The 221,810-nt window shown below is 70.3% G+C and carries 216 protein-coding genes, 5 tRNA genes, 5 pseudogenes and 1 riboswitch (1 of these 227 running past the window's edge); of the genes and pseudogenes, 117 read left to right on the top strand and 109 right to left on the bottom strand.

Going from position 1 to position 221,810, the window contains the following annotated elements; genetic code table 11:
* A protein-coding gene (locus MFF56_RS10770; protein WP_156453449.1) for a hypothetical protein crosses the window boundary here: on the bottom strand, positions 1 to 13 show its start. It extends 293 nt beyond the left edge of the window; only the first 13 of its 306 coding nucleotides appear in the window; it begins with the start codon at positions 11 to 13; its stop codon lies off the left edge, out of view.
* A 398-nt stretch (positions 14 to 411) separates the two neighbouring features.
* Here MFF56_RS10770 and MFF56_RS10765 point away from each other — a divergent pair, with 398 nt between their 5' ends.
* A complete protein-coding gene (locus tag MFF56_RS10765; protein WP_066918280.1) occupies positions 412 to 672 on the top strand; it encodes a hypothetical protein in 261 nt (86 codons plus the stop codon).
* Between the two features lie 209 nt (positions 673 to 881).
* Here the strand turns inward: MFF56_RS10765 and MFF56_RS10760 are convergent.
* A tRNA-Gly gene (locus MFF56_RS10760) sits at positions 882 to 956 on the bottom strand.
* A gap of 131 nt (positions 957 to 1,087) precedes the next feature.
* Here MFF56_RS10760 and MFF56_RS10755 point away from each other — a divergent pair.
* The 3 genes from MFF56_RS10755 (at position 1,088) to MFF56_RS10745 (ending at position 2,405) form a co-directional block, all read left to right on the top strand.
* Entirely contained in the window at positions 1,088 to 1,618 is a 531-nt protein-coding gene (locus MFF56_RS10755; protein WP_066918288.1) for a metallophosphoesterase family protein, read from the top strand.
* Positions 1,619 to 1,802: 184 nt separating this feature from the next.
* Positions 1,803 to 2,114: a hypothetical protein gene (locus MFF56_RS10750; protein ID WP_066918279.1), complete on the top strand. Its 312-nt coding sequence runs from the start codon at positions 1,803 to 1,805 to the stop codon at positions 2,112 to 2,114.
* A gap of 138 nt (positions 2,115 to 2,252) precedes the next feature.
* A complete protein-coding gene (locus MFF56_RS10745; protein ID WP_197430407.1) occupies positions 2,253 to 2,405 on the top strand; it encodes a hypothetical protein in 153 nt (50 codons plus the stop codon).
* A 24-nt stretch (positions 2,406 to 2,429) separates the two neighbouring features.
* On the opposite strand, the gene MFF56_RS10740 is transcribed toward MFF56_RS10745, so the two are convergent.
* A complete protein-coding gene (locus MFF56_RS10740; protein WP_238230000.1) occupies positions 2,430 to 2,681 on the bottom strand; it encodes a hypothetical protein in 252 nt (83 codons plus the stop codon).
* Between the two features lie 183 nt (positions 2,682 to 2,864).
* On the opposite strand from MFF56_RS10740, the gene flaF reads away from it, so the two are divergent.
* Positions 2,865 to 3,227: a flagellar biosynthesis regulator FlaF gene (gene flaF, locus MFF56_RS10735; RefSeq protein ID WP_066918274.1), complete on the top strand. Its 363-nt coding sequence runs from the start codon at positions 2,865 to 2,867 to the stop codon at positions 3,225 to 3,227.
* Between the two features lie 6 nt (positions 3,228 to 3,233).
* Here the strand turns inward: flaF and MFF56_RS10730 are convergent, their stop codons facing one another.
* Positions 3,234 to 3,635, bottom strand: a complete 402-nt coding sequence (locus MFF56_RS10730; protein WP_066918272.1) for a flagellar biosynthesis repressor FlbT — start codon at positions 3,633 to 3,635, stop codon at positions 3,234 to 3,236.
* A gap of 197 nt (positions 3,636 to 3,832) precedes the next feature.
* On the opposite strand from MFF56_RS10730, the gene MFF56_RS10725 reads away from it, so the two are divergent.
* Positions 3,833 to 6,061, top strand: coding sequence for a DUF1522 domain-containing protein (locus MFF56_RS10725; RefSeq protein ID WP_066918270.1), 2,229 nt, complete (start codon positions 3,833 to 3,835; stop codon positions 6,059 to 6,061).
* 128 nt (positions 6,062 to 6,189) lie between these two features.
* On the opposite strand, the gene MFF56_RS10720 is transcribed toward MFF56_RS10725, so the two are convergent.
* Both MFF56_RS10720 and thiC read right to left on the bottom strand, forming a co-directional pair.
* Positions 6,190 to 6,564, bottom strand: coding sequence for a hypothetical protein (locus tag MFF56_RS10720; protein WP_156453448.1), 375 nt, complete (start codon positions 6,562 to 6,564; stop codon positions 6,190 to 6,192).
* Between the two features lie 206 nt (positions 6,565 to 6,770).
* The gene (gene thiC / locus MFF56_RS10715) at positions 6,771 to 8,660 is read right to left on the bottom strand and encodes a phosphomethylpyrimidine synthase ThiC (RefSeq protein ID WP_066918266.1); all 1,890 of its coding nucleotides are present in this window, start codon (positions 8,658 to 8,660) and stop codon (positions 6,771 to 6,773) included.
* Positions 8,661 to 8,734: 74 nt separating this feature from the next.
* A riboswitch (TPP riboswitch) is annotated at positions 8,735 to 8,843 on the bottom strand.
* Between the two features lie 175 nt (positions 8,844 to 9,018).
* Between thiC and MFF56_RS10710 the strand changes: the two genes are divergently transcribed.
* The 3 genes from MFF56_RS10710 to MFF56_RS10700 all read left to right on the top strand — a co-directional run bounded on the left by MFF56_RS10710 (position 9,019) and on the right by MFF56_RS10700 (position 11,480).
* The gene (locus tag MFF56_RS10710) at positions 9,019 to 9,858 is read left to right on the top strand and encodes an alpha/beta hydrolase (protein ID WP_066918265.1); all 840 of its coding nucleotides are present in this window, start codon (positions 9,019 to 9,021) and stop codon (positions 9,856 to 9,858) included.
* Between the two features lie 42 nt (positions 9,859 to 9,900).
* Positions 9,901 to 10,272 carry an HNH endonuclease family protein gene (locus MFF56_RS10705; protein ID WP_066918263.1) on the top strand — a complete coding sequence of 124 codons (372 nt, stop codon included), beginning with the start codon at positions 9,901 to 9,903 and terminating at the stop codon, positions 10,270 to 10,272.
* Between the two features lie 98 nt (positions 10,273 to 10,370).
* Entirely contained in the window at positions 10,371 to 11,480 is a 1,110-nt protein-coding gene (locus MFF56_RS10700) for an acyltransferase family protein (protein WP_066918261.1), read from the top strand.
* Between the two features lie 3 nt (positions 11,481 to 11,483).
* Here MFF56_RS10700 and MFF56_RS10695 read toward each other — a convergent pair whose 3' ends face one another.
* Both MFF56_RS10695 and MFF56_RS10690 read right to left on the bottom strand, forming a co-directional pair.
* Positions 11,484 to 11,774, bottom strand: coding sequence for a PilZ domain-containing protein (locus tag MFF56_RS10695; protein WP_066918259.1), 291 nt, complete (start codon positions 11,772 to 11,774; stop codon positions 11,484 to 11,486).
* A gap of 4 nt (positions 11,775 to 11,778) precedes the next feature.
* Complete coding sequence (locus MFF56_RS10690) at positions 11,779 to 12,063, bottom strand: hypothetical protein (RefSeq protein WP_238229999.1); 285 nt, start codon at positions 12,061 to 12,063, stop codon at positions 11,779 to 11,781.
* Between the two features lie 321 nt (positions 12,064 to 12,384).
* On the opposite strand from MFF56_RS10690, the gene MFF56_RS10685 reads away from it, so the two are divergent.
* Positions 12,385 to 14,595, top strand: a complete 2,211-nt coding sequence (locus tag MFF56_RS10685) for a transglycosylase domain-containing protein (RefSeq protein ID WP_066918256.1) — start codon at positions 12,385 to 12,387, stop codon at positions 14,593 to 14,595.
* 11 nt (positions 14,596 to 14,606) lie between these two features.
* On the opposite strand, the gene MFF56_RS10680 is transcribed toward MFF56_RS10685, so the two are convergent.
* The 12 genes from MFF56_RS10680 to MFF56_RS10625 form a co-directional block, all read right to left on the bottom strand.
* Positions 14,607 to 15,545: an alpha/beta fold hydrolase gene (locus MFF56_RS10680; protein WP_066918253.1), complete on the bottom strand. Its 939-nt coding sequence runs from the start codon at positions 15,543 to 15,545 to the stop codon at positions 14,607 to 14,609.
* 8 nt (positions 15,546 to 15,553) lie between these two features.
* A complete protein-coding gene (cysC, locus tag MFF56_RS10675) occupies positions 15,554 to 16,180 on the bottom strand; it encodes an adenylyl-sulfate kinase (protein WP_082772802.1) in 627 nt (208 codons plus the stop codon).
* Between the two features lie 131 nt (positions 16,181 to 16,311).
* A complete protein-coding gene (locus MFF56_RS10670) occupies positions 16,312 to 17,487 on the bottom strand; it encodes an MFS transporter (protein WP_308445268.1) in 1,176 nt (391 codons plus the stop codon).
* A complete protein-coding gene (gene lnt / locus MFF56_RS10665) occupies positions 17,484 to 19,193 on the bottom strand; it encodes an apolipoprotein N-acyltransferase (protein WP_082773089.1) in 1,710 nt (569 codons plus the stop codon). Before lnt ends, MFF56_RS10670 begins: the two co-directional genes overlap by 4 nt.
* A gap of 66 nt (positions 19,194 to 19,259) precedes the next feature.
* A complete protein-coding gene (locus MFF56_RS10660; protein ID WP_066923339.1) occupies positions 19,260 to 20,393 on the bottom strand; it encodes a hemolysin family protein in 1,134 nt (377 codons plus the stop codon).
* A gap of 33 nt (positions 20,394 to 20,426) precedes the next feature.
* Positions 20,427 to 20,963: an rRNA maturation RNase YbeY gene (gene ybeY / locus MFF56_RS10655; RefSeq protein ID WP_066923334.1), complete on the bottom strand. Its 537-nt coding sequence runs from the start codon at positions 20,961 to 20,963 to the stop codon at positions 20,427 to 20,429.
* 2 nt (positions 20,964 to 20,965) lie between these two features.
* Positions 20,966 to 22,081 (bottom strand): PhoH family protein, encoded by a 1,116-nt coding sequence (locus MFF56_RS10650; protein WP_066923331.1) that lies wholly within the window; start codon positions 22,079 to 22,081, stop codon positions 20,966 to 20,968.
* A gap of 69 nt (positions 22,082 to 22,150) precedes the next feature.
* Positions 22,151 to 23,488, bottom strand: a complete 1,338-nt coding sequence (miaB, locus tag MFF56_RS10645; protein ID WP_066923328.1) for a tRNA (N6-isopentenyl adenosine(37)-C2)-methylthiotransferase MiaB — start codon at positions 23,486 to 23,488, stop codon at positions 22,151 to 22,153.
* A 342-nt stretch (positions 23,489 to 23,830) separates the two neighbouring features.
* On the bottom strand, positions 23,831 to 24,694 hold the full coding sequence (locus tag MFF56_RS10640) for a lysophospholipid acyltransferase family protein (RefSeq protein ID WP_066923325.1): 864 nt from the start codon (positions 24,692 to 24,694) through the stop codon (positions 23,831 to 23,833).
* 22 nt (positions 24,695 to 24,716) lie between these two features.
* The gene (locus MFF56_RS10635) at positions 24,717 to 25,238 is read right to left on the bottom strand and encodes a GNAT family N-acetyltransferase (RefSeq protein WP_066923322.1); all 522 of its coding nucleotides are present in this window, start codon (positions 25,236 to 25,238) and stop codon (positions 24,717 to 24,719) included.
* Positions 25,235 to 25,915 (bottom strand): tRNA (adenosine(37)-N6)-threonylcarbamoyltransferase complex dimerization subunit type 1 TsaB, encoded by a 681-nt coding sequence (gene tsaB / locus MFF56_RS10630; RefSeq protein WP_066923345.1) that lies wholly within the window; start codon positions 25,913 to 25,915, stop codon positions 25,235 to 25,237. The genes MFF56_RS10635 and tsaB overlap by 4 nt, the downstream gene beginning before the upstream one ends.
* A 189-nt stretch (positions 25,916 to 26,104) precedes the next feature.
* Positions 26,105 to 26,671, bottom strand: coding sequence for a NifU family protein (locus MFF56_RS10625; RefSeq protein ID WP_066923320.1), 567 nt, complete (start codon positions 26,669 to 26,671; stop codon positions 26,105 to 26,107).
* 235 nt (positions 26,672 to 26,906) lie between these two features.
* Here MFF56_RS10625 and rplS point away from each other — a divergent pair, with 235 nt between their 5' ends.
* The 3 genes from rplS (at position 26,907) to MFF56_RS10610 (ending at position 28,306) form a co-directional block, all read left to right on the top strand.
* Entirely contained in the window at positions 26,907 to 27,308 is a 402-nt protein-coding gene (gene rplS / locus MFF56_RS10620; protein ID WP_066923317.1) for a 50S ribosomal protein L19, read from the top strand.
* Positions 27,309 to 27,462: 154 nt separating this feature from the next.
* The gene (locus MFF56_RS10615; RefSeq protein ID WP_238229998.1) at positions 27,463 to 27,912 is read left to right on the top strand and encodes a nucleotidyltransferase domain-containing protein; all 450 of its coding nucleotides are present in this window, start codon (positions 27,463 to 27,465) and stop codon (positions 27,910 to 27,912) included.
* Positions 27,913 to 28,027: 115 nt separating this feature from the next.
* Positions 28,028 to 28,306, top strand: coding sequence for a HEPN domain-containing protein (locus MFF56_RS10610; RefSeq protein WP_066923315.1), 279 nt, complete (start codon positions 28,028 to 28,030; stop codon positions 28,304 to 28,306).
* Positions 28,307 to 28,350: 44 nt separating this feature from the next.
* On the opposite strand, the gene MFF56_RS10605 is transcribed toward MFF56_RS10610, so the two are convergent.
* From MFF56_RS10605 to MFF56_RS10595, 3 genes are all read right to left on the bottom strand, one after another.
* A complete protein-coding gene (locus MFF56_RS10605) occupies positions 28,351 to 29,547 on the bottom strand; it encodes a lytic murein transglycosylase (protein ID WP_066923312.1) in 1,197 nt (398 codons plus the stop codon).
* A 306-nt stretch (positions 29,548 to 29,853) separates the two neighbouring features.
* On the bottom strand, positions 29,854 to 30,456 hold the full coding sequence (gene leuD / locus MFF56_RS10600) for a 3-isopropylmalate dehydratase small subunit (RefSeq protein WP_066923309.1): 603 nt from the start codon (positions 30,454 to 30,456) through the stop codon (positions 29,854 to 29,856).
* Positions 30,457 to 30,520: 64 nt separating this feature from the next.
* Positions 30,521 to 31,267 (bottom strand): HisA/HisF-related TIM barrel protein, encoded by a 747-nt coding sequence (locus tag MFF56_RS10595; RefSeq protein ID WP_238229997.1) that lies wholly within the window; start codon positions 31,265 to 31,267, stop codon positions 30,521 to 30,523.
* Here MFF56_RS10595 and MFF56_RS10590 point away from each other — a divergent pair.
* Entirely contained in the window at positions 31,249 to 32,328 is a 1,080-nt protein-coding gene (locus MFF56_RS10590; protein ID WP_066923303.1) for a hydantoinase/oxoprolinase family protein, read from the top strand. The genes MFF56_RS10595 and MFF56_RS10590 overlap by 19 nt on opposite strands.
* Positions 32,325 to 32,525, top strand: a complete 201-nt coding sequence (locus MFF56_RS10585) for a hypothetical protein (RefSeq protein WP_066923300.1) — start codon at positions 32,325 to 32,327, stop codon at positions 32,523 to 32,525. Before MFF56_RS10590 ends, MFF56_RS10585 begins: the two co-directional genes overlap by 4 nt.
* A gap of 22 nt (positions 32,526 to 32,547) precedes the next feature.
* Here the strand turns inward: MFF56_RS10585 and MFF56_RS10580 are convergent, their stop codons facing one another.
* The 7 genes from MFF56_RS10580 to MFF56_RS10550 all read right to left on the bottom strand — a co-directional run bounded on the left by MFF56_RS10580 (position 32,548) and on the right by MFF56_RS10550 (position 38,382).
* The gene (locus MFF56_RS10580) at positions 32,548 to 33,480 is read right to left on the bottom strand and encodes a YVTN family beta-propeller repeat protein (RefSeq protein WP_238229995.1); all 933 of its coding nucleotides are present in this window, start codon (positions 33,478 to 33,480) and stop codon (positions 32,548 to 32,550) included.
* 293 nt (positions 33,481 to 33,773) lie between these two features.
* Positions 33,774 to 34,307 (bottom strand): SRPBCC family protein, encoded by a 534-nt coding sequence (locus tag MFF56_RS10575; RefSeq protein WP_238229994.1) that lies wholly within the window; start codon positions 34,305 to 34,307, stop codon positions 33,774 to 33,776.
* Between the two features lie 24 nt (positions 34,308 to 34,331).
* A complete protein-coding gene (locus tag MFF56_RS10570) occupies positions 34,332 to 34,928 on the bottom strand; it encodes a DUF447 domain-containing protein (RefSeq protein ID WP_066918210.1) in 597 nt (198 codons plus the stop codon).
* 4 nt (positions 34,929 to 34,932) lie between these two features.
* A complete protein-coding gene (locus MFF56_RS10565) occupies positions 34,933 to 36,489 on the bottom strand; it encodes a DUF6513 domain-containing protein (RefSeq protein ID WP_066918212.1) in 1,557 nt (518 codons plus the stop codon).
* 11 nt (positions 36,490 to 36,500) lie between these two features.
* On the bottom strand, positions 36,501 to 37,127 hold the full coding sequence (locus MFF56_RS10560) for an amino acid kinase family protein (protein ID WP_066918213.1): 627 nt from the start codon (positions 37,125 to 37,127) through the stop codon (positions 36,501 to 36,503).
* Positions 37,124 to 37,840: a (5-formylfuran-3-yl)methyl phosphate synthase gene (locus MFF56_RS10555; RefSeq protein ID WP_238229993.1), complete on the bottom strand. Its 717-nt coding sequence runs from the start codon at positions 37,838 to 37,840 to the stop codon at positions 37,124 to 37,126. Before MFF56_RS10555 ends, MFF56_RS10560 begins: the two co-directional genes overlap by 4 nt.
* Positions 37,837 to 38,382 carry a DUF3280 domain-containing protein gene (locus MFF56_RS10550; RefSeq protein WP_238229992.1) on the bottom strand — a complete coding sequence of 182 codons (546 nt, stop codon included), beginning with the start codon at positions 38,380 to 38,382 and terminating at the stop codon, positions 37,837 to 37,839. The genes MFF56_RS10555 and MFF56_RS10550 overlap by 4 nt, the downstream gene beginning before the upstream one ends.
* A gap of 126 nt (positions 38,383 to 38,508) precedes the next feature.
* Between MFF56_RS10550 and MFF56_RS10545 the strand changes: the two genes are divergently transcribed.
* The 10 genes from MFF56_RS10545 (at position 38,509) to MFF56_RS10500 (ending at position 47,809) form a co-directional block, all read left to right on the top strand.
* Complete coding sequence (locus MFF56_RS10545) at positions 38,509 to 38,949, top strand: DUF3291 domain-containing protein (protein ID WP_066927685.1); 441 nt, start codon at positions 38,509 to 38,511, stop codon at positions 38,947 to 38,949.
* A gap of 91 nt (positions 38,950 to 39,040) precedes the next feature.
* Entirely contained in the window at positions 39,041 to 40,267 is a 1,227-nt protein-coding gene (gene pedA1 / locus MFF56_RS10540; protein ID WP_066927696.1) for a lanthanide ABC transporter ABC transporter substrate-binding protein PedA1, read from the top strand.
* A gap of 127 nt (positions 40,268 to 40,394) precedes the next feature.
* Positions 40,395 to 41,369 carry a YVTN family beta-propeller repeat protein gene (locus MFF56_RS10535; RefSeq protein ID WP_066927687.1) on the top strand — a complete coding sequence of 325 codons (975 nt, stop codon included), beginning with the start codon at positions 40,395 to 40,397 and terminating at the stop codon, positions 41,367 to 41,369.
* Between the two features lie 19 nt (positions 41,370 to 41,388).
* A complete protein-coding gene (locus MFF56_RS10530; RefSeq protein WP_066927688.1) occupies positions 41,389 to 41,820 on the top strand; it encodes a cupredoxin domain-containing protein in 432 nt (143 codons plus the stop codon).
* Between the two features lie 2 nt (positions 41,821 to 41,822).
* Entirely contained in the window at positions 41,823 to 42,065 is a 243-nt protein-coding gene (locus tag MFF56_RS10525) for a hypothetical protein (RefSeq protein ID WP_066927690.1), read from the top strand.
* Positions 42,062 to 42,805 (top strand): lanthanide ABC transporter ATP-binding protein PedB/LutE, encoded by a 744-nt coding sequence (gene pedB / locus MFF56_RS10520; protein WP_066927692.1) that lies wholly within the window; start codon positions 42,062 to 42,064, stop codon positions 42,803 to 42,805. Before MFF56_RS10525 ends, pedB begins: the two co-directional genes overlap by 4 nt.
* Positions 42,802 to 43,674: a lanthanide ABC transporter permease protein PedC gene (gene pedC / locus MFF56_RS10515; RefSeq protein ID WP_066927694.1), complete on the top strand. Its 873-nt coding sequence runs from the start codon at positions 42,802 to 42,804 to the stop codon at positions 43,672 to 43,674. Before pedB ends, pedC begins: the two co-directional genes overlap by 4 nt.
* A gap of 56 nt (positions 43,675 to 43,730) precedes the next feature.
* Positions 43,731 to 44,357 carry a hypothetical protein gene (locus MFF56_RS10510; RefSeq protein ID WP_066927698.1) on the top strand — a complete coding sequence of 209 codons (627 nt, stop codon included), beginning with the start codon at positions 43,731 to 43,733 and terminating at the stop codon, positions 44,355 to 44,357.
* 382 nt (positions 44,358 to 44,739) lie between these two features.
* Complete coding sequence (locus tag MFF56_RS10505) at positions 44,740 to 47,289, top strand: TonB-dependent receptor (protein WP_373324045.1); 2,550 nt, start codon at positions 44,740 to 44,742, stop codon at positions 47,287 to 47,289.
* A 169-nt stretch (positions 47,290 to 47,458) separates the two neighbouring features.
* Positions 47,459 to 47,809, top strand: a complete 351-nt coding sequence (locus tag MFF56_RS10500) for a hypothetical protein (protein WP_066925848.1) — start codon at positions 47,459 to 47,461, stop codon at positions 47,807 to 47,809.
* Positions 47,810 to 47,900: 91 nt separating this feature from the next.
* On the opposite strand, the gene MFF56_RS10495 is transcribed toward MFF56_RS10500, so the two are convergent.
* From MFF56_RS10495 to MFF56_RS10480, 5 genes are all read right to left on the bottom strand, one after another.
* Positions 47,901 to 49,412 carry an undecaprenyl-phosphate glucose phosphotransferase gene (locus MFF56_RS10495; RefSeq protein WP_238229990.1) on the bottom strand — a complete coding sequence of 504 codons (1,512 nt, stop codon included), beginning with the start codon at positions 49,410 to 49,412 and terminating at the stop codon, positions 47,901 to 47,903.
* 69 nt (positions 49,413 to 49,481) lie between these two features.
* Positions 49,482 to 50,699 carry a glycosyltransferase family 4 protein gene (locus MFF56_RS10490; RefSeq protein ID WP_066921792.1) on the bottom strand — a complete coding sequence of 406 codons (1,218 nt, stop codon included), beginning with the start codon at positions 50,697 to 50,699 and terminating at the stop codon, positions 49,482 to 49,484.
* A gap of 168 nt (positions 50,700 to 50,867) precedes the next feature.
* Positions 50,868 to 51,263, bottom strand: coding sequence for a response regulator (locus tag MFF56_RS10485; protein WP_066921790.1), 396 nt, complete (start codon positions 51,261 to 51,263; stop codon positions 50,868 to 50,870).
* A gap of 142 nt (positions 51,264 to 51,405) precedes the next feature.
* Positions 51,406 to 51,540 carry a hypothetical protein gene (locus tag MFF56_RS32110; RefSeq protein ID WP_280949071.1) on the bottom strand — a complete coding sequence of 45 codons (135 nt, stop codon included), beginning with the start codon at positions 51,538 to 51,540 and terminating at the stop codon, positions 51,406 to 51,408.
* A 118-nt stretch (positions 51,541 to 51,658) separates the two neighbouring features.
* Positions 51,659 to 52,120: a Ros/MucR family transcriptional regulator gene (locus MFF56_RS10480; protein ID WP_238229989.1), complete on the bottom strand. Its 462-nt coding sequence runs from the start codon at positions 52,118 to 52,120 to the stop codon at positions 51,659 to 51,661.
* A 359-nt stretch (positions 52,121 to 52,479) separates the two neighbouring features.
* On the opposite strand from MFF56_RS10480, the gene MFF56_RS10475 reads away from it, so the two are divergent.
* From MFF56_RS10475 to MFF56_RS10465, 3 genes are all read left to right on the top strand, one after another.
* The gene (locus tag MFF56_RS10475; protein ID WP_238229988.1) at positions 52,480 to 52,734 is read left to right on the top strand and encodes a hypothetical protein; all 255 of its coding nucleotides are present in this window, start codon (positions 52,480 to 52,482) and stop codon (positions 52,732 to 52,734) included.
* A 419-nt stretch (positions 52,735 to 53,153) separates the two neighbouring features.
* The gene (locus tag MFF56_RS10470) at positions 53,154 to 53,621 is read left to right on the top strand and encodes a hypothetical protein (protein WP_066924511.1); all 468 of its coding nucleotides are present in this window, start codon (positions 53,154 to 53,156) and stop codon (positions 53,619 to 53,621) included.
* Positions 53,618 to 54,217: a hypothetical protein gene (locus MFF56_RS10465; protein ID WP_238229987.1), complete on the top strand. Its 600-nt coding sequence runs from the start codon at positions 53,618 to 53,620 to the stop codon at positions 54,215 to 54,217. The genes MFF56_RS10470 and MFF56_RS10465 overlap by 4 nt, the downstream gene beginning before the upstream one ends.
* Before the next feature lie 357 nt (positions 54,218 to 54,574).
* Here the strand turns inward: MFF56_RS10465 and MFF56_RS10460 are convergent, their stop codons facing one another.
* Positions 54,575 to 54,994: an acyl-CoA thioesterase gene (locus MFF56_RS10460; protein WP_066918561.1), complete on the bottom strand. Its 420-nt coding sequence runs from the start codon at positions 54,992 to 54,994 to the stop codon at positions 54,575 to 54,577.
* A gap of 11 nt (positions 54,995 to 55,005) precedes the next feature.
* The gene (locus MFF56_RS32105) at positions 55,006 to 55,137 is read right to left on the bottom strand and encodes a hypothetical protein (RefSeq protein WP_280949051.1); all 132 of its coding nucleotides are present in this window, start codon (positions 55,135 to 55,137) and stop codon (positions 55,006 to 55,008) included.
* Between the two features lie 203 nt (positions 55,138 to 55,340).
* On the opposite strand from MFF56_RS32105, the gene MFF56_RS10455 reads away from it, so the two are divergent.
* Entirely contained in the window at positions 55,341 to 56,492 is a 1,152-nt protein-coding gene (locus MFF56_RS10455; protein WP_066918563.1) for a GGDEF domain-containing protein, read from the top strand.
* Positions 56,493 to 56,534: 42 nt separating this feature from the next.
* On the opposite strand, the gene MFF56_RS10450 is transcribed toward MFF56_RS10455, so the two are convergent.
* From MFF56_RS10450 to MFF56_RS10440, 3 genes are all read right to left on the bottom strand, one after another.
* The gene (locus tag MFF56_RS10450; RefSeq protein ID WP_066918565.1) at positions 56,535 to 56,828 is read right to left on the bottom strand and encodes a hypothetical protein; all 294 of its coding nucleotides are present in this window, start codon (positions 56,826 to 56,828) and stop codon (positions 56,535 to 56,537) included.
* A gap of 105 nt (positions 56,829 to 56,933) precedes the next feature.
* Positions 56,934 to 57,119, bottom strand: a complete 186-nt coding sequence (locus tag MFF56_RS10445; RefSeq protein WP_238229986.1) for a YegP family protein — start codon at positions 57,117 to 57,119, stop codon at positions 56,934 to 56,936.
* Positions 57,120 to 57,258: 139 nt separating this feature from the next.
* Positions 57,259 to 58,800, bottom strand: coding sequence for a DEAD/DEAH box helicase (locus tag MFF56_RS10440; RefSeq protein WP_238229985.1), 1,542 nt, complete (start codon positions 58,798 to 58,800; stop codon positions 57,259 to 57,261).
* A gap of 432 nt (positions 58,801 to 59,232) precedes the next feature.
* Here MFF56_RS10440 and MFF56_RS10435 point away from each other — a divergent pair, with 432 nt between their 5' ends.
* Entirely contained in the window at positions 59,233 to 60,435 is a 1,203-nt protein-coding gene (locus tag MFF56_RS10435) for a calcium-binding protein (RefSeq protein WP_066925280.1), read from the top strand.
* Between the two features lie 128 nt (positions 60,436 to 60,563).
* On the opposite strand, the gene MFF56_RS10430 is transcribed toward MFF56_RS10435, so the two are convergent.
* A complete protein-coding gene (locus tag MFF56_RS10430) occupies positions 60,564 to 60,809 on the bottom strand; it encodes a hypothetical protein (RefSeq protein WP_066925283.1) in 246 nt (81 codons plus the stop codon).
* A gap of 82 nt (positions 60,810 to 60,891) precedes the next feature.
* Between MFF56_RS10430 and MFF56_RS10425 the strand changes: the two genes are divergently transcribed.
* Together MFF56_RS10425 and MFF56_RS10420 are read left to right on the top strand one after the other, a co-directional pair.
* A complete protein-coding gene (locus MFF56_RS10425) occupies positions 60,892 to 61,044 on the top strand; it encodes a hypothetical protein (RefSeq protein WP_156453901.1) in 153 nt (50 codons plus the stop codon).
* A gap of 186 nt (positions 61,045 to 61,230) precedes the next feature.
* Positions 61,231 to 62,247, top strand: coding sequence for a PAS domain-containing protein (locus MFF56_RS10420; RefSeq protein ID WP_066925287.1), 1,017 nt, complete (start codon positions 61,231 to 61,233; stop codon positions 62,245 to 62,247).
* Between the two features lie 25 nt (positions 62,248 to 62,272).
* Here MFF56_RS10420 and MFF56_RS10415 read toward each other — a convergent pair whose 3' ends face one another.
* Positions 62,273 to 62,734 carry a tRNA (cytidine(34)-2'-O)-methyltransferase gene (locus tag MFF56_RS10415; RefSeq protein ID WP_066925290.1) on the bottom strand — a complete coding sequence of 154 codons (462 nt, stop codon included), beginning with the start codon at positions 62,732 to 62,734 and terminating at the stop codon, positions 62,273 to 62,275.
* 118 nt (positions 62,735 to 62,852) lie between these two features.
* Between MFF56_RS10415 and MFF56_RS10410 the strand changes: the two genes are divergently transcribed.
* The 14 genes from MFF56_RS10410 (at position 62,853) to coaA (ending at position 76,237) form a co-directional block, all read left to right on the top strand.
* Complete coding sequence (locus MFF56_RS10410) at positions 62,853 to 64,736, top strand: ABC transporter ATP-binding protein (protein ID WP_066925308.1); 1,884 nt, start codon at positions 62,853 to 62,855, stop codon at positions 64,734 to 64,736.
* Between the two features lie 63 nt (positions 64,737 to 64,799).
* On the top strand, positions 64,800 to 66,239 hold the full coding sequence (locus tag MFF56_RS10405; protein WP_066925293.1) for an MATE family efflux transporter: 1,440 nt from the start codon (positions 64,800 to 64,802) through the stop codon (positions 66,237 to 66,239).
* 291 nt (positions 66,240 to 66,530) lie between these two features.
* Positions 66,531 to 67,106, top strand: coding sequence for a ubiquinol-cytochrome c reductase iron-sulfur subunit (gene petA, locus MFF56_RS10400; RefSeq protein WP_066925296.1), 576 nt, complete (start codon positions 66,531 to 66,533; stop codon positions 67,104 to 67,106).
* Between the two features lie 36 nt (positions 67,107 to 67,142).
* On the top strand, positions 67,143 to 68,429 hold the full coding sequence (locus tag MFF56_RS10395; protein WP_066925299.1) for a cytochrome b: 1,287 nt from the start codon (positions 67,143 to 67,145) through the stop codon (positions 68,427 to 68,429).
* A 19-nt stretch (positions 68,430 to 68,448) separates the two neighbouring features.
* The gene (locus MFF56_RS10390) at positions 68,449 to 69,360 is read left to right on the top strand and encodes a cytochrome c1 (protein WP_066925302.1); all 912 of its coding nucleotides are present in this window, start codon (positions 68,449 to 68,451) and stop codon (positions 69,358 to 69,360) included.
* A gap of 423 nt (positions 69,361 to 69,783) precedes the next feature.
* Positions 69,784 to 70,659 (top strand): S-methyl-5'-thioadenosine phosphorylase, encoded by an 876-nt coding sequence (locus MFF56_RS10385; protein ID WP_066925305.1) that lies wholly within the window; start codon positions 69,784 to 69,786, stop codon positions 70,657 to 70,659.
* A gap of 302 nt (positions 70,660 to 70,961) precedes the next feature.
* Positions 70,962 to 71,549: an imidazoleglycerol-phosphate dehydratase HisB gene (gene hisB, locus MFF56_RS10380; RefSeq protein ID WP_066927469.1), complete on the top strand. Its 588-nt coding sequence runs from the start codon at positions 70,962 to 70,964 to the stop codon at positions 71,547 to 71,549.
* Between the two features lie 16 nt (positions 71,550 to 71,565).
* Complete coding sequence (locus MFF56_RS10375) at positions 71,566 to 72,042, top strand: DUF2628 domain-containing protein (RefSeq protein ID WP_238229984.1); 477 nt, start codon at positions 71,566 to 71,568, stop codon at positions 72,040 to 72,042.
* A complete protein-coding gene (gene hisH / locus MFF56_RS10370) occupies positions 72,039 to 72,692 on the top strand; it encodes an imidazole glycerol phosphate synthase subunit HisH (protein WP_066925056.1) in 654 nt (217 codons plus the stop codon). The genes MFF56_RS10375 and hisH overlap by 4 nt, the downstream gene beginning before the upstream one ends.
* A 38-nt stretch (positions 72,693 to 72,730) precedes the next feature.
* Positions 72,731 to 73,474: a 1-(5-phosphoribosyl)-5-[(5-phosphoribosylamino)methylideneamino]imidazole-4-carboxamide isomerase gene (hisA, locus tag MFF56_RS10365; protein WP_066925058.1), complete on the top strand. Its 744-nt coding sequence runs from the start codon at positions 72,731 to 72,733 to the stop codon at positions 73,472 to 73,474.
* Between the two features lie 39 nt (positions 73,475 to 73,513).
* Positions 73,514 to 73,999, top strand: coding sequence for a DUF29 domain-containing protein (locus MFF56_RS10360; protein ID WP_066925061.1), 486 nt, complete (start codon positions 73,514 to 73,516; stop codon positions 73,997 to 73,999).
* A 9-nt stretch (positions 74,000 to 74,008) separates the two neighbouring features.
* Positions 74,009 to 74,785, top strand: a complete 777-nt coding sequence (hisF, locus tag MFF56_RS10355; protein ID WP_066925063.1) for an imidazole glycerol phosphate synthase subunit HisF — start codon at positions 74,009 to 74,011, stop codon at positions 74,783 to 74,785.
* A gap of 130 nt (positions 74,786 to 74,915) precedes the next feature.
* Positions 74,916 to 75,239, top strand: a complete 324-nt coding sequence (locus MFF56_RS10350; RefSeq protein WP_066925066.1) for a phosphoribosyl-ATP diphosphatase — start codon at positions 74,916 to 74,918, stop codon at positions 75,237 to 75,239.
* Positions 75,236 to 76,237, top strand: coding sequence for a type I pantothenate kinase (gene coaA / locus MFF56_RS10345; protein WP_066925068.1), 1,002 nt, complete (start codon positions 75,236 to 75,238; stop codon positions 76,235 to 76,237). Before MFF56_RS10350 ends, coaA begins: the two co-directional genes overlap by 4 nt.
* 7 nt (positions 76,238 to 76,244) lie before the next feature.
* Here coaA and thpR read toward each other — a convergent pair whose 3' ends face one another.
* The gene (gene thpR / locus MFF56_RS10340) at positions 76,245 to 76,784 is read right to left on the bottom strand and encodes an RNA 2',3'-cyclic phosphodiesterase (RefSeq protein ID WP_066925070.1); all 540 of its coding nucleotides are present in this window, start codon (positions 76,782 to 76,784) and stop codon (positions 76,245 to 76,247) included.
* A 13-nt stretch (positions 76,785 to 76,797) separates the two neighbouring features.
* The gene (locus MFF56_RS10335) at positions 76,798 to 77,403 is read right to left on the bottom strand and encodes an arylesterase (RefSeq protein ID WP_066925088.1); all 606 of its coding nucleotides are present in this window, start codon (positions 77,401 to 77,403) and stop codon (positions 76,798 to 76,800) included.
* A gap of 333 nt (positions 77,404 to 77,736) precedes the next feature.
* Between MFF56_RS10335 and MFF56_RS10330 the strand changes: the two genes are divergently transcribed.
* Positions 77,737 to 78,411, top strand: coding sequence for an ABC transporter ATP-binding protein (locus MFF56_RS10330; protein WP_066925090.1), 675 nt, complete (start codon positions 77,737 to 77,739; stop codon positions 78,409 to 78,411).
* Positions 78,411 to 80,975 carry an ABC transporter permease gene (locus tag MFF56_RS10325; RefSeq protein WP_066925072.1) on the top strand — a complete coding sequence of 855 codons (2,565 nt, stop codon included), beginning with the start codon at positions 78,411 to 78,413 and terminating at the stop codon, positions 80,973 to 80,975. The genes MFF56_RS10330 and MFF56_RS10325 overlap by 1 nt, the downstream gene beginning before the upstream one ends.
* Positions 80,976 to 81,006: 31 nt before the next feature.
* Here MFF56_RS10325 and MFF56_RS10320 read toward each other — a convergent pair whose 3' ends face one another.
* Both MFF56_RS10320 and MFF56_RS10315 read right to left on the bottom strand, forming a co-directional pair.
* Positions 81,007 to 81,255: a BrnA antitoxin family protein gene (locus MFF56_RS10320; protein ID WP_238229983.1), complete on the bottom strand. Its 249-nt coding sequence runs from the start codon at positions 81,253 to 81,255 to the stop codon at positions 81,007 to 81,009.
* Positions 81,248 to 81,589 carry a BrnT family toxin gene (locus tag MFF56_RS10315; protein WP_066925076.1) on the bottom strand — a complete coding sequence of 114 codons (342 nt, stop codon included), beginning with the start codon at positions 81,587 to 81,589 and terminating at the stop codon, positions 81,248 to 81,250. The genes MFF56_RS10320 and MFF56_RS10315 overlap by 8 nt, the downstream gene beginning before the upstream one ends.
* Before the next feature lie 327 nt (positions 81,590 to 81,916).
* Here MFF56_RS10315 and MFF56_RS10310 point away from each other — a divergent pair, with 327 nt between their 5' ends.
* A complete protein-coding gene (locus MFF56_RS10310; protein WP_066925078.1) occupies positions 81,917 to 82,684 on the top strand; it encodes a Bax inhibitor-1/YccA family protein in 768 nt (255 codons plus the stop codon).
* 151 nt (positions 82,685 to 82,835) lie between these two features.
* Positions 82,836 to 83,279, top strand: a complete 444-nt coding sequence (locus MFF56_RS10305) for a DMT family transporter (protein ID WP_066925080.1) — start codon at positions 82,836 to 82,838, stop codon at positions 83,277 to 83,279.
* Positions 83,280 to 83,447: 168 nt separating this feature from the next.
* Here the strand turns inward: MFF56_RS10305 and MFF56_RS10300 are convergent, their stop codons facing one another.
* Complete coding sequence (locus tag MFF56_RS10300; protein ID WP_066925082.1) at positions 83,448 to 83,807, bottom strand: DUF2794 domain-containing protein; 360 nt, start codon at positions 83,805 to 83,807, stop codon at positions 83,448 to 83,450.
* A gap of 390 nt (positions 83,808 to 84,197) precedes the next feature.
* Between MFF56_RS10300 and bluB the strand changes: the two genes are divergently transcribed.
* Positions 84,198 to 84,833: a 5,6-dimethylbenzimidazole synthase gene (bluB, locus tag MFF56_RS10295; protein WP_066925092.1), complete on the top strand. Its 636-nt coding sequence runs from the start codon at positions 84,198 to 84,200 to the stop codon at positions 84,831 to 84,833.
* A gap of 161 nt (positions 84,834 to 84,994) precedes the next feature.
* Positions 84,995 to 85,519: a L,D-transpeptidase gene (locus MFF56_RS10290; protein WP_066925084.1), complete on the top strand. Its 525-nt coding sequence runs from the start codon at positions 84,995 to 84,997 to the stop codon at positions 85,517 to 85,519.
* Positions 85,520 to 85,565: 46 nt separating this feature from the next.
* Here MFF56_RS10290 and MFF56_RS10285 read toward each other — a convergent pair whose 3' ends face one another.
* Positions 85,566 to 85,877 (bottom strand): cupin domain-containing protein, encoded by a 312-nt coding sequence (locus MFF56_RS10285; protein WP_066925094.1) that lies wholly within the window; start codon positions 85,875 to 85,877, stop codon positions 85,566 to 85,568.
* Between the two features lie 78 nt (positions 85,878 to 85,955).
* Positions 85,956 to 86,318 carry a hypothetical protein gene (locus tag MFF56_RS10280; protein WP_066925097.1) on the bottom strand — a complete coding sequence of 121 codons (363 nt, stop codon included), beginning with the start codon at positions 86,316 to 86,318 and terminating at the stop codon, positions 85,956 to 85,958.
* 172 nt (positions 86,319 to 86,490) lie between these two features.
* Here MFF56_RS10280 and MFF56_RS10275 point away from each other — a divergent pair, with 172 nt between their 5' ends.
* Complete coding sequence (locus MFF56_RS10275) at positions 86,491 to 86,727, top strand: hypothetical protein (protein ID WP_066925086.1); 237 nt, start codon at positions 86,491 to 86,493, stop codon at positions 86,725 to 86,727.
* On the opposite strand, the gene MFF56_RS10270 is transcribed toward MFF56_RS10275, so the two are convergent.
* Both MFF56_RS10270 and MFF56_RS10265 read right to left on the bottom strand, forming a co-directional pair.
* Positions 86,721 to 87,407, bottom strand: a complete 687-nt coding sequence (locus tag MFF56_RS10270; protein ID WP_238229982.1) for a L,D-transpeptidase — start codon at positions 87,405 to 87,407, stop codon at positions 86,721 to 86,723. The two genes, MFF56_RS10275 and MFF56_RS10270, sit on opposite strands and share 7 nt — an antisense overlap.
* A 143-nt stretch (positions 87,408 to 87,550) precedes the next feature.
* Positions 87,551 to 87,895, bottom strand: a complete 345-nt coding sequence (locus tag MFF56_RS10265) for a nucleotide pyrophosphohydrolase (protein ID WP_082773288.1) — start codon at positions 87,893 to 87,895, stop codon at positions 87,551 to 87,553.
* Between the two features lie 244 nt (positions 87,896 to 88,139).
* Between MFF56_RS10265 and MFF56_RS10260 the strand changes: the two genes are divergently transcribed.
* The gene (locus MFF56_RS10260) at positions 88,140 to 88,952 is read left to right on the top strand and encodes a hypothetical protein (protein ID WP_348626810.1); all 813 of its coding nucleotides are present in this window, start codon (positions 88,140 to 88,142) and stop codon (positions 88,950 to 88,952) included.
* A complete protein-coding gene (locus MFF56_RS10255) occupies positions 88,952 to 90,448 on the top strand; it encodes a hypothetical protein (RefSeq protein ID WP_156453951.1) in 1,497 nt (498 codons plus the stop codon). The genes MFF56_RS10260 and MFF56_RS10255 overlap by 1 nt, the downstream gene beginning before the upstream one ends.
* Before the next feature lie 15 nt (positions 90,449 to 90,463).
* On the opposite strand, the gene MFF56_RS32285 is transcribed toward MFF56_RS10255, so the two are convergent.
* Positions 90,464 to 91,033 (bottom strand): AAA family ATPase, encoded by a 570-nt coding sequence (locus MFF56_RS32285; protein ID WP_373324048.1) that lies wholly within the window; start codon positions 91,031 to 91,033, stop codon positions 90,464 to 90,466.
* Between the two features lie 454 nt (positions 91,034 to 91,487).
* On the opposite strand from MFF56_RS32285, the gene MFF56_RS10250 reads away from it, so the two are divergent.
* A complete protein-coding gene (locus tag MFF56_RS10250; RefSeq protein ID WP_066926169.1) occupies positions 91,488 to 93,287 on the top strand; it encodes an adenine deaminase C-terminal domain-containing protein in 1,800 nt (599 codons plus the stop codon).
* 7 nt (positions 93,288 to 93,294) lie between these two features.
* Here the strand turns inward: MFF56_RS10250 and MFF56_RS10245 are convergent, their stop codons facing one another.
* The gene (locus MFF56_RS10245) at positions 93,295 to 94,422 is read right to left on the bottom strand and encodes a helix-turn-helix transcriptional regulator (protein ID WP_238229981.1); all 1,128 of its coding nucleotides are present in this window, start codon (positions 94,420 to 94,422) and stop codon (positions 93,295 to 93,297) included.
* A 184-nt stretch (positions 94,423 to 94,606) separates the two neighbouring features.
* Here MFF56_RS10245 and MFF56_RS10240 point away from each other — a divergent pair, with 184 nt between their 5' ends.
* Both MFF56_RS10240 and MFF56_RS10235 read left to right on the top strand, forming a co-directional pair.
* Positions 94,607 to 94,822 (top strand): hypothetical protein, encoded by a 216-nt coding sequence (locus tag MFF56_RS10240; RefSeq protein ID WP_066921733.1) that lies wholly within the window; start codon positions 94,607 to 94,609, stop codon positions 94,820 to 94,822.
* A 79-nt stretch (positions 94,823 to 94,901) separates the two neighbouring features.
* A complete protein-coding gene (locus MFF56_RS10235) occupies positions 94,902 to 95,681 on the top strand; it encodes an endonuclease/exonuclease/phosphatase family protein (protein WP_066921735.1) in 780 nt (259 codons plus the stop codon).
* A gap of 7 nt (positions 95,682 to 95,688) precedes the next feature.
* Here MFF56_RS10235 and MFF56_RS10230 read toward each other — a convergent pair whose 3' ends face one another.
* Complete coding sequence (locus MFF56_RS10230) at positions 95,689 to 97,248, bottom strand: phospholipase D-like domain-containing protein (RefSeq protein WP_066921737.1); 1,560 nt, start codon at positions 97,246 to 97,248, stop codon at positions 95,689 to 95,691.
* A complete protein-coding gene (locus tag MFF56_RS10225) occupies positions 97,245 to 98,051 on the bottom strand; it encodes a TVP38/TMEM64 family protein (protein WP_308445267.1) in 807 nt (268 codons plus the stop codon). Before MFF56_RS10225 ends, MFF56_RS10230 begins: the two co-directional genes overlap by 4 nt.
* 524 nt (positions 98,052 to 98,575) lie before the next feature.
* Here MFF56_RS10225 and MFF56_RS10220 point away from each other — a divergent pair.
* Positions 98,576 to 100,678: a carbohydrate porin gene (locus tag MFF56_RS10220; protein WP_238229980.1), complete on the top strand. Its 2,103-nt coding sequence runs from the start codon at positions 98,576 to 98,578 to the stop codon at positions 100,676 to 100,678.
* A 170-nt stretch (positions 100,679 to 100,848) separates the two neighbouring features.
* On the opposite strand, the gene lipB is transcribed toward MFF56_RS10220, so the two are convergent.
* Entirely contained in the window at positions 100,849 to 101,568 is a 720-nt protein-coding gene (lipB, locus tag MFF56_RS10215; RefSeq protein ID WP_082773129.1) for a lipoyl(octanoyl) transferase LipB, read from the bottom strand.
* A 94-nt stretch (positions 101,569 to 101,662) separates the two neighbouring features.
* Here lipB and MFF56_RS10210 point away from each other — a divergent pair, with 94 nt between their 5' ends.
* The 3 genes from MFF56_RS10210 to MFF56_RS10200 all read left to right on the top strand — a co-directional run bounded on the left by MFF56_RS10210 (position 101,663) and on the right by MFF56_RS10200 (position 103,060).
* The gene (locus MFF56_RS10210) at positions 101,663 to 101,968 is read left to right on the top strand and encodes a FliM/FliN family flagellar motor switch protein (RefSeq protein ID WP_066923994.1); all 306 of its coding nucleotides are present in this window, start codon (positions 101,663 to 101,665) and stop codon (positions 101,966 to 101,968) included.
* A gap of 127 nt (positions 101,969 to 102,095) precedes the next feature.
* Positions 102,096 to 102,180 (top strand) — tRNA-Leu (locus tag MFF56_RS10205).
* 400 nt (positions 102,181 to 102,580) lie between these two features.
* Positions 102,581 to 103,060: a cupin domain-containing protein gene (locus MFF56_RS10200; RefSeq protein WP_066923992.1), complete on the top strand. Its 480-nt coding sequence runs from the start codon at positions 102,581 to 102,583 to the stop codon at positions 103,058 to 103,060.
* Between the two features lie 62 nt (positions 103,061 to 103,122).
* On the opposite strand, the gene MFF56_RS10195 is transcribed toward MFF56_RS10200, so the two are convergent.
* The 4 genes from MFF56_RS10195 to MFF56_RS10180 all read right to left on the bottom strand — a co-directional run bounded on the left by MFF56_RS10195 (position 103,123) and on the right by MFF56_RS10180 (position 104,774).
* A tRNA-Gly gene (locus MFF56_RS10195) sits at positions 103,123 to 103,197 on the bottom strand.
* A gap of 205 nt (positions 103,198 to 103,402) precedes the next feature.
* Positions 103,403 to 103,477, bottom strand: a tRNA-Gly gene (locus MFF56_RS10190).
* Between the two features lie 129 nt (positions 103,478 to 103,606).
* A complete protein-coding gene (locus MFF56_RS10185; protein WP_066926714.1) occupies positions 103,607 to 104,074 on the bottom strand; it encodes an NUDIX domain-containing protein in 468 nt (155 codons plus the stop codon).
* A gap of 4 nt (positions 104,075 to 104,078) precedes the next feature.
* A complete protein-coding gene (locus MFF56_RS10180; RefSeq protein ID WP_238229979.1) occupies positions 104,079 to 104,774 on the bottom strand; it encodes a fumarylacetoacetate hydrolase family protein in 696 nt (231 codons plus the stop codon).
* 188 nt (positions 104,775 to 104,962) lie between these two features.
* Between MFF56_RS10180 and MFF56_RS10175 the strand changes: the two genes are divergently transcribed.
* The 3 genes from MFF56_RS10175 (at position 104,963) to MFF56_RS10165 (ending at position 108,406) form a co-directional block, all read left to right on the top strand.
* Positions 104,963 to 106,387 (top strand): FAD-binding oxidoreductase, encoded by a 1,425-nt coding sequence (locus MFF56_RS10175; RefSeq protein WP_066919910.1) that lies wholly within the window; start codon positions 104,963 to 104,965, stop codon positions 106,385 to 106,387.
* Between the two features lie 407 nt (positions 106,388 to 106,794).
* Positions 106,795 to 107,088: a DUF2218 domain-containing protein gene (locus MFF56_RS10170; RefSeq protein WP_066919908.1), complete on the top strand. Its 294-nt coding sequence runs from the start codon at positions 106,795 to 106,797 to the stop codon at positions 107,086 to 107,088.
* Between the two features lie 70 nt (positions 107,089 to 107,158).
* Entirely contained in the window at positions 107,159 to 108,406 is a 1,248-nt protein-coding gene (locus MFF56_RS10165; protein WP_066919906.1) for an aminopeptidase, read from the top strand.
* 199 nt (positions 108,407 to 108,605) lie between these two features.
* On the opposite strand, the gene sseA is transcribed toward MFF56_RS10165, so the two are convergent.
* Together sseA and MFF56_RS10155 are read right to left on the bottom strand one after the other, a co-directional pair.
* Positions 108,606 to 109,451 carry a 3-mercaptopyruvate sulfurtransferase gene (sseA, locus tag MFF56_RS10160; RefSeq protein WP_066927542.1) on the bottom strand — a complete coding sequence of 282 codons (846 nt, stop codon included), beginning with the start codon at positions 109,449 to 109,451 and terminating at the stop codon, positions 108,606 to 108,608.
* A gap of 66 nt (positions 109,452 to 109,517) precedes the next feature.
* The gene (locus tag MFF56_RS10155; RefSeq protein WP_238229978.1) at positions 109,518 to 110,531 is read right to left on the bottom strand and encodes an NAD-dependent epimerase/dehydratase family protein; all 1,014 of its coding nucleotides are present in this window, start codon (positions 110,529 to 110,531) and stop codon (positions 109,518 to 109,520) included.
* Between the two features lie 557 nt (positions 110,532 to 111,088).
* On the opposite strand from MFF56_RS10155, the gene MFF56_RS10150 reads away from it, so the two are divergent.
* Complete coding sequence (locus tag MFF56_RS10150) at positions 111,089 to 111,322, top strand: GcrA family cell cycle regulator (RefSeq protein WP_066924708.1); 234 nt, start codon at positions 111,089 to 111,091, stop codon at positions 111,320 to 111,322.
* Positions 111,323 to 111,340: 18 nt separating this feature from the next.
* Here MFF56_RS10150 and MFF56_RS10145 read toward each other — a convergent pair whose 3' ends face one another.
* The 4 genes from MFF56_RS10145 to MFF56_RS10130 form a co-directional block, all read right to left on the bottom strand.
* Positions 111,341 to 111,955 carry a hypothetical protein gene (locus MFF56_RS10145; RefSeq protein ID WP_156453868.1) on the bottom strand — a complete coding sequence of 205 codons (615 nt, stop codon included), beginning with the start codon at positions 111,953 to 111,955 and terminating at the stop codon, positions 111,341 to 111,343.
* A 235-nt stretch (positions 111,956 to 112,190) separates the two neighbouring features.
* A complete protein-coding gene (locus MFF56_RS10140; RefSeq protein ID WP_066924704.1) occupies positions 112,191 to 115,358 on the bottom strand; it encodes a multidrug efflux RND transporter permease subunit in 3,168 nt (1,055 codons plus the stop codon).
* A gap of 23 nt (positions 115,359 to 115,381) precedes the next feature.
* Entirely contained in the window at positions 115,382 to 116,596 is a 1,215-nt protein-coding gene (locus tag MFF56_RS10135; RefSeq protein WP_082773202.1) for an efflux RND transporter periplasmic adaptor subunit, read from the bottom strand.
* 380 nt (positions 116,597 to 116,976) lie between these two features.
* Entirely contained in the window at positions 116,977 to 117,264 is a 288-nt protein-coding gene (locus MFF56_RS10130) for a hypothetical protein (protein WP_156453523.1), read from the bottom strand.
* A 397-nt stretch (positions 117,265 to 117,661) separates the two neighbouring features.
* Between MFF56_RS10130 and MFF56_RS10125 the strand changes: the two genes are divergently transcribed.
* The gene (locus MFF56_RS10125; protein WP_066919287.1) at positions 117,662 to 118,225 is read left to right on the top strand and encodes a L,D-transpeptidase; all 564 of its coding nucleotides are present in this window, start codon (positions 117,662 to 117,664) and stop codon (positions 118,223 to 118,225) included.
* Between the two features lie 69 nt (positions 118,226 to 118,294).
* Here the strand turns inward: MFF56_RS10125 and MFF56_RS10120 are convergent, their stop codons facing one another.
* Both MFF56_RS10120 and MFF56_RS10115 read right to left on the bottom strand, forming a co-directional pair.
* Positions 118,295 to 119,350: a MaoC family dehydratase gene (locus tag MFF56_RS10120; protein WP_066919285.1), complete on the bottom strand. Its 1,056-nt coding sequence runs from the start codon at positions 119,348 to 119,350 to the stop codon at positions 118,295 to 118,297.
* A 49-nt stretch (positions 119,351 to 119,399) separates the two neighbouring features.
* Complete coding sequence (locus MFF56_RS10115; RefSeq protein WP_066919283.1) at positions 119,400 to 119,690, bottom strand: YggT family protein; 291 nt, start codon at positions 119,688 to 119,690, stop codon at positions 119,400 to 119,402.
* A gap of 123 nt (positions 119,691 to 119,813) precedes the next feature.
* On the opposite strand from MFF56_RS10115, the gene MFF56_RS10110 reads away from it, so the two are divergent.
* A tRNA-Ala gene (locus tag MFF56_RS10110) sits at positions 119,814 to 119,889 on the top strand.
* A 293-nt stretch (positions 119,890 to 120,182) separates the two neighbouring features.
* Here the strand turns inward: MFF56_RS10110 and MFF56_RS10105 are convergent.
* The 7 genes from MFF56_RS10105 to MFF56_RS10075 form a co-directional block, all read right to left on the bottom strand.
* Entirely contained in the window at positions 120,183 to 120,812 is a 630-nt protein-coding gene (locus MFF56_RS10105; protein ID WP_003604313.1) for an FRG domain-containing protein, read from the bottom strand.
* 172 nt (positions 120,813 to 120,984) lie between these two features.
* The gene (locus MFF56_RS10100) at positions 120,985 to 122,172 is read right to left on the bottom strand and encodes a carbohydrate kinase family protein (protein WP_012455858.1); all 1,188 of its coding nucleotides are present in this window, start codon (positions 122,170 to 122,172) and stop codon (positions 120,985 to 120,987) included.
* A complete protein-coding gene (locus MFF56_RS10095; RefSeq protein ID WP_017484369.1) occupies positions 122,169 to 122,489 on the bottom strand; it encodes a hypothetical protein in 321 nt (106 codons plus the stop codon). Before MFF56_RS10095 ends, MFF56_RS10100 begins: the two co-directional genes overlap by 4 nt.
* Before the next feature lie 36 nt (positions 122,490 to 122,525).
* Entirely contained in the window at positions 122,526 to 123,170 is a 645-nt protein-coding gene (locus MFF56_RS10090) for a 7-cyano-7-deazaguanine synthase (RefSeq protein ID WP_003604316.1), read from the bottom strand.
* Positions 123,167 to 124,351, bottom strand: coding sequence for a nucleoside 2-deoxyribosyltransferase (locus MFF56_RS10085; protein ID WP_003604317.1), 1,185 nt, complete (start codon positions 124,349 to 124,351; stop codon positions 123,167 to 123,169). Before MFF56_RS10085 ends, MFF56_RS10090 begins: the two co-directional genes overlap by 4 nt.
* On the bottom strand, positions 124,348 to 124,749 hold the full coding sequence (locus MFF56_RS10080; RefSeq protein ID WP_003604318.1) for a hypothetical protein: 402 nt from the start codon (positions 124,747 to 124,749) through the stop codon (positions 124,348 to 124,350). The genes MFF56_RS10085 and MFF56_RS10080 overlap by 4 nt, the downstream gene beginning before the upstream one ends.
* Before the next feature lie 61 nt (positions 124,750 to 124,810).
* Positions 124,811 to 125,476: an 8-oxoguanine DNA glycosylase gene (locus MFF56_RS10075; protein ID WP_012455859.1), complete on the bottom strand. Its 666-nt coding sequence runs from the start codon at positions 125,474 to 125,476 to the stop codon at positions 124,811 to 124,813.
* Between the two features lie 114 nt (positions 125,477 to 125,590).
* On the opposite strand from MFF56_RS10075, the gene MFF56_RS10070 reads away from it, so the two are divergent.
* Both MFF56_RS10070 and MFF56_RS10065 read left to right on the top strand, forming a co-directional pair.
* Positions 125,591 to 125,923 (top strand): helix-turn-helix domain-containing protein, encoded by a 333-nt coding sequence (locus MFF56_RS10070; RefSeq protein WP_003604320.1) that lies wholly within the window; start codon positions 125,591 to 125,593, stop codon positions 125,921 to 125,923.
* 377 nt (positions 125,924 to 126,300) lie between these two features.
* Positions 126,301 to 127,035, top strand: a complete 735-nt coding sequence (locus MFF56_RS10065) for a type II toxin-antitoxin system PemK/MazF family toxin (RefSeq protein ID WP_003596782.1) — start codon at positions 126,301 to 126,303, stop codon at positions 127,033 to 127,035.
* 300 nt (positions 127,036 to 127,335) lie between these two features.
* Here the strand turns inward: MFF56_RS10065 and MFF56_RS10060 are convergent, their stop codons facing one another.
* Together MFF56_RS10060 and MFF56_RS10055 are read right to left on the bottom strand one after the other, a co-directional pair.
* Complete coding sequence (locus MFF56_RS10060; protein WP_238229977.1) at positions 127,336 to 127,980, bottom strand: hypothetical protein; 645 nt, start codon at positions 127,978 to 127,980, stop codon at positions 127,336 to 127,338.
* Positions 127,981 to 128,229: 249 nt separating this feature from the next.
* Positions 128,230 to 128,763 carry a hypothetical protein gene (locus tag MFF56_RS10055; RefSeq protein ID WP_012455862.1) on the bottom strand — a complete coding sequence of 178 codons (534 nt, stop codon included), beginning with the start codon at positions 128,761 to 128,763 and terminating at the stop codon, positions 128,230 to 128,232.
* A gap of 402 nt (positions 128,764 to 129,165) precedes the next feature.
* Here MFF56_RS10055 and MFF56_RS10050 point away from each other — a divergent pair, with 402 nt between their 5' ends.
* Positions 129,166 to 129,678, top strand: coding sequence for a hypothetical protein (locus MFF56_RS10050; protein WP_012455863.1), 513 nt, complete (start codon positions 129,166 to 129,168; stop codon positions 129,676 to 129,678).
* Positions 129,679 to 130,653: 975 nt separating this feature from the next.
* Here the strand turns inward: MFF56_RS10050 and MFF56_RS10045 are convergent.
* The 5 genes from MFF56_RS10045 to MFF56_RS10025 are packed head-to-tail and all read right to left on the bottom strand — an operon-like array spanning position 130,654 to position 134,303.
* Positions 130,654 to 131,934, bottom strand: coding sequence for an MFS transporter (locus MFF56_RS10045; protein ID WP_012455864.1), 1,281 nt, complete (start codon positions 131,932 to 131,934; stop codon positions 130,654 to 130,656).
* Positions 131,924 to 132,991, bottom strand: coding sequence for an ACR3 family arsenite efflux transporter (gene arsB, locus MFF56_RS10040; RefSeq protein ID WP_012455865.1), 1,068 nt, complete (start codon positions 132,989 to 132,991; stop codon positions 131,924 to 131,926). Before arsB ends, MFF56_RS10045 begins: the two co-directional genes overlap by 11 nt.
* Positions 132,992 to 132,998: 7 nt before the next feature.
* Positions 132,999 to 133,424 (bottom strand): arsenate reductase (glutaredoxin), encoded by a 426-nt coding sequence (arsC, locus tag MFF56_RS10035; protein WP_012455866.1) that lies wholly within the window; start codon positions 133,422 to 133,424, stop codon positions 132,999 to 133,001.
* A complete protein-coding gene (locus tag MFF56_RS10030; RefSeq protein WP_003596792.1) occupies positions 133,424 to 133,951 on the bottom strand; it encodes an arsenate reductase ArsC in 528 nt (175 codons plus the stop codon). Before MFF56_RS10030 ends, arsC begins: the two co-directional genes overlap by 1 nt.
* Positions 133,944 to 134,303: an ArsR/SmtB family transcription factor gene (locus tag MFF56_RS10025; RefSeq protein ID WP_003596793.1), complete on the bottom strand. Its 360-nt coding sequence runs from the start codon at positions 134,301 to 134,303 to the stop codon at positions 133,944 to 133,946. Before MFF56_RS10025 ends, MFF56_RS10030 begins: the two co-directional genes overlap by 8 nt.
* A gap of 50 nt (positions 134,304 to 134,353) precedes the next feature.
* On the opposite strand from MFF56_RS10025, the gene arsH reads away from it, so the two are divergent.
* The 3 genes from arsH (at position 134,354) to MFF56_RS10010 (ending at position 137,446) form a co-directional block, all read left to right on the top strand.
* Positions 134,354 to 135,100, top strand: a complete 747-nt coding sequence (gene arsH / locus MFF56_RS10020) for an arsenical resistance protein ArsH (protein ID WP_012455867.1) — start codon at positions 134,354 to 134,356, stop codon at positions 135,098 to 135,100.
* 262 nt (positions 135,101 to 135,362) lie between these two features.
* Complete coding sequence (locus tag MFF56_RS10015; protein WP_012455868.1) at positions 135,363 to 136,703, top strand: anti-phage deoxyguanosine triphosphatase; 1,341 nt, start codon at positions 135,363 to 135,365, stop codon at positions 136,701 to 136,703.
* Between the two features lie 305 nt (positions 136,704 to 137,008).
* Entirely contained in the window at positions 137,009 to 137,446 is a 438-nt protein-coding gene (locus MFF56_RS10010) for an EamA family transporter (RefSeq protein ID WP_012455869.1), read from the top strand.
* Positions 137,447 to 137,613: 167 nt separating this feature from the next.
* Here the strand turns inward: MFF56_RS10010 and MFF56_RS10005 are convergent, their stop codons facing one another.
* Positions 137,614 to 140,202 carry a recombinase family protein gene (locus MFF56_RS10005; protein ID WP_012455870.1) on the bottom strand — a complete coding sequence of 863 codons (2,589 nt, stop codon included), beginning with the start codon at positions 140,200 to 140,202 and terminating at the stop codon, positions 137,614 to 137,616.
* A 1,709-nt stretch (positions 140,203 to 141,911) separates the two neighbouring features.
* Here MFF56_RS10005 and MFF56_RS32100 point away from each other — a divergent pair.
* Complete coding sequence (locus tag MFF56_RS32100; protein ID WP_276518062.1) at positions 141,912 to 142,043, top strand: hypothetical protein; 132 nt, start codon at positions 141,912 to 141,914, stop codon at positions 142,041 to 142,043.
* A gap of 90 nt (positions 142,044 to 142,133) precedes the next feature.
* On the opposite strand, the gene MFF56_RS10000 is transcribed toward MFF56_RS32100, so the two are convergent.
* From MFF56_RS10000 to MFF56_RS09960, 9 genes and pseudogenes are all read right to left on the bottom strand, one after another.
* Positions 142,134 to 142,382 carry a hypothetical protein gene (locus tag MFF56_RS10000; RefSeq protein ID WP_003596801.1) on the bottom strand — a complete coding sequence of 83 codons (249 nt, stop codon included), beginning with the start codon at positions 142,380 to 142,382 and terminating at the stop codon, positions 142,134 to 142,136.
* A gap of 66 nt (positions 142,383 to 142,448) precedes the next feature.
* Positions 142,449 to 143,531 (bottom strand): annotated as a pseudogene (locus tag MFF56_RS09995) (IS630 family transposase).
* A gap of 2,029 nt (positions 143,532 to 145,560) precedes the next feature.
* Positions 145,561 to 146,040, bottom strand: a pseudogene (locus tag MFF56_RS09990) (hypothetical protein); the annotation flags it as partial.
* Positions 146,041 to 146,261: 221 nt separating this feature from the next.
* Positions 146,262 to 147,146, bottom strand: a complete 885-nt coding sequence (locus tag MFF56_RS09985; protein ID WP_231343940.1) for a 3'-5' exonuclease — start codon at positions 147,144 to 147,146, stop codon at positions 146,262 to 146,264.
* Between the two features lie 144 nt (positions 147,147 to 147,290).
* The gene (locus MFF56_RS09980; RefSeq protein ID WP_003596813.1) at positions 147,291 to 149,372 is read right to left on the bottom strand and encodes an AAA family ATPase; all 2,082 of its coding nucleotides are present in this window, start codon (positions 149,370 to 149,372) and stop codon (positions 147,291 to 147,293) included.
* A 48-nt stretch (positions 149,373 to 149,420) separates the two neighbouring features.
* A complete protein-coding gene (locus tag MFF56_RS09975) occupies positions 149,421 to 150,017 on the bottom strand; it encodes a hypothetical protein (protein ID WP_012455871.1) in 597 nt (198 codons plus the stop codon).
* A gap of 269 nt (positions 150,018 to 150,286) precedes the next feature.
* The gene (locus tag MFF56_RS09970) at positions 150,287 to 151,246 is read right to left on the bottom strand and encodes a metallophosphoesterase family protein (protein WP_238224432.1); all 960 of its coding nucleotides are present in this window, start codon (positions 151,244 to 151,246) and stop codon (positions 150,287 to 150,289) included.
* 244 nt (positions 151,247 to 151,490) lie between these two features.
* Positions 151,491 to 152,765: a metallophosphoesterase gene (locus tag MFF56_RS09965; RefSeq protein ID WP_003596816.1), complete on the bottom strand. Its 1,275-nt coding sequence runs from the start codon at positions 152,763 to 152,765 to the stop codon at positions 151,491 to 151,493.
* Between the two features lie 133 nt (positions 152,766 to 152,898).
* Positions 152,899 to 153,876, bottom strand: coding sequence for a DUF6634 family protein (locus tag MFF56_RS09960; protein WP_003596818.1), 978 nt, complete (start codon positions 153,874 to 153,876; stop codon positions 152,899 to 152,901).
* Here MFF56_RS09960 and MFF56_RS09955 point away from each other — a divergent pair.
* Positions 153,869 to 154,420: a helix-turn-helix transcriptional regulator gene (locus MFF56_RS09955; RefSeq protein WP_238229976.1), complete on the top strand. Its 552-nt coding sequence runs from the start codon at positions 153,869 to 153,871 to the stop codon at positions 154,418 to 154,420. The two genes, MFF56_RS09960 and MFF56_RS09955, sit on opposite strands and share 8 nt — an antisense overlap.
* Positions 154,421 to 154,488: 68 nt before the next feature.
* Here the strand turns inward: MFF56_RS09955 and MFF56_RS09950 are convergent.
* The 3 genes and pseudogenes from MFF56_RS09950 to MFF56_RS09940 form a co-directional block, all read right to left on the bottom strand.
* Positions 154,489 to 154,955, bottom strand: a pseudogene (locus MFF56_RS09950) (VIT1/CCC1 transporter family protein).
* A 163-nt stretch (positions 154,956 to 155,118) separates the two neighbouring features.
* Positions 155,119 to 155,547, bottom strand: coding sequence for a MerR family transcriptional regulator (locus MFF56_RS09945; protein WP_026105497.1), 429 nt, complete (start codon positions 155,545 to 155,547; stop codon positions 155,119 to 155,121).
* Positions 155,548 to 155,772: 225 nt separating this feature from the next.
* Complete coding sequence (locus MFF56_RS09940) at positions 155,773 to 157,911, bottom strand: heavy metal translocating P-type ATPase (RefSeq protein ID WP_003596824.1); 2,139 nt, start codon at positions 157,909 to 157,911, stop codon at positions 155,773 to 155,775.
* 64 nt (positions 157,912 to 157,975) lie between these two features.
* Here MFF56_RS09940 and MFF56_RS09935 point away from each other — a divergent pair, with 64 nt between their 5' ends.
* The 3 genes from MFF56_RS09935 (at position 157,976) to MFF56_RS09925 (ending at position 160,186) form a co-directional block, all read left to right on the top strand.
* Positions 157,976 to 158,398 carry a MerR family transcriptional regulator gene (locus MFF56_RS09935; protein WP_003596825.1) on the top strand — a complete coding sequence of 141 codons (423 nt, stop codon included), beginning with the start codon at positions 157,976 to 157,978 and terminating at the stop codon, positions 158,396 to 158,398.
* A gap of 137 nt (positions 158,399 to 158,535) precedes the next feature.
* The gene (locus MFF56_RS09930) at positions 158,536 to 159,492 is read left to right on the top strand and encodes a cation diffusion facilitator family transporter (protein WP_003596826.1); all 957 of its coding nucleotides are present in this window, start codon (positions 158,536 to 158,538) and stop codon (positions 159,490 to 159,492) included.
* A 7-nt stretch (positions 159,493 to 159,499) separates the two neighbouring features.
* Entirely contained in the window at positions 159,500 to 160,186 is a 687-nt protein-coding gene (locus tag MFF56_RS09925; RefSeq protein WP_003596827.1) for a ZIP family metal transporter, read from the top strand.
* A gap of 59 nt (positions 160,187 to 160,245) precedes the next feature.
* Here MFF56_RS09925 and MFF56_RS09920 read toward each other — a convergent pair whose 3' ends face one another.
* Entirely contained in the window at positions 160,246 to 160,650 is a 405-nt protein-coding gene (locus MFF56_RS09920) for a flagellar basal body rod C-terminal domain-containing protein (protein WP_003596828.1), read from the bottom strand.
* A 525-nt stretch (positions 160,651 to 161,175) separates the two neighbouring features.
* On the opposite strand from MFF56_RS09920, the gene MFF56_RS09915 reads away from it, so the two are divergent.
* Both MFF56_RS09915 and MFF56_RS09910 read left to right on the top strand, forming a co-directional pair.
* Complete coding sequence (locus tag MFF56_RS09915) at positions 161,176 to 161,922, top strand: response regulator transcription factor (RefSeq protein ID WP_017484348.1); 747 nt, start codon at positions 161,176 to 161,178, stop codon at positions 161,920 to 161,922.
* Positions 161,919 to 163,250 carry an ATP-binding protein gene (locus MFF56_RS09910; protein WP_003596830.1) on the top strand — a complete coding sequence of 444 codons (1,332 nt, stop codon included), beginning with the start codon at positions 161,919 to 161,921 and terminating at the stop codon, positions 163,248 to 163,250. The genes MFF56_RS09915 and MFF56_RS09910 overlap by 4 nt, the downstream gene beginning before the upstream one ends.
* 8 nt (positions 163,251 to 163,258) lie before the next feature.
* Here the strand turns inward: MFF56_RS09910 and MFF56_RS09905 are convergent, their stop codons facing one another.
* Positions 163,259 to 163,954, bottom strand: coding sequence for a YoaK family protein (locus MFF56_RS09905; RefSeq protein ID WP_012455875.1), 696 nt, complete (start codon positions 163,952 to 163,954; stop codon positions 163,259 to 163,261).
* Positions 163,955 to 164,232: 278 nt separating this feature from the next.
* Here MFF56_RS09905 and MFF56_RS09900 point away from each other — a divergent pair, with 278 nt between their 5' ends.
* Positions 164,233 to 164,496: a hypothetical protein gene (locus MFF56_RS09900; RefSeq protein WP_003596834.1), complete on the top strand. Its 264-nt coding sequence runs from the start codon at positions 164,233 to 164,235 to the stop codon at positions 164,494 to 164,496.
* Positions 164,497 to 164,719: 223 nt separating this feature from the next.
* On the opposite strand, the gene MFF56_RS09895 is transcribed toward MFF56_RS09900, so the two are convergent.
* On the bottom strand, positions 164,720 to 164,947 hold the full coding sequence (locus tag MFF56_RS09895; protein WP_003596837.1) for a hypothetical protein: 228 nt from the start codon (positions 164,945 to 164,947) through the stop codon (positions 164,720 to 164,722).
* 654 nt (positions 164,948 to 165,601) lie between these two features.
* On the opposite strand from MFF56_RS09895, the gene MFF56_RS09890 reads away from it, so the two are divergent.
* Genes MFF56_RS09890 through MFF56_RS09870 form a run of 5 tightly spaced genes read left to right on the top strand, consistent with a single transcriptional unit; the run spans position 165,602 to position 172,148 of the window.
* Positions 165,602 to 166,975, top strand: coding sequence for an efflux RND transporter periplasmic adaptor subunit (locus MFF56_RS09890; protein WP_003596839.1), 1,374 nt, complete (start codon positions 165,602 to 165,604; stop codon positions 166,973 to 166,975).
* An 11-nt stretch (positions 166,976 to 166,986) separates the two neighbouring features.
* Positions 166,987 to 170,235, top strand: coding sequence for an efflux RND transporter permease subunit (locus tag MFF56_RS09885; RefSeq protein WP_003596840.1), 3,249 nt, complete (start codon positions 166,987 to 166,989; stop codon positions 170,233 to 170,235).
* Between the two features lie 5 nt (positions 170,236 to 170,240).
* On the top strand, positions 170,241 to 170,594 hold the full coding sequence (locus MFF56_RS09880; RefSeq protein ID WP_003596841.1) for a hypothetical protein: 354 nt from the start codon (positions 170,241 to 170,243) through the stop codon (positions 170,592 to 170,594).
* Between the two features lie 27 nt (positions 170,595 to 170,621).
* Positions 170,622 to 171,164: a hypothetical protein gene (locus tag MFF56_RS09875; protein ID WP_003596842.1), complete on the top strand. Its 543-nt coding sequence runs from the start codon at positions 170,622 to 170,624 to the stop codon at positions 171,162 to 171,164.
* A gap of 42 nt (positions 171,165 to 171,206) precedes the next feature.
* Positions 171,207 to 172,148 carry a cation diffusion facilitator family transporter gene (locus tag MFF56_RS09870; RefSeq protein ID WP_003596846.1) on the top strand — a complete coding sequence of 314 codons (942 nt, stop codon included), beginning with the start codon at positions 171,207 to 171,209 and terminating at the stop codon, positions 172,146 to 172,148.
* 249 nt (positions 172,149 to 172,397) lie between these two features.
* Here the strand turns inward: MFF56_RS09870 and MFF56_RS09865 are convergent, their stop codons facing one another.
* Genes MFF56_RS09865 through MFF56_RS09855 form a run of 3 tightly spaced genes read right to left on the bottom strand, consistent with a single transcriptional unit; the run spans position 172,398 to position 177,763 of the window.
* On the bottom strand, positions 172,398 to 172,763 hold the full coding sequence (locus MFF56_RS09865) for a hypothetical protein (RefSeq protein ID WP_003596849.1): 366 nt from the start codon (positions 172,761 to 172,763) through the stop codon (positions 172,398 to 172,400).
* A gap of 32 nt (positions 172,764 to 172,795) precedes the next feature.
* Entirely contained in the window at positions 172,796 to 176,023 is a 3,228-nt protein-coding gene (locus tag MFF56_RS09860) for an efflux RND transporter permease subunit (RefSeq protein ID WP_003596851.1), read from the bottom strand.
* 12 nt (positions 176,024 to 176,035) lie between these two features.
* Positions 176,036 to 177,763: an efflux RND transporter periplasmic adaptor subunit gene (locus MFF56_RS09855; RefSeq protein ID WP_012455876.1), complete on the bottom strand. Its 1,728-nt coding sequence runs from the start codon at positions 177,761 to 177,763 to the stop codon at positions 176,036 to 176,038.
* An 892-nt stretch (positions 177,764 to 178,655) separates the two neighbouring features.
* Between MFF56_RS09855 and MFF56_RS09850 the strand changes: the two genes are divergently transcribed.
* The 14 genes and pseudogenes from MFF56_RS09850 to MFF56_RS09785 all read left to right on the top strand — a co-directional run bounded on the left by MFF56_RS09850 (position 178,656) and on the right by MFF56_RS09785 (position 191,524).
* Positions 178,656 to 180,152, top strand: a complete 1,497-nt coding sequence (locus MFF56_RS09850; RefSeq protein ID WP_012455877.1) for a T6SS phospholipase effector Tle1-like catalytic domain-containing protein — start codon at positions 178,656 to 178,658, stop codon at positions 180,150 to 180,152.
* A gap of 66 nt (positions 180,153 to 180,218) precedes the next feature.
* Positions 180,219 to 181,100 carry an AAA family ATPase gene (locus tag MFF56_RS09845; protein ID WP_003596854.1) on the top strand — a complete coding sequence of 294 codons (882 nt, stop codon included), beginning with the start codon at positions 180,219 to 180,221 and terminating at the stop codon, positions 181,098 to 181,100.
* A gap of 111 nt (positions 181,101 to 181,211) precedes the next feature.
* Complete coding sequence (locus MFF56_RS09840) at positions 181,212 to 182,225, top strand: ATP-dependent nuclease (RefSeq protein ID WP_017484342.1); 1,014 nt, start codon at positions 181,212 to 181,214, stop codon at positions 182,223 to 182,225.
* A gap of 84 nt (positions 182,226 to 182,309) precedes the next feature.
* Positions 182,310 to 182,396, top strand: a pseudogene (locus tag MFF56_RS32395) (hypothetical protein); the annotation flags it as partial.
* On the top strand, positions 182,397 to 182,678 hold the full coding sequence (locus MFF56_RS09830; RefSeq protein ID WP_231343942.1) for a hypothetical protein: 282 nt from the start codon (positions 182,397 to 182,399) through the stop codon (positions 182,676 to 182,678).
* Between the two features lie 302 nt (positions 182,679 to 182,980).
* Positions 182,981 to 183,202: a hypothetical protein gene (locus MFF56_RS09825; RefSeq protein ID WP_003596862.1), complete on the top strand. Its 222-nt coding sequence runs from the start codon at positions 182,981 to 182,983 to the stop codon at positions 183,200 to 183,202.
* A 174-nt stretch (positions 183,203 to 183,376) separates the two neighbouring features.
* Positions 183,377 to 185,011: a Fic family protein gene (locus MFF56_RS09820; protein WP_003596864.1), complete on the top strand. Its 1,635-nt coding sequence runs from the start codon at positions 183,377 to 183,379 to the stop codon at positions 185,009 to 185,011.
* 526 nt (positions 185,012 to 185,537) lie between these two features.
* Complete coding sequence (locus MFF56_RS09815) at positions 185,538 to 186,197, top strand: response regulator transcription factor (RefSeq protein ID WP_003596865.1); 660 nt, start codon at positions 185,538 to 185,540, stop codon at positions 186,195 to 186,197.
* Positions 186,194 to 187,489, top strand: coding sequence for a sensor histidine kinase (locus MFF56_RS09810; protein WP_012455878.1), 1,296 nt, complete (start codon positions 186,194 to 186,196; stop codon positions 187,487 to 187,489). Before MFF56_RS09815 ends, MFF56_RS09810 begins: the two co-directional genes overlap by 4 nt.
* A 92-nt stretch (positions 187,490 to 187,581) precedes the next feature.
* Positions 187,582 to 188,358, top strand: coding sequence for a COG4705 family protein (locus MFF56_RS09805; protein ID WP_003596870.1), 777 nt, complete (start codon positions 187,582 to 187,584; stop codon positions 188,356 to 188,358).
* Between the two features lie 68 nt (positions 188,359 to 188,426).
* Positions 188,427 to 188,834 carry a hypothetical protein gene (locus MFF56_RS09800; protein WP_003596871.1) on the top strand — a complete coding sequence of 136 codons (408 nt, stop codon included), beginning with the start codon at positions 188,427 to 188,429 and terminating at the stop codon, positions 188,832 to 188,834.
* A gap of 71 nt (positions 188,835 to 188,905) precedes the next feature.
* Positions 188,906 to 189,703, top strand: coding sequence for a COG4705 family protein (locus MFF56_RS09795; RefSeq protein ID WP_238229975.1), 798 nt, complete (start codon positions 188,906 to 188,908; stop codon positions 189,701 to 189,703).
* Positions 189,676 to 190,452 (top strand): COG4705 family protein, encoded by a 777-nt coding sequence (locus MFF56_RS09790; RefSeq protein WP_003596877.1) that lies wholly within the window; start codon positions 189,676 to 189,678, stop codon positions 190,450 to 190,452. The genes MFF56_RS09795 and MFF56_RS09790 overlap by 28 nt, the downstream gene beginning before the upstream one ends.
* Positions 190,453 to 190,750: 298 nt before the next feature.
* Positions 190,751 to 191,524 carry a phosphatase PAP2 family protein gene (locus MFF56_RS09785; RefSeq protein WP_003596879.1) on the top strand — a complete coding sequence of 258 codons (774 nt, stop codon included), beginning with the start codon at positions 190,751 to 190,753 and terminating at the stop codon, positions 191,522 to 191,524.
* Positions 191,525 to 191,540: 16 nt separating this feature from the next.
* On the opposite strand, the gene MFF56_RS09780 is transcribed toward MFF56_RS09785, so the two are convergent.
* Entirely contained in the window at positions 191,541 to 194,207 is a 2,667-nt protein-coding gene (locus MFF56_RS09780; protein WP_003596880.1) for a PAS domain S-box protein, read from the bottom strand.
* A 129-nt stretch (positions 194,208 to 194,336) separates the two neighbouring features.
* Entirely contained in the window at positions 194,337 to 195,698 is a 1,362-nt protein-coding gene (locus tag MFF56_RS09775; protein ID WP_012455880.1) for a sensor histidine kinase, read from the bottom strand.
* 671 nt (positions 195,699 to 196,369) lie between these two features.
* On the opposite strand from MFF56_RS09775, the gene MFF56_RS09770 reads away from it, so the two are divergent.
* The 7 genes from MFF56_RS09770 (at position 196,370) to MFF56_RS09740 (ending at position 207,189) form a co-directional block, all read left to right on the top strand.
* Positions 196,370 to 196,603, top strand: a complete 234-nt coding sequence (locus MFF56_RS09770; protein ID WP_003602908.1) for a hypothetical protein — start codon at positions 196,370 to 196,372, stop codon at positions 196,601 to 196,603.
* Between the two features lie 1,107 nt (positions 196,604 to 197,710).
* Positions 197,711 to 200,998: a PAS domain-containing protein gene (locus MFF56_RS09765; RefSeq protein WP_003602906.1), complete on the top strand. Its 3,288-nt coding sequence runs from the start codon at positions 197,711 to 197,713 to the stop codon at positions 200,996 to 200,998.
* A gap of 148 nt (positions 200,999 to 201,146) precedes the next feature.
* Positions 201,147 to 201,566 (top strand): hypothetical protein, encoded by a 420-nt coding sequence (locus tag MFF56_RS09760; protein WP_003602905.1) that lies wholly within the window; start codon positions 201,147 to 201,149, stop codon positions 201,564 to 201,566.
* An 80-nt stretch (positions 201,567 to 201,646) separates the two neighbouring features.
* A complete protein-coding gene (locus MFF56_RS09755; protein ID WP_003602904.1) occupies positions 201,647 to 202,042 on the top strand; it encodes a FixH family protein in 396 nt (131 codons plus the stop codon).
* The gene (locus MFF56_RS09750) at positions 202,039 to 203,523 is read left to right on the top strand and encodes an efflux RND transporter periplasmic adaptor subunit (protein WP_003602903.1); all 1,485 of its coding nucleotides are present in this window, start codon (positions 202,039 to 202,041) and stop codon (positions 203,521 to 203,523) included. Before MFF56_RS09755 ends, MFF56_RS09750 begins: the two co-directional genes overlap by 4 nt.
* Complete coding sequence (locus tag MFF56_RS09745) at positions 203,520 to 206,693, top strand: efflux RND transporter permease subunit (RefSeq protein WP_003602902.1); 3,174 nt, start codon at positions 203,520 to 203,522, stop codon at positions 206,691 to 206,693. The genes MFF56_RS09750 and MFF56_RS09745 overlap by 4 nt, the downstream gene beginning before the upstream one ends.
* A gap of 19 nt (positions 206,694 to 206,712) precedes the next feature.
* Positions 206,713 to 207,189 carry a DUF411 domain-containing protein gene (locus MFF56_RS09740; protein ID WP_026105495.1) on the top strand — a complete coding sequence of 159 codons (477 nt, stop codon included), beginning with the start codon at positions 206,713 to 206,715 and terminating at the stop codon, positions 207,187 to 207,189.
* A 13-nt stretch (positions 207,190 to 207,202) separates the two neighbouring features.
* Here MFF56_RS09740 and MFF56_RS09735 read toward each other — a convergent pair whose 3' ends face one another.
* Positions 207,203 to 207,943, bottom strand: a complete 741-nt coding sequence (locus MFF56_RS09735) for an NYN domain-containing protein (protein ID WP_003602898.1) — start codon at positions 207,941 to 207,943, stop codon at positions 207,203 to 207,205.
* Positions 207,944 to 208,215: 272 nt separating this feature from the next.
* Here MFF56_RS09735 and MFF56_RS09730 point away from each other — a divergent pair, with 272 nt between their 5' ends.
* Positions 208,216 to 208,404 (top strand): hypothetical protein, encoded by a 189-nt coding sequence (locus MFF56_RS09730; protein ID WP_231343946.1) that lies wholly within the window; start codon positions 208,216 to 208,218, stop codon positions 208,402 to 208,404.
* Positions 208,405 to 208,422: 18 nt separating this feature from the next.
* On the opposite strand, the gene MFF56_RS09725 is transcribed toward MFF56_RS09730, so the two are convergent.
* Positions 208,423 to 208,824 (bottom strand): MerR family transcriptional regulator, encoded by a 402-nt coding sequence (locus MFF56_RS09725; RefSeq protein ID WP_003602894.1) that lies wholly within the window; start codon positions 208,822 to 208,824, stop codon positions 208,423 to 208,425.
* Positions 208,825 to 208,924: 100 nt separating this feature from the next.
* Between MFF56_RS09725 and MFF56_RS09720 the strand changes: the two genes are divergently transcribed.
* The 4 genes from MFF56_RS09720 to MFF56_RS09705 all read left to right on the top strand — a co-directional run bounded on the left by MFF56_RS09720 (position 208,925) and on the right by MFF56_RS09705 (position 213,547).
* On the top strand, positions 208,925 to 211,120 hold the full coding sequence (locus tag MFF56_RS09720; RefSeq protein ID WP_012455882.1) for a heavy metal translocating P-type ATPase: 2,196 nt from the start codon (positions 208,925 to 208,927) through the stop codon (positions 211,118 to 211,120).
* Positions 211,120 to 211,632 carry a signal peptidase II gene (gene lspA / locus MFF56_RS09715; protein ID WP_012455883.1) on the top strand — a complete coding sequence of 171 codons (513 nt, stop codon included), beginning with the start codon at positions 211,120 to 211,122 and terminating at the stop codon, positions 211,630 to 211,632. The genes MFF56_RS09720 and lspA overlap by 1 nt, the downstream gene beginning before the upstream one ends.
* Positions 211,633 to 211,720: 88 nt before the next feature.
* Complete coding sequence (locus tag MFF56_RS09710; RefSeq protein ID WP_012455884.1) at positions 211,721 to 212,788, top strand: L,D-transpeptidase family protein; 1,068 nt, start codon at positions 211,721 to 211,723, stop codon at positions 212,786 to 212,788.
* Positions 212,789 to 212,824: 36 nt separating this feature from the next.
* Positions 212,825 to 213,547, top strand: a complete 723-nt coding sequence (locus MFF56_RS09705) for a cytochrome c biogenesis CcdA family protein (RefSeq protein WP_003596964.1) — start codon at positions 212,825 to 212,827, stop codon at positions 213,545 to 213,547.
* Positions 213,548 to 213,674: 127 nt separating this feature from the next.
* Here the strand turns inward: MFF56_RS09705 and MFF56_RS09700 are convergent, their stop codons facing one another.
* Positions 213,675 to 213,998, bottom strand: coding sequence for a YnfA family protein (locus tag MFF56_RS09700; protein ID WP_003596966.1), 324 nt, complete (start codon positions 213,996 to 213,998; stop codon positions 213,675 to 213,677).
* A 90-nt stretch (positions 213,999 to 214,088) separates the two neighbouring features.
* A complete protein-coding gene (locus MFF56_RS32280) occupies positions 214,089 to 214,301 on the bottom strand; it encodes an efflux RND transporter permease subunit (protein WP_158022301.1) in 213 nt (70 codons plus the stop codon).
* 35 nt (positions 214,302 to 214,336) lie between these two features.
* Here MFF56_RS32280 and MFF56_RS32275 point away from each other — a divergent pair, with 35 nt between their 5' ends.
* Entirely contained in the window at positions 214,337 to 214,519 is a 183-nt protein-coding gene (locus MFF56_RS32275; RefSeq protein ID WP_017484334.1) for a hypothetical protein, read from the top strand.
* Here the strand turns inward: MFF56_RS32275 and MFF56_RS09695 are convergent.
* Positions 214,444 to 215,007: pseudogene (locus MFF56_RS09695) on the bottom strand (efflux RND transporter permease subunit); the annotation flags it as partial. The gene MFF56_RS32275 and the pseudogene MFF56_RS09695 sit on opposite strands and share 76 nt — an antisense overlap.
* 12 nt (positions 215,008 to 215,019) lie before the next feature.
* Positions 215,020 to 216,384: an efflux RND transporter periplasmic adaptor subunit gene (locus MFF56_RS09690; RefSeq protein WP_003596971.1), complete on the bottom strand. Its 1,365-nt coding sequence runs from the start codon at positions 216,382 to 216,384 to the stop codon at positions 215,020 to 215,022.
* 888 nt (positions 216,385 to 217,272) lie between these two features.
* Here MFF56_RS09690 and MFF56_RS09685 point away from each other — a divergent pair.
* From MFF56_RS09685 to MFF56_RS09675, 3 genes are all read left to right on the top strand, one after another.
* A complete protein-coding gene (locus MFF56_RS09685) occupies positions 217,273 to 217,722 on the top strand; it encodes a hypothetical protein (protein ID WP_238224428.1) in 450 nt (149 codons plus the stop codon).
* 85 nt (positions 217,723 to 217,807) lie between these two features.
* Positions 217,808 to 219,547, top strand: a complete 1,740-nt coding sequence (locus MFF56_RS09680) for an efflux RND transporter periplasmic adaptor subunit (RefSeq protein WP_012455885.1) — start codon at positions 217,808 to 217,810, stop codon at positions 219,545 to 219,547.
* A gap of 12 nt (positions 219,548 to 219,559) precedes the next feature.
* A partial coding sequence (locus MFF56_RS09675; protein WP_238229974.1) for an efflux RND transporter permease subunit occupies positions 219,560 to 221,810 on the top strand: 2,251 nt, incomplete at its 3' end.

The following is a 221,810-nucleotide window of genomic DNA, read 5'->3' as shown; positions in this document are numbered from 1 at the left end:
CGTACCAGTACACCTGCTCGGTGAGTTTTGCGCCGGCGACCTGCTCGACCGATGCGGCGGGAAGCGGGGCCGCACCGACGGGTGCGCTTCCGCCGGCCGCGAGACCGGCTGCGACCACGCCCGCGCCTACGATCCTCTGAAGGCTGGAAACCATGACAAACCTCCGGTCATGAGAGGTGATGGCAGTCCGACCGCGGTGCGGTGGTCGACGGCCGGCTTCGTCGTGCGCGGGCTGCGCTCGGACGGCTCAGGGACGACAGGACCTGCCGCATCGCTGGACAGGAGCATGACTGACCCAGGAAGCTCGCCGCCTTCCTTCCGGTCGATCCGCGTGTCTCGCTTTGACCTGCATCAAAGCGCCTGCCCGTAAGCCGCCCTGAAATCCTGCCCCGAACGTCTAGGGAGATCGCCATGTCTGCGCGACATTCGGTGACCGCTGGAATCCTGCTTGGGCTTCTGGGTTCACTGCCGGCGCTGGGACAGGACGCGGTCCGGTCGGATCCGCCGCAGGCGGTCGCCGACAGGACGGACTACATCGCGAAGAGCGGCAAGACCGTGCCGAGGCCGGACAAGCTCGATCCCAACGAGAGCAGCACGATCGAACGGCGCACGCCCGAACAGGTCCGCGACGACGCGATCACGCGGGGGATCTGTGTGGGCTGCTCCCGCTGATCCGGTTTCGCGCGCTCGGACCCGAGCGTTCCGTTCAGGGCCGGCCCTCCGTGTCGCGCCGAACGCCAGCCGATTCCGGCCGGCCCCCGGAGCGGCGCGCTCCATCGCGGGCATTCCGCGACGGCGAAAGCGAGGGGATGCGGGAAGGGGACGCCGCGGGAACCTCGAAGGTTCCGCGGCTGCCGACGCGTCCGGTTCCAGGGGATCGATGGAGCGGGCGATCGGGATCGAACCGACGACATTCAGCTTGGGAAGCTGACGTTCTACCACTGAACTACGCCCGCGTCGCAGCCTTGGTTAAAGGGCCCTCCGCCTCCTGTCCAGCCGAATCCGCCGTCCGGCCGCATCGGTCGCGGGCTTCGCGATGGAACGGGATGCGGGGCCGCGCGTCGTTGAGGGAATCCTGCGCCGCGCCATGACCGTCTTCTTCACCAGCGACACCCATTTCGGGGATCCGCGGGTGCTGCGGCTCGACCGCAGGCCGTTTCCGGACCTCGCGGCGCACGACGCCGCCCTCATCGCCGCATGGAACGCGCGCGTCGCGCCCGAGGACGAGGTCTGGCACCTCGGCGACTTCGCCCTCGGGCCGAGCGGACCGCGCCTGCGCCAGATCCTGGACGCGCTCCACGGCACCAAGCGCCTGATCAGCGGGAACAACGACGGGCCCGACACGCTCGCGGCGCCGGGCTGGGCCTGGGTCGGCCCCTATGCGGAGGTCGCCGTCGAGGCGCGCCGCCTCGTCCTGTGCCACTACGCCTTCAGGACCTGGAATGGGATCGGCCGGGGCGCACTCAACCTGCACGGGCATAGCCACGGACAGCTCAAGCCGATCCCCAGGCAGTACGACGTCGGCGTCGATGCCCAGGGCTTCGTACCGGTCACGCTCGCCGAGATCCTGGTCTCGCGGCGGCGCGGCGCGAAACGTCCCGCGGAACCATCGGCTTAGCTCTGCCGTTTCCAGGCCAGAAGACAGGAGGATGCGGCAACCGCCCGGCAGGGAGGCCGCCCGCGACCTCCGCCCCTCCCGTGTCCGGATGACGGACCACCTCGGACCACGTCACAGACGCGCAAGGGCCAGGGAGCGGATCTCCGCTCGTCGGGACCCCGGCGCCCGTTTCCACGGTGTTCCCATGCAACAGCCCCTCAAAGCCGCCATCGCCGCACTCGGGCTCGCCCTGGCCACGCAGGCGGCTCTCGCGGCACCCGCCTGCATCGAGGCCCGGCGCAAGGTCGACGAGGCGGCGGCGCTCCGCTACCAGGCGCGCCAGGAAGCCCGCCTCGGCGACCACGACCGGGTCTGCGACACGCTCGACGAGGTCGGCGACCGCTACAACGACGCCCGCGACGCCTTCGACGATTGCGGGGCCGGCGTGGTGGCGATCGACCTGCGCAGCGAGTTGCGCGCCCTGCGCGTCGCCAAGCGGATCAACCGCTGCGACTAGCGGCCCGGGACCGGGCCGCCCCTCCACATCATCCCGCATGCCGGGCGAGCGCGTGCGCCTCCGCACAGAAGCCGCGCGAGCTTGACCGCACTCTTAACCCATGCCCGACGCGAGCCCGTCGGCGACAGGATCTCCGCCATGAACCAGAGCCTCGGCCAGGACCTCGGTCAAGACGTCGCCAGCCCCTCGCTCGGCGCACGGACCGGCCCGTCCTTCGCGGCCGCCCTGTGCGGCTTCCTCAGCACCACGGTCGCCACGACGGCGCTGATGTTCCTGCTCAGCAGCGTCTGAGGCGGGCGGCGGGATCGCGGGCCCTCAGGGCGCGATCCACCAGAAGCGGCGCGGCGAGAGCAGCATCTCGACGGAGCCGACCTTCCGGGCGGCGGCGGGCGGGCAGGCGGGCTCCGGCCGCGGGGCGGGCTCCGACCGGGGGGTGGGCGCGGCGGCGAGCATCGCCGCGGGCCGCAGCCCGAGACGGGTCTGGATCTCCGGCTGGCGCACGGCCGCGATGGTGCCGACGCAGGCGAAGAGCGCCCCGGCGACCGCCCCGAGCAGAAAGTTCGTCATCGCAAGACAGCATTCCCGGGGCCTGAGAGCCCCACGCACCGGCGCCGGTCTGGCACCGCATGCGGGCGCGATTGCGGCGGCCCGCGCTTACACACCCTTAAGCTTACCGTGTGATCAATCCCGGGCGATGCCCCGCAGGGCGGCATCCGCCGTCCGGGAACGGGTTGCAGGGATCGGGTCCGCATGAGCTACGCCGCCAACGCCTATGCCAGAACCGCGCAGGTCGCGCTCAGCCCGCGCGAGGCGGAAGCCGCGGTGCTGATGAAGGCCGCGCGTCAGCTCCAGGCGGCGCGCGACGACTGGGACAACCACGCGGCCGGCCTCAACGCGGTGCTCACCTTCAACCAGAAGGTCTGGACGATCCTGGCAACCGCCGCGACCGACCCGGCAAGCCCGCTGCCGCCGGACCTGCAGCAGGACGTGGCCAACCTCGCGGCCTTCGTGTTCCGCCGGATCCTCGACACCATGGTCGATCCCTCGCGCGAGAAGCTCGACGCCCTGATCACCATCAACCAGAACCTGGCGGCCGGCCTCCAGGGCCGCTGACGCCCCTCAGGCCGCCCCCGGCTCCGCCGCGGGCGCAAGGTGCGCGCGCTCGTAGGCGACGAGGTCGCGGGCGCGCTTGATCGCGGCGTGGTGGCGCCCCGCCTCCAGTTCCTGCTGGATCGCCGCGAGGTAGGGGGCCGTGCCGGGCGCCTGGCGGACGAGTTCGGCCGCCTGCGCGTAGAACAGGGCGAGCGGCCCGGTCGGCTCCTCCGAGAGGTAGATTACCGTCAACGTCAGGTGCAGGCGCTTGCAGGGCGTGTCGGCCTCGCTCTCGGTGATGATCTCGCTCTCGCGCAGGAACTTGCACGCCGTCTCGATCAGGAAGGCGGCGCGACGCTCGCCGTTGCGGATCGCCGCCCCGTTGATGATCAGCCGCTCGAACGGCTTCAGTTCGATGCGCAGGGGCATGGCGTGCTCTCCGGGGAACCTGACGCCACCCTAGTCACGCTTCGTTAACCGTGACTCAACGCGGCCCTCGGAAAAACCGCGCCGGGCGTCTCACGCAAGGAACCTCGCGGATCAGCTTAAGGGCTCGGCAAGGGCCCGCGTGATCTCTGGGGCGACTGCCAGAAAGGCAGGACCACAGATCAGCACGGATCGCCCCGATGTCCAGCATCACCCTCTCGTCTGCCACCCGGCAGAACCTGCTCGTGGCCCAGGATACGGCCAGCCTCCTGTCGACCACGCAGAACCGCCTCGCGACCGGCAAGAAGGTCAACACCGCCCTCGACAGCCCGAGCTCGTTCTTCACGGCCCAGGGCCTCGACAACCGCGCCGGCGACCTCTCGAACATCCTCGACTCGATCTCGAACGGCGTGCAGGTGATCCAGGCCGCCAACACCGGCATCACCTCGCTGCAGAAGCTCGTCGACAACGCCAAGTCGGTCGCCAACCAGGCGCTGCAGGCGACGATCGGCTACTCCACCAAGTCGAACGTCTCGACCACGATCACCGGCGCGACCGCCGCAGATCTGCGTGGGACGACGTCGTACGCGAACGCGCAGGCGAGCAGCAATGTTCTATTCAGCGGAAATGCCGCCGGCGCGACCGCAGCAACAAACGCAACAAAGCTCGGCGGTACACAAGGTACTCTTGCCGGTACGGCAGCGGGTACGGCAACTGCGACGACGACACTGAGCAGCCTGACGAACGGACCTGCAGCCGGCGACACGCTAACGGTGAATGGCCGCTCTATCACATTCCGTAGCGGCGCAGCGCCTGCGGCGGCCGATGTACCGGCTGGTTCCGGCGTTACTACTGGTGGCCAGGTAGTGACGGATGGCAGCGGAAACTCGACCGTCTACCTCGGCAGCGGCACTATCACCGATCTGCTCTCTGCGATCGACCTTGCTAGCGGCGTAAGGAAGGCTGCGATCTCGGCTGGCGCCGCGACGGTAACAGCGAGTTCAACCCAGACGATCTCATCTATCAACGACACGAGTCATATCGTAACCCTGAAGAGTTCAGTTGGCGCCGATCTGAATATCTCCGGCAAGGCAGATATCCTCGCCTCCATCGGCATCACGTCAGCGACTGGAGGCGGAACAGCTTCGGTCAATGTGGCACGCACCGCTGGATCAGCAGGCCTGGGCACTCTGATCGCTGACGGCTCAACTCTAACAGTGAATGGCAAGACAATTACTTTCAAAGACGCAGAGGCACCCGCATCCAGCAGCACTCGCCCAGGCGTCGTTCAAAACAGCTCGAACGCAGACACGCCAGTTGAGACAGATGGAAGCGGCAACTCTATTGTCTATTTGCAGACGGCGACACTTACTGATGTGCTTAACGCCGTTGACATAGCGACAGGCGCCCAAAAGGCAACCACAGGCTCCGCAAAGACTACGCTCGCAACGACCGCAGGCGCGACAAATTCGTCTATTGCCGGAGGAATCCTGAAGATCAGCACCGGGACAACGGCTGATCTCAATATCACCGGCACCGGAAATGCTCTATCAGCCCTGGGCCTCGCTGGTAATGCAGGAACCGATACGAGCTTCACTGCATCACGCAGCTCCACCCCCGGCGGTCTCTCTGGCAAGACGCTGACCTTCGGCTCGCTGAACAACGGCACCGCGGTCAACGTCACCTTCGGCGACGGCACCAACGGCACGGTGAAGACGCTGGACGGCCTCAACGCCAAGCTCGCCCTCAACAACATGCAGGCGGCCCTCGACGCCAGCGGCAAGCTGACGATCTCGACGACGAACGACTACGCCTCGTCGACGATCGGCAGCACGGCCGATGGCGGCACCATCGGCGGCACCGCGTCGGCGCTGTTCTCGACCGCCCAGGCGCCGGTCGAGGACGTGAACTCGCAGAATACTCGCAAGTCGCTGCTCTCGCAGTTCAACCAGATCCTGGACAACATCAAGACGACCGCCCAGGACGCCTCATTCAACGGCGTCAACCTGCTGAACGGCGACACGCTGAAGCTGACGTTCAACGAGAAGGGCTCATCGACGATGAACCTGATCGGCGTCACCTTCGATCCGTCGGGTCTCGGCCTGACCAAGCTCGGGCAGAACGGTCTGAACGAGTTCGAGGACATCTCCTCGACCAACAAGGTCATCTCCTCGCTGACGCAGGCCTCGACGGCCCTGCGCCAGCAGGCCTCGACCTTCGGCTCGAACCTGTCGGTGGTGCAGAACCGGCAGGACTTCAACAAGCAGATCATCAACGTGCTGCAGACCGGCTCGTCGAAGCTCACCGACGCGGACCTCAACGAGGAGGCGGCAAACTCGCAGGCCCTCTCGACCCGCCAGTCGCTGACCGTCTCGGCCCTCTCGCTGGCCAACCAGGCCCAGCAGAGCGTGCTGCAGCTCCTCCGGTAAGGAGCAGGGACGGGCGCCGCCTCACAGCGGCGCCCGAGCCGTCGGGCCGAACACGAGCCGGACAAACGAAGAGGGCCGGGGCAGATCGCCCCGGCCCTCTTCGTTTGCGCGGCTGACGACCGGCGCCGTCAGGCTTTGCGGTCGACCTGCGCCGTCTGCGCGCCGGCGCGTGCCGTCTGCGCGGCCTCGCGCTCCGCGTAGGCGCGGGCCTTCAGCACCGTCACGGTCGGGAGCTGCACGACGATGTCGCCCGAGGCCGGATCGACCACTTGGTAGACCATCTGTCGCGCGTCCGCGTCGCGCACGTACTGCGCGCGGTAATCCGCCTCCGTCTGCGCGGGGGAGGGGGCATCCGCCTCCGCGCTCAGGTCGAGCTTCACCGCCGGCTCGAGCGGGGTGCGCGTGGGCTCCGCCGCGACCGCGCGCGCCGGCGCGGCAGCCGCGACGGGCGCGACGACGGGCGCCGGCCGGTCCGCCGGTTGCACGCTGCCGATCTCGCTCATGGCCATGGGCCTCCGATAGAATACAGAGGTCCATCTGGCGCCCGGATGATGACCGCGGCTTTAACGCGAGGAGGCCTTTCAGAAGAACCGTTAACGCGGGGTGACCGGGGCCCGAGAAATTGTACGCGCCCGGACCGGCCATGAAAAAGGCGGCGGGCCCTCTCGGAACCCGCCGCCCTGTCGCTCACCGGATGCCCCGTCCCGGCCTACTCGGCGGCGTCGACGTAGAGCTTGCCGCCCTCGGCGAGGAACTCCTCCGACTTCGCCTTCATGCCGGCCTCGCGCTGGGCCTCGGACATGACGGGCGCCGCGTGGATCACCGCGCCGGCCTCCTCCATGGCCAGCACCTCGGCGCGCAGGTCCTGCGTGATCTTCATCGAGCAGAATTTCGGCCCGCACATCGAGCAGAAATGGGCGACCTTGTGGGCGTCCTTCGGCAGGGTCTCGTCGTGGTAGGCGCGCGCCGTGTCGGGATCGAGCGAGAGGTTGAACTGGTCCTCCCAGCGGAAGTCGAACCGCGCCCGCGACAAGGCGTCGTCGCGCAGCTGGGCGGCCGGGTGGCCCTTGGCGAGATCGGCGGCGTGCGCGGCGATCTTGTAGGTGATGACGCCCGTCTTCACGTCGTCGCGGTTCGGGAGCCCGAGGTGCTCCTTCGGCGTGACGTAGCAGAGCATCGCCGTGCCGAACCAGCCGATCATCGCGGCGCCGATGCCGCTGGTGATGTGGTCGTAGCCCGGCGCGATGTCGGTGGTCAGCGGGCCGAGCGTGTAGAACGGCGCCTCGCCGCACTCGCGCAGCTGCTTCTCCATGTTCACCTTGATCTTGTGCATCGGCACGTGGCCGGGGCCCTCGATCATCACCTGGCAGCCCTTGTCCCAGGCGATCTTGGTGAGCTCGCCCAAGGTCTCGAGCTCGGCGAACTGCGCCGCGTCGTTGGCGTCGGCGATCGAGCCGGGGCGCAGGCCGTCGCCCAGCGAGAACGACACGTCGTAGGCCCGCATGATGTCGCAGATCTCATCGAAGCGCTCGTAGAGGAACGACTCGCGGTGCCCGGCGAGGCACCAGCGCGCCATGATCGAGCCGCCGCGCGAGACGATGCCGGTGACGCGGCGCGCGGTGAGCGGCACGTGGGCGAGGCGCACGCCGGCGTGGATCGTGAAGTAGTCGACGCCCTGCTCGGCCTGCTCGATCAGCGTGTCCTTGAAGACCTCCCAGTCGAGTTTGAGCGGGTCGCCGCCGACCTTCTCCAGCGCCTGGTAGATCGGCACGGTGCCGATCGGCACGGGGGAGTTCCGCACGATCCACGAGCGGATGTTGTGGATGTTGCGCCCCGTCGAGAGATCCATCACCGTGTCGGCGCCCCAGCGGATCGACCAGACCAGCTTCTCGACCTCCTCGGCCGCCGAGGACGTCACCGCCGAGTTGCCGATATTGGCGTTGATCTTCACCAGGAAGTTCCGGCCGATCGCCATCGGCTCCAATTCGGTGTGGTTGATGTTGGCCGGGATGATCGCCCGGCCGCGGGCGATCTCGTCGCGCACGAATTCCGGGGTGATGAAGGCCGGCACCGCCGCGCCGAAATTCTCGCCGTCCGCGAGCGCGGCCTCGGCCCGCTCCAGCATCTCTTCGCGGCAGAGGTTCTCACGATGGGCGACGTAGATCATCTCCTCGGTGACGATCCCGGCGCGGGCGAACTCGTACTGCGTCACCATCTGGCCGGGCGCGGCCTTGCGCAGCGTGCGCTCGGCGGGGCAGGGGGCGACCAGCTTGTCGGCGGAGGCGAAGCCGTTGTCCTCGGGCTTGACCGCGCGGGGCTCGGCGGTGGCGTAGCCGCGGGCCGCGATCCAGGGCTCGCGCACCTGGGGCAGGCCGTTGAGGAGGTCGATACGTGCATCCGTCTCGGTGTAGGGGCCCGACGGATCGTAGACGCGGACCGGCGCCTCCTTCGGGTCGGTCAGCGCGATCTCGCGGAACGGCACCCGGATGTCGTCGCGGCCGGCGACCGGCGCGTACACCTTGCGCGAGCCGTGGACGGGGCCGGTGGTGACGCTCTCGGGCGAGCCCTTCACGTCTTTGGGCAGGACGGGTGCGTTCATCGTGGATCTCTCCCTGGTTCCTTGGAGCGATCCGAATCCCGGACGAGGAGCGGGTGAGAGCCGGCTCGAACGAGCAGGCCGCAGGTTCCCGTCCCTCCGCCGGTATGAGCCGGATCAGGTTCAAGGGTCAGGGCCGCCGGGCCCAATCTCAGCCCCCCTCACGGGGCTCCCCTCGGAACGGCCGGGAGCCTCCGTGGTTTACGGGGCCTTGTCAATGCCGCGGGCGCGGCCGCGCCTGACACGGCGCGCCCGGATCACCGGCGCGCCCCGCATCTCGGCATTCCGCCGCGCCGGCCGCGCCTCGCGCGCGGGGCGGGCGCCGCTATAACGGGGCCTCCTTCCCGGCCCGAGCGTCCCGATGCGCCTCCCGATTCTCCTGCTCGCCGCCGCGGCGCTCCTCTCCGCGGGCGGGGTCGGGGCCCTGGCGCTGGTGCAGCGGCGGCTGATCTATCCCGGCGCCTACGGCGAGGCCGCCCCCGCCGGCGACCGGGCCGTGCCGCCGGGAGCCGCGGCGATCACCTTAGAGACGGCGGATGGGGAACGCCTCTACGCCCTGTGGCGGGCGCCGCGCCCGGGCTGCGGCGTGGTGGTGAGCTTCCACGGCAACGCCTCGCTGCCGGAATACCACGCGGAGCGCTTCGTCGCCGATCCCTGGGCTGCTGCCGGCTGGGGCGTGCTGGCCCCGGCCTACCGGGGCTATCCGGGCTCGACCGGCGCGCCCTCCGAGGACGGGCTGATCGCCGACGGGCTCGCCGCCGTGGCGGCGGCGCGCGCGCGGGCGCCGGGCGCGCCGATCCTGCTGCACGGCCACTCGCTGGGGGCGGCGGTCGCGGTGGCGGTCGCGGCGCGGCTGCCCGCCGGAGCTTTCGCGGGCCTCTACCTGGAGGCGCCGTTCGACTCGATGGTCTCGGCCGCGCGCGTGCATGTCCCGGCGGCGCCGGGCTGGCTCCTGCGCGACACCTACCGGTCGGACCTGCGCATCGCGGGACTCTCCGGCCCGATCCTGATCGTCCACGGCACGGACGACCCGGTGGTGCCCGAGCGCCTCGGCCGCCGGCTCGCGGAGGCGGGGAGGGCCCGGTTCGAACCGATCCCGGGCGACCATGTCAGCATCCTGGGCGCGCGCGACGGGGAGGCCGCCGCCCTGTTCGGGGCCGCCCGCGCGTGTCCCGATGCCGCGGCGGCCGCGGCCCGCTGAGCGGGGCGGCGCGCCCCATATGGTCGGCCGGGAGGCGTCGATTTGGGCAGGCGGGACCGCAGGTGGCGCGACGACGACCCGGCGACGCACGGGCCGCTGGCGGCCGCGCCGACGATCTGCCCGCTCTGCGACCGACCGATCCCGCCGGGCGCGCGCTCGAGCCTGCATCACCTCACGCCGAAGCTGAAGGGCGGGACCCATCGGGGCACGGTGCGGCTGCACCAGATCTGCCACTCGGCGATCCACGCCCGCTACAGCGAGGCCGAGATCGCCCGCCGGCTCGCAGACGTCGAGGCCCTGCGGACGGATCCGGAGATCGCCCGCTTCCTCGCCTGGGTCCGCACCAAGCCCGACGACTTCCACGCCGCCACCCGGACCACCCGCGAGCGCCGCGGCGCCCGGCGGGACCGGTGACGCCTTAACCAAGTCTTCACCCAAAGCTGCGCTCGCACCGCGAATCCTGGCACGATGCCCGCGACGACCGGTTGCACCTGGGGGTTGAGGAGGCGCGGATGGACCCGAGAGCCGGAACGACGCCGGAGGACGGCCTGCGTCTCGCCTGGGTCGACGTGGCCAAGGGCCTGTGCATCCTGCTCGTCGTCACGATGCACGCGACGCTCGGCACCGGTGCCGCGATGGGCGGCGAGGGCTTCCTGCACCCGCTCGTGGCCTTCGCCCAGCCCTTCCGGATCCCGGCCTTCTTCCTGCTCTCGGGCCTGTTCCTCGGCCGGGTGATCGGGCGCGGCTGGCGCACCTTCGCCGACAAGCGGGTGGTGCATTTCGCCTATTTCTACGGGCTCTGGCTGCTGATCCAGTCGGCGGCGAAGTACGGCGAGATCGCGGGCGACGGCGGCCCGGCGGCGTTCCTGCGCCACCTCGCCCTGGCGCTGGTCGAGCCCTACGCCTCGCTCTGGTTCATCTACCTGCTCGCCGTGTTCTCGGTGGTGACGAAGCTGCTGCGGCGGCTGCCCGGCCCGGTGCTGCTCGGCGGGGCGGCGCTGCTGCAGGTCTTCCCCCCCCACACGCCCTCCTACCTCGTGGAGGAGTTCTGCGCCCGCTACGTGTTCTTCGTCGCGGGCTACCTCTTCGCCGGACGGGTCTTCGCCCTGGCGGAAGCGGTCCGGGCCCGGCCCGGCCCGGCGCTCGGCGCCCTCGCGCTCTGGGCGCTCGCCGAAGGCTGGATCGCCCTGACGCCGGCCGCCGGGCCGGGCTCGCCGCCGCTCGCGAGCCTGCCGGGCTTGGGTCTCGCGGCGGGGGCGCTCGGCGCGGTCGCGCTCGTCGCCGCCGCCGTGCTGCTCGCGGAGGGGGGCGGCCCCGTCGCGCGGGCCCTGCGCACCTGCGGCCACCGCTCGATCGCGATCTACCTCGCCTTCTTCCTGCCGATGGCGGTCGCGCGGACGCTCGTCGTGGAAACCGGGCTGATCACGGATGTCGGCCTCGCCTGCCTGATCGTCGCGGCGAGCGCCGCCCTGGTGCCGCTCGTCCTCGAGCGGCTGGTCCGCGGCACCCGGCTCGACGTCCTGTTCCGGCGGCCGCGCGCCTTCCACCTCGCCGGCACCGGGGCGCCCAACCGGGCCGACGCGCCGCTCGCGCCGCGGCCGGCGCCCGTCGGCGGCCCGTAGCGCTCAGGACGCGGCGAAGCGGGCGCCGATCTCCTCCGGCCCGCGCCACACCACCCGGCAGACCCGCGGCTCGGCGAAGGGCCGCGCCGCGAGGAGGAAGATCTCCGGCACGCAGGTGGCGTCGAGCGAGACCAGCCGGACGCCGTGATCGGAGAGGTCGTAGATCAGGCAGGGCAGGGAGGTGTGCTCGTCGATGGAGATCAGCCCGTTCTCATCGACGCGCGTGCGGGGCGAGGCGCGGCGCTCGGCGGGGTCCGCTGGGACGCGGTGCGGCGCGAGGCTTGCGGCGGCCATGGGGTCAGGCCCTCACGTCGAGGAGGCGCCGCGTCGCGTCGTCCGCGACCCGGGCGGCGGCGGCGTCGGCGGCGAAGCCCGCCCGCGACGCGGCGATCTTTCGGGCCGCCTGCGAGAGCTCGATCCGCGCCGCGGCGGGCAGATCGGTCCCGGTGGCCTTCCCGGTGTCGGTGGCCTGCCCGGTGCCGGAGGGACCGGCCCGCATGCGGGCGACCTGTACGGCGGCTTCGGTGAAGCGGGCCTGGGCGGCGGCCATGCCGCCGGCCGCGCTCTGTACGGCGTCGATCATCGTGGGCCCTTGTCCCGGTCCCGGCAGGGATCCGCAGAAGGCCCATCGAAGTCGAAACCCTTCAACCGCGGCTTGCGAAACTCCCTCGCATTCGACGCATCGCCGCGCCGTCCCGCGCGTATTCGGACCGGGCCGCCCGACGGCGCCCGGAAGGCCCCTCCGCGCGGGATCCCGGACGCCCGCGCGGACGCTCCCCCGGCGGGGGCCGGCGCCCGCCCCGATGGTAAAGACCTCTTAAACCCGCCGCATTTACGGTGCCGAAGCAGGGTCACGGGCCGGCGCCGGACGCGAGCCGGCGCACCCGCAGGACCGGATGAGGGCATGGCGAACGGACGCGGACGGGACCGGGGCGAGCCGAACTTCGACGTGCCGGAAGGCCGCGTCGCGGGCCCCGGCACCCTCGACCTGCGCCTGTCCCACCAGGATCGGGCGGGAGGTGGCGTGGCTTCATCGGGGCGGGACGGCGGCGCCAAGGGCCGCGCCAAGGGTGGCGCCAAGGGCGGTTCGGGCACCGGCGCTCCCCAGCGGCGCAGCCCCGCCCGCAAGCCGAGGAAGCGGCGCGGCTCGTTCCTCGGGCGGCTCGCCTACGGCTGCGTCGTGCTCGGGCTCTGGGCGGTGATCGGAGTCGCGGGCCTCGTCGCCTACCACGCCTCGCAGCTGCCCCCCATCGACCAGCTCGCCGTACCGAAGCGGCCGCCCAACATCGCGATCCTGGCCAGCGACGGCTCGCTGATGGCCAACCGCGGCGAGACCGGCGGGCGCGTCGTCTCGATCAAGGAGCTGCCGCCCTACCTGCCGCGCGCCTTCGTGGCGATCGAGGACCGGCGCTTCTACGGCCATTTCGGCGTCGATCCGGTCGGCATCGCCCGCGCGGTGGCGCAGAACCTGACCCGGCGCGGCGTGGCGCAGGGCGGCTCGACGCTGACCCAGCAGCTCGCCAAGAACCTGTTCCTGACGCCGGAGCGCTCGGCCTCGCGCAAGATCCAGGAGGCGATCCTGGCGCTGTGGCTGGAGCACAAGTACACGAAGGACGAGATCCTCGAGCTCTATCTCAACCGCGTCTATTTCGGTGCCGGCGCCTACGGCGTCGAGGCGGCGGCGCAGCGCTATTTCGGCAAGCCCGCCAAGAGCGTGAGCCTCGCCGAGGCCGCGATGCTCGGCGGCCTCGTCCAGGCGCCGTCCCGGCTCGCGCCGAACCGCAACCTCCCCGCGGCCCAGGCGCGCGCCGCCCAGGTGCTGGCGGCCATGCAGGACCTCGGCTTCGTGCCGGCCCAGGACGCGAAGGTGGCGCTGGCGCAACCCGCCAAGCCCGCGGGCAGCCGCGGCGGCGGCTCGGCCAACTACGTCGCCGACCTCGTGATGGACGTGCTCGACGACTTCGTCGGCAAGTTCGAGAGCGACATCGTGGTGCAGACCACGGTGGACACCTCCCTCCAGGCGACCGCCGAGCGGGCGCTGGTGGACGAGTTGAACAAGCAGGGCACGCGCTACAACGTCCACCAGGGCGCGCTGGTCTCGATGAAGCCGGACGGCGCGATCCGCGCGCTGATCGGCGGACGCGACTACGCCCAGAGCCAGTTCAACCGGGCCACCACCGCGCGGCGCCAGCCCGGCTCCTCGTTCAAGCCCTTCGTCTACCTCGCGGCGGTCGAGCGCGGCGCGACCCCCGACAGCGTGCGCGAGGACGCCCCGATCCGGATCGGAAACTGGGCGCCCGAGAACTACTCGCACCGCTACGAGGGCTCGGTGACGCTCCGCAGCGCGCTGGCGCAATCGCTCAACACGGTGGCGGTGCGCCTCGGCCAGGAGGTCGGCCCGAAGGCCGTGGTGCAGACGGCCCAGCGCCTCGGCATCTCCTCGCCGCTCCAGGCCAACGGCTCGATCGCGCTCGGCACCTCCGAGGTGACGCCGCTGGAGATGGTCGGCGCCTACGGGGCCTTCGCCAACGGCGGAACCGGCGTGATCCCGTACGTCGTCGCCTCCGTGAAGACTGCCGGCGGCAAGGTGCTGTACCGGCGCGGCGAGGGCGGGCTCGGCCGGGTCATCGACCCGAACGCGGCCGGCATGATGAACGCGATGATGCACGAGACCTTCGTGTCGGGCACCGCGCGCAAGGGCGACATCGCGGGCTGGGACCTCGCCGGGAAGACCGGGACGAGCCAGGATTTTCGCGATGCGTGGTTCATCGGCTACTCGGGCACGCTCGTCACGGGCGTGTGGCTCGGCAACGACGACGGCGAGCCGACCAAGAAGGCCTCGGGCGGCAACCTGCCGGTCGAGATCTGGAAGAGCTACATGAGCGTGGCGCTGAAAGGTCAGACGCCCGTGCCGCTGCCCGGCATGAACCGCTGGCGCCGGGCGCCGGAGGCGGCGACCACGGCCTCGGTGGCGAGCGCGGGCGGCCCGGAGGAGATCCTGGGCCAGATCTTCGGCACCAACCCGCAGCCGGCCCAGCCGCAACCCCGCCGCCGCCAGGCCCAGCCCCAGGACGACCGCAACTTCTTCGAGAAGCTGTTCGGCGTCGGGGAGTAGGGCGGATCAGATCATGGTTTCGAAAGGCCGAGGCCTTTCGTGGGTCCAGGGCGAAGCCCTGGGTCTTCATTCAGGAAGTCTTCCAGCGCGGCGAGCACGAGATCCGGGCGCTCCTCCTGCAGGGTGTGGCCGCAATCGAGGGCGTGGCCGCGCACGTCGTCGGCCTTCTCGCGCCACGTCGCCAGCACGTCGTAGGTCCGGCCCACCGTCCCCTTGGCGCCCCAGAGCGCCAGGAGCGGCACGGCGATGCGCCGGCCGGCGTCGGCGGCGTCGTGCTCCAAGTCGATCGTCGCGGCCGCGCGGTAATCCTCGCAGATGGCGTGGCGGGTCGCCGGGTCGGAATAGACCCTGAGATATTCGGCGAAGAGCTCGGGGCCCGGGCTGCCGGGCGTCTTCGACTGCCCGTCCACGTGGGTGCGCAGGAAGAATTCCGGGTCGGCGCCGATCAGGCGCTCGGGCAGGGGCGCCGGCTGGATCAGGAAGAACCACCAGAAATAGGCGGTCGCGAAGGCCTTGTCGGTGCGCGCGTACATGGTCGCGGTCGGCGCGATGTCGAACAGGGCGAGCCGCGTCACCGCCTGCGGGTGGTCGAGGGCCATGCGGTGCGCGACGCGCCCGCCGCGGTCATGGCCCACCACGGCGAAGCGCGCGTGGCCGAGCGCGCGCATCACCGCGACCGCGTCGGCCGCCATCGCGCGCTTGGCGTAGGCGGCGTGGCCGGGGCCGCCCTCGGGCTTGTCGGAATCGCCGTAGCCGCGCAGGTCCATCGCCACCACGCTGAAGCGCCGGGCGAGGAGGGGAGCGACCGCGTGCCAGGTGCTGTGCGTCTGCGGATGGCCGTGCAGGAGGAGGAGGGGCGGCCCGGAGCCGCCGGTGGCCGCGCGGATCCGGATGCCGCCCGCATCGATGTCGCGCAGCGTGAAGCCGGAGAGGAAGGGGTCCGCCGCCACGGTCCGGCTCAGGCCGCGGCGCTGAGGCGCAGAAGCGGCGGGATCAGCGTCCCGGCCGAATCCTCGACCGAGAGCCCCTGCGTGCGGATCACGAGATCGGGCGCCTCAGGCGCCTCGTAGGGCGCCGAGATGCCGGTGAAGTCCGGGATCTTGCCGGCCCGCGCCCGGTCGTAGAGCCCCTTCGGGTCGCGCGCCTCGCAGACCGCGAGCGGCGTGTCGATGAAGACCTCGAGGAACGGGACGTCGCCCGCGATGCGCCGCGCCATCGCCCGCTCCTCGCGGAAGGGCGAGATCAGCGAGACCACCACCACGAGCCCGGCCTCGGCCATCAGCCGGGCGGTCTCGGCGGCGCGGCGGATGTTCTCGGCGCGGTCGGCGGCGCTGAAGCCGAGGTCGCGGTTGAGCCCGTGGCGCAGGTTGTCCCCGTCGAGCACCATGGTGTGGCGCCCGGCCTCCGTCAGCGCCCGGTCGGCGGCGTTGGCGATGCTGGACTTTCCGGCCCCCGACAGGCCCGTGAACCACGCGATGGCCGGGCGCTGGCCGAGCGCCCGCCAGCGCTCCTCGCGGGGCTGCAGGGTGTGCCAGGTCAGGTTGTCGGAGCGGGTGGGGCGCTCGGCGAACTGGGGCTGGGCCAAGGATGCGATCTCTGTGTCGGTCTCTCCGGCGTCGGCGCGGACGCGGAAGCTTCGGAACCTGTGCGGCGCGTGGGACGAACCGCCTTGTATGCAACCTGCGCGGGGAACGGAACCGGTGTTTTCCGTAGCCTTCAGGCGAACCCGACCTGCCGGGCGCGCCCCGCCCCGAGCGCGCAGGCGGCGGCCCCGAGGGCGAGCGCGCAGAACAGCAGCGAGGAGGCACCCCAGCCGCCGAAGGCCTCGTGGGCGAGGCCGAAGCCGAGGGGCCCGAGCGAGGCGATGGTGTAGCCGACGCCCTGCGCCATGGCCGAGAGCGCGGCGGCCCCTTGCGTGTCCCGCGCGCGCAGCACGATGACGGTGAGCCCGAGGCCGAAGCAGCCGCCGATCCCGAAGCCGAGCCCGAGCGTCGCCGGCACGAGCAGGGCGACCGGGCCGTGCGCCGTCGCGAGGTAGCACGCGACGGTGAGCCCGACGATGGCGAGCGCCGCCCCGCGCTGGTCGCGCAGCTTCGCCGCGAGGGTGGGCAGCAGCAGGGCCGCGGGCGCCTGCCCCACGCTCATCAGGGCGGCGACGAACCCGGCATCGACGGTGCTCAATCCCCGGTCGTGCAGCAGCAGGGGCACCCAGCCGAACAGGATGTAGGCGAGCGCCGATTGCAGGCCCATGAAGCCGGTGACCTGCCAGGCGAGCGGCTCGCGCCAGATCGCCCGGCGGGGCGGGGCGGCCGGGGCGGGTGCGGCGGGGCGGGCGAGCGGCGCGAAGGCGAGCGCGGCGAGGAGCGCCGGCGCCGCCCAGGCGGCGAGCGCCAGCGACCAGTCGCCGCCGAACAGGCCCTGGAGCGGCACGGTGAGGCCGGCACCCGCCGCGGCGCCGAGGCAGAGCGTCATGGTGTAGAGGCCGGTCATCAGGCCGGCGCGGCCGGGGAATTCCCGCTTGACGAGGCCGGGGATCAGCACGCCCGCGAGCCCGATCCCGAGCGATGCGAGGCAGGCCCCGGCGAAGAGCGGTCCGAGGCCGCCGAGCGCCCGCAGCGCCAGCCCCGCGGCGACGATTGCGGCGGCGAGCAGGATGCCCCGGTCCGGCCCGAGCCGCCGCCCGACAGCGGGGCTGAGCGCGCAGGCGAGGCCGAGGAACAGGACCGGCAGGGTGGTGAGCACGGCGGCGCCCGCGGCGCCGAGGCCCGTCTCGGCGCGGATGGCGGCGAGCAGCGGCCCGACCGTGGTGAGCGCCGGGCGCAGGTTGAAGGCGACCAGCATCAATCCGCACCCGAGGAGCAGCGGGTGCGGCGCCCTCGCGGCTGCGCTCACGCGCCCGTTCCGGCGCGCGACGCCGCCCGCAGGGTGGCGCGCAGCGCCCCCACCAGGCAGGCGGCGAGCATCAGCCCGAAGGGCAGGTCGCCGAGGCGGCCGTAGAGAGTGCCGCCGACGAGGCGCGCGGGCAGGTCGGCGTCGAGGACCCGCTCACGATCGAGCGGCAGGCTCGCGGTGATGCGCCCGTGCGGGTCGATCACCGCCGAGATGCCCGTGTTGGCGTCGCGCACCAGGGGCAGGCCCTCCTCGACGGCGCGCAGGCGTGCCTGGGCGAGGTGCTGGCGGGGCCCCGGCGTGTCGCCGAACCACGCGTCGTTGGTGACGTTCAGGATCAGGCCCGGCGGCGCGCCGGCCGCCTGCGCGGCACCATTGGGCAGGATCGCGCCGGGCAGGATCGCGCCGGGGAAGATCGCCTCGTAGCAGATCGTGGCGGCCACCGGCGGCAGGCCGGGCACGGTGAGGATGCGCTGGGCCGCCCGCTCACCGGCCGTGAAGCCGCCGGGGATCGCCACGAACTGGCGCAGGCCCACCGCCCGCAGCAGCCAGTCGAGGGGCGCGGGCAGGTACTCGCCGAAGGGCACGAGGTGGACCTTGTCGTAGCTGTCGGTGATCCGCCCGCCCGGCTCGATCGCCAGGATGGCGTTGTAGTAGCGCAGGCGCTCCCCCGGCAGCGGCTCGTCGGCCCGCGCCGCGCCGGTGAGCAGGATCTGGCCCGGCTCCAGCCCGGCGCCGACCTTGGCCAGCGCATCGGGATCGCGCTGGATGAGGAAGGGGAAGGCCGATTCCGGCCAGACGATGTGGGTCGGGCGCGGCTCGCCGGGCTCCGGGGCACGCCGTGTCAGCTCGACGTAGCGCTCGACGATGTCGTCGCGGTTCTCGGGCCGGAACTTGGCGTCCTGGGGCAGGTTCGGCTGCACGAGGCGCAGGCGCACCCCGGCCACCACCGGGTCGGGCGCCGGATCCACCCGCCACGCCCCGTGGAGGGCGAGCGCCGCCAGCACGATGCCCGCGGCGAGCGTCGGCCCGAAGCGGCTGCGCGGGTTCGAGCCGGTGGCGAGCGTGGCCGGCGCGGCGCAGACCAGGACGGCGAGCACGGTCAATCCGTAGAGGCCGACGACGCTCGCCGCCTGCATCAGCCGGAGGTCCTGGCCGAGCGCCATGCCAAGCGTGTTCCAGGGGAAGCCCGTGAGGACGTGCCCACGCAGCCACTCGGCCGCGCCGACACCGAAGGCGAGCGCCGCGATCCGGCCGGGACCGCGCACCCAGAGCGCGCCCGCTAGCGCGAAGCCCGCGCCGTAGAACAGGCCGAGCCCGAAGGGCAGGCCGACGACGCCGAGCGGCATCGCCCAGGCGAATTCGTCCGCCTCGACCAGGAAGGCGGCACCCAGCCACCACAGCCCGGCGGTGAGGTAGCCGAAGCCCCAGGCCCAGCCGACGAGCCCGCAGGGCAGGATCCGCCGGAGCGCCGGACGGTCGGCTGAGGCCGCGTCGGTGAGCCAGACGGCGACACTCAGCGAGAGGGCGAGGGCGGGCAGGACGCCGAAGGGCGGCATGGCGAGCGCGCCGAGCGCGCCGGCGAGCCAGGCGAGGCCGAGCCGGCGCCAGCCGGTCAGGCGCAGGATCGGGCGCAAGAGCCCTGCGCCCCCGCGCGGCCCGTCCGTGGGATGCGCGGTGCGGCTGTGAAGGGAGAGCGTCAGTGCCATCGGTCCCGGACCCGTAGACGGATCCCTTGGCCGGGAAAAGGCGCCGAAAGCGTGACGCCTCCTCGATTACGCCCGCGGCGGCTCTGCGACCGCGGCGGGCGGGGGCAGGGCCAGCGGCACCACCGCCTCGATCCGGGCGGGGCCGCGCTTGAAGCGCAGGCGCTTGAGGCGGCGCGGGTCGGCGTCGAGCACCTCGAATTCCAGCTCGCCCGGGCCGCTGATGGTCTCGCCGCGGGCGGGCACGCGGCCGGCCAGCGTCACCACCATGCCGCCGAGCGTGTCGATCTCCTCGGCCATCTCGCCCACCGCCGCCACCAGATCGACGCCGGTCGCCTCCGAGACCTCGGCGAGCGGCGCGCGGGCATCCGCCACGAAGATCTCCGCCTCGCCGTCGAGGCGTTGCACCATCCGGCCCTCGGCCACGTCGTGCTCGTCCTCGATGTCGCCCACCACCATCTCGATCAGGTCCTCGATCGAGATCAGCCCGTCGGTGCCGCCGTACTCGTCGATGACGAGCGCCATGTGGGTGCGCTGGGCCTGCATGCGGACCAGGAGGTCGATCGCCGGCATGGAGGGCGGCACGAACAGGACCGGGCGCTGGATCTGCGTCGAGGCCAAGGTCGCCGAGAGATCGACGTTGCCGAGGTTGAGCATGCGCAGCGCGCGCGCCGCGCCGCGCCGGGTGCGGGCCGCCGGGCTCTGCGGATCGATCGTGCCGGCCATCGCCGCCGCCTGGGCGCCCGGCACGGGCGCGCCGCGGCGCGCCTCCGCCTCGGCGCGGGCCGCGATGTGATCGACGAAGTCGCGGATGTGGACCATGCCGCGGGGGTCGTCCAGCGTCTCGCCGTAGACCGGAAGGCGGGAATGGCCGGCGGTGCGGAACAGCCGCAGCAGGTCGCCGAGGCTCGTCTCGATCGAGACCGCGACGATGTCGGCCCGCGGGATCATCACGTCGTCGACCCGCACCTTGTGCAGGCCGAGCACGTTCTTGAGCATGGCGCGCTCGTAGGGCGAGAACCCGTTCTCGCCCGAATCGGGCTCGCTGAGTGCGTCCTCGATGTCGTCGCGGAGGCTGTCGCGCGGCTTCAGGTGCAGGGCCTGGAGCAGGCGGTCGTACCAGGGCTCGCGCGCCTGGCCCTGCTCGCCTTCGGGGATGCTGGACGCGGCCTGGGCCGCGCCGCGACTTCGATCGTTGGTCATGTCGTCCGGTTCAGGGGTGAGGTCGCCGACCGCCTAAGGAGGCGCATCGGGGGGCTCGTCGAAATGGTCTTCGGCGTAGGGGTTCGGGATGCCGAGCCCCGCCAGCGCCGCGATCTCGAGCGCCTCCATGGCGTCGGCCTCGGCCTCGCCGGTCTCGTGGTCCTGTCCGAGCAGGTGCAGGGTGCCATGAACGAGGAGGTGGGCGAGGTGGTCGCGGAGCGGCTTCGACTGCTCCGTACTCTCGCGCAGCACCGTGTCATACGCAAGAACCACGTCACCGAGCGGCGTCGCGACGCCCGCATGGCGCGGCTGGGGCGCCGCCGGGAAGGACAGCACGTTGGTGGGCTTGTCCTTGGCCCGCCACGTGCGGTTGAGTTCCTGCACGGCTTCGTCGTCCGCGAGCAGCACGCTGACCTCGAGGGCGCCCGCGGGCCGCGCGGGCGCGGCGGCGATCCCCGCCTCCACGGCGCGAATCACCAGAGGTTCGAGGTCCGGCACGGCCTCCTCCCAGCGCGCATCCTCGATCGCCACGTCGATCTCGGCCTCGATCCGGCTCCGCGTCCGCCGCATGGTCAGGCGAGCGGCCGGCGGCGCGGGTTCGGGTTGCGGTCGGCCTCCGATTCGCCGTGGGAGGCGCGCTCGTAGGCGGTGACGATGCGGCGCACGAGGTCGTGGCGCACCACGTCCACGTCCTTGAAGGTCACGCGCCCGATCCCCTCGACGCCGTCGAGGACCGAGACCGCCTCGACGAGGCCGGATTTCTGGCCGGGCGGCAGGTCGATCTGGCTCGGGTCGCCCGTGACGATCATGCGCGAGTTCTCGCCGAGCCGGGTGAGGAACATCTTCATCTGCATCGAGGTGGTGTTCTGCGCCTCGTCGAGCAGCACCACGGCGTTGGTGAGCGTGCGCCCGCGCATGAAGGCGAGCGGCGCGATCTCGATGATGCCGGTCTGCAGGCCGCGATCGACGTGGCGCGCCTCCATGAAGTCGTAGAGGGCGTCGTAGATCGGGCGCAGGTACGGATCGACCTTCTCGCGCATGTCGCCGGGCAGGAAGCCGAGGCGCTCGCCGGCCTCGACGGCGGGGCGCGACAGGATCAGCCGCTCGGCGTGGCCCTGCTCGAGGAGCGAGACCGCATGGCCGACGGCCAGCCAGGTCTTGCCGGTGCCGGCCGGCCCCTCGGCGAAGACGAGCTCGTTCGTGCGCAGGGCCCGGATGTAGGCGTCCTGCGCGGCGTTGCGGGCGCGGACCGCACCGCGGCGGCGGGTGGCGATCTGCTCGAAATGCTGGCCGTTGCCGCCCGATCCGTTGCCGGTCTCGGCCGGGATCTCGGCGGAGGGGAACAGGTTGCCCTGGACCGTGGCCTCCTGGATCGCCCCGTCGACGTCGCCGGTCGTGAGCGGGCCGCCCGCGCGGGCGCGGTCGTAGAGCTTCTCGAACACGCGGCGGGCGAGTTCGGCGGCGTCCGGCGGTCCCTTGACCACGAGGTGGTTGCCGAGCGCCGTCGCGGTCACCTCCAGGCGGCGCTCGATATGCGCGACGTTCTGGTCGTACTGGCCGAAGACGAGGCTGGCCAACCGGTTGTCGTCGAAGGTGAGCGAGATCTCGGCGGTCTCGTAGGGGCCGCGGGGGCCGGCGCCGCGGGGGCGCGGCGCGCCCCGCCCGGCCGCTCCGTCAGATGGCGTCAAAGGCAGGTCCTCTGGTGACGGGACGTAGATAGGTCCTCCCGCGCGGGGCGGGAGAGGCGCGGTGTCGCCTCACGCGGCCTCGGCCCGCGCGACCAATTCGCCGTGAAGGCTGTTCGCCCCCGCCTCGCGGATGCGGACCGCGACGACGCGGCCGATGGTCGAGGCCGGCGCCTCGAAATGGACGGCCAGCAGGTGCGGCGTCTTGCCGGCGACCTGGCCGGGGTGGCGCCCGGCCTTCTCGACCAGGACCTCGAACACCTGCCCCTCGGCGGCGCGCTGGTAGGCGTGGCGCTGCCGGTCGAGGAGCGCCTGGAGCGCGGCCAGCCGCTCGGACTTCACGGCCTCGGGCACGGCGTCGGCCCGCTCGGCCGCGGGGGTGCCGGGGCGCGGGCTGTACTTGAACGAGAAGGCGCTCTGGAAGCCGACGTCCTCCACGAGCCGCATCGTGTCGGCGAAGTCCGCATCCGTCTCGCCGGGGAAGCCCACGATGAAGTCGGACGATAGGGCGATGTCCGGCCGGCTCGCCCGCACCCGCTCGATCAGGCGGCGGTACTGATCGCCCGTGTGCTTGCGGTTCATCGCCTTGAGGATGCGGTCGGAGCCCGACTGCACGGGCAGGTGCAGGTAGGGCATCAGGGCCGGGATCTCGGCATGCGCCCGGATCAGGTCCTCGGCCATGTCGTTCGGGTGGCTCGTGGTGTAGCGGATGCGCGCGACCCCCGGAATGGCGGCCACCGCCCGCATCAGGTCGGGCAGGGTGGCGGCCGCGCCGTCGGCGCCCACGCCGTGATAGGCGTTCACGTTCTGGCCGATCAGGGTGATCTCGCGCACGCCCTCGGCGACGAGCGTCTCGGCCTCGCCGACGACGGCCGCGACGGAGCGCGAGACCTCGGCGCCGCGGGTGTAGGGCACCACGCAGAAGGCGCAGAACTTGTCGCAGCCCTCCTGCACGGTGAGGAAGGCGCCGACGCCGCGGTTGCGCCGGGCCGGCAGGTGGTCGAACTTGTCCTCGACCGGGAACTCGGTGTCGACGACGCGGCGCGCGCGCGAGCGGGCGATGAGGTCGGGCAGGCGGTGGTAGCTCTGGGGGCCCACCACCACGTCGACGGCGGGCTGCCGGGCGACGATCTCGGCGCCCTCGGCCTGCGCCACGCAGCCCGCCACCACGATGCGGGTGTCGAGGCCGGCGCGCTTGCGCTCGCCCTTCAGCTCGCGCAGGCGCCCGAGCTCGGAATAGACCTTCTCGGCGGCCTTCTCGCGGATGTGGCAGGTGTTGAGGACGACGACGTCGGCGTCCTCCACGGTGTCGGTCGGCGCGTAGCCCTCGGCGCCCAGCACGTCCGCCATGCGAGCGGCGTCGTAGGCGTTCATCTGGCAGCCGTAGGATTTGACGAAGGCTTTCTTCAACGCGTCCGGTCCCGCTTGTCCGTCGACCGGCCGCGAAATCCTCACTGGGCGGCCGGGAGGCGGGCTCTAGCACAGTTTCGGCCGCGCGTCGCGGCGGCCGCGGATCACCCCGAGACCGCCTCCTCCCGACGCCCCTGTCCCGGGCGCATGGAGCGCGAGCGGAATGCGACCCGGGATCCAGCACGGAACGTCGCGAAGCGTCCGGATGCTGCACCGGTGCTGGAGATCGAGCCGCTTCGCGGCACTCTGTTCGCTAGGTCCCGGACCACCTTCCGCTGACGCTCCAGGCGTCCGGGAAACGGGTGCGGTTCCTTCGGAGCGGGCCGCGGAGCCGGCGTCGACTCAGACCGGTGCGAGGTCGCCGGCCGGAGCAGGAACGTCGGAGGGGCGCGTGCCGACCGTCGTGCCGGCCTGCGGCGTCCCGGCCCGCAGCTCGCGCAAGGCGCCCCGCACCGCCGCCTCGGCCAGGGCGGTGGCGCGCTTGCGGTCGGTGCCGGCCTCGAAGGCGATCGGCGCGCCCCAGGCCACGTGCACGTCGATCGGCCCCTCGCGCAGGAAGGTCGCGAGATGGGGCGCCAGCTCCATGTCGCCGTACCAGGCCACGTCCGGCCGCTCGGCCCGGGTCACCGGCATCCCGTTGCGGCGCGGATAGGCGAGCGCCAGGGGCTGCAGGCGCAGATGCGGCAGGCGGCCCTCCTCGGCCTCGATCGCCGTGCGGGCGGCGCCGACGAGCGAGGAGCGGAAGGGCAGGAGCCGGGTGCCGTCGCCGGTCGTGCCCTCCGCGAACAGCACGATCAGCTCGCCCGCCGCGAGACGCTGGCCCAGCGCCCGGTTGACCTCGGCGGTCGCCCCGCGCCGCGCCCGGTCGATGAAGAGGGTCTGCTGCAGCACCGCGAACCAGCCGATCACCGGCCAGCCGGCGATCTCGGACTTCGCCACGAAGGAGAGCGGGCGGAGCGAGCCCAGCGCCACGATGTCGAGCCAGGAGACGTGGTTGGCCAGCACCAGGGCCGGCTCGCCGGGCCGCGGCGGTGTGCCGCTCTGCGTCACCCGCACGCCGAAGAGGCGCAGGAACAGGCGGTGGAACAGCACCGGCGCCCGGCCGGAGGGGCGCCCGAGGCGCAAGCCCAGCCAGTGCGGGCCGACGAGCAGCCCGAAGGCCGCGGCCATCACCGCGAGGCGGGCGGCGATGCCGATCCGTGTCACCGCGGGAGCCTCGTCGCGCGCCTCATGCGAGGTCGGCCCGCATGGTGAGCGCGGTGGCGCGGCTGCCGTCCGCCTTCAGGTAGTAGCCGGTGCGCTGCCCGACCCGGACGAAGCCGTGCCGGGCGTAGAGCTTCAGCGCGGGCGCGTTGCCCTCGTCCACCTCCAGATGCACCGCGGCGACGCGGGCGCGGGCGAGCGCGGCGAGATGCTCGCGCAGCAGGCGGTGGCTCAGGCCGCCGCCGCGGGCCGTGGGCGCCAGGACGACGGTGAGGATCTCGGCCTCGTCGGCGGCCTGCCGCGACAGGATGAAGCCCTGAAGCGTGCCGGCCCGCCAGAGGGCGTGGGCGTGGGTCGAGCGCTCGCACAGCATCCGCTCGAACTCGTGCGCGTCCCAGGGCCGGGCGAAGGCGGTGGCGTGGAGGCGCGCCATCGCCCGCGCCTGGGCGGCATCCGTGAGCGGCGCGACGTAAGGCTCGGGCAGGAGCGCGTCCCACCAGGAGAGCCACCACTCGTAGGGCCAGAAGGGCGAGACGGGACGGGTCATCGGCGGGCGAGGCGGGCGTGGTCCTGGGGCTGGGCGTCGGGCCCGCGCAGGTACATCGGCCGGGGCAGGGCCTGGGCGGGGTCGGCCACCTGCCCCAGGGAGGCGACCGAGACGATGTCGGGACCCGCGGTGTCGGCGACCAGGGCGGGCACGCCGCGGGCCTGGAGGGCGGCGGCGAGCGCGGGCGCGCCCGAGCCGACGAGCGTCACGGGACCGGCGCCCAGCCGCCCGGCGGCCGCCTCGACCGTGATGTGGGCGGGCGGCACCACGATGCCCTCGCCCGCGCTCAGCGCCAGCAGGTAGACGGCGCCGTGGCGGGCGTCGATCGCGGCGGCGAGCGTGCCCTCGTGGTTGGCGGCGAGCAGCGGGGTCAGCAGGGCGGAGAGCGTGGTGACGCCCACCACCGGCTTCCCCAGCGCCAGCCCCAGCGCCCGCGCGGCCGAGAGCCCGACGCGCAATCCCGTGTAGCTGCCGGGCCCGACCGTGACGGCGATCCGCTCCAGGCTCTCGAAGCCGCCCTCGACGCGGGCCATCACCCGCTCGACCAGGGGCAGCAGGGCCTCGGCATGGCCGCGGGCGAGCGCCATGCTCTCCTGCGCGAGCGGCGCCTCGGCCGCGTCGTCGAGGACGCAGGCGGAGCAGAGGTCGAGCGCCGTGTCGATGGCCAGGATACGCAAGCTCACTCCCGTCGCCGACGCCCTCCCGCCGGCCCAGTCGATGGATACGCAGACGACCCTACGGCAAAACGGCCGCCCCGTCAGGCGGAGCGGCCGTGCTTGCACAGGGTTGGGCCTCGGGTGTTGCGCGCGGGCGTCGGTCCCGGGCGTCTGTCCCGGGCGTCTGTCCCGGGCGTCCCCGCTGGCGCCTCAGACCGCCTGGACCTCGCGGATCTGCGGCAGGAAGTGGCGGAACAGGTTCTGCACGCCCTGGCGCAGCGTCGCGGTGGAGGAGGGGCAGCCCGAGCAGGCGCCCTTCATCTCGAGGTAGACCACGCCCTCCTTGTAGCCCCGGAAGGTGATGTCGCCGCCGTCGCCCGCCACCGCGGGGCGCACCCGGGTCTCCAGCAGGTCCTTGATGGTCACGACCGTGTCGTGGTCGGCCGCGTCGTAGAACTCCTCCGAGGTGTCGTCGGCGGCGTCGGCGGCGTCCTCCAGCACGGGAGCGCCGGACTGGAAATGCTCCATGATGGCGCCGAGCACGGCGGGCTTCACCTGGGGCCAGGAATCGTCGCCCTCGGCCTTGGTGACCGAGATGAAGTCGTGCCCGAAATAGACGCCGGCCACGCCCGGCACCCCGAACAGGCGGGAGGCCAGCGGCGAGCGGGCGGCGCCTCCTGCGTCCTTCGCCTCGAAGGTGCCCTCGGGCAGGACGACGCGGCCCGGCAGGAACTTCAGGGTGGCGGGGTTCGGGGTGGCTTCGGTCTGGATGAACATGGGGAATCCTCGTCCGCTGCGCCGGTTCAAGGCCGGCCGGGAACGGCGCCGCGCGTGCGCCGCCCCTCATGTGGCCCGGCACGCGGATTTTCTCAACCGCGGGTCCCGGTGCGACCGAGGATCGACAAACCCGTCCCGATCCTGTAACGGCACCGCCAACTCACAACAGGATCGCCGAAATCCTGGCGTGCCGATCCCATCCGGGGATCCGGGACGCAACGGCTGGAGCATTGCCATGAACATCATCGAGCAGCTGGAGCGCGAGGAAGTCGCGCGCCTCGCCAAGACCATTCCGGATTTCGAGCCGGGCGACACCCTGATCGTGAACGTCCGCGTGAAGGAGGGTGAGCGCACCCGCGTCCAGGCCTACGAGGGCGTCTGCATCGCCCGCTCGGGCGGCGGCCTCAACGAGAGCTTCACGGTCCGCAAGATCTCCTACGGCGAGGGCGTCGAGCGCGTCTTCCCGGTGCACTCCCCGATGATCGACTCGATCAAGGTGGCCCGCCGCGGCAAGGTGCGCCGCGCCAAGCTGTACTACCTGCGCGACCGCCGCGGTAAGTCGGCCCGCATCGTCGAGCGCGTCGAACGCAACAAGGCCCCGAAGGGCGCGAAGGCCGCTCCGGCCGCCGCCGAGTAAGCTTTCTGGACTTGCCGCCCTCCGGGGCGGCGCCGTTGAGGAAAGCCCGCGCCGGTCCGTCCGGGGCGGGTTTTTCTTTGGCCGCGGCGCGTCCATCTTCCGTGGGCGGGGATCGTCTGTAGGATGCTCGCGACGCGTTTCGGAGCGGGAAGCGATGACGACGCTGCTCGATCGGGCCCTGGCGCGGGCACGGCAATTACCCCCTGCCCAGCAGGACGAGATCGCCCGGATGGTGCTCGCTCATCCGGACCTCCCCGCGGAAGTGCCGGGCCAGATGGATCCGCAGACGCGGCGCGCGGTGGAAGCGTTCCTGCACCGGCTCGACGGCCGCTACCCGATCCGCGAGGCGATCCTGTTCGGCAGCCGCGCCCGCCAGACCCACACGCACGAGAGCGACGCCGATCTGGCACTGGTGCTCGAGGGGGAGAGAGGCGACCGCATGAAGGTCACGCTCGACATGGCGGATGTCGCCGTCGACGTGCTGTTGGAGACGGACGTCCTCGTGAACGTCCTGCCGCTCTGGGACGAAGACCTGCGCTCGCCCGAGACGTTCAACAATCCGGCGCTCCTCGCTGCCGTCAAGCGCGAGGGGGTGCGCCTGTGAGCGAGGGCGACACGCCGCAATTCTTCCGCGCACGCTCGATCCGGGCCCTTGAGTCGGCGCGGATGCTGGTGCGAGAGGGTGATGCGGCTGGGGCCGGAACAGGGCCTACTACGCAATGTTCGATGCCGTCCACGCGGCCCTGCGGATCAAGGGCATCGTCTCCGAGGGTCCCGGTCCAAAGACGCATAACGGCCTGATCAGCCTGTTCAGCAGGGAACTGGTGCAGACCGGCCAGTTGGATGTCGCCTACAGCAAGGCGCTCAACAAGGTACAGCAGGTCCGCCTGCAGGGAGATTACGCCGCGGGGCCTCTATCGCTGGAGGATGCGACCCGCGCGGTGGCGCAGGCCGAAACGTTTGTTGCGGGGCTGCGGGAAGCATTTCCGCTCCCATAGGCATCACGCGTGGCACGGAGGTGCTGGACCGCAGGCCCGTAGTCTCACCCCCGCCGCAGCGCTTCCAGCACCTTGCCGCCCGGGCGGCCGGTCTGCGGCATGCCGAGCTCGCGCTCGACCGCCTTGATCGCGTCGCGGGTCTTCTGGCCGACCTTGCCGTCCGGCTCGCCGACGTCGTAGCCGCGCCGCGTCAGGCGGACCTGCAGGTCGCGGCGCTCGGCGCGCGACAGAGGCGGGTCGTCGGTCGGCCACTCGGCCTGGACGCCGGGGCGCCCGCGCAGCCGGTCGGAGAGCACCGCGATCGCGAGCCCGTAGGACTCGGCCGCGTTGTAGGAGTAGATCGCGTCGAAGTTCTTCGTCACCAGAAAGGCCGGACCGTCGACGCCCGCCGGCGCGATGATGCCGGCCGGGCCCTCGCCCGAGAGCGGGCGGCCATCGACCCGGGTCACGCCGAGCGAGGCCCAGTGGCCGACCGCGTGCTTGTTCTTGCGGCCGGCCGCCGCGACGTTGAAGCCGCGCGGCAGGCGCACCTCGTAGCCCCAGGGCGTGCCGTTGTTCCACTTGGCGGCGCGCAGGAAGTTCGCCGTGGAGCCCACCGCGTCGGCCACCGAATCGACCACGTCGCGGCGCCCGTCGCCGTCGAGATCGACCGCGAGGCGCTGGTAGGTGGTCGGCATGAACTGGGTCTGGCCGAAGGCGCCGGCCCAGGAGCCGGTCAGGCGCTCGGGCGCGATGTCGCCGTGGGCGATGATCTTGAGGGTGGCGAGGAGTTCCCCGCGGAAGAAGTCCCGGCGCCGGTTGCCCGAGCAGGCGAGGGTGGCCAGCGACTGCACCAGCGGCATCTTGCCGAGGTTCTTGCCGAAATTCGATTCGACGCCCCAGACCGCCGCGATGGTGTGGCGATCGACGCCGTAGCGCGCCTCGGCCTGCGCCAGCGCCGCCGCGTGCTGGCGCATGGCCGCGCGCCCGTCCTCGACCCGCTCCTCGTCCACGAGGGCGGCCATGTAGTCCCAGATCGGCGTCTTGAACTCGGGCTGGGCCTGGGAGAGCTCGATGACCTTGTCGTCGAAGCTGATGCCGGCCGTCGCCGCCCGGAAGGCCTGGGCCGAGACGCCCTGCTGGGCCGCCTGGGCCTGGATGCCGGCCAGACACGCGTCGAAGCTCGCCCGGGCGGGCACGGCCGCCAGCATCCCGGCGAGCCCCAGCAGGGAGAGGATCGTGGCGCGCGGCGTCGTCGTCATCAGGCGGCTCCTTGCGGTCTCGGATGCCGCCCATTCAAGGCGGCATCAAGGTAAAGGAACCGTGATCAGGTTGCCCGGAGGCCGCGTCTCCGGTGCGCGTCGATCGCCCTCGCCCTTTTCCCGGACGCCTGGAACGAAGTGGAAGGCGATCCGGGATCCAGAGAATAAAGGGCCGCGAAGCGGCTCCATCTTCGGCACCAGCGCAGCAGAATGGTCGCTTCGCGTCTTCCTGTGCTGGGTCCCGGGTCGCATTCCGCTGACGCTTCATACGCCCGGGAAAGGGCCCCGGCGCGACGCAGGCCGCCCTCAGGCCCAGCCGCGCTCCGCGAGCTTGGCCTCGTAGGCGTCGATGGCGGACGCCCGCTCCAGCGTCAGGCCGATCTCGTCGAGGCCGTTGAGCAGGTTGTGCTTGCGGGCCGGGTCGATGTCGAAGTGCAGCGTTCCGCCGTCGGGGCCGCGGATGGTCTGGGCTTCGAGGTCGATCGAGAGCGTGGCGTTCTGGCCCCGCTCGGCATCCTCGAACAGCTTCTCAAGATCCTCGGGAGAGACCACGATCGCCAGGATGCCGTTCTTGGCGCAGTTGTTGAAGAAGATGTCGGCGAAGCTCGTCGAGATCACGCAGCGGATGCCGAAATCGGCCAGCGCCCAGGGGGCGTGCTCGCGCGAGGAGCCGCAGCCGAAATTGTCGCCCACCACCAGGATCTTGGCGTTGCGGTAGGCCGGCCGGTTGAGGACGAAGTCCGGGTTGTCCGAGCCGTCCTCGTTGTAGCGCATCTCGGAGAACAGGCCCTTGCCGAGGCCGGTGCGCTTGATCGTCTTGAGGTACTGCTTCGGGATGATGCGGTCGGTGTCGATGTTGATGATCCGCATGGGCGCCGCGACGCCCTCCAGGGTGGTGAATTTTTCCATTGCTCGTCGTGCCGTCGATCGGGGTCGGACCAGCCTATAGCAGCGCCGGTCCGGCCCCGGAAGTTTACCGGGCGAGCGCCGCCATGTCCTCCGGGCGCAGGCGCCCGTCGTGGAGCGCGGTCGCGACCAGGGCGCCGGCCGCGCCCGCTTGCGCGAGCGCCGCGAGGTCGTCCGGCCCGCGCACGCCGCCGGCCGCGTGGACGCGCGCGCCGGGCGCCCGGCGCCGGACGTCGCGGATGCCGTCGAGGTCGGGACCGGCATCGGCGCCGACGCGGGCGAGCGTCATCACGATCACGTCGCGGGGCCAGAGATCCGGATCGTCGTGGAGCGCGGCCGGACCGAGCCGCTCGTCACCTCGGCTGTCGAGGGAGAGCACCGCCCGGTCGCCGAGCGCCCGCACGAGGTCGGCGTCGCGCTGGCTCTCGCTGCCGATCACCGGGCGGCCGAGCCCGGCATCCGCGAAGGCCTCGGTCGCGGCCCGGTCGTGGAAGCCCGCATCGACCCAGAGCACCGTGCCGGGGCAGGCCCGCGCGATGGCCTCCAGGGCGGCGCGGTCGGGCGGGCCGCCGTCGATGATCGCGTCGAGGTCGGCCACGTAGAGGATCGGGGCGGGGAAGGCCGCCAGGATCCCGGCCGCGACCGCGCCCGGTGCCGAGCCCTTTGCCAAGGGCGTCTCGATCGGGGCATAGGAGTCGCGCTCGCCCCGGCGCGCCCGGACCACCCGGCCGTGACGCAGGTCGAGCACCGGGATCACCGCGAAACCCTCCACCCGCTCCTCCATCGAGACGCCTCGTGTCAGTTGCTTCGACATCAAGTCGCAGAAGAATCGGGTGGGATCTCGGGGGGGTGCACGTCAAGGCGGCGCTCGTCGAGGACGGCGTCGTGCGCGACGTGGTGCAGGCGGCCTGCCCGCTCTGGCGCGGCCTGCCCGCGCTCGACAAGACGCTGGCCGGGCTGCCGGACTGGACCCGCGGCGAGGCGGAGCACGCCGTCACCATGACGGGCGAGCTGACCGACTGCTTTGCCGACCGCGCCGACGGGGTGGCCCAGCTCGCCGGCTGGGCGGCGCGGACCCTCGCCGGAGACGTGCGGATCTACGCCGGCCGCGCCGGCTTCGTCGCGCCGGAGCGGGCGGAGGGCTGTGCCGCCGACATCGCCTCGGCGAACTGGCACGCGACCGCCGCGCTCGTCGGGCGCCATCTCCGCCACGCGCTGCTCGTCGATATCGGCTCGACCACCGCCGACCTGATCCCGATCGTGGACGGGGCGCCGGCGAGCGCGGGCTACAGCGACGCCGAGCGCCTGGAGACGGGGGAACTCGTCTACACGGGCGTGGTGCGCACGCCGCTCCTCGCGCTCGCCGACCACGCGCCCTTCCGCGGACGGCGCACCCGGCTGATGGCCGAGACCTTCGCGCATGCGGGCGACGTCCACCGCATCCTGGGCGACCTCGCCGAGGAGGCGGACCAGCAGCACACGGGCGACCTCAAGGGCAAGTCGATCCCCGAGAGCGAGACGCGGCTCGCCCGGATGGTGGGCCGCGACCGCGGGGAGGGGAGCGCGGCCGAGTGGGCCGCGCTGGCCCGCCATTTCGCCGAGGCGCAGCTGCGCCAGCTCCACGACGCGGCCGCCGCGCTGCTCTCGCGACCCGACCTGCCGGCCGACGCACCGCTGGTCACCTGCGGGGCCGGCGCGTTCCTGGCCGAGCGCCTCGCCGCCCGGCTCGGGCGCGCCGCCATCCCCCTCACCGCGATCCTGGCGGCCCGCATCGCGGGCGAGCCCGCCTTCGCCTCGACCTGCGGCCCCGCCCTGGCGGTGGGCCTCATCAGTGCCGACGACCAGACCGAGAGCCCTGCCGGGAGATCCGCATGAGCGCCATCAAGATCCTCGCCCGCGTCCTGACCACCCGGGTCGGCCCGCATATCGAGCTGGCGCTCGCCACCGAGGGCGGCGAGGTGGTGAAGGTGCTGGCCACCCACGAGCAGATCGACATGCTGGTGGACGAGTTGGAGGACATCCTGAACTCCTCCGGCGCGCCCGACCCGGACGAGCCGCCGGAGGCGGCCTGAACGTCCCGGGAGCGGGCGGACCCTACCGCAGGAAATCCCCGAAGGCGCGCGGGCCGTCGCCCGTCGGGATCTCGCGCACGACCTTCAGCGTCCCGGCATCGATGACGCTCAGCGTGTTCGAGCCCCAGTTGGCGACGTAGAGGTGGCGGCCGTCCCGGGCGGCGCCGATGCCCTCGGGATGGTCGCCGACATCGATCGTGCCCACGCTCTTCAGCGTCGCGAGGTCGAAGGCCGTGACGCTGTTGCCGTACTGGTCGGTGACGAAGCCGCGGCCACCCGCGAGCGCCACCACGTAGGGCCGCTCGCCGGTCTTCACCCGGCCGACCTCGCGGCGCGCGGGCACGTCGATCACCGAGACGTCGTCGCCCGTGACGTTCGCCGTGTAGGCGCGCTTCCCCTCCGCATCAAGGGTGAGCCCGAACGGGTGCTTCCCCACCGGCACCCGGGCGACCTCCCGGCGCGCGGCGATGTCGACCACCGAGACGCTGTCGGCCTCGCGGTTGGCCACGAGCAGGGTGGCGCCGTCCGGGGTCACGGCGAGGCCGGAGGGGGATTGTCCGACCGCGATCTCCCCGTCCGCAACCAGCTTGCCGCCCTCGGGGCGCAGCACCAGCACGCGGGCGGCGTACCAGTCGGCGACGTAGACGGTGCCGGCGCGCGGATCGACGCCGATGCCGAGCGGGCCGCCGGGCAGCTTGAGATCCTGCGTGACCGTGTCGGTCCTCAGGTCGATCACCGCGAGGCCCGGTAGGTCGGGGCGGGTGACGTAGGCGGTGTCGCGGCCGGGCGAGAGCGCGATGCCGGCGGGCGAGCCGGAGACGGGGATGCGGCGGACGACCTTGGCGGCGTCGAGATCGACCACCTCGACGGCGTTATCGCCCTGGACGGTGACCAGGGCCTCGGCGGCGCGGGCCGGGTGGGGGAGGGCGGCGAGGAGGGCGAGGGCGAGCAGCACACGCGCATTCTCCCTCCCCCCTCTGCGGGGGAGGGTACCCTGCGAAGCAGGGGGGTCGGGACGAAGTCCCGCAGAGAGGGGAGCGAGGGTACAGGATTGGGCCGCGCCCTGCATGAGGGCCGCATCTCTTCCCGAAGCTGGGTTCCCCTCTCTGCGGGACTTCGTCCCGACCGACCCGGCCTGACGGCCGGCCCACCCTCCCCCGCAGAGGGGGAAGGGAAGGCGCGCTCGCGACAGGGCGAGGAGGCCGGCCCTGAGCCGGCCTCCCACGGGACGCATGCGTCCGATCAGGTTCACGAACCCTTCTCGACCTTGGCCTTCAGGTTGTCGAGGCCGGCGCGGTAGAGGCCCTGGACGGCCTTCTTCGAGGCCTCGTCGTTGAGGTCCGGCGGCGGATCGTTGTTCATGTAGCCGCGGTAGAAGGCGCCGCGCCACGTCACCTTGGTCTTGTTCGCGCCTTCCGCCTCGACCTCGATGTTCGAGGAGTAGTCGTTCACCGGCAGGGTCTTCACGTCGACCTTGTTGATCCGGTACATCAGGGCCTTCTTGTCGGCGTCGTACTTGGCGAGCTCCTCCTCGACCGTGGCGCCGCCCTTCAGCGTCAGCGTGCGGGTGGCCTTCGGCTCGTTGCCGCCCTTGCCCTCGGTCTTCTCGACCACCGGGATCCAGCTGCCGTCCTGGAAGTTGCCGACCACCGCCCAGACCTTGTCGGCGGGCGCGTCGATCTCGACCGACTCCGAGATCTTCTGGCGGGTCGGCCCGTGGGCCTGGGCCGTGAACGACACCGTGGCGAGCGCCGCCACGGCCGCGAGTCTCATGAACCGCATGGACGTTTCTCCTTCGCGCGCCGTCTAGGATGCGGCGCCGGGGTTTGCGAGGACCCGCTCGCTGCGGCCGAGGGCCTGCGCGACCTTGTCCTCGATCCAGTCCCAGGCCTCGCGCTCGCGCGGCCCGGCCGTCTTGGATATCGCGATGGCGAGATAGGCCATCTCAGCCAGGATCTTGTCCGGGCTCAGCATGTGCAGCCGCGTCGAGAGGATCGCGGCCTCCAGCACGGCGGCTTGCGCCCGGTTGTAGCCGATGAAGGGCTCGTGGGCGTGGGCCCCGATCAGCCGTCCGCGGAAGCGCGGCCGGGTGGCGTCGTCCGCGACCGACTCCACCGCGAACTCGGCGTGGCCGAAGCTGTCGGCCAGCCGCTTGCCGGGGATCGCCGCGCAATCCACCACCGGCCAGTCGCGCCGGCCCGTGACCGCGCCCGCGATCACCCGGACGTCGCGCGGGCTCGACGCGGCGAAATGGGGGTTGGCCTCCAGGTTCCGGATCGTCGGCGAGGGCCGGAACGGGGCGAGCACGTAGGCGTCGTCCTCGCGGATCAGCCCGAAGGGCACGAGATGCAGGTCGCCCTCGGGCGACAGGGTGGTGACGACGGTCTCGAGGATCAGCGGCACGGTCTCAATCCTCGGCCACCAGCCTGCCGCAGACGAGCTTTTTCTTGGGACTGGGCGTTGCGTCGACCGCGACCGCGGCGCGGGCTTCCGCGGCGTCGATGGTCTCGGGCGGGCTCGCATCGGCCTCGACGGGAATGCGGGCGTCGCGGGTGCCCGGCGGCGGCCCGCCGGGGCCCGAATGCCGGGTGTGGCCGGCCTTCTTGAAGGCGGTGGTATCCTCGGCCTCGGCGTCCGCCGCCGCGCCCCAGACCAGGGGCTCGTCCTGCACGTAGCGCTTGCCCAATCGCCACGCGGTCTCGGCCTTGGCCAGCTCGTTCCCGAGATAGAAGGCGTGGGCGCCGTCGCTCGCCACGTTCAGTTCGGGGAAGAAGGCCATCGCGTCGGTGCCGACCCTGTGGATGTCGCGGTTGTAGACGTGGATGCCGTCCTCGGCGACGGCGATGCGATAGTTCGGGTCGCGCACCTCCGCGGCAAGGGCCGCGATCTCGTCGGGGGTCTGCACGAAGGGGCGCTTGTCGTGAAGTGCCAGAAGTGCCCGCCCGTAGCCCTTGGGCAGCGCCGCGTCGGCCTTGGCGGCGTACATCACCCGCCGGGCGGCGTCGTGTTCCTCCACGGTGCGGCGGGTGTGGTTGGAGACCTGCACGATCAGCACGTTGCGGATGGCGAGTTCCGAGCACATGCCGGCCAAGAGCGCGGTGACGCCGAGGCTGTCGGCCTCGGTCAGCTCCGTGAGGTTGCCGGTCCCCATCATCATCTCGGCCTCGGGCCAGCGCGCCCGCACGTCGCGGTAGCGGGCGATCGAGTCCACGAAGCCGAAATGGATCGGCTCCAGGATCGGGTCGGCCATGTAGGGCAGGCCGGCCCGCTCCATCCGCTCGATCGCCCGGTCGAGGGAGGGCAGGTCGTCGGGCCGCATCGGCACCAGCACCGGCACCGCGCCGGTCTCGAAGGCGAGGTCGAGCGTCTCCTCGTTGAGGCTGAGGAGATAATCCGCCCCGGCCCTGGCCCCGCGGGTCAGCTCGTCGAGGGAGAAGGAATCGACGCTGACCGTCAGCCCCGCCCCCTTCATCAGCCGCACCGTGTCCTCGAGATGCGGGAAGGCGGTGTCCGGCAACCCGCCGAGGTCGATCACGTCGGCGCCGCGGCGGGCGAGGTCGAGGCCCTTCTGCAGGATCGCCTCGGGCGTCATCTTCGAGGCGTCCACGATCTCGGCGAAGATGCGCAGGTCGTGGCGCGAGAGGTCCACCGTGCGCCCGGCGAGCCCGAGATGGGCGGGGAGATCCACGATCTCGTCGGGGCCGCGCTCGACCGGCACGCCGAAATGCCGGGCCAGCGCCTCCGGGTCGGCGCGGCAGCGGCCGGGCAGGATCACCCGGGTCGCGCCCTCCGGCAGGGTGACGCGGCGGCGGATGATCTCCTCGGTCATCAGCGCCGCGACCTTCACGCCCGAATCGGCGATGCTCCAGGCGAAGCGCTCGGCCGGCAGGCCGGCGGCGACCTTCTCCAGGCGCGCGCGGGCGAGCTTGCCGGTGATGAAGACGAGGTGCTCGGGCTGGCTCACGTCTGGCTGGCTCACGCGGCGACCCGGCCCTCGGCCGGTCCCTCGATGCGGATGGTGCCGCGGTAACGCGCCGCGAAGGTGGGGAAGGCCGCGTCCACGAGGCCGAGGCGCGCCCACTCCGCCGGGCCGGTGCCGGGCGGGGGGCCTAAGGATTTCACGAGGATGCAGGCGGCGGCGCCGACTTGGCCGGCGAGCCAGAGCGCGAGGCTGTCGGAGGTGACGTCCCAGGATTCGGGGATGTCGGGGTGGCCGGCGCGCAGGGCCATGGGATCCCACACCCGCGCCAAGCCCGGCCCAGTCGCGGGTCCCCTCTCCCGCACGGGAGAGGGAGCCTCGTCGCGGCTCCCGCCCACATCCTGATCAGGCAGGGTCCGCTCGATCCGCAGCCCCGGTTCCAGATCCAAGAAGACCTCGGCCATCCGCCCCATCGCGTCGAGGGCGAGGCGGTGGGCGAGGGCATCGTCGAAACCGAGCGCCCCTTGCGCCGCCCGCACCGCGTCCGCGAAGGGGCCGCCGCCCGGCACGATCAGGCAGGGACCGTCCGCGGCCGCCGCGAGCCGCCGCAGCCGGGCGCGCAGGCGCTCCGGATCGGCGAGCAAGCTGCCGCCGAGCTTCACCACGGTGAGCGACGCGCTCACGCGGCCTCCCGGGCGGGGAGCGCCCGCAGGGTCCGCACCGCCTCGGCGACCGCGCGGCCGTCGAGGGCGCGGCGGCGGTCGCCGTCGCGGCAGAGGCCGCCGCGGAAGCCGAGATAGCCCGGCGCGTGCCGGGCGAGCCCGGCGATGTCGGAGACCCGCAGCGAGCCGGCAAGGCCCGAGAGCAGCCCGTGCACCCGGCAGGCGGCGGTGAAGGCGGAGAGATGCGGCCCGTCGAGCAGGTCGGTGAGGCGCCGCCCGTCCTTGCCGGCGGTGTCGATCATCGCGCCGGCAAGGCCCGCCGCGGCGAGCGCCGGGACGTGGCCGGCGTCCGGCGCGTCCTCGGCGAACAGCACCGCGATCAGCCGGCCGGGCGCGGCGGCGGCGGCGGCGGCGAGCAGGGCAGGGGGGCAGCCGGGGAGCAGCGCGACCTTGACGTAGTCGACGCCGGTCGCCGCCATCGCCCGGACAGTGGCCTCCATCTGCGCGGCGGCGGGCTCGCCCGCGACCGCGCTGGTGACCGCGCGGCCCGCGAGGCGCTCCACCAGCGCCCGCACGGTCGCGACCGGCAGCGCGCCGAGCGCGCCGCGCTCCGGGTCCTTGGCATCGACGAGGTCGGCGCCGGCCGCGCAGGCGCGTTCGGCCTCGGCCACGTCGCGGACGCTGACGAGGAGGCGGGGCGGGGCGGGGTCGGGCGGGAACGGCGGGACGGTCACGACTTCTCGGGCAGGGGCTCGGCGAGCAGGCGGTTCTTGACCACCCAACGCATCGCGTGCGCCCAGGTATCATCGGTGTCGGCCCGGATCACCACCTGTCCGGCCCGCACCGGCTTGCCGGTGGCCGCGTCCAGGATGCGGACGTACAGGTTGAAGATCTGGTTCGATCCCTTCTCCACATAGCCGGTCACCGCGAGATCCGCACCCAGCGTCCGGGCGATGGGGGCCGCGCAATCCTCGCACTTGTAGAAGGGGCCCTGCTTGGCGATCTCGGCCGCCTGGGCGGCCGTATCCACGGGCTCGAGGCCCCCCTGCTTGGCGAGCATGCCCTTCAGTTCGTCGGTGACGAGGGCGAGCTTGCGGGTCTCGTCGGGCCGCGCCCGGCGCCCACCGACGACGCCGGGATCGAGCAGCTCGACGGGGAAGACCGCCGCCTTGCGCGGGTCGGCGCGGGCCGGCCCATCCGGCGCGGCCAGGAGCGCGAGCGCCGCGAGGCCAGCGAGGAGCGCGCGCACGGACGGCGAAGGCACCGCGAAGGGCATGGTCGGTCTCCCTGGGTCGCGCTCGTGACGGGGCGGCGCGTCGCCCAAGGATCGTGCGGCGGGACGGTTTGGCAATCCCCGGCGCCTCCGTCATCGTCGCCGCACCGGGTCGGAGAAGGAATCGCGATGCCCCTCGTCAGCGTCACGCGCCTGCGCATCCGGGCGCTCCGCTTCCTGCCGGCCTTCGCGCTCCACGCGGTCCGCACGGCCCGGCAGGTGCGGGCGGCGCCGGGCTTCCGGGGCGGGGCGATCCTGCGCGACCGGGACTGGACCTTCTGGACGCTCACCGCCTGGGACGGGCCCGAGAGCATGCGGAGCTACATGGGGGCGGACGCCCACCGGGCGGCGATGCCGCGCCTCTCGCACTGGTGCGACGAGGCCAGCACCGTGCACTGGGACGCGGCGGAGCTGCCCGGCTGGGCCGAGGCGGACAAGCGGATGCGCGACTGGGGCCGCGCCTCCCGGGTGCGTCACCCGAGCCCGCGCCACGAGACCCTGAGCTACCGGCCGCCGCGCCTCTCGGCCTCCGCGGCGCTCGTCCCGAAGCCCCCGTCCGCGGGGATGTGAGCGGGAAACCGGGCGGCACGGGCCTTCGCGGGTCCGATCGGGACCGAAGGCCGTTGAGTAGGCGGGGCTTATGCTGTTACCTGCCGGCCGCATGCGCGCACCTGCAAGATCCTTCATCCTGGCCTTCATCCTGGCCCCGGCGCTCACCGGCGCCGCCGCGCCGCCCGCCGCCGCGCAGGAGCCGGCAGCCGCCCCCGCGGCGGCGCCCTCCGAGACGCGGATCGGCCTGATCCACCGGGTCCAGCCCCAGCCCTCCTCCTACGACGCGGAGGCCCCGCCGGAGGACGAGGGCGTGGCGGGCGCCCGCATGGCGATCGCCGACAACAACACCACCGGCCGCTTCACCAAGCAGTCCTACGCGCTCGACGAGGCGGCGCTCACTGAGGGCGGACCCGGCGCCGTCGAGACCGCCCGGGCCCTGGTGGAGAAGGGCACGAAGTTCATCATCCTGGCGCTGCCGGCCGACGAGGTGCTCGCCGTCGCCGACGCGCTGAAGGACACGGGCGCGGTGATCCTCAACGCCGCCGCCCCCGACGACCGCCTGCGCGGGGCCGATTGCCGCAAGAACCTGTTCCACGTCGTGCCCTCGCGGGCGATGCAGACCGACGCGCTGGCGCAGTACCTGACCCTGATGCGCTGGCGGAAGCTGTTCCTGATCGTCGGCCCGAACGAGGCCGACCGGCTCTACGCCGAGGCGCTGAGGAACTCGGCCCGCAAGTTCGGCCTGAAGATCACCGCCGAGAAGCCCTGGACCTTCGGGCCGCTCGCCAAGGCGCGGGGCGACACGCCGACCCGGGCCGAGGCGATGGTGTTCACCCGCGGGCTCGACTACGACATGGCGGTCGTGGCCGACGAGGCCGGGGACTGGGGCGATTACGTGCCCTACCGCACGGTCGATCCGCGCCCCGTGGGCGGCACGCAGGGGCTCGTCGCCACGACCTGGTCGCCCGTGCTGGAGACCTGGGGGGCGGCCCAGGCGCAGAACCGCTTCCGGCGCCTCGCGGGGCGGCTGATGCGCCCGCTCGACTACCAGGTCTGGACCGCGGTACGGATCGTGGGCGACGCCGCGACCGTCAGGAAGACCGCCGACCCGGCCGTGCTCGGCCCCTACCTCACCGACCCGGCCTTCAGCGTGCCGGCCTACAAGGGCGTGTCCTTGAGCTTCCGCCCCTGGGACCAGCAGCTGCGCCAGCCGTTGATCGTGGTGCAGCCGAAGATGCTGGTCTCGGTCGCGCCCGAGCAGGGCTTCCTGCACCAGCGCACGCCGCTCGACACGCTCGGGGTCGACCTGCCCGAGACGGCCTGCAAGCTCAAGTGAGGCCGCCGCGATCGGCCGGATGCGGCGATGCGCGCCGGGCCCCGGCCCAGGGCGCGCCCTCGCAACCGGCGGGAAACGCCTTACAATCTGCCGCAACGAAGGCCCGACGGGCCGAGGGAGGATCGGGATGGATCGCTGCGCTACGGCAGTGCTGGGATTGGCCGCGCTGATCGGCCTGACGGAGGGCGCGTCCGCCTACACCGTCTACGTCTCGAACGAGAAGGGCAACACGGTCAGCGTCATCGACACCGAGACGATGGCGGTGACGGGGACCTGGAAGGTGGGGCGGCGCCCGCGCGGCATCACGACCAGCAAGGACGGGAAGGAGGTCTTCGTCTGCGCGAGCGACGACGACCGCATCGACGTGCTCGACGCCGCCACCGGCAAGGTGGTGCGCTCGCTGCGCTCCGGGCCCGACCCCGAGCAGTTCATCCTCGATGCCAGCGGCAACCCGCTCTACGTCGCCAACGAGGACGACAGCCAGGTCACGGTCATCGACATCGAGAAGAACCGGGTGCTGGCCGAGGTGCCGGTCGGCGTGGAGCCGGAGGGGATGGGCCTGTCGCCGGACGGGAAGATCCTGGTCAACACCTCCGAGACCACCAACATGGCCCACTTCATCGACACCAAGACCTTCCAGGTGATCGACAACGTGCTGGTGGACGCCCGCCCGCGCTTCGCCGAGTTCACGGGCGACGGCAAGGTCCTCTGGGTCTCGTCCGAGGTCGGGGGCACCGTCAGCGTCATCGACGTGGCGACGCGCCGCGTGGTGAAGAAGATCACCTTCAAGATCCCGGGCGTGAACGACGAGGCGATCCAGCCGGTCGGCGTGCGCATCACCAAGGACGGCACGAAGGCCTTCGTGGCGCTCGGCCCCGCCAACCGCGTCGCGGTGATCGATGCGAAGACCTACGAGGTGCAGAAGTACCTTCCCGTGGGCCAGCGCGTCTGGCAGCTCGCCTTCACGCCGGACCAGAAGCTGCTGTTCTCCACCAACGGCACCTCCAACGACGTCTCGGTGATCGACGTGGCGGCCGAGAAGGTCGTCAAGAGCATTCCGGTCGGCCTGCTCCCCTGGGGCGTGGCCGTCTCCCCGCAGTGATTGTTTGGGACCTCTGCCGATGCGCAAGCTTCTCCCGGTGGCCCTGATCGGGCTCGCCGCGCTCGTCGCGGCCCCGGCCTCCGCCCTCGATCTCACCAAGAAGCGGCAGAACCTGCCCGACCTCGTGCTCGGCAACGAGGAGGGCAACGACTTCGTGGTCGAGAACCGGGACATCGAGATGGAGTCCGGCAAGGCTTATCGGCTGCGGATCGTCGCCAAGGGGCGGCAGGAGTACAAGTTCTACGCGCCCGAGTTCTTCCGCTACATCTGGCTCAACCAGATCGTGATCAACCACCTGGAGATCCACGGCGGCGGCCCGCCCGACCACCTCGAGTTCGACGATCCGGGCGAGATCGCGATCGAGTTCGTGGCGATCAAGCCGGGCGCCTACAAGTGGGAGGCCCGCGGCCTTGAGGCCAAGGGCATGACCGGCACGATTACGGTGAAGTGACGATGCGCGCCGCCTCCCTCTGCCTCGGGCTCATCCTGCTCTCCGCGCCGGCCTTCGCCGACGACAAGGCCGCCTGCGCGGCCGGCATCGCGATGCTCAAGGACGAGATCGCCAAGAACCCGCCCGAATCCGTCCTGCCCAAGCTCAGGAAGGCCCTGCGGGTCGCCGAGCGCGAGCAGGGCGAGGGCGAGTTCGACGAGTGTCTCGACGCGGTGGGCGACGCCGAGCGGGCCCTGAAGCGATGAGCGAGGCGCCGGCCCTCTCGGTCGCGGGCGTCGGCCACCGCTTCGGCGCGCGGGCCGCGCTCGCGGACGTGTCGCTCAGCGTGGAGCGCGGGCGCTTCATGGCGCTGCTCGGCCCGAACGGGGCCGGCAAGACCACGCTCTTCTCCGTGATCACGCGCCTCTACAACAACCAGGAGGGCCGGGTCGCGATCTTCGGCCACGCCCTCGACCGGGAGCCCTCGCGGGCGCTCGCCCGGCTCGGCGTGGTGTTCCAGGCCCGCACCCTCGACACAGATCTCACCGTCGAGCAGAACCTCGCCTACCACGCGAGCCTGCACGGCATCGCCCGCCGGGCCGCGCGCGAGCGGATCGCGGCGCTGCTCGACCGGGTGGGCCTGGCCGACCGGCGGGCCGACAAGGTGCGCACGCTCTCGGGCGGCCAGTCGCGCCGCATCGAGATCGCCCGCTCGCTGATCCACCGCCCGAGCCTGCTGCTCCTCGACGAGCCGACGGTCGGTCTCGACCTCGAATCGCGCGCCGACATCGTCGCCATCGTGCGCGCCCTGGTGCGGGAGGAGGGGCTGTCGGTGCTCTGGGCCACCCACATCTTCGAGGAGATCTCCCCGGAGGACGACGCCGTGGTGCTCCATCGCGGCCGCATCGTCGCCCGCGGCACGGCCGGCACGATCGGGCAGGGCGCCGAGAGCTTGGAGGACGCCTTCCGGCGCCTCGTCGCCGAGCCCGGAAGGAAGGCCGCGTGAGCACCTCCGCGAACCCCACCGCCCAACGCGCGCCGGCCCATCTCGGCCGCTTGGATGCCGTCGGCTACCTGATCTGCCTCGGCGGCATCGTCCGCCGGGAGCTCTTGCGCTTCTTCAACCAGAAGGAGCGGTTCTTCTCCGCGATGGTGCGCCCGCTCGTCTGGCTGTTCATCTTCGCGGCGGGCTTCCGCAACACGTTGGGCGTGTCGATCGAGCCGCCCTACCAGACCTACGTGCTCTACGAGGTCTACGTGGTGCCGGGGCTCGCCGTGATGATCCAGCTCTTCAACGGCATGCAATCCTCGCTCTCGATGGTCTACGACCGCGAGGTCGGCTCGATGAAGGTGCTGCTGACGAGCCCCTATCCGCGCTGGCTGCTGCTCTTGGCCAAGCTGGTGGCGGGCGTCTCGGTCTCGGTGGTGCAGGCCTACGCGTTCCTGGCGGTGGCGTGGTTCTGGGAGACCGACATCCCCCCCCTCGGCTACTTCGCGGCGCTGCCGGCCTTCCTGGCCTCGGGGCTGATGCTCGGGGCCATCGGCCTGTTCCTGTCCTCGCTGGTCCGGCAGCTCGAGAACTTCGCCAGCGTGATGAACTTCGTGATCTTCCCGATGTTCTTCGCCTCCTCGGCCCTCTACCCGCTCTGGCGCATCCGGGAATCCTCCGAGACCCTGTACTGGATCTGCCAGTGCAATCCCTTCACCCACGCGGTGCAGCTCGTGCGCTTCGCTCTCTACGGGCAGTTCGAGCCCGTCGCCTGCGCGGTCGTCGTCGGCACGACGCTCGCCTTCTTCAGCCTCGCGGTCGTCGCCTACGATCCCGGCCGCGGCATCATGGCCCGGCGCGGCGGCCCGGCCGGAGACAACGCATGAGTCCTGGCATGACCCCTGGCATGACCCCTGGCATGAAACCCGGCACGCGGCTCGGCATGGTCCGCCTCTCGCTCCTCGCGACCACACTCCTGGCCCTCGCCGGGCCGGCCCTGGCCCAGCCGAAGACCGATCCCGACTGGCCCTGCGTCCAGCGCAAGGTCGCCACCCTGAGCCCCGGCCAGTTCTGGACCGGCCCCGACCTCGGCGCCGCGCCGGCCGAGTGGGGCAACGACAACGAGGCCGCCGCGCTGGCGCAGAAGATCGCCTCCCGCCGCACGGAGTTGCAGGAGATCGACGGCCTGCTCGACGGCTATGTCGGCAAGCTGCCCGACAAGGCCGCGCGCGAGCAGGGCCTCGCCCGGGTCTACGCGGGCGTGTTCGAGGTCATCAACGGCGAGCGCAACAAGATCATGCACGGCATCGCCCGCTACGCGCAGGGCCAGCGCCGCATGGCCGAGCGCATCCGCGAGGAGGCCGACCAGATCAGCCAGACCAAGGACGCGCCCTCCGCCGCCGACGCGCGGGAACTGCCCAAGGAGCAGTCCGAGCTCGAGACCAAGTTCGCCTGGGACCGGCGCATCTTCCAGGAGCGCTCGCAGTCGCTGACCTATGTCTGCGAGGTGCCGACCCTCCTCGAGCAGCGCCTCGGCGAGATCGCCCGCAAGATCCAGGCGAAGCTCTGATCCGCCGCGTCGGGCCGGCGGCGCGATCCGGCCCATCCCGATTCGGACCGGGCCGCGCGCCCGGCTCGGATCGGCACGACCGGGTCCCGGCAGGCCCGATCCGTCGCCCCGCGGCCGCAGGCACGTCCGAAGAGGGCCCGACTCATTGCCGAAAGCTCCCGGGAAAACTTGCCGAAATCACCTAAGTGATTGAAAACATATGGCATTTCTGTTGCGCGAACATCACGTCCCGGTGATTCCCGTCCGGCCACGCCCCTAAAGATCGCGGTCGCGTCCTCCGGCCGATTGTCGTCCCGTTACGTTCCCGGCATCAGTCTAACTCTAAGCCCCGCACAGAAGGGGCGAAGGTCTTACTGGGTTCTTGAAGGGTTAGGGGATGTCCATGCGGGGGCTCAGAGGCTTCCTGGCCGCGTCCGTCTCGGTGCTGCCGTTCGCGGCGCAGGCGCAGCAGGCGGTCACGCTCGGCGAGATCAGTGTGGTGGCGACGACGCCCGTCGGCGTGTCGGCGGGCAACGGCGCGCCGAGCCTGGCGGCGATCGACGGGCCGGGCGGCCCGGTCGCCCAGGTTCCGGCGACGACCCGCCTGCGCGGCGGCGCCCAGCCGCTCTGGAAGATCCCCAGCACGGTCGAGACGGTGACCGCCGCCGACCTGAACTTCGACCGGGCGACCTTCAACGCCGTCGAGACGCTGGCCCGCCGCGTGCCGGGCCTCAACATCTCGGACAGCCAGGGCAACAACAACCGCCTCGACATCAACTATCGCGGCTTCCAGGCCTCGCCGGTGACCGGCGTGCCGCAGGGGCTGGCCGTCTATCAGAACGGCGTGCGCATCAACGAGGCCTTCGGCGACACGGTCAACCTCGACCTGATCCCGCAGGTCGCGATCAACCGGATCGACGTGGTGACCGGCAACCCGGTCTTCGGCCTGAACGCCCTCGGCGGCGCGATCAACATCCAGATGAAGAACGGCTTCACCTGGCAGGGCACCGAGATCACCGCGCTCGGCGGCTCGGACGGCCGCATCGCCGGCTCGCTCCAGTACGGCAAGATGATCGGGCCGTGGAGCTTCTACTTCGCGGGCGACGGCCTGAACGACCGCGGCTGGCGCTACCAGTCGCCGAGCACGATCGGCCGCGTCTACGCCGACCTCGGCTACCGCACCCCGGATTCCGAGTTCCACCTGATCGGCCAGCTCGCGCGCACCTATTTCGGCGCCGCCGCGGCCACCCCGGTCGACTTCACCCACGTCGATCCGCGGGCGATCTTCACCTACCCGCAGACCACCACGACCGAGGTCGGCACGCTGCAGATGACCGGCCGCGTCGACATCTCGCCGACCTGGGACCTGTCCGGCAACGCCTACTTCCGCCGCTTCAGCCAGCGCTACATCGACGGCAACGACGGCGACTTCGAGAACTGCTCGCGCAACTCCTCGTTCCGCGGCCGTCTCTGCTACGAGGACGACGGCTTCGAGCAGGCGCCGGGCCAGAGCCGCAACGCCTTCACCAACCAGTTCCTGATCCTCGGCCGCGGCGCCGGCGCCAACGGCATTCCGTTCACGGCGGGCGTGCCCTACGGCACCCTCGACGTCACCAAGACCGAGGCCACCGGCTACGGCGGCTCGCTCCAGGCGGCCAACCGCGACACGGTGTTCGGGTTCGGCAACAGCTTCGTGGTCGGCGGCTCGATCGACGTGGCGAACTACAGCTACAAGTCGTCGAGCACGCTCGGCGTGATCAACCCGGACCTCAGCGTCACCACGAACCCGGCGAACCCGTTCTACGGCAACATCCCGGGGCTCGGCACCGACTTCATCCGCACGGCGGGCGCGCTCGGCATCGCGCCGAGCTCGGTCACGGGCAACAACCTCTACATGGGCCTCTACACGACCGACACGATCGACCTGACCGACCGGCTCTCGCTCACGGCCGGCGCGCGGCTGAACTTCGCCCGCATCTCCAGCCAGGACCAGACCGGCTTCTCGCCGGACGTGACGGGGACGCACTACTACAGCAAGATCAACCCGCTCGCCGGCCTGACCTACCGGTTCAGCCCCGGGCTGTCGCTCTACGGCGGCTACTCGGAATCGAACCGTGCCCCGACGCCGCTGGAGCTCGCCTGCGCCAACCCGCTGCGGCCCTGCCTGATCCCGAACTCGCTGGTCGCCGACCCGCCGCTCAAGCAGGTCACCGGCCAGACCTACGAGGTGGGCTTCCGCGGCGCGCTGCCGAACTTCTACGACGGCGGCCTGGTGAACTATAAGATCGGCGCCTTCCGCACCGACCTCACCAACGACATCCTGTCGCTCGCCACCCCGGGCAACGCCGCGCGCGGCTACTTCGTGAACGTGCCGGCCACCCGCCGCCAGGGCGTCGAGGTCGGGCTCGAATACGTCTCCGACTGGCTCTCGGTCTACGCCAACTACGCGCTGATCGACGCCACCTTCCGCTTCAACGGCACGCTGTCCTCGCCCAACAACCCGCTCTCGGACGACGGCGCGATCTTCGTGGTGCCGGGCAACAAGGTGCCGCTGATCCCCGACCACCAGTTCAAGGTCGGCTTCGACGTCGAGCTGCTGCCGCGCTGGCGCGTCGGCATGGCGCTGCAGGCCTTCTCGTCCGCCTATTACCGCGGCGACGAGTCGAACCTGAACCGCAAGCTGCCGCCGTGGTACGTGCTGAACCTCAACACGAGCTACCGCGTGAACCCCAACCTCGAGGTGTTCGGCTACGTCACCAACCTGACGAACAACCGCTACAGCAACTTCGGCACGTTCTTCGAGCCGGGCCTCGTGGCCAACCGCTATCCGGTGAACGACCCGCGCACCACGACGCTCGGGCAGCCGCTCTCGGTCTACGGCGGCATCCGCTACACCTTCGGCGAGGCGCCGGTGCCGATGGCCGAGCCGCAGCCGCTGGTGCGCAAGTACTGACGCCACGGTCCAACGACGAACGCAGGAGAGAAGCCCCGCGGACCCCACGGTCCGCGGGGCTTCTCGCGTCAGGGGCCTGCGGCCTCAGGTCTCGGGAACGGGCTCGCGCGACCGTCGATTGCCACGGGCGAACAACGATCCCGAACGAACGAAGACGGAGAGACGCCCGATGCGGATGAGCTATGCCCTGGCCGGCCTGTTGCTGATGACGGCGCCCGCGCTCGCCACGCCCTGCGCCGACGAGATCACCACGCTGGAGAAGCGGCTCGACAGCGCCGGGGCCGCGCAGGTGACGGGCACCGTGCCGCCGGGCGGCCCGGTCTCCTCAAACTCCGACAAGGCCCTCGACAAGGCGCCGGACGTGAAGCCGAGCGACCCCAAGGCCCAGTCGACGGCCGCGGGCGTGAACGAGGCGCGCAAGCTCGTCGAGAAGGCCCGCGCCGAGGACAAGGCCGGCAACGCCGACGCCTGCCGCGACACCATCATGAAGGCCAAGGAGAAGGCCGGCGCCCTGCCGTAGCCGGCGCCGGGCAGCCCCCCGGGCGCCCGCCGACAGATGGAGACGGGCCGCCCGGCTTCCGCCGGGCGGCCCGTCCCGCATGCGCGCTCGCTCAGTACGCGTTCTCGGCCTTGAGCAGGGCGAAGGGGGTGGTCACGAGGATCTGCAGGTCGAACAGCACCGACCAGTTCTCGATGTAGTAGAGGTCGTGCTCGACGCGGCGCTGGATCTTCTCGCTGGTGTCGGTCTCGCCGCGCCAGCCGTTGATCTGGGCCCAGCCGGTGATGCCGGGCTTGACCTTGTGGCGGGCGAAGTAGCCGTCCACCACCTGGTCGTAGAACGTGTTGGCGGCCCGCGCCCCGATCGCGTGCGGGCGGGGCCCGACGAGCGAGAGGTCGCCCTTCAGCACGTTGAAGAGCTGGGGCAGCTCGTCGAGCGAGGTCTTGCGGATGAAGCGGCCGACCGGCGTCACCCGCGGGTCGTCCCGGGTGACTTGGCGCACGGCGGTCGGGTCGCACTGCTCGACATACATCGAGCGGAACTTCAGCACCTCGATGATCTCGTTGTTGAAGCCGTGCCGCTTCTGCCGGAACAGGATCGGCCCGCGCGAGGTGAGCCGCACGGCTGCCGCCACGCCGAGCATCACGGGGGCGAGGCCGACGAGCAGCAGGGCGCCGACGCAGCGGTCGAACACCGCCTTCACCACCACGTCCCAGTCGGCGATCGGCTTGTCGAACACGTCGAGCACCGGCACCGAGCCGAGATAGGAGTAGCTGCGCGGGCGAAGCCGCAGCTTGGTGGCGTGGGCCGAGAGCCGGATGTCGATCGGCAGCACCCAGAGCTTGGCGAGCATCTGCAGGATGCGCGCCTCGGCCGAGATGGGGATCGTGAACACGATGAGGTCGAGCCGGGTGTGGCGAGCATAGGCCACGAGGTCGCTCACCGTGCCGAGCTTGGGGTAGCCCGCCACCACGTCGCCCGAGCGCGCGTCGCCGCGGTCGTCGAAGACGCCGACGACGCGGATGCCGCTCTCCTTCTGGGTCTCCAGGGCGGCGATGAGTTCCTCCGCCGCGGGGCCGCCGCCGACGATGGCGGTGAGCCGGTCGAAGCGCCCCTTGCGGGTCTGGTCGCGGATCACCCGGCCGAGGACGAGGCGGCCCGCGAGCAGCAGGGGCAGGCCCGCCGCGAAGTAGGTGCCGAGCCAGAGCCGCGAGTAGTTGTCGCCGAGCTTCGTCACCAGCAGGACCGCCGCGACGGCGAGGAAGCTCAGCGTCCAGCCGGCGCACAGCGTGACGGCCGACTTGAAGACGTTGCGGAAGGCGGCGATCCGATAGGCGCCCGCGACCTGGAACAGGCCGACCGCGACCGCCGCGACGCCGCCGACGGCGCCCGCGTAGCGCGCCCCGAAGGGCACCGCCCCGCCGAGCAGGACTGCGTGGAGCACGATGCCGAGCGCGACGATCGTCCCGAACTCGGCCATCCGGACGAGCCCGGCGACGACGACCGTCGAGATCGCGCCCGGCGCCACCGGCGCGGCGGTCTCGGCGAGCGGCACGCGCGGCGCCTCCGTCGCGCCGGGCGGGCCCGCCGCCTTCAGGACATCGCGGACATCGAACGCACTCATCGGACGCTTCGCCCCTGCCGCACCCGTCTGGTCATCCGCCGATCCTGCCAGAGCGGCCTATCGGAATGTTTAAGCGGAGGCGGGCCCGCGCCGTCCGGCGGCCGGGGCCGGCCCGCGCGATGCCCGGGCGCGGAAGCCCGCCTCGTAGCCGGAGAGCACGCTCTCGCCCATGCTGCGCATCGAGAAGCGGGCGCGCACGGCCTCGCTCAGCGCGCGGAAGCGGGCCTCGCGCGCGGCCGGCGCCTCGTCGAGCAGGCGGGCGATGGCCTCGGCGAGCGCCAGCGGGTCCCGGGGCGGCACGAGCTCGCCGGCGGCCTCGCCGAAGATCTCCGGGATGCCGCCGACATCCGTGGCGACCAGCGGCTGGGCGGCGGCCGCGGCCTCCAGCACCACGTAGGGAAGCGATTCGGCGAAGGAGGGCACCACCATCACCCGGCCGCGGGCGAGCACCGGGCGGATCGGCTGGGCCGGCTCGAAGGCGACCGCGGCGCCGAGGCCGAGACGGGCGGCCCTGGCCGCCAAGGCCGCCTCGTCCGGGCCGGAGCCCACCATCAGTAGGCTGAGCGGGCGGCCGGCCCCGTGCAGGGCCGCCAGCGCGTCGAGCAGCACCGGCAGGCCCTTGGCCTCGCGCAGCTCGCCCACGTAGACGAGGTCGAACGGGTCGTCCGCCCGGACCACCGGCACGAACTCCGCCTCGTCGATGCCGTTGTGGACGACGCGGGTCACCGTGCGGCCCGCGCCCACATAGGCCCGGTGGCGCCCGGCCACGTAGGCGCTCTCGAACAGGAAGACGTCGGTGCGGCGGGCGAGCAGCGCCTCCACGCCCATGTAGAGCCGGTGCAGCAGGCTGCCGGGCCGGTAGTTGTAGCTGCCGCCGTGCGGGGTATAGGCGCGGATCGGCCCGCCGCCCGGCGCACCGGCCGCGCCGCGCACGGGCGCGAGGCGGGCGTAGACGCCTCCCTTGGCCCCGTGGCCGTGCAGCACCTCGGCGCCGACCGTCTCGGCCCGGCGCGCCACCGCCCGCAGGGCGGCGAGGTCGCCCGGATCGGGATTGCGCCGCATCGGCACGCGCAGCACGCCGAGCGCGAGCTGGGGCGCGAGCTCGGCCAGCGTCCGCTCGGCGCGGGCGCCGCCCGTGCCCGCGTCGCAGATCAGGCCGACCGCGTGGCCGGCCCCCGCCTGGAGGCGCGTCAGATCGACAACGTGCCGGAACAGGCCGCCGACGGGTGCGCGGAAGACGTGCAGGATCCGGCGCGGCGCGCCGGCATCGGGCGAGGTCGGGGACACGGCGCTCTCCTGGCGGCGAGGCCGGCGGTCCGTGCGGCCGGATGCGGGGCCGCACGTCCGCCGGGGACCTGCCCGGCACTCTGCGCCCTGCCCGTGGGCGAGGCCTTAAGCGCCCCCTGGGCCGGCGGGGATTTTCGCCGGCACGGTCAACGGCGCGCTAAGGGACCCTCACGGAACCGTCGCGGCCGCAAGCAGGCGCCTCAGTCCCGCGACGAGTTCGGCCTCCTGGACCGGCTTCTCGATGCGCGGCTTGGCGCCGTAGCCGGGCAGGCGCGCGACGCGCACGTCCCCCGTGACGAACAGGTAGGGTACGCCGAGCGCGTCGAGCCGGTCGGCGAGGGGATAGACCGTGCCGCCGAGGCCGACATCGAGATTGATGTCGAGGACGGCGGCATCGGGCACGCGCGGGCCGATCAGCCCGAGCGCCTGCTCGACCCGGGCCGCGGGCCCGATCACGCGCGCGCCGGCCGCGCGCAGCCACCGCTCCAGCTCCATCGCGACCACGTAGTCGTCCTCGACCAGCAGGACGTGCAGGCCGGCGAGCGGTGGGCGGGCGTCGGTCATGGAAGGTCCCCGGGGGCGTGAGCGGGCGAAGGCTGCCACCGCGGGGGGCATGGACAACAAACTGGATCAAGGATCCGGCCGGGGCATCGCCGATCCGGCGCCGGCCTGTCGGGAGGGCCCGGCAGGGAACCCGGGAGAGGCGTTACGGCGCGGCGCTGCGCGGCGCCGCGGAGGCCGGCTGATGGTCGGTCGGCCCGGTGCGCAGGAAGGTGAGAACGATGCCGGCGACGCTCAGGAAGAGGGCGGCGGCGAAGATGACGAACAACCAGCGGGGCATGGATGCACACCTAGCGTGCGGCGCCCCGCCGGCGAGAGGCGTTGCGAACCCGATGGGCAGGCGGGCGGCCGGAGCCGCCCGTGCGAGGTCCGGGACGAGGCCGGGGATCGGGTGGGGATCAGGCGGCCTTCCGGCGCCCGCCCGCCTCGCGCTCGGCGAGGGCGCCGGGGCGTCCGAGGCCGATCTGCTTGGCCAGCGCCGAGCGCTGGGCGGCGTAGGCGGGAGCGACCATGGGGTAGTCGTCGGGCAGGCCGTAGCGCTGGCGGTAGGCGCGCGGGTCGAGGCCGTGGGTGGTGAGGTGGCGCTTGAGCGTCTTGTAGGTCTTGCCGTCGATGAAGCTGATCAGCCCCTCGTCGGTGACCGACTTGCGGATCTGGGCGGGGCTCGGCTTCTCGACCGGCGCCTCGACCTCGGCGGCCGCCGGGGCGGCCCCGCTCAGGCGCAGCAGGGCCGCGTGCACGCCCGCGATCAACCCGCCCAGCTCGGCCGCCGGCACGGAGTTGTTCGACACGTAGGCCGATACGATGTCGCCCGTCAGCACGACGATGTCCGGGGTCCGGCCCGGCAATTCTTCTGTCATTTCTTGATGTCCTAGGAGAAGCCCCTCAGGGTCTAAGAACACGGATTACATGGAGAGATCAAGGCGTATCGCGCACAGTACCCAAGCAGACCACGCGCCTCTGGCGGAAGCAGACGCAAGATTCCGGGCCTGTTCTTCATGCCGCCGACGCAAATGCCAGCCGCCCTTTGCCCGTCCGGGAGCTGGCACGAACCGCGAGGCGCCCTGTTGGGTGCGTCGCAGCACGGCGCGGCGCCCACCGGCCCGCCATCCTGTCGGCATGCCGGGGCGGCGGTCTTCCGCGGCCCCGTCCCCGCGCCCAATCCCCCGATCCCCGCCCGATCCCCCCGATCCCCTTGTCCGAAAGGATCTCCCGCGACGTGACGAAGACCAGGACCCTCGCGCTCGCCCTTCCAGCCACCTCCGCCACCGCGTTCAGCCTCAGATACGAGCGGCCGCAGCGGCGCGCGGCTCCGGCCGCGCCCTTCACCGTCGCGCCGACGGCCGGCCCCGGCGTGCACGACCGGAGCGGCCACGAGCACTGCGCCGCGCGCTCGGCCGCGGAGGGCAACGCCAGCCAGCAGGCACGGACCGTGAAGCAGTACGGCCAGACCGCCGGCGGCCACAGCTGCTGAACCCGGCCCCTGCGGCCGATTGTGCGGCGCGGCAACCGTCTCGCAACGCGGCACGTTCGCTTAACGGCGGCCCGGCCGGGGCCGACCGGACGACACCCCCGGACACCAGAACGGAGAACCCCGAGATGCTCAGCAAGGCGTTCACCTACGCGATGATCGGCGTCTTCTCCTGCGGGCTGATCGCGACCATCGTCGGATCGGCCGACGTTCTGATGAGCGTCAACTGACCCGCGGCCCCCGTCGCCTCGCACGCCGCCCCGGGGTTCGCCCCGGGGGCCGCGGCGGATGTCGGGGCCCCCGCGCGTCCGCGCGGCGTCGGGGGCCGGCCGTTAACCGGCCCTTTACCATCGTTAACCAAACCTGATCCCTCCGGATCGAACCGCACGTTGCGGCGCCCCGGGCGAGGACGGGGCACTGCGATGGAACCGACGAGAAAGCTGCACTGGGAGCGTCCGGCCGGCCTCGCCGCCGAGCCGCATCGATCCGATCCGCTCATCAGCCTCGTGCGCCTCGTCAGGCCGCCGGCCGGCGCGGCCGAGATGCCGCCGCCGGTCTCCCCGGAGGATTGGAGCGGCCTCATCGACCGGGTGCGCGGGGCCGCGTCGCGGGCGCGCGAGGCCGAGGCGCAGGCGCTCGAGCGCGAGCAGCAGATGCAGGACCTGATGCGGCACGCCCGCGCGGAGGCCGAGGCCGCCGAGGCGCGGGTGCGCGCGGCCGAGATCCGGGCCGCGGCCGCCGAGGCGCGGGCCGAGATCCGCGTGAAGGAGTCCGAGATGCGGGCGGAGCAGGCCGAGGCGCGCGCCCGCGCGGCCGAGGACTGGCTGTTGCGGATCCACGAGACCATCGCCAGCGAGTTCGCCCAGTTCGGCGGGGAGGAGACCCGATGAGAGAGGCCGCGGAACGCCGTGTCGCGCCCGTCGGCGGGCTGACGCCGCTCCAGCGCCTCGTCGCGCCGGGAGACCACGAGCGGATCGTCCGGATCTTCGGCGCCGAGGCGGCGGCGGGGATGCGGGCGGACCTCCCCGAATCGGTCGATGCGGCCGACGCGGAGGCCGAGCCCGACTGGCCGGCCGCGATCCAGCTCATCCGCGACGCGGGCGGGCGGATCCGGCAGGCGCGGGTGGGCGCCGAGGAGGCGACGCGCCGCGCCCACGCCCTCGTCGGCCGCAGCGCCCGGGACGCGGAGGCCGCCGAGCAGCGCGCCCGCGCGGCCGAGGAAGCGACCGAGGCCGCGCTGCGCCGCGCCGAGCAGGCCGAGGCGGCCCGCACCGCCGCAGAGGCCGCTGCCGCCGCCGCGGAGGCTACGGCCGTCGCCGCGGAGGCCGCTGCGGCCGCCGCCGAGGCGCGCGCGTGCCGGGCCGATGAGGATGCGGCCGCCGCCCGCGCGGCGGAGGCCGAGGCGCGGCTCTGGCTCCGCCGCCTCCTCGCCTGCCTGAAGACCGAGTTCGCCGAGACGTCCGACGCGCCGGACGCGCGGGACTGACACCGTTTCCGGCTGACTGCTTCGACCGCGTGCGGTGAACCGCGCCATGCCCCCTCTCCCATAGGGAGAGGGTTGGGGTGAGGGGTATGACCTCACAGGACAGCGCTCGACATCGACGCGCGTTCAGCGCCGCGCCGCGTTTTGCAGCCTCATACCCCTCACCCGGCTCTCTGCGAAAGCAGACCTCTCCCTACGGGAGAGGGGACCCGCGCTTCGTTCCGAGACGATGCGTTAGACCGAACCCAGGATGCGTCGTGCAGCGAGCACCGGAGCGACCGACCGGGGGCGGCTCCAACCTCTCGTATCGAGGCGCTCCCCTGCACCGAACCGGTGCCCGCTTCGGCGCAAGAGAGCGCTCTAGGGCCGCACCGGTGCCTCGGGCTCAGGGGGGATCGGGCGCGGCCGGCCCGCCTCGTCGATGGCCACGAAGGTGAAGGTCGCCGCCGTCACCCGCTCGCGGATCTGGGTGCAGAAGCGGCGGGCCCAGGCCTCGACGGCGATCTTCATCGAGGTGCGGCCGACCTGAACGACGCGCGTGTAGACGCAGAGCACGTCGCCGACCCGCACCGGGCGGATGAAGGTCATCGCGTCGAGCGCGACCGTGACGACGCGCCCCTGGGCCCGGTCGACCCCCGCGATGCCGCCGGCCTGATCCATCTGCGAGAGAACCCAGCCGCCGAAGATGTCGCCGTTGGCGTTGGTGTCGGCCGGCATCGCGATGGTGCGGACCGTGAGGTCGCCGCGCGGCTGCTCCGCGGCCTCGCCGCCCTCCGGCATCCGCGGCCCGCTCAGGGCATCAGGCCGCCGAGCTTCAGCCCGGCAGCCAGGAAGATCGCGAGGGCGCAGACGTAGCATTCGAGCGGCACGTGCCGCCACAGGTCCGGCAGACGTGACGCCTCGCGGGTCGCGGCTCTGTTCACGGGGCTGTCCTCCGAAGCGGCCGATCTGTCGCCGGCCGGCTTGAGCGCCGAGACTAGCCCAACCCGGACGACGCCGGAAGGGCGCGATCCGGGTCCCGTTCGAGGGATCGCGGCCGACCTCGCGGTCCGGGACGAACCGCGGCACCGCGGTAGGAATTCCTAAATAGACCCCGTGCCACCTTGCCGGGCGGGAGGCCACTGGGATGTCCGTGAAGCGCGTCACCGTCGATATCCTGCCGCGCAGCCGGGCGATCCGCTGGCTGGCCGGCTCCGGGGCGGCCGTGCAGCCGGACATCCAGGCCCGGCTCCTGGGCGCGTTCATCGTGCCGCTCTCGTCCGCGGCGATGGGCCTGTGCACGGGGGTCGGCCTCAAGGTCGTGGCCGTCGCGCGCCATCCCGAGGCGGTCTTCCTCTGGCTCATCGGCGCCGAGTGCCTGATCTTCCTCCTGCGGGCCGGCCTCGATTACGCCACCGCGCGGGCCGAGGCGCGCGGGCGTGCCATCCCCCTCGACGCCTACTGCGCGCTGGGGCTCGCGTGGTCCACGAACATCGGCCTCTCCGCCGCGCTCTGCTTCGCGACCGACGACCCCGTTCTCCATGTGCTCGCCCCCGCCATCGTGATGGGCATCGTCAGCGGCGTCGTGATGCGCGACAACGGGGCGCCGCGCTACCTCGTCGCGCTGATCCTGCTGTGCAGCATGCCCCTGATGGTCGCGGCCCTGGTCGACAACGAGCCGTGGTTCCGGATCCTGCTGGTGCTGGTGCCGGTCTTCGTCCTCTCGACCATCCTGAAGGTCTTCGAGCTGCACCAGCTCTATCTCGCGGCGCTCCTGGCCGAGCGCGCCAGCGAGCGGCGCGCGACCCACGACGCGCTCACGGGGCTGTACAACCGCGCCGGGCTGATGACCGCACTCGGCCGCATCCTGCAGCGCTGCGGCAGCGAGCGCTTCGCGCTGCTGTACCTCGACCTCGACGGCTTCAAGGCGATCAACGACCGCTACGGACACGCCGCGGGCGACCAGCTCCTCCAGGCCGCGGCGACGCGGATCGGCGCGGCGGTGCCGTCGGCCTGCGTCGCGGCGCGCCTCGGCGGCGACGAGTTCGTCGTCCTCGCGCCCGATTGCGGTGCGGCGGAGGCCGAGAGCCTCGGCGCGGCGGTGATCGCGGCGGTGGCCCAGCCCTACGACCTCGCGGGCGGCGCGGCGCGGGTCGGCGTGAGCATCGGCATCGCCTGCGCGGAGGCCGGCTTCAGCGCCGAGGACGTCCTCGCCCGCGCGGACGCCGCGCTCTACCGGGCCAAGGCGGGCGGCAAGGGCCGCTGGGCGCACGCGCCCGCGCGGTCCGAGGCCGCCTGAACGGTCCGCCGCGCCGCCCGAGGGACGCGGCGGCCGGCGTTCTCAGTAATAGAAGCGGCGCGGGCCGTAGAAGCGCGGGCCGCCGTAGAACCGGCGCGGGCCGTAGAACCGGCGCGGACCGTAGAAGCGGCGCGGGCCGTAGAACCGGCGGCCGTAATAGGGCCGCCGGTAATAGCCGCGCGGGCCGTAATAGTACTGCGCCTTCTCGGCGACCGGGGCAGCCCCGGCGGCGACCAGGGCGGCGTCGGGCCCGACCGGGGCGGCCGAAGCCCCCTGCGGCGCGGCCGCCGCGAAGCCCAGGACCAGCAGGGCGGCCAAAAGCAGTTTCCTCAACACGTTCACAGCTCCTCGGTGACGGAGGTTCGAGCGGGAGATACGGCCCGACGCCGCGAAACGCCCGGACCGGCCGGAACGTTGCACGGTTCGCCCGCCGGACGGGCGTCAGGCGATCCGGGTGGTCATGTCGACGGTCGGTGCGGCGCCGCTCTGCTTCACCAGGGCGATGCCGTGCTCGCAATCCTCCCGGCGGGCATAGCCCTCCGCGGAATCGGCCACGACGTTGCCGTTCTGCACACGCAGACGCCACCGCCACTGGCCACCCGCATCCCGATACAGCTCGAACCGCATGGTCTGGCCGGGGCTCCCTTCACGTTCGACAGGGGGAGAGATGGCGCGGGGCGCGGCCGGGGCCAGCCCCCCCGGGAAACGCGAAACGCCGCCCCGACAGGCGGGGCGGCGCTGCGCTACGTAGTCCGACGCGGCAGGATCAGGAGCGCGGGGCGCGCTCCAGCCAGCCGATGGCGCGGCCCTCGCCCCCGCCCTGCGGACGGTTGCCCCGCCGCGCCTGGCCGGCGGCCGGACGGCCGTCGTGGCGCGGGGCCGCGGCCTGCGGGCGGGCGCCGTGGGGACGCTCGGCATGCGGGCGCGCCGCACGGTCCTGGCGCGGATCCTCGCGGCGACCCTGCTGGGGACGCCCCTGCGGCGGCCGGCCCTGGCGGCCCGGCTCGCCCGCCGGACGCCCGCCCCCCGGGCGGCCCTGGGCGCCGGGCTGCTGGCCCTGGCGCTGCTGGCCCTGGCGCTGCTGGCCCGGACGTCCGCCGCCGCGCTGCTGGGGCCGCTCGGGGCGGCGCTCCTCGGAGGCCGCGATCTCGGCGGCCTCCTGGCGGGTCGGCGGGGTGAAGCCCTCGGGGAAGCCCGCGACCGGCACCTTCTGGCGGGTCAGGCGCTCGATGTCGCGCAGGTAGGCCTTCTCCTCGTCGTTGCAGAACGAGATGGCGAGCCCGTCGGCGCCGGCGCGCGCGGTGCGGCCGATGCGGTGGACGTAGCTCTCCGGCACGTTCGGCAGGTCGAAGTTGACGACGTGGGAGACGCCCTCGACGTCGATGCCGCGGGCGGCGATGTCGGTGGCCACCAGCACCCGGCAGGAGCCGTCGCGGAAGGCGGCGAGCGCCCGCTCGCGCTGGGGCTGCGACTTGTTGCCGTGGATCGCCGCGCCGACGATCCCGACCTTGTCGAGGCCGCGCACCACGCGGTCGGCGCCGTGCTTGGTGCGGGTGAAGACCAGCACGCGGTCGATCTTCGGGTCGCGCAGGATGTGGCCGAGCAGCGCCTGCTTGGCACCCGTGTGGACGAACATCACCTGCTGCTCGACGCGCTCGGCGGTGGTGGCGACCGGCGTCACCGCGACCTGGACCGGATCGGAGAGGTACTGCTCGGCGAGTCCCGCGATGTTCTTCGGCATGGTGGCCGAGAAGAACAGGCTCTGGCGCTTGGCCGGCAGCATCCGCACGATGCGCTTGAGGGCGTGGATGAAGCCGAGGTCGAGCATCTGGTCGGCCTCGTCGAGGACGAGGATCTCGACGCCCTCCAGCGTCAGCGCGCGCCGGTCGACGAGGTCGATCAGGCGGCCCGGGGTGGCGACGAGGATGTCGACGCCCGGCGCCAGCGCCCGCTCCTGGCGGCCGATGGTGACGCCGCCGAACACCACGGTGCTGGTGAAGGGCAGGTGGCGGCCGTAATCGGCGAAGGAATCGGCGATCTGGTTGGCGAGCTCGCGGGTCGGCGAGAGCACCAGCACCCGGCATCCGCGGCGCGGGGCGCGGCGGTCCGAGAGGGCGAGCCGGTGCAGGATCGGCAGCGCGAAGGCCGCGGTCTTGCCGGTGCCGGTCTGGGCGATGCCGCAGAGGTCGCGGCCCGCCATGGCCGGCGGCAGGGCCTGCGTCTGGATCGGCGTGGGGGTCTGGTAGCCGGCCTCCTCGAGCGCCCGCAGCACGGGCTGGGCGAGGCCGAAATCGGTGAACTGGGTCAAGTCGGATGTCTCGTTGCAGCAGGACCGTCCGGCGCGGCTCGTGGAGCGGCGCGAATCGGCTTGGCGGTCCCTGGAGCAGGAGGCTGCCCGCGTGATGGGGCGGCCCGGGTGCATGCACGAATGAAGAGGGGGGCCGGAGCCTCCAGGCCGCCTCGGGCGGTCCCGCGATTCCGTCACGCAGCCCCCTCAAGCGGACCCTTGTCGGCCGCTGACGCTGCAGTGCCGATATGCGGTCCCGCAGGTGCGAAGTCAATGGCCGCGCCGACGGACGACGTCGACGGGCCGTAGCGACGGGCCGTGCCGTCCCGTTCCGGCAAGTCGGCGCACGCATCACCCGAACGTGATCGTAATCCTCGCCCCGTATCACAATCGGGCCGCACGCCCGGACCAGTGTCCGCGCCGTGTAACCGCGCGATCCGGGACATCGACCTCATGACGACCTTCTCGGTGTCTTGGACGGACGCGACCGGGGCGGGCGCCAACGCGAACGCCGTGCTGCGGACGCTGCAGGCCGCGGCCGATTCCTGGGCGCGCACCCTCCAGGGCTACGGCACCATCGAGATCGGGGTTCGGGTCAGCGAGGCCTCCGGCAACACCATCGCGACAGGCGGGTCGAGCTACTACTGGACCGGCCGCGCCTACGAATCCGTGCCGATGATCGAGATCCGCACGGGCAGCGACCCGAACGGCCAGAGCCCCGACATCAACGTCACGGTCAGCTCCGCCTACATCGACTCGCTGTTCTACGACCCGTCCGGCCAGCAGGCTGTGCCGTCGAGCCAGCTCGACGCGCTCTCGGTCTTCACGCACGAGGTCGGGCACGGGCTCGGCATCCTCTACCTCGGCGACAGCACCTACGCGGCCAACGTCCGGGCGGGCAGCACCCCGACCTTCGTCGGCGGCAACGCCGTGCGGGCGAACGGCGGCCCGGTGCCGCTCGATGCCGGCGAGGGCCACGTCACGGTGGCGGGCGACCTGATGACCCCCACCATCTCGGCCGGCACGCGCCGCCCGATCAGCGACCTCGACCTCGCGATCCTGCAGGATATCGGCGCGCCGATCGCGACCGCGCGGGCCGACGCCGTCACGCTGGGGGCGCGCAACGACACCTTCACGGCGCTCGCCGGCGACGACACGGTGACGGGCGGCGACGGCGCGGACGTGATCTACGGCAACCAGGGCGGCGACGTGCTCTACGGCAACCTCGGCGCCGACCGTCTCTTCGGCGGGCAGGACGACGACAGCGTGTTCGGCGGCCAGGACGCGGACGTGGTCTACGGCAACCAGGGCGCGGACGCCGTCTACGGCAATCTCGGCGACGACACCCTGTTCGGGGGCCAGGGCGACGACACGCTCTACGGCGGCCAGGGCGACGACGTGCTCAACGGCAATCTCGGCAACGACGTCCTCATCGGCAACCTGGGTGCCGACCGCTTCGTGTTCGGCGCGAATTCCGGTGCCGACCTGATCCTCGGCTTCAGCCAGGCGCAGGGCGACCGGCTGGTGCTCTCGGGCCAGAGCTACACGCTCGGCTCAGCCGCCGACGGCGACGCCCTGCTCGCGCTCTCGGGCGGCGGCACGGTGCAGCTCGACGGCATCACCGCGGCGCAGTTCGGCGCGGCGTATCTGGTCTGATACGCGCCCCGGTCGCGGGGTTCGACCGTGTCAGGGGAACCGCGACCGGCCCCCTCACGGCCCGCGCTTCGGCCCGAGACGATGCGCCCGCCCGAACCCGTCGACCGGAGGCCGTCCGAGGCGCGACGTCACGCCCCCTCGTCGAAGCGGCTGCGGAAGAACACCTCGCGGCCGGCCCCGTCGATCACCCGCACGGCCTCGGCGGGCTCGCCCGCGCGCTGGGGTACCCGGGCGCGGGCGAAGAGCCGCAGCGCCCGCTCCTCGGCCCCGGCCTGGTCCTCGACCCGCACCGAGACGCGGGAGAGAACGGGGTCGGCCTCGGTGCGGGCCGGGGCGCCCAGGATCTCGATGTGGAAGGTCTCGCGCGCGCTCAATCGGTCCGCCGGGTCAGGGGAAGGGTCGGGGGGAGGCACCGGACGGGTTTCCGGGCCGTGCCGCATGAGATAGGCGCTCCCCATGAACCCGCTCAAGGCCGGACTGATCGTCCTCATCTGCCTGATCCTGCTCTGGCTCGGCGTGCGGCTCGCCCGCCGCGCCATCGATCTCGGCATCGCGGCGGGCTACGAGGCCGAGCGGCGGCGCCGGGAGGAGGACGACCCCCGGCCCTGAGGCCAGTCCCGGTCCGCCCGATGGCGGCCCGGCCCCCGCGGCGGCCCGCTCCGGCGGCCTCCCCCGTGCCCGAAGCCGCGGCGGAGGGCTCGCTAGAGTTCGGCAAAACGTATCCTAGAATGGATTAAAGAGAATCGGAAACCGGCATAGGATCCGCGCCCTATCGAACCGCGCGCATCCGTATCCATGACGTCCTCCCCCGCCGCCCTACTTGGCGGATCGCTGCACCTGATCGAGGATCTCGGCCTGCGCGGGAGCTGGCGCTGGACCTTCGGCGACGATGCCCAGACCTGGTCTCCCGGATTGTACCGGATGCTCGGTCTCACGCCGGACGACCCGGCGCCGCGCTACGACCGCCTGCGCGCGATGGCGCACCCGGAGGACCGTGACCGGCTCGCGACCCCCGCCCAGGTACGGGACGGCGACCTCCGGGCGGAGCACAGCTTCCGCATCGTCCGCCCGGACGGGACCGTCCGCCTGCTCGCGGCCCGCCACGAGGTCGAGCGCGCGCCCGATGGACGGCCGCGCGCTGTCGCGGGCGACCTCGTCAACGCGCTGGAGCGGCACCGCCTGGCCGGCATCATCGAGGCCGAGAGCCGGCTCCACGCCGCCCTGCACGCCCGGACCGGCGTGCTCTTCTTCAGGGTCGGGCAGGACCTGAGCTTCGCGTTCCAGCCGGAGGCGGAACTGGTGAGCGGCGTACCCCTGGCGGAGTTCAACGCGGACCCCTTCGTCCACGCCCTGCCGGGGGAGCGCGCGCGGCTCCTCGGCAAGGCCGCGGAGTATCGGGTGAGCGGCCGGATCTTCCGGGACACGAACCTCTGGCGCAGGCCCGACGGGCAGGCCGGCCGGGTGGGCATCCTCGTCGTCCCGTTCCGCAACGCCGCGGGTGCCGTCGATGGCGGCCAGGGCCTGCAATACCCGATCCCGGATACGCATTTCCAACTCCCGGCCGGCATCCGCGAGGCCCTCGAGGAGGCGGTGGTCGGCTCTCACCTGCGCGCGGCCCGGGCCCTGCTCGACTGGTCCATGACGGTGCTGGCCGAGGCGAGCGGCGTGTCCCTGTCCACGGTCCGGCGCCTGGAGGAGGACGGGGGGCTCCACGGCGAGCGCTCGCGCCGCCGGGTCGTCGCGGCGCTGCGCCGGGCCGGCATCCGCTTCACGCTGTTGGAGGACGGGGTCATCGCCGTCTCCCGGCACTGAGAGCGGGCGGCGCGGCGGGGGCCGGTCAGCCCGGGAAGCCGCCCGTCTGCCGCAGCGCCTCGCCGGCCAGCATCGCGGCGGCGACCGCGACGTTGAGCGAGCGCATCCCGGCCCGGATCGGCACCACCACCCGGGCGTCGGCGGCCGCGTGCACCGCCTCGGGGACGCCGGCCGATTCGCGGCCCATCAGCAGGCAGTCGCCGTCCCGGAAGGCGAGATCCGTGTAGGGCAGGGCGCCCGCCGTGGTGGCGAGGACGAGGCGGATCTTTTCCGCGCGCCGCCAGTCGTCGAAGGCGTCCCACGAGCGGTGCCGGGTCAGCGCGACGTGGTCGAGATAGTCGAGGCCCGAGCGGCGCAGGTGCCGGTCCGAGACGTCGAAGCCCGCCGGCTCGATGATCTCGACGGCGAGCCCGAGGCAGGCCGCCATGCGCAGCAGCGTGCCGGTGTTCTGCGGGATGTCGGGCTGGTAGAGGGCGAGGCGGAGCATGATCGTGCGCGGGGCGGGCGCGCAGGGCAGGGCTGCGCGCCCGCGGCATCGCCCCGCGCTTGGCCCGCGGTCAAGCGCGCTTACCTAAGGAGGCCCCGCCCCAGCTCCCGTGACCCTGATGTTCCTCGACTGGCTCGAGCGCCGCATCGACCCGTTCGCGCCCTTCGAAGAGGGGCGCATGCCGCCCCGGACGGTGCTCGGCTTCGCGCGCTTCTACCTCCACCCGATCCGCTGGGCGCTCTTCGCCCTGTTCGTGATCGCCGTGATCGCCGGCACGGTGGAGGCCTCGCTCTACCTCGTGATGCGCTGGTTCGTGGATCTGCTGGCCGGCGCCGACCGCGCCACCGTGCTCGCCGACCACGCCCTCGGCATCGGCCTTGCGCTCGTGCTCGTCGCGGTGGTGCGCCCCGTGACGATCTGGCTGCACGAGGTGCTGTCGAACCAGCTCGTGGTGCCGCAATCGACCAACCAGATCCGCTGGCGGGCGCACCTCTACACGCTCGGGCACGCGCTCTCCTACTTCCAGGGCGACTTCGCGGGGCGGCTCGCCAACCGGGTCGTGCAGGTCGGGCCGGCGGTGCGCGAACTCGCGGTCGTGTTCATCGACACGCTGCTCTACGTGGCGATCTACGCGGTGACCGCGGTCGGGCTGTTCGGCTCGATCTCGCTCTGGCTGGCGCTGCCGGTGGTGATCTGGGTCGCGGCCTATGCGGGGCTCACCGCCTGGTTCGTGCCGCGCGCCCGGGCCCGCTCGCACCGCACCGCCGACACCCGCTCGACCCTGATCGGGCGCGTGGTGGACAGCTACACCAACATCCTCACGGTCAAGCTCTTCGCCCGCGACCGCGAGGAGCGCGCCGCCGTGCGCGAGGCGGTGGACGTGCACACCAGGGCCTACCTGCACCAGTTCCGGCTGGTGACGTGGACGACGACGCTGCTGGGCCTCCTCAACAGCGCGCTCCTGATCGCGACGGGCACCGCCTCGCTGCTCCTCTGGCAGCGCGGCGCGATGAGCACCGGCGAGGCTTCCGCCGGGCTGGCGCTGGTGCTGCGCCTCATCGCCATGTCGGGCTGGGTGATGCAGACGGTGCGCGGCGTGTTCGAGAACGTCGGCGTGATCCAGGAGAGCATGCAGACGATCAGCCGGCCGCACGCGCTCACCGACGCGCCCGGCGCGGGCACGCTCGCGGTCGCGGGCGGCGGCGTCCGCTTCGAGGGGGTCGGCTTCCATTACGGGCGCGGCGACGCCAACGTGATCGAGGATCTCTCGCTCGCTATCCGCCCGGGCGAGAAGGTCGGGCTGGTCGGCGTCTCGGGGGCGGGCAAGAGCACCATCGCGTCGCTGCTGCTGCGGCTCCACGACGTCGAGAGCGGGCGCATCCTCGTCGATGGGCAGGACATCGCCGGGGTGACGCAGGATTCCCTGCGCGGCGCCATCGCGATGGTGAGCCAGGACACCTCGCTGCTGCACCGCTCGATCCGCGACAACATCGCGTACGGGCGCCCCGACGCCACCGACGCCGAGGTCGCGCGCGCCGCCCGCCTGGCGCATGCCGACGGCTTCATCGCCGACCTCGTCGATCACAAGGGACGGCGCGGCTACGACGCGCAGGTGGGCGAGCGCGGTGTGAAGCTCTCGGGCGGCCAGCGCCAGCGCATCGCCATCGCCCGCGTCATCCTGAAGGACGCGCCGATCCTGATCCTCGACGAGGCGACCTCGGCCCTCGACAGCGAGGTCGAGGCCGCGATCCAGGAGGCGCTCGACACGCTGATGCAGGGCAAGACGGTGCTGGCCATCGCCCACCGCCTCTCCACCATCGCGGCGCTCGACCGGCTGATCGTGATCGACCGCGGCCGCATCGTGGAGGAGGGGACCCACGCCGAGCTGGTGGCCCGCGGCGGGCTCTACGCCCGGCTCTGGGCGCGCCAGTCCGGCGGCTTCCTGCCCGACCGCGACGGCGAGGCGCCCCGGCGACACGTTTCCGACGCCTTGGGCGGCTAGGGACACCCCATATCATCGGGTGCGGCAGGGCCGCGCCCGCCTCCTGTCTGAAGAGATCGTTCCATGCCGGCACTCGACCTCGCGGGGTTCCCCGCGCGGGAAGGGGCCCCGTTGCACCGCCCCTGGCTCCGGGAACTGCGCGCGACGCTCGCGCTCTCGGGGCCCCTCGTGCTCATCAACCTCGCCCAGCACGGCCTGATCATGGCCGACGTGGTGATGCTCGGGCGCCTGGGCGCGGAGCAGCTCGCCGCGGCGACGCTGGCGCACGGGCTCTACTTCATCCTGTTCATCGGCGGGATCGGGCTCACCAGCACGGTGGCGCCGCTGATCGCCGAGGCGCTCGGGCGCGAGGCCGGCGCGACCGATCCGGTGCGCCGGACCCTGCGGGCGGGCTTCTGGGCGGCGACGCTCATCGCCGCGCCCATGATGGTGCTGCTCTGGTACACCGGCCCGCTGCTCGCCGCGATCGGCGAGCCGCCCGCGCTCGCCGAGGCCGCGGGCGCCTACATGCGCGTGCTGCAATGGGCGATGTGGCCGGCCCTGCTCTTCATGGCCTTGCGCGGCGCGCTCGCCGCCCTGGAGCGGCCGGGCTGGGCGCTCGCCGCCAGCCTCGCGGCGCTGCCGCTCAACGTCGCGCTCGGGGTCTGGCTCGCCTTTCCGGCGAGCGGCGGGTTGCCCGCCGGGCGCGATCTCGGCATGGCGGGCGTCGGCCTCGCCACCGTGGCGGCGGCGAGCTTCAGCCTCGTGCTGCTCGTCGCGGTGGTGCTCTGCGACGCCAGACTGCACCGCTACCGGCTGTTCCACCGGCTCTGGCGGTTCGACGCGGCGCTGCTGGCCCGCGTCTTCCGCCTCGGCCTGCCGATCGTGGCGACCGGGCTCGCCGAGGCCGGCCTGTTCGAGGCGGCGGCGCTCGGCATGGGCCTGTTCGGCGCGACCCAGCTCGCCGCGCACGCGGTGGCGATCCAGATCGCGGCCTTCTGCTTCATGGTGCCGAACGGCGTCGCGCAGGCCGCGACCGTGCGGGTGGGGCTCGCCTACGGGCGGCGCGACGGCGCGGGCGTGCGCCGGGCCGGCCTGGTGGCGGTCGGGCTCGCCTTCGTCTTCATGGTGCTCTGCGCCACGACCCAGCTCGCGGTGCCCGGGTTCCTGACCGGCCTGTTCCTCGATCCCGCCGCGCCCGCCAACGCGGGCGTGCTGCCGGTGGCCGCCGCCTTCATCGGCTTCGCGGCGCTCTTCGCGGTGGCCGACGGCGTGCAGTCGGTCTGCCTCGGCATGCTGCGCGGCCTGCAGGACACGAAGGTGCCGATGTGGGTCGCGCTCGGCGGCTACTGGGGCCTCGGCGTGCCGCTCGGCGCCTGGCTCGCCTGGGGGGCGGGGATGGAGGGCTACGGCATCTGGACGGGGTTCTGCGCCGGGCTGTTCGCGGTGGCGGCGCTCCTCGTCCTGCGCTGGCGCCGGCTGACCACGGGCCTCCTGCCGCGGCCGGCGGCGGCCGTTCGTTGAAGCGGAGGCCGTAAGGGCTTCCCGCTCCCCGCGTGCTCTCCCTCCCCCCTCTGCGGGGGAGGGAGATGTCGCGCGACCGAAGCCCGCGGGCTACATCTCGCCGCGCTTGCCCACCGCGATGCGGGAGGAGCCCGGCCCCTGCCTTGACTTCGGGCGACGGGCGGTCGCATTGCACAGTTTAGAACGATCGTGCTGTGGTCCCCTCCGCGGATCACCGGCCCCGCACGCGCGCGGGCTGCACGCTCGGCCGGCACGGTGAAAACACCCGCACTTCTTGGGAGGCACGAGACCTTGGCGAACACGACTGCCGCCGCGCCCGCCGGCGCCGCCCCGCAGGAGGGCACCCGCCGGGACTTCCTCTTCCTGGCCACCGGGGCCGGCCTCGCGGTCGGCGCAGGCGCCGTGGCCTGGCCCTTCGTCGCCTCGATGGCGCCGGACGCCGCCACCATCGCGGCCGGCGCGCCGCTCGAGGTCGATCTCTCGCCGATCACCGACGGCCAGATCGTCAACGTGTTCTGGCGCGGCAAGCTGATCTTCGTGCGCAAGCTCACGGAGAAGGAGATCACCGACATGAAGGCCGTGCCGGTCGGGCAGTTGATCGACCCGGCCGCCGCCGACACCCGCGTCAAGAAGGGCCACGAGCAGTGGCTCGTCGTCTACGGCAACTGCACGCATCTGGGCTGCGTGCCGATCGGGCATTCCGGCAATTTCGAGGGCTGGTCCTGCCCCTGCCACGGCTCGCAGTTCGACGCGCTCGGGCGCGTGCGCCGCGGCCCCGCCCCGATCAACCTGCCGATCCCGCCCTACGCCTTCCAGTCGGATACCAAGATCCGCATCGGCGAGGAGGGCGGCAAGGCCGCCGCGTGACGAGAAGAGGCTGAGAGCCCCCGGAGGATCCCCACCATGAGCGCACACGGCAACACCTACGTGCCGCGGAGCCGGCTCGCCAAGTGGTTCGAGTCGCGGCTGCCGATCGTCGGCCTCGTCCACTCGTCGTTCGTCGCCTTCCCGGTGCCGCGCAACCTGACCTATTTCTGGACCTTCGGCGCGATCCTGATCGCGTTCCTGGGCATCCAGATCATCACCGGCGTCTGGCTGGCGATGCACTACGAGCCCTCGGCCAAGGGCGCCTTCGATTCCGTCGAGCACATCATGCGCGACGTGAACTACGGCTGGCTCCTGCGCTACGCGCACGCCAACGGCGCCTCGATGTTCTTCGTGGCCGTCTACGTGCACATCTTCCGCAACCTCTACTACGGGTCCTACAAGGCCCCGCGCGAGGTGCTCTACATCCTCGGCGTCGTCATCTACCTCCTGATGATGGCCACGGCCTTCCTCGGCTACACCCTGCCGTGGGGCCAGATGAGCTACTGGGGCGCCACCGTCATCACCAACATCCTGGCGGCGATCCCGGTGGTCGGCGACACGATCCAGAGCCTGCTCTGGGGCGGCTACTCGGTCGGCAACCCGACGGTGAACCGCTTCTTCTCGCTGCACTTCCTGCTGCCCTGGATGATCGCGGGCGTCGTGGTGCTGCACGTCTGGGCGCTGCACGTGACGGGCCAGAACAACCCGACCGGCATCCCGATCAAGTCCTCGAAGGACGCGGTGCCCTTCACCCCCTACGCCACGATCAAGGACGTGTTCGCCGTCGTGGTGTTCATGATCCTGTTCGCGTGGTTCATCTTCTACCAGCCGAACTACCTCGGCCACGCCGACAACTACGTCCCGGCCAACCCCGCCGTGACCCCCGCCCACATCGTGCCGGAATGGTACTTCCTGCCCTTCTACGCGATCCTGCGCGCGGTGCCCTCGAAGCTCGGCGGCGTCATCCTGATGTTCTCGGCGGTGCTGATCCTGGCGCTCGCGCCCTGGCTCGACACCTCGCGGGTGCGCTCGTGCAACTACCGCCCGATCTACCGGCAGTTCTTCTGGGTGTTCGTGGCGGTCTGCGTCATCCTGGGCTGGCTCGGCGCCAAGCCCCCGGAGGGCGGCTACGTCATCGCCTCGCAGATCTGCACGGCCTACTACTTCGCCCACTTCCTCGTCGTGATGCCGCTGGTCGGCCTCTTCGAGACGCCGACCCCGCTGCCGGGCTCGATCCTCGAGAGCGTGACCGGGCCGGGCAAGCAGGTGGGCGGGTCGGGCATGCCCGCGGGCGCCGCCGCCGCGCCGACCACCAAGGGCTGAGACGAGGGCAACAGACGCGATGACGATCCGCACGCTCCTCGCCGCGACCCTGGTCGCGGCCTCCCTCGGCGGCGCCCTGATGGGCGCCCCGGCCTCGGCCGAGGACGCCCACGCCACGCCCCAGCCCCCGCGCCAGAAATGGAGCTATGCCGGCGTGTTCGGCAGCTTCGACCAGGGCCAGCTGCAGCGCGGCTTCCAGGTCTACAAGGAGGTCTGCTCGGCCTGCCACAGCATGAAGCTCGTGGCCTTCCGCAACCTCGCGGAGGCGGGCGGCCCGGGCTACTCGGCCGCCCAGGTCAAGGCGCTCGCCGCGACCTATCAGGTCAAGGACGGCCCGAACGATTCGGGCGAGATGTTCGAGCGGCCCGGCCGCCCGGCCGACCGCTTCCCGCCGCCCTTCCCGAACGACCAGGCGGCGGCCGCCGCCAACGGCGGCAAGGCGCCGCCGGACTTCTCGGTGCTGGCCAAGGCCCGCACCTACGAGCGCGGCTTCCCGTGGTTCGTGCTCGATGCGCTGCCCTTCACCGGCTACTCGGAGCAGGGCGTCGACTACATCCACGCGCTGCTCACCGGCTACGAGGAGCCCCCGCAGGGCACCGAGGTGCCGGACGGTGGCCACTACAACAAGTACTATCCCGGCCACATCATCGCGATGCCGAACCCGATCAGCGACGGCCAGGTGAGCTATCCGAAGGGCGACGACGGCCAGCCGGTGGTGCCCGAGACGGTGGACCAGTACAGCAAGGACGTCGCGGCCTTCATGGCCTGGGCGGCCGAGCCCCACATGATGGCCCGCAAGGCGCTCGGGCTGCGGGTGATCCTGTTCCTGATCGTGCTGGCCGGCCTGCTCTACTACGTGAAGAAGCGGGTCTGGGCGGATGTCGGCGGCGAGACCCACGGCCTCCAGCCGGAGCTGCACAAGACGTTCTGAGGGGCTCGCGCTCTCCCTCCCCCCTCTGCGGGAGGGAGAGTACATATGGCGGACGGCCTGCCTCGGATCGCGCCGAACCATGCCGCGCTCCCTCTCCCATAGGGAGAGGGTTGGGGTGAGGGGTATGACGTGACAGGACTGAGCACGTCATCGACGCGCGTTCAGCACAGAGTATTTCCCGGGAACCTCATACCCCTCACCCTGTCCCTCTCCCTATGGGAGAGGGGACCCGTGCCCCATCCGGCATCCGGCTCGTCCAGCCGTACGCGATCGCCCTGCTCTGTGGGGGAGGGAGAGCGTCGCCGTTGGCAGGACGGGGCGGGGTCCTGCGGCTGCGCTCCGAGGGGCAACTATGCTACGGGCCCCATCCGGGGCCCGTTTCCATTTGGGCCGACGACGAACACGCGCGAGAAGGACGGTGAGATGACGGCAGCGGTGCTCGGCGTGATCGGCGGCTCCGGGGTCTACGACCTGCCGGGGCTGGAGGACGTGCGCGAGGAGGCCGTGTCCTCCCCCTGGGGCCAGCCCTCGGACGCCCTGCGCATCGGCCGGATCGGCGAGACCAGGATCGTCTTCCTGGCCCGGCACGGGCGCGGGCACCGGCTCTCGCCCACCGGCATCGACTACCGCGCCAACATCGACGCGCTGAAGCGGGCCGGCGTCACCGACATCGTCTCGCTCTCGGCCTGCGGCTCGTTCCGCGAGGAGCTGCCGCCCGGCCTGTTCGTGCTCGTCGACCAGTTCGTCGACCGCACGCACGGGCGCGCCTCGTCGTTCTTCGGCAACGGCTGCGTCGCCCACGTCTCGATGGCGCACCCGGTCGGGCCGCGCCTGCAGGATCGGATCGCGGCGGCTGCTAAGGCGGAGGACATCGCGGTGGTCCGCGGCGGCACCTACGTCTGCATGGAGGGGCCGCAATTCTCCTCGCTGGCCGAATCCAGGGCCTACAAGGCGCAGGGGTTCGACGTGATCGGCATGACCAACATGCCGGAGGCCAAGCTCGCCCGCGAGGCCGAGATCACCTACGCGACGATCGCGATGGTCACCGACTTCGACTGCTGGCACCCGGGCCACGACGCGGTGGACGTGGCCGCGGTCGTGGCGGTCGCCCGCGCCAACGCCGACAAGGCCGCCCGCCTGGTGGCGCGCCTTGCCCGGGACTTCCCGCAGACGCGCGAGCCCTGCCCGGCGGGCTCGCACCGGGCGCTCGACGGCGCGATCATGACGGCGCCGGCCGCGCGCGACCCCGCGCTGATGGCCAAGCTCGACGCGGTGGCGGGCCGGGCGCTGGCGGGCTGAGGAGATCGGTTAGCGGACGGCCGCCCTTTCCGGGCCCTTCGGGCCTGCACGCCTGGAGCGTCAGCGGAAGGTGATCCGGGACCCAGCCGACGATGTGCCGCGACGCGGCGCGATCTTCGGGCAGTGCAGCCGGTTTCGGACGCTTCGCGTCTCGGTGCGCTGGATCCCGGGTCACATTCCGCTCTCGCTCCATGTGCCCGGGAAAGGGGCAGGGGATCCGGCTTCCCTCCGCCCCCGAAACCGCACTAGAAGACCCCGAGTATCCGGGCAGACCCCGAACCTTTCGCGAAACGTACCAAACCATGCGCAGCGCCAGCATCAGCCGGAAGACGGCGGAGACCGACGTCAGCGTCTCGATCGGCCTCGACGGGACCGGTCAGGCGCGGGTCGCCACCGGCATCGGCTTCCTCGACCACATGCTGGAGCTGTTCGCCCGCCACGGCCTGTTCGACCTCGAGGTCAAGGTGGACGGCGACCTGCACGTCGACCAGCACCACTCGGCTGAGGATTGCGGCATCGCGCTCGGCCAAGCCTTCGCGAAGGCGCTCGGCGACAAGCGCGGCATCGCGCGCTACGCCGACGTGCACCTGCCGATGGACGAGACGCTCTCGCGCGTCTGCATCGACATCTCGGGCCGGCCGTTCCTGGTCTTCCGCACGGCCTTCCGCGTCGAGAAGATCGGGCAGTTCGACACGGAACTCGTGCGCGAGTGGTTCCAGGCCTTCGCGATGAATGCCGGGATCACGCTGCACGTCGAGACGTTCTACGGCGACAACGCCCACCACATCGCCGAGAGCTGCTTCAAGGGTCTGGCCCGCGCCCTGCGCAAGGCCGTGGCGCTCGACCCGCGCGAGGAGGGCCGCGTGCCCTCGACCAAGGGTTCGCTCTGAGGGGACGCCCATGCGGATGCGCAGCTACACCCTGCACCTGCCCCCCGAGGCGCGGCCCGGCGAGGCCTACGGGCTCGACCGGGCGGTGATCGTGCCGGACGGGTTCTCCTGGGCCGCCTTCGCCTTCTCGGTGGTGTGGTTCCTGTTCCACCGCCTCTGGATCGCCGCCCTCCTGGTGGCGGCCGGCCTCGCCCTGGTGGCGGCCGGCGGCTACGCGCTCGGCCTGTCGCGGCCCGCCGCCACCCTGGTCAGCCTGCTCGTCGGCGTGCTGATCGGGCTCGAGGCCTCCTCGCTCCGTCGCTGGACGCTCACCCGGCGCGGCTGGCCGGTGCGCGACGCGGTGCTGGCAGGCAGCCCCGCCGAGGCCGAGGCCAAGGCGATGGCGCGTTGGCTCGACCCCGCGACCCGGCCCCCGGCGCCCCAGCGCCCGGCCTTCGCGGGGGAGCGCGATCCCGTCATCGGCCTGTTCCCGGCGAGCGAGGGCACCCGGTGAGCGAGACCGTCGCGATCATCGATTACGGCTCGGGCAACCTGCACTCGGCCGCCAAGGCCTTCGAGCGCGCCGCCCGCGAGGCCGAGGTCGACCGCCGCATCGTGGTGACGGGCGATCCCGCCATCGTCGCCGCCGCCGACCGGGTGGTGCTGCCGGGGGTCGGCGCCTACGCCGATTGCCGCCGCGGCCTCGACGCCGTGCCCGGCATGGTGGCGGCGATGGAGGAGGCCGCCCACGCGCGGGCCCGTCCCTTCCTCGGCATCTGCGTCGGCATGCAGCTCCTGGCCACCCGCGGCCTCGAATACACGGTCACCCCCGGCCTCGGCTGGATCCCGGGCGACGTCGGGCCGATCCGCCCGGCCGACCCGACGCTCAAGATCCCGCACATGGGCTGGAACACGCTGGTCGCCGGCAGCCATCCCCTGCTCGCCGGAATCCCGACGGGAAACGAGGGGCTTCACGCCTATTTCGTGCACAGCTACGCCCTGAAGGCCGACCGCCCGGCGGACGTGGTGGCGGAGGTCGATTACGGCGGCCCCGTCACCGCGATGGTCGCCCGCGACACCGTCGCCGGGACGCAGTTCCACCCCGAGAAGAGCCAGCGCCTCGGGCTCGCGCTTCTCGCCAACTTCCTCAAGTGGCGCCCCTGAGAACCGACCTGTCTCTCGGAGGCAAAAGGGCTTTTCGCGTGATCCTGTACCCGGCCATCGATCTGAAGGAGGGGCGCTGCGTCCGCCTCGTGCAGGGCGACATGGCCCAGGCCAAGGTCTTCAACGACGACCCCGCCGCCCAGGCCGAGGCCTTCCAGCAGCAGGGCTTCTCCTGGCTGCACGTGGTCGATCTCGACGGCGCCTTCGCGGGCGAGCCCCGCAACGCCGCGGCGGTCGACGCGATCCTCGCCCGCGTCGGAATTCCGGTGCAGCTCGGCGGCGGCATCCGCGACATGAAGACCCTGGACGCCTGGATCGCCAAGGGGATTGCCCGCGTCATCATCGGCACGGCCGCGGTGCGCGACCCCGCCTTCGTGCGCGAGGCGGCCCGTCTCCATCCCGGCAAGATCGCGGTCGGCATCGACGCGAAGGACGGGCGCGTGGCCGTCGAGGGCTGGGCCCAGACCTCCAGCATGACCGCCGAGGAATTGGGGCAGCGCTTCGAGGACGCGGGCGTCGCGGCGATCATCTACACGGACATCGCCCGCGACGGCATCCTCAAGGGCCTCAACGTCGAGATGACGCTGGCGCTGGCGCAGGCGGTGCGCATCCCGGTGATCGCCTCAGGGGGGCTCGCCTCGATCGAGGACGTGCACCGGCTGCTCCAGCCCGACTGCGCGCTGATCGCGGGCGCCATCACGGGCCGCGCCCTCTACGACGGCCGCATCGACCCGCGCGCGGCGCTCAAGGCCATCGCGGAAGCCGGCCGGGCCGGCCTGTGATAGGCTGACGGCTCGACAGGATCGCGCCAGGAGGCTGCGATGAGCGCCGTAAAGGCGGCGGCCCGGCCGCAGGAGGCCGGGACCGCCTACGAGGACGATTTCTACACCTGGACGCAGGAGCAGGGCGCGCGCCTGCGCTCCGGCGACCTCGCGAGCCTCGACCTCGAGAATCTCGCCGAGGAGATCGAGAGCTTGGGGCGCAGCGAATTCAACAGCCTGGTCAGCGCCTGGCGCGTGATCCTGCTGCACATGCTGAAGTGGGACCATCAGCCCGAGCGCCGGACCCGTGGCTGGGCACTATCGATCCGGACCCACAGGAACGACGCGGCGGATGTTCTGAAGGACAATCCCGGCCTCAAGAGCCGCTTGGCCGAGGGGTTGGAGCGTGCCTATCGCGGCGCACGACTGGAGGCCTCCCGCGAGACCAACCTGCCGCTCAAGACCTTTCCGACGACCTGCCCCTACACCCGGGAGGAGATGCTCGCGCGCCCCTTCCCGGCCGACCCCGACGACACGACCGACTGAGATCCCGTCTTGCTCAAGACCCGCATCATCCCCTGCCTGGACGTCAAGGACGGCCGCGTCGTCAAGGGCGTGCAGTTCCTCGAACTCCGCGACGCGGGCGACCCCGTCGAGGCCGCCAAGGCCTACGACGCGGCCGGCGCCGACGAGCTCTGCTTCCTCGACATCACCGCGAGCCACGAGGCCCGCGGCACGCTGCTCGACGTGGTGAGCCGCACGGCGGAGGCCTGCTTCATGCCGCTGACCGTGGGCGGCGGCGTGCGGGCCGTCGAGGACGTGCGGGCGCTGCTGCTCGCGGGCGCCGACAAGGTCGCGATCAACACGGCGGCCGTGAAGGACCCCGATCTCGTCGCCCGCGCGGCGGAGAAGTTCGGCGCCCAGTGCATCGTCGTGGCGATCGACGCCAAGCGTGTCTCCGGGCCCGGAGAGCCAGCCCGCTGGGAGGTCTTCACCCATGGCGGGCGCAACCCCACGGGGCTCGACGCGATCGCCTTCGCGCGGACCGTGGCGGCAAAGGGCGCGGGCGAGCTGCTCGTCACCTCGATGGACCGGGACGGCACCCGATCGGGCTACGACCTCGCGCTGACCCGGGCCATCGCGGACGCGGTCGCGGTGCCGGTGATCGCCTCGGGCGGCGTCGGCGGCCTCGACGACCTCGTGGCGGGCGTGGCCGAGGGCGGGGCGAGCGCGGTGCTGGCCGCCTCGATCTTCCACTTCGGGCAGCACAGCGTGGCCGAGGCCAAGGCCCACATGGCGGCGGCCGGCCTCGCCATGCGGCTCGACGCGTGAGGCGCCCTAGGACGAATGTCGTGGGGAGGGCACGCCATCTGTCAGCCGGGCGACTTGCCCGCGGGCCGCGCGTAAAGCAATTTCCCGCCATACGCGGCGCCGTTGCGGGCTCCCGGATGCACGGTGTTGCATGAGCGATTACACGTTGAACGACCTCGCGCGGCTGGTGGCGAGCCGCGCCGGGACCTCTCCGGACTCCTCCTATACGGCGAAGCTCCTCGCGGGCGGCCCCGCCAAGGCGGCCAAGAAGCTCGGCGAGGAGGCGGTGGAGGCCGCCATCGCCGCGGTCCAGGGGGACAAGGCGGGGCTGACGGCGGAGGCCGCGGACGTGCTCTACCACCTCATGGTGGTGCTGCAGGCCGGCGGCGTCAGCCTCGACGCGGTGATGGCCGAACTCGAGCGCCGCACGGCGCAGAGCGGGCTCGCCGAGAAGGCCGCGAGGCGCCACACATGAGCTTCGCCCCGGCCCCGATCGGCGAGACCGGCCAGGATCCGGTGACCGGCGCGGGCTCGGACCGGCTCTCGCCCTACCGCCGCTTCAGCCGGGACGAGTGGGCGAGCCTGCGCGCCGACACGCCGCTGACCCTCTCGAGCGAGGACCTCACGCGGCTGCAATCGATCAACGACCCCATCTCGATCGAGGAGGTGGTGGCGATCTACCTGCCGCTCTCGCGCCTGCTCTCGCTCTACGTCGCGGCGACGCAGGGGCTGTTCAAGGCGACGCAGCGCTTCCTCATCGCCGAGCGCGAGCGCAAGGCCCCCTACATCATCGGGCTCGCGGGCTCGGTCGCGGTCGGCAAGTCGACCACCGCCCGCATCCTGGCCGCGCTGCTCGCCCGCTGGCCCAACACTCCGAAGGTCGATCTCGTCACCACGGACGGCTTCCTGCTGCCGAACGCCGAGCTCGCGGCCGCCGGCCTGATGGAGCGCAAGGGCTTCCCCGAGAGCTACGACACGGCGGCGCTGCTCCGCTTCCTGCACGACGTGAAGGCCGGCCACGGCCGCGTGACGGCGCCGCTCTACTCCCACCTCGTCTACGACCGGGTGCCCGGCGAGGAGCGGGTGGTGGAGAGCCCCGACATCCTGATCGTCGAGGGGCTGAACGTGCTCCAGCCCGCCCGCCTGCCGCGGGACGGCACGGCGATCCCCTTCGTGTCGGACTTCTTCGACTTCTCGATCTACCTCGACGGGCACGAGGACGACCTGCACCGCTGGTACGTCACCCGCTTCATGAAGCTGCGCCAGACGGCGTTTCGCGATCCGCGCTCCTACTTCCGCAAATACGCCGAGGTGCCGGAGGCGGAGGCGCTGGCCATCGCCGATCGGCTCTGGACCACGATCAACCTGCCCAACCTCGTCGAGAACATCCTGCCCACGCGCCAGCGCGCCAGCCTGATCCTGTCGAAGGGCGCGAGCCACCGCATCGAGAGCGTGGCGCTGCGCCGGCTCTGAGGCGCGATCAGGCGAAGGGGAATTCGGCCTCCGCGATGTAGGGCCCGCCGCCCGTCGATTCGCGGGCGGAGAACACGGTGACGGCGCGCGCCTCGAAGCGCAGCGGCTCGAACAGGCCGCTCTGGGCGACGTACATCGCCACCGCCTCGGGGCTCGCCTCGCGCTTGAGACGGGCGAGGGTGACGTGGGGCGTGAAGCGGCGCGTCTCGGGCGCGACGCCGGCCCGGCGCACCAGCCGCTCCTGCTCGGCCTGCAGGTCCATCAGGGCCGGATCCTGCGCCACCGCGGCGAAGAGCGCCCGCGGCCGGTCGCCCCCGAAGGCGCCGAGCCCCTCGAGCACGACCGGGACCGGATCCCGCGCCCGCAGGCCGGCGAGCGCCTCCAGCACGTCCTCGGCCACGTCCGCGTCGATGTCGCCGAGGAAGCGCAGCGTCACGTGGTAGTCCGTGGCCTCGACCCAGCGGGCGCCGGGCAGGCCGCCGCGGAAGCGGGCGAGGCGCGCGCCGATCTCCGAGGGCACGGCCAGCCCGGTGAACAGGCGCGGCATCGGGCGGCTCCCCTCAGCGCTCGGACTTGCCCAGCCGGCCGAGGAAGCTCTCGACCGCGGGCAGGATGCCCGTGACGATCGCCCCCACGCCCCGCGGGTTCGGGTGCAGGCCGTCGTCGAGGTTGAGCCCGCGCTCGCCCGCCACGCCCGCCAGGAAGAACGGGTAGAGCACCAGCCCGTGCGCCTGAGCGAGATCGGGATAGATCGCGTCGAAGCGGGCCACGTAGTCCGGCCCGAGATTGGCCGAGGCGCGCATCCCCGCGAGCAGGACCGGGATGCCGCGGTCCTTCAGCCGGGTGATGATGCTGTCCAGCGCCTTCCGCGTCACGGCCGGGTCGGTGCCGCGCAGCATGTCGTTGGCGCCGAGTTCGAGGATGACGCCGTCGGTCCCGTCCGGAACCGACCAGTCGACCCGGTCGAGCCCGCCCGTCGCGGTGTCGCCCGAGACGCCCGCGTTGGCGACCGCGACCGCCCGGCCGCGCTTCGTCAGCTCCCGCTCCAGCACCGCCGGGAAGGCGGCGTCCGCGGGCAGGCGGTAGCCGGCGGTCAGGCTGTCGCCCAGGGCCACGAGCTTGAGGGTGCGGGCGGGCTCCGCGCCCGCCGGGAGGGCCGCCGGCATCAGCAGGGCCAGCGCGGCGAGGAGGAGGGCGATGAGGCGGCGCAGCGGGCCATCATGGCGCACCCGCCGTCCGGACACTTGCCGTCCGGGCACTTGCCGACCGGGCACTTGGCGTCCGCCCCCGGATGATCCCATATCGCCCCCGCAACCGCCGGGTGTCGTCGCGCACCGATTTCGCTGCCGCCACACCCGAGCCTCATCCGCCATGCGTCCCGTCATCGCGCACAGATCGGCCTCCCGGTGAGCACAGACAAGACCCGCGACACGAGCGGCACACAGTCGGTCGGCCCCGCGGTCGGCCCCGCGGTCGGCCCCTCGGTCGGCCTCCACGACATCGATCTCAGCCTCGGGCGCGGCGCCGCCCGCGTCCACGTGCTCAGGGGGATCTCGCTCGACGTCGCCCGCGGCGAGGCGGTCGGCCTCGTCGGCCCCTCGGGCTCGGGCAAGTCGACGCTGCTCATGGTGATGGCCGGGCTGGAGCGGCCGGATGCCGGCACGATCCGGATCGACGGCACCGATCTCGGCCATCTCGACGAGGACGCGCTGGCGCGCTTCCGCGGCCGGCGCATCGGCATCGTGTTCCAGGCCTTCCACCTCGTGCCGACGATGACGGCGCTGGAGAACGTGGCGCTCCCCCTCGAACTCGCCGACCGGCCGGAGGCCCATGCCCGCGCCCGGGCGGAACTGGAGGCGGTCGGGCTCGGGCACCGGCTGCACCATTATCCGGCCCAGCTCTCGGGCGGCGAGCAGCAGCGCGTCGCCATCGCCCGCGCGATCGCGCCGGATCCGGCGATCCTGGTGGCCGACGAGCCGACCGGCAACCTCGACGAGGCGACGGGCCGGCAGATCGTGGAGCTGCTGTTCCGGTTGAAGCGCGACCGCGGCGCCACCCTCGTCCTCGTCACCCACGATGCAGGCCTCGCGCGGCTCTGCGACCGCACCATCCGCCTGCGCTCCGGCCGGATCGAGGCCGAGGACGCCCCATCCCCCGCCGCGGCGAGCGCCTGATGCACGGCACCTTCACGCCCCCCGAGCGGGCGCGCCGCCTGCCGCTGACGCTCCGCCTCGCGCTCCGGGAGTTCCGCGGCGGCCTCTCGGGCTTCGGCGTCTTCCTCGCCTGCATCGCGCTCGGCGTGATGGCGATCGCGGGCGTCGCCTCGATCTCGCGCTCGCTCTCGGACGGTCTCGGCCGCGAGGGGAGGCGCATCCTCGGCGGCGATCTCAGCTACAGCCTGATCAACCGCGAGGCGACGCCGGAGGAGCGCGCCGTGCTGGCGCGCGAGGGCCGGGTCGGCACCGTCGCGACGCTGCGCGCCATGGCGGTGGCGGGCGAGGGCGCGGCGCTCGTCGAGCTGAAGGCGATCGACGCGGCCTATCCGCTGGCGGGCGTCCTCGTCACCGAGCCGCACGCGGACCTCGCCGAACTGCTCGGCCCCCGGGACGGCGTGCCCGGCGCCGTCGCCGACTCGGCCCTGCTGACCCGGCTCGACCTGAAGGTCGGCGACCGGATCACGCTGGCCGGCCACCCCTTCGCGATCCGCGCGACCGTGGCGAGCGAGCCCGACAAGATCGCGGGCGGCCTCGGCTTCGGCCCGCGCCTGATCATCGCGCAGGAGGCGCTGCGCGCCACCGGCCTCGTCCAGCCCGGCAGCCTCAACCGCTGGAGCTACCGCATCGCGGTGCCGGGCGCCGCGGACGCCGACCTCGACGCGGCGGCCGCCCGCATCGCCAAGGCCGCGCCGGAGGCCGGCTGGGAGATGCGCGCGCGCTCCAACGCCGACCCGCGCTTCGCCAAGAGCATCGAGCGCTTCACCCAGTTCCTCACGCTCGTCGGCCTCACCGCGCTCATCGTCGGGGGCGTCGGCGTCGCGAACGCCGTGCACGCCTTCGTGGAGCGCAAGCGCGGCTCCATCGCCACCCTGAAGAGCGTCGGCATGCCGGGCTCGCAGGTGGTCGGTCTCTACCTCGTGCAGGTGATGCTGATCGCCGGCCTCGGCACCGCGGCCGGGCTGGTGCTCGGCGCGAGCCTGCCCTTCGTGATCGACGCCCTGTTCGGCGCGGCGCTTCCCCTGCCGCTCAACCCGACGCTGGCGCCCGGCGAACTGCTGCTCGCGGCCGCCTACGGGCTGCTCACCGCCTTCGCCTTCGCGATCACCCCGCTCGGGCGCGCCCACGACGTGCCGGTCTCGGGGCTGTTCCGCGACACGGTCGATCCGTCCGCGGCCAGGCCGCGCCCGCGCTACCGGCTGATGCTCGCCGCGGCGATCCTCGCCCTGGTGGCGCTCGGGGTGGCCACCGCCTTCGACCGGCGCGTGGCGCTGGTCTTCATCGCGGCGGCGGGCCTCGCCTTCGGATTGCTGCGCCTCGTGGCGACGGGGCTGATGGCGCTCGCCCGCCGCCTGCCGCGCCCGCGGCGCGCGGCGCCCCGCATGGCGCTGGCCAACCTGCACCGGCCGGGCGCCTTGACGCCGACCATCGTGCTCTCGCTGGGCCTCGGCGTGACGCTCCTCGTGACGCTCAGCCTGATCGACGCCAACGTGCGCCGGACGATCTCCGCCAGCCTGCCCGCCAAGGCCCCCAATCTGTTCTTCCTCGACATCCCGTCCGCGGATGCCGACCGCTTCCACGACTTCCTGGCCAAGGCCGCGCCGAACGGAAAGATCGAGCGCGTGCCGATGATGCGCGGGCGCATCGTCGCCCTCGACGGCGTGCCCGCCGCCAAGATCCGGCCGCCGGAGGACGCCGCCTGGGTGCTCGACGGCGACCGCGGCATCACCTACGCGGACGACCTGCCCGAGGGCTCGGTGCTGACCGCGGGCCGGTGGTGGAGCGCGGAGGAGGCGCGGACGCCCCTCGTCTCGTTCGAGGCGGAACTGGCGCGGCAGCTCGGCCTGAAGATCGGCAGCGAGGTCACGGTCAACGTGCTCGGCCGCCCGATCACGGCGCGGATCGCGAACCTGCGCAAGGTCGAGTGGCGCAACCTCGGCATCAACTTCGTGATGGTGTTCTCGCCCGGCACCTTCCGGGGCGCGCCGCACGCCGACCTCGCGACGCTGAGCCTGCCCGGCGGCACCGACGGGGCGGCCGAGAACCGCATCCTGCGCGACGCCGCCCACACCTTCCCGTCCGTCACCAGCGTGCGGGTGAAGGACGCCCTCGACGCGGTCGGCGACCTCGTGGGCAAGCTGGTGCTCGCCATCCGCGGCGCCAGCGCGGTCGCGGTGCTGGCGAGCCTCCTCGTGCTGGCGGGCGCGGTCGCGGCCGGGCACCGGGCCCGGCTCTACGACGCGGTGGTGCTGAAGGTGCTGGGGGCCGGGAGGGCCCGCCTGCTCGCCGCCTACGGCCTCGAATACGGGGCGCTCGGGCTCGCCACCGCCCTGTTCGGGATGGTCGCGGGCGGGCTCGCGGGCTGGGTCATCGTCACGCGGGTGATGCGGCTCGACTTCGTGCTCGACCTCTCGGGGGCGCTCGTCGCCGCGGGCCTCGCGGTGGTCCTGGCGGTCGGCCTCGGGCTTGCCGGCACGTGGCGCATCCTGGGGCAGAAGCCCGCGCCCTACCTGCGGGGATTGTGAGCGGGGTGCCGCGTGCGAGAAGGAGCTGACGTTACGGCGTCCGCTCCTTCTCCGCCTCCATGTAGCGGCGCAGAACAGCGTTCATCCGGGCTTGGTAACCGCGGCCGCCCCGCTTGAAGAACTCCACCACGTCCCGATCGAAGCTGGCCTGGATCGTGGCCTTTGTCGGCGCCTCGTCGTGCGCGGGAAGGCCGACCGCGGCGCGGGCCCAATGGCCCTCGTCCGTCGTCGGATTGTCCTCGTCCTGCGCCGCGGCGCGCTCGATCTCGTCCTCAGGCATCGATCGCAGGGCCGCCCAATCCGTGCGGCCGGTCCGCGCAGCCGCTGGTTTGCCGCTTGGCATGGTAGATCCCTCGCTCCTTCCGATTCGCGATGCGGGCGGAGATGATGCGATATTTCGGTCCTCGCGGCGTGAATGTCACGTTCAGGACGACGCCGTGGTGCTCCGCCAGCATGTTGAAGCGCGGCTCACCGTAATTCCGGCGCGCGTCCACTGCCACCACGACGAAGCGGCCATCGAAGATCTCGTCGAGATCGGCGAAATCGATCGCGCGCCGATCCAGGTTCAGCGCACTCTTCGCATCGTCCCAGACCGTGCGCTCGTTCTCACCCATGGCCGGTGCATCGGTCCCCGTCGGCTCCTCCGTGCGGCGGAGCGCCCGCCAGCGCTGCGGACGGCCAGGATGAGCACGCTTCCAGACCGGCCGGAAGCCCGGAATCGAATGCCGGAGAACGACCGCCGGGCGCGGTTTAATCCCGAATTTCATGAACAAAATTAAAGGATTCCGGGCTCGAAAACAGGCCCTGCAAGCTCGGCGGAGGCCTTGTGTGCCGCCTCGCGACGCAACATATTCGGTGGCGAGGCGCTCTCCGGCGCCAGAGGTCCCCGCGTGGGCCTCGTCCGAACACCACGCTGAGAGAGCATCCTCAAGGGAACTCCCATGGCATTCGACAACAGCCCCTTCCGGTACGGCGCCCAGGCGCCGGGATACGCCGGCACGCAGGTCGACGTCGACCAGGGCCTGCGCAGCTTCATGCTCGGCGTCTACAACAACATGGTCGTCGGCCTCGGGATCTCGGGCCTCGTGGCGCTCGGCCTCAACATGGCCGCGACCGCGACGACCGAGACGGGCCGGCTCGCGCTGACGCCCTTCGGCCAGACCCTCTACAACACCCCCCTCAAGTGGGTGCTGATGTTCGCCCCCCTCGTGTTCATCTTCGTCTTCTCGATGCGGATGGACCGGATGTCGGCCTCGTCCGCCCGGACGATGTTCTTCGCCTTCGCGGCCGTGATGGGCGCGTCGATGTCGACGCTGCTCCTCGTCTTCACGGGCGCGAGCGTGGTGCGGGTGTTCTTCATCACCGCGGCGACCTTCGGCGGCCTGAGCCTCTACGGCTACACCACGAAGCGCAGCCTCTCGGGGATGGGCTCGTTCCTGATCATGGGCCTGATCGGTCTGATCATCGCCTCGCTGGTCAACATCTTCCTGGCGTCCAGCGCGCTGCAGTTCGCGATCTCGGTGCTCGGCGTGCTGATCTTCGCGGGCCTCACCGCCTACGACACGCAGAAGCTGAAGGAGATGTTCCTCTACAGCGGCGTCGATGCCGAGGGCGCGGCCAAGATGTCGGTGAACGGCGCCCTGACGCTGTACCTCGACTTCATCAACATGTTCCAGTTCCTGCTCTCGCTCCTCGGCGACCGCCGCTGAGCCCGACGGATCCGGAACGGATCGGAAGAGCCCCGGCGCGAGCCGGGGCTTTTTTTTGGGCCGACCATCGGGCTCTCCGGCGCGCCAGCGATGAACCGACGCAGGGCCGGCTCCGTGCGGAAACCGATCCTGGCGCGGTGGTTGGCCCGTCATGTGGTTCCTCTATGCTCTCACGGCCCTCGCCGGCCTCGCCAACGCGATCCAGCCGGGGCAGAACGCGACGCTCGCGAAATCCCTCGGCGTGCCGGTCACGGCCGCCCTGGTGACGCTCCTGGTCAGCACGGCGGTCCTGCTGGCCGGCGGCCTCGCGACGGGCAAGCTCGTCTGGCCCAGCGCCGAGCAGGCGGCCGCCGTGCCCTGGTGGGCCTGGGCCGGCGGCGTGCTGAGCGTCCTGCTGATCCTGGCCCAGCTCTACGCCTCGCCGGCGATCGGCGCGGCGAGCTTCCTCGGCATCATCGTGACGGTCGGCGTCTGCGCCTCGATCGCGCTCGACCATTACGGCCTGATCGGCTTCCCGCAGCACTCGGCGAGCCTGTGGCGCGTCCTGGGCGCCGTGCTGATGATCGCGGGCGTGGGGCTAGTCGCGATATTCTGAGACGCGCCAGGGTCCTGGTTTCGAAAGGTCGAGACCTTTCGCGGGTGCAGGGCAGAGCCCTGCATTTGGAACCGTCACCCCGGCTTCGCCGGGGCGACGGTTCCAACCCGGGGTTCCACCCCGGGACCCCGCCCAAGGGTGTGACACCCTTGGGGATCCCCGAACCGTTCAGACGGCCCGGAGCGGCTTCTCCAGCACGGCGATGACCCGGGCGAGGTCGTGGCCGCGCTTCAGCACGAGGCCGCTCGCCGCGATCACCGCGTAGGCGCCCTGGCGGCGGGCGAGCTTCGGGTCCTTCTCGATGCGGTAGAGCGGCATCTCGGAGGCGCGGCGGTAGATCGAGAACACCGCCTTGTCGCGCCGGAAATCGAGGGCGTAGTCGCGCCACTCGCCCTCGGCGACGCGGCGGCCGTAGAGGTTGAAGATCGTGCGCAGCTCGTCGCGGTGGAAGGCGATCTGCGGGGGGCTCGGCGCGTTCGGGAAAGGGATCACCCGCATCGTCACGTCGTCGACCGTCCGCTCGCTCATTCCCCCTCCGTCCCGCGCCCGTTCCCTGAATCGGCTCGTGAGCGGGAATGATGGGCGGCGCCCGTGCCGGCCGCAAGGGGGCCATCCGGGACCGCGGGCCGATCGCCTGTGTCGATCGGGCAACGCGGAAGACGCGAAGCACCACGATTTCGCCCAGATCGCGCCTTTTCCGGGCCTTGTTGCGGCAGCACAACAGGCCCTGAAATCTCGTCGGGCCCGTGCCCGGCCGGCGTCCGAAACCCGAGCTCCCCAGCCCTCGGCCGCCGTCCGGCTCCCACGGCCCCGGCACTCCAGAGGTTTCGAGACCCAAGGACTCCAGGCCGCCCCACCCCGGGCGGCCTTTTTTCTGGCTGCGCCCCGGGCGCGGATGCGGCTATGAGCGGCCGGACGATGAGCGCGCCGCCCACCTTCGACGAGGCCTTCCGCCGATCCCTGCGCGACCTGTTCGCGTGGCGGCGCGACGTGCGCCGCTTCCGCACCGACCCGGTGCCGGAGGCGACCCTGCGCGCCTGCCTGGACGAGGCGCATCTGAGCCCCTCCGTCGGCAACAGCCAGCCCTGGCGCTTCGTGCGCGTCGCCGACCCGGGGCGCCGGGCGGGGGTCGCGGCGAGCTTCGCGCGCTGCAACAGCGACGCGGCGCTGGGCTACGCTCCCGAGCGGGCCGCGCGGTACCGGGCCCTGAAGCTCGCGGGCCTGCGCGAGGCGCCCGTGCATCTGGCGGTGTTCTGCGACGCGGACACGGAAGCCGGCCACGGGCTCGGCCGGGCGACCATGCCGGAGATGCTGCGCTACTCGGTCGTCGGCGCGGTGCAGACGCTCTGGCTCGCGGCCCGCGCCCGGGGGCTCGGCGTCGGCTGGGTCTCGATCCTAGAGCCGGAGGCGGTCACCGCGCTCCTCGACGTGCCGGCATCCTGGCACCTCGTGGCCTATCTCTGCCTCGGCTGGCCGGTGGAGGAGCACGCCGACCCGGAACTCGCCCGCCACGGCTGGCAGGCGCGCGGGCCGCTCGACCTTACCGAGCGCTGAAGGCGACGCCGCGCCCTTGAGCGAACGGATCGCCGCGCCTTTTACCCATCCGCGCGATGGACCCCCACAAACCCCTCGTCAACCAAGCTTTTTCCGGAACGCGAAAGCGAACCCGCGACTTACTCGGCGGGCATCACGGTCACGCTTGGCGGAGAAGGACGATGGCGGGTCGATCGAGGGTTTGGGCGGGGCTCGCCGGCATCGGGCTGGCGGCTCTTGGGGCAGCTCAGGGAACGGGGCGCGCGGAGGCCCGCGAGATGGTGGCCTTCCCGTACGCGGCGGCGCCCGGCTCGGTGGTGGTGAGCGCGTCCGAGCGCCGGCTCTATCTCGTCAACGGCGACGGCACGGCGATCCGCTACCCCGTGGCGGTGGGCCGGCCCGGCAAGCAGTGGTTCGGCACGACCGCCATCGACGGGAAGTACGTGCGGCCCGCCTGGTCGCCGCCCGCGGAGGTGAAGCGCGACAACCCGCGCCTGCCGAACCTGATCGCGGGGGGCTCGCCCGGCAACCCGATGGGCGCGGCGGCGCTGACGCTGTCGGGCGGGCAGTACGCGATCCACGGCACCAACCGGCCGAGCTCGATCGGCACCTTCGCGTCCTACGGCTGCATCCGCATGTACAACCAGGACGTGGTCGATCTCTACCAGCGGGTCGAGGTCGGCGCGACCGTGACGATGGTGCGATGAGCGCGCCGTCGCCGCAGGTCGGCCGACCTGCGGCGAGCGCGGGCCTCTACGCGGCCGGCGGGGCGGTGGCCTCGATGGCCGTGAAGGTCTCGAGGATGCGGTAGGTGTGCTCGATGCCGGCCGGCACCAGCCAGGAATCGCCGGGCTCGAGCCGCACGGTCTCGCCCGCGAGCACCAGCTCGGCCCGGCCCTTGAGCACGTAGCCGACGGTCTCGTGGGCCGAGACCGAGGTCGGCTTGTCGGCGTTCGGCGGCTCGTCGCGCCACATCCGCATGGCGAGGCGCTCGCCCCGGGCGAGGCCGATCTCGCCGTCCTCGCCCGCGGGCGCCTGGGCGCTCGCGATCTTGCCTGTCGTCATGTTGCTCTCCTTCGCGTCCACCAGAACGGGGCGAAGGGCCGGCCGTTCCCGTCGGCCGGCCAACGGTTCGGCCGCGGCCTACCAGCGCTCGCCGTAGGGACCGTCCCAACGGCGCCGGACCGGGGCGTAGCCGACGGGCACGCGCTCGTAGGCGATGACCCGGCGGGTCTCGTAGACCGGCTCCTCGTAGACCACGCGCGGGCGGGCATCGTAGGCCGGGGCGTAGCCGTAGGCGCGCGGCGGCGGGGGCGGCGCGTAGCCGTACCCGTAGGCCGGCTCGGCGTGGGCGGAGGCGGCGGCCCCGATGAGGGCGCCGGCCGCGAGGCCGCCGATCAGGCCGGCGGCGAGCGCGCCGCCGCGGCCCCTGGCCTCGGCCGCCGTGGAGGTGAGGGCGCCGACGCCGATGAGGGCGGCGGCCGCGAGCGCGGGGAGTCTCGTCATGGCCTGGTCCGGGTCCGTGCGGGGCGCGGCCGGATCGGCCGCCCACACCCGCAGACTGCACCGGCCCGGATGCAGGAGGCCTGAAGGCGGCGGACAGGAACGGTTCAGCTTGCCGCACGCGGCCCGTGCGCGTCTTGCGCAACGCCGGGGCCGCCCCGACCGTTATCCCGGCATGGCGCGCATCGCGATCCTGGTCGGAACGCCGGCCGGCACCCGGCTCCTGGCGGCCTCGCGCGAGCGGGAGGCCGCCCTCATGGCCGAGCGGCTGCTGGTCGGGCTCGACCGGGCGGCCCTGCCGGCGCCGCTCTGGGTGCAGTGCGCCGACGCCGCGCTCGCCGCCCGGCTGACCGCCTATCTGGCGGGCTTCCAGGCCGAGCTCACGGCCGTGCCCGCCGACGGGGCTCAGTAGCCGTCGGAGAGGTAGACCGCCCCGCCATAGGCCGGCGCGTAGCCGTACGACCGGCCGTAGCCGTAGCCGTAGCCGTCTCCCTGCCCGTACCCGTAGGGGCCGGGCGCCGCGTAGCCCCGCGGGGCGCGGCGCAGGGGGGCGGGCGCGTCGGCGCCGCGGCCCATCTGCATCCCGGCCGACATCACCCCGTCCGATTCGTAGGGGTTGCGGCCCCGGGCGGTGCGGACCCCGCCGCGGCTCGCGACGCGCGGGGCGGCCTCGCCCTGGACCACGATGCGGGTGTTGCCCGGCCCCTCCTGCTTCACCAGCCGGAACAGGGCGGCGGCCTTGCCCGGCGCGAGGCGGACGCAGCCGTGCGAGGCCGGGCGCCCGAGCGCCGAAAGGTGCGAGGAGCCGTGGATGGCGTGGCCGGAGCCGGTGAAGAAGATGGAGTGGGGCATCGGCGCGTCGTCCCATTCCCGCGAGAAATGGGTGCGGGCCATGCGCTGCGGCCGGTAGCTGCCGTTCGGCGTGTCGTACCCGGCCTTGCCCGTCGAGACCGGCCAGGAGAAGCGCGGCTGCCCGTTCACGCTGACCGCCATGGTCTGCGTGTCCTTGTCGATCCGGATCAGCACGTCCGCCCGCGCCGGGGCGAGGGCGAGGCAGAGGGGGAGGGCGCAGAGGAGAGCGGGGCGGCGCATGGGGGCCTCGGGGAGGGCGAAGCGGGACGGTTGCCACCCAGCTTACACGATGCAGCACCGAGCGCTCAAAATCGAGTTGCTGCAGACCACGTAGTGCACTGCATCGGAGACCACAGGCCTGGCTGAGCCAGCCTTGGACATAGTCATAATTCCTTGTCAGGCTTTGGCTTGCCATACGAAAGAGGGATTGGAAACCGGTCCTCGTTGATTTTTATCTTCTTGTAAGCTTCTGCAGCGGGATCAAGCCCTAATGAGTCGAACAACATCAAAGTATACAAAAAAACATCGGCAGCCTCATCGGCGATTTTGTCCTTCATATCGCCATCTATATCAACATTGTCCTTACTCCATTGGAAAATCTCCAAAAGCTCAGCAGCTTCTATACTGATTGAAAGCGCAAGATTTTTCGTATCATGGAATTTTCCCCAATCCCTCGCGTCGCGAAACTCGCGCAACAAGGTTAATAGATCGTCTATTCTCGCCTTCATCAACAACCCTTTCGCAAGGCTCCCTGGTTACGATTTCTTGCACCTGATATCATAACTCAGGGAAGTAGCCCACCAAGCGCGGGCGGGGAGGCGCGTTGAGCAAGTGGCGGACGCATACCTGACCTTAGCCGAAAAGGTTCTAGTGGCTGTGCGACAGCCTCTGAAGGCGCGAGCTATAATCGAAGCTGCGTACCTTAATGAGCTTTTTCCATGGCATTTACGCGGCCCACGGCAGGACAGGACTTTGCACGCTCGCCTGAGCGTTGATATATCTAGAAACAAGGAAAACAGTCTTTTTTACAGAAACGGGCCGGGAAAATTCTTTCTGCGCAAGTTCCTTTATGATGCGGAAATTCCACCCGTTTTTAAGAATATTTATACTGCGCGACCTCGTCAGAAGGACTTGGCGAAAGAGCGAATCCTGGCGTTTAGGGCCGCGATCTTCAGCGACGTCCGGCGCGATGGAGTCACAGTTCCGATTAGCCGAATAATAGATGCCCTTCAAGAAGGGCGGTATTCATATGAAAATTACAGTCGCGTCCAGGGCGACAACAATCTTTTACCCGTTCGAAGTTTCGTTATAGTACATCAAGGTGACGAAGTTCTGTCTTTCCGTCGCGGCTCGTTTTTCCCCTTAAGCGATCCACTATATGGAGCCCGCAGCATTGGCTTTGGGAGCGAAGTTACGGCCGACAATAGAGATTTATTATTCGATAGCCTCTTCGGCATACTAGCGAGCGGAGTGGAGGAACTAACTTATAGCATTGGCTTGCCACACCATCACGCCAGAGATGCGCGTTATAATAATAGACTTCATCCATTTGTTGGGATAATAACAGGGTCGGGCAACAGGCGACGCCCTGCGCTCCACGTCGTGATGACATATCGTTGTCCCGAAATTTTCTCTCCGGTTAAAGCGGCCCTTTCGGTCAACGAACTGCGCTGGATCGATGCAGCCAACCCCGCAAACACATTAGATGACTTTGATGATGCATCTGCGTTCTTGTTCGAACAAGACTATGTCCGCGACATGATCCGCGTTTGCGAAGCATCTTGATGCGCAAGCTATCCAAATTAATTGGCGACGAAGAGGCAGATCTCCTTCGTTATTCACTACGCCTAGATAATTCTGTGCGCGGTATTAAGTTCGCGCTTCAAACCATTTGCGTACATTATGAAGCTGGCAGGCGTCTTGCGAATTCGTCGGATCACCGGCAGGCTATCCATAGCCATCTAAATAGCAAAGAAATTATTCTTCGCCGCTGGTCTTTGAAGGCATTGGGTTTAATTGGAAATCCAGATGATGCATCAAGAATCGTAGACCGCCTGAGGGTTGAGCACGATCAGGAAGCGCAGACTTGGGGAACAGCAGCACTGCTCGGCAGCTCTCCAGATCAAGATCTTAATGGTATTGTCGCAAGATCGGGACTCACCAGTAGCACGCCCCTTCTTCTAGCCGCACGTCTTTATGCACGAGAGAGCTGGGTTCGTCGATATCCAGACCCGCCCATTATCTCCCTTTCAGACGACGAACTTACTCTCAAATGGGCGATATTCCTCATCGGATATAAAAAAGCCTCTGCCAATCTTTTTAGTGATCGTCACGAGAACAATGTATTCTTAGGAGAACTTAATAAACATACTTCGGATGAAATATCCGAATATTCGATTTGGGCGCTTCATGAGCGGCCGGATTACAATTTTTTAGATGCCAAAGTCCGCATAGATGAGATAAAAGACAGGCCGGAAAATGTCAGAAAATGGCTATACCGCTTATTGCTGAAATCCCAGGATAGCGCTCAGCTAAGACCAGATATGCTTACAGAGCTGACTTGGGAAGGCTCGGCTTCAGCAAAAGAAGGTTTAGCACATGGACTTAATGATCTGACCGGAACCCTCTATAACGAGGCTATTCTTGATTGGTATTATCGTGAAAGCGAAGAAAATATTAGAGATTTATTGCTTATAGCAATGGCAAAACGAGCAAATGACAATGCTGAGTTTGCCGAACTCGTCGAACGCAGCTTCGTACGCGAATCTGCCGACAGCAGTCTACGGCGCAAGTTGTTAGCCGCAGGCGAAACTACCAAGATCTACCCTCATCTCAAGCGAATCGCATTAATGGACAAAATGCAGCGTGAGGGATTGCTGCAATTTGGGCTCGGGTTTGATCATAGAACGGATGGAGGAATCATAGTGAATAATACCACGACAAACATAAATATCAGCGGTGGCGTGTCTGCCCAAAATTTCGTTACTGGTGACATGATAGGTAGCGCCAATGGTGCCGTTCAAAACTTGCAAGCGAATAGGTCAACCGACAAAGAAATCTTGAGCGAGATTGTATCGTTTTTGAACTCGTCAAAAATATCAGATGCCGCCAAACAAGAACTAGCTCAAAAAGTAAAGCTAGTCGCAGAAGAACCTTCCGATGATAACAAACAAGGCTTAATCAGCACTGTCAAACGCATCGCAGATGCTGCGTCGATTACTGGAACTGCCATCGAGGGTATCGATAAAATTATGGATCTTGTAGGCGGCCTACTCACCTAGGATCTAGTTTTAAATCTAGCGTACTTTTGCGATTGAGCACATAACTTGCTCAATCGCCCCGTCGACTGCGGCGTTCAGGCTTATCGTATTAAGTCCATACTCCTTCGTGATAGACAGTATCTGAGTATCAACGCAATCTCTTAATTCGTCACTCTCATGGTCTGCCTTCCTCTGCTCAAAAATTCCAGATTTTTCAAGCCTAACAACCAAACTTATGTTGCGAAACATCGAAGCGCTAACTTGTTCATAAAGGTTTGACAGGCTTTTGGAAGTTTTAGAGAGACATCTAACGTATGCTAAAGCGTCAATTGCACATCGATCTAGCACCACAATATCGGCTTTTACTTTTCGCTCGCGCTCTATATGCGCTGCATATACTGAGGCTATAGAGTCGGCCGAGGCCGCACTTCCAACTGGTATGCCAAAAGCCCTGATGCTCTGCCCTAAGCCATTAAGTAGGCACGCTGTCGTTGACGGAAGCCTTTCCGTCTGCTCATATATTTTCTGTGCAAACGTAGATTTACCGACGCCTTGCGCTCCTGTGACTGCTACAAACAGACTGCCGTTCGATTTAATATTTTCCATAAGCGCTTCCATAATCCTATTATTTATTGCTTACGCTCGCATCCTAATTCTTAGATATTAATCTAGCGGCAAAAACCTTGGGCTCAGGCGTCAGCTACTGAGATATCATATAGGTACGCGACGGATGGCCAACCGACAAGGGCTTGAACCCCTGCAATATCCAGCATCTGCTTTTTCTAAATTTTCTCTACAACACACTCTTGAAGCGCGCGGCTGAAACACTCCGATTTTTTGCTGGATATTGAGGGAGGTAGTTTTGATGTGTTCTCAAGTAGTTTTGCTGAAAAAGTCGCAGCAAATCTGGCACCTTTGCAGCACCCAGTTTGCGCTGCCCAGGGTCCATTCGATGCGATCTGGCTCTGCTGCGAAGTTGGTATCAGCCTCCAAGCTCGCAAACCGCCCGCCCGCATGGCACGCTCCATGCCCGTCTCCCCCAAACCGGTGAAGGGCCCCGATGACAGCTCCGCTGAACCGCTGCTCCGTCGAACCGCTCGCCCGGATGACGCGGCGCCTCGCCGACGTCGCCGCCGGCCGCACCGAGCCCGATCTGGTGATCACCAACGCGCGGGCGCTCTCGACCTACTCGGAGCGCATCCTGCCCGACCGCGAGATCTGGATCGCGGGCGGGCGCATCGCCGCCCTGAAGCCCGCCGGAACGTACAAAGGCCCGAACACCTACGACGCCCGGGGCCTGATCCTGGCGCCGGGGCTGGTCGATCCGCACCTGCACATCGAGAGCAGCATGGTCACGGCCTGCGCCTACGCGGAGGCCGCGCTCGTCAACGGCACCACCACGATCGTCTGCGACAGCCACGAGATCGGCAACGTGCTGGATCGCGACGGCGTCGCCTGGATGCTGGAGGACGCGCGGCAGGCGCCCCTCAGCATCTACCTCTCGGTGCCCAGCACCGTGCCGGCGACGAGCCCGGAGATCGAGACCGCGGGCGGCGACCTGACGCCGGAGAAGATCGCGGCCCTGTTCGACGCGTGGCCGGAGGCGATCGGGCTCGGCGAGAAGATGGATTTCGTCGCGGTGGCGGAGGGCGATCCGCGCGCCCACGCCATCCTGGCGGCGGCGCTGGAGCGCGGGCGCCCGGTCTCGGGCCACATCTACGGGCGGGACTTCGTGGCGCCCTATGCGGCCAGCGGCGTCACCGACACGCACGAGGCGGTCGATGCCGAGATCGCCGACGACCTGCTGGAAGCCGGCCTCTGGATTCTCTTGCGGGGCGGTCCGCCGACCACCCCCTGGCACTCGCTGCCGAAGGCGATCGGCACGGTGACCGAGTACGGCGCCGCGTGGAAGCGGGTCTGCGCCTGCACCGACGACCGCGACGCCGACGACCTCCTGGCCTACGGGCTCGACTGGGTGGTGCGCGAGGCCGTGCGGCTCGGCATCCCGAAGCCCGCCGCCTGGGCGATGGGCTCGCTCCACCCGGCGACCCGCTTCGGCCTCGACGGCGAGATCGGGGGCCTAGGGGGCGGGCGCCGGGCCGACCTCGTGCTCCTCGACGACGACCTCGTGCCCCAGGCCACGTGGTATGGCGGCGAATTGGTGGTGGAGGGCCGCGCGCCGACGCCCCGGCTGGAGGCGGCCCTGGCGCGGCCCTACCGCTACCCGGAGCCCGCCTACCGCACCGTGCGCCTGCCCGAGCCGCTGCCCGCTTTGGTGCCGCCGCTGCCCGCCGGGCCCTGCACCGTCAACGCCATCCGCACGGTGCTGCCGGGCATCGAACTCGCCCATGCCCGCCTGCCGCTGGTGCCGGGCGCCGACTGGGCGCAGACGCTCGGCGCGCACGACCTCTGCCACGTCGCGGTGATCGAGCGGCACGGCCGCAACGGCAACGTGGCGCACGGGCTCCTCAGCGCCTTCGGCCTGCGGCGCGGCGCGGTGGCCTCCAGCGTCGGGCACGACGCGCACAACATCGTGGTGGCGGGGCTCTCGGAGGCCGACATGCGGGCCGCCGTGGAGGCGGTCGCCGCCGTGCAGGGGGGCGTCTGCGTGGTGGCGGACGGCGCCGTCGTGGCGCGCGTGGCGCTGCCGGTGGCCGGGCTGATCTCGGACCGGCGCGTCGGCGCGGTGGCCGAATCCGTGCGGGCGCTGAAGGCGGCCTGGACGCAGGCCGGCTGCGCCATCCCCTATATGGGCTTCAACCTGATCCCGCTCGCGGTGATCCCGCAGATCCGCATCACCGACCGCGGCCTCGTGCGGGTGCCGGAGATGCGGCCGCTGCCGCTGTTCGAGCCGGCGTGAGGCCGCCTCACGGCCCGCGCCCGAGCCCGGCGAGCAGCACCGCGAGCTGGGCCTGGCGGCCCGTGCCGGTCTTGGCGAAGACGGCCTTGAGCTGCGTGCGCGCCGTGCTCACCGCCACGCCGAGCGCGTCGGCGGCCTCGCCGAGGTCGCGCCCGTCGGCAAGCATCCGGGCGAGGCGCGCCTCCGCGGCGGTCAGCCCGTAGAGCTCGCGCAGCAGCCCCTCGCCGGGCGGGTGCGCCTCGGCCGGATCGACGATCAGCAGCACCGCCCGCGCCTGCTGGAACAGGTCGCCCGCCGCCCCCGGCAGGGGCGCGGCGTGCACGATGAGCGGGGCCGCGGGCTGCCCGCCCGGCCCGCCCGGCCGGGGCACCGCCACCGGGCGGCAGACCGGCCCCAGGCTCCCCCGGCGGGTGCCGACCACGCTGCCGATCAGCCGCCCGAGCGCGGCGTTGCTCGGCCCGTGCTGGGCGATCAGCGCCCCCTGCAGCACGTTGAGGCCCGAGCCCATCAGGGCGGCGGCGCGCCCGTTCATCCGCACCACCGCGCCCGCCCCGTCGAGGAGCAGGCCCGCGCAGCGCATGAGGTCGAAGGCCTCCAAGGCCGAGCCCGCCCGCGCCTGCGCGATCCGCAGCGCGAGCCGCCCCGCCCGCTGCAGGTGCGGCACCACCCGCTCCAGCGCCTCGCACTCGGCCTGCGTGAAGGCCCCGCTGCGCGGCGCGCGCTCCAGCGACAGGATCAGGCTGCGCCCGCCCGCCGGCACGAGGTAGAGCCCCGCGAAGTGGCGCAGGCCGTGCGCGCTCACGTACTCGGCGTTGAAGGGCAGCCGGTCGAGCTCGCGCGGCGAGAAGATGTGCTGCTCGGTGAGCACCCGGCCGGGGTCGCGCATCGCCGGGATGCCGCGCAGCACCCGCGGGTTGTGGGCGAGCCAGCCCTGGGCGAGCCCGTCGGCGATCGCCGCGTCGAGGAAGGGGTTGCAGGCGAGTTCGAGCGGCGCGTCGGGCCCCGGCAGCATGAGGGCGCCCTCGGAGCCGAAGACCCGCGCGCAGGTCTCAAGTGTCTGGCGCCACAGCTCGGGGCGCAGGGCGGCCTCGTAGAAACTGTCGACCAACGCCGAGACCGCGTCGTGGCTCTCCATCGGGTCGCACCTTCCCCGTCCGCCCGGGGCCCCCTCGCGCGTGCGGACGTGCCGGACCATTCACTCACGATGCGGGCGCGGCGGCATACCCCAAACGGGTCATGAAAGAGCGGTCTTTTGTGGACGTCATCGCGGGCCGGATCCATGCGGTCCCGCCCGGCGGGACCGGGAGGGAGATCGCGCGATGGGCCCGAGCCTCGCCGCGTCGCTCGCGCAGGTCTGCGCCTTCGCCCTCGGCTTTGCCCTGATCCACGCCGCGCGCCGCCACGCCGCCGTCGTCACGGCGGTGCTGGCGGCCGTCGCGGTCGCGGCGGCGCTGCTCCTGCTGCTGGCCGTCGCCGTCGCCCCGGCGCCGGACGCCGACCTCCCGGACGCGGTCTCAATCGCCGCGGCGGCGTGAGGCGGCGTGAGGCGGCGCGGGGCGCGCCGCCCTATCTTGAGGGGCCGCGGGGCCGCCGGCTCCTGACGCGAGCGCGCCCTTGATCCGTCTCCTGAGCTACAACATCCGGCACGCGCTGGGCCTCGACGGCCGGGTCGCGCCCGAGCGCATCGCCGCGGTGATCGCCGACCTCGCGCCCGACGTGGTGGCGCTGCAGGAGGTCGATGTCGGGCGCGCGCGCACCGGCGGCCACGACCAGGCGGCGGTGATCGCCCGCGCACTGCGCATGGATTACCATTTCCACCCCGCCCTCCACGCGGAGGGGGAGCGCTACGGCGACGCGATCCTCACCCCCCATCCCGCGCGGCTCGTGCGGGCGGGGGCGCTCCCGGGCCATCCGCGCCGGCTCGGGCTGGAGCCGCGGGGGGCGCTCTGGGTCGAGGTCGCGCTGGGCGGGCGGCGGCTGCAGGTGCTCAACACGCATCTGGGGCTGACGGGCGGCGAGCGGCTGGCGCAGGTGGAGGCCCTGCTCGGGCCCGACTGGCTCGGCAACCCGGCCTGTCGCGAGCCCGCGGTGCTGCTCGGCGACCTCAACGCCACGCCCTGGTCGCGCAGCTACCGGCGGCTGGCCGGCCGCCTCGCCGACGCGCGCCGGCTCAGCCCGACCGGGCGCGCCCGCTCCGGCGCGACCTTCCCGACGCGTCTGCCGCTCCTGCGCATCGACCACGCCTTTGTCTCGTCCGGCATCCGCGTGGGGCGGATGGGCCCCGTGGGCGGCGGCCTCGCCCGGGTCGCCTCCGACCACCGGCCGCTGCTCGTCGAGATCGCGCTGGACCCGGCCGTCGGGGAGCCGGCCCGTCGGGCGGAGGCGGCGGGCTGAGGCCGCCTCACCCGCCGAGCTTCGTCCGGACCGCCGCCCGCAGCAGCCCCGGCCGGCGCCAGGGCCGCCACGCATCGCCCGGGCCGTAGGGGTCGCCGAGGTTCAGCGCCTCGACGAGGCGGGCGACGAGGCCCCGGTGTGAGGGGACGACCGGGCAGAGCCGGCGCGGCGGCACCAGGGCGGGGTCGTCGAGCGCCGCCCGCAGGCTGCCCCGCTCGGCCACCCGCGCCGCGAAGGCGCGCGCCTCGCAGCCCGCGTGGTGGGCGAGCAGCCGCTCGCGCACCCGGGCGATGGCGGCGCGCAGGCCCGCGTCCTCCGGCCCGTCGCCCGCGGCCAGCGCGAGGTCGCACTCGGTGTCGTAGCCGAAGGAGCGGTTGTTGAGGTTGGTCGAGCCGACCCGCAGCAGGGTATCGTCGAAAACCGAGACCTTGGAGTGGATCAGGATCGGCTGCCCGGACGCGGTGTGGGGCGCCAGGATGCGGAAGCGGTCGAAGCGGTCCCGCGCCTTCAACCGCTTGATCAGCCCGCGCCGGGCGCTGTCCATGGTGAGCCGGTCGAAGCCGTTCGGGCTGCGCTCGGCCACCACCACGACGATCTCGGGCCCGTCCGGCTCCTCGAGCCGCCGGCCGAGCGCCTCGGCCACCAGCGGCGCGGTGAAGTACTGGTTCTCCAGGTAGATGCTGCGCCGCGCCCCCGCGATCGCGCTGAGGAACAGGGCCTCGTTCTCCCGGATCGCGGGCGCCCGGCCGAGCGCCGGCACCGTGCGGGCGAGCGCCACCGGCACGTCGGCGAAGTCGGCGGCGAGGGTCTCGGGCCAAGGGTCCTCGAAGGGACCCTCGAAGCGATCCTCGAACGGACCCTCGGGCGCGCCCGCCCCGGGTCCCGGCTCGGCGGCCAGCACCTCGCCGCTCGCCGCTCGCCAGCGCTCGCGGGCGAGCGCGGCGAGCGCGCGGGCGGCCTCGCCGTCCACCGCCAGCATCACGTCGTGGCGCGGCGGGTAGGCCTCCCCCGAGGGCAGGCGGCGGCGGGCGTCGCGGTCGCGGTGGGCGGGCGTGTCCCAGCGGTTGGCCTCGAAGTCGCTGCCGCCGCAGAAGGCGATCCGGTCGTCCACCACCAGGATCTTCTGGTGCTGGCAGGCGCCGAAAGGCAGCGTGCCGTCGATGCGGTAGTCGATGCCGGGGCCGAGGCGCTCGCGGATCGCCGGGGGCTTCATGTCGCTGTTGGCCGAGATCGGCCAGGGCATGTTCCAGATCAGCAGGCGGATCGCGAGTTCCGGCCGCTGCAGCTTCAGCCGGCGCAGCAGGTCGCCCAGCGCCTCGTCGCCGGAGGGGTCGGCGCTCTCCGGCCGCAGGCAGGTGCGCGGGTCGAAGCTCCAGCCGATCAGCAGGATCGAGCGCCGGGCCGCGACGAGCGCGTGGCGCGCCGCCGCGAAGTAGGCCGCGCCGTCGTGCAGCAGGGCGGCGCGGGGCGCGCGCTCCCGCCGCCAACAAGTCTCGCCGGGCCGCAGCACGCCGGAGGGTGCGGCGAGCGGGACCGGCAGGTCCCCGGGTTTCACCGCGATGGTCATGATCCCGCGCCCTGCTCCCGTTCCCGTCCCGGCCCGATGCCCGGCCCGATGCCGCCCCGCGCCCGGGCCGCCGGCCGGGCCGGGCCGGCGCCGCGGGCGCGCAGCCTCGCCCGCACCCGCCGCCGCGTCAGCCAGACGAGCCCGAGCGTGGCGACGAGGCCGAGGCCCAGCGAGATCCAGTGGACCGGATCCTCGCTGCCCGCCGCGCGCCCGATCACCCCGAGATAGATGCACAGGATCGTGCCCGGCAGCATGCCGAGCACCGTCGAGAACAGGAAGGCGCCGACGCCGACGTCGGTGATGCCGAGCGCGTAGTTCTGCACGTTGAAGGGCACGAAGGGGCTCAGCCGCATCAGCAGGAGCAGGCGCCAATCCCCGTCGCCGACCGCCTCGGCGGTGGCCCGCCAGGCCGGGCGCCGGTCGATGATGCGCCCCACCGGCCCCTGCAGCACGGAGCGGGCGGCCAGGAAGGCCAGCAGCGAGCCCGCGGTGGCGGCCCCGAGCACGATCGGCATCGCCCACCAGCCGAAGGCCACCGCGCCCGCGATGGTCAGCGGCGTGCAGGGGATCACCAAGAGCGTGGCCGCGAGGAAGATGCCGGCGAACGCCACCGGCCCCCAGACGCCGAGACCGGCGCTCCAGGCACCGAAATCGCGCAGCCACGCATCGACCGGCAGCAGCCGCCAGAGCGCGACCGTCGCCGCCACGGCGCCGACCACCACCAACCCGTCGCGCAGAGCCCCCGAGCGCACCGTCGAACCGCCTCTCTCGTATTCCGGCAGCCCGCCGGACGCCGCCCTCACAGAACGGTGATCGGGCGGCATGTTTCCATGCCTGCGGCAACGCTTGAGCCGGCGTCACGTCTCCGTCATCCGAGCGGGGCATTTCTGCCACGCTTCGGCGCGGGCTGGATGGGTGCGCCGGCCACGGCTTGCGGACGATATAGCACAGGCTATGAATCGCCGGATCGGGGCGCTCGGCAGAGGGGCGAGAGGCGGCTGTGACGCGGATGCGGGGGCCATCGAGGGCGAAAATCTCGGGCGACAGCCCGCGCGCTCTCCCTCTCCCCTCGGTGGGGGAGGGTGGGCCGGCCGTCAGGCCGGGTCGGTCGGGACGAAGCCCCGCGGAGAGGGGAGCGACGGTGCAGGATGGTGTTCTGTCCTGTCCGAAGGCCACATCTTCCGCTGAAGCCGGGTTCCCCTCTTGCGGGACTCCGTCCCGGCCCCCCCTGCTGCGCAGGGTACCCTCTCCCGCAGAGGGGGGAGGGAGAGCGTGGGGGCCACCTACGCTCTATGGATCCCTCATACGGAGGAGAGGTGGGCGGCCCGTGCGCGGGCTCCGGCTCTCCGCCGCGCTTCTCGCCGCCCTGGCTCCCGCGGCGGCTCGGGCCGCCGATCCTCCGGCCACCCCGCCCGGCGGCCCGCCCGCCTTCATCGACTGGTCGGGCCCCTATCTCGGCCTGCAGGGCAGCGCGGGCGGCTCGTTCGGCGCGCTGAACTTCGGTTCGACCACGGTCGGCGGGCGCGCCATCCCCGACTTCCGCACCGGCGACGCCACCGGCCGCTCCGACCGCGGGCGCGAGGCGACGACCGCCGTCGGCGGCGTGTTCGGCGGCTGGAACCGACAGAGCGGCCCCTGGCTCTACGGCATCGAGGCCGACGTCTCGGCCGCGAACCTGAAGCGGCCGGTCGGCTCGAACGCGCTGCGCCTCGGCTACGAGGACGCGGACGCGGCCTTCGACCCGATCCGCGCCAAGACCGATTTCTACGGCCTGCTGCGGGGCCGCGTCGGCTACAGCTTCGACCGGGCGCTGGTCTACGCGACCTTCGGTCTGGCGGGAGCGACGACGCGCATCCTGGCGATCTACCCGGACCGCGCGGGCGGACCCGCCGCGACCGCGCGGCGCGACGAGGCCTCGCTCGGCTTCACCCTGGGCGCCGGCCTGCAATACGCCATCACCGACCGGATCGCGCTGGGGCTCGACTACCGCTACATCGACTACGGCGAGAGCCGGCGCTTCGATCTCGGCGCGGTGCCGGGCCCAGCCGGGGGCCCGGTCTCGACGCGGGCGGCCTTCATCTCGAACCAGATGCTGGCGCGGCTCTCGTGGTACCCGGAGGGCTTCCGCCTGCCGCCGGAGGCCGACGCCACCGCGCCGAACGTGCCGGACACCGACGTCTCGGACCGCTTCACCCTCCACGGCCAGACCACCTTCGTGAACCAGGGCGTGACCGGCTTCCGCGCGCCCTACCGGGGCGAGCAGAGCCTCGTGCCGCGCCAGGCGCAGGCGACCACGACCGCGACCGCCTTCATCGGCTTCAAGCTGGTGGAGGGCACCGAGCTCTACTACAACCCGGAATTCAGCCAGGGCTTCGGCCTCTCGCGCACGCTGGGCGTCGCCGGCTTCGTCAACGGCGAGGCCCAGAAGGCGGGCGCACCCTTCCCGAAGCTGCGCTCCAACCGCTACTTCATCCGCCAGACCTTCGGCCTCGGCGGCGAGACCGAGGACGTGCCGGACGGCATCAACCAGGTGGCGACCCGGCGCGACGTCGAGCGCATCACCGTGGTCGCCGGCAAGTTCGCGCTCGGCGACTTCTTCGACGGCAACGTCTACGCCCACGATCCCCGCCTCGACTTCATGAACTGGTCGCTCTGGGCGGCCTCGGCCTGGGACTTCCCGGCCAACCTGCCGGGTTTCACGCAAGGGGTGTACGTCGAGTACAACCGGCGGGAGTTCGCCATCCGGGCGGCCTACACGCAGGTGCCGAAGGAGCCCTCCAGCGACGTGCTCGACCCGCGCGTCTTCGAGCGGGCGGGCGCCGTGGTGGAGTTGGAGACGCGCCACACCCTGCCGGTGCTGGACCAGCCCGGCCGCGTCCGGCTCGGCGCCTTCACCAACGTGACCAACACGGCCAACTACCGCCAGGTGGTGGGCCTCACGCTCGGCGGGGCCTTCGCGGATATCAACGACGCCGTGCAGGCGACCCGGCGCCCGCGCCGCAAGAGCGGGTTCTACGTCAACCTGGAGCAGGCGGTGACCGACGATGTCGGCGTCTTCGCCCGCGCCAGCGCCAATGACGGCCGCAACGAGAGCGCCAGCTTCACCGACATCGACGCCAGCCTCTCGGGCGGCGTCTCGATCAAGGGCGCCGCGTGGGACCGGCCGCTCGACACGATCGGGCTCGGCGCCACCATGAACGCGATCTCGCGCGCGCACCGGGCCTTCTTCGCCAACGGGGGGCTCGGCCTCCTCATCGGCGACGGGCGCCTGACCTACGCGCCCGAGCGCGCGGTGGAAGCCTACTACGCGCTGAGCCTGGCGAAGTTCGTCACCGTGACCTTCGACTACCAGCTCGTCTCGAACCCGGCCTACAACCAAGATCGCGGCCCAGCCCACTTCTTCGGCACGCGGCTGCACGCGGACTTCTGAGCCGCCGAGTCATGGGATCCCCAAGGGCCCGAGGCCCTTGGGCGGGGTCCCGGGGCTGAGCCTCGGGCTGGACTCTCCGCCCCGGCGGAGCCGGGGCGAAGAGTCCAATTGCAGGGCTCTGCCCTGCACCCGCGAAAGGTCTCGACCTTTCGAAACCAGGACCGGGCGCCTCAGCCGGCCTCGTCCGGCGCGGTCGCGCCGAAGATCGGCTCGAAGGCGGCGCGCAACTGCATGTCCACCTCGGGCAGGCTCACGATCTGGCCGAGATCGACGAGGCTCGTCACCCCGTGCTCGCGCACCCCGCAGGGCACGATGCCGGCAAAGTGCGAGAGATCCGGCTCGACGTTGAGGCTGATGCCGTGGAAGCTCACCCAGCGGCGCACCCGGATGCCGATCGCCGCGATCTTGTCCTCGACGCCCGGCCCCTTCTCGGGCCGCCGCACCCAGACGCCGACCCGGTCCTCGCGCCGCTCAGCGCGTACGTTGAAGGCGTCCAGCGTCGCGATCAGCCACGCCTCAAGGCAGGTCACGTAGGCGCGCAGGTCCGTGCGGCGGCGGTTGAGATCGAGCATCACGTAGGCCACCCGCTGGCCCGGCCCGTGATAGGTGTACTGCCCACCCCGGCCCGACGGGTAGACCGGGAAGCGGTCCGGCGCGACGAGGTCGGCGGGCTTGGCCGAAGTACCGGCCGTGTAGAGGGGTGGGTGCTCAAGCAGCCAGACGCACTCGTCCGCTTCTCCCCTGGCGATCGCGGCGGCGCGCGCCTCCATCCAGGCGACCGCCGCCTCGTAGTCGACGAGCCCGTCGCTCACCCGCCACGCCACCGGCGGGGTCCCTGAGCGGGGCAGGAAGGTCTCCGGTGCGGTCTCGAGACGCGAGGCGTTTACCAAGGCTTCACCATGTTGCGCGGAAGCTTCCCCGAGCACCGCTTCCGCGCGCGAGAGCGAGCGCCGGCCGGTGCCCCGGGTGACGAGAGCGCGGCGCGTGGCGGTTCTGGACAATCTGAAGGTCGATGTCACGGTGGTGCTCGGGCGCTGCCGCATGCCGCTGCACATGCTGCTGCGCATGGGCCGCGGCGCGGTGATCGAGCTGGAGGCCAGCGAGACCGACATGGTCGAGATCCTGGCCAACGACCACCCGATCGCCCGCGGCCAGATCGTGGTCACGGGCAGCCGCATCTCCGTCGAGGTGACCGAGCTGATCCGCAAGCCCGAGACCCTGCGCGCGCCCGGCACCTCGATCGGGGAGGGGGCCGCGCCCCTGTTCGAGCCGGGCGCCCAGAGCGCGTGATTTTCGGGCCGTTTCGCGCGAGCCCGCTTGTCGGGCCGGAATCGATCTGTTATTGCGCCGCTCACCGAGACGGACCGGCCAGCGAGGCCGCCGGATCGGACCAGCGGTCTCCCCTCGGGGTGCCGATGCGGCCATGGCGGAATTGGTAGACGCGCTAGCTTGAGGTGCTAGTCCCGCGAGGGGTGGAGGTTCGAGTCCTCTTGGCCGCACCAACCTTTACCGGTTGATGCTTCCCTCACTCAATATGATTCAAATCTCGTGAGCGGCGTCCGATGGCCCGCGCGCAGGTTCCCGCTCCGCCGACGCGCGTCGAGCAGATTCCCGGCATCGCTGATCCGCAGCCTCGCGCGCGGTGGCCGCACGCCTCCCATGGCCCGGCTCGGTAGAAACGCCGCGCACATCGAAAGAAGCGCTTAACCTTACACAAGGGTTCGATTCGGAATCTGGTATCTATAGTTGCAGCCAGAAGTTCTGCTCTTCGACAATCGAATTGTGTCGCGGTTGTTTCCCTGTACGGTCTCGATCGCGCCGGATGACAGGACGAGTCCCGCGCGGCCGCCGACGGAGACTGGCGGCCGGACCCGATACGTCCGGGCGATCTGAGGGGATCGAATGGAAATCCCGCGGCTTTTCTACACCTTCGGCGGCCCCGCGATGGCCCTCCTCGGCAGCCTGCCGGTCCTTCTGCGCCCGCGGGGCGCCGCCCCGCCGCTGCTCGACGGACCGCTGAAGCAGAACCACGATTTCCCGGCCGCCCAGCCGCGCGCGAAGTCCTACCTGCCGCTGCCCTCGCACATCGTCTCGGGCAACCCGCGCCAGACCAACACCGTGGTCTTCACCAGCCCGGACAGGCGCTACGCGGCCGGCATCTGGACCTGCGGCGTCGGCGCCTTCCGCATCGATTTCGAGCACGACGAGTTCATCCACCTCATCGCGGGCGCCGTCACCACGACCGACGCGGCGGGCGTGGCGACGAGCTACCGGGCGGGCGACGCCTTCGTGGCGCCGCGCGGCTGGTCGGGCACCTGGACCGTCACCGAGGCGGTGAAGAAGCACTACACGTGGTACAGGGCCGAGACGCCGGAGGCGTGAGCACGGAAACGGCGAAAGCCGCCCGAGGGCGGCTTGTCGTCGGCATCGGTGGTTGGGAAAATTGGAGCGGGCGAAGGGATTCGAACCCTCGACCCCAACCTTGGCAAGGTTGTGCTCTACCCCTGAGCTACACCCGCTCGCTTGTCCTGCTGGCACCCGCCGGACGAACCGGCCGGCGCCCCGCCGACGCCGGTCTCTAAACACCATTCCGCCGGCCGATGCAAGCGAAGCTTCGCCTGCGTCAGCCAAGAATCGCGCGCGCCGAGGCCGCCGCGGCGGCGGCCTGAAACGACGAAAGCCGCCCGAGGGCGGCTTGTCGTCGGCATCGGTGGTTGGGAAAATTGGAGCGGGCGAAGGGATTCGAACCCTCGACCCCAACCTTGGCAAGGTTGTGCTCTACCCCTGAGCTACACCCGCTCGCTTGTCCTGCTGGCGCTCGCCGGACGAACCGGCCGGCGCCCCGCCGACGCCGGTCTCTAAACACCATTCCGCCGGCCGGCGCAAGGGCGGCGAAGCGCGGCGGGGCCGAAAATCGTCGCCGCCGCCCTACCAGTGCGCGGCGGGATCGAGCCCCTCGCGGATCTCGCGCAGGCGCGCGGCGGTGCCCCGGGTCGTGCCCTCCGGCAGGGCGTCGAGGGGGAAGAAGGCGCAGGCCGCGATCTCGCGGTCCGGCCGCTTCTCGCGCAGCCGCGTCGCCGCGCTCGCCACGTAGAGCGCGACGTGGTCGCGGCGGGAGCCCGCGAGGTTGCGGTAGAAGCCGCGCAGGCGCAGCGCCTCCGGGGCGACGGCGAGTTCCGCCTCCTCGCGGAACTCGCGCAGCATCGCGTCCGCCGCGCTCTCGCCGACCTCGACGCCGCCGCCCGGCAGGTGCCAGCCCGCCACGTAGGTGTGGCGCACGAGGCAGACCCGGCCCGCCGCGTCGAAGGCCGCGCCGCGCACGCCGAGCGTCATGCCCCGGAGCGCGAGCGCCCCGAGGTGGAAGAGCCGCCGGGCGAGGGGGTTGTCGAGGAGCACCGGGTCAGACCACGTCGAGCACGATCGCGCCGAGCCCGGCGACCGACCCCGTCATGCGCTCGCCGCGCCGGACCGGGCCGACGCCCGAGGGCGTGCCGGTGAAGATCAGGTCGCCCGGCGCCAGCTCGAAATAGCCCGACAGGTAGGCGACCTGCTCGGCCACCGACCAGATCATCTCGGCGAGGTCGCCGCTCTGGCGCACCTGCCCGTCGACGGCCAGCGTGATCGCGCCGGACTCCGGGTGGCCGACCGCGGCGACCGGGTGGAGCGGGCCGATCGGCCCGGAGGCGTCGGCGGCCTTGCCGAGGTCCCAGGGGCGACGCAGCGCCTTGGCATCGTCCTGCAGGTCGCGCCGGGTCATGTCGAGGCCGACCGCGTAGCCGTATACGTGGTCGAGCGCCTGCTCCACGGGGATGTCGCGCCCGCCCCGGCCCAGCGCCACCACCATCTCGATCTCGAAGTGGTAGTTTTCCGTATGGGGCGGATAGGGGTGCTGCGCCGGCTCCGCGCCGACGATCTGGAGCGCGTCGGCGGGCTTCATGAAGAAGAAGGGCGGCTCGCGGTCGGGGTTGGCGCCCATCTCGCGGGCATGGGCAGCGTAGTTGCGCCCCACGCAGTAGACCCGCCGCACGGGGAAGAGGTCCGGGCTGCCGACGATCGGCAGGGCCGTGCGCGGCGGGTTCGGGATGACGGAGAGCATGCGTCGCCTCTGGCAGGACGGTCGTTGGGTGAGCGGGCGGGGACGATCCCCGGGCTTCCGCGGCCGGCGCGGACGGGCTACGCCCACAGCGCCGCGGATCCACATTAGGCCAGTGCGGCGCCCGCGCCAGCCCGGGCGGCGGGGTCGAGAGGCCGCCCGCGGGCGGGCACGATGCGAGGGGTTCCCGGATGGACGGCTTGCTCGACGCGCTGCGCGCCCGGCTCGGGGCGGCCCACATCCTCACCGCGCCGGGGGACGTCGCGCCCTACCTCGCCGAGCAGCGCCGCCTCTACCGGGGCGAGGCTCCGGCGGTCGCCCGGCCGGGCAGCACCGCGGAGGTCGCCTTCGCGGTGCGGGCCTGCGCCGAGGCCGGGGTGCCGGTGGTGGCGCAGGGCGGCAATACCGGGCTGGTCGGCGGCGGCGTCCCGCGGGGCGGCCTCGTTCTCGCGCTCGGCCGGATGGACCGAGTGCGGGCGATCGACCCGGTCGGCGCCACCGCGACGGTCGAGGCCGGGGTGATCCTCCAGCACCTGCAGGAGGCGGCCGAGGCGGCGGGGCTGCTGTTCCCGCTCTCCTACGCCTCGCGCGGCTCCGCCCGGATCGGCGGCGGCATCAGCACCAACGCGGGCGGCGTGCAGGTCCTGTCCTACGGCAACGCCCGCGACCTCGTGCTGGGGCTCGAGGTGGTGCTCGCCGACGGCCGAGTCTGGAACGGCCTGCGCAGCTTGCGCAAGGACAATGCCGGCTACGACCTGAAGCAGCTCTTCATCGGCTCGGAGGGCACACTCGGCATCGTCACGGCCGCGGTGCTCAGGCTGTTCCCGCGGCCGCGCTCGACCACGGTGGCCTTCGCGGGGCTGGCCTCGCCCGAGCGGGCACTCGCCCTGTTCGCGCATCTGCGCGCCGCCTGCGACCGGGACCTGACCGCCTTCGAGGTGATGCCGCCCTTCGGGCTAGATCTCGTCCTGGCGCACGCGCCGGGCGCGGTGCGCCCGCTGGCGGGCGCGCACGGGGCCTACGCGCTGGTGGAGTTGGCCTCGGCGCGGCCCGAGGCCGACACGCGGGCGGAGATGGAGGCGGCGCTCGCCGCCGCGCTGGAGGCCGGCATCGTCGAGGACGCGGCGGTCGGCGCGAGCGCCGCGCAGAACCGCGCGCTCTGGGCCTTGCGCGAGTCGCTGCCCGAGGCGCAGAAGCGGGCGGGCGCCTCGATCAAGCACGACGTCTCGGTGCCGCTCCCGAGCCTGCCCGCCTTCCTCGCGGAGGCCACCGCCGCCTGCGAGGCCGCGATGCCGGGCATCCGGGTCTGCGCCTTCGGGCATTTCGGCGACGGCAACGTCCACTTCAACCTGAGCCAGCCGCCCGGCATGGACCGCGAGGCCTTCCTCGCCGAGTGGGGCCGCTTCAACCGCATCGTGCACGACATCGTGCACGCGATGGACGGCTCGATCGCCGCCGAGCACGGGGTCGGGCTCCTGAAGCGCGCGGAGCTGGAGCGCTACGGCGACCCGGTCGGGCTCGACCTGATGCGGCGCCTCAAGGCGGCGCTCGACCCGCATGGGATCCTCAACCCGGGCAAGGTGGTGGGGGAGGGGCCAGCCGATCCGGGCCGGTGAGGCGCTGCTCTTTTCGCGCGCATGGGGCGTGCGACGGAGGACGCTTCGACCGCGCCGCTCGCCCTTCCCCCTCTGCGGGGGAGGGAGAGCACGGCACCCGCTCGCCCCATCGTGGTGCGCTGCAGCACACGGCCCCGAAATCCACCGCACCGCGCCACAAAGTCGCTCGATCCGGCACCCCATATGACACCCGTCGCGGGCTGTCGCAGACCCTGTGGAACCGGGGCGCTCCGTTCAGGAGAGCTTCAGCGTTATCCAGGCTTTAACGGCTCTCGCGGAGTTTGTTTCTCAAAGGGCCGGCAGCCTTCCGGCGATCGGGCCCGCCACTTGCTTCTCCGGTCCGGCGCCTTCGCATCTGCGAAGACGACGACGGCTCCCGCGAGAACACACGTTCAGGAGACCACCCGATGCCCACCTCCCAGGCCCGCGTCCACACCGCCGAGGCGAGCCGCTACCTGCAGCAGCTCTGCCGGCACTGGAGCCACAAGTTCCCGGTCGAGAGCACCCCGCAGCACGGCAAGGTGCCGTTCGGCGAGGACCGGGTCTGCACCTTCGAGGCGGAGCCTGACGCGCTGGTGATGCGCATCGCCACCCCCGACCCGGTCGGCCTGACGCGCCTGGAGAACGTGGTCGCCGACCACCTCGCCCGCTTCGCCTTCCGGGAGAGCCTCGGCGACATCACGTGGTCGCGCGCCGCTTGATTTTCGCCAGCCCCTGTACCGATCTTGCACCTGGGCCCGCCTGAGGGCCGGACCGCGAGGGACAGGGACGATGACGGGACATGCCGGGCCGCAGACGGATCCGCGGCTCGATCGGCTGGCCACGGTGGCCGTGCGGGTCGGGCTCAACCTGCAGCCCGGCCAGGAACTCGTGCTGACGGCGCCGATCGAGGCGCTGCCGCTCGCCCGCGCCATCACCCGCGAGGCCTACGCGGCGGGCGCCTCGCTGGTCACCACGCTGCTCGGCGACGACCAAGCCACGCTCGCCCGCTTCGCCCACGCGCCGGACGCCGCCTTCGACACGGCCGCCGGCTGGCTCTACGCCGGCATGGCCGAGGCCTACCGCAACGGCGCGGCGCGGCTCGCGATCAGCGGCGACGACCCCACGCTGCTCACCGGCCAGGATCCCGAGAAGGTGGCGCGCGCCAACCGCGCCCGCTCCAAGGCCTACGTGCCGGCCCTCGAACTCATCGCCAACTTCGCCACCAACTGGACCATCGTCTCGGCCGCGACCCCGGCCTGGGCCCGCACGGTCTTCCCCGACCTGCCGGAGGACCGGGCGGTGGCCCGGCTCTGGGACGCCGTCTTCGCGGCCTCGCGGGTCGACGGCCCGGACCCGCTCGGCGCCTGGGCGCGGCACAACGCCGACCTGCACGCCCGCAAGGACCGGCTCAACGCCGAGCGTTTCGCCGCGCTCCGCTTCCAGGGCCCCGGCACCGACCTCACGGTGGGGCTCGCCGACGACCACGAATGGTGCGGGGGCGCGGCGACCTCGCGCAGCGGCATCACCTGCAACGCCAACATCCCGACCGAGGAGGTCTTCACCACGCCGCACCGGCTGCGGGTGGACGGGCACGTCACCAGCACCAAGCCGCTCTCCTACCAGGGCACGCTGATCGACGGGATCGCGGTGCGCTTCGCGGAGGGGCGGATCGTGGAATCGCGCGCCCGCACCGGCGCCGACGTGCTCGCCCGGGTGCTCGACACCGACGAGGGCGCGCGCCGCCTCGGCGAGGTCGCGCTGGTGCCGGCCTCCTCGGCGATCTCGGCCTCGGGGCTCTTGTTCTACAACACGCTCTACGACGAGAACGCGGCGAGCCACATCGCGCTGGGCCAGGCCTACAGCAAATGCTTCCGCAACGGCGGCGCCGATTTCGGCGAGGACGACCTCGCGGCCCGCGGCGCCAACCGCAGCCTGATCCACATCGACTGGATGATCGGCTCGGCCGAGATCGACGTGGACGGCATCCGCGAGGACGGACAGGCCGTGCCGGTGATGCGCCGGGGCGAGTGGGCCTGAGCGCCAGCGCAACCCTCCCCCCTCTGCGGGGGAGGGTGCCGAGCGGAGCGAGGCGGGAGAGGGGACGGCGCTTCAGGCACGAGCGCAACGTCGATGCCGAGGCTGTCTTGAACCCGGGCCCTCCTCTCTGCGGGACTTCGTCCCGACCGACCCCTGCTGACGCAGGGGCCACCCTCCCCCGCGGAGGGGGGAGGGAGCCTCACGCGCTCCCGGTCGCCACCGGCCGGCACTGGTCCGCCCCCCATTCCGACCACGACCCGTCGTAGAGGCTGCGGGCCGGGTGCCCGAGCGTCTCCAGCGCCAGCGCGATGATCGCCGCGGTCACGCCCGAGCCGCAGGTCGTGAGTACCGGCCGCTCTGGATCGACTCCTGCCTCGGCGAAGATGGCGCGCAGCTCGTCGGGCCGCTTCATGTGCCCGTCGCGCAGCAGGCTCGCATAGTGGAGGTTGCGTGCCCCCGGCATGTGGCCCGGCCGCACGCCGGGGCGGGGCTCGGCCTCCTCCCCGCGGAAGCGCGGCGCCGAGCGGGCATCGACCACTTGGGTGGTGCCCCCCGCGAGCGCCCGGGCCACGTCCCCCGCATCCGCCACCGCGCCGTGGTCGAGCCGAGCGCTGAAATGTCGCCGCTCGCGCGGGCCCGGGGCGCCGTCCTCGGTCGGATAGCCGGCGGCGATCCAGGCGGGAAGCCCGCCGTCGAGCACCAGCGCGTCGCCCACCCCGAAGGTGCGCAGCATCCACCAGACCCGCGGGGCCGAGAACAGGCCCATCCCGTCGTAGACCACGATCTGCTGCCCGTCGCCGACGCCGAGCGCGCGCATCCGCGAGGCGAAGACCTCCGGGCGCGGCAGCATGTGCGGGAGCGCCGAGGTCTCGTCGCTCATCCGGTCGATGTCGAAGCGTACGGCCCGCGGGATGTGGGCCGCCAGATACTCGGCCTCGGGGTCGCGCCCGGCGGCCGGCAGGTACCAAGAGCCGTCGAGCACCACGAGGTCGGGCGCGTCGAGGCGCTGGTGTAGCCAGTCGGCGGAGACGAGGGGCGAGGCCATGCGGGTCCGTGTCCTGTGATCGGACCGCCACTCAAACACATCCGGCCGCCCGGCGCGACGGGGGCCTCAGCGGGCGCCGTAATAGTCCCGGTACCATGTGACGAAGGCCGGGATGCCGACCGCGATCGGCGTCTCCGGCACCGCGCCGACGAGGCGGGCCAGCAACTCGGTCGAGGCCTGCGTGCGCGGCACGTCGCCGGGCGGCAGCGGCTTGAGGACGCGCTCGGCCCGCCGCCCGAGCGCCCGCTCCAGCGCGTCGATCATCGCATCGACGCGCACCGGCCGGCCGCCGCCGATATTGACGAGCCGGTAGGCCGCGCTGGGGCTCAGCGTGTCCTCGGGCCCGACGGGTGCGCCCTGGCCGGGGCGCGGCGGGGGGGCGTCCACGAGGCGGCGCACGGCCTCCACGAGGTCGTCGATATAGGTGAAGTCCCGCTCCGCCGCGCCGCCCGCGAAGACCTCGATCGGCTCGCCCGCCAGGATCTTGCCGGTGAACAGGAACAGCGCCATGTCGGGCCGGCCCCAGGGCCCGTAGACGGTGAAGAAGCGGAAGGCCGTCGTCGGGATGGCGAAGAGGTGGCTGTAGGAATGCGCCATCGCCTCCATGGCGAGCTTGGTCGCGGCGTAGAAGGTCAGCGGGCTCACCGCCCGGTCGGTCTCGCGGAAGGGCAGGGCCGCGTTGCCGCCGTAGGCCGAGCTCGTCGAGGCCAGCAGCAGGTGGCGCACCGGGTTGGCGCGCACCGCCTCCAGCAGGTTGAAGCTGCCCACGAGGTTGGAATCGGCGTAGGCCTGCGGGTTCTCCAGGCTGTAGCGCACGCCGGCCTGGGCGGCGAGGTGGACCACGACCTCCGGGCTCGCCCGACCCAGGAGGTCGCCGAGCAGGCCCGGCGTCTCCAGCCGGCCCTCGACGGGGGTGAAGCCGGGCAGGCGCGCCAGATCCGCGTGCCGGGCCCGCTTCAGGCCGACATCGTAGTAGTCCGAGAAGGCGTCGAGGCCGGTGACGGCGTGGCCCTCGGCGAGCAGGCGCCGGCAGAGATGGTAGCCGATGAACCCGGCCGAGCCGGTCACGAGGACGCGCATCGCCTCTCTCCCGCGGCCCGGAGCGCCGCGCGGGGCCGTCGGCCGGACGCCTACACCGCCCGACGATGCGGCTCAAGCGCCGGGTCGGGCGCCCGGACCGGGCCTGATTCGGCGCCGGCTCGCCGCCGCAGGGTCGGCGCGGCTCGCAAAAACCACGGGCGAGGGTTGCGATGGCCACATGACCGGGCGTCCGGCGGGCGGGGCCCGGACCGGGACCGACACCTGATTTCGGCGCGCCGATTTCCGGCGCAACCCGCGACGGCACGCAGCGAACACACTATAGGAACCCGCCAGGACTGTCCGGAACCGCCGGACCCCGGCGGCGCGGCGGGCGGCCTCTGACGGCAACGCTTGTGCGCGGCCGGGCCGACGCGCGGCCGGTCTTGTTTTCCCGCGCCGGAATCCCAGCTACAACAATACGATGACGCCTGCGTGCCGTCCCGGACGGGATCGGGCCGGTGCCCGACCCGGCACCGGCCGCGCAGATTCCACGGCCATGTCCCTGCCGGGCCGGCGCCCCGAGACGGCAGGATCCCGGAACCCTCTCAAGTCGCCCGATGAACCAACTCGTCCGCATGTCCCAGATCGGCGAAGCCGAGACCATCAAGGAGCCCTCCGCCGACCTGCGCGTGCCCTTCGCGCAGTCGGGGGCCTTCGTCTGCAAGTTCATCATCGGCGAGCCGACCGAGCGCGCCGTCTGCTGCGGCGCGCCCGTGCAGGACGGCAAGAGCTGGTGCGCCTACCACCGCCGCATCGTCTTCGAGCCGACCCGGCCCGGCCGCATCCGCTGACCGCGCCGGCCTCGCGCCTCAGTCGAGATCCTCGTCGTCCCCGCGCGGGCGGTAGATCCTGAGGACGCGCCCGTCCGGATAGGCCACGTGGCGCCCGCGCACCGCGAGGTAGCCGGCCTCCTCGGCGCTCCAGAGGCGCTCCAGCCGCGGGTCCCGCGCATCGTAGGCCCGCGGCATCGGGTAGTCGGGCTGCGCCGCCGGCTCGGTGGGCGGCCAGTCCCGGTCGTACGGCCGCGCGACCCGGACCGGCCGCACGACGGCGCGCCGCGCGCTCCGCTCGGGTCGCACCACCGGCCGGGCCGCGACCGCGCGGCGGGACGGTGCGGCACGCGCCGTCCGCGCGGGTTTCCTCGCGGCTATCTCGGCCCGTGCGGGCGCGGCGGCAAGCTTGGCATCGGGCTTGGCGGACACCTTGGCAGAGGACTTGGCGGATGCCTTCGCGGCAACCGCCTCGGCGGCGGGCCCGCCCGCCCGTGCCGGCTCGGCGCGGGGCGGCGAGACGGCGGCCGGGGCGCCGGGCTTCGGGGGCGGATCCGTCCAGGTTCCGGCCGACGGTTCGGCGCGCGCGCCGGACTGCACGAGGACGAGGGCGGCCAGGGCGAGGCCCAGCCCGAGAGGGGATCGGAACGGCATCGGCATCCCTCCGTATGGCGGCGCGGGCCGGGAGCCCGATCACCATACGGTGAAGACTACCGAAAACACGGCCGGGCGTCCACGCGCCGCACGACGAAGATCAGTCCGCACTCTGTCGGCTCCGGACCAAGTCCAGGCTCGCGCCTGGACTTGGTTCGTCCGGTGACTTGCCTCGCGGCGTGACTTGCCTCGTCTTGCGCCGGGCGCGGCTCCGCTGCCGCGATCCGGCCGGCCCCTACTCGGCCGGCACGCCGTGCTGCGGCGGGCGCACGGTCCCGGGCTCCGCGCTCTCCCGCATCCCGGCCTCGACGTCGCGGCGGCGGAAGAGCCGCATCACCACCACGAAGAAGACCGGCACGAAGAACACCGCCAAGACGGTCGCCGAGATCATGCCGCCCATCACGCCGGTGCCGATCGCCTGCTGACTCTTCGAGGCCGCGCCCGTGGCGACGGCCAGCGGCACCACGCCGAAGATGAAGGCGAGCGAGGTCATCACGATCGGCCGGAAGCGCAGCGTCGCCGCCTCGATCGTCGCCTCGACGATGTTGGTCCCCGGCTTCCAGAGGTCCTTGGCAAACTCCACGATCAGGATCGCGTTCTTGGCCGAGAGGCCGATGATCGTGATCAGCCCGATCTTGAAGTAGACGTCGTTCGGCAGGCCGCGCAGATACACCGCCGCGACCGAGCCGATCACGCCGAGCGGGATGACGAGCAGCACCGAGAACGGGATCGCCCAGCTCTCGTAGAGCGCCGCCAGGCACAGGAACACGATCAGCACCGAGAGGGCGAGCAGCAGCGAGGCCTGGGAGCCCGCCTGCTTCTCCTGCAGCGACTGGCCGGTCCAGGTGTAGCCGAAGCCCTTGGGCAGTTGGCCCATCAGCCGTTCCATCTCGGCGATCGCCTCGCCGGACGTGTAGCCCTTGGCCGGCTCGCCGGTGAAGCGCACCGACTGGTAGCCGTTGAAGCCCACGATCTGGCTCGGGCCCATGCTCCACTTGAGGTCGGCGAAGGAGGACATCGGCACCATGGTGCCCTGGCTGTTCTTCACCGCGTAGTTGAGGATGTCCGCGGCCTGCATGCGCTGCAGCTGCTCGGCCTGCACGTAGACGCGCTGCATCTTGCCCCGGTTCGGGAAGTCGTTGGTGTAGACCGAGCCGAGGTTCACCTGGATCGTGGCGTTGATGTCCTCGAACTTCACGCCCAGAGCCGCCGCCTTCTCGCGGTCGATGATCAGCTCGGCCTGGGGGGTCGCCGGCAGGCCCTCGATCTTCACCTTCTGCAGGATCGGGCTCTGTTGCGCGATCTTGAGGAGCTGGGCCTCGGCCGCCGCCAGCGCCGAGTAGCCCCGCTGCGCCCGGTCCTGCAGGCGGAACGAGAAGCCCGCCGCGTTGCCGAGGTTGTCCACCGGCGGCGGCTCCTGCGCGTCGATGATCGCGTCGCGGTAGCCGGCGAGCGCCGCGTTGGTACCGGCCACCAGGGCGGCGGCGGAGTTGTCGGCGTCGCGCTCGGACCAGGGCTTGAGGGTGACGAAGGCCTGGCTCAGGTTCGGGCCCTGGCCCGAGAACGAGAAGCCGTTGAGCATCGTCACGGTGGCGACGCCGGGTTGGGCGAGCAGGTGCTCCTCGACCTTGCGCACCGCCGCCTGCGTGCGGTTGTAGGAAGCGCCCGGCGGAGTCTGGATGTCGACCGTGAAGAAGCCCTGGTCCTCGATCGGCAGGAAGCCCTCGGGCAGGCGCAGGAAGGCGTAGCCGACGCCCGCCACCAGCGCGAGGTAGACCAGCATCACCCGGCCGGACTTCCGGATGAACCAGCGGGTGCCGCGGCCGTAGCGCGCGGTCTCGCGGTCCACCACCCGGTTGAACCAGCCGAAGAAGCCGCCCTTGGCGTGGCCGTGGCCCTTCTCGATGGGCTTCAGGAGCGTGGCGCAGAGCGCGGGCGTCAGGGTCAGGGCGAGCAGCGCCGAGAAGGCGATGGAGGTGACCATCGCGATCGAGAACTGCCGGTAGATGATGCCGACCGAGCCGGGGAAGAAGGCCATCGGGATGAACACCGCGACCAGCACCAGCGTGATGCCGATGATGGCGCCGGTGATCTGGTCCATGGCCTTGCGGGTGGCCTCCTTCGGATGGAGACCCTCCTCGTTCATGATGCGCTCGACGTTCTCGACGACGACGATGGCGTCGTCGACCAGGATGCCGATCGCCAGCACCATGCCGAACATGGTGAGCACGTTGATCGAGAACCCTGCGAGCAGCATCACCGTGACGGTGCCCATGAGCGCGATCGGCACGACGATGGTGGGGATCAGCGTGTAGCGGATGTTCTGCAGGAACAGGAACATCACGATGAAGACCAGCACCACCGCCTCGACGAGGGTGTGCAGCACCTTCTCGATCGAGGCCTCGACGGCGGGCGTGATGTCGTAGGGGATGTCCCATTTCAGGCCCGGCGGGAAGAACTGGGCCAGCTCCTCCATCTTGGCGCGGATGCCCCGGGCGGTCTCCAGCGCGTTGCCGTCGGGCGCCAGCGTCACCGAGATGCCGGCCGCCTCGCCACCGTTCAGCCGCGTCGAGAACTGGTAGGCGTCGCCGCCGAGCTCGATCCGCGAGACGTCGCGCAGGCGCACGTTCGAGCCGTCGGGGTTGGCCCGGAGCACGATCGCGCCGAAATCATCCACCGTGCTGAGCTGGCCCTTCACGATGATCGGCGCGAAGACCGCGTGATCGACCGGGCTCGGCTGGGCGCCGACCGCGCCGGAGGCGATCTGGATGTTCTGGTTGCGGATCGCGTCGGTGACGTCCTCGGGCGTCAGCGAGAGGCCGCGCAGCTTGTCCGGATCGACCCAGACCCGGAGCGAGCGCTCGGTCGAGTAGAGGGTCGCGCGGCCGACCCCGGGGATGCGCCGGATCTCGTTGATCACGTTGCGGATCAGGAAGTCGCCGAGCCCGATCTCGTCCATCTTCCCGTCGGTCGAGACCAGCGTGATGATGTTGAGCGTGGCCGCCGAGGCCTCCTCGACCAGGATGCCGTTCTGGCGCACCTCCGCGGGCAGGCGGGCCTCGACGCGCTTGAGGCGGTTCTGCACCTCGACGGAGGCCAGCGCCGGGTCGGTGCCGGGCTGGAAGGTCGCCGTGATGTTGATCGAGCCGAACGAGTCGGTGGTCGACTCGAAGCTCATGATGTTGGCCGCCCCGTTCAGCTCGTCCTCGATGAGCCGGGTGGTGCCCGTGTAGAGGCTCTCGACCGAGGCGCCCGGGAAGGCGGTGGAGAGCGCGATCGAGGGCGGGGCGATCACCGGGTACTGCGCGATCGGCAGCATCGGGATCGAGAGGGCGCCGCCCAGGATGATGAACAGCGCGACGACCCAGGCGAAGACCGGGCGGTCGATGAAGAAGCGTGCCATGGCTCAGACTCCCCGGGGCGCGCTCAGCGGACCTGGCTCGCGGCCTGGCGCCGGGCCTCGCTCTCGGCCTCGTCCGGGTCGTGCGGCTTGCCGGCCTCGCTCTCGTGCGGCGCGGTCTGATCGACCGGCTTCACCTCGATGCCGGCCGAGATCTTCTGGAAGCCCTCGACCACGATGCGCTCGCCGGCCTTCAGCCCCTCGCGGATCAGCCAGTTCTGGCCGACCACCGGCCCGACCTCGACCGGCTGCAGGGCGACCTTGTTGCCCTCCTTCACCACCCAGACCTCGGGCTTGCCGTCGGCGGTGCGCTGGATCGCCTGCTGGGGTACCGCGATCGCGTCGGAATCGATGCCCTGCTTGATCCGGGCGCGGACGTACATGCCGGGGAAGAGCTCGTCGTTCGGGTTCGGGATCAGCACGCGCAGGGTCACCTGGCCGGTGCTCGGGTCGGCGGTGACGTCCGAGAAGAGCAGGCGGCCGGCGAGCGGGTAGAGCTCGCCGTCGTCCATGATCAGGTGGACGTTGGCGGTGTCGTTCTCGAGCTTCGAGAGCTCGCCGCTGGCGAGGTCGCGCCGCAGCTTGTTCAGCTCGCCGACCGACTGCGTGATGTCGACGTAGATCGGGTCGAGCTGCTGGATCGTGGCGAGCACGCCCGTCGCGCCCTGCTCGATCAGGGTGCCCTCGGTCAGCAGCGCCCGGCCGATGCGGCCGGAGATCGGCGCGCGCACCTCGGTCCAGCCGAGGTTGAGCTTGGCCCGGTCGCGCGCGGCCTTCGCGCCCGCCACCTCGGCCTCCGCCTGCTTCTTGCCCGCGAACGCCGTGTCGTACTGGGCCTGGCTCGCGGTGTTGCGGGCGAGCAGGGTCTCCAGGCGCTCGGCCTGCTGGTTGGCGAGCACCAGGGCCGCCTCCCGGTTGGCCAGCGTCGCCTCGGCGCTCATCAGCTCGACCTCGTAGGGAGCCGGGTCGATCTTGTAGAGAACGTCGCCCTCCTTGACCGCCGAGCCCTGCTCGAACAGCCGCTTCACCACGAGGCCGGAGACGCGCGAGCGCACCTCCGCGATCCGCATCGGCGCGACGCGGCCGGGCAGGTCGCGCACGTAGGGGATCGGCTGCGGCGCCACCGTGACCACGCCGACCTCCGGCGCGACCGCGGGGACGGGCGCGGCGGCCTGGCGCTGGTTGCAGGCGGAGACGGAGACGAGCACCGCGCCCAGGAGCGCCGCGACGGGCCACGCGATGGGTCGGGTCGGCGGACGGTGGGCGGGGAGGGGGTTGGCGGTCACGATACCTTCGCTCCTGCGACGGACGTCTGGGGAGGAGGGCCGCTCAGGGTCGGCCGTCCGGAACTTCGGGCGCGGCGCCCGGCCCTGGATGCGCTCCGGCCGGGCAAAGGGGCCGGCGGCGCATGGGCTGCGGCGCGTGCGCGCGGCGCTGCTCTCTGGCAAGCAGCGCACCATGGATCGGAGCAGGGATTATGGGCCCGGATCTTGGCATTCGCACGGCGCATCGCCGTGCAGGTTAGGATCCCGGTCCTTTCGAGACCGTTTCGCGGGGTCGAGGCCTCGAGACGTCGTCTCGTCTCGAGGTCCCGGACGGCTACCGCGCGACTCCCCGGCGGTCAGGCCCGCCTGGGCGGGCGCTCGGGCAGGCGCGCGGCGGCCGAGGGCGGGACCGGGTCGGTGCGCGGCGCGAAGACGGGCGACCGGTGGGGCGCCGCGCGCGTCGAGGACCGGGGCGCGAGCGTGCGGGACTCGCCCGCCGGGTCGTCGGCATCGACCGAGACCTGGACGGCGAAGCGCTGGGCGGGGCAGGCGGGATCGCGCACCTTGGTGGCGGCGCAGGGCCGAGCGGGCCGGATCTCCGCATCCGCCGTGGCCGGCAGGCCGGCGAGGAGGAGGAGCGACATCACGGCGAGCAGGGAGAGCAGCGCGGCGGAGAGCGCGGATCTGGGGGCGCGTCGGCGACGCCGGGTCTCTGTCTCGCATCCGTGGGGCACGGGCGGAAACTAAGGGATCGGGGCGGTCCGGCGCAATCGCCTGCGACATCCTGGCATGATTCCAGTGAGGGGGACGACGGAACCGGGCCGCGCGCGGACCGCGGCCGCGATTTCCCCGCCGGCTCAGGCGCTTCCCGCCGTCCGCGCGCGGCGGCCCGGTCCCGGGCGGTCGCGTCGGGCAGGTGTTGCGCGGAACACACAGGCATCGACGCCCGCCCCCGGTCCGGACCGACGGGCCAGAAGCTGCCGCAAACAGCTGGGCTTCTCCGCGCACCCTTTTGCACAGCTTGTACACAGGAGACCCTGCATGAAGATGCGCATCGCCGTGCTGGCCCTCGGGGCCGGGCTCGCGCTGGCCCCGGGGCCGGCCTCGGCCGGCCCGTTCGACAGCGGCCCGCTGGCCGACTTCATGAACATCTTCAGGACGCAGGCGATCCCGCGCGAGACCGTGGCGTATGCGGGCAAGGAGAAGCCGGGCACGATCGTGGTCTCGACCCGCCAGCGCCGGCTCTACTACGTGCTCGGCAACGGCGCGGCGGTCCGCTACGGCGTCGGCGTCGGCCGCCAGGGCTTCTCGTGGTCGGGCGTGAAGACCGTCACGATGAAGAAGGAGTGGCCGGCCTGGCGCCCGCCGGCCCAGATGCTGGCCCGCCGGCCGGACCTGCCGCGCTACATGGCCGGCGGCCAGGACAACCCGCTTGGCGCGCGCGCGCTCTATCTCGGCTCCTCGCTCTACCGCATCCACGGCTCGAACGAGCCCGAGACCATGGGGGCGGCCGTCTCCTCGGGCTGCATCCGCATGACCAACAAGGACGTGGTCGATCTCTACGACCGGGTCCGCGTCGGCACGAAGGTGGTGGTGCGCGACTGAGGCGCCAGGCCATCCGGGGCTCTGCCCCGCCTCCCAAGGGCCTGAGGCCCTTGGGGATCCCTCGGATCGCTACTTCGGCATGAAGGCCCAGTAATCGAGGTCGAGGATGACGGCCGGGTCATAGGCGTCCCCTTGGCCCTCGCCCTGGCGGTCCGGGTAGGCGCCGCAGGGCTGGTTCTTCGTCGCCACCGTGCGCAGGCGCAGCAGGCCGACGTCATCGCGGCCGACGTCGGCGGTGTCGAGGACCTCGCTCCAGGCGTAGACGGTGTCGCCCGAGAACAGCGGCGCCACGTGCCGGCCCGCGTTGATGCCGGCGAGCGCGAAGGCGTTGGCGAGCCCGTTGAAGCTGAGCGCGCGGGCGAGCGAGATGACGTGGCCGCCGTAGATCAGCCGCTTCCCGAAGCGGGTGTCCTTCGCCGCGTGGTTGTCGAAATGCACCTTGGCGGTGTTCTGGAACAGGCGCGTGGCGATCTGGTGCTCGGCCTCCTCGACGGTCATGCCGTCGACATGGTCGATGCGCTCGCCCCGGGCATAGTCGCCGAAGCGGTGCGGGCTGCCCGCGAGGTCGAGGTCGTAGGCGGCCACGTCCAGGCGGGGCAGGGCGCCCGCGAGATCCTGCGGATCGACCACCTTGGCGAGGCTCGGCACGTGCTCCTCGGCGATCCGCGCCTCCGGGTCGCGCTTGCGCACGAGCACCCAGCGGCAATAGCTCAGCACCGTCTCGCCGGCGGCATCCGAACCGACCGAGCGCACGTAGACCACGCCCGTCTGGCGGTTCGAGCTCTCCTTGAGGCCGATCACCTCGGAGACGGTGGAGAGCGTCTCGCCCGGATAGACCGGCCGGCGGAAACCGCCCTCGGCGTAGCCGAGGTTGGCCACCGCGTTCAGCGAGATGTCCGGCACGGTCTTGCCGAAGACCACGTGGAAGGTGAGCAGGTCGTCGAGCGGGCTCCGCGGATAGCCGAGGCCTTGCGCGAAGGCGTCCGAGGACTGCACGGCGAAGCGCGGCCCGTAAAGGGCGGTGTAGAGCGCCACGTCGCCCGCGGTCACGGTCCGCGGCGTGGCGTGCCGGATGGTCTCGCCGAGGCGGTAATCCTCGAAGAAGCGGCCGGGATTGGTCTTCATGGGCGTTTCCTTGGCCATTGTTGTTCGTTGGACGGCGGGCGCCGCCGGCTCAGACCAGGAAGCGCACGAGATCGACGGTGATCAGGCGCTGCACGAAGAGCAGCAGCAGGATCAGGATGACGGGCGAGATGTCCACGCCGCCGAGGTTCGGCAGCAGGTTGCGGATCGGGCGCAGCACCGGCTCGGTGAGGCGATAGAGCACCTCGCCGATCTGGGCGACGATGGGGTTGCGCACGTTCACCACGTTGAAGGCCACGAGCCAGCTCAGCACGGCACTCGCGATGAGGACGTAGATGAAGAGGTTGATGACCGTGTTGATGAGCCAGAGCAGGGCATACATGCGCGGCGTCGTATCCTCGGATCTGGGCGCCGCCGGTGGCCCGCACAGGCGGCGCGTCGAAAGGTTCAAAATCGGGAATTGACAGGCTGAGCCGCCCAAGCCTACAAGGCCGGCGTCCCGGACGGGGCTGTAGCTCAGATGGGAGAGCGCCGCAATCGCACTGCGGAGGTCAGGGGTTCGAATCCCCTCAGCTCCACCACCGACTTTCGCTTGAAAATTGGTGTGTGGCATCAAGGACTTGGGGAGTGGCAGCTCCCGGATAAATCCCAATTCCTCCCACGCTTCCGTTTCGCTAAATCCCAGGCGTGGTCCGGTTTTCGACAGGATATCCACACCACCCCCGCGCAGCTACGGGGCAACCCTTGCTGTGCCTGACCCACGCCGTGCGCGTTGGTAGAGGGCGCGCCGGCCGGTGAATATCGAAGCCTGCACCGGCTTGGCGGGACCGCCGTCGTCCGGACCGGATGATCCAGGGATTCCGAGCGGCGGGGGCTACAAGGCCGCGCCGAGCCCGATTCGGAGGCGGTACTGCCACGTCAGCGAGAGGCAGACGCCTTCGAGGCTGGCCCAGATGTGGGCCGCATCCACGCCGAGCTGGAACAGGTTGCGCTGGAAGACCGCGCGGGTGTCCCGCGGGATCTCGAAGCTGTTCTCCGCCATGCCGGGCGGCGTCCACGCCGAGGCCGGATCGGGGTGGGCCGAGAACAGGCCCTTCTGGCTCGCGATGCGGGGCGCCAGGGCGGAGGGCAGCAGGAAGCCGACCTCGGCGATCTCGAAGGGGCCGGGACCCCGCTCGGGGTCGATCATGGAACTGCCGCCGAGCGGATGCGCGTACACGATGGCGTCCTCGTTCGCGGGCTGGCTGGCAACGGCGAAGAAGCAGGCGATGAGCGGATTGGTCGTCCAGTCGAGCAAGCGGGTCGGGAGACCGTAATGCTGACCCAGCGCCAGCCAGTCCCAATCCGTCGCCCCGGGCATCGCGACGTGCAGCCTGGCCTCGCGCTTGAAATCCTGGAACAGTTGCCGTTCGTGGCGCGGGTCGAACTCGGCGCCCCGGCCGGCGCTGGGCTTGCACTCGAAGGCCTTCGACGCGCAGCCGCGGAACACCCATCGTGAGTTCATGCGTGCCGCCAGGAAGGCGTGGAACGCCTGCCAGCGCTCCTGCGCCGGCCCGCCCTCTCCATCGCCGGACCCCGATGGTCCGGACGGGGACGGCGTGCGATCAGGCGCCCGCAGGCGCGCCGGAGCGGGTGGAAACCGTGGCGGCCTCAACGGGTGCCCTCCCGGCCGCCGATCACCGCAGGCATGCCACACACGTCCGGTAGAGCGCCGTGGCGAGATCGTGCGTCACCTCGCAGCCGCTTCCCGAGAACATCGTCAAATCCCCGCCGGAGGCCGTCTCGGCGAGCAGCACCACCGGCATGCCGTTGGCTTGCGCGTAGCCGACGTGAAGGTTCGTCCCGAGGTCGGCGACGTCGCCCAGGGCTAGGAGGGCTGAATGGGGCACGCGAGGCCGGGGCGGCCAATTCGCTCGCGTGGGTGAGCGGGGGCCGTCGTCCGCAAACGCCGTCTCCGTCCTGAACCCGAGCGCGTCGAGGTAAGCGGCCGCCTCGTCGAAGAGCCATCTTTGGGCCATGGTCCGGCGCGGTCCGGACAGGTAGACCCGGCAACCCGACGCGGGGCGCCCGGGCACCGCCTCCATCCCTTCGAGCTCGTCCGGCGGAGGCAGCGGCAACCGAGCCCCGTCGTTGAACCACGCCACGCAGCGGGACGCGAGGTCGGCCGCCCCCACGGCGTCGAAGCCACGCTCGCCCCAATAATGCGCGAAGGCCGCGCAGAAGACGTCGCCGGCCCCGATCCTGAACCAGCGGCGGGCGGCGTACGCCGGCACCGGGATGCCGGGGGCGTCGCCCCGGTACACCGTGGCACCGCCGAATGCGTGGCGCGACACGACGAGCGTGGCGCCCTCGCGGGCCATGACGCCGGTCGCGGCGTCGCGCGGGTCCGGGAGCGGCCCGAGCCGGACCAAGTCGGCATCCTGCACCACGTAGGCGAGTTGCTCCGTCGCCCGCGAGCCGGAACGCACGAAGGAGGACGCGGGGTCGGCGGAGCGCGGGTCGTAGACCGCCCGGCCGGCCGTGAGCCGGGCCGTGCCCTCCAGCATGCCGAACCCGAGCACGACGTCGCCGGTGACGGCCAGGTCGGCGTAGCGCCGGCCGGCCTCGGGAACCCAGCTCTTGCGAAGGGGATGCCAATACTCGAATTCGAGCCGCTCCCCGATGGCGACGATGTCCGTCTCGACCTCGAAGGCGGCCATGGTCGCCCGGAGGTCGCCGGCCGACTCGGCGTAAGCATACGTGCTCAGGCGGGTGCCCGGGGACAGCGCGCTCACCGCCATGGCGGCGCGCGCGCCCGAACCGAACAGGCCGGCCCAGGCGGGGAACGCGCAGCTCTCGAAATATGTGCCGCCGACGACGTTCACGCCTCGGCCCTCGTGACCGTAACGGTGCAGCGCGTCGCGCCGACATCCTCGATGAGGGCCTCGAACCGCACCCCCTGGTCGAGGCAGCCGAGCAGGCTCACGAGGCCGCGGAACGCGGCGAGGGCGCCGACGGTCGCCCCGTCGGCGGTGCGGCAGACTGCGGTGCTGGCGCCCGCGCCGGCCACGAGGTCCACCTCCAACACGTCTCCGGCCTGCAGGCCGCGCGTGGCGTCGCGGCGGACACCGATCAGGTCGACCGTGAAGGTCAGGTCGCACTCGTCGGACCCTGTCCGGACCTGTCCCATGCCGTACGGCATGCGGCGGCGTTTGGGTGGGAGCCCTCCGCCCATTCGTCAACCCTCCGCCCGCGCCGCGTCCGGTCGGTCCGGGGCCGCGCGGGATGCCTTCACGTCGGACCGCAGGCCGAACGACCGCAAGGTCTCGCGATGCTTCTCGCATCCGCGGCACTGCCCGCAGGCATATTCCATGACGTGACAGGAGAATGTCGCACCGAGCGCCGAGGCGGGAAGGCCGGACGCCGCGAGAAGGGCCGGCCCGCTCAGGTGCCGTGCGGGCGCCACGACGCGCACCCCACCCTCCTGGAGCCGCATCAGTCGGTCGAGCGTCCGCAGGAATGGGGCGCGTCCGTCGGCGTGGACATCGGTCGCCACCGTTCCGATGAGGATCTCCGACAGGCCTTCCGCGACGAAGCGCATGCCTGCGAGGGTGACCAGGATCTGGTTGCGGTAGGGCCACCATTCGGGGGCACGCGCGAGCGCGGCGGGCTCCCCGCCGGCCAGGGGCCCGAGGCCAAGCCCGGACAGGTCGACCTGAAGCGTTTCGAGCCGCAGCCCGAACTCGGCCGCGATGGACGTCGCAGCCGCCCTTTCGCCCGCCGCCGGCCGCTGGCCGTAATCGACGAACAGGCAGGCGTCCGGCCTCTGCCACCAAGCGAGGGCGGTCGAATCGAGGCCGCCGGAAAACAGCAGAACCCTCATCGCAGCGAGGCCCACACGACCCGATAGAGGGCGGAGGCGAAATCGTCGACGACCTCGCAGCCGGTGCCGGCCAGCATGGTCAGGTGATGCTCGTCGAGGCGTTCGGCCAGCACGACCACTGGGATGCCGCGCGCCCGCGCATGTCCAACCTCGAAGATCGAGCCCGGGTCCGCCCCGTCGAGCAGGGCGAGCACGGCTTGGCAGCCGTCGAGCCCCGCGAGGTCGGCGGTGGCGAGGGCGACGGCGCCGCCCCCCGTGCCCACGTCGTGCAACGGCGAGAAGACAGACGCGCCGAGGGCGTGCAGCCGGTCCCGTGCCTCCTCGACGAGCCAGCGTTGGGCGATGTGGAAGAACGGGGCCGCGAGGTAGACGCGGCCGGGCTCCCCGCCCACGGGTGCGAGCGCCTGGTCGGCGAGGTCGGCGGCCGCGGGCAGCGGCAGCGAGCGCGTGTCGACGAAATGGTGGACCGCGCGCGACGCCAGGTCGGCCGCCGCCGCGGCGTCGAGGCCGCGCTCGCCCCAGTGATGCGCGAAGGCGGCGCTGAAGACGTCGCCCGAGCCGATCTTGAACACGCGGGCGGATCGATAAGCGGGCACCGCGACGGGGTCGCGACCAGGCCGGTGGACGGTCGCGCCCGAGCAGCCACGCTTGACCACGACCACGTCGGCCGCGTGCAGGGCGAGAACGGCCTCGCCTGCGGCCGGCCCCTCCTCGCCCGTCGCCCCCTCCGCCTCCCCCTCGTTCAGGACTACGGCCAGGGCCTCGGCCCGGGACCCGTTGGCGCGGAACGGGACAACGTCGTCGCCCTGCGGGTCGTGGACCGCCCGCTCCGCGGACACGACCGCGTCGCCCTCCACGAAGCCGAAACGCAGCACGACCCGCCCGTCGACCGAGAGGGCCGGGTGTCGCGTCGGCACGCCGGGCCGCAGCGTGGCCGGCGACAGGGCATGGAAGTAGCCGAAGCTGATCTCCTCGGCGATGGGCATTACCGTCGCCGTCACCCCGCAGGCGTGCATCGAGCTCTCGACGTCGCGGGCCCAGCCTGCGAAGGCATAGGTGTGAAGGCTGCTGCCCGGCGAGAGCTGCCCGACCGCCGCGGCGGCACGGCCGCCCGAACCGAACAGCCGGCGCCAGCGCGGGATCTCGCAGATCTCCAGGTAGGACCCTCCGGCGACGATCAACCCAGCACCGGTGCGATGGCGACGCGACAGAGGAGGCGGCCGACCTGCGTCACGGTCGCCGCGTAGCGGTGGTGGGTGCGCAGGCAACCGAGAAGTTCGTCGAGGCCTTCGACGTTCGCCAGCGTGCCGACCACCTGCCCGGCGGGGCGGGTACGGCACACGGCGGTCTCGAACGCACCCGCCCTGTGCAGCGCGACGTCCAGGACGTCGCCGATGCGCACGACGGCGACGACGTCGGCCCGGACCCCGGTCAGTTCGACGTCGTAACTGAGGTCGCAGGGCGAGCCCGTCGGCGCATTCCCGCCCTCCGATCCGGCGGTCGAGCTCGGCGCGCCCGGCCCTGCACCGGCCGGCGCGACCAGGCGACGGCCCGAACTTTTCTTGCTGCCCCCCGACATCCCGCTTGCCCGGCCACTGGTGAAGGAGACCTGATTTCTTATCGGCCTCCGCCGTCGCCGGTCAAACCGGTCCCCGGCCGATGTTGCGCATCGCCCGCCACATGACGGCATCGACCAGCGACGGCTTCGCGTCCAGGGCCACGCAGAACTGCAGGAAGCGCCGTTCGAGCGCCTCGTAGTCCCGCGGGAGGCGGATCGGCCGCTCGAACAGGCCGATCAGGAGGCCTGCACGGATGATGTGAATGTCGAGGATGGCGACCTCGTCCGAGCCCAGCCAGTTCCGGGTGACCCACGAGGCGGTCTTCGGACCGACGCCGGGCAGGCGCATCAGGTGGCGTCGGAAGGCCAGGGCGTCGCTCGACGGCGGAGGATCGGTCTCGATGAGCGTCAGCGCGTCGGCGAGCCTGCCCGCCCTCTGCTTCGGGAAGCGGTAGCGCACCGACCTTTCGCCGATGCGGACCGGCCTGCGCAGGAGGGCCTCGATCTCATCGGCCCCGGGACGACGGCCCGGCTCGAAGATCCCATCCGCGGCGAGCGCGCGATGGACCGCGTGGTTGACCTCGGCCGTGATGCCGTAGCCCCCGAGCAGACAGAAGCCGATCTCGTGGGCCAGGCTGACCTCCCGCCCCACGAACCCGTCGACCGGCTCGCTGGCCCGACCGACCATGAAAGCCCAGAACGCGGCACTCGGCACCCATTCCGGGCGCCCCCACCGCACCCCCGGCATCAATTCGGCCTCCGGGTCCGCGGGAATCGTCGCGACCGACCGCGTCCTCCCGGACGTCTGAGCCTGCATCCTGCGCGCCTTGATTATTCGTTATCATTCGATTTTATTGACTTCATGAGCGGAAGCAAGCGGGCGGCTGACGGCGGGGATGCGCATGCGCTGGCGATTGCCCTCGGTCGCGTGCGTCGAGAGCGCGGGCTTACGCAGGCTGCCCTTGCCAAGATCCTCGGCGCGAGCCAGGCGACCATATCGAAGCTATTGGCAGGGCAACATAAGCCTAGACCCGCGCTGCATCTCGCCGCGGTTCGGTTCATCGGTGCGCACCCGTCGGAGGATCCCGCGGCTTTCTCGAACCTGACGCTGCGCGTGGAGGCGGCTGCACGGCAGTCGGTCGCGTTCCGAGCGCTCCTGGAGGCCGCGGTGGCGCTCTTGAATGAAAACGAATAGCCGCGCCGGGCGGTGCGGCAAGGTCGGGAACCGTCGTTCTCGGCGCCGGATGGAACGTGCCCCGGGACCAGGCCGAGGCGGCGCGCCCGGGCGGCGGGACCCGGCGCCTCGATGACGAGCGCGGGTGCCGCCCCCCCCGGGCCTGGTCGCTCAAACGAATGCATCCACGGCGGGTAGGCCCCGGCATGATCGCGGCGCCCGGGCGCCGGCGGCGCTCGGCCCCTTCGGCGTGGGATGACAATGGTCCGGCGTGCGGATACGGCGTCGGCCGAGGTGTTTGCCGACTTCGAACGGATCGGCTCGCCCTCGGCCTGCCCGACGCGACGTCGCCCGGGCTACGCCATCGCCTTCCCATCGGCAGGAGCATTTGTCTCGGGGTGCCCCACGCCTTTCGCATGTTCAAGGCCATGACGGATCTCGGCTTCGCCCAGGGCGAGGCGCTCGCCGTCGGCGGATTGATGGAGATTTCCCGGCATCCCGATACCCGCTTCGACGGCGAGGCTTGCCTCGACCGGCTGTGCGAGGGAGGCTTCGCCGAAGAGGCCGCGGAGGCGGTGGCCAGCGCGTTGCGCCACTGCTTCCTGTCGGAGAAGGCCACCGCGCAGTACGAGCGGACCAAGCTGAAGACGGCGCTGGTTCGCGGCGGCATCGCCGCCGCGAAGGCGGACGCGTTCCTGACGACGCTGGAAGGTTCGGTCGTCACGCGCCGCACGGCCGAGGTCAGGCGGCCGGTTCCGCACGCTCCGAGCCCCGGCCGGGTCGTGATGTGCGATTTCACCTACCTCGTGAAGCCGGAGATGCAGAAGGAACGGCGGGCGATCGTCGTGTCCTCGCGCTCGGCCGGCGCCGCCGGGCGCTGCACGGTGGTGCCGGTGAGCAAGAGCCCGCCCCGGGAGAACAACACCCATCATTTCCGGTTCGAGCCGGGCACGTATCCCTTCTTCCACCAGACCGACCCGGTTTGGGCCGTCTGCGACCACATCTATACCGTTTCCCTGGTCCGGCTGTGGCAGGTCAACGTGAACCGCCGCCCGGCGCTGCCGTCCATCTCGCCCGCCGAGCTCGCCGGCATCCGAGCGCTCCTCGGAACCGTGCTGGGCCTCGATCATTGACCCGGCGAGGCGGATATGCGATATCCCTCTCACTCGCTGGAGGCGGGTCACACCGTCTTTTCAGCTGACCGAAGATGCTCGCCATCGGAGGTCGGGGTTTGCCCGCGGGTATTCCCCTCAAACGAAAGCTCCGCTCAGGCGGGGCTTTTTCGTTGGCGGTATGCGCCTCGAACGCACAAGGACCGCCGTACACCCACGCTGCGCTCCTTCCTGGCACACGTCACGGCCCGAGAGGCGAGAGCTTAAGCTTGGCGAGGGCCGGCCCTGCATCCGGGCGTCGGCGCCATCGGCCGACGCCGGCTAGGGCCGATCCGAGGCGGCACCCTGGCAGAACCGAACGAGGTCTGCAGGATCGACATCGTCGGATACGGCCCAGAACCAATCCAACAACTCGGGCAGCCACTGGCGACCGATGCAGCAGCGCGTGCGCCCGGGCCGACTCAGGTCGAGGCGCGACAGGGTGCCGGCCATGACCAAGCGCCGCTCTCGATGGACCAGGACGTGAAGTTCGGCACCGCTGCACGCGATCCGAACTCGGGTCTCCGGCGTGCCGACGACGAGGGCGATCTCATCGCCGCGCATCGAGTCCTTCGCTCCTAGGGAAGCGGTGCACTCGGCGAGGAACCGAACGAGCTTCGGGCCCGTGAGGCGGGCTTGGCGCGCCGGGAACCGTGCGACGAAGGGTGAGCGCTCGGAATGCGACCGGCGCGGCGGTCCGAAGTTCCGCGGCGAGGTCTCGCCGGCGAACGCGCGCCATGGCGCAGCCAGTGCCTCCAGCACGGACAACCACTCTCCAACGAGGCAGTACCCGGTCGGCGGCGCCCCATCCCTCGCGGTCAAGGAGGCAACGAGCGTTCCCCGCACGATCAGGCGAAAGGCCCGCGCGCCCGCCGCGGTGACCAGGCCGCGGATGACCATGCCGGGAGCGATCTCGTGCTCGCTCATGGTTCCGTCGGCGGCCCGGCTGCGCGGCGGCGTCACGACCGAGAGCAGGGCGACGAGAGACAGGACGTGCAGGCGACGCGCGTCGCCGAACGAGGTGGTCATGTGCGCTCCGAGTCCATGTTTGCGTTGGATGGTCGAACGGGCGGTAGGCCGCGGGCTTGCCGGGTCTCGATCTCCGCCAGCGCCCTGCCTTCCTGCGCAGGGAGCCGATCTGCGAGGCGATGGATTGGCCTTGCCATGGGCGGGCGATCAGACCCGACCCGGCCCGGCGGGACCGGACCTGCCTTTGCTGCGGGGCCTCTTCGCCGACGGGCTGTAATGCGTCCCGTCGAAGTCGACCCAACCGGCCTTGCGAAGCCGCCGCATCGCGGCCAGAAGGGAATTGTCGCGCGCCTCGGTCCGCTCGCCCCCGTCCCAGTCCCTCAGCTGTCCGAGCAGCTCCCGGGATGTCAGGGGCTTGCCTGCGCGCTTGACGAGGTCGTACGCAGCGGCGCTCACCCCCTTGAGCGGGCGGGGGGACCTCTTGGGCCGAGGACCGGCTTGCGGTGCCGCGACCTCCTTGGCGCCGGGCGGCACCTGCTGCGCAGGCTCCGGGGGTGGAGGCGGCGTGACAGCCTCGGCACCGCGCCCGATGGGCGCCGAAGCCAGCCAGTTCGCCAAGGCAGGGGGCACGGCCGCCGTTCCGGACAGGAAGGCGTCGATGACGACGCGCTTGAGCACGGGCTCCGCGTGGAGCCGCCAGTATTCCTCCGCCCGCTCCGCCGCCCAATCCGAGTCGCCCATGGTGCCGTACCTCCGTTGCGCCACACTAACCTCCGACGGTTACACGTCCACATGGATATCTAAGCGGGGTTCGAGGCGACGCGATTTATCCACAGGGAGTTTCGCGTCACGGCGGAGGGATGGCCACAGCGAATTGCAGAGATCCTGGTGGACGTGGGTCGGCCGCCGCCGAGGAGCAGGCGACAACATACCCGACCGCTTCCGCGCTCGGCGACGGAACCGTCGCCCAGGTCGCGGACCAAGTCGCCGCCTGGGCGGCGGCGTTGAAGGGGCAAGGCGCCTTTCCAGCCGGACCTCGTCCTGGCCGGGGCGACCCGACGAAGCTTCCGACGCGGCGTTGCCTTGACCGCTCCGTAGCGAGCTGAATCCATTGGCTCACCGTACGCAGTCCCATGGTCCGCGATGTTCCGCCCGTCCTCGATCTTCTTCGCAAACCGCAAGGTGCACGCCCTGCGCGCGCAACTCGCCAATGTCCGGCAGCCTATCGCCGAGGCGACCGCTCGACAGGTCGTCGCGCTGGCGTGGGGGTGGCAGTCCTGGAGCGAGTTGCTTTCGGCGCTTGAGACGCCCGGCACGCCCACGCCGCTCGACGAGGAACTCGTCGGCCCGGATGCCCGGGCCGGGGCCATGGGCCTCCTCAACACGCGTATCGTGGGACAGCGCAGCAAGAGTTCCAGCTGCGCTCTCCAGACCGTCGTCGGCCTGCCGCCGCCGGTTTGCCTATCGCTGAGCGCCTTCCTGCGCCTGACCGGACGTCATCCCGTCGGCACTTGGCTGACACCTGAAGCATACCGTGAATTGTATGAGGCGTCCGTCGCGCCGAGGCCGGATTGGGCCCTGGATCTCCTGGACCATCAGCGACGGTCGCGGGAGGCGCCGCAGCGGTTTCCGCTTCCGCCGGATCGACCACGCTGATCGAAGGGCTCCGACGTGCCGGTCACGTCGCCCGGGGCGGGCCAGCGGTTTCGGGCGGAACGGTCACGACTTGGATCGAGTGGTCGAGCCATCGCCAGCCCCCCCGCGAGCCGCGGATCGTGGCAAGCTGCCGAGATGGCCGGCCGGTCTGCCGGGTTCCGCTCGCGACCGACCGTACGGGCGTGGCTCATGCGCTGCTATACCCATATCGACGCCTCGCTGGCTTGAGACCTGCGCATGCGTCGTCGGCGAGGACGACGGCATCATCAGCGAAGCCAATATCGCGCGTGCGCGGCGGCGTCGCTGGGTGGCCTCGGCCTGTCGCTGATCGGCTGCGGACAGGAGACGGGCGCTGGCGGGCCGGCCGTGCGGGCGGATGACCGAAGTCGCGGTGTTCCACGTCGTGTGCATGGACGTGCGTCGCGCCCGCGGGGCGATGGCCCATGAGGGCGCACGGGATCACACGGATGCTGCGCACTGGCTGGTTTCGGTAAGCGCTCGGCCGCGGTGCTCCGATTGCTGCGGTTAGCAGACTTGAACACCAATCTAGCGACAAGGCGGCGGCAGCCATGCATCACACGAAACTGCCGAGATGCCGTTCTTCGTTTCGGTTTCCGGGCCCGGGCGTAGGAGGCCAGTTATCTACTGCAGGATCCTGAGGACACATAAACACCCAACATCAAAAAAACGCGCATGTACAGATAGATATCGCAGAGAGCAGACATTTGGGCGACCGGTCTCCGCTGGCTCCCAAGCGGAGGCTCGGGAGCCAGCGGAGACCGTTCGCCCAATTGCGAGATGTCTGCCAAAAATTATTCAAAGATCAATGACATCGGGCGATTTGCGAGGACTTGCGGTCGCCAGAGGCCGACGTGGACGGATCATTGCCGCCAGGAGTGTGGTGCCGAACCGGCCACCTCATTTGGTCAACCCGGCATTCCGGTGCCGAGCACCATTATTCTGCACTGAAGCAACCTAGAGCGAAGAAGGGGGGCCGTTTCGAAGGCGGCCCTTCGGCTTGGCTGCTGAAGCGAAGCACCTGTTCTTCGAGCCCGCCTCGGCCTCGCCGGGGATGCCGACCGCTTCCGGTCGTGTGCCCCACAAGGCGCCTGCCAAACCGACGTTCGCGAGCGCGAGCACCGCCAGAAGGGCATAGGCCAAATCGGGGCCGCCGTAGGTGAGGACCGTGGCCCCCAGCGACGGAGCAAGAGCCTGGGCGATCAGGCTCGGCCGGGCGAGCCGCCCCGCCAGAACCGGGTAGCGTTCCGACCCGAACAGGGCGAGCGGCACCGTGCCTCTCGCGATCGAGTAGATCCCGTTGCCGGCACCGTAGAGCACCAAGGCGATGCCGACCGCAGGAATGCCCACTGCCAGGATTGCCAGCCCGAGCGCCACGAGGGCCATGGCCACGTTTAGCGTCCAGAGCGGGTGGTGCCGCCCCTTATTGGCCATCTCGATAACGCGGGCTCCGACCTGGGACGGCCCGATCAGGGCGCCGTAGGATACGGCGGCGGCAAAGGCCACGCCGCGTGCCTGCAGCAAGGTAATCAGGTGGACCGAGATCAACGTCATCACGGTGCCGCCGAAAACCAACACGCCGGCCATCAGCGCGAAGGCGCGCCGTTCCCGCGAGGTGAGCGGCGCTTCGCCAAGGTGTTTTACGTCCCCGCCGTTAGCCAAGGCAGGCGCCTCAGGGATCAGACCGAGCACCAGGGGAAGCGTGACGAAGAGGTGCAGCCCGGCATAGGCAAGACATGTCGAGCGCCAGCCGACCTGCTCGACGAGAAGGGCCGAGAGCGGCCAGCAGACGGTGCTGGCGAACCCACCCCATAGGGTCAGGGTGGTGATGGCCGGGCGCGCCTCGTCGCCGTAGAGCCGGCCGAGGGTGGCGAAGGCCGGGTCGTAGAGGCCGCAGCCCATCCCGAGCCCAATGACCAGCCAGCCGGACAGGAACACCGGAAGGTTCGGTGCCAGTCCGATCACCAAGTGGCCACCCGCTAGCAGCAAGGCCGCCGATACAAGGACCGGCCGACCCCCGTGCCGGTGGATGGCGATTCCGACCCGGGGCGAGGCGATTGCCGCCACCAGCAGGCCGATGGACAGCCCCCCGACCACCCATGCGAGCGGCCAACCCGTGTCGGCGGCGATGGGCCCCGCCAGCACCGCCGGCAAGTAGAAGGACGAGCCCCAGGCGAGGATCTCCACCACGCCCAGGGCCGAGATGACGACGAGGCGGTTGTGGACCTCAGACCTCACGGGAGGCAGGCTTCAGCGCCGCTGCCTTGCCGGCCGCGCCACGCTCGTACCAGCCCTGCGAGCGGTTCACGATCCATACGACGGAAAGCATGACTGGGACCTCGATGAGGACGCCGACCACGGTGGCCAGCGCCGCGCCCGAGTTGAAGCCGAACAGGCTGATCGCGGCCGCCACCGCGAGCTCGAAGAAGTTCGAGGCGCCAATCAGTGCCGAGGGCCCGGCCACGCAGTGCTGCTCCCCGGCGACCCGGTTCAGGAGGTAGGCCAGCCCCGAGTTCAGGTAAACCTGGATGAGGATGGGGACCGCGAGCAGCCCGATGACCGCGGGCTGGGCCAGGATCTGCTCGCCCTGGAAGCCGAACAGCAGCACCAGGGTCGCCAGAAGTGCGGCGAGCGAGGTGGGCCCGAGCCTGGCGAGCAGCCGGTCGAGGGCGGCCCGCCCGCCGGAGGCCAGGAGGCCACGGCGGATCACTTGCGCGACGACGACCGGGATGACGATGTAGAGCGCCACCGACAACACCAGCGTCCCCCAAGGCACGGTGATGGCCGAGAGCCCGAGAAGCAGGCCAACGATGGGGGCGAAGGCCACCACCATGATGGTGTCGTTGAGCGCCACCTGGCTCAGGGTGAAGTACGGCTCGCCTCGGGTCAGGTTCGACCAGACGAACACCATGGCGGTGCAGGGGGCCGCCGCCAGGATGATGAGCCCGGCGATGTAGCTGTCGACCTGGTCGGCCGGCAGGTAGGGCCGGAACAGGGTGCCGATGAACAGCCAGCCGAGCGCGGCCATCGAGAAGGGCTTCACCGCCCAGTTGATGAACAGCGTCACGCCGATGCCGCGCCAGTGCCGCCCGACGTGGCGCAGCGAGGCGAAGTCGATCTTGAGCAGCATGGGGATGACCATGAGCCAGATCAGGACGGCGACCGGCAGGTTCACCTTGGCGACCTCGGCCGCGCCGACGGCGTGGAAGAAGCCCGGCATGACGTGGCCGAGCGCGATGCCGGCCACGATGCAGAGGGCGACCCAGAGGGTCAGGTAGCGTTCGAAGGTGCTCATGGTGTCCTCAAGCGGTGGCGACGCGGCGGCCGCGCTCGTCGACGACGCGCTCGCCGTCCTCCTTCACGAACTCCCCCTGCTGGTCCGGCAGGAGGTCGAGCACCGCCTCCGACGGCCGGCACAGGCGCACGCCCATCGGGCTCACCACCAACGGACGGTTGAGCAGGACGGGGTGCGCCTCGACCGCGTCGAGGAGTTGCTCGTCGGTCAGCGCCGGGTCGGCGAGGCCGAGCTCGGCGTAGGGCGTGCCCTTCTCGCGCAGGACATCCCGGACCGAGAGGCCCGCGCGGGCGAGCATCTGCTTGAGGAGCGCCCGGTTCGGTGGCGTCTTCAGGTACTCGACCACGTGCGGCTCGATGCCGGCGTTGCGGATCATCGCCAGGGTGTTGCGGGACGTGCCGCAGGCGGGGTTGTGGTAGATGACGACGTCCATCACGCGACCTCCGGGCGGGCCGAGGTCGCGCCGGCCATCTGGCCGATCTCGCGGACCTTCGACGACAGGGCGACCTGGTCGAGGCTGCCGAGCGGCAGGGCGACGAAGGCCGCGATCCGATTCTTGAGGTAGCGCTGGGCGGTGACGAAGGCGCGCTTGCGCTCCATCTCCGAGCCCTCCGCCGCGGCGGGGTCCTCGATGCCCCAGTGGGCCGTCACCGGCTGGCCCGGCCAGTACGGGCACGTCTCGCCGGCGGCGTTGTCACAGACGGTGAAGACGAAATCCATGACGGGGACTTCGGGACCGGCGAACTCGTCCCACGACTTCGAGCGCAGGCCCTCCGTCGGGTAGTCGCTTTCCCGCAGGACCTGCAGCGCCAGCGAGTGCGGCTCGCCCTTCGGTCGGCTGCCGGCCGAGAAGGCGCGGAAGCGCCCGCCGCCCTCCTTTTTGAGCATGGCCTCGGCCAGGATCGAGCGGGCCGAGTTGCCGGTGCAGAGGAACAGGACGTTGTAGACTGGCTCAGGCATGGAGGGTGTCCCCGGTGGTGCAGTCGCAGGCGGCGAGCGCGGCGACGGCCGGGGCGCACACCTCGGGGTGGCCCTGGCAGCAGTCACGCATGAGGAACTGGACGAGGTCGGACAGGCCGGCGTAGGCGGCGCTGTAGATGACCGACTTGCCCTCGCGCCGGGAGGTGATCAGCCCGGCGTGCGAGAGCTCCTTCAGGTGGAAGGACAGGTTGTTGCCGGCGACGTTCACCGTCTCGGCGAGGACGCCCGCGGCGAGGCCGCCCGGACCGGCGGTGACCAGGGCGCGCACGACCCGGAGCCTATGCTCCTGGCCGAGGGCGGCGAAGGCGGCGAGGGCTTGCCGTTCGTCCATCGAATGACCTACATATCAACTATCGTTGAAACATAGAGGAGTTAAGCGCCTTGGACAAGCCCCAGCAGCCGTTCGCCGACGGGGTGCCGAACCTCTCCGAGGCGCATTTCGAGGTGCCGACCGAGGAACGGATGGCGCCGCCGACGCCGCTCGACCATGCGCCTCGATTCCTCGTCCTCTACGGGTCGCTCCGGGATCGGTCCTTCAGCCGGTTCCTGGCCTACGAGGCGGCACGGCTGCTGGAGGCGATGGGCGGGGAGGTCCGCATATTCCACGCGGACGGGCTACCGCTGCCCGACGACGCGCCCGTCGAACATCCGAAGGTGCAGGAACTCCGGCAGCTCTCGATCTGGTCGGAGGGGCAGGTCTGGGTCAGCCCGGAGCGGCACGGCAACATGACCGGGGTGATGAAGGCCCAGGTCGACTGGCTGCCGCTGAGCGAGGGCTCGGTGCGCCCGACGCAGGGGCGGACGCTTGCGGTGATGCAGGTCTCGGGCGGATCGCAGAGTTTCAATGCGGTCAACAGCCTGCGGGTGCTGGGGCGCTGGATGCGGATGATCACCATCCCGAACCAGTCGTCGGTGCCGATGGCCTACAAGGAGTTCGATGACGCCGGCCGAATGAAGCCCGGGCCGCTCTACGACCGGGTGGTGGACGTCTGCGAGGAGCTGATGAAGTTCACTCTCCTGATGCGTGGACGGGCCGACTACCTCGTCGACCGCTACTCCGAGCGTAAGGAGCGCGAGCCCGAGCGCCTCAAGGGCGTCGCCGCCGACATCGGGTTCGTGAAGCGGTAGACGGACCGTTCCCCCGTGGAGCGAGCCTCGGTCCCGGCCTGCGGATTGCGCTGTCAGCCTCCCTTACGGGCGTAGCGGCCCTTGTCCCGCGGCTCGAAACACCGACGGTGGAAGACCCGCACATCCAACTGCCGAGGCTCCTAAGAGGACGGAGGCGCCGTGAGCAAGGAACCGCGGCGGCATCGACGCTTTCCGTTGGTATTCAGCGCAGCCGAGAGGTACCGGCTGCCTGGATCGAGTTTAGCCGCGAAAGTAATTGCATATGGATTGGTACGACCGCCGCGAACCATGGCAGGCCCAGGCCGACGACGCCCGCGATGGGGCCGCCACCGATTACAGCCGGGTCATCCACTCCGCGTCGTTCCGGCGTTTGCAGGGCAAGACGCAAATCCTGAACCTCGGCGACAGCGACTTCTACCGGACGAGGCTCACCCATTCGCTTGAGGTCGCGCAGATTGCCGGCGGGATCGCGCGGCGGTTCGAGAAGGTTTATGCCGACCATGCCGCCCGGCAATACATCCCGGACCTCAGCATGATCCAGGCCGTGGGCATGACCCACGACCTCGGCCACCCCCCGTTCGGCCACGGCGGCGAGGTTGCCCTGAATTTCTGCATGCGCGGTGCCGGCGGTTTCGAGGGCAACGGCCAGACCCTGCGCATCCTGTCCAGGCTGGAAAAGTTCTCCAAGGTCGCCGGCGCGAACCTGATGCGGCGCACCCTGCTCGGGGTTCTGAAGTATCCCGTGCCCTTCAGCCTCGCGATGAACGTGGACATCCGCCCCGCCCTCCACGTCGGCCCGGAGTCGATCCGGATCATCGACCGCGAGGCCTCCAAGCCGCCCAAGTGCTACCTGGATTGCGAGCAAGACGTCGTCGACTGGATCCTCGCCCCACTCAGCGAAAAGGACCGCAACGCCTTCACCGAGGCCCGCGATCAGGAGGGCAAGCACCGCAAGCCCCTCCACAAGTCGTTCGATTGCAGCATTATGGACGTCGCCGACGACATCGGCTTCGGCATCCATGACCTGGAGGATGCCCTCGCCCTTGGCCTGGTAACGCGGGTGGATTTCGAGGCGCACGTGACCGAGGAGAAGAGCTCAAGTTTCCTCAACAGTCTCAAGGAGAAATACCCGGAGGAGTTCGGCAACAACGTCTATGAGGGATTCCTTGATCGGCTGTTCGGTGCCGGCGATACCCGGAAGAGGTGCATCGGCCGGATGGTCCATCACCTGATCACGAACTGCGTGATCGAGACCAGGGAGGAGTTCGACGAGCCCCTCGTTCGATATCGGGCTGCCATCGAAGCCGGAGCGAACACCTTCCTGGAAGCGCTGAAGGAACTGGTCCGGGAGGTCGTCATTCGCAGCCCGGGGGTCCAGCACCTCGAATTCAAGGGTCAGGGTATGGTCGTCGCGGTGTTCGAGGCCCTCGCCTCGGAGCCGAAGTCGTTCCTGCCGCGGTCGACCTACGAGGCGTACGAAAAGGCGCCTGACGGTCGGCGCGTAATCTGCGACCACGTGGCCGGCATGACCGACGCCTTCCTCATGCGCACTTACGAGCGCTTGTTCAGCCCGAGGATGGGTTCCGTGTTCGACCGCCTCTGACCGACCCGCCGCCCGGTTTAAGCGAGCGACCCGTGTTTCCTTCCTGCTCCCGGTCCACGTCAACCCCAGATGCGTGAGGGCTTCACCGATGCCGAAGGGGCGGGCAGGCCGGGGCGACCTCCCTTCCGGCGCCGGCGGAATGCTGAGGCGGCAGCCTCGCCCCGCTCCATCTTGCCGGGGCGAGGCAGCGCCACGGCGCCGTGGGTCATCGGCATCCGCATAAGACCGTCGAACAGCGTTGCATGTTGCTCGGTTCGGCGGCTGCTCGTCACGACCCCTTTCGGTTCCGACTTTCGGAGATGCCCATGAAAGTCGTGCTGGCCTCCTGGCAGTTCTGGGCGTTGTTCTCGGCGGCATTTGCCGCGCTGACGGCGATCTTTGCCAAGATCGGGATAGAGAACATCAACTCGGACTTCGCCACATTCATCCGTACGGTGGTGATCCTGTGCGTCCTCGGCGCGCTTTTGGCCGGCACGGGCCAATGGAAACCACTCGATTCAGTTTCGGGACGAACATACCTGTTTCTTGTCCTATCGGGGCTCGCCAACGGTGGATCGTGGCTCTGCTACTTCCGCGCCCTGAAGCTCGGGGATGCCGCCCGCGTGGCGCCCATCGACAAGTTGAGCGTCGTCCTAGTGGCGGTCTTCGCGATCATGTTCCTCGGAGAACGCCTGACCGTCCCCAACTGGTTGGGCGTCGACCTGATAGCGGCCGGCACGATCCTGGTCGCCTACAGGAGCTGAAGGCTGGCCGCGTGCCCTTTCGCCCGGAGGCGTACGCAGGAGAGCGACCGGGACGCCGCGACCAGCACGCGCGTTGGCCGATCGCCATCGAGCGCTCTCTGCATTCGTTCCTGCGCCCAACGTCCAGGCCCTTGACGCTCGCCGTCCAAGAACACTGCTGGCGGCGACTAGGCCGCGTCCGTCTTCCGCCCGGCAGGCGACTTGCGTCGGCGCGCTCGATGGATGGCCGGGGCCACGCCGCCGTTCCTGGCGTAGCGCGAGCGCCTGGGTGACGGGCCCCGCCACTCTGCCGAGCCCCGGAGCATATTGGCCAAGCGCCCGACATCCAAGCCGTCGAGAAGCTCAGGGAAGCGCAGCGCCCATAGCTCCAACAACCGGTCCCAACTTCCGCTGCGGACCAGCCGGCGCACGGAATTCGTGAGGTTCCGTTCGTCGCCGAACCGCTCCGGCATCCTCCGCCATGAGAGGCCGGTCCGCAGCGCCAGGATCACCGCCTCCAGCAGCATCCGGCCGGGAATGCCCGGGGTGCCCTTGAACGAGATCTCGATGGACGAATGCAACAGCGGCTTCGAGGCCAGCCATTGCTCGTCGGTGAGCGCATCCTGGCCATCCAGGGCATGGAAGCGTGCGGCCGGCCCCCTGCGCTTGCGCCAATCATCACCGCCAACCTTCCAGCGCGCCCGCGCGGCCTCGACCGGGCCGAGGTCCAGTCCGGCCACGAAGGAAGGGTCCGCCTCGCGAAGGAGGTCAATCAGGATCTGGTCCCCCGCGGCATAGACGAACCGCGAGAGTGCACGCCGCATCTCCGGCGCGTCGCCGAACGCCGCCGACAGCAAAGGCAGGCCCGTCCGGAGCCGGAGCAGGAGGGCGTCGACAAGGGCCCGCGTCGGGATGTGGCGCGAGTCATTCCTGTGGCCCGTGACGTCCGGGAGGTGCTTGGCGACGAGGGCCCAACGCGCGTCGTCGATCCGATAACCTCCGCTTGCCATAAGCCGCTCGGCGTCTTCGCGAAGGCGGACGTGGCGGCCCATCGGCTGCTCGACATCGACATGGATCACGTCCAAGCCAACACCGGGCGAGCCGCAGCTCCCGTCCTCCTGTAGGAACGCCAAGAAGTCCAGGTGGATGGCCAGGCCCAAGGTCCCCGCCGGCCGGCCATCCCGCATGACCACCACCCGCTGGACGAGGCGGGCAAGGGCGGCGGAGACCTTCGCCTCCGCCTCCGTCAAGGCCCTGAATGGCACCCGCTCGATAAGGTGATCCAACGTGGCGGAAAGCGTTCGAAGCCTCTCACCGGCTTCGTCCACCTCGGGCAGCTCGGCGAGGTCCGCCGAACGGGCCTGAAGGTCTGCGAGCTCCCCCGTCAGGCGGCTCCTCTCCTCGGACAACAGGTCGGATGGGTAGGTCGATTCAAGCTCCTTGACGAGCGCCCGGCGAAGCTGTTCGCGGGTGACCGCAATCTTACGCTCAACATCCGCACGGGCGGCACGGCGGGCGGCGGAGGCTTCACGTAGCGAGCGGTCGACGGCAGCCGCGAAATCCTCCTCGCCGACGAAGGACCGCAGCTTGCCGCAAACGGCTGTGAGGACGGCGCGCTCCACGGTCTCGTGCATAACGGAGTGACGCCTCGCCGGGCAGCAGCCCCCGTCCGACCAGACGTTGCAGGTTAGCTGTCGACCACCCAAGGTGAACCGCTGGCCTTCGACCCCGGCGCAGTCGCACGTCGCCTTTCCGGCCAAGAAGTGGCTGTGCTCGAACTTCTGCTTCCCCCGGGGGCGTCGCTTCTCGTTGACAGCGAAAAACAGATCGTCTGGCACAATTCGAAGGTGATCGAAGTAGTTGCGCGTCATCTCGCTCGGATGCCGACGCTGGACGGCGACCTTCCCCGATTTGCGGTCGAACGTATTCAAGGTAAATGGATAGTACCATCTACCCGTATAGGCCAACTGGCCCAAAACGTTCGCAACGGTCGATTTCGTCCATCTGCAATCCTTCGTCGGTCCTGCAACCCCGCGTTCCTTCATGATCCGGCCGATGCTTCGGTAGGAAATTCCCGCGGCTGCCATTTCAAAGATTGAAAATATGGTCTTCTCTTCCTCGGGGTGACGCACGAGGAAGCCCCTTTCTTCGCCGTACCGATATCCGAAGAACGCACCGGAATGGGCGCCGCCCTGGGCAGCGTGCTGGAACCTGCCCATGCCCATGATCAGGGTGCGACGGTCCCGATCCGCCTCGGCCTTGAGTGCCGCTTCGATGACCTCCTTCTTGTTCAGTGCCTTGAAGTCGCCGGCGCTATGAAATTCCACGCCAAGCTCATTCAATTGCTCGCATACTTCGACCGCATCGTAAGTTTCGCGGGACCACCGGTCAAAGTCCTCAACCATGATGACTTTTATCTTGCCAGACCGACAGTCTTCGAGCAAACGCTGCAGGCTTTCACGATCACGCATTGATCGGGCACTTCGAGCAGGGTCGTCATACAGCACGTAAATCGCGTAACCAAGCTTCCTCATGTAAGCGGTTACAACCTTGACCTGACGCTCGATGCTCATCTCCTTCTGCTTATTAGACGAGTAGCGAGCGTAGAGGCCCACGGGCACAAGCTTGTCCGGTGGGCCGAAGCCGTCACGGCGTTCGACATCCAGGTTCCGTCGAAGGGCCAACCGGTCCAGAGGGCACAATGCCGTCGTATCGACCACCTGCCGCAGATCCACGGCGCCAGGCATCAGGTCGGTCGTCCGTTCACCGTGGGCCATCGCAACGCCGCTCCATGCGAAGAGAAGGAAGAATTGCTTGCCTGAGGACGCGATAGCCGGGACGTGCGCGGGTTCGCTTTACGTCCATCTCGGTGCGCCGGATGGCTTTCGTTTGACTCCGCCCGAGACCGTCACGTTCTCCTCGACGCACATGGCCGGGTCGCAAGCGGTCATCCTTCCAGGCATCCCGGTAGCGACCGGCGTTCGAATCCATGCCGCGCGGCGCAACGTACGCTTCGGCTAGCTCCCGCCGACAACCGACTTCGGGCGCTTGGCCGTGATTTTCGTCTCTCCCGTCCACGGGGCCGGGTCTCCGCTGCACCATCGCGACGTGAATTTCGCATCCTGGCCGGAGCATTTCGCGTCACGGCGACATCTAATTCCAGGTCGCCCGCGTACAAGTCCCGACCGGCAACTTTCCTATCCTGTCCGCGCGCGTCCAGCCTTTGGGCGTCCGACCGTTCGGCGGCCATCCCCACCAAGCCCTCGAACAATGCGTCTAAGACCGTGAGCGGCCGTCCTGAACTGGACGATTCGCCCCGAAACCTCTGGATGCCGAACGACATCGTTCGCTCCCCCTGTTCCATTGAAATTACCCCTGGATCGCGCATGGCGGCAGGCGTACGAGAAACGCGCGGCGGCCGCCCCTTCTGGGACGGCCGCGCCGCATCGACGAAACGTGGGTGAAGTCTCTAATTATACCGCAGGTATATATAACTGCAATACCGGAGGCCGATCCGGAACTCGTCGCCATGTGCGGCGACCGACGGGACGAAAGGGCATCGCGGCCGCACGCGGTGCCGAAGGTAGCCTGTCCAGTTTCAAGAGACCGTTCCCGTTCTCGATGAACCTCAAAGGTCGATGCGGAAGCGGTATGGCGCGTTACGACGCCGCGGAACCGCCACCCGACTTGCGATATCCGCGAGCGCCACCTCCGACCTTGTCGTCCCAGTCCCCGTTGCGAATGCTCCGTCGGTACGGGCAGGTGTCCAGGGCGTCGGCTTCGGTCCGTACCAAGCAGCCCGTGAAGGGCATTCACGACGTTTGCCGGGCGGCTAGGCTCGGAGCAATCGGCCTGCTCCTGAGGAGCAAAAGCACAGCCGCTGACCGAGATGACGTGGGAACCGATGGCCCCCAGGGCCATCCCGGAGAGCACTGACCCTATGCCTGTCGTCGGTGCTGCCGGGCCGTTGCCGAATTCCCCTTACCGAAGTTCCCGCAATCCACAGGTCGACACGACCATCCTGGTCCGGCGCGGCGAGGGTGATGGTCAAGCAGGCGGATCGGCGGTAGAATATACTGGCGATATAAATACGACGCTGGTGCCGCCAAGTGCCGATAGGGTTTGGCTGCCCCTGCGCCAGTGGTCGGACGGTATCGCGACGTCGAAGTCCCCCGGGCGGTAGGCTGCCCCGCCCTGCAGATCAACCGCACCGACCGCGAGCACATGGCCGCGACCGGTGTCAGACGATTTACGACTCCGGTTCCCCAGACACGAAGCGCACTCTAGCAACGGGAGTGAGACGATGAGGCACGCGAGTCCGCGCGACGTTGAGCAGGATAAGGCTCCGTCAAGCTCAACCGGAAGGGCCACACGCCGGCGCCTTCCGCCGACCAGGGAACGGTTGGGCAGGCTGAGGGCGGTATCAGATCGCGTCGTCGAATCCACCGAATACGATGAGGAGACCCAAGGAGCCTTCGTCGAGGTGATGGGTCCCGAACTGCTCGACGTCGCGTTCGACGAACTCGGGGACCTCGCCTTGGTCCGAGGCGAGCTATCGGACAGCTTGCGGCTGCATGTTTCGGCCCTGCAGCGTCTCGACGAGGAGGACCTTTGGTGACGCAGGGCCGAAGCTGCGCCAATCCTTCCTGAGGTCCAGGTGAGTTTAGCCCGCCGGCGCTCTCGGGAGGCGCCGGACACTTCGCCAACCCTACCCGGCGCGCGTCCGCTTGCCCAGCGCGCCGTCCCAGCCTGGGAGGCGCGCATAGGCGTCCTTGCCAACCCTCTGGAAGTATCGCTCGTATTCGACGCTGATCTCGATCTTCTTGCGCGGCATCCCCTCGGATAGCGCTTCCTTGACCAAGCGGCCGCCCTTCAGCGTCGTCATTCGCAGCCGAACCATGATGTCCGCAACCGACATGCTGCCTTGCGCAGGCAGGATCTCGTAGGCTTCGTGCATCACGCGATCCCAGAACTCCTCAGAACGCACGTGGTCCAAGCGCCGGCTAATACCAATCGGCATGGTTCATAACCGATAGGCCCATTCGCGCAGTCCGAGCGACATGATCATCCAAGGCTGTGCGACGAGCTTGTTCCAAGCCTCGCAGCATTGATCGAGGATGTCCTCGTAGGAGTCGAAGATCCGGTCGCCGAGCCAGTTCTCGCGCAGGAACTGCCAGACATTCTCGACCGGGTTGAGTTCGGGCGCATGAGACGGCAGCGTCAGCAAGGTGAAGTTGTCGGGGACGACGAGGTCGGCGGCGACGTGCCAGCCGGCGCCGTCGAGGATTTGGACGGCGTGCGCGCCGGGATCGACGGCGCGGCTGATTTCGGCCAGATGCGCGTTCATGGCCGGTGTGGCGCAGCGGGGCAGGACGAGACCGGCGTCCTTGCCCTTCTCGGGACAGATCGCCCCGAAGATGTAGGCGGACGCCGTGCGCTGATCCTTGGGCGCCGTGGGCCGGCTGCCCTTGCGCGCCCACCGGCGCGGGACCGTGTTCTTCTGACCGACGCGGGCTCTCATCCTGAGGCTCTCGAAGGACGTCCTGCCACCAGAGTTCGAGCGGCGTGTCGACTGGCAGTTGGGCGCGGATCGCGCTCACGCGGGCGGGGAGGTTTTTTTAAACGCCGTCAGCGCCGCCGGGTCCTGCTGATGATGGCGCGGACGGGCCGACAGCTTGGCATAGCCCATCCGCTTCACCTCCCGTCCGACACTGCTCTCGTCGAGGCTGACGCCGAAGCGCGCGAACAGCCAAGCCGCCAAGTCCTTCAGCCGCCAGCGCACCACGCCGTCCCGTTGCAGGTCCGGCCCTTCCTCGATGGCAACCGCGAGCGCCTGCCGCTGGGCCGCGTCGAGCTTGAACCGCGGGCCGGGCTTCTTGCGCTCGATCAGGCCGTCCGGCCCGGCCGCGTTGAAGGCCAGCACCCAGTCGCGCACCGTCTGCAGGCCGACCGCGCCGATCCGCGAGGCCTGCGTCCGGCTCCCACCCTCGTAGATCGCGGCCAGCGCGAGAAGCCGCCGGCTCTGACCGGCATCGCGGCTCTTCCGCGCCAGACGTCGCAGGGTATCCGCATCGAAATCCTCGCGCAGATCCACGGCCTTCGACATGGCAAACCTCCTAGCTTGCCACATCGAATCACATCCGCCGCTTCCGCGTAAACCCGCGAGTCCTCACCCGTACCGATTGGTATTATGGGTACGCTGATTGTGCAGCAGAGATGCGGGACAATTTAAGCGCAGCAATTCCTGGTTGCCTCGCTCGTCGCCGGCTTTGCGCCGAAAACGGCCGTTTGCGGATCATTTTGGAACGAGACTTCGACTTTTCCGTCCCGTCGAGCGTTACGTGCCTGTAGGAAATGCGCACCCGCCGCCGCTCGCTGTTCACATCGTCTTCGGCGGCGGTCGTTGAACCTGCCAAGGTCGCCACACGAAATCGATCCCCGTAATTGCGGAGTTTATTCCATGACACGTACGTCTAAATTCAGAGCCTCACTCATCGCTGGCTTTGCTGCGCTCGCACTAGGCTTTGGCTTGGCAACAATCCCCGAACCGGCAGCCGCCCAAGGCCATGGCTACGGTCATTCCCGCGGTCATGGTGGCGGCTACGGCGGTCACGGTGGCGGCGGTCGGCACGGCTATGGCGGCGGACATCGCAGATCGTACAGTGGGCACGGCGGCGGTCGGCGACATGGCTATTCCGGTGGGCACGGACGCTCGGGTGGCGGCGGTCATCACAGGGGTGGTGGCCACTAGGGACACAAACTAGAAGCTTGATCCCGCAAAGATTGTCTTGAGCCCAAGCATTAGGCGAGGTTGGCGGGACTCAGTCATCGGATGACGGCAAATAGTTCGTTACTCAGAATAATTCTCCGACGTAACGAAATCCGATCCGGAAGCAAAGCACAGCCATGTTTTTTCTTCCAAATCCGAGCACAGGAGAATGATGTCGTGATGAAAAAGTCAGCAAGAGCAATGATCGCTGCGGCCTTTGCCGTATCTCCAACAGCAGTCTTCGCTCAGCATATCGATGTCAATCCGGGCGGGGTTCGGGTGGAAGGCGATAGCCACGGACGACGCGTTGTCGAAGAGCGTAGCGAGGGCGGCCATCATGAACCTCGCAGAGAGCACCACGAAGAGCGTCGAGAGGGACACCATGGCGATGCCCCGCGGGAACGTCACTGACGCCTTGAGATAAAAAGAGCTGTGAATAAGCGACGGGTGGCCATTACAGGTCGCCCCTCGTCTACATTTCAACGATATTGTCTAGGCCGACTAGCACAGATCAATTCAGTTGCTTCTGAAGCTGACGTACAAACAAGGGGAATTTACAGCTTAGCTGTGGCTATAAAATATATTTTTATTACTGTATAACTCTTCACCTTATTTGCTTTCTTCGAAGTCATGTGATGGAACGCTCCTGCCAAGCGCGCGGGCGAGGTGGGATGAAAACACCATTCAGCAGAGCCTGCCGGATCGCACCCGTGCGTTCAGGCGTTGGGCAAGGCAGAGGGCCTTGACCCGCTCAAACGAGTCTTCGGGAAGGGACGCGCAACGCAAAGGAGAAATAGTTATGGCTCGTCTTGGTAGGGTGAAGACGGCACTGAGTGTCGGCCTTCTGACGGTCACGCTCGTCATCAGCCTCGTGGCCATTCCGAGTGCGGCCCAGGCTGAAGGCCATCATGGCGGCTATGGCGGAGGACATGGGTTTTATGGCGGCCATGGCGGAGGCCGCAGGTACTATGGCGGCCACGGTCGCACTTATGGGTATGGTGGTTTTGGCTATGGGCGCCGCTACTATAGCGGTCGCGGCTACCGCAGAGGACACGGACATTACGGCCATAGGCGGGGTTACTACGGGGTCCCCGTTGCAGCTGGATTGATCGGTGGCTTGGCGCTCGATGGGCTCGTGGCGCACAGCCCATACTACGGCCACTACGGTTGTGGTTACGCTCCGAGCTTTGATTACCACTACGGTTACTGAGCACGGTCGAGTGTGCCTGCTATACTATTATTTGTCGTCGGGGCCGGATGCTCAACGGTAGATCCGGTTTCGGCTCAGTCTGATATCGATTTTGCGATCTAGTTGCGTCATCATCTGCGAGGCGACTTCTCATAGTCTTCATTTGTTCGTCGTCAGTGTCGCCCGGCTGAGCTCGACCGCAATGCTCAAGGCTTCGGTTGTCTGAAGCTGGGTTTGCGCGGTGATCACGTCTGAGCGAGCAGCGACACAGGCAGCGTACTGGTTCTGAGTGATCACGAGGCTGCTGTCGCCGTTCCCGTCCAGGACCAGCATCACGCCGAGGTCCCTGGCGCTCGCGGCACGGTCGAACAGGATCATCTGCCGTGCCTTCGGGCTCGCTTCCGCGGTCTCGGGCGCGCGCAGGTTGTCGACGACGGCCCGCAGCGAAAGGTCGATGATCTCGACGTTGCGGGCGATGTCGCGTTCGATGACCTGCATGAGGTTCCTGGAGGTCTGCTCGGCCTTGTCCCAGGCATCGCGACGAAGATCGAGGAGCATCGACGCCGACACGATCAGCACGCCGATAGGTGCCAGGACCCCGAGCGCCACCCAAGCGCGGCTATATTCAAGTGGTCGCGAAAGGCGCGGCAGGGTCATCGGCTGTTCCCCCCTGGGCTTGCTGGCCGTTGCCCGATCCTTCGCACGCCAGCCATTACGGTCGATTTACCCCGATGGCTTTCGACGCCTTCGACTCACTCGTGGCTAACGCCCGGTTTTATCGCGGTCTCACGCCGGACCGGCGGATCCGGGCGCGGGACCTGCGTCCCGCCGCCCGCTCATGGGGCATCCCGAGGATTGGCTACTCCGCGACCCGGCCCTCAGGCCCCAAGCGAGCTCCGTCGAGCTCCGTGACAGGTGTCCGGACCAGCCACCACCGCACCCGACCCGGTCGTTCGACCCACATGCATCGGCGCGCGCGATCCAGTCCGTCGCCATTCCTGCGCGAAGGCCGCCAAGTGCGGGCGGGCCGGCCCCTCCGCATCGAGGTAGCGCAGGAATCCCTCCACGGCTGCATCGTGGCCCGCGGCATCCGTCCTGCCCGTCAGATGCGCCCAGCGCATGAAGATGACGTAGAGGTTCGCCACGTCGGTCTCGCAGTAGTCCCGCACCCGACCGAGTTCGTCGCGCGCGACCAATTCGGCGACGCAGGACCCGTGCTCGCCCATCTTGCCCGGTGCGCCGACCGCCGCCGCAGCCTCCTCCAGGGTGAGACGCGAGGCCGCCCCGAAGGCTGAGATCGCATCCATGAGGTCGAGGTGCCAGTCCTGGGCGTAGCGCTGCCCGTAATTGGCCCAGCGCGTTCCGCGAAGAAACCATGCGGGGGCCGCGAGACCGTGCATCAACGAGCGGGCGAGGACCACCGGCATGTCGAACGCCCTGCCGTTCCAGGTGACGAGCCTGTAGCGTCCCCCCTCGAAAAGCCGCCAGAAGGCGCGCAGCAGACGTGCCTCGTCCCATCCCGGTTCGCCGCCGCTGCGGCAGGACCGCAACTCGTAGGTCTCGACCCCCGTGCCCGGCTCCCGACCGACCCCCGCCTCGATCACCGAGATGGCGACGACCTGATGCCACATGGCCTTTGGAAACCGGTCGGCCGGCCAATCCGCGGGCGTTAGGATCGGGTCCGGAACGGTCTCGATGTCGAGCATCATCAACGTGTCCGGGCTGCCCTCGTCGAAGTCGCGGCGGCGCAAGGGATGTCGCATGGTGTCAGGGCGCGGCTCCGCCCCGGGTGAGGCGGCGTCGAACAACGTCCGTTCCGCGAGCGGGCGACGGGCGGGTGAGCGCGACGCGGACGGGTCCCGGCATGCAATCGGTCGGCGTACGAAGGACGTCATGGCCTCTCCACTTCAGATGTCGTGCGTGCGGTGGGCACCGCGGCCCGGACCGGCGCGGCGTCGGGGGGAGGCGGCCTTTCCCGAGAACAACGCCCGAATGGCCGCGTCGTCGAGGTAGGCCGTGCGGAACAGGGCCTCCGCGATCCGTTCGAGGGCGAGGCGCTCGGTCCGCATGAGGTCGCACGCGCGCTCGTAGGCCAGCCGGAGCCGCTCAAGGACCGGGCGCATCAGCCAGGGCATCCGGGCCAGGTCGATGTCCTGGGCGGGGGCCAGGGACAGCAGCGGGAAATCGGCCGAGAACCCCCACGACGCCTCCATCGCCGCGGCGCATCGGGTCGCCTCGGCGAGATCCGAGACCGCGCCGGCGGAGACGTCGCCCAGGAGCACCTCCTCGGCCGCGCGGCCCGACAGGATCATCACCAGGGACCGTTCGAAGTCGCCCTCGGTCAGGGCTCCGTAGGCATCGACGAGCGCATGCTCGGTCAGGCCGCCGGTCGGGGCGATGGTTAGCGTCACCGGTCCGCTCGCGCCGCTGGCCAGGAGCGCGACCGCATGCCCGGCCTCGTGGACGGCGCAGCGCATCCGGAGCCCATCCCCGAGCGCCGGCGTCCCATCCGAGGAGCCTGCCAGGATGTCGTCCACCGTGAGGGTGCGGCCGGCCCGTCGCGCGCTGCCACGCGCCCGCCGCACCAGCGCCTCGACGTCGGCACCCGTCATGCCCCGCAGCAGCGGGACCACCGGCGCAAGGTCGAGGTCATCGGCGTCGGTCCCGAGATACTGGACCAGCATGCCGGTCAGCGCGTCGAGACCGGGAAGCTCGATCCGAAAGTGCCGTTCAAGCCGCCCCGAGCGCAAGATCGCAGGATCGATCCTCGAAGGATGGTTGGTCGTGCCGACGACGACGACCCCTTCGCGGCCGACGGCGCCGTCGAGGTGTTCCAGGAGGGCGTTGACGACCTGGCTGGAGTAATCGCGATGATGTTCTGAGAAAGTATTCCTATCTCCAAAGGAATCGAGCTCGTCGATCAGGACCACGCAAGGCGACCGCCGCGCTTCCTCGAAGAACTGCCGCATGGCGCCCAGGGTATGGCCAAGATGTCCGTCACGGGAGCCCTGCCACTGCGCGAGGGAGCCCGGATGAAGCGGTAGGTTCGCGCTTCGGGCCAGGGCCGCCGCGAACCGTGTTTTGCCCGTGCCGGGCGGCCCGCTGACGAGGGCGGCCGATTCACAGGCGGCGAACGGGATGATCCCCTCGTGCCACGACCGTAGGTCCGCCACCAGGCCGAGCCCCCAATCCCGGGCGGCTCCGAGACCGAGCGAGTCCTCAAGGCGGGGCGCGTTCGCGGTGCGCTGCCTCTCTCGCAGGCGCGAACGCCCGAGGCGCTCCAGGGCCTCGGATGCCCCGCGACCCGGGCGGATACCGAGCCGAAGGTCGGCGGCGGCCCGGACCGCCACGCAGTCCCCGAGCGCGGCGAGGGGCGGAACCTCGCCGGTCACCGCCTCGATCACCAGGCTCAGCACCTCGGCGTCGAGCGGAGCGACGAGAACCTCCCGGTCGACGGCGCGCAGGAAGTCGCGCGGCAGCGTCCTGGCGGGATCCGACGCGACGCCGATGAGCGGGACGCCGGCGACCACGGCCGCGCCGACGGTTTCGTTGCCGCGGTCGGGCCTATGCTCGCGCGAGGCCCCGTCACGCGCGAACACGACGACCTCCCGCCGGCTGCGGTCGTTCCAGGCCCCGCGCCCGCCCTCGCCATCCCGAACCCTCCATCCCAGTCCGAGGAGGCAGGGTCCCACGACGCACCGCATCGGCTCCACCCAATCCGGAGAGGATACGCGCACCAGTAGGACGGGGAAGCCGTCATCGGCCGCGGGAGGTCCTGCCGGAGCGAACGCGCGCCCCAGCATGACCGCGGCGGCCACGACGTCGGCGGCCAGCCGGGGCATGAGTGATGCCTCCCGCCGGCCGAGCGCGAGCGCGTCGAGCTCGGCTTCGTCCAGGCACCATGATGGATCCGGGCTCGCGGCTTCCTTCCGCAACGCCTCGACGAAGGCGCGCGCCATCGCGCAGGCCGCCTCGTTCGGTTCGGGCATGGCATCCTCCGGCTTCGCACGGGACTTCGATGGTGGGGGGCCGATGGTTCAGCGGCGGCGAGACTTGCGCATCCTCGGTCGCGCCCATCGCGCCGCGAGCCGCATGAGCCGGCGCTCGTCGGCGCTGCGCCGTGCCAGCGCGCGCAGGGCGTAGGCGATGACCGCCGGCGCGGTCGCGTCGCCGCGCTCGGCCATCAGCAGGAGATTGCCCATCACGAGATCCGACGCGACCGAAGCCGCGCCGCACGTGCGGACGTGACGGATGGCGAGCGCCGTGGCCGCGGCCGCGTCCCCGTCCCTTGCCGCGGACCAGCGCGTTTCGCCGAGTATCGACGTCGTCGCCAGCAGCCGCGCGAGGGCCGTTGCTTCCGCCCGGTCGAGGCGTCCGGGCGGGTACGTACGCCAAGCCGCCACCACGCCGACTTCGACCACGGGCGGCACGCCGCGCCGCGGGGTTCGGATCGCGTGCCGCAAAACCGAAGTCGAAACCACTCGGCCAGGCTCCGATGCCATGTCCACCTCCAGCGGCCCCGCCCGTTCCAAGGCGGTCAGCGAATCCGTCACGCTTTCGAAAAACTTGGCCCGTGCCCCCACGGGGAGCCGGAACGACCCGATGGGCGAATAGGCGGTCGCCGCGCTGCGCACGGGCTCGGTTTCACAGCGCCCAGCCCGGTTGGCCCGGCTGTTGGAATGCCCACGACGTTCGAGAATGCTTATATTATACCTGCGGTATATAAGACGATCAAGCCATTGCTGTCTTTGGCGGCCGGGAAAAGTCGTGGCGGCGGCAGCCCGAGGCGGGAAGTCAGCGATGGGCGCCGTACCGGCCCAACCTTTCCCGGCTCCCGATGCCCGTCGGCCTGTCCGGGGAGCTTGGTGCGGGCGGCCCTGGGCCGTAGGTCGACGTTCCCATCTCAGGCCTCGACCACCAAGGCTGGGTCGAAGGCATCGGCCGCATCCCACCGCCGCAAGGGATTGGCGACGACCCTGGTCCGGCCGATGCGGTAATCCGCCGGGGCGACGGCCCGGCCGTGGACCCAGAGCGTCGGCGCCCCCCAGGCGTGCATGACATCCTCCAGGTCCGAGGCATGCGAGGCTGCCAGCCAGGCGTCCCCGAGCCATCCCGTCCAGGCGTCGGGCAGCGAACGGCGTGAAGGCGCGAAGTGGGTGAGCACGACGGCGCGGTCCCCGGGGCGAACACCGGGCACGAGCGTCCCGGGTCCCCTCGCGACGTTCAGCGATTGACACACGATGCTGGTGAGGGCGTCCTCGATGTATCCCCGCGACCTTGCATGGGCCCCGAGGGCGTCGAGCGGCGACCACGGGCGCCCCCGCCGAAGCAGGACGCGCCGGCAATCCGCCCAGCTGTGGCGGGCCGCGACCCTGGCTAGGCGGCCCTCGAAGCTCCCTTCGAGGCACCAGTCGGTCCACAGGGTCGCCCCGACCACCACGGTCCCGCCGCCGGCCTCGGGACCGATGCGTACCGCATCGTCGGCGAGCAGGTGGATGCCGAGGTCCCGGGCGAGGTCCCGGCCGCGGGCGACCGCCTCCACCATGGGCGTCTCGGACCACAGCTCCGCGCTGCCCGCCACCATCAGGACGGGCCTGTTTCCCTGTCTGCCGTCCAGGGCGCGCGCCAACCAGTTCAACGCGACGTCCAGCCCTATGGCCACTCCGCCCGCCACCAGCAGGACGTCGAACTCGGGAAGCGGATCGGGGAGCCGGAACCCGGGATTGCGGTCGATGAGCAGGTCGGACAGGATCCAGAACCTCGCGTTCTCCCTTCGGCTCCCGACGGAGGCCGGTCCTGGACAGGCCGTCCGCACCTCGGGCGTCGGGTCGATCCGCGCTCGGGGCCGAAACGGAAGCGGCAACGGCTCCGGGACCTCGGCGCCCGGAACACGACGAGGGGGGCGAACATGCCGCGTCATCGTAGGCCCCCGGCGGCCGCCGATCCCGTTCCGGTCGAGCCCTGGGAGCGGAACGGAATGGGATGCGGCGGAGGTGCTCCCCGGCATCCTAGCGCACGAGGCTCACGGGCGAAGTCCGGCAAGGGCGTCTCCATCGGTTCTCGGCTTGCGGGAGGCAGTCAGGGCGGGGCGGCCGCCCCGGGCGGTCTCAGACCTCGACGACCAGCCCGGGCTGGAAGCGCGGGTTCTCGCCGGGATATCCTCGCGGGTTGCAGAGCACGCGGGTCCCGCCGAGGCGGTAGTCGAACGGCGTATGGGTGTGCCCGTGGACCCAGAGCGAAGGCCGACCGGCCTCGATCAGGTCGTCCAACCGCGACGCGTAGGCGGCATTGAGCGGCTTGCCGAGGAACCGCGGCGCGACGCTCCCCGCCGCGGGAGCGTGATGCGTGACCACGACGTGCGCCCGCGTCGTCGCGTCCGCGGCGGACCGGAGCGCGGTTTCGAGGAAGCGGCGTGACGCGAGGTGCAGCGCGAGCGCCTCCTCCGGCCGGAACCGCCGCCACTCCGGCTTGCGGCTCCAGGCGATGAGGCGGTGATCGTTGAGGCCCACGCGTGCGTCCCGCATGGCGGGGACCCGCGTCGCCGGTCCGTCGAGCTCGTAATCCGTCCACAGGGTGCATCCCGAGACCACGACGTCGCCGAAGCGGACGGTGTCGTTCTCCAGGAGGTGAATTCCGGCCTCCATCGCGGCCGCGCGCCCCGCCTGCAACTCGTCCGGCAGGCATCGACGGTAGAATTCATGGTTTCCGGCCACGAACGCGACCGGCATATGCGGCCGGACCGTCGCGGCGAGCCACGCGATTGACTTGACGAGGCCCTCGCCGACGTCGCCGGCGACCACCGCGAGATCGGCCCCGGGGATCGAGGCTGGGGTCCATGGACTCCCGATGTCGATGTGCAGGTCCGAAAAGATCCATAGGCGCATCGGTTCTCCCTCGGTGTCGTCACCCGGAAGCCGCAGCCGGTCCGGCGCCCCGTCGTCGCTCCCGGCGGAGACGCCCGCCGGCTTAAGTTCCACCCGGGACCGCCACGCATAGGCGAACCGGGCATGGTGCGGTCCGCCCGTCCCGTCGGCGGCGAGACGGTCGAGCGCATCGGCGAGGAACGTCGCGGCAGCCTTTTCGCCGCGAAGCGCCAGCGCGAGCGCCGCGGTGGCGACCACGTCGACGTCGGGATGCGCCGGACCGCATCGTCCGAGGACCGCCCGGGCGTCGCGGAGCGCCGCCGGGGCGTCTTCCCATTCCGAGGCGGCCACGGAGGGACCGGACCCTTGGAGGGCAGCCGTCGCCGCAGCCAGCAACGGCTTGGCCAGATCGGGCGCGAGGGCGCCCGGTCCGACCGTCCGCCACAACCTGGTGAGGGACGTCGAACCGCCCGCCGCCGGCAGCGCCCAGCGACGTTCGCCTTGGGGGTGCACGGGCATCTCCTGACATCCTCGCATGGCCGCCCGGACAGGCGGCGAGGGCTCCCCCGCCCACATCTCGACGGGCGGGACCGGCTTCCGCCTTTCGAGCGAGGGAGGGGCGACCCGCCTCGACGGAAAGGGAGACGGTGCGCTACTGCAGGGAGGGACGCGGACCGGCGGGCCGTCCCAGGCGGTAGAGCCTGGAATAGGTGCGCGCCCAGGTACGACGGTCGGAAACGTAGACTTCCGAGGTTCGGACCCGGCGACCTGGGGGAAAGTCCGGATGGTGCGTGACGCGACCGACGAGCGCCGCGACCGGCCGCATCCCGAACTCCCATTCCTCAAGGACGGGGGCGGCGGCGAGTTCCTCCGCGGACGGGTATTCGCCGTCCTCCGCGGCGTCCAAGGCATCGGCAAGGTCCCGGAGCCGGTCCTGCGCGTCGCGGCGGTCCGCCTCGCCCATCCCGGCCAGGACGGGAGCGATGACGTCGCCGGGATGCCCCGGCATCGGGACCGCACCGGGTACGACCGCGTTCAGCACGCGAAGCGCAGCGCGAACGGACAGGGACGCGAGCAGGGATCCATGGGCCGGGGCGGCGGCGTCCCGCAGCGGAGCCGGCAGGCCGCGAGGGATCACGCGGATCGAGGTGTCGTCCAGGCCCGCGGCCGCCGCCGTGTCGCGCACGGTTCGGTCGGACGCTCCGAGTGAGGGGAAACCGCACCCCAGCAGCCAAGGGACGGCGGCATGCGCGGTCGCGCGCAGCATGGACACGGCCATGGCGCGTTCGAGGACGGACGGTCCGACGGCGATCACCCTGGGACATTCCCCGAGATCAACCGGGCAGTCCGCCGCCCACCCTGGCGGCAGGTCGAGCACCACGAGGCGTCGCGCGGGATCGGCGGCCGCTTCCCGCGGGAAGTCCTCTGCGAAGGAGGGACCGTCCCTGCAAAGCTCGACAACGCGCAGCGTGTCCGGCACGCTGTCGAGTCGAGGCAGCCGGGATTCGTGCGCGCCTACGACGCGCAGGAGCGTCGTGGCGGTGCCGACCGAGGCTGCGGCACGGGCAATCAGGAAGGCGGCGTGCGTGCCAACGGCACGGCCATCGCCGCCGAACAGCGCGATGATCATGGCGAAACCCCAAAGGCGGAAAGCGGCCCTCCCGCTCGACGATCAGTCGGGCGGGGGCGGGCAGTCGGCGGTGCTTGTTGAAGTTCCCAATTATACCTGTGCTATAAAAATCTTTCAAGCCTCGCCCGACGCGCCTCGGGGAGTGGACTTCGCCTCGGCTGCGGATTTCCCTCCGGACCGGACCGTGCCAGGATACCTATGCCAAGCCGCCCGCCTGCTGGTCGGTCTCACCCAGCAGGAGCTTCACCTGCTGGCGCGCGTTTCGAAGAAGTCGATCAACGACTACGAGAACGGCTTCATCGCGATCCGAGTCGCGCTTGCGAAGCGCTTGGTCGCGGCCCTTCGCGGCGCGGGCGCCCGTTTCATCGCGGGCGAGGGATACGTCGGCGTGATCGTGAGCGGGCGGAGAACGGAGGCGGGCGTCCCGGCGGCTCCCTTCGGACAGGGAGTCCAGGAAGCCGGGATCGTCTCCGACCCGGGTCCCTCGGGCGGTTCCGCCAAGCCGCGCCCCGCCCGCGGCAGGCGTGCGTCGCAGGGGGATTGAGGCTCGAAATCCCCCGGTGGCGGTTCTCGGCGCGTTCCAGGCTCACCCCGTCCTGCCTTCGAGCCTCGTCACACGACCTTGCCGACGAGGCTCCCGATGCCTGCGGTGACGCCCACGGCGAGTGATCCCCGGAACGTCACCTGTACTGTACCGTCGCCCGCGGCACTGCGGCACCACCCGCCTTCGCCCCGAGGGCGCCGAGAATGGCGAGGAACACCAGCGAGGCCGCTACCTCCGTGTATTCGGGCCCGCGCTCGACGTAGATGCGAGCGAGATTTTGGCGCTTCGCCAGGGGTCGTCGGTGAGTTCGAGCCGCTCGCGGTCGGCCCGCTCGGTCTCGGACCGGGAATTGACCGAAGGGCACTTCCCGACCGCCATCGACATCGCGCTAGCCATCAGGATCTCCCCGTTTGTGCGTGGCGGACACCGCGACGCCGACGCTGAGGCTCGCGGTCGATACGGGTCCATCGTTGGTGCTAAACGCCGCGACGCGAAGCCAGCCGGCACGGTCGATAAGGTGCTGTGCGGGTCCTATTTACGGCTACGGCGAGAACAGCGAGGGTCGGCAGGCCCAACGTGTTCATCCGAAAGACCTTTGACCGCAGCACGAGCTGAAACTTTCGTGGCGGATAAACCAGCGCTGCGTCATGGCCGACACGGCGCAAGCTTGCCCGGCTTTTCCTGAGCAGGTCCCGGATTCAGGAGATGCGGCCGTGCTCATGCGCGCACTGTCGATGGTCGGCCAGCGTCTCGATCACCCGACACTCCCCCACCCGACCGTGGCCACATGCCTCGACCATGCGCCGCAACTCTCCGCGCAAAGCCACGAGTTGCCCGATTCGACGCTCGACCTCGGCCATGTGTCGACGGGCGATGCCGTCCACCTCCGCGCAGGACCGGTCCGGCTCGGTGGACAGAGCCAGCAACTCGCGAATCGCCTGGATCTCGAATCCGAGTTCGCGCGCATGACGGATGAAATTGAGCCGGGATATCTCTGTCTCCAAATAGCGACGCTGCTTGCCCTCGGTGCGGGTCGGGGCCGGCATCAAGCCTGCTCCCTCGTAGTAGCGGATGGTTGGCACCTTCACGCCCGTGCGGCGCGACAGCTCTCCGATTGAAATGTTCATATCCCGGCCAAACCTCCAGTCCTTAGAGGTTGCACTCTCCTTCCTCCTCGATGGGAAGGGGGCACGAAAGCGGATGGCTCCGACGAACTGTCCGAACGCCATCCGTCACTCGACCGTTTTAAGCCGCCGCAGCCCATCCTTTTGACCTTGAAGCTTTGCGTGACGCTCTCCCGTTGATGACGTCGCACACGGATGGGACCTCCCATGGTGGGAACGTGAAGGGCCTCAGGCGCTCGATCTTCCCTCTCCAAGGAGCCGCAGCGCGTTTGCCGTCACCAGCACGGTTGCCCCGGTATCCGCCAGGATGGCAGGCCATAGGCCGGTGACCCCTAGAACCGTCGTGACCAGGAACACTGCCTTCAAGCCGAGCGCCAGGGCGATGTTCGTCCTGATGTTGAACAGCGTCCGGCGCGAAAGCTCGATCATCCGGGCGATGTCTGCGACGCGTCCGTGCAGGGCCGCCGCATCCGCCGTCTCAAGCGCCACGTCGGCGCCCCCACCCATCGCGATACCGACGTCCGCGGCCGCGAGCGCCGGCGCGTCGTTGATGCCGTCGCCGACCTTGGCCACCACGGCGCCAGTGGCTTGGCGCTCCCGCACGATCCGCTGCTTGTCCTCAGGCAGGAGCTCGGCCCACACCTCGATGCCGAGCGCGGCCGCCACGGCCCAGGCCGTCCGCGCGGTGTCGCCGGTCAGCATGATCGCGCCGACGCCGAGCGACGCAAGGCGGTCGACCCCCTCCCTCGCGTCGGACCTGGGCTCGTCTCGCATCGCGAGCAGCCCGGCTACCGCCCCGTTCGCGAGGAGCACGGACACGGTCTTACCCTCGCCCTGGAGCCCGGAGACCCGCTCCTCCTGATCGGGCGTGAACGGCACGCGCGCGCCGGCTTCCCTCGGCGAGCCAAGGAACAAGTCGAGCCCCCCGACCTTGCTGGCGATGCCCTTGCCGCCGAATGCCTGGGCCCCGAATGCCGGGGGCACCGGCGCTCCGGCCTCGGCGGCCTTGGCCAGCACGGCCCGGGCGAGCGGGTGCGAGGAGCCACCCTCAAGGGCGCCCGACAGCGACAGCACGTCCCGCTCGGACCTCCCGAATGCCACCACGTTCGTCACGACGGGCTTGCCCTCCGTCAGGGTTCCCGTCTTGTCGAAGGCGACCGTCGTCACCGAGGCCAGCCGCTCCAGGACGGCGCCGCCCTTGATGAGAAGCCCGCGCCGGGCCCCGGCCGAGAGGCCGGCCGCGATGGCCGCCGGCGTCGAGATGACGAGCGCGCAGGGGCAGCCGATCAGCAGGATCGCCAACCCCTTGTAGACCCAATCCCCCCACGCGCCGCCCGTGAGAAGCGGCGGGACCACCGCCACCAAGGTGGCCACCGCGACGACGGCGGGGGTGTAGACCCTGGAGAACCGGTCGATCAGGCGCTCGGTCGGCGCCTTCGCCTCCTGCGCTTCCTCCACCAGCTGCACCACCCGGGCGATGGTGTTGTCCTTGGCAGCCGCGGTCACCCGGACGCGGAGCGCCCCGTCGCCGTTGACCGTCCCGGCGAAGACTGCGTCGCCAGGCTCCTTGCGCCTCGGCACGCTCTCACCGGTGACCGACGCCTCGTCGACGTCGCTCCCGCCGTCGAGGATGGTCCCGTCCGCCGGGACGCGGTCACCCGGCCGCACCAGCACGGTGGCGCCGACCTTGAGGCTCGCGGCGGGCACAGATTCAGTCGTGCCGTCGCGTTCCAGCAGCGCCGTCTCCGGGACGAGACCGGTCAACCCACGGATGCTCGCCCGGGCTCGACCGGCAGCGACGCCCTCCAGAACTTCGCCGATCAGGAACAGGAAGACGACGGTCGCCGCCTCCTCGGTCGCCCCGATGACGGTCGCGCCGACGGCGGCGATCGTCATGAGCATCTCGATGGAGAAAGGCGTCCCATGCCGGGCGGCCAAGATAGCTCGTCGGGCAACCGGCACCAGCCCAACCGCCATGGCCGCGAGGAAAGCCCAGCGCTCGGTAATCGGCGCGACGTGCCCGAGCGCGTAGGCTGTCACCAGGGCCGCGCCGCAGGAAGCCGCCAGCAGGGCTTTCGGCGCCCTCCACCAAGGTGTCTCAGCGGTATCCCCCAACGCCACGGCGTCCGGGTCCTCGGCCCCGTAGCCGAGGCCGCGGACGGTGTCAGCGATCATTCTCGCATCGGTCCCGGGTCCGTGACGCACCGCGAGCGTCTCGGCGGCCACCGAGACCTGCACCTGCGCGATGTCGGGCAGGCGGCGCACGGCGGCCTCGACCTTCGCCGCGCAGGACGCGCAGTCCATGCCGGTCACCCGCAGGCGGGTCGTCGGGACGTCGGTCCTGTCCAGGGTCGCTGCTTCGGTCACGGCGGGTGCCTTCCTTGTGGTTAAGGCGACCCTACTTCCTCTAGCGACTAGAGGAGCAAATATCTTGAAGCCCATCGCAATCGGGGAATTGTCGCGGCAGGCAGCCGTGAAGGTGCCGACCATCCGATTCTACGAGGAGCGCGGACTCCTGCCGCGCGCGTCCCGAACGGAAGGCAACCGGCGGACCTACGGCGCGGCCGACGTCCGCAGGCTTCGGTTCATTCGGCACGCGCGTGAACTCGGATTTGAGATCGAGGACATCCGCGCGCTGCTCGATCTCGCCGAGCAGCCGGAACGCCCGTGCGGGGAGGTAGACGCAATCGCCCGCCGGCATCTCGCTGACATCGACGACCGGATTGCGCGGCTCACCGGGTTGAGGGTGGAGGTCCAGGCGATGCTGGATCAATGCTCGCGGGGCAGTGTCCGGGAATGCCGCATCGTCGAGGTGCTGGCCGATCACGGTGAATGCCTGCACGAGGTTCACTGATGCCTACGGCCACGCGGAATTGGATTTTATGCGCTCACCACGTTCGAAACCCCTTGCTCCTCCAGTCGCTAGAGGAATTAGGCGTGCCGCATATGTCGGACGCCCCGCCGAGGGCATGAAGCCGAGCGGATTTCCCAATGACCGGACACGCAGATCGCTCCGTCCGTGCCCTCCGTGACGGAGGTGGACACGAACACGGCCATTCCGGCAATGCTCAGGCATCCTTCGGTTTCGGAAGGGCCTTCGCCGTCGGCATCGGTCTGAACGTCGCCTTCGTGATCGTCGAGGCGGTCTACGGGTTCTTGAGCAATTCCCTCGCCCTCGTCGCCGACGCAGGCCACAACCTCTCGGACGTACTCGGGCTCGCCGTCGCCTGGGCCGCGGCCATTCTCGGGAAACGGGCGCCTAAGCCGCGCTACACCTACGGCATGAAGAGCTCCTCGATCCTGGCCGCCTTGTTCAACGCGGTCATCCTCCTCGTCGCCATGGGCGCCATCGCCTGGGAGGCCGTCCGGCGCTTCGGTGAGCCCGCACCGGTGGCCGGGACCACCGTGATGGTGGTCGCGGGCATCGGCATCCTGATCAACGGCATCAGCGCTTGGCTGTTCGCATCGGGGCGCGAAGGCGACCTCAACGTGAAGGGGGCCTTTCTGCACATGGCCGCCGATGCCGCCGTCTCGGCGGGCGTCGTCGTCGCCGGCCTGCTTATCGCCCTGACGGGTTGGCGTTGGCTCGATCCGGTGACCAGCCTACTCATCGCCGCGGCGGTCGTATGGAGCACTTGGGGACTCCTGCGCGACAGCGTGCGGATGTCGCTCGCCGCCGTGCCCCCCGGCATCGACCCTGACGCCGTGCGCGCGCATCTGCGGGGCTTGGAGGACGTCACGGCCGTCCACGACTATCACGTCTGGCCGATGAGCACGACCGAGGTCGCCCTGACGAGCCATCTCGTAAGGCCGGACGGCACGGACGACGCTTTCCTTATACGAGCCGCACGCGAATTGAGGGGCCGCTTCGGGATCGTCCACGTCACGTTGCAGGTCGAGACGAGCGAGACGACCGCCTGCGCCCTGGCCCCGGACGGCGTGGTCTGAACCTGCGATGCAAGCCTGGCTCTATACCCTCATCCCGGCAGCCGCCGCCGTCCTCGGCGCCGCGGTCGCCGTCAACATGCGGCCGGGACCCGTCTTGGTCAGCGCCATCCAGCACTTCGCCGCAGGCGTCGTATTCGCCGCGGCGGCGGGCGAGATCCTGCCTGACCTCAAGCATGCCGGATCGCCTTGGGCCACCCTGGTCGGCGGCGGCGTCGGTGTTGCCGCCATGCTCGCGGTCCGCACTCTGGAGCGTCGGGTGAAAGGACCAGTCGGTCTACTGACCGTCACCGGAATTGATATCTTGGTGGACGGGCTCGTCCTCGGCATCGCCTTCGCAGCGGGCGCCAAGGCCGGTTTCCTGCTTACGGTCGCCCTGACCATCGAGGTGCTGTTCCTCGGCCTGACCGTCGCGAACGAACTCGGCGAGGGCGGAACCTCGAAAGCCAGGGTGGTCGGCTTGACCGCCGCCCTCGTCGTCCTGCTGCCGCTCGGTGCGCTGCTCGGCGGCCCGGTCGCCACGCTGCCCGCGGCCATCCGCGGCGGCTTTCTCGCCTTCGGCCTGATTGCGCTCCTCTACCTCGTGACGGAGGAACTTTTGGTCGAGGCACACGAAACGGAGGACCGTCCATGGGTGACCGCGATGTTCTTCGCAGGCTTCCTGCTATTGCTCTTGCTCGATGAGCTTGTCGGTTGATGGCGCACGTGCCGGCCGCGTTTGATGCGTCATCACGAAAGGCTTTCGGGTCGATGACATCAGCTCTTCAGTAGCGCGAGCGTCTTTCCTTTCAGGTCGTCAAAGGTCGCGATAGTGCGCAGATTGGCCTCGTACGCTCGCATCGCAGAGCGAAGTTCGGACATCTCGACCGTAGGGCGGACATTGGGAAGCTTGAGGTTGCCGCCAGCATCGGCGGCGGGGTGTCCAGGACTATGAACCGTCGGGAATTCGGTCTTGTCGCGTACGATACGGATGGCCGGTGCCTCTTCGGTGTTGCCCGTGATCGGCTCGAACACTGCAATCTTGCGCCTATAGGGTTCGCCGTCTGGGGCGGACGCCGTGGAACGCGCGTTGGCAATATTCTCGACCGACACGCGCATGCGACCCTGATGTATGCGTAGGGCGGCAGACGCCAAGCTTGGCCCGGAAATGTCGTCCTTCATCGCCGCCAGCCTCCCTCTTGCCGGCATCCTGTCCCGGCGTGCACAAATTTGTTAATCAAATCTAATGAGTTAGAGTTAAAAAAAGGTTAATTCACGCCTCATGGTGTTAGAGTAATCCGAGCGCCGGCCCGTCCGAATTCAGGAGTATTCGGCGATGTCTTCGAACCACCGTTCAGCTCTTTTCCGGGAAATCGGGCGAACGAGCATCGGATCGCTCCATTCGCACCTCCGCGACAGCCGGATCCATAGGCCGATTTGTACTCACCCGGCATCGACCGCTTCTGACTTCAAAATTTTGATATCCTCGTAAATTACATTTAATTATGTATAGAGCATACTATCAAATCAAATTGGTCGTATTTTTGGTCGAGCAGTCGTATCGACAATATAAAATATGCAAAATTTATACAAGTGACTTCATTGACGTTCGTGGCCCACTCGATGAGAGTCCCCTGATGCGTTATCTGAATCTGACGGAGACTTTGTTCGCAATGGACCCCGCGGCGATGGATGAAACGGTGGCTGATGGAACGCGATGACAGGCCGGGAGCGGGCTGCGCACAGGAGCACATCCTCCTGATCGAAGACGACGACGGCATGCGGGTGTTGGTCACGCGACTCCTGAGGGAGAGCGGCTACCGCGTCACCGGTTGCCGCAGCGGCGCCGAGATGTGGTCGCTTCTGCCCGGGAAGTCGGTCGATCTCGTCTTGCTCGACGTGATGCTGCCCGGCGCCTCCGGCTTCGATCTGCTGCGGGCGCTGCGCAGCAAGGGCACCGTGCCGGTCATCATGCTCTCCGCCCGCAACGAGGAGGCGGACCGGGTACTCGGACTCGAACTCGGAGCCGACGACTACGTCGCCAAGCCGTTCGGCCGGCCGGAACTCCTTGCCCGCATCCGCGCGGTGCTGCGTCGGACCACCATCGCGCCGGCCGCCACCGCGGCGGAGAGGGCACAGGTTCTGACCTTCGCCGGCTGGCGGCTCGATTTGCGCAGCCGGCAGCTGACCGATCCCGGGGGGGCTGCCGTAGACCTCTCGGGGGCCGAGCACGACCTACTCATGGTGTTCCTAGAGCATCCCGGGCGCGTGCTCGGCCGCGAGCAGATCCTGGAGATGAGCCGCGGACGGCTCGCCGCCCCGTCCGACCGTAGCGTGGACACCCTGGTCAGCCGCCTGAGGCGCAAGCTCGAACCGCCCGAGGGCACGCTCCCCGTGATCAAGACGGTTCGCGGCTCCGGCTACATGATGGCCGCCAAGGTCGAGCGGGCGTGAAACAACTGGTCGATCTTGCCCGCAGCCTGGAGGGGCGCACCGTCGCCGTGCTGTTGCTGGCGGTACTCGTGGTCCACGGGGGCGCGTTGTTGCTGTACCGTCAGTCGGCGTCGGCCGCGGCCGACGAGGCGTTCGCGAACGAAGTGGCGCGACAGCTCGTCTTGGCGCGGGAAGCGGTACTGCGGCGACCGCCGGGGGAGCGCGGCATCGAGGCAAAAGCCCTCTCGTCGGGTCATTTCGAGATAGGCTGGGAGCGGGGGGAATCCGCCGAGACGGGCAAGACAGACCCCGCCTTGCGCGATCTGCGCGAACGCGTCCTGGAGATCGAGCCCGTGCTCGGCCCAGGTCTGGCGCTCGCCCTGGCGGCGCCGGACGAGCCGCTGCACCAACAGGACCTGCGCGGCGCCTTCCCGCTGCCGGACGGCAGTTTCCTGACCTTCCGGTCCGCCCATTCGCCTCACCTGGTCCACCTTGCACCCTGGGCGTACCTCGCCACCGCGATGGCGATCCTGGTCGGCGTCGCCGCCGTCGTGCTGGTGCACCGGATCGCCGGCCCGCTCAGGGAACTTACGCACGCCACCGTCCGGATCGGGCACGGTACGGTCGTGTCCGTGCCTGAGGTCGGACCGGACGAGACGCGCGGGATCGGTCGGGCGCTGAACGCGATGCAAGGGCGCATCCACCGCCTCGTCGCGGAACGGACGCAGGCTTTGGCGGCGGTCTCGCACGATCTGCGCACGCCGATCGCCCGGCTCCGTCTTCGCCTGGACAAGGTCGATGACCTTGCGGACCGCCGTGCCATGGCTGCCGACCTCGACGACATGCAGGCCATGATCGACGCGACGCTGTCGTACCTGCGTGGCGAAGCCGACCCGGAAGCACGGCAGGTCGTCAACGTGGCGAGCGTGCTGATGAGCGTCGCCGACGCCTCCGCGGACGTGGGCCGCGAGGTGGGCTACGACGGCCCCGGCCGGGCGCTGGCGTCGGTACGTCCCGTTGCCTTCCGCCGCGCGGTCGAGAACCTTGTCGACAACGGTGTGCGCTACGGGATCCGGGTCCGGGTCGGCATCGAGATCGAAGAGGCGACCCTGGTGGTGCGCATCGACGACGACGGCCCCGGCATCGCGCCGGAGGACGTCGCCCGGGCCTTCCAGCCCTTCACCAGGCTGGAGGGGTCGCGTAACCGCAACACGGGCGGGACGGGGCTCGGACTGACCATCGCCCGGCGCGCGGTCGAGGCGGACGGCGGCACGCTCGTCCTGTCGAACCGGCCAGAGGGCAGCCTGCGGGCCGAGATCCGCCTGCCGAGGGCGAAGGGACGCGATTGAGACGCGGCCTACCGGGCGGTCGCCGGTGCGTCGGGGTGCGCGTCCGGCTGCGCCGACCGCTCGTTCGAGACATAGCCGCTCCCAGGCAGTGCCACCGTGAGGATGATGCCTGCGACAGCCAGCGACGCGGACAGGGCCGCCGGAACGAGGAAGGCATCGGGACCAAGGGCCTTCTGGATGAAGCCGCCGGCGACCGCGCCAAGCGTCAGGCCCGCCCAAAGCGGTGCCTGGAGCCAGAACGACGGCGCGGGCTTGTGCAGGACCATGTTCGCCAAACCGGTCCCGAAACGTACGACGGTTCCGGTGACGTAGGTCAGGGCGAGGCTCCGCCCGGCCTCATCCTGCAGCGTCGCATTCAGCATGCCGAGGGCAAGGACGACGGGATAGGCATGAAGAGGAAACGCATCGGAAGCTTCCGGCAGGAGGTTGCCGATGGACAGCAGGACGGCCTGCGCGCCGAGCAGGACCGAAAGACGCCACCGCCCAGCCCAAGCCGCAACAAGGGTGCCGGCGAACGCACCGAAGCAGAACAGCGCGATGGTGCTGCCGAACCTGGTGACGCCCGACCAATCGAAGGAACTGGCCGCGACGCCGAACCGGGTCGTGTTCCCACTCATGAACGACATGAACAGTTGAGAGTGTTCCAGGAAGCCTATCGAGTCGGCCGAACCCGCCAGGAATGCCAGCGCGACGGCCAGGGGCACGCGGGTCTCGGGTCTCGACGGGAAAGATCTGTCCACTTGGCCACCTGTCGCTGCCGCGTCGGATCTCGCCGGGGTCGCGTTCGACCCGGCGTCCGGTCCTGCGGGGAGCCGGTAGGGATACGTCGACCCCATGGCCGAGGCTTTGCTCGACCTTGACGAAGTGTGTCGGCACGCGCGCCTGACACACTTCGTCACGAACGCGGCGAACGGCAGTCAAACGGGTCGGCTATCTCCACTCCTCAAGCGGCCGATGTGGCCGATGGAAGGGATACAGATCGATGAAGCGTACGCTTGCCGCCGTTCTCACCGCCGCGATGCTGGCCGGAGCGGCCACGCCCGCCCTCGCGGTCGACGGGCACGGCAACGCCTCCAATCCGGAGCGCAGCGTCCCGAACTCGGGCGACGTCTCCGGCGGACCCGCCCACCGTGACGATCCGCGGGTGCGGGAGGCGCAGGAGAAAGGCCCGGACGGCAAGCCCGCGCACCGCGAAGGCGACGGCCACGCGCACGGGCACAGCCAGGATAAGCCCGGCAAGAAGTAAGCTTCCCACGAGGTGACACGATGAGCGGGAGACGCGCGATGCGATTGCTGCCCCTGCTCGTCGTCTTCGCGCTCCTGGCAACGGGCCTCGGCTACGCGCTCGCGGCGTCCCCTTGCCCGGACGACTTTTCACGGTGCGATACAGCCCCCTCACGCATCGTGGAAACGCCCGCCTCGACGCAAGTCGGGGCGGGCGTCCGCCTTGGTTCGGTCGACCGAAACGTTCAGTCGTCGAACTCGCGGTGATCGTGGCGCTCAAAGCCGTGGCGGTTCTCGTCCCGGTCGTCGTGATGATGGCGACGAACCTCCACGTGGTCGTGGTCGCCGTGATGGTGGCGGCGCACCTCCTCATGATGGTGGGGAGGTGGTCCGTAGCCGTAATGTTGGGCCGACGCGGTCATGGGGACCGATGCGAGGGCAGCGGTCGTCAGGGTGATCAAGCGACGTTTCATGGACGAAAATTCCTTGCTGGTCGCACAAGGCTCTGCCGACGGCTTTGAACGGGGCGTGAAGCGACCATTCAGTATCCTCCGACCAGGGAAGCCTTCACCACAACGGGCGACCGCAGCTTGCGACACAGCCTCGGAATCGCAGATAAGGACGGTGATGACTTCGGCGCGGCGCCATATGAGCTTCGGAGCGATGACGGGGTGGTGGGCAACCGCCGCCCTCGCGCTCGTCCTGGCGCTGGCCATCGCGATGCCCGGCGCCGGTCTCATGGACGACCTTGTCTCTCACCAGGGCCGTCAAGGCCATGACAGGAGCGAACTCTCGCTCGTCCCGCATACGGTGTCTGGCCTGGATCATGCCTCCGACCCCGGGTCAGCCGACCACGTCCATTGCGGTTGCCACGTCGCCTTGAGCACGACCGTCGCCGGCGATGCCCCGCTCCCCGACGGAACGCGCCCCTCCTACGCCAGATTGTCCGAGAGGATGCCCTCGGTCTCTCCCGACCGCCTGCCAAGGCCGCCGCGCGCCTGAGGTGACGCCGCGAAGGCGGCGCGTCACGAACCCGGGTCCGACCGACCCGAGCCGTCTCCTCACGTCACCGACCGCGATTGTCCGGCATGTCCGTCATCGGCTTCCGGCACGCCCGAGCAGGCATCATGCGCATCATCCTGACCGCCCTCATCCTGGCCGTCGGCGTCCTCGTGGGCGCTGCGGTTCCCGCCGTCTCCGGCTTCGTCCAGGGGCTGTTGATATCGGCTGGCCTGCCGCCGACCGTCTTCAACCTCGCCAGCGGCCCCACCGCCGCGAATTCCGCCGAGGCTTCCCCCGGCGAGGCGGGCCACGCCGCGGGCGACGGACACGGTCACGGTCACGGCAAGCCGGCCAGTAAGCCCGGGGCCGAGCAGACCCAAGGCGAGCATGACCACTCCGAGGCCGAAGGCGAGGAAGGTCATGTCAAAATGACCGCCGAGCAGATCGAGAACCAGGACATCAAGGTGGCCAAAGCCGAGGGCGCCATGCTGTCTCGCCATATCCTGGTGCCCGGTACGATCACGCCCGACACCGACCGGATCGCGCGGGTCCCTGCCCGGGTCGTCGGCACCGTCGCCGAGATGCGCAAGCGCCTGGGCGACGCCGTCAAGAAGGACGAGGTCGTTGCCGTCCTGGATAGCCGCGAGGTCGCGGACTCCAAGAGCGAGTACCTCACCGCCTCGGTGAAGGCCGACCTGGAGAAGACCAATTTCGAACGGCAGCAGGCGCTCTGGGACAAGCGGATCTCGGCCGAGAGCGCCTTCTTGAATGCCAAGGCGGTCTATTCCGAGGCGACGCTGCGCCAGGATCTGGCGCGGCAGAAGCTGTCGGCGCTGGGGCTCGACGCGACGGCGGTGGCCAAGCTGGCCAAGCGCGACGAGACCACCCCGAACCTGTCGAGCCTGCGCCAGTACGAACTGCGCTCGCCGATGTCGGGGCGCATCGTCGAGCGAAAGGTCGACGTCGGCACCGCGGTGGGCAAGGAAGGCGACCCTTCCGACCTCTACACCGTCGCCGACCTCTCAACGGTGTGGATCGAACTTGCCGTTCCGACCTCGGAACTCGCCAAGGTCAAGGAAGGCGCGTCCGTCACGGTCGCGCCGGGCCAGGAGGGCGGCGTGCAGCACGAGAAGGGCAAGGTCGTCTTCGTCAGTCCTTTCCTCACCGCCGACACGCGTGCCGCCAAGGTCATCGTCGCCCTGCCGAACAAGGACATGGCCTGGCGTCCGGGCACCTACGTCACCGCCGAGGTCGAGATCTCGCGGGATGCCGTTCCGGTGAGCGTGCCCAAGGCGGCCCTCCAGACCGTCGAGGGCAAGCGCGTCGTCTTCGTCCGCACAGACGAGGGCTTCGAGAAGCGCGAGGTCGAACTCGGGCGCTCCGACGACGACGCCTACGAGGTCGCCTCGGGTCTCAAGCCCGGCGAGGCCATCGCCGTCGGCAACACCTTCCTCCTCAAGGCCGAGCTCGGAAAGAGCGAAGCCGACCACGCGCATTGAGGGGACGGGCCATGATTTCGAAGATCCTCGACTTCTCCGTCCACCAGCGCTGGCTCGTGCTGCTGCTGTCGCTGCTGGCGGCCGGATTCGGTGGCTATGCCGTGACCAAGCTGCCCATCGACGCCGTCCCGGACATCACCAACAACCAGGTCCAGATCAACACGACCGCGCCCTCGCTCTCGCCCGTCGACATCGAGAAGCAGGTCACCTACCCGGTCGAGACCGCGCTCGCGGGCATCAAGGGGCTGGAATACACCCGCTCGCTCTCGCGCAACGGCTTCTCGCAGGTCACCGCCGTCTTCGCGGAGAAGCTCGACATCTACTTCGCGCGCCAGCAGGTCGCCGAACGCCTCTCGCAGGTGAAGCAGGACCTGCCGCCCGGCGCCGAGCCCGCCATGGGCCCGATCTCGACCGGCCTGGGCGAGATCTACATGTGGTCGATCCACTACGCCAAGCCGGGCGAGCGCCAGGTCTCGGCCGCGGGTAAGCCCGGTTGGCAGCCGGACGGCAGCTACCTGACGCCGGAAGGTCAGAGCCTCAGGACGGAACTGGAGCAGACCGCCTACCTGCGCACGGTCCAGGACTGGATCATCCGCCCACAGATCAAGACGGTCCCGGGGGTCGCCGGCATCGACGGCATCGGCGGCTTCGAGAAGCAGTACCACGTCCAGCCGGACCCAACGAAGCTCGCCGCCCGCGACCTGTCCTTCGGTGACGTCGCCCGCGCCCTGGAGACGAACAACGCCAACCAGGGCGCCCGCTACCTGGAGGACAACGGCGAGGGCTACGTCGTTCGCGCCGCCGGGCGCCTGGAGAGCATGGACGAGATCGGCGACGTGGTCGTCGCCACCCGTGCCGGCGTCCCGGTGCGCATCCGGGACATCGCCGAGGTCCGCATCGGAAAGGACTTGCGCACCGGCTCCGGCAGCGAGAACGGCCAGGAGGTCGTGATCGGCACGGCCCTGATGTTGATCGGAGACAACAGCCGTAAGGTCGCCGCCGCGGTCGACGCACGCATGGAGCAGATCCGCAAGTCGCTGCCGCCGGGGGTCGAGGTGCAGACCGTCCTCGACCGTACCCGCCTCGTCGAAGCCACCATCAAGACCGTGGCCAAGAACCTGTCCGAGGGCGCCGCCCTCGTCATCGTCATCCTGTTCCTGCTGCTCGGCAACATCCGCGCGGCCATCATCACGGCGCTCGTCATCCCGGTCGCCATGCTGATGACCATGACCGGGATGGTCGAGGCGAAGATCTCGGCCAACCTGATGAGCCTCGGCGCGCTCGACTTCGGCCTGATCGTCGACGGGGCGGTCATCATCACCGAGAACGCCCTGCGGCACCTCGCCGAGAAGCAGCACGAACTCGGGCGGAGCCTCGACACCGAGGAGCGCCTGCAGACGGTGCGGGCCTCGGCCGAGGAGATGATCAAGCCCTCCCTCTACGGGCAGGCCATCATCATCCTGGTCTACGTCCCGCTCCTGACCTTCACCGGGGTGGAGGGCAAGATGTTCGAGCCGATGGCGCTGACAGTCATCATCGCGCTCGTGGCCGCCTTCGTCCTCTCGCTGACTTTCGTGCCCGCCCTGATTTCCATCGTCATCACCGGCAAGGTCACCGAGGAAGACAACTTCATCATCCGTGCGTTCAAGGCAGCCTACCGCCCGGTGCTGGCCGCTGCGGTCCGCGCGCCCGTCGCCTTCGTCGTCGGAGCGCTCCTGCTCCTCGTCGGTGCGGGAATCCTCTCCACACGCCTGGGCACCGAGTTCATCCCGCAGCTCGACGAGAAAAGCATCGCGCTCAACGCCACACGCATCCCCTCGACCTCGCTGACCCAGTCCCAAGCGATGCAGCTGAAGGTCGAGCAGGCCGTGTCAAAATTCCCGCAGGTTGCCTACGTCTTCTCGAAAACCGGCACGGCGGAGGTCGCATCGGACCCGATGCCGCCGAACTCGTCGGACACTTTCGTCATCCTGAAGCCTCAGGAGGAATGGCCCGACCCGAGCCTGTCCAAGGCGGACCTGCAGGAGCAGATCGAGAAGGCGGTCGGCGAACTCGCCGGCAACGTCTACGAGTTCTCCCAGCCGATCCAGCTGCGTTTCAACGAGCTCTTGGCCGGCACCCGCGGCGACCTCGCCGTGAAGGTGTTCGGCGAGGAGTTCGAGCCGATGCTCAAGGCGGCCAATCAGGTCGCCCAGGTGCTGCGCGGCATCACCGGGGCCGAGGACGTCAAGGTCGAGCAGACCGCCGGCCTGCCGTTCCTGGAAATCAAGATCAACAAGGCCGAGGCCGCCCGCTACGGGCTCAGCGTCGGCGCCATCCAGGAGGTCATCGGCGCGGCCATCGGCGGCAAGGATGCGGGCGTGGTGTTCGAGGGCGACCGGCGCTTCCCCATCGTCGTGCGCCTGAACGACAAGGTGCGCGAGGACCGCGAGGCATTGGAGAACATCCCGGTGCCGCTTCCTCCGGGGCTGAACGGACGGGCGAGTTCGGTCCTGCTCAAGCAGGTGGCGTCGTTCTCGGTGACCGAGGGGCCGAACCAGATCTCGCGCGAGAACGGCAAGCGTCGGGTCGTGGTGACGGCCAACGTGCGCGGCCGCGACATCGGCTCGCTGGTGGCGGAGGCGCAAGGAAAGGTCGCCGCACAGGTCCAGCTTCCGTCCGGTTACTACGTCACCTGGGGTGGCCAGTTCGAGAACCTCGCCTCCGCCAAGCAACGTCTCATGATCGTGGTGCCGGTCTGCTTCTTCCTCATCTTCCTGCTGCTCTACTCGGCGCTGGGCTCGCCCCGGGACGCCCTGCTGGTGTTCAGCGCGGTGCCCCTGGCCCTGACCGGCGGCATCGCGGCGCTGTGGCTGCGGGGCATGCCCATCTCGGTGCCGGCGGCGGTCGGGTTCATCGCGCTCTCGGGCGTGGCGGTGCTGAACGGCCTCGTGATGCTGACCTTCATCAAGCAACTCGTCGCCGAGGGACGGCCCAAGCGCGAGGCCATCCTCGAAGGCGCCATGATCCGGCTGCGGCCGGTGGCGATGACGGCGCTCGTCGCCTCGCTCGGCTTCGTGCCGATGGCCATCGCCACGGAAACCGGCGCCGAGATCCAGCGGCCGCTCGCGACCGTGGTCATCGGTGGCCTGATCAGCGCCACCTTGCTGACCTTGGTCGTCCTGCCGGCCCTGTACGCGCGCTTCGGCAGGGTCGAGACCACGGCAGCGGCTGAGCGCCCGGCGCCGTCGGTTCCTCGCCAACTCAAGGCGGCGGAGTAGCCCCGATGGGAAGGGTCCGGTCGGGCATGCTCGTGTGGTTCGGCTTGACCATGGCCGTTCAGGCCGAGCCGACCAAGATCGTCGGCATCGGTGCCGCCTCCTGTGCCCGGTTCGGCGCGGATGCCGCGGCGCAGCCAGCCATGGAGCGCGACTACTTCGCCTGGGCGCAGGGGTTCATGAGCGGCGCGCTGATCCGGGCGCCGGACGGGGTCGACGAGGGCTTGGACCTCGCGCCGCCCTCCATGCCCTTGGCCGCCCAGGCGGACTTCCTACGCACGTTCTGCGCGGCCAATCCGGCCACCGATTACTCGGACGCGGTTCGTGCCCTCTACCACCGACTGCGTGGACCCGCGTCCTAGGAACCGGGTCCGACGGGAGACCGAGCGATGAGGTGGCACCTGCGCGTCCTTCACGCGGCCGCATTCGCGGTCGTCCCGGCCCTCGCCGCCGATGCGGGCGAGGCGCCGTTCGGCCTTGCGTGGGGACCGCTCTCCGAAGTGCCCCGTCCGCTGAAGGTCGACCGCGAGGCGAACTTGACGGCCCTGTACTACCCGCAGGGTTGGCGGCCGGCCACGGGACCCGGGACGGCCGAGGTCATCCTGGTGATCTGCCGGACCGAGGGGCTGCAGCAGGTGGTCTGGGTCGGCGTGCCACTCTCCGGCGACGACCTCGCGAAAGCGCGTCGGGCCATCCACGACGAAGGCGTTCGCCGTTACGGCGAACCCGAGCCGGGACCGACGGCGGATGCGGAACTCTGGCCCGGTGGGCAGGCGCTGCTGGCCAGCCGCGAAACCGCGGACGGACGGCGCGAACTCGTCATGACGACGTTCGGCCCCGGATACCAGGCCTGTTCCGGGACGCACCACGTCGAGGCCGGGCATCCGGCTGGCGCACACGTGGCCGACCTGATCGGCGGAATCGCGCCCTGAAACCCGCGGTCGGACACATCATCGCAAACCTGGGATCGGCATATGGGACACGGACACGCACACGGCGGCGGCCATGGGCATTCGCACGGCGGCGGCATTCCCTCGGGCTCGGCTGCGGCCCGCAACAAGGGACGCCTCGCCTGGGCGCTCGGGCTGACCTTGACCTACATGTTCGCCGAGGTCGTCGGCGGCCTGCTCACCGGCAGCCTCGCGCTCCTGGCGGATGCCGCGCACATGGTCACGGACGCCGGCGGCCTCGCCCTGGCGTTGCTCGCCATTCACTACGCGGCCAAGGCGCCGACGGCGGGCAAGAGCTTCGGGTATATGCGCTTCGAGATCCTCGCGGCGCTCGCCAACGCCGTCGTGCTGCTCGGGGTCACCGCCTACATCCTCTACGAGGCCTATCGGCGCTTCGTGGAGCCGACCGAGATCCTCGGCTGGCCGATGATGCTGGTGGCGCTGGTTGGGCTGGGCGTGAACCTCGCCAGCATGAAGCTGCTGTCGGGCGGCTCGTCCGAGAGCCTCAACGTGAAGGGCGCCTACTTCGAAGTCTTTTCGGACATGCTGGGCTCGGTCGGCGTCATCCTCGCGGCCCTCGTGGTGATGGGCACGGGCTGGACCTGGGTCGATCCTCTCATCGGCGCCGGCATAGGCCTGTTCATCGTACCCCGGACCTGGCGACTGCTGAGCGAAGCCCTTCACATCCTGTTGGAGGGCACGCCTCCCGGCGTGGACCTCGCCGCCCTGAAGACCGAGATCGAGGCGATGCCGGGGGTGCGCCGCGCCTACGACCTGCATGCCTGGACGTTGACGTCGGGCTTCGACGCGATGAGCGGGCACGTGGTGGTCGACGACGTCGCCGGCGGGCCGGCGGTGATCCGTGCCGTGCGGGGCCTAATGAAGGAGCGGCACGGCATCGAGCACGTCACCGTCCAGGTCGAGGACGAGGCACTCTCCGCGGAGTTCCCGCACCTTCCCGTCTGAGGCGGCGCGGCCATGGTAGGCAAGAAGCTGGCCCGGGAAATCGAGAGATGGGAGTCCAAGCCGCGCGGCAGGCGTCGTGCCCGTCCGCACGTCAGAAGGCGGGCGGGACGCGACCTCGTCAAGGTGCTGGCGGTGTGCTTCCTGCTCCTGGGCTTCCTGGTGCTCCTGGGCCATTTGTCCTGACCCGGAGGTAGCCGGGCCGAGGCGGCCTGCGCGGAAGGAACCGCACGGGCCGCCCCACCGACGGCCCTACTGCTTCTCGAACCGCGCCTGGATGTTGTGCCCGTGCATCTTCGCGGACAGCACGACCTTCGCTCCCGCCGCCAGCGGGGCCTTAAGGTCGGCCATGAGCTTGTTCGGCGCCCCCGGCTTCAGGGTCAGCGTCTCCGTCTTGCCTCCGACCTGCACGAATGCCTTGGCCGAGAGGCCGGCGGTCTCGACCGGCTTGCCGTCCTCACCGGTCACGAAGAAGGTGATGCCGGTCTCGGTCGCGACGAACTCGACGGGATGTCCATCGGCGACCGTCGTCTGGCCGCCGTTCGGGCCGGCGGCGAGGCAGGGCGACGCGAGGGCGATGGCGACGGCAACGACGGCGAGGCGGAAGGGGGAGCGCATGACGATGTCCTTTCTCGGGGGTCGGGAAGGTCTCAGAACGCCTCGACGGGCGAACTTCTCGGTGCCTCGGGTGAAGCCTCGGGGCGGTGACGGGCCTCGTCCCGCAGCCGCTCCAGGGGCTTGCGGCCGAAGGTCAGGAACAGCACCGGGGTCAGCACGGTGTCGAGCAGCGTCGCACTGATCAGGCCGCCGAAGATCGTCACCGCCACGGGGTGCAGGATCTCCTTGCCCGGCGCGTCGGCGCCGATCATCAGCGGCACCAGGGCGACGCCCGCCGAGAGCGCCGTCATCAGGACCGGCGCCAGCCGCTCCAAGCTGCCGCGGATGACGAGGTCGCGCCCGAACGGCATGCCCTCGTGGATGGCAAGGTTCAGGTAGTGGCTGATCTTGAGGATGCCGTTGCGGGTGGCGATGCCGGTCAGCGTGATGAAGCCGATCATCGAGGCGACCGAGAGTGGTTGCCCGGCTATCCAAAGGGCGGCCACCGAGCCGATCAGGGCGAGCGGGATGCTGCCTAGGATGATCAGCGTGAAGACGACCGAGCGGTAACGGGAGTAGAGCAGCGCGAAGACCAGGGCGAGGGAGAGCAGCGACAGCAGGCCGATGGTCCGGCTCGCCTCTGCCTGGGCCTGGAAAGAGCCCTCCAGGCTCGTGGCGTACCCGTTGGGCAAGTTCGCCGCGGCGACCTTCTCCTGGATGGCCTGGACGATCTTTCCCATGTCGGAGCCGGGTTGGGTGTTGGCCTGCACGACGATGCGGCGCCGGGCGTTCTCGCGCAGGATCTGGTTCGGCCCGTCGGTCTCGCGGATGTCGGCGATCTGGCGGGCCGGCACCCAGCCGGACGGGGTCTCGATGAGGAGGTCGCCGAGGCGCTGGGTCGTGCGCATCGTGTCGGAGAGGCGCATCACCACGTCGAAGCGGCGGTAGCCGTCCACCACCCGCGAGACCACCTGCCCGTTCGACAGGCGGCTCAACTGCTCGACCAGGGCCGCGGGTTGGACGCCGTAGAGGGCCGCGCGGGCATAGTCGACGCGAATTTCCAACTGGGGGATGAGCACCTGCTTCTCGACCTGGAGGTCGGCGAGGCCGGGGATGTCCGAGAGCCGCGCCCTCGTGTCCTCGGCGAGCGCGCGCAGGGTGTCGAGATCCTCGCCGAAGATCTTGAGCGCGATCTCGGCGCGCACGCCCGAGAGCATGTGGTCGAGCCGGTGCGAGATCGGCTGGCCGACGTTGACGCTGACGGGCAGCACCGCGAGGCGCCCGCGGATGTCGGTGACGAGTTCGGGCTTGGGTCGCGACCCCGGCTTCAGGTCGATCTCAAGGTCGGAGGAGTGGACGCCTTCCGCGTGCTCGTCGAGCTCGGCCCGGCCGGTGCGGCGACCGATGGACTTCACGTCCTGCATCTCCAGGAGCAGCCGTTCCGCCACCAGTCCGATCCGGTTGCTCTCGGCCAGCGAGATGCCGGGGTTGAAGGTCATGTTGACCGTGAACGAGCCCTCGTTGAACGGCGGCAGGAAGGTGCGTGGCAGGAAGGTCGCCGCGAGCCCGGCCGCCGCCACCGCCAGACCGGCGACCGCCATGACCGGCCGGCCATGCCCGAGCAGGCCGCGCAGCAGGGCGGCGTTCCCGCGCTTAAGCCACTTGAGGAATTGGCTGTCATGCTCCTCCAGTCGCTTGAGGCCCGGCAGCAGGTAGTAGGCCAGCACCGGCGTCAGGGTGATGGAGACGAGGAGGCTCGCCAGGATCGAGACGATGTAGGCCTGACCCAGCGGGGCGAAGAGCCGGCCCTCGATGCCCGACAGGGCGAAGAGCGGCACGAACACCAGCACGATCACCATAGTGGCGTAGACGATGCCGGAGCGCACCTCGTTCGAGGCCTCTACCACGACTGTGAAGACGCTTTTGGGGTTACCCGCTTTACGGTTCTCGCCGAGTCTCCGAAAAATGTTTTCGACGTCGACCACCGCGTCGTCGACGAGTTCGCCGATGGCGATGGCGAGGCCGCCAAGGGTCATCGTATTGATCGACAGCCCGGCGAGGTGGAACACGACCGCGGTCGCCAGGATCGAGACCGGGATCGCCGTGAGCGAGATCGCGGTGGTGCGCACGTTCAAGAGGAAGGCGAACAGCACCACCGCGACGACGACGACGGCCTCCATCAGCACCGTCTCGACGTTGCGTATCGAGGTCTCGATGAAGTTCGCCTGCCGGAAGATGAGCTGGTCGGCGCGCACGCCCTTGAAGGCGCATGCCTCGCCGACGGGTTCGGCCACGGACGGACCCGTCCGATCCGAGCTGCCCTTGCCCGCGTCGGGGCCGCAGGCGTTCAGGCTGGCGGTGATCTCCGCGAGGGCCGTCTCGACCTCGCGGGTGAGCCGCACCGTGTCGACGGCCGGCTGCTTCTCGACCGAGACCACGACCGCGGGCGCGCCCATGTAACCGGCATCACCCCGCTTCACCCGGGCCGCGAAGGAGACCTCGGCCACCTGCCGCAGGTAGATCGGTCGGCCGTTGACGGTGGCGACGACCATGTTGCGCAGGTCGTCGAGGCTCATGCTCCGGCCGAGGTTCCGGATCAGGTACTCGCGGGCGTACTGGTCGGTGAAGCCGCCGCCGGTGTTGGTGCCGAACTGAGCCAGCGCCGTCTCCAGTTGGCCATGGGTGACGCCGAGCGCCCGCAGGGCCGTGGGCTGGGGCGCGACGCGGAACTGGCGCACCTCGCCGCCCATCGGGATCACCTGGGCGACGCCGGGGATCGAGAGCAGGCGTGGTCGGATGGTGAAGTCGGCGAGTTCCCGCAATTGCATCGGCGAGACCGTGCCGCCGTTGAGGGCGACCATCACGATCTGGCCCATGATCGAGGAGACCGGACCCATCATCGGGTTGACGTTTGGGGGTAGTTGCGGGCGCACCATCGCGAGGCGCTCGGCGACCTGCTGGCGGTTGCGGTAGATGTCGGTGCCCCAGTCGAACTCGACGTAGATCACCGAGAGGCCGACGCCGGACACGGAACGCACCCGGGTCACGCCCGGCAGGCCGTTCATCTGCGTCTCGACCGGGAACGTGACGAGCTGCTCGACCTCCTGGGGGGCGAGTCCCTCGGCCTCGGTCATGATCGTCACCGTCGGCCGATTGAGGTCCGGGAATACGTCGACCGGAAGCTTGGTCGCGGTGAAGGCACCGTAGATGACGAGCACCGCGGCAAGCGCCAGTACGAGGAGGCGGTTGCGCAGGGATTGCGTGACGAGGAGCGTGAACACGGGTTGGCCTCCTCAGCGGACCTGGTTGAGGAGTTCGGCGCCTTGGGTCACGATCCGCTTGCCCGCGGCGAGCCCGGAGACGACCAGCACCTGCCCCGCATCGAGCGGCTCGACCCGCACCTCGCGGGGCTCGAAGCGCTCCGGCGCGGTGTGCTCGTAGACGATGCTTTGGCCGTTGCCGCCACGCACCACGCTCATGCGCGGAAGCGCCAACCCCTTCTGCTGTGCGTCGGTTGCGGCCAGCACGGTGACGAACTGCCCGGTCCGCAGTTCCGACGGCGCGCCTTCGACGGCGAAGTGCATCGGCACGGCTTGGCTGCGGTCGGCGAGCCCTGCGCCCATGTAGGCGAGGCGCAGCATGCGACCGTCGGCAAGGCGGGCGGTGGCGTGCTGGCCGCCGGTGAGGGCGTCGAAGCTCAGCGCCTCGATCCAGAGGCGGGTCGGGTCGACGATCTGGAACACCTGCACGCCGGGGCTCGCCATCTGCCCGGCCACGGCGGTCGCCTCGGCGATCACGCCGTCGACCGGCGCCTTGAGTGCTTCGGGCTGCTGGCGGATTGTGTCGAGGGCGGCGCGGCGGTCGAGCAGACCCTTCAGCTCGGCCTGGGCGTCCTCCAGTTGCACCTGCGATACGGCGCCGCCCGGTGCGAGCTTGCGGTAACGTTCGACCCGTCGCTCCGTGACTGCGATCTGCTGGTCGAGTTCGCCCTGGCGTTGGCGCATGTCGGAGGCGTCGACCGCCTGCACCGGCGGCGTGACATAGGCCAGCACCTCGCCCTTGCGCACCCGCGTGCCGAGCCGCGGGAAGATCCCGGATTCCGGCGGCGAGAGCCGGCCGCCGACCGAGGACTGCACGACCCCGCTGGCACTCGGATCGGGCACGATGCGCCCCGGCAGCTCGACGGTGCGGCGCATGATGTCGGAGGATGTCACCACCGTGCGCACGGCCAGTACCCTCTGGGTGGGCTTGGGCACGAAGATCGACCCGTCCGGTTGACGTCGCGCCAAGTCCTGTCCCGCCGGCGCCGGGGCGGCCATGAGGGTGGTTTGCGATCCGGGGGCACTCCCGTGACCGTGCCCCTCGCCCGCGAAGGCGCGCGGCGCGAACGCGAGGGCGACGATGAGGGCGACGAGGGCAGTGGCCGGCAAGTAACGGCGCCCCTTCATCAGGAGCGTGACCGCGATGCCGAGAAGGAAGCCGGTGCCGCCGATGGCCAGCGGCAGCGGGTCGGCCTCCTTCAGGTGGCGCTGAAAGTCGTGGGCCGCGGCGAGGCCGGATGCCCACGCGGAGACACCCGCCTCAGACTTCGGCGGCGGTGCCTCCCGCACCGTCAACGTGACCGGAAACATGTCGGTTGAGCCTGCCGCGGTCACGGTGAAGAGCACCTCGTGCTCGCCGGGGTGCAGGCTCCAATGTGCATCGACCGCGTAGCTGCCGTCCGGCATGGGCGAGGCGGTGAGGGAGCCGTCCGGCGTCTCGGCTCGGACGACGGCGTCCGTCACAGGCTCGTTGGTGCCCACACGGTCGAGGAACACGGCCAAGCGGCCGCTTCGGACGATGGCGACCAATTCGAGCGCGTCGGTGCTCGACGTACTGCGCGGCGCTGTAGCCGCCGCCGGAGCCTGCGCCTCGTTGCCGTGGTCGTGCCCCTCATGGGCGACGGCGAGCGTCGGCGCACCGGCCCAGAGGCCAAACGCCAGGAGAGCCGTCCGCAGGGCGGAGGCGTAGAGAACACGCATGGGATGATCGAGCCTTCGCGTAAAGGAGGCTGGCGGCTGTCGTTCACGGACAGCCGCTCAGGGCGCGCGTTGGAGCGCGGACCTCAGGCGAAGGTTCGAGGGGGTTCAGGAAGCGTCTCAGGAACCACGCTGTCGAACGTGACTTTGCGGACGCCAGCCAACGTTCGCTCGGGCTTCCAGGCAACCACGACGGTCAAGCAGTCCCAGCGCGCGAACGACGCTGGGCAGCAAAGGCCGCAAGGACCAGCCACCGACTCTTCGGCGCTTCGGTCGGCATGGCCCACCATGTCGTCAACCTGACCTGGCCCTCCAGTCACTTGGTACCCGACCGAGACGGACGTGTCGTGTCCGACGTGAAGCTCCCCCGCGTGCGAGTGTCCCGCACCCGCCACCGAAAAGGCGGCAAGCGACACGATCTGGAAGACCGTGAGCAACGAACGCCAAAAGGACCGGGTGGCCGACATGATGCGGGGTGCATAGCACATCCACGCGGGCAGACCATGAGCTATTTGGCGCTCAACGAGTGGCGCCCCGACGAAAGTCCTTGGATGTATCCGCCCCAACCGTTCGGTCCGGTGAGCGAGGTTCAAATCCGGGCACCGGCGGGGCCGGCCGCCGGTAGGGGGTTAGGTCCCGGCCGCCATTCCGGCCGCCTTGGTGTCAGGGGTGAGGTTGTTCGCGTGCAGGGCGCGACTTCGCCCGCCGGGCTTCGTGCTCGGAGGCCATGGCCTCCGTCAGCGCGTACACTCTGGTCGCAGATTGGGAACAAACAAGGAACCTGGCGGTTGCGACTCCCGAAGCTGGGCTTAACCGGTCTGACTGGGCGTCGGACGCGATCCAGCCTCGCAAGATGGGCTCCATTCCAGGACCATCCCGGCTGCAGGAGGGGGGCGTGGCTAAGAACATCGTGGTCTTCTCGGATGGCACCGGCCAGGAAGGTGGCCTCCGCGAGGAACAGCGCCTCAGCAACGTCTACAAGCTCTACCGCGTCTGCCGGGTCGGGCCGGACAGCGGCATCGACCCGCGCGAGCAGGTCGCCTTCTACGACGCCGGCCTCGGCACGGACGGCTCGGCCCCGGGTTTCGTCGGTGCCTACCGCCGACTGCAGAAGCTGCTGTCCTCGGTGACCGGCCTGGGCATCACGAAGAACATCGCCGACTGCTACGAGTTCGCCATCAACCACTACGAGCCCGGCGACCGCATCTACCTGATCGGCTTCAGCCGAGGGGCCTACACGGCCCGTTGCGTGGCCAACGTTCTGTTCCTGTGCGGCGTCCCGACGAAAGTGCCGGGCGGAGACCTTCCACGCTTCCGCAAGGCGACGCGGGACATCGCGGATGAGGCGGTGATCAAGGTCTATGAGTACGGCGCGGGTTCACCCCGGGGCGGCGACTACGAGAAGGACCGGTTCGAGTTGGCGAGGCGATTCCGGCGCAAGTACAGGTCGGGTGACGACCTTTCCTCGAACGTGGCACCGCACTTCATCGGCGTGTTCGACACCGTCGCCTCGCTCGGCGCGACCGGACCCAAGTGGTGGGGCATCGCGGCCGGCCTGACGATCCTGGCCGTGCTGGTTGCAGCCGTGCCCGCCGTCCTGTCCGACCTAGCGTTCGGCACCGGCTACTGGCGCCCGTTCCTGGCCACCCTCTCGCTCACTGCGGCGTTCGTCCTCTGGCGTTGGCTGCCGACAGCGGTCAAGACCATCACCGACTCACCGGTGAACGGGAAGGCGCGCTGGCACATCGCGCAATGGCGCTCCGGGAACTACGACCAACTGCTGAGCGGCCATGTCGGCTATGCCCGGCATGCCCTCTCCATCGACGAGACCCGCGCCGACTTCCCGCGGGTCAGGTGGGGCAGCCGGGACGGGGTGCGGAAAAAGGTCCAGGGCGAGCCCGATCCGCTCATCCAGATGTGGTTCGCCGGCAACCACTCCGACATCGGCGGCAGCTACCCCGAAGCCGAGAGCCGGCTGTCCGACGTCGCCTTGCAGTGGATGGTGGAGCAGGCCACCAAGATCCCGGATCCGCTTCGGGTCGACGGGATGGTGTCCGGAGAGCCCGGTACCGGCCGGCTGCACCTGCATCCGGCGTCCGATGGCATGCAGCACTGCGAGGTCGCCGGCATGCACGACTCCATCGCCGGCATCCTTCCCCGCTGGCTGTCCCGTCGCATGGGATGGCTGGGATGGCCGGTGAAGGTCCGGGAGATCCCGGAGGATGCCCTGGTCCACCCGAGCGTCAGGGAAAGATTCGATCTGGCCGAGGTGACCCAATGTGATGGGAAAGGTCCCTATAGGCCGTTGGCGTTGGCGAACCACCGGGACTTCAGGACCGCTTATGCGCCGGGCTCGCCAAACCCAGGGGCAGCGAAATCCGGCATCGTCTAGCAGACCAATCTGCGATTGCAGTTGCTTGGCCATCCGCGAAGCTGCGGACCGACTACGAGGGATGGAATGAGGCTCGACAGTTTCAGGGTCACCAATTTTCGCAGCGTCGAGGATTCGGAAGAGGTCACGCTCGGCGACATGGTCTGTCTTGTCGGCAAGAACGAGGCTGGCAAGACCGCCCTCCTTCAAGCCTTGGCCGGCCTGAATCCCCACCCGGCGACACCAACGGTATTCGATAGGGAACGGGACTACCCCAGGCGGCACCTGAACGAGTACGACGCACGGCATCCGAAGGAGGAGGGCGAGGCAATCGTCATCACGTCCAAATGGTCCCTATCGCCCGAGGATGTGGCGACGCTGGCCGAAGCGTTGGGCCCCGACTGTCTCCGGTCGCGTCAGATCACCCTCTCGCGCCGCTACGACGACGAAACCTTCCGCATCGACGTTCCGCTGAACTACCCGGCCATCGCCGAGTACCTGATGGCCAGCCACGGCCTCGGCGAAACCGTCAGGGAACCGCTTGCGGAAGCCACAACCACGGACATGCTCCGAAAGGCGTTGGAGGCGTTGGCGGAGCCGACGCCGGACCAAGTCGCGCTCCTGGAAACGATCAGGTCGTTCCCCGGCCAGAACGCGGTGGGTTTCGTTGGGAGCTACATCCGCTCCGTGACGCCCCAGTTCATGTACTTTTCGTATTACGACCGCATGGCCGGGCAAATCCGGGTCGACGACATCGTACGCAACGGGGACGCACCGTACCACCATCCCGGACATCCGCATGGAAACACGCATTTGGACGTCGGCGAGAGGGTTTTCCTCGACTTCCTCGAATTCGCCGGGACCTCGGTGGAGGAGATCAAGGCGTCGACGACCTACGAGTCGCTGAACGCCAAGTGTGAATCCGCATCGAACGCCATCACCGACCAATTGCAGGAATACTGGACGTAGAACGCGTTCCTGGAGCTTGAGGTCAGGGTCACGAAGGCGGAAGCGGGCGACCCCGCCCCGTTCAACGCCGGCGCGATCGCCCGCGCCCGTGTCAGGAACACCCTTCACAGGGTGACGGTGCCGTTCTCGGAGCGTAGCGCCGGGTTCATCTGGTTCTTCTCGTTCCTGGTGAAGTTCGCGCAGGTAAGCAAGCGTGGGGGCAACCAGATACTCCTGCTGGACGAGCCGGGGCTGACCCTCCACGGCAAGGCCCAGGCCGATCTGCTGCGGTACTTCGCCGACCGACTCCTGCCGAAGCACCAAGTGGTCTTCTCCACGCATTCGCCCTTCATGGTGCCGCCCGACGACCTGACGCTCTCCCGGATCATCGAGGACCAGGTCGAGCAGAAGCGTCCAGGCTTCTGGACGACGAAGGGTACCAAGGTCAGGGGCGACGTGCTCGCCACGGACCCGGACACCCTCTTCCCCCTCCAGGCCGCCTTGGGCTACGACGTCACCCAGGCGCTGTTCATCGGCAAGCACACCCTGCTGGTCGAGGGACCGGGCGACATCCTGTTCCTCAAGGCCCTGTCGGCTCAGCTGAAGCGACGGCGACGGACCGCGCTCGACCCCCGCTGGACGATCTGTCCGGCCGGTGGGCTCGACAAGATCCAGTCGTTCGTCTCCCTGTTCAAGGGCGCGAACCTACACCTGGCGGTGATGTCCGACAGAGCCCAGGGCGACAAGCGCAAGCTTGAGCAGCTCAAGGCCGCCGGTGCCATACCAGAGAGCCGCATCATGAATTATCCCGACGTGCTCGGCATCGCCGAGGGCGACGTCGAGGACATATTCGAGCCCGAGACCTATGTCGGCATTGTCAACGGCGCCTTCGAGCTCAAGGGGCGTTCCGCACTGACCCTAGCCAAGCTTGACAAGGATGCACCGGGCCCCGGCCGGCTGGTGAAGCGCATGGAGACGGTGTTCAGGATCCTCCCGGCATCCACGCCGGAATTCGACCACTTCAGCCCGGCTGATTGGCTCATCCGCAATCCCAGTTTCCTGGACGGAAACGGCCCTGGCGTCGTGACGACCCTCGACAACGGTGAGAAGGTCATCGAGGCCATCAACGCTGCTTTGCCACGGTAACCGGTCAACCCGACGCTTTTCACCGCGACAGGCGACCCGAGCGCCTCGCCCGCACGAAGGGCCGGCAACAGTCGTCAGTGGACGCTCTATTGCACCGTATATCCCTGCCATAACTGTGCCCGGCACCTCGTCACCGCCGGGGTGAAGCGGGTCTATTACGTCGAGCCTTACGTGAAGAGCCTCGCGGTCGAGCTTCACTCCGACACCATCGTTACGGAACTTCCGCAACGGCCCAAGGACGGAAAGGCGCCGACCCAGGCCCAGATGGTCATCGTTCCATTCACCGGCGTCGGCGAGCGAATGCATGAGGATTTCTTCATCAAGAAAGGTGATCTGAAGGACGAGCACGGCACGTTCGTGCCTCCCGGCGGGGGCCTGCCCGAACATGCCGTCCGGCTGCGTGACTTGGCCTCCGTCGAGAGGCGTGCCGCCTCCTTGGTCCCGGAAGCCTGACGATGGCCGAACGCAAGATCCTCAGCTTCCCGACCCGGGCGCTGGCGCCGCATGCCGTCCCGTCCATGCCGGACCTGCAATACACCCTCTTCCCCGGCCAGGACGACTGAGAGGGCGCCGTCGCCTTCGTCGACATCGAGGGGCTGACGGAGGAGCCTCTGCTGCGCCTGATTGCGACCAACGCCGCGCGGGCACTCGTCGATCTGAGGCCGCGACCCGTCTTCCAGCGTCCCCGCTTCCGGCACAAGAACGTCGTCTTCTACCTGCACGACCGGGACATCCGGTACGTCGAGTTCGCGCTGATGGCGCGCTGGCCATCCCGGGACAAGGCCGTTGCCGCGATGCATTCCTCCGAGGCATACGCCAAGATCGAGCCGGTCCTCGAACACGGGCTGGCCATCTGCCTCTACGACCAGTCCGCCGAGGACCTCGGCTGGCTCGATGAGATGCGGCGCCTGCTCAGGCATTCGAAGGGATATCGGGCCGAGGTGAACCCGCGCTCCTTGACCGGCATGCCGGTCTGAGGGGGTCTTCGACTTCCAACCGCTCGGAGACATGGTTGCCTTGTCCGGGAATCGAGTAGTAGACGGGTATATCAGCCTGCCTTAGGGCAATTGCGAGCTTATGTTGTTTTAAACGACACAAGAGGTTATTATGTCGATATAAGCGACGGGGCTTCCGCCGCCCGGGGGCGTTAAGTGGCTACGACGCACGGTGATCTGATCCTCACGCGAGGCGACCCGCAACGCGACCGGTCCCTTCAGCGGCAGGCCGCCGCCGGCAAGCTCCGGCGGGTCGGCGACGGCATCTATGCGGTGTGCAACGGTCGTCCCGTCGAAGAGATTGTCTGCGGCGGATGGGCTCCCATCCTCGCTCGATACGCGCCTGGTGCCGTGCTCAGGGGCCGGACTGCCCTGCAGAGGAATCCCTGGCGTGAGCGCGGGCCGGACGGGCGCGTCGTCTTCCCGGGCTGGGTGTTCGCGACCGATCCGCACGGGAAGGCCCGCAGGCGGTTGTCACTGCCCGGCTTGGAAATCAGAACCTTCCCCGGTCCAGGGCCGTTGGAGGGGGACATGTCCTTCCTCGGGGTCTACCTTCCGAGCGACGCGCGCGCCCTGCTGGAGAACCTGCAGGCATCACGCGCACGGAGTGGGCCTAGCCGCACCGTCGGAAGGGAAGGCGTCGAACGAGAGGTCGAGCGGTTGCTGAAGACCGCCCATGAGGACGGTCTCCGGGAGATCCGGCAGCGGGCCGAGTGCATCGCAGGCTCGCTTGGGGCGGAACAGGAACTGCAGGTCCTCCTCGATATCATCGGGACCATCCTCGGAACGCGCAAAGCCGGTTTGGTCGCAAGGGACGTGGCCGCGCGGCGCCGGCCGGACGACCCCTACGACCCCGAGTGCATGGAGCGCCTCAAGGTCTTGGCGATGACCCTCGGGCGCGTCGCGCCCGACTTGGCCGACCCGCACGTCGGTCCCGGCGAGCGGGACTGCACGTCATTCGTCGAGGCGTACTTCACCAACTACATCGAGGGCACGCGCTTCCTCGTCGACAAGGCGCGGCGCATCGTGTTCGAGCACGAACCGGCCGATGGGCGGCCGCAGGACGGTCGCGACGTGACGCAAACCTTTGCCCAGGTCGCGAGCATCGTGCCGGGCGAGGCGCGCGCATCGTCCGTCGATGAGTTCATGGCCGAGATCCGCGAGCGGAACGCGCGGTTGCTCGACGCGCGCCCCGACAAGAAGCCGGGCGAGTTCAAGGAGGATGCCAACAGCGCCGGCAACACCGTCTTCGTGTTGCCTGACCTCGTCAAGGGGACTCTGCGCGAGGGTTTCGCCATGCTGCGCGACCTGCAGGCCCCGTTCGCCCGCGGCGTGTTCGCCCACACCCTCATCGTCCTCGTCCATCCCTTCAACGACGGCAACGGTCGGACCGCCCGCATCATGATGACGAAGGAATTGGTCGGCGGGGGGAAGTCGCGAATCGTGGTGCCGACCATCTACCGGTCGGACTACATCGGGGGGTTGCGGGCGCTTACCGCACCCGGCGCCGCTCAAGCCGCGCCCCTCGTGCGCGCGATGCTGCGGTGCCAGTCCGTCACGGCCCGCATCGCTTCGCCGGACCTCGACGAAACGTTGCGCCTTTGGGCCTCGACACACGCTTTTCTGGAAGACGAGAAGAACGCGAGGTTCACCGACCCGAACGTCAACGTGGACATCGTATGGCGGCGAGGCATCCCGGCCCCCGCCTCCTACTGGCAGGAACTCGACTTGACGGCCCAACTCCAGGACGATGTCACCGGCCTGATACCCCTTGAACATCAAGTCGTATAGAACGACGATGACGCACTTCCAACGACCAAAAACTACAAAGGCCGCGTGATGACGTTCATGATGGTAGGTCGTTGCGTCACTCGCCTGCAAGGCCAACTAGGGGCGAGGTGCCGGAACGGGCAGTATGTGGTTTTGGGTCCGGCCACCACCGGCGATTCGGCAACGCGCCATCCGCATTCATCCCGAGCCATTTGGTGTATCGCAAGCCCGACGGTGATCCGTGCTGTCCGCTCGGCGCCGTCATGACGGCTCGCCATATGCCCAGTGGCGGCAGGTCGGACGCAGACGTCGGCACGTGGCCGGAAATCTCCCGAAACCCGACACCGCCTCCGAGGCGCCGATCCAGGGCTGCTTTCCTCAAGTCCAAAGGAATGCTTACGCCTTTAGGGTAAGCGACTTCTCACGTCGCTGTTGTCTCGGCTGCAGGCTAGGACCGGTCCGTGGCGCGGCTCAGTTCCGGCTCCGGCTTGCGAGCGGTCACGGCCAGCACCGCGCCATGAATGCTCCGACCCGAACAAGGCGACCCATGCGCGTGCTGCTGATCGAGGACGACCGCATGATCGGCGAAGGGTTGTCGCACGGCCTTGCCGCCGAAGGCTACTCCGTCGATTGGGTACGCGACGGCCCCATGGCCGAAACGGCGCTGCGGGTCGGCGGCCACGCATTGGTCCTGCTGGACCTCGGCCTGCCGGGCGCCGACGGCCTGCAGGTTCTCAGGTCCGCGCGGACGGCGGGCAACGACATGTCGGTGCTCATCATCACGGCGCGGGACGGACTCGACAGCCGCGTCGCCGGCCTCGACCTCGGGGCCGACGACTACCTGGTCAAGCCGTTCGAGATGCGCGAGCTGCTCGCCCGGATGCGGGCGATCCTGCGGCGCCGGGCCGGGCGGGCGACCGCGCGGCTCGTGGCCGCCGAGACCGAACTCGACACGGAGAGCCATGTGCTATCCCACGCCGGAACCGTCGCGGTCCTGTCGGCGCGCGAATACGCCCTCATGCACGCGCTCATGGAGCGACCGGGGCGCATCCTCTCTCGGGCGCAGATCGAGGAACGCATCTACGGGTGGGGCGAGGAGGTCGAGAGCAACGCGGTGGACGCCCTGATCCTCACGGTCCGCCGCAAGGTCGGCAAGGGCGTGATCCTCAACGTCCGCGGCGCAGGCTGGATGGTGCCCAAGCCATGAGGGCCGCCTCCTTGCGCCGCACGACGCTCGGCTGGATGACCGCCCTGCTCGCCGGAATCGGCTTGGCCGCGATGGTCGCGGCCTATGCCCTCGCGCGGATCGAGGCGGCCGATTTCCTCGACGGGCAGTTGCGGCAGGTCGCCCTCAACGCCGGTCCCGGGCTCCCGGACGCGGACGCGCCGCCCGCCGCCGACCAGGACCCGGAGGACCAACTCGCCGTCACCATCTGGAAGGACGGGCAGGTCCTGCGCGACGACCGCGGCGTCGACGTCCGCCACCCCGGCCGCACGGGATACGCGAACGTCGTCATGGGCGGCGAGCTCTGGCGCACCTACACGACCGCCAACGGCACCACGACGGTCCGGGTCGCCCAGCGCGACGTCGTGAGGGCGGAGTTCGCACGCAATGCGGCGCTCGGCGCCGTGGCCCCGCTGCTGCTCCTCGTCCCGCTGTCGTGGATCGTCGTCGGCTGGGCGATGAACCGGGCGCTCGGGCGGCTCGACGGCTTGGTGCATGACCTCGCCGGGCGCGGCGCCGCCGCCCAAGGCCCCTTGCCGACGCGCGGCGTGCCGACGGAGGTGGCGCCCCTCGTCGAGGCCATGAACGGGCTCATCCTTCGCCTGCAGGCCGCTCTGGCCGCCCAGAAGCGGTTCGTGGCCGACGCGGCGCACGAACTGCGTACGCCGCTTGCCGCGATGCAGATCCAACTCGACTCCCTCGGCGGGCCTGCCGGTGGCGGGGGCGACGCGCGGCGTATGGCGCTGGCGGACGGCCTCCGGAGGGCGAACCGGCTGGTGGATCAACTGCTCCGTCTCGCCCGGCTCGACGACGGTGCCGAGGCCCGTCCTGCATCCGTCGACCTCGGCCAGCTCCTGCTCGACTGCGTCGCCGACCACGTCGTGCTCGCCGAGCGCAAGGACATCAACCTGGGCGTGCATATCGAGACACCCGCGACGCTTCACGCGTCGGAGGACGAGGTCCGCGTCCTGTTCGCCAACCTGGTCGACAACGCCCTGCGCTACACGCCGTCGGGAGGCCAGGTCGACGTCCGTCTGCTGAACCGGAACGGTGCGTGCGTCGTCACGGTTCGGGACACCGGCTGCGGGCTGCCGCCGGGAAGCGAGGGCCGCCTGTTCGACCGCTTCTTCCGGGCCGCGCCACCGGAAGTCGAAGGCACAGGGCTCGGGCTCGCCATCGCCCGCCGCATCGCGGAGCGCAACGACCTCGGCCTGACGGTCGAAAACCGACGTGACGGGCAGGGGACCCTCGCAACCGTCAGACTGCCGGCCTGAGGCCGAGCCTGCGGCTCCTCCGGACGAAGCTCATTCTGCCCTCATTCTGGCTCGCTATCACCGTGCCCGACCATGACGGACGGGAGACGGGGATGAGCGAGATCCAGCGCCAGGTCTTGAACAAGGTACCGGAGGTCACCGCGGCCTTCTGGGTCATCAAGATCCTGTCCACGACCGTCGGCGAGACCGGCGCGGACTACCTCGCGGTGAACGTCGGCCTGGGTGCCGCCGTCACCGCCACCCTCACGGCCGGCCTCCTCGCGGCCGTCCTCGCCCTGCAGGTGCGCGAGCGGCGCTACGTGCCCTGGACCTATTGGTCGACCGTCGTCCTCGTCAGCGTGGTCGGCACGCAGGTCACCGACATCCTGACCGACAAGCTCGGCGTGAGCCTCTTCGTCAGCACCGGCGTGTTCGCGGCCGCCCTCGCCGCCGTGTTCGCCCTCTGGTACGCGACCGAGCGGACGCTCTCGATCCACGCCATCGTGACCCGGCGCCGCGAGGCGTTCTACTGGCTCGCCATCCTCCTGACCTTCGCGCTCGGCACGGCCGCGGGCGACCTGGCTACCGAGGCGCTGGGGCTCGGCTTCAATCTCGGCGTCGTCATCTTCGGCACGATCCTGGCCGCCCTCGCCCTCGCCTGGCGCCTCGGCGCGAACCCGGTGACGACCTTCTGGCTCGCCTACATCGTCACGCGCCCCCTCGGCGCATCGCTGGGCGATCTGCTGTCGCAGGCACGGGAATACGGCGGCCTCGGCTTCGGCACGGCCTCCACCAGCCTCGCCTTCTTCTCCGTCATCGTCGCCCTGGTGACGTCCCTGAGCCTCGTCTCCGGACGCCCTGGCGAGCCGGCCGGACAGCGGCGGGCCTGACCGTCCGCCGCCTCCCGCATCCCCATCCTCCAGTCCTTCCAACGCCGCACGACACGGAGCGAACGACCATGCGAAACATCCTCCTCGCCGCCATCGCCGCGACGGTCATCGGTGCCACGGCCGCCCCCCTGGGCCTGCTGGCGATGCAGGACGCCGCCGTCGGAGCGACGCCCAAGGCGATGGCGGCCTCGAAGCTTGGCGACCTCTCCAAGTTCCGGACCATCGTCGTCGACGTGAAGGCGATGACCGACCGGGGCGACCTCGCCGCCGCCAAGACGCGCATCAAGGACCTGGAATTGTCCTGGGACGCGTCCGAGGCCGGCCTGAAGCCGCGAGCCGCCGCCGACTGGCACGTCGTGGACAAGGCCATCGACCGCGCCCTCGACGCGCTGCGGGCGTCGAACCCCGATCCGGCCGCCTGCCGTCGCGCGGTCGACGACCTGCTCGCCATCATCGACCAGACCCACACCGCGTGAGCCAGCCCTCGCTTTCCCACGGCAGCCCGATGCAACCGACCGAGCGACCCGGACACGTCGAACCCGCCAAGGTGCCTGAAGCCACCGCCGGGTTCTGGGCCATCAAGATCGTGGCCACGACCCTGGGCGAGGTCGGCGGGAACGCCGTCACGTTGACGCTCGGCCTCGGCTATCTCGCCGGCACGGCGATCTTCGGGGCCGCCCTGGCGGTGCTGCTGGCCGCACAGGTCCGGGCGGACCGCTTCCATCCGATCCTGTACTGGGCCGTGGTCACCGCGACGACGCTCGCAGGCACGACCCTCGCCGACTTCTGCGACAGGTCCCTCGGCATCGGCTACGCGGGCGGGTCCCTGGTGCTGCTCGGATCGGTCGTCGCGACCCTGATCCTGTGGAAGCGCACGCTCGGCACGGTCGCCGTGGAGACGGTGCGGTCCCCGCGGGCCGAAGGTTTCTACTGGGCCACGGTCATGTTCTCCCAGACGCTCGGCACCGCGTTGGGCGACTGGATGGCTGACAGCAGCGGGCTCGGGTACAACGGGAGCGCGCTCCTCATCCTCGTCGCGCTGGCCGTGGTCACGGCCCTCCATCTGCGAACGCGTGTTTCCAGGCCCATGCTGTTCTGGACGGCGTTCGTCCTGACGCGGCCGCTCGGCGCCACCCTCGCCAACTCGCTCGACAAGCCGGTCGCTTCCGGCGGCCTGGGCATCGACGACATCACGATCTCCGGCGTGCTCGCGCTCGTCATGGCCGGGGCTCGTCCTCCTCATCCCGCAGCGTGCCGGTCGCCGGGCGGCCTGCGCCGACGCGCCGTGAGGTTTTTCTCGAAGAAGGAGCAGGTCCGATGGACGACCGTTACGAACGCGCCCTGAGCAAGGTACCCGAGGTCACGCTGGGCTTCTGGATCATCAAGATCCTGGCCACGACGCTCGGGGAGACCGGCGGCGACACCGTCACCATGACCCTCAACTGGGGCTACCTCGCCGGCACCGCCCTGTTCGCCGTGCTGCTGGTCGCGCTCGTGGTCGCCCAGATCATATCGAAGCGGTTCCACCCGGTCCTGTACTGGTCCACGATCGTCGCCTCGACCACCTTCGGTACGACGATGGCGGACTTCGCCGACCGCTCGCTCGGCATCGGATACACCGGCGGGTCGACCCTGCTACTCGCCTGCCTCGCGGCCGTGCTCGGGCTTTGGTACGCGACCGAGGGCACCGTGTCGGTGGACACGGTTTCGACCCCGCGGGTCGAGGCGTTCTATTGGGGGGCGATCACCTTCTCGCAGACGTTGGGCACCGCGCTCGGCGACTGGCTCGCGGACACCGGCGGCCTCGGCTACGAGGGTGGCGCCCTCGTCTTCGCGGCGGCGCTCGCGGTCGTCATCGCCCTGTACTACCGGACCTCCGTTTCACGGGTCACGCTCTTCTGGGCGGCGTTCATCCTGACCCGCCCGCTCGGGGCCACGGTGGGCGATTTCCTCGACAAGCCGGTCGCCAACGGCGGGCTGAACCTGAGCCGGCCGCTCGCTTCCGCCGTGATCGCGGCCTTCATCGTGGCGCTCATCGTCCTGCTACCGCAGCGGGCCGGCCGTCATCCGGGCGCGGACGCGACGGCGTCATGAACCTGCGGTCGACACCGCATGGCGACGCGCCGGGGCCCCGCCCTTGTCCGGCGCCGCGGCGACTTCGTCCACGGGGCCGTGCGCGCGACCTGCCCCCGATCCGTGGAGTTCGCACGGATGCCGGCGGCCCGGGGACGGCGGCCGCGCGCATCCCGAGGCCGGGCCAGAAGCAGTCGCCGTGGGTCAGGGCCGCGGTCCATCGACGATCCTTGCATCCCCGGTCTGGCCGCCTCGCCCCACGGGCGACGCGCGTCAGACCTGGGGCGGCGTACCGAGGTCCGGCCGGGAGGCGAGGCGGATGAACGAATTGGGTGCCTGGGCAGCAGCCGTGACGCGCCTCGGGAAACGGGAGCTCGGCCTCGTGGCGACGCTGTTCTGCGTCGCCGCACTCCTCCTCGCGTTCGGCCTCCTCGCCGGCGAGGTGATGGAGGGTGATACCATGGCGTTCGACACCCGGGTCGCGCGCTTCTTCCGTCCACTCGGCGCCGCCGGCCCAATCGGGCCGGCCTGGGTGCATGAGATGGCGCGCGACGTGACCTCCCTTGGGAGCATGGTCGTCCTGTGCTTCCTGCTGGCTGCGACCGTGGGGTACCTGCTCCTGGTCCGCAGGCGTGGGACTGCCCTCCTGGTGGTGGGCTCGATGCTGGGCGGCACGGTCATCAGCTTCGGCCTGAAGCTGCTCTTCAACCGCCCTCGTCCCGACATTCCCGGCGGCATCCAAGTGTTCACAGCCAGCTTTCCCAGCAGCCACGCCATGCTCTCTGCGGTGACCTTCCTGACGCTGGGGGCGATCATGACGAGGGTCGCAGCGGGCGCACGGCTGAAGGCGTACTTCATGGGGCTCGCCGTCTTCCTCACCGTCGTCGTGGGGCTGAGCCGCGTCTACATCGGCGTCCACTACGCGACCGACGTGTTGGCGGGCTGGTGCGTCGGGTCGGCCTGGGCGGTGCTGTGCTGGATCGTGGCGCTGCGCCTCCAGCGGCGCGGCCAGGTCGAAGCGTCGGGGGCGGCCGGTGAGCCCGACCGTACGGCTCATGCGGATTCGAAGCTGTCCGTTCGGACCTTGCGTTAGCGTCGCCTTACGGCGCTCAAATGGCTCGGCCGTGCTGCCGGATCACCCGGTTCAGGGTGCGCCCGAGTTGGTCGGCGGCGTAGGGCTTGTGCAGCAGCTCGAAGCCGTCACCACCTCCCTGGGCCAGCGCATCGCTGTAGCCGGACGCCAGGACGACCGGCAGGCCGGGGAGCCGCCCGCGCAACAGCTTGGCCATGGCGAGGCCGCCCATGCCGGGCATGACCACGTCCGAGAACACGACGTGGAAGCCGGCGCCATCCGGGCCGAGCCGGTCGAGGGCCTCCTCGGCGTTCGCCGCCCAGTCCGTCGCGAAGCCCAAGTCCTGGAGGATCTGCGTGGCGAATCGCCCGACCTCGACGTTGTCCTCCACGACCAGCACGCGCCGCCCGGCTCCGGACGAGGTGGCCTCGTCTCCCGTTTCATGTCTGCCCGGCTCCGGGGCGGCCTCGATCTCGGGCAGGTACAGCGTGAACGTGGTCCCACGCCCCGGAGCGCTCTCCACGTTCACGTCGCCGCCCGATTGCTTGGCGAAGCCGAACACCTGGCTCAGGCCCAACCCCGTTCCCTTGCCGACTTCCTTCGTGGTGTAGAACGGCTCGAAGATGCGTCCGAGGAGCTCCGGGGCGATGCCCGTGCCCGTGTCCGACAGCGAGACCGCCGCGAACGGCGCCGGGCTGCCGCCGTGACCGCGGATCGAAGGCATCCCCTGCGAGCAGGACAGCCGCAGCGTCAGCGTGCCCTCGCCGTCCATAGCGTCGCGGGCATTCACCGCCATGTTGATGACGGCCGTCTCGAACTGGCTCACGTCGGCCAGGACGTGACAGGGACGCTCGGGCAACTCGGTCAGCACGCGGATGCGCGAACCGGTCACCGTGTCGAGCATGTCGGCCACGCTTTTCAGACGGGCGCCGGCCTCGAACACCTCGGGCTTGAGCGCCTGCCTTCGGGCGAAGGCCAGGAGTTGCCCGGTCAGCTTGGTGGCGCGCTCCACCGTGTCCGAGACCGCGTCCATGTAGCGCCTTCGCCTGTCGTCCGGCAGGTCGGGTCGCCGCAGGAAGTCGACAGAGGACCGGATGATGGTCAGGAGGTTGTTGAAGTCGTGGGCCACGCCCCCGGTCAGCTGGCCGACCGCCTCCAGCTTCTGCGACTGCCGGAGCGCCGCCTCCGCCTCGCCCAGGCGGGCGGTGCGCTCCTCGACCCGCTGCTCAAGCGTCGCGTTCAGGGCCGCGAGCTGCCCCGCCGCCTCGCGCAGGGCGGCGTCGGCGCGCACGCGCTCGATATGCGCCCAGCAGCGCTCCGTCACCTCGCGGAGAACCGCAAGGTCGTCGCCCGACCAAGCCCGCGCCACCCGGTCGTGGATGGCCATCATGGCCGTCAGGCGCCCGTCCTTGACCAGGGGCATGCAGGCTACCGCCGCGACACCAACGGCCTGGAAGGAGGCAGCGTCCGCAGCCGGCAGTTCAGACCGGACGTCGCCGACGACGAGCAACTCGCCCGAACGAAGGCAGGTCGCGGCCAGCGTGCCGAAATCGGTGAGGCGGTAGCGCCCGACGATGCTCGGCGAGCCCTCCGCCGACCAATCCCCGCGGATGGTCAGGCCTTCCCCGTCCGGGTCCATGTCGGCGTAGGCGCAGTTCGAGAGACGCAGATGGCCCGCCACCATGCGCGTCGTCACCGACAGGATGCCCTCGGCATCTGTGTTCCCGGCGGTCTCCGTGCCGAGTGCGTCGAGGAAGCGCAGCCTTGCCTCGTTGGCTTGCCGGACCTCCTCGGCTCGCCGCCGCGCCGTGATGTCGATGGCCGTGCCGAGCGCCCGGACGCACGCTCCTCTCGCGTCGAACAGGCCCTTGCCCTTGGCCGCGACCCAGCGGACGACGCCATCCTCCTTTCCGACCGTGCGGTACTCGACGTCGTAGGTCGCGCGCCGCGCCGGGTCGAGCGCCGAGGCGAAGGCCGCGCTCGTCACCTCCAGGTCGTCCGGATGCAGCCCGGCATAGAAGTCGGCCATGCTGCAGGGCACGCCCGGCGAGATGCCGAACATCGCCTTGGTACGATCCGACCAGGTCAGCACGTCGGTGGTCAGGTCGAGGTCCCAGGTCCCCACCTCGGCGGCCTCGGTCGCGAGCCGCAGGGATTCCTCGCTGAAGGCCAGCCGCTCCAGGTTGGCCCGCCGCTCGGCCGTCAACGCCGCGTTCTCGTCCTCCAGCACGACGAGGCGCTCACGCTCGACCGTCACGTCCAACTGGCTGGCGAAGAAGTATGCGAGATCGCCGCCCGCGTCGTTGACCGGCGCCAGCAGCAGCCGGTTCCAGAACGGTGTTCCGTCCTTCTTGTGGTTGCGGATGTCGATCTCGATGGACCGGGGCGCGACGATGGCCTCGCGGATCAGGCGGACTGTCTCCGGGTCGGTCTCAGGGCCCTGCAGGAAGCGGCAATTGCGCCCGAGGATCTCCTCCCGCGCATAACCGGTCAGGCGGCAGAAGGCATCGTTGACGAAGACGATGGGATTGTCCGGCCGGCGCGGATTGGTGATGACCATCGGCATGCGCGTTGCCCGCACGGCAGCGGGGAACGGGTCGGTCCCGCCATCAATTCCGGCGAGTTCGGCCTCGATCCTGGCTTGGTCGCGTCGGAGCCGCTCAGGCGTCGCGCGGTATGGGGGTGGCTTGACCGTGTCGTCCATCAGGCTTCGGTTCTAGCAGCCGTTGCCACAATTCGCAGCGGGGTCGGGCGCGGCGGTCGCCGGACCCGCCAAGTCGCCCGGTGAAATTTTCACAACCGAGCGACCCCGAAGGCGAGGCGCCCGACCGGACTACGCCAGGACGGAGGCCGGCAGCCTTACCGTCACGGTCGTCCCGCCCGCGCCGCTTGCCATCGCGAGCGTTCCGTTGAGCTGGCGGACGAACGCCTCGACGAACCGGGATCCAAGGCCGGAACCCGGGCCGCTGGTCGCGTCCAGCCCGATGCCGTCGTCGGCGACCGTGAGCACCGCCTCACCGTCCCGGCGCCTGAACCCGAGGAGGATGCGGCCCCCTCCGGACGGAAACGCGTACTTCACCGCGTTGGTGGCGAGTTCGTTGACGATCAACCCGACCGTGACCGCCTGGTCGGCGACGATGGACAGCGGCTCCGCCTCGACGTCGACGGCGATGCGGGCCTCGGCGCCGAGCAGGCTGGAACGCAGGCTTCCGGCGATGCCCTCCAGATATGGCCCCATCGCCACCGGGCCGAGCGTCGAGGAGCGGGAGATCACGTCGTAGAGCTCGGCCACGGCGCCGATGCGGCCCTGCATCGCGCGGTAGCCCTCGACGCAGGGTTCGGCCGCCCGGCGGATTTCGTACGAGACGAACGAGGTGATGATCTGCAGGCTGTTCTTGATGCGATGGGCGAGCTCGGCGGCGAGAAGGTCGCGGTGCCTCTCCAGCATTCGCGCCTCGGTCACGTCCTCGAAGACCAGGAGCAGCCGAGTGATATGGTTGCCGGGACGGTGGACCTTGCGGGCGTTGAGCTTGAAGATGCGCCGACCGAGTCCCGGGAACTCGTCCTCGACCTCGAAGCCGTCGATGGCCATGTCGTCGGGCACGATCCGCCCGAGCAGATCCTGGAGCCGCCCGACCCGCCACTGGCCTTGCGACAGGTCGTAGAGCGACGTGCCGACCACAGTCCCAACGTCGAGGCCGAACATGCGCAGGAAGGAGCGGCTGGCACTGACCACTGTCATGTCGGCTTCGAGGACCACCAGCGGGTCTCGAACCGTGTCGACGATGCCCTGGGCGAGAAGTCGCTGTCGCTCGGCCTCGGCCCGGGCCTCGTGCTCGCCCGTGACGTCGTCGATGGCGAGGAGCAGGTATGGAACGTGGCCGTCCTCCCTGAACACCTTGCGGGCGTTGAGGCGCATGCACTTCACGCCGATGCCGGGAAAGTCGTGCCCGACCTCGTAGCCCTCGACGGTCCCGTCGCGCGGCACGATCTCGCCGAGCAGCGTGCGCAGTTCGGGGATCCCCCACTGGCCGTTGCCGAGCTCGAACAGCGGCCGTCCGACCGTCGCCTCGGGCTCGACCTTGAAGGTGTTGTAGAAGGCGCGGTTCGCCGACTTGACCCTAAGGTCCATGTCGAGAACCAGCAGGCTGGTCCGGACGGTGTCGACGATGTCTTGCGAGCTTACCGTGTCCATGCGTCCACCGTCGGGTTCGAAGCTACCCGTCCGCACGGTCCACGAACCCTAGCCGACCGGTGGGACGCGAGTCCGCGTAGTGGATGCGGGCGGGTTCACACGGCCGTCTCATTTCCCAGCCGTCCGCCACCGGAGCCGGGGGGGGGGGGGGGGGGGGGGGGGGGGGGGGGGAGAAGTCGCAAGATTATCCCGGGCAACCTAACAGGGCGCCGCCGCTTGCGGCAATGGCACAGGCTCCAAGCCATTGTGCCGCAGTCCCGACGACCGCGCCCCGATGCTTTGCGGGTGGCGGACCAGCATCCCAGGCGCCGTTGCCGGGGGTCCCTCTGGACGACGGCCTCGGCGAGGTTCGGCGCACGCTGGCGGCCACCAGCACCGCGAGCTCGATCACGCGCACGGCGTCGAGGACCGACATCAACACGACCGCACGGTGGTGCGCGAGTGTCACCGCCACGGCGACGCCCGCAAGCGCGCCATCGTGGAGGAGCACGGCCACCGTGTAGCGGAACGTCGACCCGGGGCCGGGACGGCGGCATCGGCGGGCGGCCCAGTCCCACGCTCCTCGAAAGGTCGGCGAACCCAGCGTGACGGTTGCCTGAACGGCGGTTTCAGAACGCATTCAACGGCGGCGGCGCAACCTGCCGTTATACGAATCCCCGGAGGATACAGCGATGCGGCGACACCTTGCAGGCTTGATGGCCGCGGCCATCGTCATCGCGCCGGCCGCGGCCTCGGCCCAATATTACGAGCGCGGCTATGGCGAACGGCGGCCGCACGATCATGTCGAGGTCTACCGTCACGGCGACCATGACGACGTCGTAGTCCGGCACCATCACACGCGCCGCGACGAATACGAGCCGCGCCGGTTCGAGCGGCACCATCACCACCACGACTTCGACGACTGAGGTCGCAGGCCGGAATTGGGGGCGGCGCATGGGGAGTAACGTGCGCGGGAGGCTTCGCGGGCGCGTACCCGATGCCCGCGGCCAGGCGCGAAAACCCGCGAGTTCGGGTAGCATCCGCATGTCCGCACCGCCTGCTTGGACGGGCCGCCCGGAGAACTCCTATCTCCTGCCGGGCATTTCGTGCCTGTACCCGTGCGCATGCCAGTCGTTGTCCGCGTGCGCGGGCTTGCCGTCGGGCACCTTCTCCCCCGCCGGAGCGCGAGCCGTTGCGGTGGGTTGGTCCGCCGGACACGGCTCCGGTGTTCAGGACCGTTCGCTTGAAGTTCGGGACGTTGCCATGCACGTCCAAGATGAAGGCAGGATCCTCGGCGGCCTCCTGCATCCCGGGGGAGAGCAGCCGCGACCGTCCGCTTCAACTGTCCGCCATCCGGCGGCAACCGCATCGGTCAATTCGAACAACGAGGTAACCACGCCGTTAGTGGCTGGATCGCTGGGTCCGCGACGAGATGTGTCCGCGACCGGACACCCGGCCGAGGAAGGTGGACATCGGCCGGCAATTCGCCCTCCGGGCCGGTCGCCAGGGCGACGCGCACTTACGAGTGTAGCGCGCGCCAACTCGGTGGTTCTCCAGCACGCGTCGGGGGGCGGCCAGGCGCACTGTCGCCAGCACCTGGTCGCCGCCCGTATGCGGCATCCCGAAAGGGAGCTTCGAAGCTGCGGAGTTCGAGCCTGACCTGAGTGGCCTGCCGCGTTCCGAGACGGGGCCGCCATAGGTCGGGGACGGACGGCGCAAGCTCCGTCGGAACGCCGGGTGGGACAAAACGGGAGACATCCCGACCAGCCAAACGTGTTAAGCCGCTGCCATGCCCGCCAAGCGCTCGCGTCATACCTCCCTGGTCGTGCCCGTCGCCGGATGGTCGAAAAGCCAAGCCACCCAAAGTAAGCACACCTCGGCCAGCGAGTTCACCCGCGCTTCGATGCGCGTGAAAGCCCGGCACGAGGCTCACACGGTAGGTCAGGTCCCGTGGTCGACACGGTCTCCGCTAGCGCAAGGGCAAGCCTGATCCGATGACCCAGGCTCCGGGCTTCCTGGCAGGAGGGGGCAACATGGGCGCGCGGATGCGCGCCCACGATTGGGCGTCGACGTTCCTCGGGCCGGCGGACCGGTGGCCGCAAGCCTTCGTGACGCTGTTGCGAGTGATGCTCAGCTCGCGCCAGCCGATGTTCCTGTGCTGGGGTCCCGAGCGTACGCTCGTCTACAACGACGCCTACGCCCCCATGCTCGGCGCCCGGCATCCCGATGCCCTCGGTCGCCCGTTCTTCGATGTCTGGCCCGAGGTCCGCATCGAGGTCGGGGTCCTGATGGATCGGGTGTATGCCGGCGACCCGGTGCACATGGACGACCTCCAGCTCACCTTGCACAGGAACGGCTACCCCGAGGAAACGCACTTCTCGTTCTCCTACACGCCCGTCCCGGACGACAGAAACACGGTCGCGGGGCTGTTCTGTGCCTGTACCGAGATCACCAAGCAGGTCCTGGCCGAGCGCCGCCTGTCGGCCGAGCGCGAGCGCTTCGCCAGCCTCTTCGAGCAGACCCCGACGTTCATGACCGTGCTGCGCGGCAGGGAGCATCGGTTCGAACTGGCCAATCCCCGCTACCTGAAGCTCGTCGGCCACCGGGACGTCGTAGGCAGGACGGTCGCGGAAGCCCTGCCCGACGCGGTCGAGCAAGGGTTCCTGGAAATTCTCGACCAGGTCTACGACAGCGGCGTGCCGCAGACGTTCCATGGCATCCGCTACGCCGTGCAGGCGGTGCCGGGCGGCCCGCATGACGAGCGCTTCGTCGACGTCGTCTACCAACCGATCCGGGATGTCGACGGTACGGTCGGGGGTATCTTCATCGAGGGCGCGGACGTCACCGACCGTGCGCGGGCGGAGACGCGGCGCGAGGCGCTGGTGCGGATCACCGACCGGTTCAATGAGCTCACGAGGGCGGACGACATCGCTTTCGCGGCCTCGCAGGTCCTCGGCGAGACGTTGGCGGTCAGCCGTGTGGGATACGGCACCATCGACCCCGACGCCGAGACGCTCCACGTCGAGCGCGACTGGAACGCACCGGGCGTCGAGACCCTCGCCGGCGTCGTGCCGCTGCGGACCTACGGGTCGTTCATCGACAGCCTGAAGCGCGGCGAGTTCGTCAGCATCGCGGACGTCGAGCGCGACGATAGGACGGCGGGCGCGGCGGAGGCCTCGAAGGGGCGCGGCGCGCACGCCTTCGTCAACGTGCCGGTGCTCGAACAGGGTCGGCTCGTGGCCGCCCTCTTCGTCAACCATGCCGAGGTGCGGGACTGGGCGCCGGACGACCTGGCCTTCATCCGGGAAGTCGCGGGCAGGACCCGCATCGCGGTTGAGCGGAGCCGTGTCGAGACGGCCTTGCGCGACCTCAACGCCGACCTCGAACGGCAGGTCGCCGAACGGTCACGCGAGTTGAGCCGGACTTGGCAGGTCTCCACGGACCTCCTGGGCATCGCCGACGACGCCGGATTCTTCGTCCGGACCAACCCGGCCTGGAAGTCGCTGCTGGGCTGGAGCGATGCGGAGGCCGCACGCATCCCCTTCGTCGAGCTGGTCCACCCCGACGACGTCAGGGCCACCCACGCCGCGCTGGATCGGCTACGGGCCGGGGAGGCGGTCCTCCGCTTCGAGAACCGCTGCCGCACCACCGCCGGTGGGTACCGCTGGCTAGCCTGGGTCGCGGTCCCCGAGGGCGGGCAATTCTACTGCAGCGCGCGGGACGTGACGGAGGAGAGGGAGCATGCCGCGACCCTCGCCGAGCGTACCGCCGAGCGCGACCGGCTCTGGAACCTGTCCGAGGACATGCTGGCCCGCGCCAACTACCAGGGGACGATGTCGGCGGTGAGTCCTGCCTGGACCCAGGTGCTAGGCTGGTCCGAGGCCGAGCTCCTGTCGCGGCCCTACGCGACCTTCATGCATCCCGACGACACGGACCAGACGCTTGCGGCCCTCGTCCGGATGGGCGACACGAAGCGGCCAACCCGGTTCGAGAACCGCATCGCCGCGAGCGACGGGTCGTGGAAGTCCATCGAATGGACCGTGGCGCCCGAGCCGGACGGGCTGCACTTCATCGCCGTCGGTCGCGACCTGAGCGTGGCGAAGGCGCGCGAGGCGGAACTCGCGGCGGCTCAGGAAGCCCTGAGGCAATCGCAGAAGATGGAGGCGGTCGGACAGTTGACCGGCGGCTTGGCGCACGACTTCAACAACCTGCTCGCCGGCATCTCCGGCTCGCTGGAACTGATGCAGACCCGGATGCAACAGGGACGGCTCAGCGATGTCGACCGCTACATGGCGGCCGCGCAGGGCGCCTCGAAGCGCGCGGCCGCCCTGACCCACCGCCTGCTCGCCTTCTCGCGCCGCCAGACCCTGGCCCCCAAGCCCACCGACGTGAACCGCCTCGTCTCCGGCATGCAGGAATTGATCCAGCGTACGGTCGGCCCGGCCATTCCCGTGGAGGTCGTCGGCGCATCCGGGCTGTGGCCTGCGCTGGTGGACCCACCGCAGCTTGAGAACGCGCTGCTCAACCTGTGCATCAACGCGCGTGACGCGATGCCGGACGGCGGGCGCATCACGGTCGAGACCGCCAACAAATGGCTCGACGAGCGGGCCGCACGCCAGCATGACATGCCCGAGGGGCAGTACCTCTCCCTCTGCGTCACCGACACCGGTACCGGCATGCCGCCGGACGTCGTCGCGCGGGTGTTCGAGCCGTTCTTCACCACCAAGCCGCTGGGCGAGGGCACTGGACTCGGCCTCTCGATGATCTACGGCTTCGCCCAGCAGTCCGGCGGGCAGGTGCGTATCTACTCGGAAGTCGGCAGGGGCACGACCGTGTGCGTCTACCTTCCGCGCCACTACGGCGAGATCGCCGAGGACACGGGTGACGAAGTCGCGACGACGCTACCCCGCTCCGAGCAGGGCGAGACCGTCCTCGTCGTGGACGACGAGCCGACGGTCCGCATGCTGGTCAACGACATCCTGGAGGATCTCGGCTACACCGCCATCGAGGCCGCCGACAGCGCCGCGGGCCTCAAGGTGCTGCAGTCGGACGTCCGTATCGACCTTCTGGTGACGGACGTGGGGCTGCCAGGCGGCATGAACGGCCGGCAGATGGCCGATGCCGGCCGCGTCACCCGTCCCGACCTCAAGGTGCTGTTCATCACCGGATACGCCGAGAATTCCATTCTCGGGAACGGCCATCTCGCACCGGGCATGGCGGTCCTGACCAAGCCCTTCGCCGTCGACACGATGTCTGCCCGCATCCGCTCCATGATCGAGGCGTCGGATGCAGGGCCGCTCGGGCGACGCCTGGTTCCCTAGGGCCTGACCCGGGACGACCGTAAGTCAGGCTGCCATCCTGGGCTTGACCTTCCCACCGTGGAAAGCCTTATCCAGGCCACCTGCAGGTCGCTGCGCGCGGGAAACCGGGAGGCTTCATGCGCGCCCTGAAAACTGGCATCCTCGATTCGTGACGTTTTGGCTCGCCCTTCGGCGGCTGCTCCCGCTCATGGCGGTTGTCAGCCTCGCCCTGACGCCGGTGACCGCTTCCGCGGCCGCCGTGGGCATGCGCGCCTCCATGACGGCGCAGGCGCAAGGGTCCCGCGAGGCCATGCCCGGCATGGGCCATGAAGCGATGGGAGGGACCGACATGGCCGGCATGGCCATGGACGACATGCGCTGCTGCCCGCCCGAGAAGCCACTGAACCCGGACTGCGCCAAGGCGGGTTGCCCCCTAAAGGCGCTCTGTAACGCCGGCGTCGCCTCGCTCCTGCCGACCGCGGTCCCCATCCCGAGGCCGGGGGCGACGTGCGCCGCGCCGGCTTGGCCCGAAGCGGCCTCGTTCGCCAGCGTGCACGGCCCCCCGCCGCCAGAGCCTCCCAGAGCCTGACCCGATGCCGCCGGCGCCTGCGCCGGCACGGTGACGCGCGTCCGCGCGTGGCCATCCATCGCATTCAGGAGACGACAAACGTGACCCGGAAATCCTTCTCGCGCGCCCTCTGGGCTGCGCTGTTCGCTGCCGCCCTGACGGGGCCAGCCGTCGCCGACATCAAGGACTACGCGTTCGAGCTCGTGCAGCGTGAGGCGAAGGTCGGCGAGGCCGTCCTGTCCGTCCGCCTCGTCGACAGGCGCACCGGCAAGCCGGTGACCGACGCCGTGATCTTCGCCAAGCGCATCGACATGGCCCCCGACAGCATGGAGGAGATGGTCTCGAAGATCGAGCAGGTCCCCTCGACCGAGCCGGGCGTCTACCGCTTCAGGGCGAAGCTCTCGATGGCGGGAGGCTGGCGCCTGTCGCTCGGGGCCAAGGTCCAGGGCGAGACGGGCACAGTCGAGAACAAGCTCGTCTTCCAGGCCGTCAAATGAGCCGGGCGGGCTGGACGGCCGGTGCCCTCGCCGCGCTGGTGGCAGGGAGCGCCGGCTACGTCGCCGGGCACGGTGGCAATCCCGTGCCGGCGCTCGTCGAGCGCGCGCGGAGCCGGCTCGCCCACCGCCCCCCCGGCGAGCCGGCTCCGGTCACCCCGTCCCCCGCGAAGGCGACCGGGCCGGTCGTCTACTATCGGGACCCGGACGGGAAGCCGGCCTACTCGCTCGCGCCGATGCTGACCGCCGACGGGCGCGTCTTCCGGGCCGTGCGTGCCAGCGAGGACGTGCGATTCGATGACCCGGAGGACGGCGAGGCCATGCCCGCCGACAGGGCCGCGAACGGCATTTCGGGGCAGGGTGCGGCGACGTCCGACGCCCGGCAAGTGCTGTACTACCGCAACCCGATGGGCTTGGCCGACACCTCGCCTGTGCCGAAGAAGGATTCGATGGGGATGGACTACATCCCCGTCTACGCGGGCGAGGACGAGGGCGGCGTCGTGAAGGTGGCGCCGGGCAAGGTCCAGCGCACGGGCGTGCGGACCGAGCTCGCGGAGCGCCGCGTCCTGTCTCTGCCGGTGCGGGCGCCGGGCAGCGTCGAGGAGGACGAGCGCCGCATCTCCGTCATCGCCATGCGCACGGACGCCTTCATCGAGAAGGTCGAGCCGGTCACCACCGGCGACCACGTCCACAAGGGGCAGCCGCTGCTGCGCCTGTTCGCGCCCGAGATCAATGCGGTCGCGGCCCAGTACCTGACCTCCATCGGCTACGAGGGGGGCCGCCGGCGGCTGGAGAACCTTGCCATCCCGCCGGAGGTCATCGACGAGATCGAGCGCACCCATAAGGTACCACCCTCCATCACCTGGTCCTCGCCCCGGGACGGCGTCGTGGTCGAGCGCAACGTCTCGGACGGGATGAAGGCCAAGTCCGGTGACGTCCTGTTCCGCATCGTCGACCACACGCGCGTCTGGGTGCTGGCCGACGTGACCGAGCGCGACCTCGCCGGGGTGGCGGAGGGACAGAGGGCGACGGTGCGGGTGCGGGCCTTCCCGGACCGGACCTTCACCGGGACGGTGACCCGGATCTACCCCCACCTCAACATGGAGACCCGGACCGCCCGCCTGCGCGTCGAGCTGCCGAACCCCGACGGCGCCCTGCGCCCGTCGATGTACGCGGACGTCGAGATCGCGACAGGCGACGCCAAGCCAGTGGTGGCGGTGCCCGACGACGCGGTCATCGACACCGGCGAGCGCCAGGTCGTGCTGCTCGACCACGGCGAGGGGCGCTTCGAGCCGAAGCCGGTGACGGTCGGCCTCCGCGGCCGGGGCTACGTCGAGATCCGCGAGGGGGTCACGGCCGGTGACCGCGTGGTTACCGCGGCGAACTTCCTGATTGACGCCGAGAGCAACCTGAAGGCGGCGCTGCAGGGCATGACCGCGCCCAAGGATGACCAGCAGGCGGCGAGCGCGGGAGGCACGCCGTGATCGCCCGCCTGATCGGCTGGTCGGCCCGCAACCTCGTCCTGGTGCTGATCGGGACCGTGTTCGCGGTGGCGACCGGCGTCCTGGCGCTCAAGACCCTGCCGCTCGACGCCATCCCCGACCTCTCGGACGTGCAGGCCATCGTCTACACCGAATACCCCGGGCAAAGTCCGACGACCGTCGAGGACGTCGTCACCTTCCCCCTCACGACCGCCATGCTGACGGTTCCGAAGGCGAAGGTGGTGCGCGGCTTCTCGTTCTTCGGGGTGTCCTTCGTCTACGTCATCTTCGAGGACGGCACCGACCCGTACTGGGCGCGCTCGCGCGTGCTGGAGTTCCTCAACGGTGCGGCGAGCCGCCTGCCGGTCGGCGTGACGCCGACCCTCGGACCCGACGCGACCGGTGTGGGCTGGGTCTACCAGTACGTCGTCGTCGCGAAGGAACGGACGCTCGCCGAGCTTCGGTCGCTGCAGGATTGGGTCATCCGGTTCGGGGCCTCGCGCGCGGAGGGCGTGGCCGAGGTCGCGGGCGTCGGCGGGTTCGTGAAGCAGTACAACGTCGTCGTGGACCCGAACCGGCTGCGCGCGCAGGGCATCAGCCTCAACAAGCTCCGGGACGCCATCCGGTCGAGCAACGCCGACGTCGGCGGGCGCACGGTCGAGCTGTCCGAGTTCGAGTTCATGGTGCGCGGGCGCGGTTACCTGAAGAGCGTCGCCGATATCGAGAACATCGTGCTCAAGACCGTGGGCGGCACGCCGCTGCGGCTCCGGGACGTCGCCCGGGTCGAGCTCGGGCCGGACGAGCGCCGCGGCATCACCGAGATGAACGGCGAGGGCGAGGTCGCCGGCGGCATCGTCCTGCAGCGCTTCGGCGCCAACGCACTCAACGTCATCGAGGGCGTCAAGGCGAAGCTCGCAGAGGTCGCGAAAAGCCTGCCGGCCGGCACCGAGATCCTGCCGGTCTACGACCGCTCGCAGCTCATCGACGCGGCCATCGACACCCTGCGCCACACGCTGGTCGAGGAGAGCATCGTCGTCTCTCTCGTCTGCATCGTGTTCCTGCTGCACGTGCGCAGCGCGCTCGTGGCCATCCTGATGCTGCCGGTCGGCATCCTGATGGCCTTCGCCGGCATGAGGGCGCTCGGAATCGGCGCCAACATCATGAGCCTGGGCGGCATCGCCATCGCGGTCGGCACCATGGTCGACGCCGCCATCGTGATGATCGAGAACGCCCACAAGCACCTGGAGCGGGCGCCCCCGGGCAAGCCGCGGGTCGAGGTCCTCGTCGAGGCCGCTGCGGAGGTCGGGCCGTCCCTGTTCTTCTCGCTCCTCGTCATCACGATGAGCTTCCTGCCGATCTTCACCCTGGAGAGCCAGGAGGGACGGCTGTTCGGGCCGCTCGCCTTCACCAAGACCTTCGCCATGGCGGCGGCGGCGCTCCTCTCGGTCACGCTGGTGCCGGCCCTGATGGTGCTGTTCGTGCGCGGGCGCATCGTCCCGGAGCACCGCAACCCGCTGAACCGGCTCCTCATCTGGCTGTACCTGCCTCTCATCGCCGGCGTTCTGCGAGCCCGACTCCTCACCATCCTGCTCGCCGTCGGCGTACTGGCCGCGACCGCTTGGCCGGCCCGGCAACTCGGATCCGAGTTCATGCCGGAGCTCGACGAAGGCACGCTGCTCTACATGCCGACGACCCTGCCGGGCATCTCGGTGACCAAGGCCGGCGAGCTCCTCGCCACCCAGGACCGCATCATCAAGAGCTTCCCCGAGGTGGCCTCGGTCTACGGCAAGGCTGGGCGCGCCAACACGGCCACCGACCCCGCGCCGATGGAGATGTTCGAGACGGTCATCGCCTTGAAGCCGAAGGCGGAGTGGCGCCCGGGCGTGACGCTCGCGAGCCTCAAGGCGGAGATGGACGCGGCCCTGCAGTTCCCGGGTGTGTCGAATGCCTGGACGCAGCCGATCCGCGCGCGCATCGACATGCTCTCGACGGGCATCCGCACCCCGGTGGGCGTGAAGGTGCTGGGCACCAACCTCAGGGCGATGGAGGGGGTCGCCCGCCAGGTGGAGACGGTGGTGCGGGCCGTGCCGGGCACGTCGAGCGCCTATGCCGAGCGGGTCATCGGGGGCTACTTCCTCGACATCACGCCGGACCGCGAAGCGCTCGGGCGCTACGGCCTGATGGTCGGGGACGTGCAGGACGTCGTCGCGACGGCCCTGGGTGGGCAGTCCGTGACGAACACGGTCGAGGGCCGCGAGCGCTACACCGTCAATGTGCGCTACCCGCGCGCCTTCCGCTCGGACCCAAGGGCCATCGCGACAGAGGTCCAGGTGCCGCTGCCGACCGGCGGCACGGTGCCGCTCGGTGAGGTGGCGAAGGTCGAGCTCACCCGAGGGCCGACCTCGATCCGCACCGAGAACGGGCATCTCGCGGTCTACCTCTTCGTCGACATCGCCGGGCGAGACCTCGGCGGCTACGTCGCCGAGGCGCGCAAGGCGGTGGCAGACGCGGTGCGGCTTCCCCAGGGCACGACCCTGCAGTGGAGCGGACAGTACGAGTACCTGGAGCGTGCGGAGGCGCGCCTCGCGGTCGTGGTGCCGCTGACGCTGCTGATCGTGTTCCTGCTGCTCTACCTGAACTTCCGGCGCCTGACCGAGACACTCATCGTGATGCTGTCGCTGCCTTTTGCCCTGGTCGGCGGGGTGTGGCTGCTCTGGTGGATGGGCTTCAACCTGTCGGTCGCTGTGGCGGTCGGCTTCATCGCCCTGGCTGGCGTCGCTGCCGAGACCGGGGTGATCATGCTGGTCTACCTCGACCACGCCCTCGACGAGGTCCGCGCCCAGTGCGAGCGCGAGGGACGCCCGCTCGCGCGCCCGGACCTGCGCCGGGCCATCATGGTCGGCGCGGTCGAGCGGGTCCGGCCCAAGATGATGACGGTCGTCGCCATCATGGCGGGCCTGCTGCCCATCCTCTGGAGTACCGGTTCAGGCTCCGAGGTCATGCAGCGCATCGCGGTGCCGATGATCGGCGGGATGGTCTCCTCGACCGTGCTGACCCTGGTGGTCATCCCGGCGGTCTACGCCCTGGTGAAGGGGCGGGGCCTGCCCCCGGCCGGCGCGGTCCGCGAGGGGACGGATGGTGAGGCGATGCGGCTGCCGCAGGCGGCCGAGTGAGAGCGAACGGTAGATGACGATGAGGAGCGATGCGATGCCATCCAGACGTACCGTGCTCGTGGGTTTGGCGGTGGGGCTGATGCTTGGACGGGGCGCCTTGGCGGAGGGGCCGCCGATGGTCGCGGTGACCAAGGACCCGAGCTGCGGCTGCTGCGAGAGATGGGTCACCCACCTGCGCGAGGCCGGCTTCACCGTCACCGTGACCGAGGGCCCGGTGAACCCGCTCAAGATCCGCCTGGGGGTGCCTCGCGAGCTTGCCTCCTGCCACACCGCCCAGGTCGGCGGCTACGTGATCGAGGGGCACGTCCCGGCCGGGGCGATCAAGCGGCTCCTCGCGGAGCGACCCGAGGGAATGGGTCTGGCCGTGCCAGGCATGCCGGTCGGTTCGCCCGGCATGGAGGTCGAGGACATGCAGCCTGATACCTACGACGTCGTCCTGTTTGGGAAGGACGGTCGGTCGACGTTCGCGCGGTACCGCGGCGGGGAACTAACCTGAGGCCACGGCGGATTCAGCGCTCGGGCATCGCCGCCGCCGGCGCGGCCGCCTTCGCCCCCGACTTGGGCGCGGGCTTCGGACGCTGGTCCCACATCACGTAGCCGGCCGGCGGGTCGTACTCGTGCGGGCGCATGACGGAGGCCTGCCCCTCCGCGGTGACGAGCCCCGGGAACAGCGCCCTCTCGATATGCTCCCGGTTAAGCGCGATCTTGTGCGGGGTGTGCGACAGGATGTGCTGCGAGTGGGTCCGGCCCGGGGGGCTGACGCTGACGAGCTTCTTGCCGGGAAAGCGCTTGGCGAACAGCTTGGCTGTCGCCGCCTGGTCCGTATCGGCGGTCAGGAGATATGCAGTATCCATGACGTCCTGTACTGCGTCGTCATAGACGCTAAGCGCGAGATTGATGTCCGTCGCCTTCTCGGTCGGCTTCTGCCAAGTGGAGCCACAGTCCCGGCACTTGGCGTCTTCATGGCTGAAGTGGCCGAGGACGGTCTCAACGCCGACCAGTTTGAGGGCGCGGACCAGGCGCTCGTGGCGGATTTTCTTGCTGTGATCGCCCGGGTAATAGGCCGTGCAGAACACGACGCGAACGAGCTCCTCCGACTGGCGCGAGATGATCGACTCCCCCAGCTTCCAGAAGTTGCACCACTTCAGAAAGGGCTCTCCTAAATCATTGACGGAATGATACAAATTGAAGCCATCGATGTAGAGTGCAGCCCGGATCCTGGATTTTCCCGCTTGACTATCCAGCTCCATGCACTCATATCCGATCCGTCAACGCTGAACGGTGCGCCGTCAGCAACCCATGGGTTCCGGCCCGTGTGAAGCCCACAGGTTCCAACCTGTGGGCTTCTTGGTTTCCGAGGCTGTTCTATCCTGAGTTCGCCTCGCGTAGTACTGTCTTTTTGTCTCTCGCGAGTTGACCGCGCCGGCCCTTCGGGCTTTGGCCGCCGGCATGTTATCCCCGGGCCTCTTAAGGTCGCGGTGGCAAGCCTGCGATGCTCGTCGGGCGGAACGGGGCGGTTCGCGTGGAACGCCATTCCTGGGGCCAGAGGAACGCGGGCCGCCGCCGTCGCATCAGGCCGCACGTCCGGACCGCCGCGCGCCGAGCCTTCGTCGCGATCACGGTCGCTGTCCTCGCCGTCGCGTGCTGCGGGTTCGCGGCCAAGGGGCTGTTCGAGAGCCGAGTGCTGATGATGCCCTACGTCGCTCGCTGACCCCCGCGCCCAGATCGCTCACGCGGGTTCACCCAACGGCGATAGCGCCTCGATGATGCGGCAGTCGGAGACCGACCCGCAGCCGCACTGGCCGATGACCTCGCGGAGTTCCGAGGCGAGCCGGGTCAGGTCGGCCAGCTTGCGCTCCACGTGGGCGAGATGGGCGCGGGCGATGGTGTCGACCTCGCCGCAGGAGCGATCCCGGTCGTCCGCCAAGGCGAGCAGGTCCCGGATCTGCTCCACGGTGAAGCCGAGGGCGCGACCGCGGCGGATGAAGCTCAGCCGGCGCAGGTGTTCGGGCCCGTAGAGCCGGTAGTTGCCGCTCGACCGCGCCGGCGGGGGCAGCAACCCGACCTTCTCGTACCACCGGACCGTTTCGACACGGGTCTGCGTGGCCTCCGCGAGGCTGCCGATGGTCATGGAAGAAGCGCTCCGCACGGCCTTGACCCTGTAGTGACTACAGGGTGCATGTAGGGGGCCTTCCCAGTCCGGACCAGGAGCCCGGCGAACGGAGCGCACCATGAGCCAGGCCGCCGGCGCGGACCGCACATCCTTCCCCACGAACGGTCCGCAGGCCCTGCGCTACAGGGTCAAGGGCATGGACTGCCCGACCTGCGCCGGGAAGATCGAGACCGCCGTCTCCCGGCTGCCGGGCGTCGCGGACGTGCGCGTGAACTACGGCAGCCAAGTCCTCGACCTCGCGCTCGATGAGGCTGCGACGCCGAGGACCGAATTGGAGGGGCGTATCGAGCGCCTGGGCTACGGCGTCGCGCTGCTCCCCACGGCCGCGGACTTAGCCATGGCCCAAGCCTCGGGCGGCGCCCCGCCCGCCGGGACCGCGGAGGAGCCTGAGCCGCCGCTCTGGCGGAGCCGGAAGGCGCGGCTGGGCATCCTGATCGGCGCCCTGTTCGCCGCCGGCTTCCTGGTCGAGCGGATCGCGCCGGGCCTGGCGGGCGAGTACGCCTACTGGCCAGGGGCGCTCGTCGGGCTCGCCTATTACGGCCGCCGCGCGGCCGTGGCGGCGTTGGCCGGCACGCCCTTCTCCATCGAGATGCTGATGTCGGTCGCCACCGCGGGGGCGCTCGCCATCCACGCCGCCGAGGAGGCCGCCATCGTCGTGCTGCTCTTCACGGTCGGCGAGATGCTGGAGGTCGTGGCGGCGGGCCGGGCGCGTGCCGGCATCAAGGCGCTCGCCGCCCTGGTGCCGAAGACCGCCCGCCTCGTCGACGAGGCCAATGGCACCATCCGCGAGGTGGCCGCTGCGTCGCTGGCCATCGGGCAAGTCGTGGTCGTGAGGCCGGGCGACCGTGTGCCTGCCGACGGGGTGATCACCGACGGCGCGTCGAGCCTGGACGAGTCCCCCATCACTGGCGAATCGGTCCCGAAGCCCAAGGAGGTCGGCGACCCGGTCTACGCCGGCAGCGTCAACGCCGATGGCGCGCTCCAGGTCCGGGTCACAAAGACGGCGGCCGACAACACAGTCGCCCGCATCCTGCACCTCGTCGAGGAGGCGCAGGCGTCGAAGTCGCCCACGGCGCGCTTCATCGACCGGTTCAGCGCGGTCTACACGCCCATCGCGTTCGCGTTCGCGGCCGCCGTTGCGGTCGTGCCGCCGCTGCTCGGCGCCGATTGGGGCACCTGGATCTACCGGGGCCTGGCGCTCCTCCTCATCGCCTGCCCCTGCGCGCTGGTGCTCTCGACCCCCGCGGCCATCGCCTCCGGACTGGCCGCCGGTGCGCGACGCGGGCTGCTCGTCAAGGGCGGCGCCGCACTGGAGGTCATCGGGCGGGTGCACACGGTCGCGTTCGACAAGACCGGGACGCTGACCGCCGGACGGCCGCGGGTCTCGGACATCCTGGTCTTCGCCCCGGACGCGTCGGAGCGCTCGCTTCTCGGGTTGGCTGCCGCGGTCGAGAGCGGAAGCGGCCACCCCATCGCCCGGGCCATCCTCGACCGGGCGAGCGCGGACGGGGTGCCGCTGCGCCCGACGCGGGACGCCCGCGCCATCCCCGGCAAGGCGGTGTCGGCCACGGTGATGGGTCAGACGGTGCTCGTCGCCTCCCCACGCCACGCCGCCGAGAGCGCGCGGCTCGGCCCCGAGGCCGAGCGCGCGGTCGCGGACCTGGAAGCCGGCGGCAAGACGGTGGTCATCGTCGTCCGCGGCGCCGAGGCCTTGGGCGCCATCTCGGTCCGGGACGAGCCCCGCGCCGACGCGGCGGCCGGCATCTCGGCCCTGCGGAAGCTCGGCGTCCGCAGCGTGATGCTGACCGGCGACAACCGGCGCACGGGCGAGGCGGTCGCGTCCGAACTCGGGCTCGACGTGAAGGCCGAGCTCCTGCCCCAGGACAAGCTCGCCGAGATCGCGGCCCTGAAGGCGGCGGCTCCGGTGGCGATGGTCGGCGACGGCATTAACGACGCGCCGGCGCTCGCCGCCGCCAGCGTCGGCATCGCGATGGGCGGCGGCACCGACGCGGCCCTGGAAACGGCGGACGCGGCGGTGCTGAACGACCGGGTGGGCGACGTGGCGGCGCTGGTCTCCCTCTCTCGGGCGACCCTGGGCAATATCCGCCAGAACGTCGCGATCGCCCTCGGCCTGAAGGCCGTGTTCCTAATGACGACCGTCGCAGGCATCACCGGCCTCTGGCCGGCCATCCTGGCCGACACCGGCGCGACCGTCCTGGTGACGGCCAACGCGCTCCGTCTCCTGAGGGCCTGATGATCTCCCTGTCAGGGTGGGCCGGCCGGGCGGCGACCGTGGCCGGGGTGGCGGGGGCCGCCGCGGCCATAGACCTCGTCGCCAAGGCGGTGGCCGAGGCGTGGCTGGAGGAAGGCGCCGTCAGGGGCGCACTGCCCTTCGTCGACCTGAGCCTGTCATTCAACTACGGCATCAGCTTCAGCCTGTTCCCGGCGCACGACCCGTCCTCCCTGGCACTGCTCCTCGCCATCCAGGGCACGCTCACCTGCCTCGTGGCCGGCTGGGCCCTGGCCGCGGGCGGCGGGCTCGAACGCCTCGGGCTCGCCGCGATAGCGGGCGGGGCCGCCGGCAACTTCGTCGACCGGCTCATGGACGGCGTCGTCACGGACTACCTCGACCTGCACACCGGCGGCATCCGCTGGTTCACCTTCAATTTGGCGGACGTCTGGATCTCGACAGGCGTGGTGCTGCTGCTCCTCGACGGACTTCCCCTGCGGCGGAGGCATCGCAGCGCCGGGGATCCGATCCCGTAAGCGGCCCGCTTCCGCCGAACCGCAGCCACGGCAACCTGTCATCAACCCTTCGAGCCCAGGCTCGGAGGCCGACCTCGGCGAGGCCGACATGCTGAAGACGACAACGCTCGGTCTGGCCCTCCTCCTGGCGCTGTCCGCCTGCCAGGACGGCCAGTACGCGGCCTCGACGCGCCACCTCGCGCCGATCCCGCCGGCGACCCTGGCCCTGATGTCGGCCAAGGGTGTCTCGCCGGCGGATCCGATCCTGATGCGGGCCTACAAGAAGGAGTCCGAGATCGAGCTCTGGAAGCGCGGCACGGACGGCAAGTACGCCCTCCTGAAGACCTACGCGATGTGCCGCTGGTCGGGTCAGCTGGGGCCCAAGACCCGGGAGGGGGACCGGCAGGCGCCGGAGGGCTTCTACGCGGTGACGCCCGCGTCCATGAACCCGAATTCGAGCCTCTATCTCTCGTTCAATCTCGGGTACCCGAACGAGTACGACCGCTCCCTGGGACGCACCGGCGCGCACCTGATGGTGCACGGCTCGTGCTCGTCGCGGGGCTGCTTCGCGATGACGGACGAGGTGATCTCGGAACTCTATGCCGTGGTGCGGGAGGCCTTCGCGGGCGGCCAGCGCGCCGTCCAGTTCCAGTCCTACCCGTTCCGCATGACGCCGGAGAACTTGGCCCGGCATCGCCAGGACCCGAACATCGCGTTCTGGAGGAACCTCAAGGAGGGGTCCGACCGGTTCGAGGTCACGGGGGCCGAGCAGGGCGTCGGCGTCGCCGATGGCCGATACGTGTTCGATGCCGGCGACGAGGCCACCGCTGGCGCGGTCGCGCGGAGGCAGGCGGATGACGAGCGGCAGGTCGCCGCCCTCGTGGCGAGCGGGACGCCCGCCGTCCGGCTGGTGTACGAGGACGGCGGCCAGCACCGGTCGTTCCGAGAGACCATGGTCGCGGCCGGAGGCGGTCTCGGCGAGGTGAGCCGCCCCGAGGCTCTGGCCGCAGGGCCGCGTGAGGTCGCCGTGCCGGCCGCGGGCCCGGTTGCTCTCGCCGGCAAGCGGGAGCCGGTCCGGGGTGCGGCGGCACGCAAGCCGGCGGGGCCCGGCGGGACCGAGGCGGAGCGCCAACGCCTTCTCAAGATCTTCGCCGCGGCCGGGGCCGGTCAGGAGTGACGATCCTGCGTCCATCATTCCGCCGGGGCTGAACCGATGGCCATCGACGCCTCAAGCGTGGGCTTCCTGGCGGCCTTCGCGGCCGGCGCCGTGTCGTTCCTATCGCCCTGCGTGCTGCCCCTCGTTCCGGGCTACGTGTCGTACGTCGCGGGGCAGTCGGCCGCCGGCGAGCGCGACAGCCTGCGCACGCTCGGCCTGAGCCTTTGCTTCGTGCTCGGGTTCACGACCGTCTTCGTCGCGTTCGGCGCGGGGGCGAGCGCGCTCGGCTTCGCCCTGCTCGCCCATCGCGAGGCGCTGAACCTCGCCTCGGGCTTGCTGGTGATCCTGTTCGGCCTGTTCACGGCCGGTCTGCTGCGGCCCGCCTGGCTGCAGCGTGAGCTGCGCTGGCACGGCGATCCGCCGGGTCAGGGGCCCGTCGCCGCCTATCTCCTCGGAACGGCCTTCGCCTTCGGATGGACCCCATGCATCGGTCCCGTCCTCGGTGCCATCCTGGCAGTCACGGCCTCCTCGGCCGCGGGCAAGGGCGTCGCCCTGCTCACCGTCTACTCGCTCGGGCTTGGCGTGCCGTTCGTGGCGGCGGCCCTTTTCCTGTCAGGCTTCGTCGCGCGCCTTCGGACCCTACGCTGGTTCGGTCGTGCGCTTCAGCTCGTTGGCGGGGGCGTGATGGTGGCGATGGGGCTGCTGATGGTGACCGACCGCATGAGCGCCGTGGCTTCCCTCCTCGTGGAGGCCTTCCCCGTGCTTGGGCGGATCGGTTGAGGCATGGTCCTCCGCAGGCGTGCTGTTGAGCATGCGACTGCAGGCTGCCACGAGCGTGAGCCGACCCTTGTTGAAGAACAAGATTCGGCACTATCCTGGGTAAGCCGCGCGCATCGCCGCGAGGGCCTCAGGGGCGTGGGCCGAACAGGATCACCGTCATGCCGACGAGGCAGATCGCACCGCCCGTAACGTCCCATCGGTCCGGACGGTAGCCTTCCGCACCCCATAGCCAGAGGATGGCCGCCACGATGTAGATGCCTCCGTAGGCCGCATAAGCCCTGCCTGCCGCCTCGCTCTCGACTAAGGTAAGCAGGTAGGCGAAGAGCGCAAGCGATGCCATGCCGGGGAGCAACCAGAGGGGTGATCTGTCCAGGCGCAGCCAGGCCCAGAACGCGAAGCATCCAACGATTTCGGCGAGGGCCGCGCCCGCATAGGCGAGGAAGGTCGTCATTTCTGAGTGGTCTCGTTGCTCTTGAAGTCTGTCAAGCTTGCAATGCGAGGTCCGCGATCCTGATAGGACTGCCGCTGGTTCGCGTGGTGCTCACGGATACTGTTCGGCGACCTGCCGGAACAGAGCGGCGCCACCGTCGTCCTCGTCATGGCTGACCGGCGCCGTGGCGCGGGCGCCGCCGAAGCGCGCATAGAGGGCCGGAAGTACGACCAGGGTCAGCATGGTGGCGCTGATCAAGCCGCGGATGAACACGGTCGCGAGCGGCTTCTGGACCTCCGTGCCGGTCCCCGCCGCCAGCGTCACCGGGACGAACCCGAGCGAGGGCAACAAGCGCGGTCATGGCGTCCTTCAGGATGGCGATCAGCGCCGGCACGAAGGTCAGCGACAGGACGAAGGCGGCAACGAGCGCGATGATGACGGTCGGCGCCATCGGCTCGAACATCTTGCCCTCGACCCTGGCCACGCCCGGCACGGTCTTGATCTGCGGCCGGACGATCCATTCCTGGAAGGTCCGCAGGTAGGCGGCCTTCTCCAGCTCCGTCCTCAGCCCCAGTCCCTCAGGTGTCAGGTATCTGTCGTCCGATTGCCAGCCCGGTTCGCCTAAACACGACGCCTTCCACGCGTCGGGCGCCGTGTAGCGCACGGTCCACATGAATATCTCGTCGAGGCCGGTCATGATCGGCCCCATATGAGGCTGGAATTCGGACGGCCGCCCCTCGCGCGCCTCGCCTAGGCGCTCCACCAACTGGCGGCGGGCGAAGTAGACCTTGACCTCGTCGGCGAAGACCGCCGTGACCTGGGAGAAGTCGTTACGCGAACGCAAACGGATGTATTCCGAACCCTTGATGCCGGCGAGCGTGGTCTCGACCGGTCAGGTCACCTGCTTCTCGATATCGAAGGGCGAGAGCGTGGGCGCGACGGTGTTGAACAGCACCTGGTTGCTGTTGATATCGGGCACGAAGTCGAGCCAGCCCTGTCGAACGGGGAAGGCGAGGATACGGGAGATCAGGTCCGGTCGCCCTCAGTCGTCGCCCGCTTCGGATTTGCGGAGCTCGGCCTTGAGGATGAAGGAGTTGGCAACCGCGATGGTGGCGCCCGACTTCAGTCCGGAGACGACCTCGTAGGAATCGTCGTCCGAGCGTCCGAGCTCGACCTCCCGCTTCTCGAAGCCCTCCTCAGTGCGCACGAAAACGACGCGCTCGCCCCCGACCGTCTGCAGGGCGGCCTTCGGGACGTGCACCTCGACCGCGTCGTTCGCGATCTCCACCCCGGCAGTGACGAAGGCGCCGGGGCGCCATGCAAGGTCAGGGTTCGGCAGGGCGACGATGACCCGCGCCGAGCGGGTGTCCGGGTTCAAGAACGGGCTGACGAAGACGACCTTGCCGTCGGCATGGCGGCCGCCGGCCTCATGGGCATGGGTGACAGCTACGGGTGCGCCCTCCCGAACCATGGCGAGCTCGTGTGTCGGCACCGACAGCTCGATCCATACGGTCGAGAGGTCGGCGACGGTGTAGATGTCGGCGGGGTCGCCCTTGCCGCCGACCGTCGTCCCGACCTCGACCTTGCGCTCGACGACCCGGCCGGCGAGCGACGAGCGGAGCTCGTACCGGCGCAGGGTGGATTGGTTCAGGGTGGCACCTTCTCGTTTCTGTGCGGCTGCGACATCGGTCGCGCTCAGCCCGAGGGCGGACAGCTTCTGGCTGGCGAGGTCGACGCGCAAGGTGGCTTCCGTGTAGGTTGCCCTGGTCCGCAGGTAGACCTGCTCCGACGAGATGCGCTTGTCCCAGAGCGCCTGCTGCCGGTCGAAGTTGGTCTTCTCCAGCTCGGCGCGTACCGAGGCGATGAGGTACTCGCTCTTGGCGTCGGCGACGTCACGGCTTTCGAGGACGGCGACGATCTCGTCCTTGGCAACCCGGTCGCCGAGGCGCTTGCGCATCTCCGTGACGGTACCCACGACCCGGGCCGGGACGCGCGCGATCCGGTCGGTGTCGGGGGTGATGGCGCCGGGTACCAGGAGGTGCCGGGCGAGCGTGCCGCCCTCGACTTTCACGACCGAGATGTTGAGCGCCGCCACCTCCTCGGGTCCCATCCGGATTGCGCCCTTCTCGGGGTGCTCCTCGCCCGGCTCGTACCCGTGCTTCCCGATCTCGTGGCCGTTCGTGGCCTTGGGGGTTCCCGGCTTCTTGACGTCGTCATCTCCGTCGGGCGGCGTCCCAGCCTTCGAGGGTTCGTGGTTGGCGGTGATGGGTGGCACGGTGATGGTGAACAGGTCTTTCGGCAGCCCGGCGGCGGCCAGATTGTCCCTGACGAAGCGGGCGACGGCGGGGACGGCTGCGCCTATGGCGATGCCGGTGGCCAGGAGGACCGCGAACAGGAGGAGGCGCATGGGGGCCGCTCGACAAGGACGCCGGACGGCCTGCTTGGGCGGTCACGGTCGTTCCCGTTGGATCAGGTGATGGACGAACCGGCGCCGAGATGTGGGCCGGGCGAACGCGCTCTTGGGAGCGCGGCGTCACCTTACGCGCGGGGCGGTCTCGCCAGTCGGTCGGGAGTGACGGAGGTCGGAACCTCGGCCACCCAGGAAAAGCCCAGGCCGGCGAACTCCGTCGACGGCGTGACGTGGGAGGAGACTTGGAGAGGGGCCACCTGATGGCAGCCACAAAGGAGGCGGCAGGCCAAACCCGGATTGCCGGCCTCGGTGGGCATGGGCGTGACTAGCGTCCCCACACCGATTGCGTTTTGGTAGCGGCCGCCATGATCAGCAAGATCGTCGCCGGAGCCCGCAACGGTCGAAACGATGAACATGGCCAGGGCAAGCAAGAGCGCGCGGGCACCGAATGCGCACCACTCCTGCAACACGGCACAACGCCTATGCCAACCGCCGACACCCATCGAGGTTCTTATGCGCGATTTTGGTTTGTTCGCACAAGAACAACCATCACGCCCCGACCCTCCCAAATCGGGAAGCCCCACTACCCGCGGCACGTCATCAAAGAAAGCGCGTCCTGTTCCGTTACAAGATCGGATGCGGCGGCTGCACCAAGCCCATCACCTGCACCATCCAAGCCATCGAGCCGTGCGCTCAAGTCGGGATCAATTTGCGGGCCGATCTCGTGTCCGTGGCCGCGGATCCGGCTGAGCCGCTGCTCGCGGCAGCTTGAAATGCCGCAGCGGCAACCAAACCTTCATCCCCCCATTTTCGTTTCACATGCGGACATGGTCCCGCCACCGAAATCGGTGTAAGCCAGACCTCATAAGCCTCGACCGGCAAATCATGCGCCTGACGGCGGTGGTGATCCTCGCGATCATCGCCTACGTCGCGCCGTCTGCCGTCCAAGCCCACGACGGCCATGCCCACCACGGTCGTCATCAATCAACGACTCAGGCGAACGCAGCGCCTCCCGTCGCGACGAGGCCGATTACCCTCCCGTCCCGCATCGTCGGTGGCCCTGCCGAAACCCGGCTTGCGCTCGACGGACAATCCCCGGCAGCCGAGCCGCTGTCTTCGCTGCAGGCTGACGATGCCGGTGGGAGATGCTGCCCTGTCGGCTGCAGGGGCTCATGCTGCGGGACGATGGTATGCTGCCCGTCCGGCGTCGTCGCCGGCGCCGCGTCGCTTTCCAGGCCCCTGTCTGGGAACGTCGTGCTGATCCCGCACGACGTCGATGCCCGTTCAGGCGTCGACCCCGAGGCCCTGCCCGAGCCCCCACGAACCCTCGCGTGAAGTAGGGCGCGCCTGAGGCGCGCGACGCCCGGAATGCGCCCGCTATCGGCGCCGTCCGGACTTCCCGACGCGAGGATTCCTATTCATGTCGACCCGTTTTGCCGCCGCCTATGGCGTGGTGGCGCTGCTTGCTGCCGTCCTAACGGGGCCTGCGCTTGCCCACGAGGGCCACGACCACGGCGCCGTGCCGCCGCCCCTCTCGAAGACCATCGCGCCGCGCGGCGAGGCGCTTTCGGACGCCTTCGAACTCGTCGCCGTCCCGCGCGACGGCACCCTGACGCTGTTCCTCGACCGCTTCCGGACGAACGAGCCGGTGCCCGGCGCGACCATCGAGGTCGAGACGCCGGACGGTCCCAGGGTCGCGACCGCCACGACCGACGGCGGCTACGCGCTGCCGGTCCCGTGGCTGTCGAAGCCCGGCCGGCACGAGCTCCTCGCGACCGTCACGGCCGGGGACGCGGTCGATGTGCTGACCGTGGCGGTCACAGTGCCCGACCCGAAGGTCGCCGCGGCCGCGGCGCCTGCCAAGCCGGCCCCGGCTCAGGCTGCCCTGGCGCGCGTCTCCGAGGTCGCCCACGGCATCAGGGAACGGCTGATGGCCAAGGACCCGGCCCTGGTGGCCGCGGTCGCCGTCGCCTTCCTGCTCGGCGTGCTCGTGACGGCGCTCGCACGCGGGCGCCGTGGCGCGCCGGCGGTGGCGCTGGTCGCCATCGGCATCACCCTCGTCCTCGGCACCGCCGCCTTCGCGCACGGCGACGAGGACCACGGCTCAACCGTTGAGGGCGCCGCCCTGATCGAGCCGCGCCAGACGACGCCGGCCTCGTCGGACCTCGCGCAGCGCCTGCCCGACGGCTCCGTCTTCGTGCCGAAGCCGACGCAACGGCTGCTGGTCCTGCGCACCATCATGACCGAGCAGGGCAGCTTCCACCGCTCGGTCGAGTTGCCGGGCCGCATCATCCCGGACCCGAACGCCAGCGGCGTCGTCCAGTCCTCGGTCGGCGGACGGATCTCGCCACCGCCGTCCGGCGTCTTCCCTCGCCTCGGCACGAAGGTTCGCAAGGGCGACGTGCTCGCCACGGTGACGCCGCCGGTCCAGGCCGTCGACGTCTCCGACATGCGCCAGCGCCAGGGCGAACTCGACCAGCAGATCGCCATCGTCGAGCGCCGGGTCGAGCGCTACCGGAAGCTCGCCACGACCGGCGCCGTCGCCACGACCCAGCTCGACGACGCGGTCGCGGAGCTCAATGGCCTGCACGACCGCCGCGCGGCCCTCGACAAGATCCGCCAGCAGCCCGAGGCCCTGGTCTCGCCCGTCGACGGCGTGGTGGCGCAGGCGACCGCAGTGGCCGGGCAGATGGCGGCGCCCGGCGCCATGGTCTTCCAGATCGTCGATCCAAACCGCCTCTGGGTCGAGGCCCTCAGCTTCGACGCTCTGACCGCGGCGCAGAACGCTACGGCCCGTCTCGCCGACGGACGGACCCTGAAGCTCGCCTACCAGGGCACGGGGCTCGCCGACCGCAACCAGGCCATACCGGTCCAGTTCGCGGTCCAGGGCGACGCCTCCGGCCTGCGGGTCGGCCAGTTCGTCACGGTGCTGGCCGGGACCGACACCGAGCAGGCCGGCCTGGCGCTGCCGCGCTCTGCCGTGGTGCGCACCGGCAACGGGCAGGACGTCGTCTACGAGCACACCACCGCCGAGCGCTTCGAGGCGCGGCCCGTTCGGGTCGAGCCGCTCGACGGCGGCCGGGTGCTCGTGGCCGAGGGGATCGGGTCCGGTAAGCGGGTCGTGACCCAGGGCGCCGAACTCCTCGACCAGGTTCGCTGAGGAGGCCGCCCGATGTTCACCTTCCTCGTCAGCCAGTCGGTCCGCAACCGCCTGCTCGTCCTCGCGCTCGCCGCGGTGCTGGTACTGTACGGCGCCTTCACCGCGACCAAGCTGCCGGTCGACGTCTTTCCCGACCTCAACAGACCCACCGTCACGGTCATGACGGAGGCGGAAGGGTACGCCCCCCAGGAGGTCGAGCAACTCGTCACTTATCCCATCGAGACCCGGATGAACGGTCTCCCCGGCGTGACCCGCGTGCGCTCGGTCTCGGGCGTGGGCCTGTCCATCACCTACGTCGAGTTCGACTGGGGGACCGACATCTATCGGAACCGGCAGCAGGTCGCGGAGCGCCTGTCCCTCGTCCAGGACCAGCTGCCCCGCGGCGTCACCCCTGTGATGGGCCCTGTCTCCTCGATCATGGGCCAGATCCTGCTGGTGGCGGTCACCAGCGAGACCGCGACCCCCATGCAGGTGCGCGAGGTCGCCGACTTCACCATCCGGCCGCGCCTGCTGACCATTCCGGGCGTGGCGCAGGTCATCCCCATCGGCGGCGAGGTGCGCCAGTTCCGGGTCAGCCCCAACCCAGCGGCGATGCGCGCGCTCGGGGTGACCAATGCCCAGCTGGAGACGGCGCTGGCGCAGTTCGGCACCAACGCCGGCGGCGGCTTCACCGATCAGAACGCCCGCGAGTACCTGATCCGGAGCATCGGCCGGACCATGAGCCTCGACGACCTGCGCAACCTCGTGGTCGCGACGGTCGCCGACACGCCTGTATACCTGCGCCAGGTCGGGGAGGTGTCCTTTGCCGCGAAGGTGAAGCGGGGCGACGCCGGCTACATGGCCAAGCCAGCGGTCATCGTCTCGGTCGAGAAACAACCCGACGTCGACACCGTGCGGCTGACCCGCAGCATCGAGACCGCACTGAAGGAACTCAACCCGAACCTGCCCGGCGGCATCAAGGCCGACCAAGTGCTGTTCCGGCAGGCAGACTTCATCGAGACCTCGATCCGCAACGTCGAGCGCGTCCTCGTCGAGGCCGTGCTGGTCGTGGCGGTGGTGCTGTTCGCCTTCCTGCTGAACGTGCGCACCACGGCGATCTCGCTGCTCGCCATCCCGGTCTCGGTGCTGACGACCGCGGTGGTGTTCCACCTGTTCGGGCTGTCCATCAACACGATGACGCTCGGGGGCCTGGCCATCGCCATCGGCGAGCTCGTCGACGACGCGGTGGTCGATGTCGAGAACATCTACCGGCGGCTCGGCGAGAACCGAAAGGCCGGCAACCCGAAGAGCGTGTTCCAGGTGGTGGTGGAGGCCTCGAACGAGGTGCGCTCCGGCATCGTCTACGCGACGCTGATCATCATCCTGGTGTTCGTGCCGCTCTTCGCCCTCTCGGGCATCGAGGGCCGGCTCTTCGCACCCCTGGGGCAGGCCTACATCATCTCCATCCTGGCGAGCCTGCTCACCTCCATCACCCTGACGCCGGTGCTGGCGTCGCTGCTGCTCCCGGGGCTCAGGAACCTTGAGGAGCACGACAGCCGCTTCCTCAAGCTGCTCAAGCGGGGCAACGCCGCCCTGCTGCGGGTCGCCTTCCGGCACAAGGGCTGGCTCGTCGGAAGCGTCGCCGTGGCGGTCGCCGCCGCGGGCGTCGCCGCCTGGAACCTGCCCCGGGCCTTCCTGCCTCCGTTCAACGAGGGCTCGTTCACGGTCAGCATGACCTTCAACCCGGGCATCTCGCTCGCCGAGAGCAACCGGGTCGGGCTGATCGCCGAGAAGCTGCTCCTGGACATCCCGGGCGTGAAGGCGGTGGGCCGCCGGACCGGTCGGGCCGAACTCGACGAGCACGCCGAGGGCGTCCACTCCTCCGAGATCGACGTGGCGCTCGACGAAGGTACGAAGCGTCCGAAGGAGGCGCTGGTCGCCGACATCCGCGGGCGCCTCGCCGCCCTTCCGGTGGCGGTCAACGTCGGCCAGCCGATCTCGCACAGGCTCGACCACATGCTCTCGGGCGTGCGGGCCGAGATCGCGCTCAAGGTGTTCGGCGACGACCTCGACGCCCTGCGGCGGGTCGCGAACTCCCTGCGCGACCGCATGGCCTCGATCCCGGGTCTCGCGGACCTGCAAGTCGAGCGGCAGGTGCGCATCCCGCAGCTTGAGAGCCTGTTTGAGGTCCTCCGCCGGCCGTCCCCATCTGTCTCGTGTCACCAATACACGATCCGTCTGGCAGGACGGAGGAGAGAGCAGATGTGGACGGACCGGCATCGGA

The organism is Methylobacterium hispanicum (assembly GCF_022179285.1).
Classification (GTDB): domain Bacteria; phylum Pseudomonadota; class Alphaproteobacteria; order Rhizobiales; family Beijerinckiaceae; genus Methylobacterium; species Methylobacterium hispanicum.
This window is presented reverse-complemented; position numbering and strand designations above follow the sequence as displayed.

What these genes read in the sequence shown, in the direction of transcription:
- MFF56_RS10335 (WP_066925088.1), bottom strand. Translation starts at nt 77,403, where the DNA reads ATGCCGGCGGCCCTCCCGGCGGGCGCGGAGCCCGCCCGCACCCTCAAG.
- MFF56_RS09740 (WP_026105495.1), top strand. Translation starts at nt 206,713, where the DNA reads ATGAGGAGCGATGCGATGCCATCCAGACGTACCGTGCTCGTGGGTTTG.
- MFF56_RS10300 (WP_066925082.1), bottom strand. Translation starts at nt 83,807, where the DNA reads ATGAGCGAGCGGACGGTCGACGACGTGACGATGCGGGTGATCCCTTTC.
- MFF56_RS10165 (WP_066919906.1), top strand. Translation starts at nt 107,159, where the DNA reads ATGACGGGACATGCCGGGCCGCAGACGGATCCGCGGCTCGATCGGCTG.
- MFF56_RS10255 (WP_156453951.1), top strand. Translation starts at nt 88,952, where the DNA reads ATGCGCAAGCTATCCAAATTAATTGGCGACGAAGAGGCAGATCTCCTT.
- hisB (WP_066927469.1), top strand. Translation starts at nt 70,962, where the DNA reads ATGCGCAGCGCCAGCATCAGCCGGAAGACGGCGGAGACCGACGTCAGC.
- MFF56_RS10500 (WP_066925848.1), top strand. Translation starts at nt 47,459, where the DNA reads ATGCGGATGAGCTATGCCCTGGCCGGCCTGTTGCTGATGACGGCGCCC.
- thiC (WP_066918266.1), bottom strand. Translation starts at nt 8,660, where the DNA reads ATGAACGCACCCGTCCTGCCCAAAGACGTGAAGGGCTCGCCCGAGAGC.
- MFF56_RS09865 (WP_003596849.1), bottom strand. Translation starts at nt 172,763, where the DNA reads ATGCGCTCCCCCTTCCGCCTCGCCGTCGTTGCCGTCGCCATCGCCCTC.
- MFF56_RS10695 (WP_066918259.1), bottom strand. Translation starts at nt 11,774, where the DNA reads ATGGCCGCCGCAAGCCTCGCGCCGCACCGCGTCCCAGCGGACCCCGCC.
- MFF56_RS09810 (WP_012455878.1), top strand. Translation starts at nt 186,194, where the DNA reads ATGAGGGCCGCCTCCTTGCGCCGCACGACGCTCGGCTGGATGACCGCC.
- MFF56_RS09710 (WP_012455884.1), top strand. Translation starts at nt 211,721, where the DNA reads ATGCTGAAGACGACAACGCTCGGTCTGGCCCTCCTCCTGGCGCTGTCC.
- MFF56_RS10310 (WP_066925078.1), top strand. Translation starts at nt 81,917, where the DNA reads ATGGCATTCGACAACAGCCCCTTCCGGTACGGCGCCCAGGCGCCGGGA.
- MFF56_RS10425 (WP_156453901.1), top strand. Translation starts at nt 60,892, where the DNA reads ATGAACCCGCTCAAGGCCGGACTGATCGTCCTCATCTGCCTGATCCTG.
- rplS (WP_066923317.1), top strand. Translation starts at nt 26,907, where the DNA reads ATGAACATCATCGAGCAGCTGGAGCGCGAGGAAGTCGCGCGCCTCGCC.
- MFF56_RS10200 (WP_066923992.1), top strand. Translation starts at nt 102,581, where the DNA reads ATGGAAATCCCGCGGCTTTTCTACACCTTCGGCGGCCCCGCGATGGCC.
- MFF56_RS09790 (WP_003596877.1), top strand. Translation starts at nt 189,676, where the DNA reads ATGGACGACCGTTACGAACGCGCCCTGAGCAAGGTACCCGAGGTCACG.
- MFF56_RS09920 (WP_003596828.1), bottom strand. Translation starts at nt 160,650, where the DNA reads ATGAAGGACGACATTTCCGGGCCAAGCTTGGCGTCTGCCGCCCTACGC.
- MFF56_RS09885 (WP_003596840.1), top strand. Translation starts at nt 166,987, where the DNA reads ATGATTTCGAAGATCCTCGACTTCTCCGTCCACCAGCGCTGGCTCGTG.
- MFF56_RS10270 (WP_238229982.1), bottom strand. Translation starts at nt 87,407, where the DNA reads ATGCGCCGCCCCGCTCTCCTCTGCGCCCTCCCCCTCTGCCTCGCCCTC.
- MFF56_RS10745 (WP_197430407.1), top strand. Translation starts at nt 2,253, where the DNA reads ATGAACCAGAGCCTCGGCCAGGACCTCGGTCAAGACGTCGCCAGCCCC.
- MFF56_RS10025 (WP_003596793.1), bottom strand. Translation starts at nt 134,303, where the DNA reads ATGGACGAACGGCAAGCCCTCGCCGCCTTCGCCGCCCTCGGCCAGGAG.
- MFF56_RS10175 (WP_066919910.1), top strand. Translation starts at nt 104,963, where the DNA reads ATGGACGGCTTGCTCGACGCGCTGCGCGCCCGGCTCGGGGCGGCCCAC.
- MFF56_RS10015 (WP_012455868.1), top strand. Translation starts at nt 135,363, where the DNA reads ATGGATTGGTACGACCGCCGCGAACCATGGCAGGCCCAGGCCGACGAC.
- MFF56_RS10730 (WP_066918272.1), bottom strand. Translation starts at nt 3,635, where the DNA reads ATGCCCCTGCGCATCGAACTGAAGCCGTTCGAGCGGCTGATCATCAAC.
- MFF56_RS10465 (WP_238229987.1), top strand. Translation starts at nt 53,618, where the DNA reads ATGAGAGAGGCCGCGGAACGCCGTGTCGCGCCCGTCGGCGGGCTGACG.
- MFF56_RS09895 (WP_003596837.1), bottom strand. Translation starts at nt 164,947, where the DNA reads ATGAAACGTCGCTTGATCACCCTGACGACCGCTGCCCTCGCATCGGTC.
- arsC (WP_012455866.1), bottom strand. Translation starts at nt 133,424, where the DNA reads ATGGACGTCGTCATCTACCACAACCCCGCCTGCGGCACGTCCCGCAAC.
- MFF56_RS10080 (WP_003604318.1), bottom strand. Translation starts at nt 124,749, where the DNA reads ATGTCGGGGGGCAGCAAGAAAAGTTCGGGCCGTCGCCTGGTCGCGCCG.
- MFF56_RS10290 (WP_066925084.1), top strand. Translation starts at nt 84,995, where the DNA reads ATGGCGGGTCGATCGAGGGTTTGGGCGGGGCTCGCCGGCATCGGGCTG.
- MFF56_RS10435 (WP_066925280.1), top strand. Translation starts at nt 59,233, where the DNA reads ATGACGACCTTCTCGGTGTCTTGGACGGACGCGACCGGGGCGGGCGCC.
- MFF56_RS10615 (WP_238229998.1), top strand. Translation starts at nt 27,463, where the DNA reads ATGACGACGCTGCTCGATCGGGCCCTGGCGCGGGCACGGCAATTACCC.
- MFF56_RS10125 (WP_066919287.1), top strand. Translation starts at nt 117,662, where the DNA reads ATGAAGATGCGCATCGCCGTGCTGGCCCTCGGGGCCGGGCTCGCGCTG.
- MFF56_RS10535 (WP_066927687.1), top strand. Translation starts at nt 40,395, where the DNA reads ATGGATCGCTGCGCTACGGCAGTGCTGGGATTGGCCGCGCTGATCGGC.
- MFF56_RS10390 (WP_066925302.1), top strand. Translation starts at nt 68,449, where the DNA reads ATGACGATCCGCACGCTCCTCGCCGCGACCCTGGTCGCGGCCTCCCTC.
- MFF56_RS10130 (WP_156453523.1), bottom strand. Translation starts at nt 117,264, where the DNA reads ATGTCGCTCCTCCTCCTCGCCGGCCTGCCGGCCACGGCGGATGCGGAG.
- MFF56_RS09705 (WP_003596964.1), top strand. Translation starts at nt 212,825, where the DNA reads ATGGCCATCGACGCCTCAAGCGTGGGCTTCCTGGCGGCCTTCGCGGCC.
- MFF56_RS10575 (WP_238229994.1), bottom strand. Translation starts at nt 34,307, where the DNA reads ATGCGGTTCATGAGACTCGCGGCCGTGGCGGCGCTCGCCACGGTGTCG.
- MFF56_RS10510 (WP_066927698.1), top strand. Translation starts at nt 43,731, where the DNA reads ATGGTCCGCCTCTCGCTCCTCGCGACCACACTCCTGGCCCTCGCCGGG.
- MFF56_RS09690 (WP_003596971.1), bottom strand. Translation starts at nt 216,384, where the DNA reads ATGCGCCTCCTCCTGTTCGCGGTCCTCCTGGCCACCGGCATCGCCATA.
- MFF56_RS10350 (WP_066925066.1), top strand. Translation starts at nt 74,916, where the DNA reads ATGAGCGATTACACGTTGAACGACCTCGCGCGGCTGGTGGCGAGCCGC.
- lspA (WP_012455883.1), top strand. Translation starts at nt 211,120, where the DNA reads ATGATCTCCCTGTCAGGGTGGGCCGGCCGGGCGGCGACCGTGGCCGGG.
- MFF56_RS10415 (WP_066925290.1), bottom strand. Translation starts at nt 62,734, where the DNA reads ATGCTCCGCCTCGCCCTCTACCAGCCCGACATCCCGCAGAACACCGGC.
- MFF56_RS10060 (WP_238229977.1), bottom strand. Translation starts at nt 127,980, where the DNA reads ATGAGCGAGCACGAGATCGCTCCCGGCATGGTCATCCGCGGCCTGGTC.
- MFF56_RS10280 (WP_066925097.1), bottom strand. Translation starts at nt 86,318, where the DNA reads ATGACGAGACTCCCCGCGCTCGCGGCCGCCGCCCTCATCGGCGTCGGC.
- MFF56_RS10105 (WP_003604313.1), bottom strand. Translation starts at nt 120,812, where the DNA reads ATGAACTCACGATGGGTGTTCCGCGGCTGCGCGTCGAAGGCCTTCGAG.
- leuD (WP_066923309.1), bottom strand. Translation starts at nt 30,456, where the DNA reads ATGGAAAAATTCACCACCCTGGAGGGCGTCGCGGCGCCCATGCGGATC.
- MFF56_RS09780 (WP_003596880.1), bottom strand. Translation starts at nt 194,207, where the DNA reads ATGGACGACACGGTCAAGCCACCCCCATACCGCGCGACGCCTGAGCGG.
- MFF56_RS10305 (WP_066925080.1), top strand. Translation starts at nt 82,836, where the DNA reads ATGTGGTTCCTCTATGCTCTCACGGCCCTCGCCGGCCTCGCCAACGCG.
- arsB (WP_012455865.1), bottom strand. Translation starts at nt 132,991, where the DNA reads ATGAGCACCTTCGAACGCTACCTGACCCTCTGGGTCGCCCTCTGCATC.
- MFF56_RS09800 (WP_003596871.1), top strand. Translation starts at nt 188,427, where the DNA reads ATGCGAAACATCCTCCTCGCCGCCATCGCCGCGACGGTCATCGGTGCC.
- MFF56_RS09750 (WP_003602903.1), top strand. Translation starts at nt 202,039, where the DNA reads ATGAGCCGGGCGGGCTGGACGGCCGGTGCCCTCGCCGCGCTGGTGGCA.
- MFF56_RS10460 (WP_066918561.1), bottom strand. Translation starts at nt 54,994, where the DNA reads ATGCCGGAGGGCGGCGAGGCCGCGGAGCAGCCGCGCGGCGACCTCACG.
- MFF56_RS10140 (WP_066924704.1), bottom strand. Translation starts at nt 115,358, where the DNA reads ATGGCACGCTTCTTCATCGACCGCCCGGTCTTCGCCTGGGTCGTCGCG.
- MFF56_RS10740 (WP_238230000.1), bottom strand. Translation starts at nt 2,681, where the DNA reads ATGACGAACTTTCTGCTCGGGGCGGTCGCCGGGGCGCTCTTCGCCTGC.
- MFF56_RS10660 (WP_066923339.1), bottom strand. Translation starts at nt 20,393, where the DNA reads ATGACCAACGATCGAAGTCGCGGCGCGGCCCAGGCCGCGTCCAGCATC.
- MFF56_RS10725 (WP_066918270.1), top strand. Translation starts at nt 3,833, where the DNA reads ATGTCCAGCATCACCCTCTCGTCTGCCACCCGGCAGAACCTGCTCGTG.
- MFF56_RS09985 (WP_231343940.1), bottom strand. Translation starts at nt 147,146, where the DNA reads ATGCGACATCCCTTGCGCCGCCGCGACTTCGACGAGGGCAGCCCGGAC.
- MFF56_RS10765 (WP_066918280.1), top strand. Translation starts at nt 412, where the DNA reads ATGTCTGCGCGACATTCGGTGACCGCTGGAATCCTGCTTGGGCTTCTG.
- MFF56_RS10375 (WP_238229984.1), top strand. Translation starts at nt 71,566, where the DNA reads ATGCGCAGCTACACCCTGCACCTGCCCCCCGAGGCGCGGCCCGGCGAG.
- MFF56_RS10145 (WP_156453868.1), bottom strand. Translation starts at nt 111,955, where the DNA reads ATGCCGTTCCGATCCCCTCTCGGGCTGGGCCTCGCCCTGGCCGCCCTC.
- MFF56_RS09680 (WP_012455885.1), top strand. Translation starts at nt 217,808, where the DNA reads ATGTCGACCCGTTTTGCCGCCGCCTATGGCGTGGTGGCGCTGCTTGCT.
- MFF56_RS10265 (WP_082773288.1), bottom strand. Translation starts at nt 87,895, where the DNA reads ATGAAGGCGAGAATAGACGATCTATTAACCTTGTTGCGCGAGTTTCGC.
- MFF56_RS10055 (WP_012455862.1), bottom strand. Translation starts at nt 128,763, where the DNA reads ATGGGCGACTCGGATTGGGCGGCGGAGCGGGCGGAGGAATACTGGCGG.
- MFF56_RS10075 (WP_012455859.1), bottom strand. Translation starts at nt 125,476, where the DNA reads ATGCCGGGGGTGCGGTGGGGGCGCCCGGAATGGGTGCCGAGTGCCGCG.
- MFF56_RS09815 (WP_003596865.1), top strand. Translation starts at nt 185,538, where the DNA reads ATGCGCGTGCTGCTGATCGAGGACGACCGCATGATCGGCGAAGGGTTG.
- MFF56_RS10395 (WP_066925299.1), top strand. Translation starts at nt 67,143, where the DNA reads ATGAGCGCACACGGCAACACCTACGTGCCGCGGAGCCGGCTCGCCAAG.
- MFF56_RS09900 (WP_003596834.1), top strand. Translation starts at nt 164,233, where the DNA reads ATGAAGCGTACGCTTGCCGCCGTTCTCACCGCCGCGATGCTGGCCGGA.
- MFF56_RS10115 (WP_066919283.1), bottom strand. Translation starts at nt 119,690, where the DNA reads ATGTATGCCCTGCTCTGGCTCATCAACACGGTCATCAACCTCTTCATC.
- MFF56_RS09880 (WP_003596841.1), top strand. Translation starts at nt 170,241, where the DNA reads ATGGGAAGGGTCCGGTCGGGCATGCTCGTGTGGTTCGGCTTGACCATG.
- MFF56_RS10150 (WP_066924708.1), top strand. Translation starts at nt 111,089, where the DNA reads ATGAACCAACTCGTCCGCATGTCCCAGATCGGCGAAGCCGAGACCATC.
- MFF56_RS09945 (WP_026105497.1), bottom strand. Translation starts at nt 155,547, where the DNA reads ATGAACATTTCAATCGGAGAGCTGTCGCGCCGCACGGGCGTGAAGGTG.
- MFF56_RS10230 (WP_066921737.1), bottom strand. Translation starts at nt 97,248, where the DNA reads ATGACCATCGCGGTGAAACCCGGGGACCTGCCGGTCCCGCTCGCCGCA.
- MFF56_RS09805 (WP_003596870.1), top strand. Translation starts at nt 187,582, where the DNA reads ATGAGCGAGATCCAGCGCCAGGTCTTGAACAAGGTACCGGAGGTCACC.
- MFF56_RS32285 (WP_373324048.1), bottom strand. Translation starts at nt 91,033, where the DNA reads ATGGAAAATATTAAATCGAACGGCAGTCTGTTTGTAGCAGTCACAGGA.
- MFF56_RS32275 (WP_017484334.1), top strand. Translation starts at nt 214,337, where the DNA reads ATGGCGTCCTTCAGGATGGCGATCAGCGCCGGCACGAAGGTCAGCGAC.
- MFF56_RS10625 (WP_066923320.1), bottom strand. Translation starts at nt 26,671, where the DNA reads ATGTTCATCCAGACCGAAGCCACCCCGAACCCCGCCACCCTGAAGTTC.
- MFF56_RS10170 (WP_066919908.1), top strand. Translation starts at nt 106,795, where the DNA reads ATGCCCACCTCCCAGGCCCGCGTCCACACCGCCGAGGCGAGCCGCTAC.
- MFF56_RS10485 (WP_066921790.1), bottom strand. Translation starts at nt 51,263, where the DNA reads ATGACCGACGCCCGCCCACCGCTCGCCGGCCTGCACGTCCTGCTGGTC.
- MFF56_RS32100 (WP_276518062.1), top strand. Translation starts at nt 141,912, where the DNA reads ATGGGTCCCGAACTGCTCGACGTCGCGTTCGACGAACTCGGGGACCTC.
- MFF56_RS10585 (WP_066923300.1), top strand. Translation starts at nt 32,325, where the DNA reads ATGAGCGCCATCAAGATCCTCGCCCGCGTCCTGACCACCCGGGTCGGC.
- bluB (WP_066925092.1), top strand. Translation starts at nt 84,198, where the DNA reads ATGAGCGCGCCGCCCACCTTCGACGAGGCCTTCCGCCGATCCCTGCGC.
- MFF56_RS10285 (WP_066925094.1), bottom strand. Translation starts at nt 85,877, where the DNA reads ATGACGACAGGCAAGATCGCGAGCGCCCAGGCGCCCGCGGGCGAGGAC.
- MFF56_RS10720 (WP_156453448.1), bottom strand. Translation starts at nt 6,564, where the DNA reads ATGAGCGAGATCGGCAGCGTGCAACCGGCGGACCGGCCGGCGCCCGTC.
- MFF56_RS10240 (WP_066921733.1), top strand. Translation starts at nt 94,607, where the DNA reads ATGGGCCCGAGCCTCGCCGCGTCGCTCGCGCAGGTCTGCGCCTTCGCC.
- MFF56_RS10155 (WP_238229978.1), bottom strand. Translation starts at nt 110,531, where the DNA reads ATGCGCGTCCTCGTGACCGGCTCGGCCGGGTTCATCGGCTACCATCTC.
- MFF56_RS10530 (WP_066927688.1), top strand. Translation starts at nt 41,389, where the DNA reads ATGCGCAAGCTTCTCCCGGTGGCCCTGATCGGGCTCGCCGCGCTCGTC.
- MFF56_RS10405 (WP_066925293.1), top strand. Translation starts at nt 64,800, where the DNA reads ATGCCGGCACTCGACCTCGCGGGGTTCCCCGCGCGGGAAGGGGCCCCG.
- MFF56_RS10755 (WP_066918288.1), top strand. Translation starts at nt 1,088, where the DNA reads ATGACCGTCTTCTTCACCAGCGACACCCATTTCGGGGATCCGCGGGTG.
- MFF56_RS09700 (WP_003596966.1), bottom strand. Translation starts at nt 213,998, where the DNA reads ATGACGACCTTCCTCGCCTATGCGGGCGCGGCCCTCGCCGAAATCGTT.
- MFF56_RS09785 (WP_003596879.1), top strand. Translation starts at nt 190,751, where the DNA reads ATGAACGAATTGGGTGCCTGGGCAGCAGCCGTGACGCGCCTCGGGAAA.
- MFF56_RS10095 (WP_017484369.1), bottom strand. Translation starts at nt 122,489, where the DNA reads ATGCCGTACGGCATGGGACAGGTCCGGACAGGGTCCGACGAGTGCGAC.
- MFF56_RS09955 (WP_238229976.1), top strand. Translation starts at nt 153,869, where the DNA reads ATGATCATGGCGAAACCCCAAAGGCGGAAAGCGGCCCTCCCGCTCGAC.
- MFF56_RS09870 (WP_003596846.1), top strand. Translation starts at nt 171,207, where the DNA reads ATGGGACACGGACACGCACACGGCGGCGGCCATGGGCATTCGCACGGC.
- pedB (WP_066927692.1), top strand. Translation starts at nt 42,062, where the DNA reads ATGAGCGAGGCGCCGGCCCTCTCGGTCGCGGGCGTCGGCCACCGCTTC.
- lnt (WP_082773089.1), bottom strand. Translation starts at nt 19,193, where the DNA reads ATGGCACTGACGCTCTCCCTTCACAGCCGCACCGCGCATCCCACGGAC.
- MFF56_RS09855 (WP_012455876.1), bottom strand. Translation starts at nt 177,763, where the DNA reads ATGCGTGTTCTCTACGCCTCCGCCCTGCGGACGGCTCTCCTGGCGTTT.
- MFF56_RS10455 (WP_066918563.1), top strand. Translation starts at nt 55,341, where the DNA reads ATGTCCGTGAAGCGCGTCACCGTCGATATCCTGCCGCGCAGCCGGGCG.
- MFF56_RS10700 (WP_066918261.1), top strand. Translation starts at nt 10,371, where the DNA reads ATGGACCCGAGAGCCGGAACGACGCCGGAGGACGGCCTGCGTCTCGCC.
- ybeY (WP_066923334.1), bottom strand. Translation starts at nt 20,963, where the DNA reads ATGCGGCGGACGCGGAGCCGGATCGAGGCCGAGATCGACGTGGCGATC.
- MFF56_RS10325 (WP_066925072.1), top strand. Translation starts at nt 78,411, where the DNA reads ATGCACGGCACCTTCACGCCCCCCGAGCGGGCGCGCCGCCTGCCGCTG.
- MFF56_RS09915 (WP_017484348.1), top strand. Translation starts at nt 161,176, where the DNA reads ATGGAACGCGATGACAGGCCGGGAGCGGGCTGCGCACAGGAGCACATC.
- MFF56_RS10010 (WP_012455869.1), top strand. Translation starts at nt 137,009, where the DNA reads ATGAAAGTCGTGCTGGCCTCCTGGCAGTTCTGGGCGTTGTTCTCGGCG.
- MFF56_RS10690 (WP_238229999.1), bottom strand. Translation starts at nt 12,063, where the DNA reads ATGATCGACGCCGTACAGAGCGCGGCCGGCGGCATGGCCGCCGCCCAG.
- MFF56_RS10275 (WP_066925086.1), top strand. Translation starts at nt 86,491, where the DNA reads ATGGCGCGCATCGCGATCCTGGTCGGAACGCCGGCCGGCACCCGGCTC.
- MFF56_RS09685 (WP_238224428.1), top strand. Translation starts at nt 217,273, where the DNA reads ATGCGCCTGACGGCGGTGGTGATCCTCGCGATCATCGCCTACGTCGCG.
- MFF56_RS09770 (WP_003602908.1), top strand. Translation starts at nt 196,370, where the DNA reads ATGCGGCGACACCTTGCAGGCTTGATGGCCGCGGCCATCGTCATCGCG.
- MFF56_RS09720 (WP_012455882.1), top strand. Translation starts at nt 208,925, where the DNA reads ATGAGCCAGGCCGCCGGCGCGGACCGCACATCCTTCCCCACGAACGGT.
- MFF56_RS10635 (WP_066923322.1), bottom strand. Translation starts at nt 25,238, where the DNA reads ATGACCCGTCCCGTCTCGCCCTTCTGGCCCTACGAGTGGTGGCTCTCC.
- MFF56_RS09890 (WP_003596839.1), top strand. Translation starts at nt 165,602, where the DNA reads ATGCGCATCATCCTGACCGCCCTCATCCTGGCCGTCGGCGTCCTCGTG.
- MFF56_RS09735 (WP_003602898.1), bottom strand. Translation starts at nt 207,943, where the DNA reads ATGGAGCTGGATAGTCAAGCGGGAAAATCCAGGATCCGGGCTGCACTC.
- MFF56_RS10050 (WP_012455863.1), top strand. Translation starts at nt 129,166, where the DNA reads ATGTTCCGCCCGTCCTCGATCTTCTTCGCAAACCGCAAGGTGCACGCC.
- MFF56_RS10250 (WP_066926169.1), top strand. Translation starts at nt 91,488, where the DNA reads ATGACAGCTCCGCTGAACCGCTGCTCCGTCGAACCGCTCGCCCGGATG.
- MFF56_RS10070 (WP_003604320.1), top strand. Translation starts at nt 125,591, where the DNA reads ATGAGCGGAAGCAAGCGGGCGGCTGACGGCGGGGATGCGCATGCGCTG.
- MFF56_RS10410 (WP_066925308.1), top strand. Translation starts at nt 62,853, where the DNA reads ATGTTCCTCGACTGGCTCGAGCGCCGCATCGACCCGTTCGCGCCCTTC.
- MFF56_RS10710 (WP_066918265.1), top strand. Translation starts at nt 9,019, where the DNA reads ATGCGCCTCCCGATTCTCCTGCTCGCCGCCGCGGCGCTCCTCTCCGCG.
- MFF56_RS10495 (WP_238229990.1), bottom strand. Translation starts at nt 49,412, where the DNA reads ATGAGTGCGTTCGATGTCCGCGATGTCCTGAAGGCGGCGGGCCCGCCC.
- MFF56_RS09980 (WP_003596813.1), bottom strand. Translation starts at nt 149,372, where the DNA reads ATGCCCGAACCGAACGAGGCGGCCTGCGCGATGGCGCGCGCCTTCGTC.
- MFF56_RS10315 (WP_066925076.1), bottom strand. Translation starts at nt 81,589, where the DNA reads ATGGGTGAGAACGAGCGCACGGTCTGGGACGATGCGAAGAGTGCGCTG.
- thpR (WP_066925070.1), bottom strand. Translation starts at nt 76,784, where the DNA reads ATGCCGCGCCTGTTCACCGGGCTGGCCGTGCCCTCGGAGATCGGCGCG.
- MFF56_RS09960 (WP_003596818.1), bottom strand. Translation starts at nt 153,876, where the DNA reads ATGATCATCGCGCTGTTCGGCGGCGATGGCCGTGCCGTTGGCACGCAC.
- MFF56_RS10685 (WP_066918256.1), top strand. Translation starts at nt 12,385, where the DNA reads ATGGCGAACGGACGCGGACGGGACCGGGGCGAGCCGAACTTCGACGTG.
- MFF56_RS10385 (WP_066925305.1), top strand. Translation starts at nt 69,784, where the DNA reads ATGACGGCAGCGGTGCTCGGCGTGATCGGCGGCTCCGGGGTCTACGAC.
- MFF56_RS10090 (WP_003604316.1), bottom strand. Translation starts at nt 123,170, where the DNA reads ATGAGGGTTCTGCTGTTTTCCGGCGGCCTCGATTCGACCGCCCTCGCT.
- MFF56_RS10545 (WP_066927685.1), top strand. Translation starts at nt 38,509, where the DNA reads ATGCCCCTCGTCAGCGTCACGCGCCTGCGCATCCGGGCGCTCCGCTTC.
- MFF56_RS09845 (WP_003596854.1), top strand. Translation starts at nt 180,219, where the DNA reads ATGAGGCTCGACAGTTTCAGGGTCACCAATTTTCGCAGCGTCGAGGAT.
- MFF56_RS10480 (WP_238229989.1), bottom strand. Translation starts at nt 52,120, where the DNA reads ATGACAGAAGAATTGCCGGGCCGGACCCCGGACATCGTCGTGCTGACG.
- MFF56_RS10360 (WP_066925061.1), top strand. Translation starts at nt 73,514, where the DNA reads ATGAGCGCCGTAAAGGCGGCGGCCCGGCCGCAGGAGGCCGGGACCGCC.
- MFF56_RS10605 (WP_066923312.1), bottom strand. Translation starts at nt 29,547, where the DNA reads ATGACGACGACGCCGCGCGCCACGATCCTCTCCCTGCTGGGGCTCGCC.
- MFF56_RS10420 (WP_066925287.1), top strand. Translation starts at nt 61,231, where the DNA reads ATGACGTCCTCCCCCGCCGCCCTACTTGGCGGATCGCTGCACCTGATC.
- MFF56_RS10550 (WP_238229992.1), bottom strand. Translation starts at nt 38,382, where the DNA reads ATGCCCTTCGCGGTGCCTTCGCCGTCCGTGCGCGCGCTCCTCGCTGGC.
- MFF56_RS09875 (WP_003596842.1), top strand. Translation starts at nt 170,622, where the DNA reads ATGAGGTGGCACCTGCGCGTCCTTCACGCGGCCGCATTCGCGGTCGTC.
- MFF56_RS10245 (WP_238229981.1), bottom strand. Translation starts at nt 94,422, where the DNA reads ATGGAGAGCCACGACGCGGTCTCGGCGTTGGTCGACAGTTTCTACGAG.
- MFF56_RS10595 (WP_238229997.1), bottom strand. Translation starts at nt 31,267, where the DNA reads ATGTCGAAGCAACTGACACGAGGCGTCTCGATGGAGGAGCGGGTGGAG.
- MFF56_RS32110 (WP_280949071.1), bottom strand. Translation starts at nt 51,540, where the DNA reads ATGCCCCGCTGGTTGTTCGTCATCTTCGCCGCCGCCCTCTTCCTGAGC.
- sseA (WP_066927542.1), bottom strand. Translation starts at nt 109,451, where the DNA reads ATGGCCTCGCCCCTCGTCTCCGCCGACTGGCTACACCAGCGCCTCGAC.
- MFF56_RS10180 (WP_238229979.1), bottom strand. Translation starts at nt 104,774, where the DNA reads ATGCTCTCCGTCATCCCGAACCCGCCGCGCACGGCCCTGCCGATCGTC.
- MFF56_RS10030 (WP_003596792.1), bottom strand. Translation starts at nt 133,951, where the DNA reads ATGCCTGAGCCAGTCTACAACGTCCTGTTCCTCTGCACCGGCAACTCG.
- MFF56_RS09765 (WP_003602906.1), top strand. Translation starts at nt 197,711, where the DNA reads ATGGGCGCGCGGATGCGCGCCCACGATTGGGCGTCGACGTTCCTCGGG.
- MFF56_RS10470 (WP_066924511.1), top strand. Translation starts at nt 53,154, where the DNA reads ATGGAACCGACGAGAAAGCTGCACTGGGAGCGTCCGGCCGGCCTCGCC.
- pedA1 (WP_066927696.1), top strand. Translation starts at nt 39,041, where the DNA reads ATGCGCGCACCTGCAAGATCCTTCATCCTGGCCTTCATCCTGGCCCCG.
- MFF56_RS10505 (WP_373324045.1), top strand. Translation starts at nt 44,740, where the DNA reads ATGCGGGGGCTCAGAGGCTTCCTGGCCGCGTCCGTCTCGGTGCTGCCG.
- MFF56_RS10445 (WP_238229986.1), bottom strand. Translation starts at nt 57,119, where the DNA reads ATGCGGTTCGAGCTGTATCGGGATGCGGGTGGCCAGTGGCGGTGGCGT.
- MFF56_RS09725 (WP_003602894.1), bottom strand. Translation starts at nt 208,824, where the DNA reads ATGACCATCGGCAGCCTCGCGGAGGCCACGCAGACCCGTGTCGAAACG.
- flaF (WP_066918274.1), top strand. Translation starts at nt 2,865, where the DNA reads ATGAGCTACGCCGCCAACGCCTATGCCAGAACCGCGCAGGTCGCGCTC.
- MFF56_RS09965 (WP_003596816.1), bottom strand. Translation starts at nt 152,765, where the DNA reads ATGCCCGTGCACCCCCAAGGCGAACGTCGCTGGGCGCTGCCGGCGGCG.
- MFF56_RS10120 (WP_066919285.1), bottom strand. Translation starts at nt 119,350, where the DNA reads ATGAAGACCAATCCCGGCCGCTTCTTCGAGGATTACCGCCTCGGCGAG.
- MFF56_RS09925 (WP_003596827.1), top strand. Translation starts at nt 159,500, where the DNA reads ATGCAAGCCTGGCTCTATACCCTCATCCCGGCAGCCGCCGCCGTCCTC.
- MFF56_RS10005 (WP_012455870.1), bottom strand. Translation starts at nt 140,202, where the DNA reads ATGGCCCACGGTGAACGGACGACCGACCTGATGCCTGGCGCCGTGGAT.
- MFF56_RS10750 (WP_066918279.1), top strand. Translation starts at nt 1,803, where the DNA reads ATGCAACAGCCCCTCAAAGCCGCCATCGCCGCACTCGGGCTCGCCCTG.
- coaA (WP_066925068.1), top strand. Translation starts at nt 75,236, where the DNA reads ATGAGCTTCGCCCCGGCCCCGATCGGCGAGACCGGCCAGGATCCGGTG.
- MFF56_RS10525 (WP_066927690.1), top strand. Translation starts at nt 41,823, where the DNA reads ATGCGCGCCGCCTCCCTCTGCCTCGGGCTCATCCTGCTCTCCGCGCCG.
- MFF56_RS10320 (WP_238229983.1), bottom strand. Translation starts at nt 81,255, where the DNA reads ATGCCTGAGGACGAGATCGAGCGCGCCGCGGCGCAGGACGAGGACAAT.
- MFF56_RS09775 (WP_012455880.1), bottom strand. Translation starts at nt 195,698, where the DNA reads ATGGACACGGTAAGCTCGCAAGACATCGTCGACACCGTCCGGACCAGC.
- MFF56_RS10610 (WP_066923315.1), top strand. Translation starts at nt 28,028, where the DNA reads ATGTTCGATGCCGTCCACGCGGCCCTGCGGATCAAGGGCATCGTCTCC.
- MFF56_RS09825 (WP_003596862.1), top strand. Translation starts at nt 182,981, where the DNA reads ATGGCGCGCTGGCCATCCCGGGACAAGGCCGTTGCCGCGATGCATTCC.
- MFF56_RS09930 (WP_003596826.1), top strand. Translation starts at nt 158,536, where the DNA reads ATGACCGGACACGCAGATCGCTCCGTCCGTGCCCTCCGTGACGGAGGT.
- MFF56_RS10000 (WP_003596801.1), bottom strand. Translation starts at nt 142,382, where the DNA reads ATGCACGAAGCCTACGAGATCCTGCCTGCGCAAGGCAGCATGTCGGTT.